The sequence below is a fragment of the Flavobacterium hydrocarbonoxydans genome (assembly GCF_009789235.1).
Classification (GTDB): Bacteria; Bacteroidota; Bacteroidia; order Flavobacteriales; family Flavobacteriaceae; genus Flavobacterium; species Flavobacterium hydrocarbonoxydans.
The window spans coordinates 57,672-288,357 of sequence record NZ_WSTB01000003.1 but is presented as its reverse complement, the minus strand read 5'-3'; the positions used below and the strand labels follow the sequence as shown (position 1 = coordinate 288,357).

Below are 230,686 nucleotides of genomic sequence, written 5' to 3'. Positions count from 1 at the left end.
GTAGATCACAGTCAGAGCGCCGATTCCCGCTGGTACACCGGATCAGGAATTTATCGTAATGTATGGTTGGTCTATTCGAACCCGGTTCATATTGCGCAATGGGGAGTTTATGCGTATCCGGAGGTAAATAAAAATAAAGGAATTCTAAATCTGGAAGTTACCGTTGAAAATGGCGCTGCCGCAAAAGCAAATCTTACGGTGCTAAATGAACTTATTACCAAAGACGGAAAAACAGTAGTCAAAAGTTCTAATAAAGTCGAAGTAGCTGCCAATCAAAATAGTACCATAGCGACAAAACTAAATGTCAGCAATCCTGCTTTATGGGATTTAGAACACCCTAATTTATACCAGCTTAAAACCACTGTTTTGAAAGACGGAAAAGTGATTGATCATTCTAGTATGCAAACTGGTTTTAGGAATTTTACTTTTGATGCTAATAATGGTTTTGCTTTAAATGGCAAATGGATGAAAATGAAAGGTGTTTGTTTGCATCATGACGCTGGTGTTTTGGGATCTGCAGTTCCTCGTGATGTTTGGAGAACACGTCTAAAAACACTGAAGGAAATTGGTGTAAATGCAATCCGTACCAGTCATAATCCGCAAGCTCCTGATTTTTATGAATTATGTGATGAATTAGGTTTGCTGGTATTAAACGAAGCGTATGACGAATGGGAATTCCCAAAACGCAAATGGCTGACAGGTTGGAATGTAGGTACTCCGGGATTTGAAGGTTCTTTTGATATTTTTGCTGATTGGGCTGAGCAAGACCTTTCGGATATTGTACGCCGTGATCGAAATCATCTTTCTGTTTTTGCATGGAGTATCGGGAATGAGGTAGATTATCCTAACGATCCTTACTCGCATCCTGTATTGGATAAAGGAAAAGAAGGTTTTGGACAGGCGGCTTACGGAGGTTATAAAAAAGAGGCACCGGATGCCATGCGTCTGGGAGCTATTGCGAAACGTTTGGTGGCTGCCGTAAAAAAATACGATAAATCACGCCCTACAACTGCTGGTTTAGCGGGTGTAGCAATGTCTAACGAAACAGAATATCCGGGATCTTTGGATATTGCAGGATATAATTATACGGAAAGTAAATACCAGTCAGATCATGAAAAATATCCTAATAGGGTAATTTACGGCAGCGAAAATGTTCATGATATGGAACCTTGGTTAGCTGTAAAAAATAACAAACATATTTTTGGACAATTTCTCTGGACAGGTATTGACTATCTTGGCGAATCAGGAAGCTGGCCTTCAAGAGGATTTTATTCCGGATTAGTTGATCTTGCGGGTATTATTAAACCGAGAGGTTATTTCCGTCAGTCACTATGGTCTGAGAAACCTATGATTTACGCAGGAACTTATCCGGCAAATGATAAAAAAGAATTGTCTAAAGACGCCTGGTCTATCTGGAATTACAATCCGGGACAAATGATTCGTGTGGTGGCTTATACCAATGCGGCTAAAGCTCGTTTAGAATTAGACGGAAAAGTAGTGGGTGAAGCCAAACCGTACGATGAAAAAACAGGTATTATCTATTGGGATATTCCTTTTGCATCCGGAAAATTAGAAGCAGTAGGTCTGAATAACGAGAATCAAATTGTGAGCAAATATGCCATCATTTCATCTCAACAGCCAAGTGCACTTGTTTCGAATGATACCAACATCACCATTGATAAAGAAAAAGGAGTTGCCAAAATTGTTGTTCAGGTAGTCGATGAAAAAGGGTTGCCAGTGATGCTTTCGGATAACGAAGTAGTTTGTACCGTAACCGGACCAGGAGTATTATTAGGTCTTGAAGCAGGTAACAACAGCGACATGACAGATTATACAGACAATGTGCAGCGCGTATTTCACGGCCATATTGTAGCGTATGTTCAGGCTACGGATGTGGCTCAGCCGATAACGGTAAAATTTACAAGCCAATGGCTAAAACCAGTTGAAGTAAAGGTTACTGTGAAATAATTTTTTTCACTTTAAATAAAAATAAGTTTTATATACTTTTAACCTGTCTGTCTTTAGTTTTACAGGCAGGTTAATTGTGTGTAAAAAAGTAAAATAATAGATTTTAATTTATGTTGTAATGAAAATAAAAAGCAAAATCATTCTGGCAATCAGTGCTGTAGTTCTTGTAAGCTGTTCGGCTTCCAAAACGAAAACATTCAAAGAAAACGAATTCAAAGAATGGGCAAAAACACCACCAATGGGCTGGAACTCCTGGGATTGTTATGGTCCAACTGTTGAAGAACATGAGGTAAAAGCCAATGCCGATTATATGGCTAAGGAACTAAAATCATTTGGCTGGGAATATGTAGTTGTAGATATCCGATGGTTTGTAGAAAATGATAAAGCCGGGGGATACAATCAGACAGATCCGCGTTATGTAATAGATCAGTACGGAAGATATCTTCCTGCTGTCAACCGCTTTCCATCAGCAAAAGAAGGTCAGGGTTTTAAGCCTTTAGCAGATTATATACACGATAAAGGATTAAAATTCGGGATTCACATTATGCGTGGAATTCCTAAAAAAGCGGTTGAAGATAAACTTCCCATAAAAGGGACTAACGGAATAACGGCCGATCAGATTTTTTCAACTCAATTACAGTGTGAATGGCTAAAGGATAATTATACGATTGTGGCAGATAAGCCCGGAGCACAGGAATATTACGATTCCTTATTTGAATTGTATGCACAATGGGGAGTCGATTTTATAAAAATTGATGACCTGTCAAGACCGTATCACGAAGGAGAAATTAATCTGATCCGAAAAGCAATAGACAAATGCGGGCGTAAAATTGTACTTAGTACTTCTCCTGGTGAAACACCTGTTGAAGCAGCTGCGCATGTAAGCAATCATGCTAATATGTGGCGTATGGTAGATGATGTTTGGGATACCTGGCCACATATTGCGCATTTGATGGAAGTGAGCCAAAAATGGTATCCGTATATTGCTCCGGGTACCTGGCCGGATTGCGATATGATTCCGTTGGGCCGTATTTCTGTCAGAGGAGAACGTGGCGAAGACCGAATGACACGTCTAACTAAAGACGAGCAATATACACTGATGACTTTCTTCAGCATTTTTAAATCGCCGTTGTTTTTCGGAGGCGATTTGCCTAGCAACGATGCCTTTACATTGTCGTTATTAACCAATAAAGAAGTATTGAAAATGCACAGTGAAAGTACTTCTGTTACCGAACTTTTTCATAAAGATGGAAATATTGCGGTTACTTCTAAAAATCCAAAAGACGGAAGTATCTATCTGGCTGTAATCAACAGTAGTGATGCTGTCTCTGAAAACATATCAGTATCATTGTCTGACCTTGGAATTACTAGCACTAAGTCTGTTTCTAATATGTGGACAAAGGAGAACGTAACTTTAACAGAAAACAAAATAAACATCTCGTTAAAACCGCACAGTTCCGTATTGTATCAATTAAAAGGGAATAAATAATGAAATCAAACTATTTTAGTATTGTATTTTTTCTGCTGTTCTTTTCCGGACTGCAAGCGCAGCAAAATGATACGAAAGGACCGCCGGTTTTGGCTCAAAAAGATTTAACGGCCTATTTATTTGTTTATTTCACAGGTAATTCAGTAGAGGAAGAAGCAGTACGATATGCCGTAAGTACAGATGGTTATCACTATTACAGCCTTAATCAGAATAAAGCTGTAATCGATAGCAAGAAAATCAGTAGTACCGGAGGAGTTCGCGATCCGCACATTTTGCGTGGCATTGATGGTAAAACATTTTACATGACACTTACCGATATGACTTCATCGAAAGGATGGGATAGTAACCGGGCAATGGTATTGCTTAAAAGTACCGATTTGGTTAACTGGGAGAGTAGTGTAGTTAATATTCAGAATACTTTTGCAGGACAGGAAAACCTTAAAAGAGTTTGGGCTCCACAAACTATTTACGACGCCAAAGCGGGTAAGTATATGATTTATTTTAGCTTACAGCATGGTAATGGTCCTGATAAAATTTATTATGCTTACGCCAATAAAGATTTCACGGCTTTAGAAAGTGAACCAAAATTACTCTTCGTACCTCAATCAGGAAAAGCCTGTATTGATGGCGATATTATTGAGAAGAACGGAATCTACCATCTTTTTTATAAAACAGAAACTGAAAAAGCAGGAATAAAAGTAGCGACTACAGCTGATTTAACTTCTGGGAAATGGACAGAAAACGATCATTATTTACAGCAGACTACTGATGGTGTGGAAGGTTCCAGTGTATTCAGACTGAATCAGTCGGATGCTTATATCCTGATGTATGATGTCTATACCAAAGGAAAATATCAGTTTACAAAAAGTGATGATTTGGAACATTTTACCGTAATTGACAATGAAATTTCAATGGATTTTAATCCGCGTCACGGAACTGTTTTACCCATTACACGTTCTGAACTCAAACGGCTTACGGCAAAATGGGGAACCCCTGAAAAATTGCCTAAATTAAATAATAACCCGGTTTTAGAAGGATATTATGCCGATCCGGAAATACTCTATTCAAACAAAACAGGTAAATATTATATCTATCCAACGAGTGATGGATTCGACGGTTGGTCAGGAAACTATTTCAAGACTTTCTCTTCGGATAATTTAACCGACTGGAAAGACGAAGGAATCATTCTGGATCTTAGAAAAGATGTCAGCTGGGCTAATAGAAATGCGTGGGCTCCCTGTATTGTGGAGAAAAAAATAAAAGGTAAATACCAGTATTTTTATTATTTTACTGCTGCCCAAAAAATAGGCGTAGCCACTGCTGATACTCCCGAAGGCCCTTTTACTGACAGCGGTAAAGCTTTGGTGAGCAGTAAACCTGAAGGTGTAAAAGACGGTCAGGAAATTGATCCGGATGTTTTTACAGATCCAAAATCAGGGAAAAGTTATTTGTATTGGGGAAATGGTTATCTGGCTGTTGCCGAATTGAATAAAGACATGATTTCAATTAAAGCTGGAAGTACTAAAGTCATTAAGGTAGATGCTACTTTTAGGGAGGGTACCTACCTGATTTACCGAAATGGGACTTACTATTTTTTATGGAGTGAAGACGATACCCGAAGTCCAAATTATAAAGTAAGGTATGCAATATCAAAATCACCTCTTGGCCCACTTGAAATACCCAAAAATAACATTGTAATCCAGGGAAATACTGAGGAAGGCATTTATGCAACCGGACACAATTCCGTAGTAAAAGTTCCTAATAAAGACGAGTGGTTTATTGTTTATCACAGATTCCCTTTTCCTGAAGGGATAAAAATGGGCGATTCTGCTGGTTTTCATCGCGAAGTTTGTATCGATAAATTAGAATTCAATGCAGACGGAACCATCAAACAAGTCGTTCCTACACACGAGGGAATACGTCTCGAAAAATAATCGGTGTAAAAAAGTTGCTTCTTTATGGAGCAACTTTTTTTTCTTTTAAAAAAAACTAGATAATGTTTTTTTAAACCTCAGTTAAATTATTGCGGGTTTGGTATATGGCTGTATTTCTTTGAAGAATTATTATGAAATCATCTTATCTGTTGTTTTTATTTAGTATTTGGAATAAAATAGGTGTCTTTTTTTGTGTATTTTAAGATATAATCAAGAGGTTTAATAACATATTTTTTTATTTTTGTATCACACACTTTTATTTCATTTTAAACAGAAATAGGAAGATGTTTTTATTAGCAAATACCACAAAAATTACATTATGATTAAAGCCCTGAAATTTTGTTCCTTTTTAGCAATTTATCTATTCGTTTTTACGTCGAATGCTGAAACCAAATTAAGTTATAAAGAAGTAAAAATGAATTATTCCGTATCCATTGTTGATCCTGAATCTCATTATCTCGAAGTAACTTTAAATCTGGAAGATCTCCATTCGAAAACAACAAAGTTATTGCTTCCGGTCTGGACACCAGGATATTATTTAATTTTAGACACTCCTCGTTATATTGTTGATTTTGAAGTTCTGGATCATAATGGAAAAAAAATAATATGGAAAAAGGAAACCAAAAATTGCTGGGTAATCGAAAACGGAGACAAAACTAAATTCACGGTAAAGTATCGTGTATTTGCCAATAAAAAATCTGTTGCAGAGTCTTATGTTGATGCTGAGAAAGCTTTTTTGATGCCGAATACTATTTTTATGCACCTTGAAAATGCAATTGCCAATCCTGTTACCTTAACGGTTAACAAATATGATAAATGGAGCAAAATTTCAACAGGTCTAAAAAGAGCTGGGGAAAAGGAGAATGTTTTTTTTGCCAATAATTTTGATGTTTTTTATGATAGTCCTATCTATATTGGAAACCAAAAAACAATTGATTTTACACATGAAGGAAAATCATATTCATTAGGTATTGCTACCCCAAAAGGACTAAATGAAGAAAGTTTTGTTGGAGATTTAAAAAAAATAATGAGTGCCACTACTGCCATCATGCAAAAAATCCCATACGATAATTACAGTTATATTATGATGGAAGCGGGTGGAGGCGGGCTAGAACATTGGAATTCGCAGGCTATTTTTACCAAAGGCTCTTTTGATTCCAGTTCTACTATTGACTATACAAATTTTTTGAATTTTGTTACGCATGAATATTTTCATCTTTATAATGTAAAAGCAATCCGCCCAATAGAATTAGGACCTTTTGATTATAATAAAGAAAATTACACGACAATGTTATGGGTTTCAGAAGGATTCACCGTTTATTATGAGTATATAATCATGATGAAAGCGGGTTTACTCACAGGTAAGGATGCCCTTAAATACCTCACAAATTCGATTAGGAGTTATGAAAATGCTGAAGGAAGCAAACACATGTCACTGGCTCAGTCAAGTTTTGATATATGGCTGAATTTCTTCAATCATGAAAGCAATGCAAAACAAACTATCATATCCTATTATGATAAAGGACCAACTATTGGCCTTTTATTAGATTTAGAGATTAGAAACAATACCAGCAATCAAAAATCATTAGACGATGTAATGCGTTTTTTATACAACGAATTTTATATGAAAAAACAGAGAGGATTTACTGAAGCTGAGTTTTGGTCAGTTTGTGAACAGTATTCAGGAAAGCCTTTAGATGAAATAAAAAAGTATGTAAATACAGTAGAGGAGATAGATTATCAAAAATATTTAAAATACGGAGGACTTCAGATTGATTTGAGCCCTGTAACTCCTGGTAATATTAAAAACAAGGTGATAGAAAAAGATTTTACTATAACAGCATTACCTGATGCAACAAAACTGCAATTAGAGATAAGGAAGTCAATCTTTGAGTTTTAGAAAATAGAAATAAAAAAAATGCCCATTAAATAATGGGCATTTTTAGTTTCAAACCTGAATTATTTTTTAGATTCTTCGATAGAAAGTTTTCTGAATTCTTTCAAAAGTTTCTCAATTTCCAATGTCGATTTACGAGCTCTTGGTCCAGCCGCTTTAACACCTTTCTCAATTAGTGATTCTGTTTCTGCTTTAAAAGTTTCGATTTCGGCGTTTATTTTTGCTACTAAATCTTTCATGATAAGTTTTATTTAAATTAGGCGACAAAAATAAAATTTTGCAACAATAAATGATTCAAATTTTACTTTTTTTTTATTTGTTTAACATAATAATAACCCGGTATAGCTGGATCAAGGGGTTAATTGTTAGCTTATTGTTTGATATGTAATAAGTTATGGTTTTGTAAGTGCAAAACGGATTTGGTCTCTTAGATAGTAATTAATAACTGTTTTTGTTTCTGAAATTCCAACATCCCACAAAGAGAAATAACAAGTTGAAAATCAATAACGGTAAAAAAGATTTTATCAAGTGTACCTCAGTGGTATCATTGAAAGTTTCGACTTTAAATTTCGACCAGTTTTCGTTACTTACAGCTTCATTGTCAAAGATTTTAGGATAAAAATACAAACGCATTTTTTCGTGAAACTTGTTGGTTTCATCCAGAAACAATAGCTGATTCCCTAAATCTGATTTGGCGATTTCGTTAAGCTGAATTTGAGCATGTAAGGTAGGTATGAATTGCGCAATCGCTTGGCTGGCGTTATTTCTTTGTTTCAGTTTTACTGCCAGTTCCTGCGATTCTTTAGCCGATTCATCATCACCCATTTGCTGCATCGCGTAATACCAAAGCCAGCTAAATTCTTTGTCAGGCAAAGGATATTTTTTGAATTGCGGATAATGATTATAAAATTTGTCCAAAGTGGTTTGTTTGTCCATATCCCATTTTTCATGATAAGCATTTCGCTGTTTCACAGTAAGTTCTAAAGCTTCTGGAACCGGGAATTTGTTTACGATATACGTATTAATGGTTGCTGGTAAAATGATAATAAGAAAAAGCCAAATCGTCAATAAAATAACGGCGTTGAAGTTCGAATTCTTTTGAAGTGAAACAATGAAAAAACAAACGGCAAACCAAAATAAGATGTACAAAATTCCGATGGAATAAAATGCCCAAAATGATTTGTCCAATGGAATTTCTAAAAATAAAACCGCTATAAAAAGTACGATTGTTAAAAGAGTAATCAAACTTAAGATTCGGATATAAAATAATTTCAGAATGTAAAAAAACGTATTAGAGCTTTGTGTGGCTACAATTTTCCAGGTGCCGCTTTCTTTTTCTTCCGAAACTAAATTGTATGAAAAAGCAATGATCAAAAGGGGGAAAAGATAAATCAGAACAAAACTAAAATCTATATTTCCTAATAATAAATTGTTCGGATTGTTAAGTTCTGAATCGTATTTCTGACCTTCTAATCCACGAATCGTAACGCTTTGTATTGACGGATTTACATCCCGCTGACCAATTGCCAGACTGTTTATCGGAAGCGTATTATTCACTAAAGAAAACTTGACATAATACAATAAAAGTCCAATTTCATCAGGATGAAATTTGACATTTTTAGCGATATGCTCTTTCTGATAAACGGCTGCTTCCTGAATATTTTGGGTTTGTTTTTCCTGAAATTGTTGTCCGGTTAAGAGGCTTATAAAACCGATAATCAAAAGGAAAAGCAAGCCGATTTTGGTTCCTTTCGAACGGATGAAATTTTTAAATAATAGTACTAACATATTAGATTGCTTTAAGGTTTTTGGCCGCTATTCTGATTAATAAAAAGAGTAGAAAAATCCAGAGAATAATCGAGAAAATCGAAACAATTTCGTTTTTTAAAACCTCTAAAATTCCTTTTGGCTGATAATGAAATTCGCCTACTTCTGCCCAATGATTTTTATTGATTATCAAAGGTTTGTCGGTGTCTTTTGGCTTTATGTTACTGATATACTTTATCTGCAAAGCATTCATTTTTTGCGCCATCTCATAACGGTATTTTTCCGCCTGATTTTGAAAATCGATGTACGAATCATAATCCGTATTCGATAAAGCCATCGATAGATTTTTCATTGCGATATAGGGATTGACAAATGATGTAGCTCTTGAAAAACTATTTTGCTTTGCATAAACCTGCAACAAAGTTTCGAGATGTTTGTTGTAGATTTTCGAACTGATTTTCTCGCCTTCGGTCATGATAAAACCTGAATAATTGAAAGGTAATTTTTGTACCGAATCGACTTTGTAAACCCTTAACAAAGAATCTTTTATTGCCTTGTAATACACGTCATTTGGATTGTGACTGTCGCCTTGTTTCAGAATATCTTTTTCGATATCGCTATTGAATTGTATTTTGGAAGGCGCTTCATAAATATACGCGCCCAATGCCTGTGTACCTCTTGGAAGAATAATGGTAAAAATCAACCAGATTCCAATTAAAGAAATTAATGCTTTTTTGGAAGTTTTGCTTGAAGCTGAAATCAAAACGGCTATAGTGCAAAAGAATAGTAAATAGATCAAATGAAAACCAATAAAAAGTATCATTTTGATGGTTTCGTCAAGCGAAATAGTGAAATTCTGAAGGAACAGCCATACCAAAATAAGCACGATTATAGTCGGAATATAAAGCAGCATCGTAACGCTCGCAATTCCGAAAAACTTTCCTAGCAAAAGTTCTTTCCAACTGATTCCCTGACTTAAAAGCAGTTTTAAAGTTCCGTTTTCTCTTTCGGCTGCGACCGCATTAAAGCCAAGAAAGAATATTAAAAGAGGTAATAATATTTGCAAAACCATCGCAATGCTAATTTCGCCAAAGCGCAGCATACTGTTCGAAAAACCAGCTTCGGAGAAATTGGCAGAATTTTGTTTGTGGGCTTCAAGAAATATGGCATTCCCGAAAAAAGGTTCCATTCCGAATTCAAAAACACTTAAAGAAGTACTTTTTCTGAAGGCAAAATTCCCGTAATGCGCCATTCGGTGAGGGTTTTTATCTGGATTATTCAGCCAGTCTTCACGTGATTCGTGCTGGTATTTTTCGCTAGTCTGATTTTGGTTGTTATAATTCTCCCAACCCGAAAATGTGGCGTACAATAGTAAAACACCAATAAAAAGGGTGATGATAAAGACAGCGCTATTCTTAAAAACGGAGTTTCTAAAATGTTTGGCTATTAAAATTTCGTTGTATAATGACATGGCTGCAGTTTAAAATTTATAAGTTACAGTTAAGGTTGCGTTTCTTGGTGCTCCGGGAAATAAACGCAGGTAGTTTTGAGCGCCTAACCAATAGGTTTTGTTCAGTAGATTTCCGGCGTTAAGAGCAATTTGCATATTGCTTTTGTTGGGTTTGTAAAACAAAGCCGCATCAAAAACAGTAAAATCCGGAACGGTAAAATCTCGGGTGAACCAGGGCACTTTGCTGCTTTGGTATTGCATCCCGAACCCAATTCCGAAATCGCCTAAAGCAGAAGCCGAATCAAAATTGTAGCGGGTCCATAAATTGGCGCTGTTTTTCGGTGTATTTTGTTTTCTGGTACCAATTAAAGAAACGTCCCGATCATTGGTAATTTCGGCATCAATATAACTGTATGAAGTATTAATTTGCCAGTTTGGTGTGATGTAACCCGCAATGTCAAATTCGAATCCACGACTGCGTTCAGCACCTCTAGTTACCAGTAAATCCGGATTGGCAGGGTCGTTGGCATTCATCAGAATATTACGCTGATTGATTTCGTAAACGGCTGCATTTATACTTATTTTATTGTTGAATAAAGTTGCTTTTGCGCCAAATTCTTTCAAATTACTTTCTAAAGGATCGAACAAACTTCCGCCGGGTAAAGTACCCGTTTGAGGCATCAAAGTAACGGTGTTTGATTGAGGCTGATACCCTTCTAAATAAGTCGTGTAAACATTAAGAGCGTCGTTGATCGCATAGGTAATCCCAATACGGGGAAGTAATGCTGATTTTTTTACTGTTAATTCATTATTCGTTTCATAGTTGGTAATGTCCTCAAACCATTCGTTTCTTAGTCCTAATAAAAAAGTGAATTTTGCCCACTGAATCTGATCCTGTATATAAATAGCGTTTGTCGTAGTAAGTGCCGATGGAAGTGCCGTTCTCACATTCAAAGTATAATCTTCGATGTTTCGAATGGTGTACGTTGGATTATTTAGATTAAAATAATTCACATTGGGTTTTGGTAAAACCACGCCTTCAACGGTAATCGTTTGATAATTGGCCGCATTTGCTGGAACAAAAGTGCTGGCAACCGTTCCGTCATTCAATAAAAAACCTCTTGCTGCATTTTGTCCGCCGCCTTTGGTCTTGTGCCAGCTGCTTAAATCGTAGCCGGTTAATAATTTATGCTGCAGTTTTCCGGTTTTGAAATCAAAATTAAAATAAGCACTCAGATTATCTACATTCCAATATTGCTCTCGCTGCACAAATTGCATCATCGCAAGACTCGCAACAGGCTGATTGTTCATGTCAACAGCAAAAGCATTAGTCGTGCGGTGTTCCTGAAGGTCTTCGGTCCAGGTTTGCTTCATATACGATGCATTGAAACCAATTTTTGAAGAGAATTTATGAGCCAAATTCGTCATCAGAATCATTTCTTTCGACTTAAAAAAATCATTTGGAGCTCCCAGATTTAGGCTTATCGGCGTTTTGTTTAAATTGTTAACTCCGGCAACAGCACCAAAAATAGGCTGACCACGGTCGAGAATTCCCGTCATATCGCTCAAAATCAATTCGGTATTGATAGCTGTTTTTTCATTCGGAATATAACTGAAAGAAGGTGAAATCAAATACGACTTGTTGCTCACCAAATCACGGAATGATTTTGCTTCCTGATAAGCTCCGTTTACTCGGTATAATAAGGTTTTAGATTCGTTTAAAGGCCCTGTAAAATCCAGAGTACCGCGAAAAGTACTAAAACTACCCACACTCAGACTGACTTCTTTTCGCTCAATTGCCAGAGGTTTTTTCGTCACCAGATTGATGCTTCCGCCGGGATCTACCGAAGAAAAAGTAGCACTCGAAGGCCCTTTGATGACTTCAACACGTTCTATATTATTAGTAAGAGGTTGCAAAAAATAATACTGACGCGTACGCATTCCGTTGATGATCTGACCTTCTTCATTTTGACTAATGCCCCGAATAGAATACTGGTTGTAATAACTGGAAGGAATTACGCCACTCGCCATTTTTACGGCATCGGCAAGATAAAAGGCGTTTTTATCGGCTATTAATTCTTTTGTAATAGTCGAAATTGATTGCGGAATATCTTTGTTGAGTGCCGCAATTTTTGTTGCCGAAAACGAATAATCGCTGTTGTACTTTTTAGAGGAACGTCCAATGATTTCAACCGTTTGCAATTCATTTCGATCAGAATTCATTTCGATATTCAGAAATTTTGAACCGGATTTTAGCTGAAATGTTTTGTAACCAATGGCCGTGATTTCTAATATTCCTTCGCCTTCAAGAGTAAAATTTCCTTCGGCAGAAGAAGTCGTTTCTTTGTCAGAATTGAGTATTTTGATGCTTGCACCTGCTATAGGTTCATTGGTGTCTGAATCGGATATTTTTCCTTTAATTTCCTGAGCTTTACCAACGTAAATTCCCAAAAAAAGGAATAAATAAATATATAAATGTTTCATTTTTTTAAGGTGTAATTTCCGTTTAGACAGTTTGTAAATACAAATTTTCAAGTTCGTTTGCCGATATTTTTTCTGCTTCGATGATAGTTACCAGATTTCCCTGTTTCATAATTCCGATATGTGTTGCCACTTCCCGCGCTCTGAAAATATCATGCGTTGCCATTAAAATTGCGGTTCCATCAGTCGAAAGTTCTTTCAGGATTTGCGAAAATTCATTTGATGCTTTTGGGTCTAAACCGCTCGTAGGTTCGTCTAATAATAATACTTTGGCTTGTTTGGCTACCGCAATGGCAATGCCTACTTTTTGTCGCATTCCTTTAGAATAGCCGCCCAGATTTTGATCGTGAGCTGCTACTTGCAAACCCGCTTTGTTTAAAAAATAAGTCAGTTCGCCTTTAGAATATTTAAAACCCGCTAGTGACGAGAAGAATTTTAAGTTTTCAATTCCCGTAAGATTCGGGTATAGCATTACTGTTTCCGGGATATAAGCGATGTGTTTTTTTGTTTCCTGTGGATTTTCTGTAACTGAAATATCATTTATTTTTAAGACTCCAGCTGTAGGTTGTATAAAACCTAAAAAGAGATTAATAGTAGTGGTTTTTCCTGCTCCATTCTGACCCAAAAGAGCAAATATTTCTCCTTTTTTAATCGTTAGATTTAGTGAATTAAGTGCAATTTGATCGCCGTATTTTTTTGTCAGGTTTTCAGCTGTAAGCATAGTTTTTATTATTTGGGATTAATTTTATAAATAGATTAATACTGAAATGCAATAGCTTTAGCTACTGAAAATCAGGTTTTAATGGTAATGATTTAAATAAAGGAATTGTTCGGCAAAGAGTAGATTGTACTCTTGCCAAATGAAGTATTTTCTAAAAATTAAATTGGATGAATGGAAAAACAATGCGAATAGCAATTACTTATGCTTCAAAACAAGGCATAAGTGTTCTTTCAAACATTCAAAAAAAATAAAATTTAGAATTAAACCAGAACAGGAGGTGCCCGAAGTGCAAAAAGGCTTCCTTTAAAAAAAGCTGTTTTTACTTTTGTAAAATAAAATACGCAAGGAGTTGCGTGGATAACTTTAGTAAAAGAATAGGAATAAAAATCGGTTGGGGTAAAAGGGCTAAATGCAAAATGACAAATAGCACAATTACTCTCTGCTGAATGACTGTGCGTAATTTGATTTTTGAGTTTACTATTGCTGTGATCGCAATGGTTCTCAGTAATTTGCTTGTAAATATGCTCGTAAGAATGGACCGTCTGAAACAGCATTGCGAACAATACCATTAGAGACACTGAAAAATTAAGGAAGATAATTTTCTTTTTCATTCTTAACTTAGAGGAATAGTCTTTTTTATAAAAAACTAATGCAACTTAATTGCAAATATAGAAATCTTAATTTAAGGCAGCACACAATGCTCTTATTTTTTTTTATCATTTAAAATTTGTTTAATTTTTTATGTTATTTTGCCACCAAAATTATTTTATAAAATTTTATGCTTCCTGAAATACAAAGCCTTCATGATGTATGGCAGTCTAATAGAACGATTAAAAACACGAATACAAATCAAATAGCATTTGATAATCTTACCAATTCGATAATAAGTACTGGTCCGTTTTATTTTTATATCATTGATTTTTTTGATTTGTCGCTCCATCACATTAGTAAATCCATCACAGATATTCATGGTTTTAATGTGGAGTCAGTTACTTTTAATGATATTCTGGGCGCTATTCATCCTGAAGATGTAGATTTTGTAACTAAAGCAGAAGCCTTTTCAACAGATTTCTTTTATAATAAAATAGGCTTTGAGAAACTATTAAACTATAAAATAAGTTATAGTTTTAGATTTCGAATAGAAAATGGTGATTACGTTTTATTTAATCATCAATCTTTAATGCTTTCGTTGGATGATAATGGAGGATTAGGCAAATCATTGAATATTCATACCCGATTAGATCATTTGAGTAACTCGAATACGTATAAAGTTTCCTTTATCGGACTCAACGGAGAGCCTTCTTTTATGAATTTAAATCTGGATGATCCCAATCTGTATTTAAAAGAATTTTCAAAAAGAGAAATAGACATCATTAAACTGATCGCTAATGGATTTAATAACAATCAAATTTCAGAAAAACTGTTTATTAGTCCCTTGACAGTAAAGAAACACCGAAAAAATATCCTGGCAAAATCCGAATCCAAAAACACCATACAGCTTATAAAAAACTGTATTCTTCAGGGAATTATTTAGGTTTAATTTTAACCAGTTGGGTATAATGAATAAAAATTCACTTAAACACATAGAAAACATAGATTTTTTATGATTTTGAAAAAAGGAAATAAAAAGAAACTCGTTTCTCACACATAGCTATGTGTTTTGATGCAAGTGAAACGCCTTTTTTGAGTTCAATATGCTATGTTTTCTATGTGTTAAAATAATTTTATTCTTTAAATAATATAATAGTGGCTTTATAACCCGTTCCCACATTCCATTGGCTGGACTCGATAACGGCTCCTTTATCATCGTAAACCTGAAATTCGGCAGTATTTGGCGAAGCAGAACCTTCGTTTAAAGCCTCAAAATCGATTTTGTTGATTCCTTTAACCAAATCAATTTTGAATCCCTGAAAACTTTCATTCATAATTACTTCAGGTTCAATAACTTTATCATTCAGATATACTCTAATTTTATCACCATCAACAAAAGCAGCATCACGGTAGCGAACGGTAGAAACAAATGAATTGGTTACAAAACCGCCTAAATACTGATTTCTTCTGTAAAAAATCCCTTCAACATTAGCCTCTGGTTTGTAAAAACTATTGTTTTTATATAATTCCTCAGGATTAATTTTTAAAACCGTTGGTTCTTTTACGGGTGGTGTATCAGCTGGCGGAGCAGTTTCGGTAGGAGGAAGTACTTCTTCTATAGTAGATTTTTTGGATGGAATAGGTTGGTATTTGCCCTGAGATTTATCCTGTGCAAATCCTTGCAAAGACATCCCGATCATGGCAATATTTAGAAACAATAATTTTTTCATACAATTTATAATAAATAAACACTTTTAGTTTAACTATTATAACATTCAATTATACTGTTTATTGCATAAATTGTCAAAAAAAGGCAATGCTGATTATGGGTTTTACAGTAAAAGTAAAATTATTTTTTTTGAAGATAATCAGTTATAAAATAAAATTCATATTTGATTATCTTTATAAAATAAAATTATAATCAAAATGACTATCCAGCAATTAAAATATATTATAGCTTTAGACGAAGAACGACACTTTGCAAGGGCTGCCGAAGTTTGTATGGTTACACAACCCGGACTTACGATTCAGTTGAAGAATCTGGAAGAAGAAATTGGAATCAAGATTTTTGACCGAAATAAAGTGCCGCTAACACCCACTTTGCTCGGAATGGAGATTATCAATAAAGCCAGGAAAATTTTGCGTGAAGCAGATGAAATTCGGGATTTTGTGGTAAACGAAAAAAACCTGCTCGAAGGCGAATTAAAACTCGGCATTATTTCAACCTTATCGCCATATTTGATTCCGCTTTTTATCAACGCAATGAAAGAAGCCACGCCTAAAGTACACTTTATCATCAGAGAAGCCAATACGGGACAATTGATGAAAGATCTGGAAACGGGTGCGCTGGATGTGGTGATTATGGCAACGCCTACGGGAAATCCAAATTTAATTGAACATCCTATTTTCAAAGAACCTTTTGTGGCGTATCTAAATCAGTCGCATCCTTTGGCAGAGGAAGAGTTTTATGAATTACAGCCTGGAGACAAAACCGAATTGTTGTTGCTGCATCATGAATTTTGCTACAATGCGCAGCTTCTGGACATTTGCGGACTAAAATCTTCGGATAAAATAAAAGAACAGTTTACGTATGATATCAGCTCGATCGAGACCTTAAAAAATCTGGTTCGGGCGCAGTTAGGATTTGCCATAATTCCGCAGCTTTCTATTTTGAATGACAGGGAATCTGGACTTTTTAAACCGTTTAAAGAACCCATTCCCGTAAGAGAAATAAGTCTGGTAGTTTCGGATTCTTTTTCGAAGAAATTATTACTCGAAAAAATGAATGAAGCCATCTGGAATTGCCTTCCTGAATCGCTCAAAAAAGATTTTGCTTATCGAAAAATCCGCTGGAACGATTCGCCTTATTTTGCAAAAGAAGTCAGTAAGTTTAAGTAAAATTTTAATAAAAAATTCCAATAAAAAAATTCCAAATTCCAATAATCTTCATGATTTGGAATTTGGAATTTTAAATATTTGGAATTTTGAATTTTACTTTTGCGAAGCAGCAATAATAACTTTAGAAACCGCCTCAGGCTGAGAAATAAAAACCACGTGACTACCTTTTATTTCGGTAATTTTTGTGTTCGAACGTTTGTACATAGCACGTTGGATATCAGGCGTGATGCTTTTGTCTTCGGTAGCTACAATACCGTAGGAAGGTTTGTCTCTCCAGGCTGCTTTTGTAATAGGCGTTAAAAAACCTTTTGCATGAAAAGCACCTTGCGAAGCATACATAAAATCAGCTTGTTCTTTACTCAAATCACCTGCAAAACCAGCGTGAAATTTCGCTTTATCATAATAGGCAATTCCTTTATCATCTGGAGGTAATACGCCATTTTCCGGAGCAGGATGGGCAGTGTGCAGCCATTGAATAGAAGTTTCGCCATTATCAGGCTGTAAGGCTGCTACATAAACCAGCGCTGCCACTTTTGGGTGATTTCCGGCTTCGGTAATTACGGTGCCACCCCAGGAATGTCCTACCAAAATGGTTGGACCATCTTGCTTGTCAAGTGCTAAGTTTGTTGCTGCAACATCATCTTCCAAAGAGCTCAACGGATTCTGAACAATCGTTACATTATATCCTTTTTTGGTCAAAATTTGATACAGCCCTTGCCATCCGGAACCATCTGCAAAAGCACCGTGTACCAAAACTACATTTTTTATTTGAGGCGCTGTAGCTTTTTGCGCATTGGCAGTTGTGGCCACTAAGAAACTAAAAATAAAAGCTGCGAACACGAAAATAGATTTCAATTGTTCTTTTATAGAGAATGTTTTCATATAGATTTTAAATTTTAAAATTGATATTGATTTTTGATATTGATTTTTGAAATTAATTCAGTGTAACAGCTAAAGTAATTTCAGTGTTTAATAATTTTGAAATCGGACAAATTTCTTTTGCTTTTTGAGCCGCTTGCTGAAAATCTTCTGCTGAGATTCCGGGTACTTTTCCGGTAAGTTCTAACTGAATTAAGGTAATCGTTCCGTCTTCAAAAGTAACTTTGGCTACAGTATCTAAATCTTCAGGAACAAATCCTGCTTCTGAAAGCAGAAAGCTCAGTTGCATGGTAAAACAGCCAGAATGTGCCGCCGCGATTAATTCTTCAGGATTGGTTCCTACACCCTGGTCAAAACGGGTTTTGAATGATAATTGCGCTTCGTTTAATGTTGTGCTTTGTGTACTGATGGTTCCTTTTCCTTCCATTCCTGTACCTTTCCAATTTGCGTTTGCTCTTCTTGTAAATTTCATGATTTCTATTTTTTAAGTTGTTTTAAGATTTCTCAAATCATTTATTTGATTTTGATGAGACAAATTTATGGCGGTAGTTGTTATTAATCAAATTAATAATTTTTTACAGTTATTAAAATAAATTATAATGATATATTTTAAAGGGGTAGGCGAGGGAAATTGATATGTATTTTTTTTGTCAAACAAGTAATTGTACCTGTTTTTAACTAAACGCTTCGGTAAACAACCTAAACGTTTCGTCTCAGGGCTTTAAAATAGGAGGTAACTACGGTATTACAATAAAAAGAAAAAGGCAAAACTGTGTAGTTTTGCCTTTAGTATTGTCGTTTTAATCATTCTGTTTAATTCTCGCAGAAAGATCCTATTTGCTGTAAATGTCTTTCGGTTTGGTATTTATTAAAGTTATCCCATTTTGGCGGAGTACTTGTTTTTTGACCATACATTGCGTCCAGACAAATATTATTGTCTTTGTATTTAGCATGTAAAACAGCCAGAATTTTAAAGAAAAATTCATCCAGCATTACAATAGCATCAAATTCAGATTTTAGTGTGCTGTAATTTTCATCAGAAGGATTTAATAGTTGTAATAAATCCAGAACTTCTTTCTTTTCTTCTTCATTAACTTCGGTTAAATAACCCATTTTTAGGGTTTTAAAAACCAAATTATTCCAGGCTTTACTATCATGTCCCCATTGTACATCAGGAAGATTTAGTGAATGCTCGCAAATTAGAATGATGCCAAAAAGAACATCATTTAAGTATTCTGCCGGAAACTCATCAAAACTTCTGAACTCAAAACCGCTTTGGTACATTTTTTCCTGATTAAAATCAAGACCAACTTCCGAAAGCATTTCATATTCCATATCAGCTTCAATCTGATCACGCCACCAAACGTTTTCTTCCTTTTCAAATTTTAGTAATTTTCTAAAATCATCTACTTTATACGTTAGGATTTTACCTTTTGGCATCGCTTTGTTATACGTTCCAACGCCAATGTAGCGGGACATGGCATTACGCATAGAACCCAAAGTAAACTTTTTGTCTAAACTATATTTGTTGCTTATAACACCCATAATATCAGGACTTCCTAGAGTCGCGATAAAAAAAGGCTCAAACCATTGCAGTAAATAAATCGCATTGGCATGTGTTTTTTCAAACTCATTATAATCTACAATTCGGCTGTCTTCGGTCAATGAAGGCAATGTGATGTGAAAATGATACGTTCCGTTATTAAACAAAACCAGATTTTCCTGGTTCGTCATAAACATATTTAGACCATTATTATAATCCGGAAAGTTTAATTTTTCCTTTAAAACAGAGGACTCATTTATTTTATCAAGGAATAATTTTTTGGTCGCTTTCAATTCTTTGCAGGAATCAGCGATGGTACGGTTTTCAAAATATTTGGTAACAAATTCGATAGAATCACCATCAAAATGTACAGAACCCATCGTTTTGTTTCTTTGGGTAATCATACTCTGAATGTTGTAGGGCTGATCTTCAAGAAAAAGTTCCATAATAGATTTTCCTAAATAATCTGGATTTTCGAGTGGCTGTGCGATCACTTCACCATTTTCGGTATCAATCAAAGGTTTTACCGGTGATAATGTTTTATGTTGATAGTTGATATCCAGTTTTTCCAGCGAATGACTGTTGATCATTCGGCTTACTTTGTAGTTTTCATTCACATTAAAAGCTTTACTCAAAATAGGAGCCAGGCTTTCAGGTTTATAGCATTTTCTATAATCAATACTATATTTTTCAAAACCAATCTTTTCTTGTATAAATTCACCAGAAACAATTAGGGATTCCTCAAATTGCATATAGGTTTCGTTTTCTAATCCTATTCCCCAATAATATTTTTTTGTCTGATTGTCTTTCATTTATACGGATTGTGTTTTAGTGGTATATTAAACTTTTAAAATCATTTTTTTATTCGAAAATACAAATCAAAACCTTTAAAATTAAAGACAGGAAACCTCGTAACGGATTGAGCATAATTGATTTGCACCCATTAAAAAAGTTAGGTTGTACTTTTAAAATTGTATGAATTTGTATTTTGTCTCAGAAAATGTGCACTTGTATCGACCGATAGATTGATAAAAAAGTAAAATTTTATAATGGGGTTACAAATTTACTCAGGCAATTAATTGCTTTTATATCAATAAATTAAGCAGATGAATAGCCTAGAAACGATTTTTGCTATTCCTGATTTTTCCGAGTTGCAAAAGTAGTGTATTATTATGTTATTTCCAAGTAGTTAATGTGTTGAAAATCAGTATTTTTTTTGGATATTTAAAGAAGAAGATAAATTGTTTCGTTATTCATGGTAAAAAAAGACGTAAGAAGAATATAATTCGTCTTTCCACCAGTCTTTTCTCACCTCCGAAAAGTAGTTGTAATTGTCTTTTCCTGCCTGTGATTGCAGCGGATACAGGACCTCGCCATTTTCGCGATAGGCTTTGTGCAGGTCGGTTTCAGGAACAACGGGCAAGATATGTCCGGAAAGTCCTTTTTCTCTTCTTTTGGCACAAATAATTCCGACTCCGCCTTCGTTATTTACCTTATTCTGAATTTCCTCTGGCGTAAACAATTGTTTCCATCCAAAATAACTTCCGTATTCAACAAACCAATCGGTTATGGCGCTGGAATAAATACGATCAACCGTATCTTCAAAAACGGCTTCAACTTTGTGACCTTCTGCTATTTTTTCGAGTGATTCTGGTGTCCACCAAACGGTTGGAAGATAAACTTTGGAGAAATAACAATAATCGTAAGCATATACATTACAGTAAGTATCCTCTATAGTTCGTTGGTATCTCAAGCTTTTTTCGACATCCAGTTTTGCAATGAGTTTGTGAAAACTTTCTTTTTTGGAGGCAACATTGGTTACATCTCTAAACGGAATGCTGGAATCTGAAATAGGATTCATCTTCATTTCCATAGAATCCAATTGCGATTCCGGATCGGGTGCTAAATCTGCTTTTATTATAGAATGAGTTGCTGCTGGCGTTTCATCCAGAGATAACGATGCTGTTGCTACGGTATATTTTTCCATCTTGACTGCTTAAAATAATTGGCTTACCGCTAAAGAAATTCATTTGTTCTTTACCGAAATTCGTTAGCCAAAAAAGTAAATATAATGATTTTAACCTTTTTAATGGCTTTTGGGAAAAATATCTCAGAGAAAATGATAGAATCTCTTAATTCAATTGTTTGATTCTATTAATTAGATGGATTGTCTTTTTAAGAAAACTGCTTTAGTTTTTCTTCAATATCTAAATAATGCATTTGTCTCCTGATAATTACTTCATCTAAAGATCGGTCTTCTTTATTTTTAGCGATCAGCCATTGCCTTTGCTGGTTTAGTAAATCGTGATAAATGAGTTTAAGGTCTTTATTGATTGTGGCGTCTTCAATGCCTTTGCAATGCAGTTCCCACTTTTGAATTAGCTGCTGTAGTGAAGCATTGGTTTCAAGCTGATCGCTGTAAGTGGTTTTTAAATAATTTAAAGTAAATACAGCCAGCTCTTTTCGTACGGAATTATGAACTTCTTCGTGAGGCAGCGGTTCATAGATGTCCGTAAGCTTAATTTTCCTGATAAAATAGGGTAATGTCAGTCCCTGAATAACTAAAGTGAGAAGGATAACAATAAAGGTAATAAACAAAATAAGGTTACGTTGCGGGAAACCATTACCATTATCCAGATAAACAGGTATTGACAGGGCAGCAGCCAAGGAAACCACACCTCTCATTCCGGTCCAGCCCAATATAAATGGGGTTTTGTATCCGGGATGTCTCGTATCAGCAACCGTAATAAAATTCCGGGCTATTAGTGTCACTACTACAGCACCATAAGAAGATAATATTCTGCTCACCATCAAAACGAGTGTAATAATGATACCGTAGCCAATGGCAGTACCAAGACTAACACCCGCTTCCAATTCGTTGGTAATTTGAGGTAAGTCTAACCCGATGAGCATAAAAACTAATCCATTCAATATAAAACAAAAACTTTCCCAAACATTAATTCCCTGTAATCTGGATTTACTGCTCAGAAAGTGATGTCTGTTATTTGATAAAAGTAAACCAGCGCTCACTACGGCCAATACACCGGAACTATGCACTTCCTCGGCTGCGAGATAGATAATATAAGGAGTAAGCAAAGACAATACAATGTCAACATTAGCATCGGTAGGTAAATATTTATGCGCTTTCATAAAAAGCCAGCCTATCAATAAACCAATAGCTACACCACCAACAATCATCCAACTGAAACTTACTGCCGCTTTGTAAAATATAAATTGCTCAGTGGCAACGGCAATCATGGCAAACCTGAAAATAATCAGGGAAGAAGCATCATTCAGTAAACTTTCGCCCTCTAATATAGATGAAATTGTTTTGGGTACTTTAACGAATTTCAAGATAGCACCCGCACTTACAGCATCCGGAGGCGATACGATTCCGCCTAATAAAAAACCTAATGCCAGTGAAAAACCCGGAATAATATAATTGGCCACAACTGCTACCGAAAGCGCCGATAGAAAAACGACTATAAAAGCAAAACTGGTAATAATACGTCGCCAACGCCACATTTCTTTCCAGGAAACGGTCCAAGCGGCTTCATACAATAGAGGTGGAAGAAAAATAAAAAATATAAGTTCCGGTTCGATGGTTATAGTGGGAACACCGGGAATAAAACTAATACCCAGTCCTGCCAGAACAAGTACTATAGGATAGGCTACTTTTATTTTATTGGCCAGCATAATCAGCAATAAAATAACGACTAATATACCGAGATAAAAAGGAAAATTTTGAAACATTCTTTTTGGTTGTAAGCGGGTTTAACGATGGTTTTGGTTTAAGCTTTTATAAGATAAAATCATTAATTTTAGCAGGTCGTTGTCTTCTAATAAAAAGAAGTGGAATTATTTACCTCTGATTTAATTTGATATAAAGATAGTATTCTTGAACGTCTTTTTTAAGAGTAAAAAGTCTAATGTTCCAGATTAAATTTAATTAAACCTGTTTCAAGCCAGATTATGACGTTAAAAAAGTTTGCATTTTCGGGTGAGATTTTTTTTTATTCCTTATTTTTTTGAAAAAATTACATCAAAATTTATTGTCAGGCAATAGCAGATACAGGAAAATTTAACCTTTAGGTTTAAAATGTATGTTCATTAATTTGTTGATAAATAATGGTTTATGTGCCAAATTTTTAACAGCTCAGCAAGTAATTAATATTTAAATTTGAGAATATATTTAAAGTTTGTTAATTTAAAATATTTACTATGGAAAAAGCTATACAACTAAAAATCCGAAAGGAGTTAAATGGTCAACAACAGCTGAATATTATTAAATTAAAAGGCTGTTTGATTTCTAAAGGTTATACTGAAATTATTCATATTCTTGATAAAGACGAAGAGTTTCATATCAATTCGTTTGCAACTCCTAAGGAAACAAAAAATGAGGTTCAGGAATTTATTACAACTTTCATCAATCAACAACACCTGGAAGATACCATAAGCCTTTACAGATAAATAATGGCTAATAATGGTTTTTAATTTTATTAAAAAAAAACAATACAGTAAACTTGGTTTTCTTAGTTAAGAAAGACGTTGTTTGCTGTATTTTTTTTTATTTTTATTGTGTTGTTTTACAGTTAGATAGCTTCAGGTTTTAAAGTCTTCTTAATCAGTATCATCAGGTTTGTAATAACGTTTTTTTGGCTTAGTGTTATTTTTAATTTTATACCATAAGTGTTTGTTTGTCTATTTTGCTTATAGCATTTTGCTTAGATACCTGAAATAAACGAATATTGATTATGACTCAAACTTTTGCTTTATTTAAAATAAAATTTCTGTTCTTTGTAATATGAATTTCTTAAAGAATGATTCAGTAAATATTAAGTGAAATTCTTTAGAAAACAATATTAGTCTGAACATTGAGTTAAGACTAGTTAGTATGTTTACGTTATGGACAACAAAAAGTTTATTTTAAGTTTAAAAAAAGGGAAAGAAGCTTCTTTCAGAGAGGCGTATCTCACTTACTACGATAAACTGATAAGCATTGCCAGACGATTCAATTTTACAGTTTTGACCCCACAGGACTTTGTTCAGGAAACTTTTTTAAGACTCTATAATAAAAGGGAATTACTTAATGAAGACGTTTTATTTGATAAACAATTGTTTACCATCTGCAAAAATATCATCATCAATCACCTTAACAGAGAAAATAAAATCATTCAGCTTGATCCTTTGCAGTTTGACGCTCAGGAAGAAGAAACGGATACCGGAATTTTTGAAGAAAGAAGAGAAATACTACATAACTTTATCGATCAGCTTCCGGAACAACAACAAAAAATATTTACTTTACACAAACTGGAAAACCTTAGCTATAAGGAGATTGCAGCAATTACAGATCTTTCTGAAAAGACAATTGCCAATCATATTTATCTCGCCAGTAAATTTATTCGAAAAAAAATCGAAGAGCATTAGGAACTTTTGTGTTCTCGTTTGTTATAGATATAAACGAAGACATAAAGATGAAGATCGAATCGTATAAAACAGATGTTACAACCCAGGAAGAGGCAAGTTTTATTGTAGTACTTCTGCAGTTTGTTATATCTGATTGTATCATGAATTTTGATCTGGAAGATTCGAACCATATTCTAAGAATAGAGACCAACAGAGAGATTAAAGAAATGGTGTATGGTGTTTTTAATAAGCAGGGATTTTATTGTCAGAAACTTTAACACTCCAAAATCATGGATGAAAAAAATATAGAAAAAGAATTAAAAAAAATATGGGAGGAAAAACCCATTTCGCATTCGGATGACGAGAAAGAAGCTTCGTGGGCAGCATTTCAGGCGAAAGCTTTTCCTCCACAAAAGAAATCTTTTAAAATCTGGCGTTATGCAGCTGCGGCATCTGTTTTGGTTTTTATGGGAATTGGCGCTCAGCTGTTTTTTAACAGAGGTCCATTAGAGGATACAATTTACCTTTCTTCAAATGTTATTGAAAATAGAACTATAAAAATAAAAACGGTTATCCTTCCGGATAGCTCAAAAGTAGATTTGAGTCCGAATTCTAAAATAAAGTATGCGAATAATTTCGAAAGCAACCGAAAAATTGAAGTAGAAGGTGAGGCGTATTTTAAAGTAAAAAAAGATAAAAAACATCCTTTTCAGGTTTTTTGTAATGAAACCACCACCACCGTATTAGGAACCTCTTTTACCGTAACCGGACAAGAAAAAAATGGTGTAATGGTGCAGCTTTACGAAGGAAGCGTTCAGATGAATGTGAAAAACCAGAAGCAAACCTGGATTTTGAAACCCGGTGATAAATTTATTTATGGAAATAAAACGGCTCTAGTTACAGAATTCAGCAGATTTGTAGATTTTGAAAATGAAAATTTAAGTGTCCTGAGTGCTTATATCGAGTCGAATTATGGTTATAAAGTTATTATTCCGCAAGAATATAGTAATCAGAGAATTACAGTTCGCATCAATAAAAAAGAAGAGTTAAAAACAATTATCCAATTAATAGCAGAAATGTATAACCTAAATGTCGAAATAAATGAAAAATTAAAACAGATAACTTTTCAATAAAAAAAAGAAAAGGATGTCCTAGCCGCGAAACTAAACATCCTTCCTATAGTAAGGGTAGTATAAAACTATCCATTTAATAATTATCAAAAATACAAAAATTCATGAAGCATATAATTTCAGCATGCTTTTTTTTACTCAGTTGGGGTGTGTTTTCACAAAACATCAACGTAACGGTAGATAAAACGGTAACATTAAAAGAATTCTTTAAGCAAATAGAAAGTCAGACTGATTTTAAATTTGCCTTTACAGATCAGGTTGATACAGGCCAAAAATATTTCACCCAAAAAAACACTTATAAAAATATCGAAATAAAGGCGCTTATCAGCGAACTTAATAAGAACAATTCGATTCAGTTTTCAATCGTAGGCAATAATATTTTTGTTAAGCAAAAAACGATTAAAACAACCAAAAAAAAAAATAAGGTAACCGGGCAGGTTCTGGATGATACCAATCAGATGGTTATTGGTGCCAATGTTTTTGTAAAAGAACTCGGAAAAGGAGCAACGACGGATAAAAACGGAATGTTTTCATTAGAATTGGACAAAGGAACCTATACCATCTTGATTAGTTATGTAGGTTATAAAAATACGGCAAAGCAAATTACAGTTTCTGATGATATCAGAATCGATTTTAACATGGAAGCAGATAGCCAGCAGCTGGAACAGGTAATTATAACCAACACCAAAGCTGTGGACGTAAGAAATACACAAATGAGTGTTAATAAGCTTACTATGGAAGATATCAAGAGAATTCCTGTTGCTATGGGAGAGCCAGATCCTCTAAAATCGTTATTAACATTGCCGGGAGTTACTAATGCTGGGGAACTTTCTTCGGGTTTTAATGTTCGTGGTGGTGCCGCTGATCAGAATTTGATACTTTTAGACGGTGCTCCTGTCTATGGTGATTCTCACATGTTTGGATTTTTCTCTGTTTTTAATGCCGATATGATTAGTGGGCTGGAATTATACAAAGGAGGTATTCCGTCTAAATTCGGAGGCCGTGTGTCCTCTGTTCTGGATGTAAGCCAGCAAACCGGAGACTTTGAAAATTATAAAGTAAATGGTGGTATTGGTTTGATTTCGAGCCGTTTGTTGGTACAAGGGCCTATCAAAAAAGAAAAAGGGTCTTTTATTATTGCGGGACGAACTTCGTATGCACATTTATTTTTAAAACTGGCAGACAACAAAAATTCGGCTATGTTTTATGATATTAATGCTAAACTAAATTATCGTCTGGGCGTGAATAATACGTTGTCTTTTTCCGGATATTTAGGAAATGATATTTTTAAGATTAATGATCGTTTTTCCAGTACCTACGGAAATACAATGGGAATCCTGAGCTGGAAGCATAAATTTTCGGATAATTTAAATACCAATTTAGCAGTTTTTTATAGCGATTATAATTTTAACCTCGGAATTCAGGCAGAAGATTTCGAATGGGATAATACTATTAAAACCTATGGTCTTAAGTACAGCTGGAATCATACGGTATCAGAAAAACTGAAACTCAACTACGGAGTTGACGGTCAATATTATGATTTTAATCCCGGAACTGTACAGCCTACGAGTTCAGATTCGCAGTTTAATTACAAACAACTGGATAAAAAATATGCTTTTGAGTCTTCGGTTTATCTGGATTTCGAGCATCAGCTTTCAGAAAAACTAAACCTTAGATACGGACTTCGTTATAGTATGTTTTATCGTTTAGGTGGCGAGAATATTAACACTTACGAAAACGGACAGGCAGTAGTATATAATCCGTTATATCATATTTATCAAGAAGGTACTCCAACAGGAAGTATATCGTATAAAAGCGGAGAAACCATCAGTAAATTTAATAATCTGGAACCGCGTGCCGCATTATCGTATGCTTTTAATGACAATACCTCTGTAAAAGCAAGTTACAACAGAATGGCGCAATATATTCATATTTTGTCGAACACTCAGTCTCCATTACCTATGAGTATCTGGACGCCAAGCGGACCTTTTACAAAACCACAAATGCTGGATCAATATGCGGCAGGATATTTTCAGAATTTTAAGGATGGTGATTATTCTTTTGAAGGAGAATTATTTTATAAAAAGATTCAGAATCGTATTGATTATATTGATGGAGCAGATATTTTGGCAAACAATAATATTGAACAGGTTATTTTAAATGGTAAAGCCAGATCGTACGGTATGGAATTATTATTTAGAAAAAACTCCGGAAATTTTACAGGATGGGTGGCTTATACTTTATCCAGAGCCGAACAAAAAACACCGGGCAGAACTCCCGAAGAACCAGGAATAGCAAATGGCGACTGGTATTTGTCAGGATACGATAAGTTGCATAATTTGAATATAGTAGGAAGTTATGAATACAATCCTAAATGGTCTTTTAATGCTAATTTTTCATTACAATCAGGTCAGCCGGTAACATACGCCAATCAATATTATGAATTTGGAAATATCAAAGTGCCTAATTTTTCTTTAAGAAATGAAAACAGGCTGCCTCTTTTTCATCACTTGGATCTGGCGGCAACTTATACGCCTAAACCAGATAAAAAGAAAGGCTGGCAAAGCTATTGGGTATTTAGTATTTATAATGTTTACAACAGAAAAAATGCTGCTTCTATGACATTTGCAACAAATGAAGACACAGGAGCAAATGAAACCAGAAGACTGTCTATTTTTGGGATAGTACCTGGTATTTCTTATAATTTTAAATTTTAATGAACATGCAAAGAATGGTAAACAAGAATATAAAAAACAAAGCACTGTTTGTATTTAGTATCCTTTTTGTACTGCTGTTTTCGTCTTGCGAAGATGTAGTGAATCTGGATTTGGAAACAGGAGAAACTAAACTAGTAATAGATGCTGAAATTATTTGGCTAAAAGGAACTTCAGGCAATGAGCAAGTTATTAAAATAAGTAAAACAGCTCCTTATTACGACAATGTTACACCCAAAGTATCTGGAGCACAGGTAAGAATTGAGAACAGTGATGGTGAGGTTTTTACTTTTAATGAAACCGAACCAGGCTCTTATGTATGCACGAATTTTGTTCCTGTAGTAAATACAGATTACACGCTGTATGTAGAGGCAGAGGGGCAAAGTTTTACAGCTTCTGAAAGACTGATATCTTCAACATCAATTGAAAGAGTCGAACAAAATATTGTTCCGGATTTTGGTGGAGAGGACCAAATTGAGCTTACCTTTTATTATAAAGATCCGGCAAATGAGGTCAATTATTATCTTACAGATTATCAAAGTGATTTTCTGCTTTTCCCTGAATATGAGCTTACAGATGATGAATTATTTAATGGGAATGAAATAAGTACGCGATTCTCAGATGATGACGATATGGAATCTGGAGATACGGTTGTGATTACACATCGTGGAATTTCTAAAAACTTTCATAATTATATGAATCTAATTTTAGAAGTGTACGGAGGAAGTCCTTTTTCTATTCCTCCAGGTAACATTAGAGGTAATATCGTAAACACCAGCGATTCCAATAATTATGCCTTCGGTTATTTCAGACTTTGTGAAGCAGATAAAGTTTCGTATTTGGTTAAATAAAAATTAGGTTTTTAGAATTGATTTGTTGGTACATCTGGCATTTAAATTATAAATGTCAGATGTATATTTTAAAAAAAAAATTATAAAATCGTTTTGAGATTCTGTATCAATTCCCCCATACTATTGGGTTTTGTTAGCAGAATTACTTTTCTTGTACTGATAACTAATTCATACAAAGACGCCTGAGAATAAGACGAATAAATAACTACAGTAATATTGGCCAGATTGTGCGTGTTAGCAATTTCATCCAGGAATTGATTCCCGTTCAAATGCGGCATCTGCATGTCTAGAAATATAAAGTCAGGCAATGTTGCGCTGCTTTTTAAATTATCTAATGCTGTTAAAGAATTATTGTAAATTTCAATTTCAATATCCTGATTCAATGATTTTATGGCTTCAGAAAAGATTTCTGCATCATCAGGGTCGTCGTCAATGAGTAAAATTGTCTGCTTTTTCATATTACAAAAATAGCACAGCCAACACGTTTCATTTTATTTAATTTACTTTATACATTATATAATTATCCTGTATTGGTAATAAATATTGGCTATAAATATGTCACTCCGCTGGAGTTTTAATTTAGAAATGCTAGTGTTATATTTATAGAAAAATCAAATGTACGTCCTGCAAAACTCCATCGGGCTGAAATGTAATAACCAAATCACGTTTTTGTTAATACATTAAAAATCTTTAATTTAGTTGTCTTTATTTTTTTTTTGAAAAAGTTAAGGTGTAAAAAAAACAATTATGAGTTGATTTTTATAGATTTGTAAAATCTTAATTATCTCAAAAAAATAGATTGAGAAACAATTATAAAACTAAAAACAATGAAATCTGTTACTTCAATACTTTTATTTTTAATGTTCGTCAGTTCCAACTCGTACTCGCAATTGAGTTCGGACAAAATTTTCGAAAGTTTCAAACAAGGAGAGCGTACAAATTGTTCTTCCATAGCATTTATTAAAGCTTCTTTAAATGTTTACGGATTAGATAATCTATTTGTTACAGAAATATTAAGCGATAGTTTATATAAAATAACTTTAAAAAATAATGCTTCATTTAATCTGAACAAAGAGGAGTTGGATAAAGCAAAATTTTCTGCTGATTTTGTTTTTATTAAAGACAATTGCGAAAGCGAGAGAATAACGGAATATGCAGTCCTGACCTATGCAGTGATGGCAAAATACAAGCAAATTATAGATAAGAAAGCCACTTTTGACAAAGCCTTAGAGGATTTAGAAGATGGCGAAGTATATACGCCAACTATTTATAAGTATTTAGGATTCAAAGAAGGTAAAGAAATACAAAAACTGAAACGTGAATCAGGAAGTGAATTTTGTGGCGTTGTAGCGTGGTCAACAGCACATGCCGTTTTTGTATGCGAAGATTTTATGGACTATTACGGAAATAAAAAAAGTATATGGATAAAATATCCGGGACGTTTTAGAATAATTAAGTCATAAGAAGAAGCTCAAAAGTATTCCTTAATTTTTAATACCTAAAAAAAGGAGTACAAGTAATAGTGCTTTTTAAATATTGATTGTGGTTTTTTGCTTACAATAACGATTCGGTATTATGTTATTGATAATTATATTTAAAAAAAGAAATCAATAAAGTTGCAATTTAAGTTAATTTATATATTTTTGCTTCACTAACAACCAATTACACTAAAAAAATGAAGAGCAACATTATTTTATTAAGTATCCTTTTCTTCTTGACAACTGGTGCTATTTCTGCACAGGCAAAAAATGCACCAAGAAGTATTATCAGCACAACAGCTCTAATTCGCAAATACCATGATCAAAAAGAATTGAGTGGTATGCAAAAAGGAGAACTTTTGGAATTATACATTGAGCGTATCAAAGTTTTAGTTAAGACTTTACCTTACATCGCTTTGGTTACTAAACCAGGTGTTACAATGGCAGATTTGGGTATTCCAGACGACAACGAACACAAAAAAGTATTAGATGCTCAGGCTATTGGAACTTCTACATTTTTAGATACAACAGTTGATTTTCAAAGAAAAATGATGCCTTACTCAGATAAAGGAAATCTGATTGCAGCGATTTTATTTTACGAAGGAACATTAAAATCATTACACGAATTCAATGACTTGAATGAAATGTAATTCGATTACAGAATATTTTAAAACCTCCAAAGTCTTTAGATTTTGGAGGTTTTTTTATGGGTGAAAATCGGTTTTAATAATTGATTAAGTTTTTAATTTAGCTTCCTTTCAGTAAATTAATACTTACCGTGGCGATATCAGCATCTGGAAATCGTTTAAAAAATGTTTTATCAGGAAATAATCCGGCCTGAGCAGCAACAGTATTAAATACATCAATCTCTACAATATACTGATCAGAAAAACCATGTGTGGCATCATAAGCTGTTGCGGGCGTTTTTCCTAAATTACCTGCAGCCAGTTTTGGATTGATAGTGTGTAATTCAATCAGAAGCAAACCGAATTTACGTACATAAGGCGACCATTTTTGTAAATGTTCCAGGAGATTATCTTCTACCAGATTATTACTAATTCTTTTTCCTCTGTAAGCAAATGCGCCGGTAGAATTACTAATTCTGTTTTTGTCGATGTGTTGCGGATCTTCCCAAATTCGGTTATGATCCAGAAAGGTTCTCACGTTAAGTAAATCTTTCAGGTCTATATTGTAATTTTCCTTTAAATCATTCGAAAGCAAATCGGGTCTTCCAATATCTCCCCAAATTACCTTTGCCCAAATATCAGCCTTTATAAGATTTGCTCTGGTTACTTTAAGTGCGGCTTGATTGTAATCGGCACCCACCAGAAATAACGGATATTCATCCAGCATTTTTCCTCTTAAAGTTTGTCTGTCAATGACTTCAAAAATGTGTTGGAGGAAAGCACCGTTACCACAACCCATATCCAGGATTCCTTTTGGCTGTTCTTCAATTGGCAGATTAAAGAGCTTAACGATAATTTCATCAATCACTTTAAAATAGGTATCGTGTGCACCGCCGCTTCCCCATACGTTCATTTCACGATCCACATGAATTTCGTTTTCGCCATCAGCTATCATTCTTAAAACTTCGGGATCACCAAAAATTAATTCTTCAATTCTGGCAAATGTTGGCAAATAAGAAACCGTAACGCCATAGGCACTGGCTCTCTTAGCAAAAAATAAACCTACTTCGGTAAATTGATAATTACCGCTTTTTTCGAGAAACCATTCAAGATGCACAAAAAAGTCTAATATTTTTTTAAAATTTTCCGGTGATTTATGAAACTCTTCAGGCCTGAAAGAAGTCTCCATAAAATATTTATGAAACATTCCGTTCATTGCAAGACGTACTATTGTGGGACCTATCAAATAACCCTCTATATGTTTTAAAATCTGCTCCTGAAGCGTATTTTTCAGTATATCTTCTGAGGGTTTGAGTCCGTATTTATTTTTATATTTTTCAAAAATAAGATTGAGTTTTTCAAAAGGAGCCTCTTCAAATTGTCGTGGATGGAATTGGATGGAAAATTGAAGCAATTCCACAACATCTTCGTAGAGATAGAACATAGAAAAGGCAATTTCAGTTTTTTCATTTACCGAAATTGTAATTTCCTGTGTCTGATTATCGACTTCATACTCCAGAAAACCCTGCGAAGCCAAAATCCTCAAGCCTACATTCAGATAGCCTTCATTTGTTTTAAAAACAGATACAAGTTCAGATAGCTGCAGTTTTTTTTTATTCAGAATAAAATCTAAAACGTCATATTTTTTCAGCGCTATTGCTACAGGAGCAACAGCTAATCCGTCCAGATGTCTGAAAATGGAACTTCGGAGTTGTGATTTATCGGCCATAGTAACAGAATGATTGTCTGTTAAAAATAGTGATTTTTTTAATGGTTAACGCATTCGTTTTGACGTATTTTTCCTAATTTCCATTATTAATAAACTCTGAAGGCGACATCGAAAAGCTTTTCTGAAAGTTTCGGCTGAAGCTGGATTGCGAATTATAACCCACTATTTCAGAAATTTCATAGACTTTGTATTTACCGGAAAGCAATAATTCGGCAGCTTTTTTCAAACGGGCATTGTTTATCAGTTCGTTTGGACTTAAATTAGAAATATCCTTTATTTTTCGGTATAAAGTAGAGCGGCTCATGTGCAGAATATCAGCTAACGATTCGACACTTAAATTGGTATCCGCCATATTCTGATCTATGATAGCCTCTAGTTTTTTTATGAACTCTTCATCTATTTTATTATGAGCAATCGATTTTAGGTGTGACAAAGGCGAATTGGCGTAATATTCCATCACGTGGCGTCTATTGGCTAATAAATTATCGATTTGAGCCAAAATAAAATCCATCGAAAATGGTTTGGAAATATACGCATCAGCACCCGATTCTAATCCCTGAATTCTGGATTGTATCGCACTCAGTGCTGTGAGTAAAATGACCGGAATATGACTCGTTTCAATATTCGATTTAATACGGTCGCACAATTCAATTCCATCCATAACAGGCATCGTAATATCGCTGATTACAATATGTATGGTTTCGTTATGAATTACTTTTAGGGCTTCTTCGCCGTTGGTGGCTTTAAAAATTCTATATTCTTTTCCGAGTTCTTTGCTCATAAAATTAAGCAGCTCCAGATTATCCTCGACAATCAGTATTTGTGTTTTGGTGTTTTTGGCAATGATTTCATTTTCGAATTCTTCATTGCTTTCTTTGACGGCTGTTTCGGAAATATCTTTATACAGATGAAATTCACTTTCCTGACGAAGCGGCAGCTGCAAAACAAACGTATTCATCGTATCGTCTAAAAACTGCAATTTCAAAGTCCCGTTGTGTAATTCCGTCAACGAATGGGCGAGTGACAAACCAATTCCGGTACCCGTTTGCGTTCCCGAACCCAAAATTCTGAAAAAAGGTTCGAAAATTTTACTTTTAAGACCTTTTGGAATTAAATTTCCATCATTCTTTACGATAAATTCCAGAGAAGTTTCATCTCTAAACATGGTAATAATTACTTCCTTTTCGGCGTATTTTATAGCATTACTGATTAGATTACTCAGAATTTTTCTAATGGCTTCTTCATCAACAAAAGCATAAATATTTTTTTCTCCTAATTCCAGTTTCAAATGAATGTTTTTTTCTTCAATCAAAGGAGTAAATTCAGATTGTAATTGTCTGACCAATACCGATATATTGGTTTCAACAAAAGTCAGTCCCAAACCTTCCATTTCTGTCTTTCTGAAATCCAGTAATTCGTTAACCAAATTCAGCAGGCGAGAGGTGTTTTTCTCCATTATTGTTAAATTCGGGATGATTTCCGGAGATTCGTAAGTCCTTTTCAGCAAACTTTCCAGCGGACTTTTGATTAAAGTTAAAGGCGTTCGGATTTCATGCGCGACATTGGTAAAAAACTCAATTTTGGCGTGATAGATTTCTTTTTCTTTCTCGTTATTAAGGTTTGCTATTTTTTGATTGTTTTCCTTAACATTCATGGCATGATACCTGCGTAGAAGCCAGTAAAGACAGCCTGCTATTAATAAAAAGTAAATAAAAAACGCATAATTACTTGCCCAGAACGGAGGCGAAATGGTAATTTTTATAGTCGCTTCTTTGCTCCATATTCCGTTGGCACTTAATGATTTTACTCTAAATTTATAGTCTCCCGATGGAAGTTCTGTAAAAAATACTTTATTGTTTTTATTCAGATAAACCCAGTCATCGCTTATACCGTCTAATTTGTACCAATATTGCGTAAGTTCAGGGGCAGTATAGCTTAACGAAGCAAAATCAATATTAAAATTAGACTGGTGATTTTTTAAAGTGATTTTTTTGATGTACGAAATAGATTCATCCAGCGGTGAATCTTCCTCATTTACAATGACATCCTGATTGTTTATTTGAAGCCCTGTGATAAAAATTGGAGCATTGTATTTATAGGTGCCAAAGTTTTTTGGATTAAAACTAATCATCCCGTTGAGATTTCCAAAATACATATCGCCATTAGAATCCTCAAAAGCCGAGCTGTAATTAAACTGATCACTCAGTAATCCGTTTGAAGTCGTAAAAATTTTAACGGACTTCGTTTTATAATTAAATTTAACCAATCCTTTTGAAGTTGTAATACATAAATTCTGTTTCGAATCCTGTAAAATACTATATATTACGTTGCTTGGAAAACCATCTTTAGTGGTAAATTTTCTGAATTCTTTTTTTCGGTAATCAAAAAGGTTTAAGCCGTTTTCGGTAGCGATCCACAAGTTGTTTTGCTCGTCCTGAAAAATAGAAGTTATAAAATCATTACTGATGCTTTTATCATTATTAAAATCATGTCTGTAAACTACTTTTTCCTTGGTTTTTGTATTGTAGAAAAACAATCCGTCACGATAGGAACCTGCCCATAAATTACCGTTTTTGTCTTTAAACATGCAGGTAAAATGAGTGCTTTCGGAAAAAAAATCGCAAATTTTAAAACTATCATTTATTTCATCATACAAATAGATTCCCACAGAGGTAACGACGTATAATTTCTTGTCGGGAGTTTCATAAAAAGTAACAATGAAATCACTTTTAAAATTACTCGATGTATGGTCATAATGTTTGATTACTTGACCGGAATTGGCATCCATTACATCCAGTCCGTGTTCAAAAGTTCCTATCCAGATTTTATCTTTTCTGGGTAAAACGCCGTGAATATTATAAAAAGAAAGTCCAGATTTTGTTCCGTTTGGCTGAAAATTTACAAATTTCTTCGTTTTTAGATTAAATTTATTTATTCCGGCATCTTCCGTACCAATCCAGAGATTTCCTTTATCATCTTTATGAATTTCACGAACGGCGCTTCCTACGATGGCATTTTCGCTTTTACGGGGAAAATATTTTTTAAACTGATCGTATTGTTTCTGATGGTAATTTACGCCACCAAAATAGGTTCCGATCCAGACCCCATTTTCTTTATCAATCGTAATACAATAAGCAGCATTATCTGAAATGGCGTAGGGATCACTGGCACTTTTGCGTAAATTTTTGGTCGTTTTGTTTTTTAAATCATAAATCGAAACACCGGATTCACTGGCAATCCATAATTCGTTTTCGTTCTTTTTTTTAAATTGTCTGACAAAAATAGGCCTATCAGTTCCGTTAATAAAAGGAGACGTTCTTCCGGTTGAAACATCATATTGGTAAACGCCATGATCTCTGGTGCCAATTAAAACGGAATGAGCATCTAACGAATAAATAACGGATATGGAGAAAGTACTGTTAGGCAACTGCACCTTGATTTTATCAAAACTTTGAGTTGCTTCAGAATAGCGGTACAAATCATCGTAAGAAGAAACCCAAATTACACCATTTTTATCACAAGTAATAGAAGTAGCATAAAAGGAATTTCTGCCATCGAACATCTTGGTTTCTTTGGTATCAACATTATATTTGATTAATGTTCCAATAGAAATGAACCATAAATTATTCTTCTGATCATTTTCAATATCATTGATACGATTATTAATGGCTTCGTTTATAAAAGTAAATTTCTCTAATTTTTTGTCATACGAATACAATCCTTTATCAGTTCCTACCCAAATATAATTTTTGAATTCATGAAGCGACTGGATATAATTTATTCCTAAGGATGTTTTTGGGTTTGCCCCGCTTCGGAATGTTTTGAAATGATAACCATCAAAACGATTCAAACCATCTTTGGTACCAAACCATAAAAATCCGTCTTTGTCCTGAATAGATGCCAAAACAGAATTGTTTGACATTCCGTTTTCTACTTTATAATGCTTAAAATAATATTCCTGACTAGAAAGGGTAGTTGACAAAAACAAGAGACAAAATAATGTCCCTATTTTAAAAAAACTTTGCATGTATATGTTTTGAATTAAATTTTTATAAAAATAACTTCTCCAATTGTGTCATAAGTACACATTTTGATTTGTATTGCCTAATTACACAGAATTTATAGAGGATTTGAACCATTTGAACATAATTGTGAAACAAAATGGGATTAAAATTTTGTCAGCATTACCCTAATTTGGCAAAAAATTAAAATGATATTTTTTTAGTATATAATTTAAAGTATTAATAAAATAATAACCAAAATACTTTAAAAGTCCTAAAAATATATGCCTTTAGTGCGATGCAATATTACTTATATTTTTAAGAATACAAAATGAAAATCTTAAAAGTTATCTTTTTTTAATTGTAAAGACTAATCGAAAAGCGATTTAAAAAACAACAAATAACAAAAATGAAAAAAAATAATTCCATGTTAAAAAAAACACTATTACTGCTTCTGTTTTGTATCGTAAGCAACACTGTATCCGCGCAGGAAACCTTTACCAACCCTCTTCTGGATTATGGAGCAGATCCTTACAGTACCTATCATAATGGTTATTATTACTATACCCATACCATGCAAAGTCATTTGGTTCTTTTGAAAACCAAAAATTTGGCAGATCTAAAAAATGCAGAAAAGAAAATCATTTGGACTGCACCAAAAAATACGGCCTATTCAGCTGAAGTCTGGGCACCTGAGTTTCATTTTATTGATGGAAAATGGTATGTATATTTTGCCGCAGACGATGGTTCTAACCAAACGCACCGAATGTATGTTTTAGAAAATGATGCTGAAAACCCAATGGAGGGCGAATGGGTTTTTAAAGGAAAAATTGCCGCACAAACCGATAAATGGGCTATTGATGGGAATGTTTTTACTTATAAAAAACAATTGTATATGATTTGGTCCGGATGGGAAGGCGATACCAACGGACAGCAAAATATTTATATTGCCAAAATGAAAAGCCCTACGCAGATTGAGGGTGACAGAGTTTTAATTTCAAGTCCAACAAATGCCTGGGAATTGCACGGTGCCCTTCACGATGATGTAAATCCGGCTCAGGTAAACGTAAATGAAGGGCCTCAGTTTCTGACCCATAAAAAGAAAGCATTTATTGTTTTTTCAGCGAGTGGCTGCTGGACAGATAATTACAGTTTAGGTTTACTCACTTTTACAGGAAAAGATAATTTGCTGGATCCTTTAGCATGGGTAAAATCAGACAAACCTATTTTGCAACAATCAGATAAAACGAAAGTTTATGCTCCGGGGCACAACTCCTTCTTTAAATCACCAAATGGCAAAGAAGACTGGATTTTATACCACGCAAATTCAAACCCTGGAGAAGGCTGTGGGGTACAAAGATCGCCGAGAATGCAAAAATTAACATGGGATACTAATGGAAATCCTATCATTGGAGAACCGGTGTCTGAAGGAATTCCGTTAGTTATTCCAGCTATGTAACAGATAGCTATAAGGTTTTTATCAAAAAACACACAAAAAAGTTACTTAATTTTAAAAATATACTAAATCGTTTTAGTAGATTTGTCAATATTGATTTGTAATCGTTTCATAACAGTAAAGTTTTTAACATGAATTTAAAAACCCTATCATTTTCAGTCCTTATTTTTTTACTAGGAATAGTTAAATCTACCGCTCAGGAAGTTCCATTGCATAAAAAAACAGCAGTAGGAGACCGAATAGTAGAATTTATTCCTAAAGGTTTTGATAAAAACAAAACACCGTCCCTGATTTTGGCGGCAGAAGTTTCTTCTAAAGGAAAAATTCCTGCTGACTGGTCCTTAATTCCTGAATTTACAGTAAAAAATAACAAAGCAAGCGCCGTTTTAAAACTTGAAGGTGATGTAAGTCTGTATGGTGGAGGAGAAGTTACCGGACCGCTGTTACGTAACGGACAGTCTATAAAATTATGGAATACCGATACCGGTGCCTACAGCGTAGAGGGCGGAAAAAGACTGTACCAGACGCATCCGTGGGTTATGGGCGTTCGCAAAGACGGTTCAGCTTTCGGGATTTTGTTTGATAGTACCTGGAAAGCGGAGTTGATAACCAATTCGGATCAGATTATGTATAATTCTGAAGGTGCTTTGTTCAGAGTATATATAATTGACCGAAAATCGCCTCAGGAAGTGCTAAAAGGACTTTCTGAATTAACAGGAACGATTAAATTGCCTGCCAGATGGACCTTAGGATATCACCAATGCAGATTTTCTTATGATAGTGAAAAACGTGTCATGGAAATAGCTGATACGTTCAGAGAGAAGAAAATCCCATGCGATGTGATCTGGATGGATATTGATTATATGCAAGGATACAGAGTGTTTACATTCGACAGTATTCGATTTGCAAATCCAAAAGTCTTAAATGATAATTTGCATAAAAAAGGTTTTAAGGCCGTTTATATGATAGACCCCGGAGTAAAAGTGGATAAGGATTACAGCGTTTATCAATCAGGAACCCAAAACGATGTTTGGGTAATGAAAAATGACGGAGAAGAATACCACGGTAAAGTATGGCCGGGTGATTGTGTATTTCCTGACTTTACTGATCCAAAATCAAGAAAATGGTGGTCAGGATTGTATAAAGATTATTTAAGTACCGGTATTGATGGTGTCTGGAATGACATGAATGAGCCTGCCGTAAATGATAATGAACTACCGGAAGATAAACGCTTGGGTACAATGCCTTACGATACACCACATAAGGGAGGCGGAAATTTACCTAAAGGTTCGCACTTGCTTTATCATAATGCCTACGGCCGATTGATGGTGGAGGCATCGTATGAGGGAATCTTAAAAGCGAATCCTACGAAGCGTCCTTTTCTTCTGACAAGATCAAATTTACTGGGTGGTCAGCGATTTGCCGCTACCTGGACAGGAGATAATTATGCTGGTATGGATCACTTAAAACTTTCGGTTCCGATGTCGATTACACTGGGATTGTCGGGGCAGCCTTTCAGTGGTCCGGATATTGGAGGTTTTCTTGGAGATACAAGTGGTGACTTATGGGCCAACTGGTTGGGGTTTGGAGCATTTATGCCTTTTTCGCGCGGTCATGCCTGTGCAGGAACCAATGATAAAGAACCATGGGCTTATGGCCCTGAAATTGAGAAAACGTCCCGTATTGCCTTAGAGCGCCGCTATCGTTTGCTTCCGTATTTATATACACTTTTTTATGAGTCGTCTAAAACCGGAATGCAGGTAATGGCACCTGTCTTTTTTGCAGATAGTAAAGACCTTCGTTTAAGAGCTGAAGAACAGGCTTTTTTATTAGGAGAAAACCTTTTGGTGGTTCCTGCTTTCGCAAAAGACCCAATACTCCCTTCAGGAATATGGGAAGAATTAAATCTGGTCGAAGGGGATAAACAAGATAAATATCAGGCAAAACTAAGTATTAAGGGCGGAAGTATTATTCCAGCCGGTAAAATAATACAAAATGCAGGAGAGAATTCTTTTGATCCTTTAAGTCTTTTTGTATGTCTTGATGCAAAAGGTACAGCCAAAGGAGAATTGTATATAGATGCCGGAGACGGATTTGGGTTTGAAAAAGGTGATTATGCGATGCTTACGTTTACTGCTGAGAAAAAAAATGATACGGTTTTAGTGACCGTTTCGGATATAGAAGGAAAAAGAAACATCAGTAATGAAGTGACTAAAATAAACGTTCATTTACTTTTAGATGGTAAAACGTATGAAGGTACCGGCACACTTAATGGAATTACGATTACTGTTAAATAGTTTATTAAAAAGTATTTTTTAAATAGTTTAGAATAACCAGCGTTTGTTTGCTTTCTGATAATGGCTTTGAGTCATTAATCCTGGAAAATGTTATCCATTCGATAATATCAGGTATTGGAAGAGCATACAGCCGCTGGTTTTTTTGTACATTTTTTTTGAATGATTTTCTATTTGATAGTTCTAAAACGATTCTACTCTTTTTTGAATAAAAATCAGTAAACCTATTAGTGTTTTAAACCAGTACACAACGGAATCATTCATTAGTTACTCTTACATTTTACCGAAGTTTTAAATTCTATTCTCCACTCAAAATGATGCAATAAAATAAAAGAAGAACCAATCTTTTGGATTTTAAGAACAACTGCATGTTATCTTTTTGTAAAAATTTGGTTTTCATTTAAGTTCTATTCAGCATTCATTTTGATTCATATTGCGCATTTACAACATTTTAGTAGGCTGTATGAATCATTTAAACACAATTATGAAACAAAATGAGACTAAAATTAGATACCCAATATCATAATTTGGTCAAATATTAAAATGATTTTTTAGGTTAATAAATTATGGTATTAATAAAAAAAGAGCTTAATAATTTAACAAGCTTTAAAAAATACCAGCTTTTAATAAATTCTTACAAGTTAAGAGAATGCTTGTAATTTTTGAATAATCCTTTGAAAATTATTTTAATTGAAGAACTAACTAATTATAAAACCAAAAAAACAAAACCCAAATGAAAATTAAAACGACTTGGAAAACGTCATCCATTCAACTTAGCTTATTTACCTTGAGTAAAAAGTTAAGTAAGGAGGGATTGATTTGCTTATTGTTTCTAATGCTCTGTGCAGGAAATAGTTTTGCGCAGAACAACAATTTACAGGATCCCGTAAAAATAACCGGAAAAGTAACAGATGCTAAAGGACTTTCATTACCGAGTGCAACAGTACTTGAAAAAGGCACTAAAAATGCCGTAACGACCGACTTTGATGGTAGTTTTACGATTACGGTATCTTCTGCAAAGGCGATACTGGTGTTCAATTACATCGGAATGAAACCAGTTGAGAGACCTTTAAATAATGATAAAAAAATTGCCATAACGATGTTAGAAGAAACCAATGATCTTCAGACTGTTGTCGTGGTTGGTTATGGTACTCAGAAAAAAGCATCGGTAGTAGGAGCAATTAGTACTATAAAACCTTCTCTATTACAGGTAGGAACTTCCCGTACTTTAGGGAACAACCTGGCGGGTCAGATTGCCGGGGTAATGGCTGTTCAACGTTCTGGAGAACCGGGTTATGATCAGTCGGATATCAAAATTCGTGGAATCTCTACATTTAAAGGAGGAACGAACCCATTGGTATTGGTTGATGGAATTGAACGAAACCTAAACGACCTTGATCCATCAGAAATAGAATCTTTTTCGGTATTAAAAGATGCAGCTGCAAGTGCGGTTTATGGTGTTAGAGGGGCAAATGGAGTTATTTTGATCAATACAAAAAGAGGTTTTGTAGGTACTCCAAAGATACAGGTAAGAACTGAATACTCTATTCAGGAACCTACTAAATTGCCTGAATTTATTGGTGCTGCTCCTTACATGAAGTTATTAAATGAATTAGCAGCAGAACAGGGTAGGCCACAGTTGTTTACAGATGACCGTATCTCAAAAACAGCGAGCGGATATGATCCTGATTTATATCCAGATGTAAATTGGATAGATGCCATAACGAAAGATTATGCCTTTACCTCAAGAACCAATTTGAATGTTGCCGGAGGATCTGAAATTTTGAGGTATGCTTTAACTGCTTCTTATTATAGCGAAAAAGGGATGCTTTCTGCAGATCCAAAACAGACTTATGACTCAGAAACAAAACTGAACAGAACTAACATCCGTACAAACGTAGATGTAAACGTATCCAAAACTACTTTGTTACGAATTAATATTGGAGGTTTTTTGCAAAATCTTAATAAAGGAAACAGCAGTACCGATGGATTATTTAATACTGCTTTCGAAACGACACCTTTTGTTCATCCGGCTATTTACTCAGATGGGACTATTCCTAGGGTTTTTGCTAGAGAAAATCCATGGGCAGTGAGTACACAGCAGGGGTATTACAGACAAGGAGGCAGTAAGATTGAAAGTTTGGTTTCATTGGAACAAGACCTTAGAGGCATTACTCCTGGACTAAAATCAAAATTTACCTACTCGTTTGATTCGTATTCAGAAAACAGAATAACACGTGGTAAATCACCGGACTATTATAATGTAGCTACGCAAAGAGATCTTGATGGAAGTTTAATACACGGCACCGTTCAGGCGTATGGTCAGGAATATCTGGGGTATGGTACAAGCGCTCAGTTTGGTAACCGACGCGTTTATCTGGAGGCCAATACAACCTATAACCGCACTTTTGGAAAACATGATCTAAGTGGTCTTTTGTTGTATAACCAGGATAGTTATAATGATGGAACTGCACCTCAGGCTTTTAAACATCAGGGATTGGCAGGAAGAACTTCTTATACATTTGATCGAAAATATATTGGAGAGTTTAACTTTGGATACAACGGTTCAGAAAATTTTGCAAAAGGAAACCGATTCGGGTTTTTCCCATCTGTAGCTTTGGGCTGGATTGTAACCGAAGAGAAATTTATGCAACCTCTTCAAAATGTTTTTAACAAAATTAAATTACGCGGTTCTTATGGATTAGTAGGAAATGATAACATTGGAGCCAATAGAAGATTTGCTTACCTGACAACCATTAGTGATAACAATAATTCAGATTACACTTTTGGAACAGGACAAGGGGTAAAATTTGAAGGAATTGAGGAAGGTCAGATTGGAGTAAACGATTTGACATGGGAAAAAGTTGCGAAAGCTGATATTGGTATTGAATTAGGAATACTGAATATGATCGATTTGACAGTAGATGTTTTTCAGGAAAAAAGAAAAGACATTTTTGTAGAAAGAAATACAGTTCCTACACAGGCCGGTTTTATTAATGCACCCTGGGCTAATTTTGGAAAAATGGAAAACAAAGGAATTGAGGTAGGTTTCAACTTAAACAAACAGGTAACTCCTGATTTCTTTATGAGCTGGCGTGCCAATTTCACTTTTGTTGAAAATAAAGTAACAGAAAGAGATGAGGCAGAAGCTGTAAAAGGTACGTACCGTTCCGGAACAGGCATCCAAAACAATACATTATATGGTTATACCGCCACCGGATTATATACCAGTGATGATTTTAGTGCTCCGGGTGTACTTGCACCGGGTTTACCAGTGCCAACATTTGGTACCGTATTACGTCCGGGAGATATTAAATATGAAGATAGAAATGGTGATGGAATTATAAGTGGTCTTGACGAAGGTTTTATCGGCGGAACAACGGATCCTCAGATTGTGTATGGTTTTGGAAATAATTTAAAATACAAGCAATTTGATTTAAGCTTTTTCTTTCAGGGAGTTGCCAAATCAGAACGAATGATAGGAGGAGCCAATTTTATACCAGGAAGCGGTACAGGTACTTTAGGAAACATTTATTCTAATTATGAAGACCGCTGGACCGAAGAAAATCCAAGACAGGATGTTTTTTGGCCACGATTGAGTTACGGACCTAATGCGAATAACGCTGTAGCCTCTACCTGGTGGAAAAAAGACATGAGTTTTGGCCGTTTAAAAACAATGGAAGTTGGATATACATTTGATAAAGGACTACTGGAGAAATTTTATTTACAAGGATTACGAATTTATATCAGTGGAAACAATTTATGGTATGCTTCCAATTTTAAACTTTGGGACCCAGAGTTGGATACAGGAAATGGGTTGAAATATCCATCAACAAGATCGGTTCTTTTTGGATTATCAATAGGACTATAAATTTAAAAATAAATCAAAATGAAAAATATATACTTTAAATTGATTTTCCTTTTTTTAGGATTATTATTATCGACATCGTGTTCTGATTATTTAGATAAAGAAAGCGATACCGAACTTACTTTAAACGGCGTTTTCGAGAGTAAAACAAAAACAGAGAATTGGCTGGCGGGATGTTATTCCAGAATTCCAGATCCTACCTGGGGATATACCCGCAGCTTGGGGTGGGAAATTTTAGGAGATGATATGACTCCCTCTGAAAGATGGCGCCAATACGACTGGCAGGTAATTCCATTTGTTTTGGGTGACTGGTCAGTAGGTTCACAATGGAGTCCGGGTTACTGGAATAATCTTCCGCAAAGGATTAGAGAATGCAATCTGCTTATAAAAAATATTAAACCCTTGCCGGAACAAAATTTAACAGAAGATGATGTTAGGTTAATGATTGCCGAGTGTCGTTTTTTAAAGGCATATTATTACACTTTATTAATAAATACCTATGGACCGGTTCCTTTTAGTCCAGACGAAATTACACCGGTAGATTATAATCTTTCCGACTTACAAGTTGGTCAGACTCCGTATGATGAAATTGTAAGCTGGATCAATAATGAATTAAAAGAAGTTGAAGAAATTTTACCTGCTTCGTATGCAGATGGTCGTAAATATGGTCGCGCAACATCGATTATGTGCAAAGCTGTCAGAGCCAGAATGTTGCTTTTTGCTGCGAGTCCGCTTGTAAATGGTAATCAGGATTATGCGGGTCATGTTTCGAAAGAAGGTACACCATTATTCAACGCTTCCTATGATGCTAATAAATGGAAAATTGCTGCAGATGCCAGTAAAGATTTGATTGTAAGTGCCGAAGCAGCCGGTCATAAATTGTATGTAGAACTGAATACAGATGGAGGAATTGATCCTTTTTTATCATGTCAGAATTTGCATCTTATAGAAGCCAGTAAAGGAAATAAAGAAGTATTGTTTGCCCGTCCTAGTGTTGAATCCGGAGAATATGACAGACATACCGCACCGGGTGGAGCCGGAGGAGCTGGAGGATATGGTGTAACACAATCTTTGGTAGATGCTTTTTTTACTGCAAATGGGCTGCCAATTACCGACTCACAATCAGGATATGTTGAAACTGGTTTTTCAGGCGAAGATGGCTACTGGACCAACGGAGCAACAAAATGGAATGAAGTAAAAAGTCCAGGTCTGGTAACGTTGTCTGGTACTTATAATATGTACTGCAATCGCGAACCAAGATTTTATCTGGCTGTAAATTTTGATGGTGCATGGTACACAGATGGTGACAACGCAGGTAAAGATAAAGGTAGAAAACTGGAGTTTTTTAATGGTCGAAAAGATAATAATAATACCCATGATGCTCCACAAAATGGGTATTTAGCGAGAAAAAGAACAGATCCTACGAGAAACCCTGTTTTAGGATACTTTGCACCGCGTCATGGAATTTTATATCGATTAGGAGAAGCTTATTTAAACTATGCTGAAGCTCTTAACGAATCTAATCCCGGTAATGCAGATATCTTGATTTATATTAATAAAATTAGAGAAAGAGCAGGTGTAAGAACTTATACAACAGGAGCTTCAGATGCTTTGCATATACATGTTGATAATGATCAGGAAAGCATCCGAAAGATTATCAGAATGGAACGCAGAGTGGAACTTTGTACAGAAGGAATTCGTTATGATGATTTAAGAAGATGGAAATTAGCCGAAACGGTCTTGAATGGTCCTTTTTACGGAATGAATTTTAACGGTAAGAATGCAGCTGAATTTTACAACAGAACTGCCTATCAGACGAGAGTTTATAAAAAGGAATTTTATTGGTTTCCAATATATCTGGCTGAAATCGAAAAGAATCCAAATTTAGTTCAGGCACCTTTCTGGGATAAATAACTAAAAATCAACATCAAAATGAAAAATATAAAAAAATGTATCTCATTTATAATAATGAGTTTAGTTCTTTTCTCTTGTGAAGATAAAGGACTTGAAAATCAGGATTGGCTTCAGGACCCCAATTTTGCGAATCCTATGACACTAAATCTTTCAAGTGAAGAACTTGTACTGACTAAAGATAATGAAGAGGAAAAAGCAATCACTTTTACCTGGACAGAAGGAAATAACAGAGGAGACGGAACAACTTTGACCTATTTTTTCCGTATGGATATCTTAGGTAATAATTTTGGTGAAGGTGTAGATCCAGAAGTCAGTACTACCATTACCGAAGAAATTCCCGCAGGTGTTTTTACTAAATCTTATACCGTAGGAGAGCTAAACTCATTACTGCTGAAAAATTTTAAACGCCCAGGAGATGTGGTTACGAATCTGGAGGTACAAATAATAGCGAGGGTAGATAATACGCCACAGTTTCAAAAACCAGAGGTTTCTACATCTAGTTTTGCTGTTACAAGTTATAGTCCAGGTCCTTTGCCGTTGTTTATGGTAGGAGATGGTATAAGCGGCAATTGGAATTATAGTACAGGTAAAAGTTTACCTGAAATTACCGAAAGAACCATCTATCAGTTTACAGGAGATTTTTCAGTGGGTTCATTCAAGGTTATCGAAAAACCGGGCAGTGAGTTACCTTCTTATGATCCGATAGCTGGAAATAAAATAGTGTATAACGAAACAGATCCTAGAACTGCCGATAATGTTTTTAAAGTAACCCAGGCTGGTCGTCATTCGTTCTATCTGGATATTGATCAGGGAATTTATGTTTTTGGATATGTGCCTTATGAAAATATTTATATGGTTGGAAATGCAATAACGGGCATAGGCTGGGATATTGGAAAAGCCAAACAAATGACATGGGATGTTAAGAATCCTGAGGTTTTTTCGTATAAAGGACAATTTGATGCAGGAGAATTTAAACTTTATACACAACAGGGCGACTGGGGTGGCAGAGCTTTAATGCCAGCGATAAATGGTACTGTACTTATAGTAGATGGCGAACCGATACCGATGTCGTTGATGCCTAATGCCAGTCCGGACAATAAATGGGTTATAGAAACAACTGGTAATTATGAACTTATCGTTAATCCGGCTAAAATGACTATTGCCTTAAAAAAGCTGTAGCATATTTTGCAGGGTCATTGAATTATCAATTAAAAGAAGAAAACAAAACTTTTCAATCTAGTTTGTATTGGAAAGTTTTGGATTCTTTCTAGTTTTTTAGTTACACTTTTTTTACTGATTATCAAATAACAATGGGCATTCAAAACAAAGCTATAAACTCTTTTTTTTTTAAGTTGAAAATAGAAATGTAGTTTTTAAAATGTTCTATAAAAAAAGAAATTATGATACAATTTAAAATAAAAAAGTATAATCTGGGTGGTAAATTAAGAGGACGTCTTGCTGTATTTTTAATGTTTATAGGTTTAGCTGCACAGGCACAGCTAACTGGTAATCCATTATTTACAGGAGCTGATCCGGAGATTCATTACTTCAATAATAAATATTATATCTACACTACAGCTATTTACGGCACGCAATTTCATGCCTATTCCTCAAATGATTTAACCAACTGGCAGGACGAAGGCCTTATTTTCGACCTTTTTCCGGATAGCCCATGGTCACAATATAACGGTTGGGCTCCGGCAGTAGTTTTTCGCAACAATAAATATTATTTCTATTACACTGCCGAAACCAAAATTGGCGTCGCTGTGGGTAATACACCTATTGGTCCTTTTACGGATATTGGTGCTCCGCTTATCGGAACAGATCCTTACACCGATGATATCATTGATGCTAATGTTTTTATTGATGATGACGGACAGGCCTATATCTATTATGGAGGATCTGGCAAAAGCAGGATGGTGGTACGCAAGTTAAACGCAGATATGGTTTCTCTGGCAACAGGTCCTACCGATATCACCCCTCAAAATTATACCGAAGCGCCTTATATGGTAAAGCGTAAAGGAATTTATTACATGACTTATTCTAATGGAGCCTGGTTTAATGATACTTATAATGTACAATATTCAACTTCAACCTCGCCTATGGGACCCTGGACGTATAGAGGCAAAATATTAAGTTCTAATATCGAAGACAAAGGTCCGGGACATCACGGCGTATTAAAAATGGGAAATTGTGATGAATATTACATGGTTTATCATAGATACGAAAATGGGACGTCAGGCGACAGAAAAATTGCGATTGACAGAATGTATTTTAATTCTGCCGATCAGATTGAGCCGGTTAATATGACCAATTATGGAGTTCCAGCACGCGTGCCAAATCAATCCTGTCCTACACAAAGTATTGTTTCGGGAGGTATTTATAAGTTAACACACAAAGGTACCAATCAATGTCTGGATGTTTATAATAACCTGAGCCAGTCGGGAACAAATGTTCAGCAAAGCACAGACAATGGCAACGATGCACAACGCTGGATTGTGACGCTTGAGGCAGATGGTTTTTATAAATTAACGCATAAAGGTACCACTCAGGTGCTGGATGTGGATAACAATAGCAGTCAGGCTGGAGCCAATGTGCAGCAGTGGACCGATCTGGGTACTGATGCACAACGCTGGAAAATCGAAATGATGTCTGATGGTTATTGCAAACTAACGCACAAAGGAACCACTCAGGTTTTGGATGTAGATAATAATAGCAGTCAGGCTGGAGCCAATGTACAGCAATGGGGAGATAATCCGAATACAAATAATGATGCCCAACGCTGGAGAATGGATCTGATTGAAGTTCCAATTGTTTCCGGAGGGGTGTATAGACTGACTCATAAAGGTACGAATCAAAGTCTGGATGTGAGCGGCGGCAGTACCCAGCAAGGCGCAAATGTACAGCAGCATAATCCTAATGAGACTAATGCTCAGCGTTGGGTAATTACCAAAGAAGCGGATGGTTTTTATAAATTAACACACAGAGGGACCAATCAGGTTCTGGATGTTGATAACAATAGCAGTCAGGCTGGAGCCAATGTGCAGCAATGGACAGATCTTGGTACCAATGCACAACGCTGGAAAATTGAACTGATGAGTGATGGTTATTTTAAACTTACTCACAAAGGAACCAATCAATGTCTGGATGTTGTCAATAATCTGGCGGAACCCGGAACCAATGTACATCAATATACAGACAATAATAACGATGCCCAACGCTGGAAACTGGATTTAATAAAACCCACAAATGCAGCCAAATCATCAAAATCTGCTTTAAAATCCGAAATTGATGATACCACAACGGCTATAAATGTATATCCGAATCCAGTTAAAAACACGCTTTTCTTTAGTACCGAAATGAAAGATATTCAGGTTCGTGTTTTTTCTTCAACAGGAAGCTTGGTTTTAGAACAAAAAGTAAAGGATAATGGTTTGGATGTTTCAGGTTTATCAGCCGGAATTTATTTTGCTGTTTTTGAGAAAGAAGGAACAAAAATTACAAAACGTTTCATTAAAAAATAAAAGAAAAAAACCTTGGATGAAATTATTTTTAACACATAGAAACATAGCTTATTGAACTCACAAAGGCGTTTCACTTGCATTAAAACATCCCGATAGTTATCGGGACTATGTGTTAAGAAACGAGTTTCTTTTTGATTTCCTTTTTTTCAAAATCATAAAATCTATGTTTTCTATGTGTTTAATTAAATTTTTATTGATTACATCCAACAACGGGTTAGCAAAAAGTGTTTTTAATTTTCTAAACTAAAATTATGATGCAAACTAAAAAAAGGATTTACAGGCTAATACAGCAATCGGGATTTCGTCTTGCGGTATTTTTACTGTTTTTAAGTTCAGTTACTTCTGTGCAGGCACAACTCAGTAGGAATCCTTTGTTTTCGGGCGCAGATCCTGAAATTCATTATTTCAATAACAAATATTACATCTATCCTACGGCATCGGCGGGTAAACAATTTCATGCGTATTCATCGAATGATTTAACGAACTGGAAAGACGAAGGTGTTATTTTTGATATCGGACCGCAATGCAGTTGGGCGGATAATAACGGTTGGGCTCCCGGGCTTGCCTACAAAAACAATAAGTACTATTTATATTATACTGCCGAAGTCAAAATAGGAGTGGCAGTGGGCGATTCACCAATTGGGCCTTTCACGGATTTGGGTACTCCGCTTATTGCAACAGATCCGTTTACTGATGACATTATTGATGCAATGGTTTTTACAGATGACGATGGTCAGACCTATATTTATTATGGAGGATCAGGCAAAAGTAAATTATCTGTACGTAAATTAAATCCCGATATGATTTCTCTGGCTACTGGTTCTACAGATATAACGCCCCCAAATTATACCGAAGGACCTTACTTGGTAAAGCGTAAAGGGATTTATTATATGATGTATTCTAATGGGTACTGGGGTAATGATTCCTATAATGTTCGATATGCAACATCCAATTCTCCTGTGGGACCGTGGACTTATCAAGGCGTTATTCTGAGTTCAAATAGCGAAGATAAAGGCCCCGGACATCATTCGGTTATAAAAATGGGTGATTGCGATGAGTATTATATCGTCTATCACCGGTATGAAAATGCGTCAAGCGGAGACAGAAAAATTGCCATTGATCACATGTATTTTAATGCAAATGATTTGATTGAACCTATTAACATGACCAATTATGGAGTAAAACCAAGAGTACCGGATAATTCATGCGCATCATTACCGATATCCCCAATTGTATCGGGCGGAATCTATAAATTGACCCACAAAGACACCAATCAATTTTTAGAAGTGGCAGAAAATAGTAGCCAGCCAGGTGCCAATGTGCATCAAAATACAGACAGCGGTAGCGATTCGCAACGTTGGGTTATCACGCTGGAATCTGATGGTTTTTATAAATTGACGCATAAAGGTACTACGCAGTGTTTAGAAGTTGAAAATGGCAGTACACAATCCGCAGCAAATGTACAGCAAGGTACGGATACCGGAAATGATGCACAGCGATGGAGTTTGGAAATCATGACAGACGGCTATTTTAAGCTAACTCACAAAGGAACCAACCAATGTTTGGCAACAGATCAAAACAGTACAGCTTCCCTTGCCAATGTAATACAATTTACTGATAATGGAGATGACGGACAGCGATGGAAACTGGAATTAGTAGAAGCACCCATTGTTTCCGGAGGCTTGTATCGCTTAACACATAAAGGAACGAATCAGGTGATTAGTGTTGACAAAGACAGCACTCAACCAGGTGCCAATGTGCATCAATGGACAGACAGTGGTAATGTCGATGCACAGCGTTGGTATATTACGCTTGAAAATGATGGATTCTATCAGTTGAAACACAAAGGAACCAACCAGGTTCTGGATGTTGATAATAATAGTAGTAACGATGGTGCCAATGTACACCAATGGGATGATACTGATAATGACGCACAACGCTGGAAACTGGATTTAATGCCTGACGGCTATTATAAATTAACGCATAAAAGCACTAATAAATGTCTGGATGTTAACAATAATCTTTCGGAACCCGGGACAAATATTCAGCAATGGACAGACAATAATAATGATGCCCAACGCTGGAAGCTTGATCTAATGCCGGATGTAAATCCAATGATGGGAACGGGAACAGGTATATCTGGCAACTATTTCAACGGAATGAATTTTGAAACATCGGTATTGAACAGGGTAGATGCTGCTATTAATTTTGATTGGGCCTTTACCTCCCCAGGCCCGGGTGTCAATCCGGATCAGTTCACCGTACGATGGAAAGGTGAAATACAACCAAAGTACAGTGGCGAATATACGTTTTATGTAACGAGTAACAACGGAAGAAGATTATGGGTCAACGACCAGCTCATTATTGATGGATGGCTGGATGACGTAGGAGAATACAGGGGGAAAATTGTTTTGGTAGCCGGTCAGAAATACAACATACAATTAGAATATTTCGAAAACAGCAGTGCAGCAACCTGCAAATTAGAATGGTCTAATTTCCTGCAAGGCAGAGAAGTGATTCCGAAAACGCAATTTTACGAAAAAACGTTAGGGATTCCTGAGGTAGAGTTAAGCTCTGATATCATACTGATAAATCCTGTAGGTCAGAATCTGCATATTGTATCAGCTATAGATTTAGCAGCAGCAGATATAAAAATATATGATATGCAAGGCCGACTTATTCATAATCCTAAAAAATACTACAACGATTTGTATGTAGGGAATTTAACGTCAGGGATGTATATCTTGCAGATTCAAGTTGATGGTGCAAAGTATATGAAGAAATTTATTAAAAAATAACCCCCAATAAAAGCATATACTTTAAATTAAGTCGTTCAGATTATAAGGCTGTTTTTGGATGATTTGATTTAAAGTATTTATTTAAGATTAATTTTAAAATAGAATATGAAAACAAAACAATTTTTAATTACCATTTTTTGTCTGGCTTCGGCAACTTTCTTTGCACAGGAAAACAAGCCTGAAGCAAACCCAAAAGCAGTCGTAGTATCAGGCAATGCCAGATTTACGGTACTTTCTCCTCGTGTCATACGTATGGAATGGAGTGCAGATGGCAAATTTACAGACAATGCTTCGTTAACCTTTGTGAATCGCAACCTTCCAGTTCCATCATTTACTAAAAAAGAGAGTAATGGTGTGCTGCAAATTGCTACCGATGTTGTAAAACTTAAATACAAAACGGGTTCAGGTAACTTTAACGACAAAAATTTAAGTGTAGATTTTATTGTAAATGGAAAACCCGTTTCATGGAAACCAGGTTTGGCTAATACCAAAAACTTATTGGGTACAACCCGTACTTTGGATGGAGTAGATGGTCCGGCCAAAGAATTGGAAAAAGGTATAATTTCACGTGATGGCTGGTACCTGATAGACGATAGCGAACGCCCACTTTTTGATAATTCAGAGTGGCCGTGGGTTATGGCGCGTCCGGGAGATAAACCTCAGGATTTATATCTTTTTGCCTATGATACCGATTATAAATTGGCTTTGAAAGATTTCACCGATATTGCTGGTAAAATAGCGATGCCGCCACGATTTGCGTTTGGTGCCTGGTGGTCACGATACAGAGAATACTCTGATACGGAATTCCGTGACCTTGTGAGCGAGTTCAAAATGCATGATGTGCCCCTTGATGTATTTGTAATCGATATGGACTGGCACGTTAAATCATTACCGGAATTTTTCAAAAACGGCCAAAGACAAAGAGATCAGGCCGGAGAAGATTCTGGATGGACAGGTTTTACCTGGAATAAAAATTTATTTCCGGATCCGGAAAAGTTCTTAAAATGGACCAATGAGCAGCATCTTAAAACCTGTCTGAACCTGCATCCGGCTTCGGGAATCCAGCCTTTTGAAGCGGTATATCCTGAAATGGCAAAAGCAATGGGAATTGATCCGGCAACAAAAAAATATGTGCCTTTTGATATTACCGATAAAAAATTTGCAACGAATTATATGAATTTGGTTTTGCATCCAATTGAAAAATCAGGGGTAGATTTTTGGTGGCTGGACTGGCAGCAATGGGGTAGTACCAATATCCCTGGAGTTAATCCGACTATTTATTTGAATTATGTGCATTATAGCGATATGGAGCGCCAAAATAAAGTGCGTCCGCTTATCTTTCACCGTTGGGGCGGATTAGGAAATCACAGATACCAAATTGGTTTTTCTGGTGATACGCATGTTTCCTGGGAATCATTAAATTACCAGCCTTATTTTACGGCCACTGCAGCCAATGTAGGATTTGGTTACTGGAGCCATGATATTGGCGGACATCAGGGAGATGCAGGTACTGCGGAGCTTTACACAAGATGGATTCAATGGGGCGTTTTTAGTCCAATATTCAGAACGCATGCTACGGCTGCTCCACAGCACGAAAGACGTATTTGGGCTTATCCGCTGGATAACTTCCTTATAATGAGAGATGCCTATCAAATGCGATATGCTTTGGTACCGTATTTATATAACGAAGCACGTAATACCTACGAAACAGGAGTTTCTACCGTTCATCCCATGTATTATGATTATCCAAAGGAAGAGAATGCGTATGCTGTACCGAACCAATATATGTTTGGCCGCGATATGATGGTACATCCGATAACAAAACCAATCGGGGAAAAAAATGTCTTTTTATCACACGAAACCTGGCTGCCTGAAGGAAAATGGTACGAATGCAGTACGGGAAGTATAATCAACGGCGGTAAAAAAATTACGATGCCTTTTACCATAGGTGATATTCCGGTTTTTGTAAAAGAAGGCGCTATTGTTCCGATGCAGTCAAAAGTAGAAAGAACCGATGAAAAACCACTAAACCCACTAATTCTAGCTTTTTATCCAGGTAAAAAAGGAGCTCTGAAATTGTATGAAGATGAAGGAAATAACAACAATTTTAAGAAAAATGCTTTTTCTTTTACGCCCATAACATCTGAACAGACAGGAAATAAAACCAGTATTGTGATAGCTCCGGTTGAAGGATCATTTCCTGGTATGCTGACTTCGAGAGGGTATGAACTTCGTTTTCCGTGTTCTTTTCCTCCAACAAAAGTAACTGTCAACGGACAAAACATTCCGTACAGTGAAGAAGCCAAAGCGGGCAGCTGGACCTACGCCGGTAACGATTTTGAAACACGTGTATATTTACCGGAATCTCCAACTAATACTAAAGTTTCAGTTGAGGTACAATTCCCAGAATATGATCAACAGCTTCTTTCAGGTAAAAAAGGACAAATTAAGTACATGAAAAATTTCGAAGCATTTCGTCTTTTGCATGATTGGAATGACGGCTTATACAGTCCTTTCGAAATAATGTCTCTTTCGCAATTTGGACAAAATATAGAATATAATATTGCTGATATTAAGAAAGAAATTGATGGGTTTCCTGTTCGTTGGAACAGTGCGCTCTTAACGATTCAATCCATCAGCGAAAACAATAAAGCGTATAAGCCTTATTACGAATTCCTTAAAATCTACGGAAAAATTGCTGAAAGACCTGAATTTACAAGCAACTCTGGAGAGCTGGAGTCGGATACAAAAGCAAAAGTAGCGTTTGTGCCCAAAGGAACCGATAAAATATATTACACCACAGATGGTTCTGTACCCACAACGGCTTCACAACTTTATACCAAAGCGTTTGAAGTTGCCGTTCCGGTCCGAGTGAATGCTATGGCGTGTCCAGCGGGTGATGGTTCTTGCAGTTCTGTTATTTCAAAAATATTGTATAATAAAAAAACAGGTTTAAACTATAGTTTATACAAAGGGAAATGGAGTAAAATGCCGGATTTTAATACACTTACCCCAATTGATAAAGGCTACGCTCCTGATTTTGATTTGAGTAAAATTAAACATGACGATAATAACTTCGGTTTGTTATATAACGGATTCGTTAACATTCCGGCAGATGCAAAATATACGTTTTATCTGGCTTCTGATGACGGAAGTAAACTTTATATAGACAACCAATTGGTTATTGATAATGATGGATTACATGGTTTTGATGAAAAAAAATCGGAAATACAATTAAAGAAAGGGCTTTTGCCAATTCGTGTAGAATATTTTCAGGAAAGTTACGGACAAGGGCTTTCGGTAGATTTTTCATCAGATAAAATAACCAGAACCAGTCTTTTTCCCTCTATTTAATGCTGTTATCGAAAGTTTCAAATTTTAGATCATAGTGATTCTAAGTTGATACAGGATTACTTCAGGTTCAAAAAAGCTCATTTCATTTGAAATGGGCTTTTTTGTTTTTCTAAGCAGGGATAATTTCTGTTTTTTCTCCAAAGAGTACTATTTCTGTTGATCACTGCAGTATGTATTTAAGTTGTGACAAAATTGTAATCAAATATTTTTGTCACCATTGTTGTGACAAAAAAATAATTTATAAAAAAAATCACAAGAGTTGTGACAAAATAAATTTTTTAAAAATTTGTCACAACTCTTGTGTCAATTTTAAAACAAGAATAAGATTTGCCACACTTTTTGTGGCAATAAGAAAATTATAAAAAAATTGCCACAGTTTTCGTGGTAAAACAAAAATTATAAAAAAAAATTGCCACAACACTAAACGTTAGTGACAAATAAGATGTGAAAGATAAAAACAGATTGGATAACAGAACCTGATGATTAAGATTTTCAATTCACAGCAAGATTTACTGTTTATTAGAAATGGTTGAAACCTCTACCCTGAATTCGCCCCAAAAAGGACTGTCAGCCATTTGCGAATGCCCAATCACTAAAATATAATTTCCTTTTTGCTTAACAGGAATTTTTAAGTCCATTCCAAATGGACCATCTGATGTATTATCTGGAAAAATAATTTGGTTAAAACGGATATTTCCTTTTCCGGTTGTTGGAATAATCTTAGCGTTCAGTTCGCCTAAATCTTCATTTTTAAATTTTACGTATGCCCTCGGATGAATCGAATCTAAAACACCTTCCGCTATAAAAACATCTTTTTCATTAATAGAATTCAGGAAAATGGTATCTCCAATTTGTTTGTTTTCTTCTTTGTTTTTTTCCACTACGATGGGTTGTGATGTTTCAGTAGAATCGGTTTTGTTTTCAACAGCATCCATCTTATTTTCTTTTTGCTGGCAAGAAATAAAGAAAATGGAAAGTAAAAACGGGATGAAATTTTTCATAATCTTATTTTTTAAAAGTAATAGAAATTAGTTCCTCCCAAATTTAATTAATTTAAGAAGTGAAGCTGTTACATAATAGCGTAACGATTTTGCAGAATCTGAACTATGCAGAAGGTTTTCAATGAATTTTGAATAAAAATTTATATCCATTAATAATTAATAAAAATGAAATAAAAAAGACAGTTTTAAGTTACATTTGAATAGATTTATAGTACACACCTTATAAACTTTTTCAGTATGCCAATAATTGAACAATCAGAATATAATTCTCCTTCTATAATGCATCGAAACAGGCACGTTTCGACTATTTATGCTGCGTTGTTCAAAAAGTTTGACGCTCCGGAATACACAAGAGAAAAAATCGAGTTAAACGACGGAGATTTTATCAATATCGATTTTATTTTAAAGGATTCTAAAAAAGCGGTTATCTTATGTCATGGATTAGAAGGAGATTCCCGCAGAACATACAACAATAGTTGCGCGGTTTATTTTGAACATAAAGATTTTTCGGTTTTCGCATGGAACAACCGTACCTGTGGAGGAGAAATGAACCGTCTGCCCAGACTTTATCATCACGGTGCAGTCGATGATCTGGATGAGGTTGTACAGTTTGTTTTTCAAAAAGGTTTCAAAGAAGTTTATCTGATTGGATATTCAATGGGAGGTGTGCAGCTGCTGAATTATTTTGGCTGGACAAAAATAGATGCGCGTATAAAGGGAGGAGTATGTGTTTCGGTTCCCACACATATTGCAACAAGTGCTGCTGTTCTCAAACAAGGTTTTAACAGAGTCTATTTGAAGAATTTTACAATTGATATTAAAAGAAAACTGAAACACAAAGCAGCGCAGTTTCCAGATTTTATAAATCGCGATCAAATTGACAGCATTACCACTTTTGATGAAGTCGATCATTATTTTACGGCTCCGCTGCATGGTTTTGCCAGCCGCGATGATTATTACCAACAAGTTTCTCCGGAATTTTCTCTTAAAGATATTACCACACCAGTCTTAATTATCAATTCTCTGGATGATCCTTTTTTGGGAGAAAGATGCTACCCCAGAGCCATAGCTCAGGACAGTACCTATGTTTATCTTGAAACACCAAAGTATGGAGGACACTGTGCATTTCCGCTCCGTAATTCTATGTATTCCTATGCAGAGAAAAGAGCGTATGAGTTTTTTAAATCCTGTAAATAATTTTAATTCTCTTAAAATAGAGATATTGAAATGATATTTTTATTTAAAACGGCATAGAAATATAAAAGTTGCTGTATTTAGACTTATGAATTAAATGTTTCGCTAACATTTTATCTTCCAATAAAATTAAAAACCTCTAAATCAGATGACTTTAGAGGTTTTATATATATAGTTATTAAAAGTTATTTGTATTTAATATTGATACTAATGATATCAGAGGTCATATTGGTTGTTCTGGTGTAATGACCATAGCGAATTTCCAAAGTATTCCAGTGTTTCAGCCCAAAAATCCCATTAAGAGGAGTAAATTTCATCCCCATCCCAAAGAAACTGCTGTCAAATTTAGACAAGTCATAGTTACTGGTGTAATATTCATCTGCTGCGGTATGTTCACCATAAGGCCTGAAATATTTTGTTCCTGTTTGGGTATAATACCTGTAAAATGGGCTTAATGAAAATGACTGTGTTAATTTTACGGGTATTTCAAGATCTGCGGTATGGGCTTTTAGATTCCAGTCATCTGTATAATACCTATAGTAGGCTCGAATGATTATATTATCTCCTAAAAAGTAGCTGGCCCTGATTCCGAGTGGAATTTTAAGTCTTGTATCTGGCATTTTTTCCTGATGTACTGATCCATCTGCAAAATAGACTCTATGAAAAGGAAGACTCAAGTAACCATTTTGGCTGATAACATCGCCCACAAGCATTACTTGCAGATTTTGGTTCACTACCTGAGAATAGCTTAAAGTTCCTGCAAAAGTATTTCGATTGGCACTTTCGTAACCTTCTCCGGCAGTACGAAGTTCAACTGGCTCTATTAACTTTAATTGATCTATAAAAGTTTGAAATTTGGCTGTAAATTCACCATTCTTATTTTTTGTTTTCTGTGAGAAGCTAATATTTCCTCCAAATGACTGATAATCAAATTCAGTAGATGATGAAACACCAATTCCCAGTGTTCTTCCTTTTTCCTCGTTTTCTCTAAGATAGGTCAGGGAAGGATAAAAGCGATTATCTGCAGATGATGCAGAAGAATTAGCACTCAAATCGATCATGTCTGAAGAAGCAGAGGTGTAATGATCAATACCCGCTTCGATATCAAACGTATGCTTGATTCCGGTTTCTCCGTATTTCACTAATTTTACATCTATAGTATTGGCAATATCAGTAAGATGTTCAGAACCAATTCCTCCAGTTACGGCAGAATTATTTCCATCCTGATTGTAGTAGCTGGATACTAAATTTACTTCCTCAAGTTTTAATTTTTTGCTTTTATAGCTGGTAGAATCAGTTGGGATATTTTGTGCTCTTAATTGAAAAAGTGCCAGTAAGGCAAATCCTGTTATGAATATTCTTTTCATTTTTTATAGTATGAAAATTAATTACAGCCGCAGCCACCGCCGCTTTTCCCTGCATTTGCTCCGGAAGCTCCTTCTCGGTAGGATTGAAAACTGAGTTCTGTCTTTTCGATTTTCCTGTTAGAAAGTACCATTTCAGAATCGTTGATTTTTCCTTTTTGGTATTCCTTAACCGAAGTGCAGGAAGTGAGTAGAATGCCTGTAAAAGCAATGCTACACAATATTACGAGCGCTTTTTGTTTTGGCTTTTTCATTTCAGGTTGATGTTTTTTGAAGTGTAAATTTTATTGTTGTCGTCGATGATAATACAATATAGATCTGGAATCTGGTCAATTAGAAACAGTCCAGCTTTAATTCCCATAACGGCTATTGGAGTTGCCATAGCGTCGGCAAATTCAGCATTTGAAGCGATGATAGTCACGCTTTTAATTCCAGTTATAGGAAGTCCTGTTTTAGGATCGATGGTATGCGAATATTTTTTTCCGTTAATGGTAACAAACTTTTCATAGTTGCCTGAGGTTGCGACTGCTTTATTAGAAATTTCCATATAAGAGAATGCAGCATTTGGTGAATCCGGATCTGCTACACCGATAGTCCATTTCTTTCCATTTGGCTGTAATCCCCATGCCGAAAGATCTCCGCTGGCATTGATAATACCACTTTGCACTTTGTTTTTCAATAGCAATTGTTTGGCCATTTCAGCCGCATATCCTTTTCCGATTCCGCCAAAACCAATACGCATTCCTTTTTCTTTTAGAAATACAGTGGTGTTTTCTTTATCCAGGATTATATTTTTGTAATCAATTAAATGCACCATTTTTAATGCGGTCTGAGCATCCGGAAGCTTGGTCATTGTCTTATCAAAATTCCATAAACTTTTGTCAATACTTCCGTAAGAAATATCAAATGCTCCTTGAGTTATTTTCGAAATACCCATACATCTTTCTATAAGGGAGAAAACTTCGGGATCTACATTTACAGGCTTAATTCCAGCATTTTCGTTAATCAAATTGGTTTGACTGTCTTCTTTATAAGTAGTAAGCAGTTTTTCGATTCGCCTGATTTCTTCGATAGCAAGATTAATACTCTTATTTCCTTCATTCTCATTCTCGGCAACCACCGTAATGGTAAAGTTGTTCCCCATGAGTTTTAAGGACTGTGAGTATTTGTGTTTTTTTGAGGTGTTATTTTCGGCTTTCACAGATTGCTTTTATTTCTGCAGTCCACTGCTCAGGTGATGTTTCTGGTTTTCCATGCCAGCTTTTTATTACTTTCCCATCAGCATCCAAAAGAAAGGTGAGCGGAAAACTTCCTTCTTTGTTATAAATTTCTGCTAAATCTTCGTTTCGTTTGATTTGTTCCGGAGACCCAATATTTTTCTTCTTTCTAGGAAAATCAGCATTTACCAAGACCAAATTTGCATTGGCCATATCAGTAAAAACTGGACTTTCCAGATAATCCCGGCGTAATACTATACATGGGCCGCACCAATCAGACCCTGAGAAGTTGAGAAGTATTAATTCATTTTTTTCTTTTGCTATTTTTTTAGCATTGTTAAAGTCGGGTTCCCAATTTATCGGTTGTACTGATAATAGGAGTAATAAAGCAATGAGTTTCATTTTACAGTGTTGTTATTAAGGTGTTTACGAAATAACGAATTATGGACTGTCTTATTTTTTTTATTTGCTTAAGATTTGCTTAATTTTCGATGTAAAGCAAAGGAAAGATCTAACGCAGAGTCAGATTGTTTTACCGGCCAGAGTTTCTAAAAATGTAAAAAAAAGAAACTCAAAGCCATGTTATGTAAAGGGGATTTTTTTTGAAAAAATAAGGTACTAAATGAGGCTAAAACATTAATGAAATAAGATTGCTAATCTTTAATCTACTGCCATTAAAATGTTTATTTTAGCTGATGTTTTTTTATAAATTTATATATTATAAAAAATTAAGAAAGATTAGAATCGAAAGTTTTAACGCCTCCAAAATTGGTTTTCAGGTATTCTCTAATCTGAAATTGTGTTTTATTTCGCGAAGCATCTTTCCACTGATTGAAATCGTAGATGTGGATTTGCTTTGCATTAGGATTGGTAAGAAAGGAAATTCTCGCAATAGAATATTTGTATTTTTTTATTTCATTCGAGGTATGTCTGTCTGGCACTACAACAAGGATTGTTTCCCAATTTAGATAATCTTTAGCAATATCGTCTCTTTTATGCAATCCTAAAGTTTCAAAAAAAGCAACTATTTTTTGATCATTGAGTCTGTCAATTTTTTTATCGATGTCTTTAAGAATATTTTCTAAAGTTTTTACATCTGTTATAGCATTCATGGGTAGGGTTCTAATTTCAAAATAAAATTACTTCAAAATAACATACATAATCGATTTGAAGCTATTAGAATGATTCTAAATTTTATTAGGCATTTTTTTGTTTAAACGATAATAAAAACGAAACACATTCATTGTTTTACTTTACATGATCGTTTTGAATCCTTAGACATTTGGTTTAAACGAAAAAAAGACAGAATTAAAAAAAAAAACAATTATAAGTGAGGAATTTGGCGGGGAGAGTTAGTTATTCTCCAACTTAACACAAAAAAATTACCTTTGTTAAATGGAAGAGCTACTGCCCGTTATAGATTATATCTCAAGATATGTTGATTTAACAGATGATGAAAAAAAGCATCTGGCTACTTTTTTGAAAATTACCAGGGTAAAAAAAAGGCAGTTTATTGTTCAGCCAGGTTTTGTCTGCAAACATAAAAGTTATGTTGTAAAAGGCGCTTTTAGAGGTTATCTGATAGACAAGCAAGGCAAAGAACATACGCTGTCATTTGCAATCGAAGACTGGTGGATTTCGGATTACAGCAGTCTGATTTATCAGGAACCTGCTACTTTATTTGTTGAAGCTCTTGAAGATTCTGTACTTATTCAGATTGAATATGAAAATATGCAGAGATTTCTGGAGGAAATTCCAAAACTGGAAAAATTCGAACGCATTATTACCCAGCGTGCCCTTGCTTTTCAGCAAAAAAGGCTTTTGGCAAATTTTACTTCAACAGCCGAAGAGCGATACGACGAATTTATGAGCAAATATACTGCTATTGCAAAACGTGTTCCCCAATACGCATTAGCTTCTTATCTGGGTTTTAGCAAAGAGTATTTGAGCAAAATACGCAATGGTAAAACGTCAAAAAGTTAAACTGGTTCAACCCTATTTCCTAAACTAGTTCATTTTTATTTTTATTGTTCTGTGCCAGATTTGCATTGTCAATAAGGACAAATAATTTTAATTAATAAAAATGAAAAATTCTATTTTAATTGCAGCCCTCTCCATTTTTTTTGTGGCCTGTGATAGCGAAAAAAAGCCAGCAACAGTTCCCGTTTCTTTAGCCAGTAAATACACTGTAACAGATACAGGTCTTTATCCTGAAGGAATTGATTATGATTCGAAAAATGAAAAATTCCTCTTTAGCTCCTTACATAAAGGAGCAATTTATACTATGAATAGTAAGGGCGAAAGTACTGTATTTGCAACCAGTCCTAAACTGGTACTGCCTACAGGAGTTTATACGGATGAAAGTAGAAACCGCTTAATTGTGGCTAACGCTGACTTGGGAATTTCGCAAAAAAGTACTGAGGGAAGCGCCGGAACTATTGCTACGGTAAGTATTTTCAATCTTACTTCCGGTGCATTGATTAAGGAAATTGATTTAAAAAATTTCACCCCAAATGCAGGATCCTGTCTTAATGATATTGCGGTAGATGCTAAGGGAAATATTTATATTACCGATTCCTTTTCTCCAAATATTTATAAAATTGACACCAGTTTTGAAGCTTCATTATTTGTAACCCATAAGCTATTTCAGCCTGCTTCAGGACAATTTGGTTTAAATGGAATTGTTTTTCATCCCGATGGATACTTACTGGCTGTAAAAACGGATGATGCCAGCTTGTTTAAAATTTCTATCTCTAATCCTTCAGCTATTACTAAGGTAACAGGAACCACATTCAGTGCTCCGGATGGTATAGAATTAGATAAAAACAATGATTTAGTTATTGTTGAAAACGGATTGGCTTCTGGCAGTACTTATACTTTTTCAAGTAGTAATAACTGGCAAAGTGCCTCAAAAGTAAATCAAACGATTATTGGGAAAGAAGAATTCCCTACCACTGCAGCACTTGCTTCAGATGGGAATGTATATGTAATTTGTTCTAAATTGGGTAGTTTATTGGCAGGAGATAAAACGCAGTCCTCTTATGATATAATCAGAATAAAGTAAATTTTGATTTATTTTAGATATTAAAAAAGCTCATTTCAGTACGAAATGGGCTTTTTAGTTTTATGACCGTTACAGGACAATTCACAAGCCATTTTAGGTAGGATTTGAAAAAATTAGTGTTTTTTTATGTAAAAGGTATTATTAACTCCAAAAGTTTATGGCGATAATAATGTAAAAATAGCTACTATAATATAATTTTGTGCAGCATGAAGTAACTAACTTTTACTATTATACGATGAACAATACATTTTCTGAAGGCAATCAAATAGGTATCGTATCTACATTCTCAGACCTTATGAATACCGATTTCAAAGGAGAAATGAATGCGTTATGCTGGTACAGAAATTTGGATGGCGATTTTAACGAAATTGTGTCTCAGTTAACTTTAAAAGAAAATATTACGGAAGTTTGCCCTGAAGATCTTATCGCGCTCCAACTATCCGAAAAGGGAAATATAGCAAGAGAAATAATCTTAAATGATTTACAACTTTTATCAGATTTTGGAGCTTCGCCATCTCTTAATTTGCTGAAGTGTTACGAACGCGATGATGAATTTGATTTTATATCCACTGATGTGTATTCGTTTCATGTTGATCGTTCGCCCATTGCAACAGATACTTTTTTATGTACTTATCACGGAACGGCAAGTGATATTATTTCTAATACGCAGGCAGAGCAGAAAATTCTAATTCCAGAAATCCGGGCAAAACTAAAAGAACTGCATGATGGTCCCTCGGAAGAATTCGAAAACTTTTTGAAGGAGAATTATTTTGATTTGCATTATCAGGTACATCCGGATGCAGAGCCTGTTAATTTAGGTTTAGGACATCTTTGGCGATTGGCTGTAGATCATCCAAAACAACAAGTACTGCCTTGTATTCATAGGGCTCCAATAGAAAAAGAAGGAGAATATCGGTTGTTGTTGATTTGTTGAAGGAAATTGTAGTAGAATAAGCCTATTGAAGTGTAATGATTTATCGTAATAAGCAGCTAGCTAATGATTTTTAAATTATAGAGAAAAGGTAAAAAAAAGCCCCATTCCACAATGAAATGCTATTTTTTGTGAGCTCGACTACATCAAAAGCTTTTACTATAGGCTTATAACCAACTCTAATTTTATACTTTATTCTAATAGGTGTTACAGCACCTCTTTGCATCACAATATCAATCCTAAAATGATTTCTGTACATTTTTGTACCCATTTCTGTACTTCCAAAATTTATTTTATTTATAAATTTATGAACTTATAAATAATCTCAAAAAAACTTTTAAAAAGTAAAAACTCAGGCGTCTAATAAAAACGTAATGATACCTTTATAGGTAATCATACGTAAAGAATTTAGACTAAAAGTATTAAACTTCTTTAAAAACTAAAACCACCAAATTTTGAAAAAAAAAATCTTACTGCTCACAATTTTTGCTAATTGTATAGCTCTTCACTCCCAAAATAGAATCATTACTGTTACCAATTCACTTCCTGTAAATCGTGAATTTGAAACTATTGAACTCACTAAAAAAAGCCTTCATCTAAATACTACGGCAAAATTAGAAGAAGTTGCAATCAAAGAAGTTGATACTGATGTATTGCTGCCAACACAGTGTATCGATTATGATAACGACGGAACGATGGATGTTTTATTATTTCAGCCAAAAATAAAGGCCTCATCTGCCCAGGATTTTGAAATCATCGCTTCATCAAATGCTTCTTTGCCTAAGAATATTAATTGTTATTCGAGATTTGTTCCGGAAAGAACAGACGATTACGCTTGGGAAAACGATAAAGTAGCCTTTAGAACGTATGGACCAACAGCTCAAAAAATGGTCGAAGAAAAGGTAGCCGGGGGAACTTTAACCAGTGGAATTGATGCCTGGCTAAAAAGAGTTGACTACCCGATCATCAATAAATGGTACGAAAAAACAACCTCAAAAACAGGGACTTATCATGAAGACACTGGTGAAGGTTTGGATAATTTTCATGTAGGAGATAGTCGTGGTGTAGGTGGAATTGCTGTTAAAAGCCATGATAATTATTGTTTTTCTAAAAATTTTATCAGTTGGAAAACCATTTCTACAGGACCAATAAGAACCAGTTTTGTGCTTACTTATGCGAATTGGGATGCAAACGGAAAAAAAATATCCGAATCTAAATTGATTAGTCTTGATTACGGAAGTTATCTTTCGCGCTTTGAAATAAATATTACAGGAACAAAATCAATTGCTGCGGGATTAACGCTTCATGATAAAAAAGGCAGTATCGGAACGAATGTGAAAGAAGGCTGGTTAAGTCATTGGGAAAACCTTGATGATTCTGAAATAGGTACAGGATTAGTTGTACCTGAAAATAATCTGAAGAGTTTTGACCATTTTATAACGGATAAGAAAGATTTGAGCAATTTATACGCTAATATCGCTGTAAAAAAGGAAAAAGCTATTTATTACGTGGGTTTTGGCTGGAAAAAAGGATCTCCATTCAAGACCCAACAAGAATGGGAAACTTACCTAAGTGCATTTGCTAATAAAGTAAATAATCCACTTGTTGTAAAGTTGAAAAAATAAAGAATGACTTCACAGATAAAAAAATATTTCCTCCCCCAAAATACCACCAACCATGAATCGCCAATCCCTTATTATTTTTTGCAGTATTTTTATAAATGGCATTGTGATGGGGCAAAAAATCCCAAAAATACTTACGGATTCGAAGACAGATTACCTTCCTGACTTTAGTTATGCGGGTTATCATTTTGGAGAAAAAACACTTCCTGAATTGGAAGGAAAAATTATCAGTGCAACAGATTTTGGCGTAAAAGCAAATGATGGTTTAGACGATTCAAAAGCATTGCTAAAAGCCATAGATGCAGCAAATTCTATTGATGGCAATGTGGTTTTGCAATTGCCTCCAGGCCGAATTATTCTGAGTGATATTCTATATATCGAAAGAAGTAATTTTGTGCTTCGCGGTGCAGGTTCTTCTGATGCGGGAACTGAAATTTATTGTCCCAGACCCCTCATGTATTGTAAAAATCCTGAATCTTTGTCTGAACTTCGGGAATATTTAACCACTTTTGACAAAAGACAGCGCGAACCGGAAAACAATGTAGATTTACCTTTTTCGCAATATGCCTGGTCGGGCGGTTTTATCTGGACGCAGATTCCTGGCGAAAGGGTAAAATCTTACCTTGATAAATACGAACCAACACCTAATATCCTGGCGAGAGTTAGCTCTGGAAACAGGGGCGGACACATCCTGAATGTTTCGGATATTAAAGGATTAAAAGTGGGCGATATCGTAGAACTTCAATTGTTTAATAAAGACGGAGAAAATGGCTCAATCCTAACCGATCTTTACAAAGGTGCCAATGTAAAACCTGGCTCACATCACTGGAAATTTCCCAAATTGCCTATTGTAAGACAGCAAGTCGAAATTATAAAGATTTCAAAATCAAAAATAACAATAAAAACACCTTTAACGATTAGCATCAAACCTGATTATCAGGCACAATTAGTTGAATGGAAACATTTAAACGAAGTTGGAATCGAACATATTCGTTTTACTTTTCCGGATATTCCAAGAGTAGCACATCACGTTGAGCCTGGAAATAATGCGCTGTTTTTAACACGTCTTTTTAATAGTTGGGTAAAAGATATTAGGATTACAAATTCGGACAGTGGTATTTTAGCCGAAGAAGTGGCGAATATCTCCATACAGGATATTGTTACGGAGGGAACACATCTGGCACATTATACTGTAACTTTGGGTGGTGTTCATAATGTTTTAGTCAAAAATCTTAAAATTTATAATGAGGCAGTTCATCCTTTAAGTTTCAACACCTTTGCTACCAAAAATGTATATCAGCATTGTGAAATTTTTGCAAATCCTTTGTTAGATCAGCATTCTGGAGCGAATCATCAGAATTTATTCGACGATATTAAAGTTCATATAAAGCCAGACGCAGACCATAGTTATGCCTTATTTGGTGGAGGAGGAGCCGAATACTGGAAACCTTCTCATGGACCCTTCAGTACTTTTTGGAATATAATTGTAGAAGTCGAAAACCCAAATGAAATAACCAAACCCGTTTTACTATACGGTATGAAGGATGGACCGTTTGCCAGAATTATTGGCGTTAGCGGAAACCAAAAATTCGAATTAAAATATGAACCCGATGCATATATTGAGTTTTTGAATTCACCGCTGGACGCAATTCCTTCTTTATATGATTATCAATTGCAAAAGCGATTAAAATAATATAATATCGCAAAGTAATTTGAACTTTATGAAATACAAGATACCTTTTTTAGTTTTACTCTTAATTTTTGGGAATGTTTTTTCTCAAACGAAATATCGGTTAAAGAGTTTATCTACTACTGACGGGCTTTCGCAAAGTTCAGTCATAGCCATGCACCAGGACAAATTTGGACAAATGTGGATTGGTACCCGTGATGGCCTTAACAAATATGACGGAAGTAAATTTACTATTTTCAGAAATGATGTTACCAATAAATACTCTATCAGCAATAATGATATTTTATCAATTGAAGAAGACAGGACTGGTAAAATATGGGTAGGGACTTACAATGGTCTAAACTGTTATAATCCGGTAACCAATACTTTCAAAAGATATCTTCATAACAAAACCAATCACACCATAAGCGGTAATGCTACCTGGTCTATCAAAGAAATTGGCAACGAAATGTGGTTTGGAACTTCAAAAGGGCTAACAATATATAATGAAAAAACAAATCGTTTTACGTCTATTTTTCATTCTGATACCGACCCTAAAACCTTGCCAAGCAACAATATACTCGCAATTCTAAAAACTAAAAAAGGAGAAATCTGGATTGGTACAACAAAAGGATTGTGTAAGCTTGTGAGCAGAAAAAATGATAAATTCGTATTTAAAAATTATCCCTTAAATTCGGCTGATTTGCTTACGATTCAGTCACTGGTAGAGGATTCTAAAGGTGATTTGTGGGTGGGGACAAAGAATAAAGGCCTTTTGAAAATTGACCATTCGACAAACCAATTTACAGCTTTCCTGCCCGAACAAAAGTACAAAGAAATCAATACCGATATTCGCTCTCTGGCCATTGACAATCAAGGTTCTTTATGGATTGGAGCGTATGACGGAATGTACATTTTTGGAAAAGATAAAAGCCTTCAAAAAATAAATAATAGTACTAACAGTAACGGAATTGATAAAGTAAAGTCGGTTTTTATTGATAAAAAAGGTTCTGTTTGGATTGGCTGTTATTATAAAGGCATCAATATTTGGGATGTTTCGAATGTTAATTTTTCAAATTACAATCAGAATTCAAAAAAGATTCCGATGAGTTTTGATGTGGTGAGTTCGATTATTAGCGATACCAATCAGAATATTTATTTTGGAACTGAAGGAGGTGGTGTTACTATTTTTAATAAAAAAACCGAAACAACAAGCTACATCAACAGCAAAACGGGGCAAAACAACAAAAATGATATCAAATCGATGTGTCTTTCTGAAGATCATATTTTGTGGATGGGTACTTTTTCTAAAGGATTGTCTGCCTATAATACGCTTTCGAAAAGAATGGAAGAGAGTAGAATTGCGCCTAATTTAAGTGCTTTATTGAAAGAAACGGGTGTTTATTCTATTAAAAATGAAGGCAATGGAATTTTATGGATTGGAACTTTTGGCAAAGGACTGATTCGGTACAATACTGTTACAAAAGACTTTTTGGTTATTAATAATGATAATAAAAGCCAAAATTTAATTACCAATAATATTATTCGTACTATTTTGGTTGATAAAAATAAATTTTTATGGATTGGAACTCAAAACGGATTAAATCGGATTTCGTTAAAAAAGTTTCAGCAAAATAAATATCAGATACAACATTTCTTTTTTGACGCTGCTGCTTTAGCAGGCGACGATATTCTGACGCTTTTTCAGGATAGCCAAAATAAAATTTGGGTTGGAACCAAAGCAAAAGGCCTTCATTATTTTGATGGAAAAAAATTCAATAAAATTAATTTAAAAGTTGGTAATACAGCTATCACGTCTATACATTCTATACTGGAAGATGATGATAAAAACTTTTGGATTAGTACCAATCAGGGCATTATAAAGTACAATACAAGAAGAAAAACGACTATTATTTACGATCAGAAAGATGGTTTAACGAGTAATGAATTTAATGATAATTCGGCTCTAAAACTTGATTCAGATGAGTTTTATTTCGGAAGCCCATCCGGAGTGACCTATTTTGACGCCAAAAAAATCTCGATCAATAAATATGCTCCTCAGGTATTAATAACAGATTTGAAAATTAATAATGAAAGTATTCATGCACACGATAAGAGTGAAATTTTAGACAAAAGCATCGGTTATACCAAAACCATTACATTAGACTACGACAAAGCCAATTTCTCGATAAATTTTGCAATACCCAATTACATTCGGTCAAAAAACAATCAATATTTATACCGTATGACTGGCTTAGAAAACAACTGGACCAAAACCAAAAACACCGAAGCCATTTTTGCGATTCAAAATCCTGGAAGCTACACCTTTGAAGTTAAAGGGGCTAATAATGACGGGGTCTGGAACAAAGTTCCTACCAGTTTAACCGTTATTGTAAAACCTGCACCGTGGAGAAGTATTTGGGCATTTTTATTGTATGGAATTATAATTGGTCTGGGATTATACGGATTAATCTGGATCATAAAATCCAAAGCAAGACTGAAACAGAAATTACAACTGGAATATTTGGAAACTGAGCGAATAGAAGAAAATAATCGCTTGAAATTAGATTTTTTCACCAATATATCGCATGAATTTAGAACGCCATTAACGCTGATATTAGGTCCGTTGCAGCAAATTCTGACCGATTATAATGGTACTCACGAAATGTATAAAAAACTATTGGTTATCGAAGGAAGTGCCAATCATCTTTTGAGTTTAATAAATCGTTTAATGGATTTTAGAAAACTTGAAAACCATCAGGTAATGCTCGAATCTGCTGAAGGAAATATTGTAAAATTTACCCGAGAAATCTTTTTATCTTTTATTGAATATGCCAAAGATGGCGGATATAGTTATACTTTCGAATCATCAGAAGAAGAGATTTTAGTGTATTTTGACCGCTATAAATTAGAGCGCGTTTTTTATAATCTAATTTCAAATGCTTTCAGATATACGCCAAAAGGAGGGTCGATTCATCTTAAAATAACACACGACACAGAGAATCTTTTTATTACGATAGAAGATTCGGGTGTGGGGATAGCTGAAGAACATATTGATAAAATTTTTGATTTATTTTTTGAGGTTCCAATGCACAATAACATTCAGAAAAACTATAATAAAGGAACCGGAATTGGACTTTCAATTGTAAAAAACATAGTAAAACTCCATAAAGGAAGTATTGAGGTATTCAATAAAAAAACAGAAGGAGTTGTATTTAAAGTAACTCTTCCTTTGGGCAGGAAACATCTTTTGGACACTGAAATTATAAGTGATTTTAAAATTAGTGATGATATTGATCAGTATAAAGCACAACTAGAAACCTCCGAAATAACAGATCATGAAGATGTGGATGATTTAGTGGTTAATACCGAAAGAAAAACAATACTTATTGTAGAAGACCACAAGGTTTTACGTTCTTTTATGAAAAATTTACTAAAGAAAGAATATAATATTATTGTGGCAGATAACGGAAAAGTAGCGTTAGAAAAAGCACTGCAATTTGTACCCAATTTAATAATAAGCGACGTTATTATGCCTGAAATGGTGGGCACCGAGCTTTGTTCTAAAATAAAAGAGAATATAAAAACAAGCCACATACCGGTAATTTTATTAACCTCCAGATCGTCATTAGTATATAAATTTGAAGGCTTAGAAAGTGGTGCCGATGATTACATCAGTAAACCTTTTAATTTAATTGAATTTAAACTTCGGGTTAAAAATCTATTGAATTCTGCTGAACGTTTAAAAAACAAATTTTCGAGCGAAGACCATTTTAACCCTTCTGAAATCACGGTTTCTTCTCTGGATGAAGAGCTATTAAAAAAAGCTTTTAAAATTGTAGAGGAAAACATCTCGAATGAACAATTTGATATTCCGTTTTTTTGTTCAGAGTTAGGGGTGAGCCGCACCATGTTATTCTTAAAAATTAAAGCCTGGACGAATTTTACTCCAAACGAATTTATTCATGAAATACGATTAAAACGTGCTGCTCAATTATTGGAACAAAACAAATTGAATATTGCAGAAGTGAGTTATAAAGTAGGTTTTAATAATCCAAAATACTTTAGCAAATGTTTCCAAAAACGATACGGAGAAACCCCGTCGCAATTTGCCGACAAATTTTCTAAATCGGCTTCAACAATCTAAAATCCTTAGTTTATAAGGCTTTAAAAAGGGTATCTGTATTTTTAGATACCCTTTTTTGTATTTCTATATTATTTGTGCCCTATACATTTGCGATATGAAAATCACCAAAACAAAATTCGTGTTGCTGCAAATTCTATTTGTCATGCTTATCATCGGAATGAGCTTGTTGTTTTTCTACTTTATCTAACATTAACCTTAAAACCAAAAAATGAATGTTTACAAACTTCAAAAACAAATCGCTTAAATGGTATTTTCTGGTACTCTTTGTACTGGTAAATATTGTTGTAAATGCACAGGACAAAAAAGTTACAGGAAGAATTACTTCCAGTGATGATTTACTCGGGCTTCCAGGTGCAAATGTTTATATCAAAGGATCTTCTGTAGGATCTTCTGCAGATATGGATGGAAATTATACCGTTATAGTTTCAGAAAAAAATGCTGTTTTAGTATTCAATTTTATTGGATATAAAACGGTCGAAATTCCGCTGGGAAATAAAACAGTAGTCAATGTCAGTTTAAAACCGGATACGAAAGCACTTGATGAAGTGATTGTTGTAGGTTACGGAACCCGCAAAAAGAGCGATATTACAGGATCTGTATCATCAGTAACGGCAAAGGAATTAACAGCTTATCCGTTATTAAGTGCAGAACAGGCACTGCAGGGCAGGGCAGCCGGAGTTTCGGTACAATCAAACAACGGAGGCGAACCAGGTTCTCCTGTAAAAATCAGGGTTCGTGGAGGAACCTCAATCAATGCGAGTGGAGATGCACTTATCGTGGTTGATGGTTTTGCGGGAGTTTCTATGCCACAGCCTCAGGATATTGCTTCAATTGAGATTCTAAAAGATGCTTCAGCAACGGCTATTTACGGATCAAGAGGTTCAAACGGGGTTATTATGGTCACCACTAAAAAAGGAAAACCCGGAAAACCAGTTATCGAGTTTAGTAATTCGACTTCGATACAGTCGGTAAACAATAAACTGGATTTATTAGATGCAGATCAGTTTGTAGCGTATAGAAAAAGTTTTACCACACATACTTCTGCCGGGGCTAACACAGATTGGCAGGACGTAATTTACCGTGAGGGAATGCTTTCGAATACTTCCTTATCATTTTCTGGTGGTTCTGAAGCCATAAAATATTATGTATCGGGAAATTATTTTAATCAAAATGGTGTTGTGATTAATTCTGGAATAGAAAAATACACGATCGTTAGCAATTTAGAAGCCGATTTAACCGATAAACTGAAAGTAGGTTTAAATCTTTTTCAAAGTAAACAAAATAAAGACGGAATTGTTAGTCAGACTGGTGCCGGAGGTACAGGAGCTGCCGGTGTAATTGCTTCGGCCTACAGATTTATGCCAGACAAAGGAATCTACAACGAAGATGGTACTTATACCACTACTGCCCCAATAGGAGATAATATTGATAATCCTTATGCAACGGCTATGGAAAACATTCTGGAAACGGTATCATTTGTCAACAGATCAAATTTCTTTGCTCAATACAAAATCACAAACGATCTTGATTTTAAAACTACTTTAGGATTATCAGACTCTAATTCTGAAACAGGAAGATACATTCCTTCAACGCTGATTGCCGGAAAAAATATTAAAGGAGAGGCTTCTGTCAATAATAGCCGAAATTCATCTTTCCTGACTGAAAATTATTTGACTTATAAAAAAGAAATTATAGAAAAAGGAGTTTTAACCGTACTTGGAGGTTATTCCTATCAAAAAAATAAAAACCAAAGTTCGTATGCTGCTGCGAGAGGATTTTTGACGGATACTAATTCCTATCATAATTTGGGTGCAGGAACTGTATTTATGAAACCAAATTCGTCTTTATCTGAAACCGAATTGATTTCGGCTTTCGGAAGATTAAATTTTGATTATGACGACAGATATTTAGTTACGTTTACGGCACGTCGTGATGGTTCTTCAAGCTTTAGTAAAAATTATAAATACGGAACTTTTCCTTCTGGAGCAATTGGCTGGAATGTAAGCAAAGAAGGTTTTTTAATAGATAATAAAACCATTTCAAACCTTAAATTAAGAGCGAGTTATGGTGCAACCGGAAACCCATCAATTGGTGCGTACTCAACTTTATCAAGATTTTCAGAAATTTATGATGTGAGCGGTGATGTTATTGTAAATGCGGTTCAGTTAACCTCTCTGGATAATCCGAATTTGAAATGGGAAACTTCCTATCAGCAGGATTACGGAATTGATTTAGGTTTATTCGAAAACAGAATCAGTCTGACTGCAGATTATTACATAACCAATACCAAAGATTTATTGTTCAACAGACCTTTGCCAGGTGTTTCAGGAATTGGTTCTCAGCTTCAAAATGTGGGCGAACTAGAAAACAAAGGATGGGAATTAGGAATTAATTCTAAAAACTTTACTGGTGCAGATTTTACGTGGTCAACAAACTTTAATATTTCATCCAATAAAAACAAAGTACTCAAACTGGCAGACAACAAAGATCTTTTGATCAACTCAACTCCAGGGCATTTTCTGGCTACAGATTCTCAAATTTTGCGAGTGGGCGAACCAGTTGGTTCTTTCTTCGGATTTGTTTATGATGGTGTAATTCAGCAAGGCGAAACAGTTCTTCCGGGAAATTTTGAAACGATTGCCGGTGGAGAAAAATTTAAAGATGTTAACGGAGACGGAAAACTGGATTCTCAGGATAAAACGATTATCGGCAATCCAAATCCTGATTTTATCTTTGGTTTAAATAATGATTTTACCTATAAAAATATCGATTTGAATATCTTTTTTCAGGGTTCACAAGGAAACCAAATCTTAAATTATACTTTGATGGAACTGGCTTCCGGGAATAATAATGCGACAACCGAAGTTTTAGACGCCTGGACTCCAACCAATACAGATACCAATGTGCCTGTTAATGCGGCCAGAACAAAAAGAGTTACTTCGAGATTTGTTTATGACGGAAGTTATATTCGTTTAAAAAACATTTCTTTAGGATATAGTTTAGACGAAAATATAGTTTCGAAAATCGGGTTGAGCAAAGTTCGTTTTTACATCAGTGCGCAAAATCTTTGGACAATAACAGATTATCCGGGTTCTGATCCGGAAGGAAATTATCTGAATGATACCAATGCGAGAAGTAACACCAACCTGGGATTAGAATATGGAGGTTACCCAAATGTGAGAACTTTTACTTTCGGTTTTAATTTAAAATTTTAGTCTAAAAAATAATATTATGAAAAAATATATAACTTTCCTTTTATTGGGAGTATTCGCTTTTAGCTGTTCTGACCTCGAAGAAAAACCGGTAGGAATTATTGGTCCCGGCAACTTTTTTAACAATACAAATGACTTACAGGCAGCTGTAAATGGAGCTTTTGCCAATATTGCCCACAATAATTATTGGGGACGCGAATTTACGATTGCCCTTATGCTTCGCGATGATATGGCCGATATTGGTGACAGAACCACACAGGCAGCCCGTATCGATGTTAATGATATGACGATGAATGATACGAATGCTCTTGTTGCCAACTTTTGGCCACAATCCTATATCATTATTACTGCTGCTAATCAGGCCATTGAAGGAGCTAAGAAAACGCCTGGAGATCCTGAAAAAGTAAACGCAATTGTCGCTCAGGCTTATTTCGCAAGAGCGTTTACGTATTATCATTTGGTTCGGATTTTTGGAGATATTCCGTACGTTGATTTTGTTGTTAGCGATGTTTCTCAGGTAAATTCTTTAGGCAAAACTAAAGAAGCAGATGTTTATCTAAAAATTATTGCCGATTTAGAATTTGCAAAACAATGGCTGGAAGACAAACCAAAAGCAAAAGCAGTTCCGGGAAAAGGTACTGCAGCAGGATATTTGGCCTCAGTTTACCTTACTTTAGGAAATTATCAAAAAGCGTACGACGAAGCTAAATACGTAATTACAAACGAAACCAAATTTGGTTTGGGTTTAGATGCTGATTTTCAGGATTTATTCAATGCTACAAAAGCGGCTTCTTTAAAGGAACCTATGTTTACCATCGACTTTAATAACTTAAATTCAGGAAATTACGGTCAGGACTATACAGCCTTTTTTACAGGTTCATTAAAAGATGACAGCTACAATTACGGACAAGGATTTTCGGTTGCAGTTCCTTCGCTAAAAGTATTTAATACTTGGGATCAGAGAGATTACAGAAGAGCGGTTAGTTTTGATACTATTATTAGAAAGAAAACAGGACCAGGAGGATCTTTGCAGGTTTATCCATCAAGTGATAACGAAAAAGCACCCCGACCACATATTGCGAAATATTATCGTTTTCCAGGAAAAGCGGGTGCTAACGGAAGAACTTCTGAACACAATTACATTACGATGCGTTACGCAGAAGTATTGCTGACTGCTGCTGAAGCTTTGAACGAAATTAATCCCGGAACCACTGAAGCAGATGGATATGTAAACAGAGTTCGCGCAAGAGCAAGAAATAAAGCAGGAAAAATGGTTTCGTTTCCGGCGAATGTAGCCCCAGGATTATCCAAAAATGATTTTAAGAAAATGGTTATTGATGAAAGAAGATTAGAATTTGCTTTTGAATACATCAGATGGTATGATATCAAAAGGTTAAAAAATGGTCCTGAAGTATTTGGTCCTGATGGCCTGGAACCACACGCAAATTTCAATCCAGCCAAAGATTACCTATTTCCATTACCAGGGACAGAATTGGCAATCAATCCTAATTTACAACCTAACAATCCTGGTTACTAAACATTAGATTAATGCGTATGAATAAAGTTAGTTATACTTTAATTCTTGGGTTTGCATCGCTGGCAACAGCATGCAAATCCGGAATTATTCCTCAGACCAAAAATGCCTCTCCAGCCACAGCTAATCTTTTGGAAACAAGATATAAAATGTTACTGGATTATCCTGTTGATTCGATGTCAATGCCAAGAAGCATAACCCTTAAAACCAATCTGATTAAAAAAGTTCCGTCAAGAGACTGGACCAGTGGTTTTTTTGCCGGGAATTTATGGCAATTGTACCGCCTTACAGGAAATGAAGCCTATAAAAAACAGGCCGAAAAATGGACTCCTTTCAGTAAAAAGGAAAGTGTTAATGATCATTCGCACGACGTTGGTTTCAAAGTGTTTTGCAGTTTTGGAGAAGCGCTAAAAGTGGAAAACAAGCAAGAATATAAAGACGTTATTATAAAAGGTGCGGAAACGTTATGCACTCGTTTTAACGATAAAGTGGGCTCTATAAGATCTTGGGATTTTAACAACGACATTTGGGAATATCCTGTTATTATTGACAATATGATGAATTTAGAATTGCTTTTTGAAGCTTCAAAATTATCAGGCAATAATAAATATCAGGAACTTGCTGTTAAGCATGCCAATACAACGCTGAAAAATCAATTTAGAGAAGACAACAGCTGTTATCATGTGCTGGACTATGATCCGGTTTCTAGAGCAGTAAGAAAAAAAACAACGCTTCAGGGGTACAATGATGATTCTGTTTGGGCACGCGGACAAGCTTGGGCAGTGTACGGATTTACGATGTCGTACCGCTATACAAAAGATGTAGCTTACTTGCAACAAGCCGAAGCAACAGCTCAGTTTTTTATGAACCATAAAAATTTACCTGAAGATGGAATTCCTTATTGGGATTTTAAAGATCCTGGTATTCCAAATGCAGCCCGGGATGCTTCAGCCGCAGCGGTTATGGCTTCAGCTTTATATGAACTTTATGGTTACACAAAAAACAAAAGTTATTTGGCTTTCGCCGATAAAACAATCCAATCGTTAAGTTCCGCTGCTTACGTTTTGAATGCCACGGTAAAAGCACCATTTATACTCGATCACAGCACAGGAAACTGGCCCAAAAATGATGAAATAGACGAACCCATAATCTATGCCGATTATTATTTTCTGGAGGCATTATTAAGAAAAAAAACTTTGTAATTTATGAAAGGATTCCAGTATTTTAAGCCATCTTATACGATAGTTTTTATTTTTGTTTTGCAATTTTATGCCAATATGGGTTTTGCTCAGACCAAAATAAATATCAATGAAAATTGGCTGTATTTAGAAAATAATACCCAAAATATTGATCAGGCAAAAAAGACAACAGCCTGGACAAAACTAAATTTACCACACACTTGGAACAGCGAAGATGCAACCGACTTAAATCCGGGCTACAGAAGAGATGCAAGCTGGTATCAAAAGGACTTAATTATTCCCAGGATTGATAAAAACCGTAATTATTCTTTATATTTTGAAGGTTCAAATGTTACTACAAAAATCTATGTAAACGGTAAAGAAGCCGGAGGACATGTTGGCGGTTATATTGGATTTACAATTGATATTACTAATTTTATTAAAGAAGGAAGTAATGAAATTTTTGCCCGCGTAGATAACAGTTATGATATTGAGATTATTCCGTCTCAAAAAAGCGATTTTTTTATTTATGGAGGAATCACAAGAGATGTGTGGCTAGTATCCCAATACAAAAATCATATCGATAATGTAAAGATTACAACACCGGTAGTTTCGGCAAAGAAAGCCTCGTTGCAAATTATATCTTCAATAAAAAATCCCGATAACAGCAAAGATTTAGCGTTGACGGTTATTCTTAAAAACCCAAAAGGGAAGAAGGTCGATAGTAAAACAATTCCAGTTTCTGATAAAACAGCAAACATAACTTTCGAAAACATCAAAAATCCAGAACTTTGGGATACGGAAACCCCTAATTTATATTCGGTTACGGCAATTTTATCAGATAAAAATAAAATTACCGATACTATTACAGAAAAAGTAGGTTTCAGATGGTTTGAATTTAAGGATCATGGTCCTTTTTATCTCAACGGAAAACGCCTGTTAATTCGTGGTACACACCGTCATGAAGAGCAGGCTGGTGTAGGTGCGGCGATGACAAACGAACAACATCGCGCTGATATGGAATCGATAAAAAAAATGGGGGCTAATTTTGTTCGTTTAGCGCATTATCCCCAAGATCCTGAAATTTACAAAGCGTGCGATGAACTGGGTTTATTGGTTTGGGATGAACTGCCCTGGTGTCGTGGCGGTATCGGGAATGAGGTCTGGCAAACGAATACAAAAAATATGCTGACCGAAATAATCCATCAGAACTATAATCATCCGAGCATTATTATTTGGTCTTTAGGAAATGAAATGAACTGGCTTCCTGATTTTCCAGATGGCGACAATGCGCAAAAAACTAATGCTTTTTTAACTGAATTGAATGACATTGCGCATCAATTAGATCCAACACGTAAAACGGCTATTAGAAAATATTACGAAGGCTCACAAATTGTCGATGTTTTCTCGCCTTCTATCTGGTCTGGCTGGTATTCCGGAAGTTATAAAAGTTATCAAAAAGCCATTGATGTTTACAAAAAAGAATACAAACACTTTATCCATGCCGAATATGGTGGTGACAGTCACGTGGGCCGTCATAGCGAAAACCCCGTTACTGGCGAAAACATCATAAAAGCAGAAGGCTGGGAAGAAGCAATTGTACAAACAAAAGTGGCCAATATTGCTCAAATTGGAGACTGGAGCGAAAACTACATCGTTGATTTATTTGATTGGCATCTTTATATTTCCGAAAATGACCCAACTTTTGTAGGCAATGTACAATGGGCTTTTAAAGATTTTGCAACACCATTGCGCCCTGAAGATGATATACCTTATATGAATCAAAAAGGACTGGTGGATCGAAGTGGAAATCCAAAAGATGCTTATTATGTTTTTAAAAGTTATTGGAGCAAGGAACCTTTTGCATACATCGAATCTCATACCTGGACAGAACGTCAGGGGCCTGAAAATACTCCGAGAACACTTAGCGTTTTTAGTAATTGCGAAAAAGTTACTTTATTTCATAATGGAAAGTCATTAGGTGAAAAAGAAAGAAATATTGCTGTTTTTCCCGCAAGTGGTTTAACCTGGGAGGTAAATTTTACCAAAGGTAAAAATACTCTAATCGCTGCAGGACAAACGAAAGATGGAAAAAAAGTTTCGGATACTTTAATGGTAAACTATCGTTTTAATAAAAATGATACCGCAACTTCTTTGCAATTATCCTCAGAAAAATTAAAAAACGGTAATTATCTGGTTACTGCAATTGCAATCGATCATAATAATTTACGTTGTCTTGATTATGAAGACAGTGTTTATTTTCAATGTTTGAAAGGTGGTAAAACAATGAGAAATCAAGGAACACCTACCGGAAGCGAATCGATAAAAATGGCCAATGGAAAGGCTTCAATCGAAGTTGTTCCCGATGGCTCGAATATTCCTATTGAGATGACGGTATTAAACCAGAATTTCAAAGGCGAATATTTGAAAATAGCGATTGATTAATGGATTAGCAAACAACTTGTCAAAACGTTGAAATTTGCTTGAAACAAAAGAAATAAAAATGAAAAAAATCCTAATACTAGTATTCTTAGCGACCTTTGCTATTACAGAGGCACAAGGTTTAATTACGAATGTTTCAAACCGAAACACAACCTCTTTAAACGGGGTTTGGAATTATATAGTCGATCCTTATGAAACGGGGTATTACAGTTTTCATCACGATGAATATGATAAACAGAAAAAGCCTTCAAATGCAGCGTTTTTTAATAATTATCATGCCGTAAACAAACAAGAATTGGTAGAATATGATTTTGATAAATCTCCCCAAATAAATATTCCCGGCGATTGGAATTCGCAGGTTCCGGAACTTAAATTTTATGAAGGGAATGTTTGGTTCAGGAAATCTTTTGATTATGATTTAAAAGCCAGCAAACGTCTTTTTATTTATTTAGGAGCAATCAACTATAAAGCTGATGTTTATCTGAATGGAAAGAAATTAGGAACTCATGAGGGAGGATTTACTCCTTTTAATTATGAAATTACAGCGATAGTAAAACCAAAAGACAATTATCTGGTTATTAAAGCTGATAATACCCGTCATAAAGAAGATGTCCCTACAATAAATACCGATTGGTGGAATTATGGCGGAATTACGCGTGACATTCTCTTAATAGAAGAAAATGAATCGTTTGTTGAAGATTACAACATTCAGCTTAAAAAAGGCAATCAAAATCTTATTTCGGGCTTTATTAAAATCAATAATTTCAATTCGTCCCAAGATCAGGCAATAATTTCAATACCTGAATTAAAGATAAATTACAAGTTAAAAATAGGTACAGACGGAATTGGAAACTTTGAAATCCCCGTTAAAAAAATCTCGTATTGGTCACCAGAAAATCCAAAATTATATGAGGTAACAATCGATTTTAAGGAACAAAAACTCAGGGATGCTATAGGTTTTAGAACTATCGAAACTCAGGAAGATAAAATTCTATTAAACGGAAAACCAATATTTTTGCGCGGAATTTCTATTCATGAAGAAAATGCAAAAGGAGGCCGTGCTCATACTGCTGAAGATGCCCTGCGATTGTTAAACTGGGCAAAAGAATTAGGCTGTAATTATGTTCGGCTGGCGCATTATCCTCACAATGAAAATATTATCAGGCTGGCAGATCAATTAGGATTAATGGTTTGGGAAGAAATTCCGGTGTACTGGACAGTTGAATTTGAAAACAACAAGACGTACCAAAATGCAGAAAATCAACTTACTGCCGCTATTACGAGAGATAAAAACAGAGCCAGCATCATCATTTGGTCGATGGCCAACGAAACGCCAGTATCTGACGCCAGAAATACTTTTATAAAAAATTTAGTTGCTCATACAAAATCAATCGATAATTCCCGATTGGTAAGCGCTGCTTTATTAACCCGACACGTTAATGGAGTTGGAATGATTGATGACGAAATCGGAAAATCGCTGGATATAATTGCTTTTAATCAATATTTAGGCTGGTATGGCGGAAATCTGGAAAATGCCGAAAAAGCTTTTTGGGAAACACCGTATAATAAACCCGTAATAGTTTCTGAATTTGGCGGAGGTGCCAAACAAGGATTACACGGAGAAAAAAACGAACGTTGGACAGAAGAATATCAGGAATATCTCTATATTCAGAATCTGAAGATGATAGAAAAAATTCCGCATCTTAGTGGTTTAAGTCCATGGATTTTGGTCGATTTTAGATCACCAAAACGACTTTTGCCAGGAATTCAGGACGGATACAACCGTAAAGGCCTGATCTCGAATGAAGGCTTTAAAAAGAAAGCTTTTTTTGTAATGAAAGAGTGGTACGAAAAAAAAGGAAAAGAATAAAGGATTAAAAAAACGTTTAAATAAAAAAATAAAGGATGAGTACAAATGCTCATCCTTTATTTTTTTATACCAAATCGAAGCTTAAAAATCTGTTTTATTTGGCTTTAAGTTCTTGATTTATAATATTTTATTTTCCTTTAGAAAGAAGTTGTATAAAACATTACAAATCCGTTATTTCAGCATATTTAGGAACCAGTGTTTTCATAACAGCCCAAGCCACTAAATACGCCAAAGCACAAAGCACAAACATGATCGTATAACCTGTCTGAACATGCCCTAATCCTTCGTAATAATCAAACAGCGCACCACCTAATTTGGAGACTACAACACCACCAATTCCTCCGGCCATTCCGCCAATTCCAATAATAGAACCGACTGCTTTTTTCGGAAACATATCGGATACGGTTGTAAAAATATTAGCCGACCACGCCTGATGCGCCGATGCGCCAACACCAATTAATACCACCGGAATCCAGTAGCTGATATAGCCTAAGGGTTGAGCCAATAAAACTACTAAAGGAAACAAAGCAATAATTAACATGGCCTTCATTCTTCCTTCATAAGGATTGTACCCTTTGTTGATAAAATACATCGGAAAATAACCGCCATAAATACTACCCACCATAGTCATAGTATAAAGCACGGAAAGCGGGAAAGCAATATCTGTTTTTACAAGACCAAACTGAACTTCCAGATATTTAGGAAGCCAGAATAAAAAGAACCACCAGATTCCATCAGTCAAAAATTTGCCTAATGCAAAAGCCCAGGTTTGTTTGTATTTTAAAAGTTTAATCCATGAAATTTTTTCTTTCGGAAGAGCCGTTTCAGGTTCTTTTTCCGCAATTTCTCCATCAAGAATATAATGTAATTCAGCAGCTGAAAGTCTTTTTTGTTTTTCTGGTTTTTCATATAAAATGTACCAAAAAAAGATCCATACAAAACCAATGGCACCAATAATAATAAAGGCAGATTCCCAACCCCAATTAACAGCAATCCACGGAACAGTTATGGGGGCTAAGATGGCACCAACATTAGAACCCGAATTAAATATTCCGGTGGCAAAGGAGCGTTCTTTTTTGGGGAAATATTCGGCGACGGCTTTAATCGCAGCGGGAAAATTTCCGGATTCCCCAAAAGCCAGGAAGGATCTGGATATCATAAAACCTAAAATAGAAACCGGAACAGCGGCAATACCTGCCCAGGCTAAAACACTATTCACTGAAGTTCCAATCGGGATGGCGTAAGCGTGCATAATAGCCCCAATGGACCATATTACAATGGCTAATATATAGCCCACTTTGGTGCCAATCTTATCAATAAGTCTTCCTGCAAAAAGCATTGAAATAGCATAAGTAAATTGAAATACAGCCGTAATATTGGCATAGTCGGTATTACTCCAATTGAATTCTTTTGACAGACTTGGTGCCAGTAAACTCAGTACTTGTCTGTCCAGATAGTTTACTGTGGTGGCAAAGAAAAGCAAACCGCAGATGGTCCAGCGGTATTTTCCTATAACTTCGTTTTGATGTTGCATAGTGGTTTTGTAGTTAGTATAGTTTACCTGTTGGATGTAATTAATAAAAATTTAATTAAACACATAGAAAACATAGATTTTAGGATTTTTGAAAAAAAGGAAATTAAAAAGAAACTCGTTTCTTCACACATAGTCCCGATAACTATCGGGATGTTTTAATGTAAGTGAAACGCCTTTTTTGAGTTCAATAAGCTATGTTTCTATGTGTTAAAAATAATTTCATCCAACGGGTTAGTTTAATAATTATTTGAAATTTTATTTTTGATGAAATCCAAAATACTCCACAGCATTCTCACTGCAAATTTTACGGACTAAATTGCCAATTAAATGAAGGTCATCAGGCAATTCAGCCTTTTCCATTTCTTCTCCTAAAACATTACAGAGAATACGGCGAAAATATTCGTGACGCGGAAACGACAGAAAACTTCTGGAATCGGTAAGCATTCCCACAAAACGGCTTAGCAATCCAAAATTAGACAGCACATCGAGCTGTTTTTGCATGCCGTCTTTTTGATCCAGAAACCACCAGGCAGCTCCGTATTGCATTTTTCCGGGAACTGACCCGTCGTTAAAATTGGCTGCCATAGAAGCCATCATCTCATTGTCTCTCGGATTCAGATTATAAACAATGGTTTTAGCCAAAGTGTCATTAGAATTTAATTTATCGAAAAAGCCACTCATATTCTGCGCCATAGTTAGATCGCCAATCGAATCGAATCCCTGATCAGGACAAATCAGCTTCATCATTTTAGTGTTGTTATTTCGAATCGCACCTACGTGAAATTGCTGTACCCATGATTTTTGATGATTCATTACGGCAATTTCATACAACAAAGCCGATTTGTATTTTTCAATTTCCAAAGGAGTCAAAGCTTCAGACTGCATGCCTTTTTCGAAAATCAAGTTGATTTCCAAATCGGTGAAAGCAGCGTTATAAAAAGAAGCATGACCGTGATCTGAAATTCTGCATCCGCTATCATGAAAAAAGTCATGACGGTTTTGTAATGCTTTTACAAGGTCATTAAAATTTTGAATTTGAAACGATACGACACTTTCCAGTTTTTTGATCCAAAGAACAAAAGCGTCTCCTTTTTCAATTTCGGTTGCTTTGTCAGGACGAAAGGAGGGAAGTACAGCAATTTCAAAACCTTGTTCCTGAAGCTGTTTATGAAAGTGCAAATCATCAGTAGGATCATCCGTAGTTCCTACCATTTTCACATTCATTTTATGTAATAAATTCCGAACACTGAATTCCGGTTTTTTTAGTAATTCATTGCAGGTTTCATATATTCGCTGCGCTGAATCGGCATTTAATAATTCCTGTATTCCAAAGTAACGCTGCAACTCCAAATGTGTCCAGTGATACAAAGGATTTCTAAGTGTGTTGGGAAGCGTTTCGGCATATTTTTGAAACTTTTCAAAATCAGAAGCATTGCCGGTTATGTATTTTTCATCTATTCCATTGGCGCGCATGGCCCTCCATTTGTAGTGATCGCCTTCTATCCAAAGTTGGGTTATGGTTTCGAATTGGCGGTCTTCGGCAATATCTTTTGGAGAAAGGTGCGAATGATAATCATAGATAGGCTGGGCTTTTGCAAAGTCATGATAGAGTTTTTTCGCAAAATCATTATGGAGTAAAAAGTCGTCTGTTATAAAGCTTTTTTGCATCATATAATTTTAAAGATTTCTTTTGATTCCCAATTCCAGTCCGCGTAATTCGGCTAAACCTCGCAAACGGCCAATTCCGGAATAGCCAGGATTTGTTTTTTTCTTCAAATCATCCAGCATTTGATGTCCGTGATCCGGGCGCATCGGAATAACTCTATTGGTTTTTCTTTCCATCTTTACAATAGATTTTACCACTTCGTACATATCTACATTTCCTTCTAAATGATTGGCTTCGTAGAAATTACCTTCCTCATCACGCTGCGTACTTCTTAAATGGATAAAATTCATTTTCTCACCATTACGATCAATCATTCCAGACAAATCATTTTCGGCAATCACGCCGTAAGAACCCGTACACATGCAAAATCCATTAGACGGAGAATCGATAGCGTTTAGCAATTGCACCAGATCGGCTTCGGTACTCACGACTCTTGGTAATCCTAAAATAGGGTAAGGAGGATCGTCAGGGTGAATCGCCATTTTTACGCCAACACTCTCTGCTACCGGAACAATTTCGCGTAAGAAATAATATAAATTTTCTTTGAGTTTGTTGGCGTCAATTCCGTCATATCCTTGTAATACTTTCAGGAAATCTTCAACAGAATAAGATTCTTCGGCACCTGGCAAACCTGCAATTATGTTTTGTTGTAATTTTAATTTATCGGCATCAGTCAGTTTTTCAAAAGTCGTTTTTGCTTTTGCTTTTTGTGCTTCTGTATAAGTATTTTCAGCTCCTGGGCGTTTTAGAATAAATAATTCGAAAGCAGCAAATTCATTAACATCAAAACGCAAAGCCTTAGAACCATCTGGCATTTCATACGATAAATCGGTTCTGGACCAGTCTAAAACAGGCATGAAATTGTAACAAACAATATAAACGCCACAGGCCGCTAAGTTTTTGATACTTTGTTTGTAATTTTCGATATATTTTAAATAATCACCCGATTGTTTTTTGATGTCTTCATGTACCGGAATACTTTCGACAACAGAAAAAGTTAATCCTGCAGCTTCTACTTCGGTTTTACGTTTTGTGATTTCATCGACTTCCCACACCTCTCCATTTTTTATATGATGTAAAGCAGTCACGATTCCGGTTGCTCCGGCTTGTCTGGCATCGGCTAATTGAACAGGATCATTAGGCCCGTACCATCTCCATGTTTGTTCCATAATTTTATACTTTTTTTATTTTTAAATTTTAACCCGTTGGGTGTAATTAATAAAAATTTAATTAAACACATTGAACATAGATTTTATGATTTTGAAAAAAAAGGAAATCAAAAAGAAACTCGTTTCTTCACACATACTATGTGTTTTAATGCAAGTGAAACGCCTTTTTTGAGTTCAATAAGCTATATTTCTATGTTTTAAAAATAATTTCACCAAACGGATATTTTAATTAAATGCTTGAAGCTGCAAAACCACCATCAACTTTGATAATTGTTCCCGTAACAAATTTGGACATATCACTGCATAAAAAAAGCAATACGCCATCTAAATCTTCCGGAACACCAAAACGTCCCATTGGAGTATGCTCAATAATTTTGATGCCTCTCGGAGTTAGTTCGCCTTCCGGAGTCAGCAATAAAGCTCTGTTTTGTTCTCCAATAAAAAACCCGGGAGCAATAGCATTGACACGAATTCCTTCTCCATATTTTGAAGCCAATTCAACCGACATCCATTTTGTAAAGTTGTCTATGGCTGCTTTTGAGGCCGAATACCCCACAACTCTTGTCAAAGGACGCTCTGCAGATGCAGAAGAAATATTAATAATTACGCCGTTTTTTTGTTTTGCAAAAAGCTCAGAGAAAACCTGAGTGGGCAAAATAGTTCCAATGATATTTAAGTCTAATACTTTTTGTAAATCATCTTTTTTTAAATCATAAATTGCCTGGTCAGGTCCGATAGTGGCACCCGGCATATTGCCGCCGGCAGCATTTATAAGAATATCCAAACGACCATATTTTTCAACAATGCTATCACGAATGGCCTCCATTTCTTCCTGATTCAGAACATTCCCTTTTACAGCAAAAGCTTTTCCTCCATTGCGCTCAATTCGTTCCACAACTGCTTGTGCTTTTTCAAGTGTATGTCCCATAATTCCTGTGGTAACGCCTTGTTTTGCTAAAACTTCTGCCATATTACTGCCTAAAACACCTCCACCACCAGTTATTAAAGCTATTTTACCTTCTAAATTAAATATTGAATTCATTGATTTTTTATTTATTGATAGTTTTTATGATGTTCAGAACCATTTTGGTTTGGGTTTCTATAGTCCCGTAATCTTTTGCATCCATTAGTGTTTTGCTAATTAATTTGCTTCCCATTCCAACAGCTGAAACTCCTGCATCAAACCAGGCCTGAATGTTTTCTCTGGTGGTATCGACTCCGCCTGTAGGCATAAAAATTAAATCGGGAAAAATATCTTTAATACTCGAAAGAAAATCAGGTTCTATTTTGTTGCCCGGAAATAATTTTATGAATAGAATTCCTCTATTTTCAGCAGTAATTATTTCAGTGGGAGTCATACAACCCGGTATGTACAAAATTTCTTTGCTTATTAACAAATCCGCTACTTCGGGAACAAATCCTGGGCTAATAAAAAAATCAGCGCCCAGTTTGAGATATATTTTGGCTTGTGCCGCATTTTTGATAGTACCAATTCCGATAAGCAAATCCTGCATTTCAGCATCGCGAACAGCAATCATTTTTTTGAAATTTTCTGTCGCTTCGGCTCCACGGTGCGTATATTCGATTGCTTTTATGCCGGCTCTGTAGAGTGCCCGCAGTATTTCGATACTTACTGTTTCATCTTTATTAAAGTATAAAGGCAGTGTACCTTGTTTTGTTATGGTCTTGATAATGTGTTTTATTGTATTCACTTTTCTCCGTTTTTTAAATTATCGAATAACTCTTCCACCCGTTGAACCATTCATTAAAGCGGTAATATCTTCGGCGGAAGCCAAATTAATATCACCTGCAATTGAATGTTTTAGGCAAGAAGCTGCCAGAGCATATTCTACTGTTTTTTGAGGTTCTTCCGGCAATTTTATAAGCCCGTAAATTAGGCCTGCCATAAACGCATCACCAGCTCCAATGCGATCTATGATGTGTGATATTTTATATTCTTTTGCCCGATACAATTTCGAATTATTCCATAAAACGGCACCAATTGTATTCGAAGAGGCGTTGGCATCGTACCGCAATGTAGAAACAATTGTTTTTAGTTTTGGATGCTTGTCCTGCCAATTTTTATAAACAGTTTCAAAAGAATCTTCTTCATTTGTCTGTATTGCCAAACAATTCTCAGAATCATCAATTCCGCCTAAAAGCACATCGCAATACTGAATAAGGTTTGGCATTATTTCATTGGCTTTTTTGCCATAATTCCATAAAGTAGGTCTGTAATTTAAATCGGCAGAAATGGTGAGTCCCATTTCAGAAGCTATTATTAAAGCCTCTTCGCAAACATCTGCTAAATCCTGAGAAAGGGCAGGAGTGATGCCCGACCAATGAAACCATTTTGCCTCTTTGAAAATGCTTTTCCAGTCGATCATTCCTTTTTTTAATAAAGAAAAAGAAGAATTATTACGGTCATAGATTACTCTTCCGGGTCTTTCGGAAGCACCTTGTTCGAAATAATAAATTCCGATTCGTTCTCCTTGTCTGATGATATTGGTTTTCATATTGTACGAAAGCATTTCGCTTTCAGCAGAGGCTCCAAGTTCATTTTGCGGAAGCGCTGTAACGACATTTACATCGCAGCCCATTAAAGCTAAAGACGCGCCGACATTTGCTTCTGCACCGCCATAATGTGCCTCAAATGTTTTTGATTTAAAAACTTTTAGATGATTTGGAGGAGAAAGGCGAAGCAGTATTTCTCCGAATACTATTATTTTTTGCGACATAGCTTATATGTTTTCGTGTGCGCACACGTTTTTGTTTAAATAAAATTTCTTAAAAAGAGAATATCTTATTTATGCTAATCTCGTGTACGCACACGTGTATTGCAAATATATATAAAAACTTAAATAAAAAAAGCGACTATTGGAATAAAAAAATTAATTTTACCACTTTATTTAAAGTATTTAACTTAAATCTCAGGAATATCATAACAATAAAAAAAATAGCAGAATTAGCTAATGTTTCTCCAGGAACTGTAGATCGAATTATTCATAAAAGAGGACAGGTTTCGCAGGAGAATATTGATAAGGTTAATGCCATAATTGAAAAATATGGTTTTAAACGGAATATTTTTGCTAGTAATCTTGCTTCAAATAAAAAATGTAAAATAGCTGTTTTTCTGCCAAAATCTGAAAAACTGGAATACTGGGAAAGTCAGCTGAATGGGATTGAAAAAGCAGCTGAGGATTTTGGCAAATTTGGTGTAGAACTACATTATTTTTTATATGATTTCAATACTGTATCTTTTCAGAAAATGTGTACCAAAGTTCTTGATTTTGAATGTGAGGGACTATTGTTTTCACCTATTTTTCATGAAGAGTCCCTGCTATTTCTGGATGAGTATAAAAAGAAAGACATACCGGTAGTCATGATTGATTCGGATATAAAAGATAAAATTCCTCATTATTATATTGGTCAGGATGCTTTTCAGAGTGGTTATCTGGCAGGGAGATTAATTAGTTTTGCCGTAAAAAATGACCGTAATGTGCTGATTGTGAAAGTGGCTAAAGAAATAGAGAGTACATCTGTTTATTTGCAGCGTATTAAAGGGTTTTATGCTTTTTTTGAAGAACATCCGGAGCTTACTAATTTTACTTTTTCTGAAATTACCATTAAAGATCCTGATGTTAATCAGCTTACTTTAGAAATGTTCCAAGATATCAGCAGTATATTTGTTCCTAATTCAAGAGCTTATATTGTGGCTCAGTTTTTAGAACAGCATCATATAAAAGGCATACGAATAATTGGGTATGATCTTTTAAAAGAAAATATCACTTATCTAAATTCGGGAATAATAGATTTTTTAATAAATCAAAAACCGGAAGAACAAGGATATATGGGAGTAAATTATCTTTATAAGAAGATTATTTTGCATGAAAATTTAGAAGAAACTCATTTTATGCAACTGGATATAATTGTAAAAGAAAATTATACGTTGGCTCTCAAAAAATAAACACAACCTGACAATGAAGCCAAGTTGTGTTATCAATCAAACTCAAAATAAAAACTATTAAAGAATATATTACCATTTAATTAACCAATAGTTTTTGTTTGAATTTTGCAGTCTGATTTTAATGAAACGATATATCTTCCCTTTTTTAGAACCGAAATAAAGCCAATTTGCAAGAATTTTTTGGTATTAACTCGTTAAAATAAGGATATAAGTTTCATTTTAATACTCTTCATAGATAGTAAACAACATCGAAATTGTGATTTTTATCTGTTGCATAAATTGTCTTCAAGAGTTGAGAGATATTACTGAGCATCCCAAGCTGCACTGGCGTAATAAATAGAACTTGTTACCGGTGCTTTCCAGTACTCTTGGCTACCGCCGCGGAAGGTGTGGAGACTTACTGCATTGATATTTCGTTTAGAATTGTTTGTTACCCAACGAATTGACTGATTCAATAACTCTGTACCATTTACATAATATTTGACGTACCCGTTCGTATTTGAACCAGTATTGAGCTTGACAGATATCTGACAGTTATAAGTAACTCCAGCTTGTATGTAGTATTTTTTTCCAAAATCATTACCAAATTGTCCAGGCTGATCTTTATAATAAACATAAGGTTGGAGGTAAGCTCCGCTTCCACTGGCAGCGTTTGATCCGTTCGGACAATACCACATAAATCGTGCACTACCGCCATTGCCATCCCATCCAGGGTCGCCACCGGTGTTTTGATCACCAATTAATATACCATAGCCGCATTTACCACCTCGGCTCCAAAAAAATCCGGAATTAAATCTCATCTGGAACCAAACAGTGTAAATGCCCTCAGACCAGACACCATACGATGTACACAAACCACCAGGACACGATAGCGTATTTGGTTGCAATGTGATTGTTCTTGCTCCGGCACCACCACCTAAAGCAGCAATAGCAGCAGCAACGTCTTTGGTAGCACTTTGTTCCATGTCTTTTCCTGCATTTTGTTGCGCTTCTTTGTTAGCGTCTTCCGGTACATTTACATTTGAATCCTTTTCACAGGAAATAAATACGAATGCTGTAATAAAAAGCAAACTTGTTAATTTTAAGGTTTTTTTCATTTTTTAAAAAATTAGAGGTTAGTAAAAAAATAGATTTTATTTATAGATAGTAATTGTTTTACTAATTGCTAATCAGGTATTTGATGCAATTAATAATTGATTACTGTAAAGTTGATTAATAAAAATTTGTAAGAGGAGTAGTAGAGTACGTTTTTAGGTACAAAAAAATACGGCACCTATTGTGTGTCTAAAACGTGTGCCATTTTTTTTAGTGTCTGGCTATACATGTTGTAAATGTTTTGTCAGGCTGGCTTAGGACAAGTTTAGTAAAACCTGATTTTACTTAAACAATGAAAGAATATTGTCTGTCTGTCCCAATATCATAAAAAAAACAATGAGTATGGACAGGTGTAAGCTTATTTCAGCTTTTAAGATGATTTTTTGCTATATTTGACATAAATATTGGTTTGTTTTTTTTGATGAAAAATGTTGAAATTCAGCATCTTTACCAAAGTATGATCAATTTATTTTACTGCAAATAATTACACCCAACAGATTTACTTTATTTCTTTTAAGGCATTAATCTCAGCAGCAGAAACCTTAATTACGGTTCCGTGTCGGGTTCCTTTTGGAAAACTAACTCGTTCTGAAATATCTTCCCAGCCACTGGATGTTTCTCTTACTGCACCATATTTCTTTTGAGTGTATTTATCAAAATAGACAATCCATTTGTTCTCTATTTTGATTGCTGTTGGACCTTCTGCCCAATAATCTCCTGTAATTGGCTCGCTTGCTTTTGTGTATGGGCCTTCGAGTTTTTTGCTGGTCGCTATTTTTAAATTTTTTTGAACTGGTACTTTTGTTTCGTCTTTCAGGTACATTGTAAATCCATTGTCTGTTTTTACAATTGAAGCATCTATAACATTAAATCCGGGATCATAAAGCAATTTAGTTTTCGAGAATTTTTTAAAATCTTTTGTGGTAGTGTAATAAATCCTGTGATTATACCCTTTTTCTTCATCAGATTTTGTTTCCGTAAATTTATCGTCAATTGTTGATGCCCAATAAATCATGTAAGTTTTTGATTTTTCGTCATACGTGATTTCTGGAGCCCAAGTATTGCGTGCTTTGCTATCTGCCATAACAGGAATAAATTCCTGCTTTGACCAGTGAATTAAGTCTTTTGATGAGGCATAACCAATTCCTTTATCTGTCCAGCTCACCGTCCAAACCATGTGATATAAGCCGTCACCGCCTTTGATTACAGAAGGATCACGCATCAATTTATCTTTTCCTACTTCAGGTTTCAAAAAAGAAGTATCGTTTTTTAATGTATTCCATTTAAAGCCATCTTCGCTGTAGGCTAAATGTAATCCATCTTCGCCATTACCTTTAAAATAGGTAAACACATAACCATCAGGTTTTTGAATATAATCGTTTTCAATCAGCCATTTTTCGCAAGTCTGTGGCCAATATTTATTAGTTCCTTTTGTTCCTAATCCAAAACCATGACCGCCATTTTCATAAATATGAATTTCTGCTGAGATTTTTTCCTTTTTTAAACCGAGATAATAGTTAATACTATTTTCAACCGGGACAGCTTTGTCATCTGTCGCATGAATTAAAAATGCTTTTGGAGTATCGGGAGTGATTTGTTTTTCATTCGAGAATTTATCAATTTCTTCCTGAGAAGGCGTTTTTCCAAGTAAATTAATTCTTGAACCTTCATGCGTAATTCCGTTTTCCATTGAAATTACAGGATAAATTAAAATAGAAAAATCAGGTCTGGCGCTTATTTTATCTTTTGAATCATACACTTTATCATTATAATGTGTTGACAAAGTTGAGGCTAAATGACCTCCAGCCGAGAATCCTATAATACCAATTTTGGTTGGATTTATTTTCCATTTCTCAGCGTTACGTCTTACCATTCGAACAGCTTGCTGAGCATCTTGCAAAGGACCAATTGCTTTGTTTTTCATAATCAAATCACTCGGTAATCTGTATTTTAAAACAAAAGCATTTATTCCTAAACTATTCAGCCATTCAGCAACTTTATGACCTTCTTTATAATTAGATAAATAACTATATCCTCCGCCAGCGCAAATGATAACGGCAGTTCCATTTGACTTTTCAGGAACTGCCAGACAAGGCGTTAGCGTGGGTTGTGTTACTTCTTTTACTCTTTTTATATTTCCATTATCTTCATAATCGATTTTCTCTGAATAGTCTTTTGACAGAATTTCATCAGGTACGTTATCCCACAAAGGAATTTCCTTTTTTTGTGCAAAAGATGGAATAATTACCGAAAGCATTAGAATTAATAATGCTGCTATTGGTTTGTTTTTATTTGATTTTTTCATAAAATTCTATTTCAACAATACGTAATTGACCTGTTGCATCTACCGATGTTTTGTCTTTATATAAATCTAATTCTTTGGTTGGATCGACTTCAACAATTTTAGAGAAACCATCTTTTTCAGTATTTACGCCAATTAGTTCAATTGCGATTTTTTCTGAAAGTACAGGCTCCAAAGGAATTTTAATATAACCTAAACTCTGAGGAGTATTTCCATTATAAACTTCTTTTCCATCTGCTAAAATACGAATAGGATAACTTTTAGATCTCCATCCTGTTAGTTTAATAACACATTCGTTAACCATTGAAGGTTTTGAAAGCGTATAGGTTATTGCAGCAGTTTTGATGCTTCCGTCATTTCTCCATTCTGTTAATTCATTGTCGTCATAACTTTTGTAAGTCTCCGTGTTATTTGATAGTGATGTAGCGTTTAAAATATTTACCGGATTTCTTTTTATCGTATAAGAAGGAGTTTTTGGAGTTGGTCCTCTTTGTAAATTAGAAGGTAAATCAATTCCAGGGACTACTTTCGAAAGTCCATTTTCAGTGGTTATAGATTGGCTTTCAAAAGATAATTGGGCAGATTTTAAACCTTTGGCTTTCGCCGAAATAGTAATTTCTCCGTTTTTTATTAAAGATTGAATCATTACACGATTAACTCCATTTTCAACAGGAATATCTTTTGATAAAATGTAATTTTTTGGCCCTTGAGCAATTCCGCCTAACCATGTCGCTGGTCCTTCAATTGAAAATGAAATCAAATCATTGCTTATTGGACAACGTTTTCCATCTTTATCGACAACTTCAACTTCAATTAAGGCAACATCGGCTCCATCAGCTAAAAGTCCTTTCGGAGCTGTAGTTAATTTCAGTTTGATTTCAGCTGGATCACCAACAGTTGTTTTTACATCTTCACTTAAAACAGTTCCTTTTTCATCATAACCAACTGCTTTAATGGTTCCTGATTTCCAAGTTATAGTATCAAAAGTAAATAAGAATTCATTACTTCTTTTTCCGAAACCTTGTGAAATTCCATTAATAAAAAGTTTTACTTTAGAAGCAGTAGAAACCACATAAATGTTTTTGACCACTTTATCAGCATAGTTCCAATGTCCCATTATGTGCGTGCGGTGTTTTTCGATATCAACCCAGCCGTCCCACATAACCTGATGTGACCAAAATCCATCTTTAGGAATACGCATGGCATCTACTTCGCCACTGGTTCTGTAGTTCGATTCGCCTCTGTGATGGGTATTCGAATCCGAAAAAATAATATTGACACCTCCGGAATTTACTCTTTTACCGGTTCCGGGTCTTTCTCTGTAATAATCATTCCAGCGAATACTATTTTCAATAGCATGGCGATCCTGATTGTGATTGTAATCGTCGGCAGGTTTATCTCGATATAAAGGTCCAAAGCCTTCTTTATGAAAAGGAGGAGAGAATTCGTCCCAATATTTGCGTAAGCCTTCGTCTCTGGAATATTCGGTAGCCCAAAGTGGTTTTTTTGCACTTTTGTTGATATAAAGCATTTCTCCACCGTATTCAGCTTCCTTACTGTCGAGCATTTCACGAGAACCAATAGCACGCCCGCCATTTGGATCAAAAAGATTTCGAATGGCTTTCATTTCTTTCATGTGTTCTTCGCTGATCGACTCATTACCGCTTTCATAGAAAATAATACTCGGATTATTTCGGTTGTAAATGATAGCATCACGCATTAAGTTGACACGCTGAATCCATTGTTCGCCCTTAGCATCTTTTTCGGCATCACCGGCCGGCATTGCCTGAAGCAATCCAACTCTGTCGCAGGATTCTACATCTTGTTTCCAGGGCGTAACGTGCATCCAGCGCACCAGATTTCCGTTTCCTTCCACAATTAGTTTATTACTGAAATCACTCAGCCAGGGCGGAACAGACATTCCGATAGCAGGCCATTCATTGCTGGTTCTTTGTGCGTAGCCTTTTACCTGAATAACCCTGTCATTTAGCCAGATTTCACCATTTTTAAATTCGGTTTTTCGAAAGCCTGTTTTGGTCGCAACTTCATCAATGACTTTTCCATCGACTTTTAAAATGGTTTTTACGGTGTACAAATAACCATAACCCCAACTCCAAAAATGTAAATTATTAACCAGTTTACTGGCTTTTATAATTTTAGTTTCATTGGGTAAAAGGATTATTTTTTCTCCTGAAAAAGAAGTTACTTTCTTTCCATTGATATCTTCAATAACAACATTATATTCTACTTTTTTTGCTGTTTCAAATTCATTGCGAACCTCAGTTTCAGCATGAATAATTGCGCTTTGTTCCTGAATATTAATATCGGTAGGATAAATATAAACTCCAGTAGTTTTTAAATTAGAATAAAGTGGAAGTGTCTGGTATAATTTGTTCGTAATATGAAGGAAAACGTTTTTTGGAATTCCACCATAATTAGCATTGAAATTAGTGTTATTCCACTGATAGGTAGAATTTGTTGCAATTTCTTTGTATTTCCAGTCATTGTCGATTCTTAAAGCAATTGTATTTACTTCAGGAAAAGGTTTTAAAATTGTAGAAATATCAAAACCAAAACCCATTACGCCATTTTCATGAAGCCCTACTTTTTGTCCGTTGACATAAATAACACCGCCCTGACGAATACCTTCAAATTCAATAAAAACCTTTTTGTCTTTAATTCCTTTAGGAAGTTTGAATTTCTTTCGATACCAGACAATTCCTGTGGTATGATGTTCTATATCTTTTTCAAAAGCTTCTTCCTGATTATAGGCATGAGGAAGGGTAACTTTTCTCCATGCAGTATCATCAAAAACAGGAGATTCCGCATTTTGAGAATCTCCTGTTTTTAATTTCCAATCAGAATTGAAATTGTATTTTTCTCTCTTAAATTCCTGAGAAAATAAAGTGGAGCTACCTATTATTAAAACAAAATAAAAGAGCCATTTTTTCATCAATTACTTCATTTTATAAATTTCTGATCCTGCCAATAAAAAACACCCTAATCCATAATCTTCAAAATCAGGAATTTTATCGTAAGATAATGGCTGTCCGTCTTTAGGTTCTTTTCCTGTAGATTGTAAGTAGCCTAAAAATCCTGTATCATGCAAAGCATCTTTGGTCATGGCGTTCCATGCTTTTTCTACTACAGGCAAATAGGTTTCTTTTTTCAAAATCCCGCTGTTGATTCCGTAAGCCATTCCGTAAACGAACAAAGCCGTTCCTGAAGTTTCTTTTTCACCAAAATTCGTAGGATCATGTAAACTAACATTCCAGAATCCATCTGCTCTTTGAATTGGAACTAAAGCAGCAGCCATGGCTTTTAGATCTTTTACATATTGATCTCTGTGAGGTGCATTTTTAGGAATTATGGTCAATACTTTTGCCAAAGCACCCATTACCCAGCCATTTCCGCGACTCCAGTAGCAATCTTCGCCATTTGGTTCTTTGTATGGAGGGTCGAAATCGGCATCACGCCACCACAGACCATCTTTTGGATTAAAAAGACCGTTGTCACCATGTTTGTCTCTGGAATACATATACATTTCGTACATCTTTTCATAATAGCGATTATCATTTTCAAGCACACCTAATTTAGCAAACACAGGCATTCCCATTTGTATAGCATCAATCCACGACCAGTCGTCAAGTTGCGGTGTATTGAGCAACATGTTTATATTGGCTTTTGTATTTTTCAGTTTTTTAGCATCCGGCTCTAAATTATATAAATCAATATAAGTTTGAGCTGCACAATAATTGTCGGCATTACGGGTAACGTTTCCGCCGTTAAATCCCCATTTGTGAAATTCAGACCAGTCATAAGCATATTTGTAATAGGCTTCTTTTGGAAAAATTTCGTGCAAAGCCATTAATCCTTCATAATAAACCCCACGTGTCCAGATATTACTTGGGCGCTCTTTATTGGTTATGATTGTTTTGCCTGTTTCCGGCCATTTTTGCATAAAATAATCATTGGCTAAAATCATTTGTTTCAGCACTAATTTTTTATCAAATGAATTTTGTGCGTTTGTAATGTTCGTATAGGAACATATTACAAACAATAAAAGTAATTTTCTCATTTTTATATCTTTTATTATGTAATTAGTTTTGTTGTTTTAAAGGTGTAATCGTAACAGGTCCTAATAATCCGGATGGCATCGGACTCCATTTTGCTGCATCGAATTTTTTATAATCTTTGTCAACCATATTGATTTCGTAGAAAATCTTCCATTCTTCACCTTTTAATTCTTTATCACGAATTCGGTTGGCTGAAAGGTTGGTTACCTGAATTTTTAAAGTGTTTTTTCCGGGTTTTAATTTTCCGATGTTTAATTTATACGGAACAGACCATGCAGTACCAATAAGTTCATCGTTTAACCAAATTTTTGCGCTTTCCCGAACATCTCCCAAATTTAAACTCCACGATTCTGATTTAGAATTAGGGTTTTCAAATTCTAAAGTGTAGGTTGCAGATCCTGAAAAAGCTTCGGCTTCGGGGCTTAATTTTGTCCAGGATTCTAAATTAGAAACAGTAGCTGTTGGTGGTAATTTCGGACCACCTTTATCAAAGTTTATTTTCCAGTTTCCTTTTAAAGTAATGGCATCAGCGGTTGGTTCATAATAAATCCATTTTTTTTGAGAAGCGGTATTTTCTGTTTTTAAGAAAAATGATTGTCCCGGCTCAATTTTTATTTTTACCAAAGTGTTTTTAGCTGTTTTTTGAACAATTGCATTACCGTAATTTCTGTTTAACGGATCAAAAATCACGACTTCCTTGTTACCAATTTCTAACGGAATAAATCCATCAATTGTTTTGGGAGTATGATTTACCAAATAATATATTTTTTCTCCGTCAACATTTCTTCTAATGAATTTTAAACCTGTATTTACAAGTGTTTCAGGATATATCTGAGCGTTCTCTAAAGTTTCAAAAATATTCAAAACAGGTTTTACAGTTTCTTTATTTTCAGCTAAAACAGATCGAAGTTTTGCTTCTTGATTTTTATAATCATTAAAACCAGGCACGGATTCCGGCAATGCCTGAAAAATAATTTTAGCACCGGCTTTTTGTAATTCAATTAGTTTTTGCAAGGTTGCAAGAGGCATTTTTTTGCATGACGGAATAATTAATGATTTGAAAGTACCGCCCGGAAGACTAATTTTTCCGTCTATTACTTTGGCTTCTGAAATAAAATTATCAGAGATAAAATCAACTCCATAGCCTTTTTTCATCAGCTCTTTTGTTGTGTCATAAAATGAAGTTTCGTACAGCCATTCAGATAAAGAATGTATTTTGTATTCGACAAACAAACTTCCTTTTTTGTATTTATCCCAGTTGTCAAAAATTGGCCAGTAAAGCAATATTTCATTATCAGCTTTTCCTTGCTGCAGCATAGACTGACAGTTTGCGATATAAGAAAACAGAGCAGGAGCATCTTCCCAAATACTATTATTGGCATTAAAATTTACAGAAGCATAAAATTTCCATCCCGGCCAGACAGCCCTTTCCGGTGAGTAAGTAGAACCATGAAGAAAAATATGATTGATTCCGTTTAACATTAAGTCTTCTGCTTCCGGTTTGCATTGTGATAAAGCGGTTTTAAAATGTTCTCTCAGCCAGGTAAAAGTTTCTGATGAAACCAGGTTTTTTCCTGAAATATGTGCTGCAGACGATGAAAATTTTAGCATTACCGGATCGGCATCACCTTCTCTGATATCTTCTTTTTCACGTCTAAAACCCGGAATATCAAATGGCATAGAGCCAAAAGTTTCGCATTCAGGAATATCGGCAGAAGCATAAAGATCGATTAGATTTCCCGGAGAACCATGTGCCTGGAGTTTGGTTTTGAAGTTTTTAGAATGTGCCCATGTTGTCCAAGGCTTATCAAATTTATTTAATAATAAATCCGAAATAGTTTCGCGATAATCACTTCTTACGCGATTTCCATCTTCGTTATCAGTTTCATTCAATAGTAAAGAAAGTTCTTTTTTCAAATCATAACCTCGTCTGGCTTTGAATTCTTCAAAAAAGTTAGAAGTAAAATCCGTTCCATAAACTTCGTAACTATCATTAAAAATGGCTCTGATTTTTCCTTCCCTTCCTTTAAATGCTTTATCAAAAGGAACAACATATTCGTTAAAAGCTTCTTGAGAATAATGGTCTAAAGTGTAACCGCTTCCGCCAGGAGCAGCTCTTTTTACCTGTTGACTTGTTTTGCCAATAAAAACGGCATAAATAGTATAATCTGTTTTTTTAGCTTTCCATTTTAATTTGTTGGTTTCTAATTTGTTTGGCAATTCTTGTGTTGATCCGTCTATTGCTTTATTTTTTGATTTTGTGTTTTTACCATTTATTTGGTTGGTTAAATCAATAGTTGTTCCATCGGCCCCATGTGCAATTACGTATAAAAGTTGTGGAGTTGCTTTTTCTTTAGGATTATCTACAGCGATATTTTTATCGATTGTTTCATTCTTTTTTACTTGATATTTTTCTACAATCAATTTTGTAGCCGCATGAGGTATCGTAACATGAGAACCACCGTAAGGCCAACCAGTTCCCAATACCATATCGACTTGCATATTTAAGCTATCGGCCACATGAATAGTATAATCGAGCATTTCCATCCATTTTGGAGATAAATAATCAATAAAATTATTTTCTTCACCTTTTACACCATATATAGGAGTGATTTCTACACCGCCAATTCCGGCTTTATGAAAATCTACAAGACTTTTCTTTAAATTGGGTTTATCTACAGCACTTCCCATCCACCACCAGCGAGCCCATGGCTGATTTATAGTACTGGATTTTGGCCAGGGTGATGTATCCTGTGAATAAGTATTAACACCTGAGAATAGTATAAAAAGTAAAAAAAACAGTGTTTTAGTAAGTTTCATTATGATGATTATATTCAATGGTTGATAGTAAATTTATTTGAAGTTGGTTTCAAAATCAAATAAAATCATAAAAAAGTAAATGTAAATGTGATTTGCGAATTTGCTATCCTGTTCCGTCCTGCTGTTTGTTATTGTTAATAATTTAGGGAATAAATAACAAAGTATATTTTTTTTGATTTACTGTCTTTTTGTGAAAAAATTTATGAATATATGAAAAATAATTTAGTTAAATTTTGAATATCGTACTGCTGAAAACAGCTTGTGTTTTGTGTTGTTAATCAGTATGTTGTCGTTTTTTTGTTAAATAAAAATTAAACAAAAACCATAATATACTGAAAACTAACAGGATACTACAGGATGCAGTCGGAAGTACTTCTGAATAAATTTGATAAAACTAATTTAAATTAACCAAAAACAATTTTTATGAAAAACAAATTTAGTCTTTTGCTGCTTTTGGCCATGTTTGCATTATTGCTTACATCTGGTTATGCGCAAAACAAAGTGGTTAAAGGAACAATCACTGATGCGTCAGGATTGCCAATACCTGGTGCGAATGTAATCATTAAAGGTACTAAGACAGGTACGAGTACTGATTTTGATGGTAAATACGCTATAAACGCTGCACCGGGACAAGTATTGGTTTTTTCTTCTACTGGTTCAAAAGCAGTAGAGATGACGGTGGGTCAGAATTCAGAACTTAATGTAAAACTTGTTGATGAAATATCCCAACTTAATGAAATTGTGGTTGTTGGTTATGGAACACAAAAGAAATCTGATTTAACAGGAGCAATTAGTAGCGTAAATGCTGAGGAGTTAATGAATCGACCTGTGCCTAATGCTCTTGAAGCGTTGCAGGGAAAGGTTGCAGGGGTTGATATCACGACGACCGAACGTCCAGGAACTGTTGGAGCGATTCGTATTCGTGGTCAGCGATCGCTAAGTGCCAGTAGTGAAGTATTATATGTTGTAGATGGCGTACCTTTGTTGTCTGCATCCGGTATTGAAACACTAAATCCAAGAGATATTGAAACCATGGATATTCTTAAAGACGCTTCTGCAGCGGCTATTTATGGTTCCCGTGGAGCTAACGGAGTTGTTATCATCACAACCAAACAAGGAAAAGCAGGCAGGTTTACTTTGAATTATTCTGGTACAGTAACCACTCAGGATATAGTGGACCGAGCGCCATCAATGAGTGCTTCAGATTTTATAACTTTCAGACGTTGGGCAGCATATAACCTTGATCCAACAAAGTATGCACATCCTGATTCTCCTACTTTTGCAAATGATAATGATATTTTTGATAGTGCATTGGATGGTCAGACCTCAAGGGATAATGTGTTGAAAGGTTGGGTAAACGGAACATGGGATGCTTCTAAAGTAACCAATACAGACTGGACCGATGTAGTTACTCAAACAGGAATTACAACAGAACATGTTTTAAGTGCAAGCGGAGGCTCTGAAAAAGTAAACACCTATGGCTCTATTGGATATCTGGACAATACAGGTACTCAGAAAGGACAATGGTACAAACGTTATACAGCAAAACTTACTTCGAATATCACACCTGTTTCGTGGTTTAAAATGACTGCATCTTTAAATGCTTCATGGAGTGAACAGGATTATGGTATGTCAACTTTAAGTGCAAGAAGCGGTACAGCACCAAATGCAATTTATGGTGCAGCCAAACAAATTTATAATATTGCGGTTCCTTATGATGCTGATGGTAATATTATCATTAATCCGGGAGGAGAGTCTGGTGTTTATACGATAATGGATGAATGGAACAGAAGTACACAGGAATCACAAACATTACGCCTTTTAGGTAATTTTTCTGCGAATTTAGATTTTGGTAAAATATGGAAACCTATTGAAGGTCTTACTTATAAGATAAATTTTGGACCAGATTTTCGTCATTGGAGAGAAGGGGTTTATATTGATGGAAGTTCTGCACTAAAAGTGAACTCAAATGGAGCTTCGGGCGTAAATTTTGCCCGTCTGCAAAATCGTCGTGATTTATCATGGACATTAGATAATATTATTTCTTATGATCGCACTTTCGCGAACAGACATAAAGTGGGAGTAACCTTGCTTCAAACGGCGTCAGCATGGGATATTGAGAATTCTGCAATGAGTGCAAATAATATTCCGAAACCATCTTTTTTATGGGATGCAATGGGATCGGTTGACCCATTAGTTGCCTCAAATAATGCCCGTATGAGCTCTGATATCGAAAAGCGTCAGTTGACATCGTATATGGCTCGTTTTAATTATGGTTACGACAATCGTTATTTACTGACTCTTTCAGGACGTTGGGATGGCGCTTCAATGCTGGCAGAAGGAAACCATTGGGAATTTTTTCCTTCAGCTGCTTTAGCTTGGCGTTTGAATAATGAGAGTTTCTTAAAAGATGTTAGCTGGATTGAAAATCTGAAACTTCGTGTAGGTTTTGGTTCTATAGGAAATTCATCAGTAGGACCTTATAGTACGTTAGGACCTATTAGTCAGGTGTTTCTTCCGTTCAATGGTATGAGTAATCAAATCGCTTTTACGCCAAATGAGCCTTATTATACCAATACTCAATCCGGAATGCCAAATCCAAATTTATCATGGGAAAGAACAAAACAGTATAATTTAGGTATTGATTTTAGTTTCTTAAATAACAGAATCAGTGGTTCTATCGAAACATATCAGTCTTATACTGATAAGCTACTTTTAAATGTTAAAATCCTTCCTATAACGGGGTATCCTTTTATAACATCAAATATCGGTAAAACAGAAAACCAAGGTGTCGAACTTACGCTTAATGTTATTCCGATTCAAACTGCTGGTGGCTTTACATGGGAGTCAAATCTGAATGGGGCCTGGCAGAAAGATGAAATTGCAGAGTTAGCAAATGGTAAACAGGACATGGTATCTAATTCCTGGTTTATAGGAGAATCTATTGCTGTTCGATATGGATATGATAATTTAGGTTTATGGCAGGACACTCCGGAAGATTTAGCTGAAATGGCTATATGGAATGCTAACGGAGAGAAATTTTCACCGGGAAAAGTACGTCCTAAAGATCAAAATGGAGATTACAAAATGACTCCTGATGACCGTGTAGTTTTAGGTAACAGTAATCCTAACTGGACAATGGGTTGGAATAACAATTTTACTTATAAAGGTTTTGAATTAGGAGTAAATATTTACGGTCGTATGGGATATACAGCTTCTTTAGGAGGTGAAGCTTTAACTGCACATGCCAATCAGCGTGAAACGGATTACTGGAGACCTGATAATACAGATGCTGAATTTCAAAAACCAATTTTAGGTCAGGCAACTTCAGGTTCACAAGATGCTTATTCTGGACTTCTTGGATTCACAAAAGCCTCTTTTGTAAAAATTCGTAATATTTCTTTGGGATATAATCTACCTAAAGATTTTACAGGAAAAATTGGATTGGCAAATATGAAAATTTATGCACAGGCAGTAAATCCGGGCAGTATTTATCAGTCATTGGATTGGTATGATTTTGATACGAATGCAACATATTTTAACCGCAGTTTTGTAATGGGAATTGATGTTGGATTCTAATAATAATTTAAGTCTTGATAAGTGATGTATAACACTAAAAATAAAAAAATGAATAATATTAAAAATATAGGGGTTGCTCTTTTAGTAATGGCGGGTCTGACTTTTACCTCGTGTTCAGAAGATTTTCTGGATGAAGAACTGACAAATCAGTATTCTACAGAGTATTTTGATACTCCGGAAGGGCTTCAGGCTCTAACTGTGTCACTTTATGGTAATATTCGCTGGCATTTTGGTTTTGAATGGTCATATGGCCAAACACTTTATGGTACAGATGAGTTTACCAATGCAAATGACCTGACTAATGAAATGTGGAATACGTATGATAATCGTTTTGGACCGGCTGGAGCTACAACAGGTACAGGAGCAGCTAATGGTAATGCTACCAATCCAGCAGCACTTTGGGATGAGATGTACTATGGTATTGCATCTGCAAACACCATAATTGCTAAAGCGGAAACCGTAATACAAGATTTAAAAATCAGAAATCGTTGTTTGGCACATGCTTATTTTTTAAGAGGTTATAATTATTACAGACTTACCGCGCAATATGGTGGTGTAGCACTTCAAACGACTCCTATTGTAGGTGTTAAACGTAATTTTTCACGATCTACAGATGAGGAATGTTGGGAACAGGTAATTTCTGATTTCCGTAAGGCCTATAATCTTTTTGAAGGTGAAGTTTTTACTTATGGTAAAGGAGTAACCTGGACAAAAGCGACTGCGGCTCACTTTTTGGCTAAAGCTTTGTTGTTTCGTGTTTCCGAGCGTAATAATGAGTGGAACGGTTCATATAAAGATGCAGATCTTAAAGAGGCAATAGATGCTTGTACTTACGCCATTAGTGTGCGTGGAGCATTAACGCCTAATTATAGCGATTTGTATGCTAACTGGACAGGAATAGACTGCGCTAATGAGCAGTTGGATGAAATATTAATGGCAGCAGGTCATAATGGTGACGCAACAACAGTGGGACGTTTTGGTAACAGAACATACAATTATTTTACTCCTCAGTTTTCAAGTTTTGCAGGAGGATGGGTTAGAAGAGGAGTTTGGATTGGAGCGATGGATTTTCAGCGCTGTCGCCCTACAGAATATAGTTATGCAGTTTATAATCACGTAAATGATGCCCGTATGTGGAAGACTTTCAAAACGGTTTACGGAGTTAATACAGTAGTAAATGCTGATGCGGGAGTTAAATTAGGAGATCCGGGTATTGTAATGATTTTAAATACGAAGAATGATAATACTTATGATGGATATAAATTTGGAGCGACTATACAGAATCCAGACTGGAAAGATGATGCAGGACGTTTACCAGAATGGAGTGTAGGAAGCAGGCAAACACCAACTTCAGGTGCGTTGACAAGCAAAACAGGACAATTTGTTCCTAACTCATTAGTCTTGTATCAAAACGGAACTTATGTGGCACCAACATTTAAAAATCAGCCAGTTTGTAACTTCTTTGCTGGAATCAATAAAACAGATTGCGGTTCGCGTACGGCTGAAAGAGGAGATTCACACCGTGATGTAATCATGGCACGTCTTGGTGAAACATATTTAACACGTGCAGAATGTTATGCTCGTCAGGGTAATTATGGAAATGCAATGAAAGATATAAACACAGTAAGGGAAAGAGCACAATGGAAAAGCGGTGAGAACAGATCTTTTTATAGTGATGGATCTTTAGCTTTTAAAGTAAATCCTTTAAATACAGGTGCAAGTGCAACAAATTATGTGAATTCAAATTTAGATATGAATACGTATTATTTGTCTAATCCGGGTGTTGCCGTTACAACTGCTGCTTCAAATTTGAGATTAACATCATTCCCGGCTAATCTGCCAGCGGAAGATGAAGAAATTTTGTCTAAAGTAGGTGCTGGAAGTGAATATGAAAGAGCACTGCATTTTATTCTTAATGAACGTACCCGTGAATTATTAGGTGAGTTCCAACGTTGGGAAACACTTTCCAGAACAGGAACATTGATTAAAAGAGCGAAAGCTTTCAATCCGGAAGCGGCTGTTAACATTACTGCAAACAAACATGAATTGCGTCCAATTCCTCAGGACTTTATTGATGGATTGTTAAATGAAGATGGATCAAATTTATCTGCTAGTCAAAAAGCTGCATGGCAGAACCCAGGTTATTAATTAATTATGGTAATTTTTTGAATATTGTTTTTTGAACGAAACCGCCTCTTTATGAGGCGGTTTTTTTTTGATAAAAAGTAGTTTTTGTAATGATCAGGGGTAATAATATTTGCTTTAAATATTTCGGATACAGTTTTCTGTAAGTTGTATTTTACAAAAATTGAATAGGTAGTAATTTTTAATTTTTTATTTAGTTTTAATAATTTTTTTATAAAAAAATAAGATTATTAAAAAAAAAATGCAGTTTTATTTCTGGTATTGTTATTTGTTATTTTTAATTTTTTTGCCTTGTAAATCAAGTAGTTGAAGTATTTTTATTGTTAATAAAATCATAAAATTTTTATAAAATACTGAAAACTAGAAGTGTAGTAGCAGGATACTACAGGATGCTACGAAATCTACTTCTAAATAAATTTGAGTAACTAATTAATTAACCAAAATTTAACTTTTTATGAAAAATAAGTTTAGTCTTCTGCTGGTTATAGCAATGATAGCATTACTCAGTGCATCGGCTTATGCGCAGAACAAAGTGATTAAAGGTACCATAAAAGATGCTGCTGGAATACTAATACCAGGTGTCAATGTACTTATAAAAGGAAGTCAGACAGGAGTTAGTACTGATATGGATGGTAGTTATTCCATAAATGCTTCTTCAGGATCTACGCTAGTGTATAGTTTTATTGGTTTCAAAACGATAGAAGTTGTCGTTAGCGATTCGAGTAGCTATAATGTTACATTAAAAGAAGATGATAATTCTCTTGAGGAGGTGGTTGTTGTAGGTTACGGTGTAAAAAAGAAAAAAGACCTTACCGGATCAATTGTAAGTGTGGGTGCTGAAGAAATTGCCTCACGTCCTGTACAAAATGCAGTGCAAGCAATGCAAGGAAAAGCTGCTGGAGTAGATATTTCATCCAACGAGCGTCCAGGAACTGTGGGTAAAATAAATATTCGTGGTGTTCGTTCTATTTCGGCTTCAAATTCTCCGTTGTATGTAGTAGATGGTATTCCTTTAAATTCAAAAAGTCTTACTGACTCTAATTCTGGTGGTATCGATTTCTTGAATCCCAGCGATATTGAATCAATAGATGTATTAAAAGATGCCTCTGCAACGGCTATTTATGGTTCTCGTGGAGCTAATGGAGTTGTGATAGTAACTACTAAAAAAGGTAAAACAGGTAAGTTTACAATAAACTTCAATACAGCACTTACTACCGAAAAAATAAACGAAAATGCTAGAATGATGAATTCTGCAGAGTATATAGAGTTTCGCCGCTGGGGAAGATATTATTCTAACCCAAGTGCTTTTCCAAAAGGGGATGCTCCAACAATAGAAAATGATAAATTAATTTTCTTGCAATCAGCCGATCCCTCTGCTTGGGCCAATATCGAAAAAGGTTGGGCAACCGGAACCTGGGATGGTTCTAAAGTAGCAACAACAGATTGGACTGATTTTGTAACGCGTACAGGAGTTACGCAACAGCATACTTTAAGTGTAAGTGGAGGTACTGAAAAGATGAAGGCTTATGGATCTTTTGGATACATTGATAATCAGGGAACTCTAAAGGGACAAAGCTTCAAACGTTATTCAGGAATTGCAAATGTAGATATAACTCCAACAAAATGGTTTTCTATGGGAGCCAATCTTAATACAAGTTATGGTATTAATGAATACGGACAGTCAAACGTAGGTAGAACTGCAGTTTCTACTTCAGGCGGAATTTATCAAACGGCGCGTGGCAATCTTCCGTATGCTGTTCCCTATGATAGTAACGGAGTTCGTATTGATAATCCAGGAGGAGATTCTACTATTAGAACTGTTATTGATGAAGATAAATTATCTCAGGATCAGCGTCTTACATTGCGTGCTTTTGGTAGTTTTTATGCACAATTAGATTTTGGAGGAATTTCATCCAAACTTGATGGTTTAAAATATCGAATCAATTTTGGTCCAGATATTACTTCTTATAGAAATGGTGTATTTTTAGATGGAAAATCTTCTATACGTTCAGGTACAAGTTTTGCATCATTAACAAAAAGTCAAACTATTTCATATACTTTAGACAATTTGCTTTTTTATAATAAAACAATCGGAAATCATAATTTTGGTTTAACATTTTTGCAAAGTCAAACGGAATATACGTATGAAGATAGTATGATGTCTGCAAACGATATTAAAAATCCAAAAAATAAATGGAATGCTTTGACTCCTGCAAACGTAACACTTAACAATTATTCTTCTAATATTATAGAAAGTGGTTTGTTATCTTACATGGGAAGGGTAAATTATGGTTATGCCGATAAATATTTAATAACAGCATCAGGTCGTTATGATGCGGCATCTCAATTAGCACCTGGAAACAAATGGGCATTTTTTCCAAGTACTGCTTTGGCTTGGAGTATAAACAAGGAAGATTTCATGAAAGATGTTTCTTGGCTTGACCAACTAAAACTTAGAGTAGGTTTCGGTATTACAGGTAATGCTGCAGTCGATCCTTATGCAACACAACCACCTTTAGCTGGTGTTGTTTACCCAAATGGCTCAGGTGTTATAAACAATGCGACCTTAGGTAATACTGCTTTATCGTGGGAGAAAACGGCTCAGTTTAATTATGGTATTGATTTTTCGATGTTTAATAGTAGAATATCTGGTGCTTTAGAATACTATACTAGTAAAACAACTGACTTATTATTAAAAAGAAGTATACCAACAACTACTGGTTTTAAAGATACTTTTGAAAATGTTGGAGCCACTGAAGGTGAAGGGGTTGAGCTTACTTTGAATACGGTGAATGTCAAAACACAAAATTTTGAGTGGAGTTCAAGTTTAAGCGCTTCGTATCAGCAAAGTAGAATTACTGAATTGCAAAATGGTAAGTTTGACGATATTAATAACAACTTATTTATTGGCGAATCACAAAATGTAATTTACGGTTTTGAATCTAACGGAATTTGGAAACCAGAAGATGCAGAGGAAATGGCAAAATTTAATGCTTTTTCAACAACTCCTGTATTTTCATTTGGTAATGCCAGACCAGTTGATCAAAACGGGGATTATAAAATAGATGCAAACAATGATAGAGTTATTATCGGTAGTGCAGATCCTAAATATATAGTAGGTTTAACAAATACTTTTAGCTATAAAAATTTAGAATTATCCTTCTTCGTTTATGGTAGAATGGGATACACTTATAACACTTTAGGCGAAAATGAGGGAGCCAAAGGTAGTCAAAGAGCAATTAATTATTATACAGATAATAATATAAATGCCGAATATCAGAAGCCAATTTATTCTGCAGGTACTGGAGATGCTTATTTTCCGATTTTGGGTTATAGAGATGGTTCTTTCTTAAAAATACGTAACATCTCGTTAGGATATAATTTTACCCCAGAATTAGCACAACAGGTAGGTGTTTCAAAATTGAGATTATATCTTCAAGCTGCTAATCCGGGGATGATTTTCTCGAAAGTAAAATGGACAGATTTGGACACCCAAACTACGGCTTCAAACAGAGGATTTACAGTAGGACTAAATGTTGAATTCTAAGTTTAAAATTTAATAAAAAAGAATCATGAAAAATTATAAAAAACTATATATCAATTTGATGCTAGTTGCTACACTAGGAATAAGCAGCTCTTGTAACAAAGATTTTCTAGACGAAGAATTGACAACAGCTTACAGCAACGACTACTATAAAACCGAAGCAGGAATTCAAGCTTTGGCAGTAGGAACTTATTATCAGGTATTTGCTTTAGAGTTTGGAGGAGAAGTTCCTCTTACAGCATCAGAATCAGGAACAGATGAATTTCATGCAGGAGGAGATCCTTCAAATCATATTTGGAACTCTTATGCAGCAGGTTTAAACTCATTTGTAACAGTCTCTAACGCTAACACAATTGCGGCCAATACTAATTGGGATAATTTATATGTAGGAATTGGTAATGCTAATCAATTAATAGAATCAGCAACAGCGATCATTTCATCTAATGATGCCATAAAAAAAACGGCTCTGGGAGAAGGTTATTTTTTAAGAGCTTTCAATTACTTAAAATTAGTAAGGCAATATGGCGGCGTGCCTTTAAAATTAAATGTAAGTAATACAGTCGAACTAGAGTTTTCGAGAGCTACTGCTGCCGAAGTTTTAGAACAAGTTATTGCTGATTTTACTCAAGCCTACAATTTATTAGATAATATTGGCGCACCAGCAAAAATTTCTAAAGATGCAGCGGCTCATTATTTAGCAAAAGCGTATTTAACTCGTGCTAGCGAAATAAATGATAGTTGGAATTCGGCAACAAAATCTGCAGATTTGCAAAAAGTAGTTTCTTTATCTGATGAAGTTATTGGCCGTCATCCACTAGCAGGAAATTTTGTTGATTTATGGAATTATACTGTTGCAGATGGCGCTAACGAAAAGTTGCCAGAATTGATTTTATCAGCTCAGTTTAATTCAAGTCAATTAACCACAGGAGGTAATAATCAACATTTGTATTTTCTTTCTACCTATGATCAGTTGCCTCAAATGAAACGTAATTTAGCCGGAGGCAGACCATTTAGCCGTTTAGCACCTACTTATTTTGCTTACGATGTTTTTGATAAGGTTAATGATTCACGCTTTTGGAAAAGTTTTCAAACCAAAAGTATTATTAATAATAAATCTGGATCGTACTATGATAATGGAGATTTGGGTATCATGTATATAATGAACAGCCCATCTGACACCCGTTTTGAAAAAACAAAAAATACCGATTTTATTATCGATTCTAAAACAGGAAAAACAATTCCAAGTGTTTACGTAGCTTATGCAGCAGATAATTTTGGTTTAGAAAAAGATGTAAGATTTCCTTCTTTAAGCAAATATTTAGATGGTGCAAGAATAGATTTGACTAATACAAAAGGTACTCGTGATGTAATATTAGCCCGTTCGGCAGATACGTATTTAATGGCTGCCGAAGCCAAAGTAAGATTGGCCAAAGTAGGAGGAGCTTCTTTTGCAGATGCTTTGCCATACATCAATCAGGTTCGTACGCGCGCGGGTTATAAATCTGGCGAAGATCGTTCTGCATACACCGATGGTTCTGCAGCCTGGACAGCAACAGGTCAGGCAGGGATTCCTATTTCTTTTATAAAAGAGAATTCGTATTACGAATCTAATAATATTCCAACATCAACAGCTCCAACAGATTTGACAATCTCTAGTATCAGCACTTTGCCAGCAGAAGATCAGGCTGTAATATCTAAATTAGGTTACACAAACGATTATGATAGAATGTTATGTTTGATATTAAACGAACGTACTAGAGAGTTATGTGGCGAATTTCATCGTTGGGAAGATTTAAGTAGAACCAAAACATTGGTTGCTAGAGCAAAAGCTTATAATATTGAAGCAGCGCCAAATATTCAGGATTTTCACACTTTACGACCTATACCACAAACTTTCTTAGATGCGGTTTATGCTAGTGGAAGACCTTTAAGTGCTGAAGAAAAAGATCAAATGCAAAATCCAGGTTATTAATTTTAGTTTTATGTTTATTAATGTGCTACAGTTGAAAAACTGTAGCACTTTTTTTATAGCCAATCGTATATCTTTTATTGATTTTTAAAAAATACAAAAGTATAAATCTATAATATTTAGGTGTAAAACAGGTTAGCACAGGATGCCTATACTGTTTTAGTCTTTTATCTTTAAAGTCTTAGTCTAAAAATAAAATTACGATGAATACTATAAGAAGAATGTTACTGTTTTTTGTTTTTTTTATTGTAAGTCAATCTGCTTTAGCACAAGTTAAGTTGCCCGCATTGGTTGGTGACAATATGGTGTTACAGCAAAAGACAAAAGTTAATCTTTGGGGTTGGTCTGCACCTAATGAGAAAATTAAAATTCAAATAGGTTGGCAAAATACAGCAATAGAAATTTTTTCTGATAAAAAGGGCAACTGGAAAACAGCCGTAGATACACCACAAGGAAGTGATAAAAGTTATAGTATTACTATTGAAGCTTCGAATAAAATAATTCTAAAAAATGTTCTTATCGGCGAGGTCTGGATTTGTTCGGGCCAATCTAATATGTATTTTCCTGTGGGAAAAGAAGAAGGAACATGGAAAACGGGTGTTTTGAATTATCAGGAAGAAGTTCAGAAGGCAAATTTTCCAAACATCAGATTGTTTACAGTTTTAACAAAAGCTTCTCAAAAACCGCTAGACGATGTAACGGGTTCCTGGCAAGAATGTTCTCCAAATACTATCCAGTCATTCTCGGCGGTGGCTTACTTTTTTGGTAGAGATTTATTTAATAATCTAAAAATACCAATAGGCTTAATTTCGACTTCTTGGGGAGGAACAAAAGCTGAAGCATGGACCTCTCAAACTGTGTTAGAAGAAAATGCGGATTTTTTACCAATTTTAGAACAAGATGCTAAAAATGAAAAGTTGTATCAGGAAAAACTCGAAAATTATTATTCGAATTTAAAAAATGAAAAACGTGCCAATAGCATAAAAACGGAATTAAAAAAACCTAAAAAAGAAGATAATAAAACGTCTTATGTTCTTTATAATGCGATGTTGCATCCACTGATAAATTATACAATCAAGGGAGCCATTTGGTATCAGGGAGAAAGTAATGCCGAAAAAGCGTTTTTATACCGTAGTTTATTTCCAGCAATGGTAAAAAACTGGAGAAACGATTGGAATCAAGGCGATTTTCCGTTTTATTATGTTCAGATTGCACCACATAAAGGGCAAAATCCTGAAATTAGAGAGGCACAATTACTGTCTTTAAAAACGATTCCAAATTCTGGAATGGCTGTGACTACAGATGTAGGAAACGAAACCAATATTCATCCAGAAGATAAACAAACAGTAGGACATCGACTGGGTTTAATAGCTCGTGCTAAAACATATAACGAAGATAAACTGGAATATTCTGGACCACTTTATAGCAGTATGAAAATCAAAAATCAAAATATCCAATTGTTCTTTGATCATGTAGATACTGGTTTCAGAAAGACTAAAGAAGATTTAAAAGAATTTGAAATTGCTGGTGAAGATCAAATTTTTTATCCTGCAAAAGCTAAGATCAATGGTAAAACGGTTATCGTTTCATCATCAAATGTAAAAAATCCTGTTGCTGTTCGTTTTGCATGGAAAAATGTTCCTGCACCAAATTTATTTAATAGTTATAATTTACCAGCATCACCTTTTAGAACAGATGATTGGTCGGGTCAAACGGAGAAAAAATAATTACTATTTATGTTTAAAATTTTTCAAAAACTGCTGCTCTTTGCTATCGCTGTATTAGTTTATTTGCCGCTTTTGGCACAAAATAATTCGAAAAAAGACGATAATTTTGCAAGTAAACCTTTGTATCGCGATCCTATTTTTGATGGTGCAGCTGATCCAACTATCATTTGGAATAAAAAAGCACAAAAATGGTTTATGTTTTACACTAATCGTCGTGCAAATGATAACAATGCAAAAGGCACAACTTGGGTACACGGAACGCGTATTGGTATTGCAGAATCTTCAGATGGATCAAATTGGACCTATAAGGATACGTGTAATATCAACTATAATATAAAAAATGTGACACATTGGGCACCTGATGTCATTGAATACAAAAACAAGTATCACATGTATTTGACCATTGTTCCAGGGATATTTGAAGACTGGTATCATCCGCGTTCTATCATTCATCTGACAAGTAAAAATTTGATAGATTGGAAGTTCGAATCCGAATTAAAACTGGCTTCTGAACGTTGTATTGATGCTTCTGTTTTTCAATTGCCTAATGGAACATGGAGGATGTATTATAACAATGAAAATGACGGAAAATCTATTTATTATGCGGATAGTAAAGATTTATATCATTGGATAGATAGAGGAAATAAAATCATAAAAGACCGTGGTGAAGGCCCAAAAGTATTTTCTTGGAAAGGTAAAAATTGGCTTATTTCGGATTCCTGGCTAGGTTTGAATGTCTATTCTTCTGATGATTTTATAAATTGGAATCGTCAGGAAAAAAAGATTCTTCAAATTCCTGGTTTAGGCGAAGACGATCAGGTAATTGGGGGACATCCGGATATAGTTGTAAATAATGATAGGGCTTATATTTTTTATTTTACACATCCGGGAAGAACACCAGAAAATAGAGGATTAGATACTTACGATACCAGAAGAAGTTCAATTCAAGTTGCTGAATTAGAATATATCAATGGAGAAATTGTGTGCAATCGGGATAAACCTGTTCAGATTAATCTTAAACATTAAAAAATTTATGGAAAATAATTTTGTTAGAAATGCTTTTAAAATGAAGCTAAAAGAAGGTTTTGAAGTAGAGTATAAAAAACGTCATGATGAGATTTGGCCTGAATTAGCAAGTTTACTTTCAGAAACAGGGATACAGGATTACAGTATTTTTTTGGATGAAGAAACATTAATACTTTTTGCAGTTCAAAAAATAAGCCCAGATTTTGACTTTGATTTACTACCAAATCATCCCGTTGTAAAAAAATGGTGGGCCTATATGGGCGACATTATGGATACGAATCCTGATAATTCGCCTGTAACGGTAGGGTTGAAGGAAGTTTTCCACTTAGATTAAATATGGTTTAGTTTGCCATTCGCTTCAAGAGTAATTTCAAGAGGTATTTGCGAAATTCTGTATCAAAAGTTGCTTACAGATTTTCGCCGTTTTTTTATAAATGATTCTTTCTGTAAACCCTATACTACAGGACAGTATATCTGTTTTTATTAAATATATTTGAATTTGCCCTGGTGAGAATAATTTTACAAGAGAGTCGGCCAAACCAGCAAAATATAAAGTGATTGATAGTATAAATTATAACAGAACAATGTTTTTCAAATCTAAAGGATTATTAGATGAAGCCAAATAAAATAACATTCCTGACTTTGATTTTAATGGTGTTTTTCGGAATACAAACTTGGTCGCAGGATACCAGAACTTTTAAAGTTTTTCAATTTCCGGCAAACAAGATTCCAACAATAGATGGAAATGCTGAAGATTGGAAAATGGTTCCAGAAAGTTATACTGTTGGTATGGATCAGTTGTGGGAAGACAGCGGAAAACATGCCAAAGCAGATTCCAAAAACTTAGACGTAAGTGTAAAAGTTGCATGGGTAAAAGGTTTAAATCGTTTGTATTTTTTATATGAAGCGTATGATAATTACTGGGATTTTTCGCTTCCGGGTTTACACAATGACACTTTTGAAGTTATCGTAGATGCAGATCAATCTGGCGGGCCATTTATAGATCGATTTCATCCCAATGCAGCGTTAACAAATACAATGGATGCCTATTTTTCTTATCATGGAGTTCATGCGCAAAACTATCACATTTTTACTCCAGCCGAAGGAAAAGACTGGACATTGGTTTGGGGAAGCCAACCCTGGATAAAAGAATTGCCTTATGCAAATACGGCAACCAATTATAATTTTAAACCGGGTGAATCTGGAAAAATGACTTTAGAATTCTGGATTACGCCTTTTGATTATGCAGGAAATGATCCAAGTCGTGCGGTTCAGTCAATTTTGGAAGAAAATAAAAACATTGGGCTTTGCTGGGCGATTATCGATTATGATGATGTCAATAATGAAAAAAATAATGGTTTTTGGAATTTGTCAAAAGAGCATACCATGTACGGAAATGCTTCTTATAGTCTTCCTTTTAAGTTAATGCCTTTAGAAGAAAAATTCAAAAAGTCAATTGACGCAAAATGGACTTTTGATGTCGTAGATATGAAACGAAAAATGGTCGCTTTTATCGATCATTCTGAAGGTGAAATTAATTCATGGAAATGGGATTTTGGTGATGGAACTTCTTCATCAGAACAAAATCCGATACATGAATATAAAGAAGCTGGAAAATATATTGTTGTCCTTATTATCGAAGGACCAAAAGGAAAATCCAGAATGTCAAAAATCTGGGACGTAGCAGTAAAATAAATAAATACACAAGAATAATGAACACTAAACTATATCTGTCGGTCGCTTTATCGTCAATACTTTTAACAAGTTGTAAAGTGGGACAAAAAGCAACAGAAAATACGATTGTCTTAAAAAACAAATCCAATTTAGAAGTGCCTCAGAAAGCAATTGCTATAAAAAGAAGCCAACTTTCGTTGAAAGATGTAGCGAATGATTTCCCGATTCTAATTTTCAATAACGATACAATTCCAGCTCAGGTAAACGATTTGGATGGTGATGGAAAATGGGATGAGTTGTTTTTAGTTACTGATTTTTCTCCAAATGAAAGCAAATTAGTAACATTGAAATGGTCTAAAGCAAATCCAAAATTCCCAATCAAAACAAGTGTAAGATTCGGAAAAAGAGAAGCGAAAAATTTGCCCGTGCAGCCTGCAACAGAAGAAGTTTTGATGGCCAGTCAAGTTTATAAAAAACTAGGTTTTCAGAAATACCAAACAGATGGCCCAACCTGGGAAAATGATAAGGTAGGTTTCAGGCATTATTTAGATGGAAGAAATTCGAAAGATGTTTTTGGAAAAAAAATCCCTGCAATTACACCTGAAAACGTTGGTGTAAACAACAAAAGCGAAGTAGAAGACAATTACCACCAGATGTACGATTGGGGAAGAGATATTTTTCCTGTTGGAAATTCTGTGGGGTTAGGAGGTTACGCTTTAATGATTGACAATAAAATTGACAGATTAGGAATTCTAACAAATGATACTTTGAATAATGTTGAAAAAACAACTTTCAAAATTGTTAGCGAAGGTCCTGTAAATTCGGTTTTAGGCTATCAATACCAGAATTGGGAAGCTTCTGGAAATAAATACCAGGTACAGGAAACTACTTCAATCTGGCCGGGAATGTATGGCTATAAAAACACGGTGAACATTGATGGAATTTCAGGAAAAGAAACTTTTTTGATAGCACTTTCGAATATCAATAATCAAAAAGGAGTAAAAGAAATAGAAGCTGGAGATTGGGTTTGTCTTATTCAGCATGATAATCTTGGTTATAACCGCGAATGGATTATGGGAACAGCGATTATTGTTCCTAAAAAAGATTATTTAGGTTATATCGAAGCACCAAAAGCCGGACAATTGACAGATTCTTATTTGGCAAAATTCAAAATAAGGAATAATACCCCAATCAGTTATTATGCAATTGCGACCTGGGAATTAAGTGCGGATAAGAATTTTAGAGATCCGGCTTATTTTACAAATTATGTGACCACTTTGGCCAAACAATTATCTGCTGAAATAGAGGTAAAAATCAATAAATAAGCTATCAATACTAACTATTAAACCAAAATATATAACCATGAAATCTTGTAAAACCAAAATTATTACGCTATTTGCTTTTGGGGTAATGGCTTCGGCGAATGCCCAAAAAACAGATGCTACAGCACCTTTGCACTTGATGCAGCCCGATTATCCAACACCTTATGTGATTCCGCAACAGCAAGATATAAAAATGGTTTTGGATAGAGTTTATAATTTTTTGGATAAAAATACAGCTTCAAAAATTATCAATGCAACTACAAAAGCGGATATAAAAGATTTTAAAAAAAACACTGAAGATATTGTTTTTGAGCCGGGAGCTTTCCGCTTGACGAGTTACGAATGGGGCGTTACGTATGCCGGAATGCTTTTAGCATCTAAGGCTACTGGAGAAAAATATTTTGCAGATTATTCTAATAAAAGAATTCAGTTAATCGCTGATGTGGCAGAAAATATCAAAGAAAAAAACATCAAAGACAAAGACATGCTAAAATCGCTTCACCCAGAAGCATTAGATTTTGCAGGAGCTTTGTGTGCGGCTTTTATCAAAGCTAAAAAAGAGGGCTTAAAGGCAAATATTGATCCTTTAGTTAATAATTATATCAATTTTATCAGCAACGAACAGTTTCGATTAAAAGACGGAACATTAGCGAGAAACAGACCTCAGGACAACACACTTTGGTTAGACGATATGTTTATGAGCGTTCCTGCACTTGCACAAATGGGCGCTTATTCTGGAGAAACAAAATATTTTGATGATGCTGTAAAACAGGTACTTCAGTTTTCTGAAAGAATGTTTAATAAAGAAAGAGGAATTTACATGCACGGTTGGGTAGAATCTATGCAAGTTCATCCACAGTTTCATTGGGCCAGAGCCAATGGTTGGGCGGTAATGACAATGGTAGAATTATTAGAAGTTTTACCTAAAAATCATCCAGGTTATCCTAAAGTTTTGTCACAATTGCAAAAACATATCGCAGGTTTGGTACAATATCAGGACGGAACCGGTTTTTGGCATCAATTACTCGATAGGAACGATTCGTATCTGGAAACTTCGGCAACGGCGATTTATACCTATTCGATTGCAAGAGCTATTAATCGCGGTTACGTAGATAAAATGACCTATGGTCCGGCTGTTTTATTGGGTTGGAATGCTGTTGCGACAAAAGTAAATGACAAAGGTCAGGTAGAAGGAACTTGTGTAGGAACCGGAATGGGTTTTGATCCTGCATTTTACTATTATCGCCCGATAAATGTTTTTGCAGCTCACGGTTATGGACCAGTATTATTGGCTGGAGCCGAAGTGATTCTATTGCTGAAAGATACTCAGTTCCAAATAAATGATAGCGCAATTCAATTAAAAATAGAAGGAAAAAACAATCTGCAAAAATGATAGTAAGAAATATTGTAAGTGTATTCATTTTATGCTTTACTGCAAGTGCTTTTTGTCAGATAGGAACAAGATTTCCATCTGAAAAAAAAACTATAAAAGATCCTGTAACAGGGGTTGATTTAATTTTTTTAACGACCAGATCAGCAGGTGATTCTAAAACCTATCCAACACATCCGCAATGGACATCAGATGGAGAATGGCTGATTTTCAGAACCAAAAGAGCCAATGGCGAAGCAGTAGCGGTTAATGAAAAATCAGGCATAATGGTTCAGGTTACCGAAGGCGGTTATACCGGAACGTTGTGTATGGCTCAAAAATCTATGAAACTGTATTTTATGCGTAAAGCTGATGGCGATAAGATGCAGATCATGGAAGTAAATCTGGAAGCTGTTTTTAAAGACAGCCAGGCCAAAAAAATGAAACCGGTTTCGGCTTACGAAAGAATATGCGGTGTAACAACTCCTGTAATGGGTGCTTCCGGCGATATGGCTTTGGATGCTGATGAAGAAAAGGTTTATTTTAGAATTGGAAAAGAAGAAGCAGCAAGACATTTAGATCCGAATGTTAAAATCGAAAAAAGTTTTGGTGCTCGAAATATGGGAGCAGGACCAGGCGGTATTTCGAGTATGAATGTAAAAACTGGTGAAATAAAGCATGTGGTTTCGGTGCCTTTTCAGGTTGGTCATATCCAGTCGAATATCTGGAATCCGGGTGAGATTGTTTTTTGTTGGGAAACCGGAGGAAAATCTCCTCAGCGTACGTGGACAGTTATGGCTGATGGAAGCGGTCTTAGACCTTTGTATCCCGAATCGGATTTTGAATGGGTAACGCATGAAGCTGTAATTTCTAAAGACGAAGTTGCCATAGCGATTATGGGACATCGAAAAATTGATTTTGATAAAGAAAAGTCAGTTGCTGATAACAAAGAAGTTTCAGATACTAAAAATCCTGGTCAAGAAACCAATTGGGGAAATTCTGGAACGCGCGAGAAACCAACAGGTTTAGCAATTGTAAATCTTAGAACACGCGAAATGATTATTGCCGGACAAACCAAAAGCGGCAGCGGATTATGGCATGTTCATGGTTCTGCTGATGGAAGATGGGCAGTTGGAGATGATTTTTCGAGAAGTTTGTATTTAATTGACAGAAATACTAACGAAATGATGCTGCTGACCACAGGACATAAACAATCTGCAGCAGATCATATTCATCCAACTTTCAACAGAGAAGGAACCAAAATTCAAATTCAGTCAGCTATGCTTTCTGCCGATAATCGTACGATGAATATTTGTATTGTCAATGTGCCGAAAGAATGGCTGAAACGTAAATAAATGGATTTAGAAGAATAGCAGTATAGAGCAGGATAGATTAGGCAAAAGGAAAAATTATATTTGATTTTAATCTTAAGTTTAAATGATAAAAATGTTTTATTTTGATTTTTATCAGATAGGATTTTGTTTAACTTGAGAAAATGGTGTCAATTATTCAGGACATTGTTAAAAAAAATAAAACCGCATAAAATTTAAAAACCAAAAAAGATACAATGAAAAGATTATTGATATTTGCAATCTGCATTTTGGGAATTTCCCAGTCTGCATTTTCTCAAAATTATACAAACGATACATTTCCCGACGGAAGTACCATTACTCCTTGGTTTAAAGATTATACTAAACTTCAACTGAAAGATTTAGGGAAACAATATACTATTACCGATTTTGGAGTGGGAAAAGACAGTACCAAAATTCAGACCGTTGCCATTCAGAAAGTAATTGATAAAGCGGCTGCAAATGGTGGAGGCGTGATTGTTATTCCGAAAGGAGTTTACTTGAGTGGCGCTTTGTTTTTTAAACCCAAAACAAGTTTATACGTTGCTGAAGGAGGAACTTTAAAAGGCTCTGATGATATCGCCAATTATCCAATTATGCCTTCTAGAATGGAAGGTCAGAATCTGGATTATTTTCCAGCTTTGGTAAACGCTTATGGTGTTGATAATTTTTCTATTTCTGGAAAAGGCACCATAAACGGAAATGGTTATAAGTATTATGAAGCATTCTGGGCAAGACGTAAAATAAATCCGAAATGTACTAATCTAGAAGTTTCAAGACCTAGATTGGTTTTTGTTTGGAATTCGAATAACGTACAATTTCAGGATGTAAAATTGATTAATTCCGGGTTTTGGACGAATCATTTTTATAAATGTAATAATGTGAAACTATTGGATTTATACATTTTCTCTCCACATTTAGAAATAAAAGCACCAAGTACAGATGCTATCGATCTTGATATTTGTTCAAATGTTTTGGTTAAGGGCTGTTTTATGTCGGTAAATGATGATGCAATTGCGCTTAAAGGCGGGAAAGGACCATTTGCCGATACCGATAAAAACAACGGACCAAACTCTAATATCATCATCGAAGACTGCCGATTCGGATTCTGTCATTCAGCATTAACCAACGGAAGTGAAGCTATTCATAACCGAAATGTAATCATGCGTAATTGTCAAATCGATGGTGCAACAAGAATGCTTTGGTTAAAAATGCGCCCAGATACGCCACAAAATTATGAGTATATCCGGGTAGAAGATATAAAAGGGCAGGCAAAAAACTGTTTGGTTGTGTTGGCTTGGAAACAGTTTTTTGACTTAAAAGGCCGTCCTGATGTTCCGTTGTCTTATGGGAATCATGTGACTTTAAAAAATATCGAAATGAAATCGGATACGTTTTTTAATGTAGAAAAAGATCCCAATGTACGTTTGTCAAACTTTACTTTTGAAAACCTTAATATCCAGGCTACAAAAGCAGCTGTTGACAAAAGTATTGTAGATGGAATTACTTTTAAAAATGTTTATTTGAATAAAGTTCTTGTTGAGTAAAGGTTTGAAGTTTAAAGGTTCAGAGTTTTTTTGGTCAAGTTATAATCAATTAAGAATCTTAAAATTTTGAATATTAGAAATTTAATACCTTAGAATATCATTAAAAATGAATAAAATAGTACTGTTAATCTTCGCCATTACATCTATAAATTCTTATTCTCAGGATAAAAATCCAGTTGATTTTTCGATTGCCAATTCCAATCAACTGACTTCTTTTTATATTGCTGAAAATACAGACCCCTTAATTTTTTGGGCTGTAAATGAATTGGCTGATGATGTAAAAGGGTTGACAGGAAAACGACCTGAAATTATAAAAACGAATACATTTTCTAAAAAAGGAATTTATATTGGAGAAGTTTCAAATCCTTTATTTCAGTCTAAAAAGATAGAAAAAGGATTAGCCAATCAGTGGGAAAAATTTCAAATTAAAAAAGAAAAAGACAATCTTTTGGTTGTAGGAAGTGATGTTCGCGGAACAGTTTACGCCATTTTTGAAATAGCTGATCGTTTGGGTATTTCTCCCTGGAAATGGTGGGCAGACGTTCATCCGATACAAAGAGAAAATACAACAATTCATTTACCTGAAAACGGAATAATTTCATCGCCATCAGTGGCTTATCGCGGAATTTTTCTAAACGATGAAGATTGGGGATTGCAACCTTGGGCAGCCAAAACTTTTGAAAAAGAAACAGGCGATATTGGTCCAAAGACTTACGAAAAAATATTTCAGTTATTGTTACGATTAAAAGCCAATACGATTTGGCCAGCAATGCATCCTTCGACAAAAGGTTTTTTTACCATTTCTGGAAATAAAGAAATGGCGCAAAAATACCATATCGTTATCGGATCTTCACATGCAGAACCAATGCTTCGTAACAATGTCGATGAATGGAAACCAAAAATTCATGGCGAATACAATTATTTTACCAACAAAACCCAAGTCGATAAATACTGGCAAGATCGTTTGGATGAAGTAAATGCTTTTCAAAATGAAACCATTATGATACTTGGAATGCGAGGCGTTCACGACAGTAAAATGGAAGGTGCAAAAGATTTGAAAGAATCCATTGAAATGGTCGAAAACATCATTGACGTTCAACGAAATATGTTATCCAAAACGTTTCAGAAACCATTGAATGAGATTCCACAAGCCTTTGTTCCGTATAAAGAAGTTTTGGAAATGTACGATAATGACTTAAAAGTTCCAGAAGATGTAACGCTTGTCTGGCCGGATGATAATTATGGCTATATTCGACGTTTGAGTAATGAAGAAGAGCAAAAAAGGGCAGGAGGAAGCGGCGTTTATTACCATATCAGTTATTGGGGAAGACCTCATGATTATCTTTGGCTGAACACTACACAGCCAGGCTTAATTTGGTACGAAATGACAAAAGCCTACGAAAATGGTGCGAAAAAAATGTGGATTGTAAATGTGGGCGATATCAAACCCGCGGAATATGATATCGAATTATTTTTGGATATGGCTTGGGATATCAATAGTGTAAAATCGGATGGGCTTCATCAATATTTACAAAATTGGGCATCAAGAGAGTTTTCTTCAAAAGTAGCTTCTGAGGTTTCGACTGTTTTTGAAGAATATTATCGATTGGCATTTATAAGAAAACCCGAATATATGGGTTGGAGTCAAACCGAACCTACAACGCCAGTAAAACTTTCTGATTTTACCGATGAAGAGGCTTTAGAGCGTATAAAACGATATGATAATCTGATTCAGAAAATAGATCAATTAACTGCTGCTGTTCCTGAAGAAAGAAAAAATGCTTGGTTTCAGTTAGTGGTTTATCCAGTAAAAGGTGCAGCTTATATGAATCATAAATTTTTATATTGGAATTTAGCCGCCAAAACTTCAGATGTTAAACTTAAAGAAAAATATCAAAAGTTATCTTCAGAAGGTTTTGAGAAAATTAAAGAATTAACGGCTTTTTATAATGAAGAAATGAGCAATGGCAAATGGAATCACATGATGTCAATGCATCCGAGAAACTTGCCTGTTTTTGATTCGATAAAAGAAAATCCGATTGTCAAAGAAGAGGATTTAAAATCAACTTCGAAACCTGTTATTGCCATTCAGGGAAAAGATTTTATTGCAAAAAAAGAAAACAAAAACTATAAGTGGAAAAGCATTAACGGTTTGGGTTTCAGTAACAATGCAATTACGTTATTTCCGTTTGAACATAGTTATTTTAAAGCTGAAAAACCAAGTATTTCTTACGAATTTGAAATAAATAAAGCTGGAGATTATAGTATCGAAATTCACTTTCTTCCAACACATTCTAATAATTTTGATAATGAAATTGGAGTTGAAATCGATGGAAAGAAAACACAATCATTTTCTATAAATACCAAAGACAGAGACAAAAACTGGAAAGAAAATGTATTGCGTAATAGCGCCATTGTAAAATTACCAGTAAGCATAAAAGAAGGAAAACATAGTATTAAAATGGAGGTCAATCAAACCGGAATTGTTTTGGATTATCTAACGATAAAATAATTTTTCAGGTGAATACTATTTTAAAAATTAAGGTACAATTTACCATCATTTCTTACTATTAGTACCTATAGTCAAAAAAATATGAAGTAAAGCAACAGAAAACCTAATAGGATATTGATTATTATTGATGCCGCCGTATGGAATGATGTTGTTTATAATGGTTTAGAAAAAACCTCGTTTAGATTTTAAACGAGGTTTTTTAGATTTAGATAAATATAGGTCAAAAATAAGTTAGCAACTCACATCTCACAACTCACAACTCACAACTCAAAACTCAAAACTTTATTTAGGAATTTCAATATAGTCTTTAAGTTTGCAATCTTTGAGTTTTTTAATACTTTCTGCTACAGTGAACGCATTAAGAGTTGCGCCTTCTAAGCCTGTGTGCGTATGATCTTTTGGAAAAAAAGGTTTCACTTTTTCTTTGCCTAATGCTTCATATTTTAAGGCCACAATTTCATTTAAATCAATATAAAAAGCACCTTGATTTTCCGCAGCTGTTTTAGACCATTTTCCGTAGGAATCGCTTCTGCGTTCTACTTTATCATTTGGCCATTCGTTTCTTGGCGTTTGGCTTAAAACAATCGGAACAGCGCCTTTTTCTTTGGTTTCTTTGATGAATTTTTCCATATACCACCCAAAAGTATGAACGGTTTCGGTTAAACTATCACGAACGACCTGCTGTGTTTCATCACCATTTCCTTTTAAGGATCCTCTAAATTTTTCCTTATCAACTGCTCCGGCATCGTTATGACCAAACTGAATGATTACAAAATCGCCTGGTTTCAATTGATTTTTAACTTCATCCCACAAACCTTCTTTGGTATAAGTGCGGGTACTTCTTCCTCCTCTGGCTTTATTAATAATATTTACTCTTGTAGTGTCGCAATATTCTGGAAAAGGAACTCCCCAACCTACAGCCATATCATTTTTGTTGTCTGCCATAGTAGAATCACCAATCAAAAAAACATTTTTCTTGGCAGGAAGAACAATTTTTGGATTTTCTAAAATGTATTTTTTTAAAGAATTGTCACTATTTTTTAATTGATTGATAATCACAGAAGCGGATAAAACGGCTCCTTTTGCTGAAGTGTGAGTGTGATCGCGTTTGTAAAAATAGGTTCCGGTTACTTTTGCTTCACCCAATTTCTCCATTTCAATCGCCATTTTATCATTCAAATTGATGAAAGTTACTTTTTCTTTTTCAGCAATTTGCCTGGCCCATAATCCATAAGAAGTATCATTACGTGGTACTTTTCCATCTTTCCAGTCATTTCTCGGAATCGGTGAGCAAATTATCGGAATGGCTCCTTTTGATTTTGCTTCGCGAACTACTTTCTGAATGTACCAACCGTAAGTATGAACCGTTTCATGTTTTTTGGTAATTAGATTATCAATTTCCTGCGATTCTTTGCCAATTCCTTTAATAGTTCCTCTTGCTCTCAAAGTATCATTTAAAGGACCATTATCGTTATGGCCAAATTGAATCAAAACATAATCTCCTTTTTTAAGTTTATTCAAAACAGCAATCCATAAACCTTTGTCCTGAAAAGTTCTACTGCTCGTTCCGCCCAAAGCATGGTTTTCGATATTCACTTTTGTAGTATCCAAAAACTGTCCAATATAATCTCCCCAGCCCCAAAGTCCACCAGATCCGTCGCCTCTGCCATTTTTCACGGTTGAATCTCCCACGGTGTAAATAGTTGGTTTGGTTTGCGCTTTGGCAGAGAAATTGAAAAGTAATATTGCTAAAAATAATAAAGGAAGTGCTTTAATAGATTTCATATTTTGTATTGTGAAATGTGAAAAGTGAAATGTGAAATGTGAAACTGCTCAATCTTGTCATTTCTGACAAACTGTATGTTATAGACAAAGAACAAACCTGAAACCTGAAACAAAAACCTAGTTTCTAAAATCAAACCAAAGATTCATAGAAATCCCTTCATCACCACTTTTTATTCTAATGTTGGTTGGCTGACTTTCTGGACCTTGATGTTCCAATGGTTTAAAATCTCTCATTGCTGGAATTTCATACATAAACGAAATATCTCCTTCCGGAAAAGCGGGCTGAGGATTACTTCCTGGGAAACCATTTTTAGGCAAATCTGGCGTGAATAATCTCAAAAATAAATTATCATTTTCACTAAAAACTTTAAATGATGATGCGCCTGCTTTTAAGTTTGCTCCCAACAAGTTAGCATGATACCCTTTAAACTCAGGATACACCAGATTTTCAAAACTTTCGCCTGTTATTGTGGTGTTGTATTCTTTTTCCCAAATACCGTATGTCGTTCCTTTTAATCTGTTTTTCCAAACATGGTAAGGACCTTTTCCAAGCCATTTCATTCCGGTAACTCCTTTTTCGGGAAAACTAAACGTAATTCCCCACGAATTTATTTTATCTTCAAAAGCAGCACCATCAAAACCACCATTGTTTTGTGAATTTTTCAGCGCAATCAATTCCATTTTAAATCTTCCATCCGGTTCCATAATCCATTTGATAGAAGATAAACCGCCTGCATACAATACTTTGCAGATGGCTTTATCACCTTCTTGCGAAACCTGAACTTCTTTTAGTTTGGCTTTCATTCCAATCGGTCGGGGACCATTTGTTAACGGAATTGTGGATGTACTATTTTTAACAGAAGAAATTTCTCCTGTCAAAGCATCAAGAGTTACTGTTATATCGCTTCCTTTTAAAGTGATTTCATTACCATTTTTTGTTGCTGAAGCTTTTGTTTTTGTATTTTGAATAGCTAAGAATTTTTCAGCATAATATTTTGCTTTGTGAATTGGCCATGTCCAGGTATAAATTTCTTTATTGAACTGATCATAAGCTGAAATTGATAAAATATCACCTTCTGCAAAATTAGTAGGAACAGCAAATTGAATTTTTCTTGTTTCTCCCGGATCAATACTCGGAATCTCAATTTTTCCTGCACTTATTTCTTTTGAAGTTCCGTTAGAATAAAGTACATTTTTATCAGATTGCAATACTTTAAATTCCATTTTGCAGGAATTCAAATTACTGAACAAATAATCATTAGTTATTAAAAACGACCCGTCAAAAGTTGGATTAACTTGTTTTGGTAAAAACTGAATAGGTGCCCAGACTTCTTTTACGGTATAATAACTTCCTTCTTTTTCACGGTGTGGCCCTAAAATTCCATCGGCTGCCAATGAACCTTTTGAGTCAAATTTAGTATCTCCCGTCCAATCAGAACGGAATACGGCTTCGTCCAGCATCGCCCACATAAATCCTCCTGCAAAAAGCGGACTTTGTTTGTAACGTGTCCAGAAATCTTCCAGAGCGGCTCCGTGTCCGTTATCGTAAGTTCCGTGCATAAATTCGGTTGGAAAAAATACATTTTCACCATTGTTAAAACGATGCATTCCGGTTAAATAAGTCGGGTAATGATGCGTATCCCAGCCATTAAAATCGGACCAGGGATGAATGACAATTCTTTTTTGTGGGTCATTATCTTCAAAAACTTTGTCAACATTATAGTTCCAGCCCCCTTCGTTACCATTATCCCATATAATTACTGAGGGATGATTGACGTCACGAACAACCATTTCGGTTACTAATTTGTTTCCGGTTTCGGTATCATAAGAGTTTTGCCAGCCTGCTAATTCGTTCAGAACAAAAAGCCCTAATGAATCACAAACATCAAGAAAGTGCTCGTCAGGAGGATAATGTCCACGAACGGCATTCATGTTCATGTCTTTCAATAATTTCACATCCAAATCACTAATTCTCTTGCTGGTGCTTCGTCCGCCTTCCGGCCAGAAGGAGTGACGGTTGATTCCTTTCATGATAATTTTAGTACCATTTACATAAATTCCGTCTTGTTTTTTGAATTCTAAAGTTCTGAAACCAATTCGTTTGTCGTATTTATGAATGATGTTTCCGTTTTGCTTTAAAACAAGCTCCAGATCATATAGATTTGGACTTTCCGGATTCCATGGTTTGATGTTTTTCCACTGAGCTGCAATCGATTCTTTTGTGCTTTTTGCTTTAATAGGGAAAGTAAACGTTTGAAGATTTTCGCCGTTTAAAGTTTTAAGCGTAGCTTCTAAAGTGGTGTTTTTAGCAATATTTTTAAGATTCAGATCAACAGTAATCGAACCGTCCATTTTTGGATTTACGGCAATATGCTGGATATTGGTTTTTGGAGAAACTTCCAGCCAAACCGGGCGATAAATGCCGCCAAATAACCACCAGTCGGCTTTTCTTTCGGCTGCATTTACTGATTTATTAGCAGAATGTTTCCAGACATGAACTTCTAAAATATTTTTTGATCCAAATTTTAATAGCGAAGAAATATCGTATTTGAATTCATAAAAACCTCCCTGATGAATCGCTCCGGCCAGTTTTCCGTTGATTTTTACTTCGGTATCGGTCATAGCTCCTCCAAACGCAATCAGAATTTCTTTGTCTTTATAATCAGCAGGAACTTCAAATTCGTATTTGTATAAACCTTCTTCTTTGCTAGGTTCTTTTTGGTTTAATTCTTTATACCATCTTCCATAGGTATATTCTCCAAAACCTTCTAATTCCCATTGGGACGGAACGTTTATTTTAGACCATTTTTGACTGTTATTGCCTCCTGTACAATAAAAATCCCATTGTACAGGATGTTCAAAATCTTTTCCGGAAAGGTAAACTTTATCCGTTTGCTGTGCTTGACTATTTTGAAAGGAGAATAAGGCAATGGCAGCAATAGCTAAGTTTTGGAGGGTGTTTTTTAGTAACATAAAAGCTTGTTTCTATAATGGCTAGTTGCCATCTGGTTTAGTAATTTCAAAACGATCACTCATAGGAAGTGTCCAGCTCGAAAAGTAATTAGGTTTCTTTGGATTATAATTTGGAACTTCTTTTTGAATTTGTTTTTTTAAAGGAATATCCAATTCACGAATTCCCTTAACAACACAAAGCGCAATTTCGTTGGCCCCAAAACTATTAAAATGAGTATTATCTTCCAAAGCTTTTACTTGTCCTGGAAAAGTATTCGCAGGATATTGCACAAAAGCTTTTCTGGAAGGTTCATCGCCCCAGGCTTCATATAATTCGGTTGTCATTTTGGTAACATCAATCAGTGCTACAGCATTTTTTTGTGCCACAGCACGCATTGCAGCCGGAAAATCACCGTGCGTTTCCTTCAAAGTTCCATTTTCATTAAAAAAGCGACGTTGTGTAGGCGTCACCAAAACCGGAATTGCTCCTTTGTCTTTGGCAGCTTGTACAAATTCAGCCAATAAAGTAGAGTAGGAACCCCATGCTCCGTTTCCTTCGCCTTTTATTTTTTCGTCATTGTGTGCAAATTCCACAAACAGGTAATCTCCTTTTTTAATAAGTGAAAGTATCTTTTTTAAACGATTTCCACCTCTAAAAGAACTCAGTGCTGAACCGGAAACCGCATAATTGGCTACAACCACGCTATCATCCAAATAGTTTGTGATAAATTGTCCCCAAGAAGCCCAGGGCTCTACATCCTGATCGGTAACAGTTGAATCTCCCGCTAAATAAACGACTGTCAAATTATCTTTTGGAGTAATTTTTATACTTTGAATATGAACATCGCCTAAAAATTCTAATGTGAGTTTGTCATCCCAGTTAAAAATATCTTTTTCACGGTCTTTAAGTGAAACATTTTGGTTGTCATCAATTTTTGGAGTTCTCACATTGACATTGAAAACTTTCGTAACAGTTTTTCCTTTATGAATGACAAGCTGATCCAGCATTAACCTTCTTGATTCTGCTTTTATAGTAACATTTGATTTTTTTTCAGAATTTCCCATAACAACTTCAATTTGATAATTTCCTTCGGGAAGTTTTACTGAAAAATAGGCGGGTTTTAATGACGAAAAAGTGTTTGAATTAATTTTTACATTGGAAGCCGAATTAATATCAAACCCGTATCCAGTAGCCTCATTGTAAATTAAAGCAGTATTGATAAGAATTCCTTTTTTGTTTTTTGATTGAGTTCCAAAATTAAACAGCTGACTTTTAGTATTCTCAGAAGGAGTTGGCTTGGTTGAAGTATTAGTATTTAGAGCAAATAAATTAATTTGCGTAGTAAAACAAAAAATAATCAATAAGGAAGTTTTAATTTTTATCAAGGTTTTTCTATTTTAATTATTATAAATTCAAAATTAACGGTTACTCTTTTATATAGTATCCTGTACTATGATGTTAAAAAATTAAAAGAATATAAATTATGATATTGTAAAAATCAGGTAGGTGCAGGATGCTATAATGTAAAAAAACAAAGAAATTGCGTTTAAATTATCAACGTAAATAAGTATTGATTCATTATACTTACTTTTTGATTACCTAAATTTATGAAAACCAAAAGCAATTTCTTTCAAACTCTCATCGGCTTATTATTTTTATTTCCTGTACTAATCATGGCACAGGAAAAGCAAACGATACGTAAAATACATTATGCTCCTGAGGGTAATAGTTTTGTTTTAAAAAACGGCACCCGAAAATTCAATAGGGCACTTTACGGCTCTAATACAGGTTTTAGGGTTGAAACGGGGGATTTACCTGAGTTTGCGATGTATATGCCTGGAATGGGCGGGAACTTTAAGTTAGGTTTGTCAAATGGTAAAGACAGCAAATGGATAACCGAGGCTTCAAAAATTGACACAAAATATGTATTGGGAACCATGTATTATGAAATCGAAGATGCTATTTTAGGAAGCGGAAAATTGATTATTGAAGTTGTCGCCCTCAAAGAAAAAGAAGGTTTTATTCTAAAAGTTTCAGGAGATAAAATTCCTAAAAATAGTAATGTTATCTGGGCTTTTGGTGGTGCAACAGGAAAAAAGTTTAGTCGGGACGGAGATATTGGCGCAGACCCGGAATCGGTGTTTTATTTGCAGCCGGAGTATTGTTTAAACAACAAATACACTTTTAAAAAGCAATCTTTTTTATTGGAATATGGCTCAGAAAGCAATAAGCAGAAAACCGGTAATAATAAAAGCCTTGTGGGGTATTTTCCCGCTTCGGATGCAAAATTAGCCGATCCGACGCAGCAAAAAACACCATTAGAATTGTACAGTTCTAATCCGGAAAATTTGACACTCATTACAGGAAAAAATACCGTTTCAAAAAATGAATTGTATTGGCTGTTCGCAACTGAAAATTTAAAAGAAGCTGTTTCGCAAAAAGGAATAGCACAATTATATGATAAATCAGTTCAGGAAACGCATGTTTTAGCCAACAGAGTTAAGGTAACAACTCCTGATCCTTATATTAATACTTTGGGTTCAGCACTTTCCATCGCTGCTGACGGAATTTGGGAAAGTCCAGCTTATCTTCATGGAGCAATCGCCTGGAGAATGCATCTGAATGCTTGGCGCGGCGCATATACAGCAGATCCTTTGGGATGGCATGATCGTGCGAAAACGCATTTTACCAGTTATAGCAATTCGCAGGTTACCACTCCTGAGAACGGTCCTGTTGTTTTGGATACCATTCGAAATTTCGCCCGTCAGAAGGAAGTTTTAGGAACCTCCATGTTTAGCAGTGGTTACATAAGCCGTAAACCAGACAATAATACAATTGCCCATCATTATGATATGAATCTGGTTTTTTTCGATCAGATGTTGCGCCATTTTAAATGGACGGGAGATACTTCGTTTATGAACGAAATGTGGCCGACAATTCAAAGACATTTAGATTGGGAAAAAAGAAATTTCGATCCAGATAACGACGGACTTTATGATGCTTATGCCTCAATCTGGGCGAGTGATGCGTTGCAATACAGTGGAGGCGGCGTGATTCATTCCTCAGCATATAATTATTATGCCAATAAAATAATGGCAGAAACCGCTAAAAAAATCAATAAAGACGAACTTCCTTTTGCTAAAGAAGCAGATAAAATACTAAAGGCTTCAAAAAATCAGCTTTGGATACCGAATAAAGGGATTTTTGCCGAATATAAAGATGCCCTTGGAAACAGATTATTACACGATGTTCCGGGAATCTGGAGTATTTATCACACCATCGATTCTGAATTGTCGAATCCTTTTGAAAGTTATCAGATGCTTTCTTACGTTAACAATCAGATTCCGCATATCCCAATTTCGGCTGAAGGATTAGATAAAAAAGATTTGTACATGATCAGTACGACCAATTGGCAGCCATATACCTGGTCGATTAATAATGTGGCATTGGCAGAACAACTTCATACATCATTGGCTTTCTGGCAAGGCGGACAAACTGAAAAAGCCTACACCATGTGGGAAAGTGCTTTGATAGAAAGTATGTATTTAGGAGCCTCTCCAGGCGGTTTTGAACAGCTAATGTATCAGGATGCTATTCGCGGAGAGTTATATCGTGACTTTGCAGACCCAATCGGAATGGCTTCAAGAACATTGGTAGAAGGCCTTTTTGGAATTAAGCCTGATGCTTTGGCGGGAGTGCTAACGATTCAGCCGGGTTTTCCATCAAAATGGAATAGTGCTTCGTTAGATATTCCGGATGTAGTATTTGATTTTAGAAGAAAAAATAAAACCGATTCTTATCATATTGAAAATCGTTTTGCACCAAAATTTAACCTGAGATTGATTGTAAATGTACCTTTTGAAAGCGTTGAAAGTATCACAGTTAACGGAAAATCTGTTGTATGGAAAAATATTCCGGAAAGTATCGGAACTCCAAATATTGCAATTGAAGTACCTTATGCTGCTGTTTTTGATGTAAAAATTAACTGGCAGGGAGACGTTTTAGAAGAAGTACAGTCAAGTTTGCCTTCCACAGCCGGAGAATCCCTTGCCATCACAACATCGAAGGCAGAAATAGTTTCGATTTATGATCCGCAAGCTATTCTGAGTGAAATTTTAAAAACAAATAAATTATATCAGGCAATTGTTTACGGCAATAATTTCAAAACCTTTTTTGTTCAGTTGAAACAAGGTGATTTATTGTGGTGGAAACCTATCGAATTGGATTTAAAACCTAAAATAGAATCCCAAATTCTGGAGTCAAAAAATAATACTGTAGAAATTTCCCTAAAGAATAATTCGGAAAACAAAATTGAAGGAAATGTAGTTTTTGATGCTTCCGCAAAAGAGGATCAGAAAATTGTTTTAGATGCCAATCAAAAAGAAACTGTTAGCATTCCGTTTCATAAATTAGTTCCGGGAACCAATACTTTTTCTATTCATACAAATTCAAATTCCATAAAAGAAATCAATTTTACGAACTGGGACATTCCGTTTAATAGTTCAACAAAAACAGAAACCGTTTCGCTTTCTTCTTTTTTTAATTCTAAAGTGACTGATGTTTTCAATCAAAAATACTTATCTCCAAGACCCAAAACGGTGACTTTACAGCTTCCGACAAACGGAATAGGAAATTGGTGTTACCCGAATGTATCGGTAAATATTAACGATTCAGGATTACGAGAAAAGGTTAAATCAACCGGAGAGATTATGACTCCGTATGGTTTTTCGTTTAAAACACCTTCTGATGAAAATCAGAAAAACATCATTTTTACATCGCAGTGGGATAATTTTCCAAAAAGCGTTAGTATTCCTTTAAACGGAAAAGCTTCACACATTTATTTTATGGTAGCCGGAACTACAAATCCAATGCAAAGCCGTATCGTAAATGGTGAAATCGAGGTAAATTATACAGACGGAACATCGGAAATTTTACAATTGAAAAACCCTGAAAACTGGTGGCCAATCGAGCAGGATTATTTTGTAGATGGATTGGCTTTCACCACAGATGCACCAAAACCACCAAGAGTATATTTAAAATCGGGAGAAATTTCGAGAGATTTTAAGGATTTTAAAAGTATAAAAGGTTTCTCAAATTTTGGTATTGATGGAGGAGCAGGAACAATCTTGGATCTGCCTTTGGATAAAAATAAAATATTAAAAAGTATGACGCTAAAAACAATTGCCAATGATGTGGTGATTGGTTTGATGAGTGTGACTTTGATACGATAAAAAACAATATCAATTACAATATCAATTACAATTTCAAAAAATAAAAAATATCAATAATTTACAATATGAAAAAAATACTCTCTGTGTCCTTTTTTATGTTATCGCTTTCTCTTTTTTCACAACAAAAAATAGACAGAAAAGCATTGGTTTCAAGACATAATGTTCAAATTACCGCCATAGATACTTTAGCTTCCTTAACAGTCGGAAATGGTGCTTTTGCCTATACAGTTGATGTAACAGGACTGCAGACTTTTCCCGAAGAATATCAAAGAGGAATTCCATTAGGAACTCAGGCAGAATGGGGTTGGGACAGTTATAAAAATACCGAAAAGTATAAGTTTTCTGAGACTTTAAAAGAGGTAGATCAGTATGGTCGTAAGATTTCGTATTCAACCCAAATTAAAGAACCTGCAAGAAAAAAAGAAGCAGTCGAATGGTTTCGTCAGAACCCGCATTTATTGCAGTTGGGAAATATAGGTTTTGAAATCACCAAAAAAGATGGCAGTCTGGTAAAGCCTGAAGATATTAAAGCGATTAATCAAAAGCTGAATTTATGGACAGGAAAAATTGAGAGCTATTTTGAGGTCGAAGGCACTCCTGTGAAAGTGATAACGGCTTGCGATCAGACAAAAGATGTTTTAGGCTTTAAAGTAGAATCGGATTTAATTCAACAAGGACGTTTGAAAATTCGTGTCCGAATCCCTTTTCCAACCGGATTATGGGGTGATATGGGAACAAAATGGGAAGAAAAACAGGATGTAACTATTTCAGAGGTTGCTATTGCAGGGACTGATATGGGGAAAAAATGGGGAGGAAAACAAGATTATAAAAGCAATCTGAAAATCAAAAATAAATCAGAAGCCACCATTACACACATAATGGACAGTATTTCGTATGATATTAATTTGAAATGGAAAGGAACTGCATCGATTATAGAAAAAGCAAAACATTATTTTGTTGTAGAACCTTCAAAAAGCAATACAATCGAATTGAGTTGTGCATTCGTTCAAACAGATAAAAACAAAGCTGTAATTCCTTCTTTTGAAGCGATTGAAAAAAGCAGTATAGCGGGTTGGGAATCGTTTTGGAAAAGCGGCGCAGCAGTTGATTTTTCAGGAAGTACAGACAAACGTGCAAATGAATTGGAACGTCGTGTGATTCTTTCGCAATATTTAACGAAAGTACAATGTACCGGAAAAGTTCCGCCACAGGAAACAGGTTTGACATACAACAGCTGGTTCGGGAAACCGCACTTAGAAATGCATTGGTGGCATGGAGTTCATTTTGCACTTTGGGACAGACCAGAATTACTGGAAAATAGTCTTCCTTGGTATCAGAAAGTTTTTGAAAAAGCAAAAAATATAGCCAAAAGACAAGGTTTTGAAGGTGCAAGATGGCAAAAAATGACAGATCCAGATGGTAACGAAAGTCCGTCATCTGTGGGAGCATTCCTGATTTGGCAACAACCGCATTTTATTACTTACGCCGATTTGATTTATCAGGCCAAACCAACAACAGCTACTTTAAATTTATATAGCGAACGCGTTTTTGAAACGGCTAATTTTATGGCTTCGTTTGCTAATTATGACACCAAAACTGATCGTTATGTTTTAGGTCCGTGGGTAATTCCGGCACAAGAACGATTCAAAGCAATAGAAACTTTTAATCCAACTTATGAATTGGCGTATTGGAATTGGGCTTTGAAGACAGCAATCAGCTGGAAGAAAAAATTAAACCAGGAAGTACCAAAAAAATGGGAAGAGGTATTGGCTAAATTATCGCCGTTGCCAATTGCAAATGGTGTTTACTTGGCAACAGAAAGTGCAACGGATTCGTACACCAATCCAGAATTTAAGACAGATCATCCATCGGTTTTAGGAACTTTCGGAATGCTTCCTGAAACATCACTTTTGGATAAAAAAATCATGAAAAACACTTTTAATCTGGTTTGGGATACCTGGTCATGGGATAAAACATGGGGTTGGGATTTTCCGATGACAGCGATGTCGGCAGCTCGTTTGCAAATGCCAGAAAAAGCCATTGATGCTTTGTTTATGAATGTGACAACCAATACGTACCTAAAAAACGGCCACAATTATCAATCAGGAAGGCTCACGTTGTATCTTCCTGGAAACGGAGGACTGTTAACGGCTGTAGCCATGATGTGTGCTGGTTGGGAAGGTAATACGATTGAAAATCCCGGTTTCCCTAAAGATGGTACCTGGAAGGTGAGAAGCGAAGGTTTTAAAAAGATGTTTTAGTTAAAAGTTGCTAAGGTTCTGAGACTCTAAGATGCTAAGTTTTAGTTTTAGACCCAGTTTGTCATTTCGATTTCTATGACAAAACAAAATCTTTTTTAGGAGCTAATCCCGCTATCCGTTGCAATCTTTTGTTTTTTAAAGAAAAAAACAAAAGGATTTCCACTTCTATCGGGGCTAGGGCATCCGTTTTCAAAAAGGATATTTTCGTTTTTTTTTGTCATTTCGAACGAGAAATCTCCGCAAGTAACTCTACAAAGATTTTCACCAATAAGTACGTAGCTAATTACGGAGATTTCTTCTCGTCGGAATTGAACAAGACTGTGTTAAAAATAAAAATCTACGTTAATCTTTTTTAAATCTGCGTGAAACTTTTAATCCACATAAAAAATCAATTATGAAAAATAGAATTCTATTTCTGCTGTTTTTTTTCTCCTGTTCCATTTTTGCGCAACGACAAATGGAAAATTTAGATCGTGGTGTTGTGGCGATTAAAAATAAGGATCAATTTTTTATCAGTTGGCGTGTTTTAGGCACTGATGCTGATGATATTGCTTTTAATTTATATCGAAAAAGTGGTTCGCAAAAAGCAGTTAAAATCAATGATAAACCAATTACAGGCGCAACTAATTTTTTGGATACAAAAGCAAGTTCAAAACTTGATAACACTTGGTTTGTCAAGACAATTTTAAAAGGAAATGAATCTGAAGCCAAAGGAAGTTTTACTATTCCAGCGGGAAGTTCTGATAAAGATTATTTATCAATTGCGATAAAACCGGTTGAAGGCTATATTCCGAATGATTTATCAACGGGAGATTTAGATGGAGACGGAAGGTATGATTTGATTGTGCACATGACCGGAAAAGCACACGATAATTCGCATACAGGCATTACAGATCCGCCTATATTTCAGGCTTATACTTTAGACGGAAAATTTTTATGGCAGATTAATTTAGGAAAAAATATTCGTGAAGGAGCTCATTACACACAATTTATGGTGTATGATCTGGATGGTGATGGTATTTCTGAATTAGTCTGTAAAACTGCTGATGGTACTACTGACAGTCAGGGGAATGTAGTGGGTGACGCTACAAAAGACTGGGTTGAAAGAGATCCTAAATCAGCTATTTATGGTAAAATTTTAAAAGGCCCGGAGTATCTTTCTGTTTTTAATGGAAAAACCGGAAAGCTGATTACAACAGTAGATTATATAGCAGAAAGAGGTGATCTTGCCGGATGGGGCGGACATGGAGGCAGTGGCGGAAATGATACGAAAGGAAACAGGGTAGATCGATTTACCGCCTGTGTTGCGTATTTAGACGGTATTCATCCAAGTGTGGTGATGTGCCGTGGTTATTACGGAAGAACTGTTTTAGCCGCCTGGGATTTTAAAAATAACAAACTGACTTCGAGATGGGTTTTTGATAGTAAAGATGCAGAAAATCCTTATTCCGGAATGGGAAATCACGGGCTATCTGTAGCTGACGTTGACAATGACGGAAAAGACGAAATTGTTTATGGATCAATGTGCGTTGATGATAACGGAAAAGGCTTATATACCACAGGTTTCAGGCACGGAGATGCGTTGCATGTTACAGATTTAGATCCTGAAATTCCGGGTCTGGAAGCTTTTGGAATCCATGAAATTGAAAATGAAACAACAGGACCTGGAGTAACTTTGTTTTCTGCCTCAGACGGAAAAGTTTTATTTACCGATTCGCCTAATGAAGATGTTGGACGGGGAGTAGCTGATAATATTGATCCAGCCAGAAAAGGGGCACAATGCTGGTGGTCCGGTTCGTCGTTTTTGTATGATATCAAAGGAAATAAAATTGGAGAGGCCCCTAAATCAATTAACTTTTTGATTTATTGGGATGGCGATACTTCAAGAGAACTCCTGAATTCGAATTATATTGACAAATATGGTAAGGGAAGATTGTTTACAGCAACAGGAGCGGTTTCAAACAACGGAACAAAATCAACTCCGGCACTTTCTGCAGATATTTTGGGAGACTGGAGAGAAGAGTTGATTCTAAGAAGTGAAGACAACAAAGAGTTAAGAATTTATTCGACCGCAATTCCAACTGAAATTAAACAATATACTTTGATGCATGACTCACAATATCGCCTGAGTATTGCCTGGCAAAATGTAGGTTATAATCAACCACCACATACTAGTTTTTATATGGGAGCAGGAATGAAACCAGCGCCAAAACCGAATATTGTTTTGGTTCCTGCGAAGAAATAGTTTTTTTGAAGGTTCAAAGGTCCAAAGGTTCAAAGTTGCAAAGGTTCTTAGATAAAAAAAGCTCAAAAAAACCTTTGTTCCTTTGAGCCTCTGCAACTTTGTACCTTAATTTAAATTGAATTTCTATCAATAAAATTAAACGGAACTTTTACTTTACCTTTTTCTTTATTCAAAATCATTCTGGCTGCGGTTTCTCCCATCACGTTAAAATCAGTTGACATAACCGTAATTCCTAATAATTCTTTAAGAGGAGTGTCATTATATGAAATTACGCCAATATCCTTGCCTAGAACATACTCATCGTCTCTAATTTGTTTCATCAAATTAACCAAATCCGATTCTTCAATAGTAATAAATAAATCACCTTTTTTGAGAATCATATCATCATAAACTTCGCTTAAAATCTCAAAATTTATTTCGTGTTCAACACAAAATTTTCTAAAACCGTGCAAAATTCTCCTTGGATAAGGATAGACAGCTTTATCCGGATAAACTAGAATCAGTTTTTTGTATTTAGCTATTTTTGTCAGGCCTTCTTTTAAAGCATCGTATATATCATTTTCAAAATCTTGATATATTTTAATCACTTCGTCACCCATTCCAAGTTTTATATTATCCATAATTACCAACTTTTCGTGAGGTATTTTTTGGATTGCTTTTAGAACGTCATCTGTAAAACTTAAATGTTTTAATTCATCGGTTTTAAAGTGTGTCGTAATAACATAATAATCATATGCTCCTTCAAATTTATCCAACAAATTTAAAAAAAGAGTTTCATCGCAGTGATAAATATGCAAATCGGTGTGTGCATTTGCACCTACAGTATCAATAAAAGAGTTATATGTTTTCATTTTATAAGCACTTAGTTTATTAAATAAAAACAAAATATTGACTTTAGATTCTAGTTTTGTTCGCGTGATATAATATCCTTTTCCTCTTATGGAAGAGATTATTTTTCGCTCTTTTAAGATATTATATGCCTTTTCTACAGTATCGCGAGACATATAAAACTCTTCACTAAAACTATTTATCGAAGGAATTTTTTGGTTGATTTTTAGATTGCCAACAGTAATATTATGCAAAATAGAATCTACAATCTGTTTGTATTTGGGTACTCTGGAATCTTCATCTATTTTAATAAGTTTAATCATGCTCATATCTTATAAATTATGCCCATCATAAACGGGACGTAATTTCCAAATTAGTTGTGTTTTCTGTTTGATGTAATCTTCTTGTTAATATAAAACAGCACTATTTGCATCACGAAAACGATTGCTAAAATAGAGATTTTAATTTTATTTTTTGCTTATAATTCGGTACATCTTTTAATATTTTTTCTTTTTTTTTCCTAAAAAAACCTTACAAGGATAGTACAGGATAGTTTTCTTTGATACATTCATTTATTTTACAAAACAGATTAACTATTGAACCAACCTCAAAAAAACAAATCATTAATGGAATCATTACTCGGAATTATTTTTCACTCTATCGGAGGATTTTCTTCAGGGAGTTTTTATATGCCTTTCAAAAAAGTTAAAGATTGGGCCTGGGAAAGTTATTGGCTGGTAGGGGGATTTTTCTCTTGGCTGATTGTTCCGCCACTCGCAGCTTATTTAACAATTCCAAATTTTACTGAAATAATTGCTAACGCTGCTCCATCAGTAAAAGCATTAGCATACGGAATGGGATTGGTTTGGGGAATTGGAGGATTGACTTATGGATTAGGGGTTCGCTATTTAGGAATGTCATTAGGGAACTCAATTACTCTAGGATTTTGTTCTGCTTTTGGAGCTTTAATTCCGCCAATCTATTACAATTTTAACGCGACAGCAGGTAAAGAATCTATTAGTGATATGTTTGCGAACTCAGGAGGTCAAATGGTTTTGTTTGGTGTTCTTGTTTGTGTCATCGGAATAGCCATTTTAGGAAAAGCAGGAATATTAAAAGAGAAAGATTTTGAAAAAGGGCATGAAGATAAAGACAAAGATTTCAGTTTAGTAAAAGGTTTAATTATTGCGATCATTTCAGGTATTTTAAGCTCTTTTTTCAATTTCGGAATTGAAGCTGCAAAGCCGATGGCTGATGTTGCTAATGAGTCTTGGAAAGCATTGCATCCAAATCAGGGAGAATTTTTGTTTCAGAATAATGTAAGTTACATTATTATACTTTGGGGTGGCTTGACAACCAACTTTATATGGTGTATCTATCTTAATTTCAAAAATAAAACATTTGGTAATTATACAGATAAAACGACACCCATTTCAAAAAACGTGCTTTTTTCTGCTATTGCAGGGACCATGTGGTTTCTTCAGTTTTTCTTCTACGGAATGGGGGAAAGCAAATTAGGAAACGGAGCCAGTTCATGGATTTTGCACATGTCAACGATCATTCTTACCGCTAATTTTTGGGGTTTTTACCTAAAAGAATGGAAAGGAGTTACTAAAAAGACCTTTAATACTTTCCTTTTCGGAATTGCATTGATGTTCTTATCTATTGTTTTGGTAGGAATTGGAAACTCTTTATAAATCAAATAGTAATTACTAAATAAATATTATAACCAAATGTCAAATATAAATATAAAAAATATGAATTTTAAGCATGTGAGCTATCTTTGGGATGATGCAAAAGCTGCAGCATTAGCTGGAGATGAAGTAGCGCTTTTTATTTACCGTTCTAATTTGTTAGGAGCAGATTTAAGACTTACTAACTATGGAGGAGGAAATACTTCTGTAAAAATTACTGACAAAGACCCTTTAACAGGTGATGTCACTGATGTAATGTGGATTAAAGGTTCTGGTGGAGATATCGGAACACTAACAAAATCTGGATGTGCAGCGCTTTATTTGGATAGACTTCACAATCTTGAAAAAGTATATAAAGGTATTGAATTTGAAGACGAAATGGTAGAATTATTCAACCACTGTATTTTCGATTTGGCTTCGAAAGCACCTTCAATCGATACTCCTTTACACGGTTTTTTACCATTTAAACATATTGATCACTTGCATCCAGATGCGGCTATTGCTATCGCTGCAGCAAAAGATGGAGCAAAAATAACAGAAGAATTATTCGACGGAGAAATTGGTTGGGTGGGATGGCAACGTCCTGGTTTTGACTTAGGGCTTCAATTAAGAAGCTGTTTGGAAGAAGCGGCTAAAAAAGGTAAAAAATTACGCGGAATCATGTTAGGTTCTCACGGTTTGTTTACCTGGGGAGATACTGCTTACGAAAGCTATATCAACACATTGGAAGTAATAGAGAAATGTGCTGAATATTTAGAGAATAATTATGGTAAAAAACGTCCTGTTTTTGGAGGTCAAAAACTAGAAAGTTTACCAGAAGCAGATCGTAAATTAAAAGCAGCAAAAGTGGCTCCAATCTTAAGAGGTTTCTGTTCGTCAGAGCGTCAAATGATTGGTCATTATACGGATGATGCAAGGGTTTTAGAATTCATCAATTCTAATGATTTAGAAAAGCTGGCTCCACTAGGAACTTCTTGTCCAGATCACTTTTTAAGAACAAAAATCAGTCCTTTGGTTTTAGAATTATCACCAAACGAAGATTTATCAGATGTTGAGGCTATCAAAGCAAAGTTAACGCCTGCTTTTGAGGCTTACAGAGCGATGTACAAAGACTATTACAATGCTTGTAAAAAGTCGAATTCGCCAGCAATGCGTGATCCAAATCCTGTGGTTATTTTATATCCTGGAGTGGGTATGTTTACGTTTGCTAAAGATAAAACAATGGCGCGTTTGGCATCAGAATATTATGTGAATGCGGTAAACGTGATGAAAGGTGCAGAAGCAGTTTCAGAATATACTTCGTTGCCTCACCAGGAAGCTTTTGATATAGAATATTGGTTGCTGGAAGAAGCAAAATTACAGCGTATGCCAAAACCAAAAGCACTTTCTGGTAGAGTTGCTTTAATTACGGGTTCTGCTGGTGGAATTGGAAAAGCTATTGCGAAGAAATTTGCTCAGGAAGGTGCTTGTGTAATCATCAATGATATTAATGAGGAACGTTTAACAGGTGCTACAGAAGAATTTACTAAAGCTTTTGGTAAAGATGCAGTTTCTAGCACATTATTGAATGTTACGGATGAAAACAGTACTGAAAAAGCTTTAGACGCAGCGTGTCTTGCTTTTGGTGGAGTTGATATTGTAGTAAATAATGCTGGTATCAGTATTTCAAAATCTATTGCAGAACATACTTTAGAAGATTGGGATAGATTGTATGATATTTTGGTTAAAGGACAATTTATTGTTTCAAAAGCTGGAACCGCAATAATGCGCAAACAAGGTTTTGGTGGTGATATCGTAAATATCGTTTCTAAAAATGCAGTTGTTGCGGGTCCAAATAATCCTGGTTACGGTTCTGCAAAAGCAGCTCAGGCGCATTTAACACGTTTGATGGCAGCCGAATTGGGAGCAGATAAAATTCGCGTAAACACAGTAAACCCAGATGCAGTAATCTCAGACTCCAATATTTGGTCTGGTGGTTGGGCAGAAGGCCGTGCAAAAGCATACGGAATTACCGTTGCAGAATTGCCTGCTTACTATGCAAAACGTACTTTACTAAACGAAATCATTTTACCTGATGATATTGCAAACGCTTGTTTTGCTTTTGTTGGTGGTTTACTTGGTAAGTCAACAGGAAATGCCTTAAACGTTGATGGTGGCGTTGCAATGGGCTTTTATAGATAATATAGTTAGTTTTTTTTATAAGTTTGTTTAAGACAAAAGTGGTTTTTTGTGATCTAACGTTTGAAAACATTCGAGCGTTAGATTTTTTTAAATAGAAAGAATATTTTTTAATGTAATTAATTTATATTCAGTTGTTTTTAGCTTTTTATTTAAACAAATAGAATAATATTTAAAATATAATAAAACAAGGGTTCAATTTTTATTTTAAAAGATTTTGAACTCTATTTAAAAAAGGAAAAATATGTTAATTCAATCAAACAATATAGCATCTCACAATGATGGTTTACTAAAAAAACATCAGAATAAATTAATCTTTACTGCTTCAGAAATTGGAGAAACAGAGGCAATTATTCAAAAATTAATTGACTTTCAAATCGCAATTCCATCTTGGGCTTTAGGAACAGGAGGAACTAGATTCGGACGTTTTCCAGGTGGTGGAGAGCCTCGTTCATTAGAAGAAAAAATCGAAGATGTAGGTTTACTTCATGCTTTAAACAATGCTTCTGGAGCAATTTCATTGCACATTCCGTGGGATATTCCAACAGATTATAACGCTATCAAAACGTTGGCAGCGCAACATAATCTTAAGTTTGATGCAGTAAATTCAAATACATTTCAAGATCAAAATAGTCAGGAACATACCTACAAATTTGGTTCGTTGCAAAACGTAAACAAAGCGGTTCGTAAACAAGCTATTAATCACAATATTGAAGTAATCAAACAAGGAATAGCTTTAGGTTCAGAGTCTTTAACAGTTTGGTTAGCTGATGGTTCTTCTTTTCCAGGACAATTAAATTTTAGAAAAGCATATCAAAATACATTAGAAAGTTTAGAGGAAATCTATGAGGCATTACCTTCAAACTGGAAATTATTTTTAGAATACAAATGTGCAGAACCCAATTTTTATTCAACAACAGTGGCAGATTGGGGACAATCCTATTCTTACGTGAAAAAATTAGGAGATAAAGCGCAGACTTTGGTAGATTTAGGACACCATTTGCCAAATGCTAATATCGAGCAAATTGTTTCTTTATTATTAATGGAAAACAAATTAGGTGGTTTCCACTTTAATGATTCAAAATACGGTGATGATGATTTAACGGCTGGAGCTTTAAAACCATACCAATTATTCTTAATTTTTAATGAATTGGTTGAAGGAATGGACGCTCGCGGAATGAATCACGCCAAAGATTTAGGATGGATGATTGATGCTTCTCATAATATCAAAGATCCGTTAGAAGATTTATTGCAATCTGTTGAGGCTATTATGATTGCTTATGCGCAAGCACTTTTGGTTGACAGAAAAGCATTAGAAATTGCACAAGAAGAAAATGACGTTGTAAAAGCGCAGGAAATTCTTCAGAATGCTTTCCGCACAGATGTTCGTGCTTTGGTTGCTGAAGCTCGTTTGCGTTCTGGAGCGGCTTTAAATCCAGTTGAATTGTATCGTTCGCTTGCGGTTAGAAATAATCTAATTTCAGAAAGAGGTTCAAAAACGGTGGCTACAGGCTTGTAAATTATGACTAGAGTAAACGCTGTATTTGATATTGGTAAAACCAACAAAAAGTTTTTTCTTTTTGATGACGAGTATAACGAAGTATATCGTGACTATGTCAATTTGCCTTTAACTGTAGATGAAGATGGGTTTGAAACCGAAAATCTGGAAACATTACGTACCTGGATCAAAGAAACTTTTGACGCCATTTTAGAAGATGAACGTTTTGACATTAAAACATTAAATTTTTCATCGTACGGAGCAAGTTTGGTGCATCTGGATTACAAAGGAAAACCTTTGACACCATTGTACAATTATACCAAAGATCTTCCTCAGGAAATTATTGAGGATTTTTATAAAGAACACGGTGATGCATTGACTATTGGTGCAGAAACAGCTTCTCCGCCATCTGGAATGTTAAACTCCGGAATGCAGTTGTATTGGCTTAAAAAGACCAAGCCAGGTTTGTTTTCGCAGATAAAATACAGCTTGCATTTGCCACAATATCTGTCGTATTTATTTACGGGAATTCCGGTAAGTGAGTACACAAGTATTGGCTGTCACACTAATTTGTGGAACTACGACGAAGAGGATTATCATAAATGGGTTCACGACGAAAATATCGATAAAATATTGCCTCCAATTGTACCCACTTCTGCAAGTATCAATACGACGTACAAAGATAAAAAAATCAAGATTGGAGTAGGAATTCACGATAGTTCATCGGCATTATTGCCTTATATTTTAAGCAAAAAGAAACCTTTTCTTTTACTTTCTACAGGAACTTGGAGCATTGCTTTAAATCCTTTTAATTCAGAAAGTTTGAGCAAAGAAGATATTGCTGAGAATTGTTTGAATTATCTTCGAATTGATGGAAAACGTGTAAAAGCTTCCCGTTTTTTTATGGGAAATGAGTACCGTTTACAAGTCGAAAAACTATGTGAATATTACAAAAAAGAATATGGTTACCACCGAGAAGTAAAATTCGATCAGGATATTTATTTAGGTTTGATTGAAAAGCCAGCGGTATATTTCAAATTTGAAGGGATTTCGTTGCAACGATTGCCTCAAAAAACAGAATTACAGCAATTTGATACTTTCGAAGAAGCCTACCATCAATTGATGATTGAGTTAATGGAATTACAGATTGATACCATCAACAAAGCCATCGGAAACAGTAAAATCAAAAAGATATTTATTGATGGCGGATTCACTGATAATGATGTGTTTATGAAATTAATGTCGCATCATTTTAGTAATTTTAAAGTCTTATCGACGCATTCTCCGTTAGGTTCAGCCTTAGGAGCGGCTATGGTTATTTCAGATAAACAAATTACTTCTCAATTCCTGAAAGAGAATTACAGAATGAAAAAATTAGTTCCGCTATTATTCAATTAATTAGGAGTAATTGTTCTTTATTAAAAACACAAAGTAACCCTCAATCTTGTCATCCGAAAGAATCTCAGAAAAGATGAAGCAAAGTTTAGAGATTCCTATGGAATGACAAACTTTGTGATGAGATATAAATGCGTTTAAAAAGCGCAAAACACAATGATAATCAATGTTAATTCTAGCAAACGTATTATCATTTAAATACGATTTTATATGAAAGTTGGACTTTTTATACCTTGTTATGTTGACCAATTTTACCCAAAAGTAGGAATCGCAACTTATGAATTATTGCAGAAATTAGGTTGCGATGTACACTTTCCGATGGGGCAAACTTGTTGCGGACAGCCTATGGCCAATAGTGGTTATGAGCATTTAACCACAGGTTGTAACACCAATTTTATTGCCAATTTTTCTGAATTTGATTATGTAGTTTGCCCTTCTGGGAGTTGTACTTTGCATGTAAAAGAACATTTGCATGACGAAAAACAAGAAGCTGCTGCAACCGAAATCAGAAAAAAAGTATTCGAATTGACAGAGTTTATTACCGATATTTTGAAAGTAGAAAGTATAGAAGGAAATTTTCCTTTTAAAGTAGGAATGCATCAAAGTTGTCACGGACAGCGTGGTTTAAAGCTTTCGCAAATGACCGAATTGAATGCACCTCATTTTTCGAAACCAGAACAATTATTGCGTAACATAAAAGGAATCGATTTGGTTTCTTTAAGCAGAAAAGATGAATGTTGTGGTTTTGGAGGTACTTTTTGTGTTACCGAAGAAGCCGTTTCTGTAAAAATGGGACAAGACCGTATTAAAGACCACGCAAAACACGAGGTTGAATACATAACTGGAGGAGATATGTCGTGCCTGATGCATTTAGAAGGAATTCTGAAAAGACAAAAAAGCGACATCAAAACCATTCATATTGCCGAAATATTAAATACGTTAGTATAAAAAATTGCCCGTGAATTAAACGGATTTAAACTGGTTGACACAGGTTTTAAACCATATTGTCAATATTAAAAATAATCCATGTCAACCCGTTTAAACCTGTAAAACCAGTGGCCCATTTAAAAATTAATCATGAAAAAAATAACGCTTTGTTTCGCAGTATTGCTTTCGCTTCTTTTTTTATCTTTTAAAAAAGACAAATCTGGCGTGACTTTACAGGAAGTTATTGTAAAAACTCCTTTTGAAATGCCTTCTATAAAAATTCCTGATTTTAGTAATTGTAAAGAATTTTCAATTCTTGATTTTGGTGCTGTAAAAGGAGATAAAGAGAAAACATCAAAAGCGATTGAAAAAGCGATTGCTAAAGCAAATAAAGCTGGTGGAGGGATTGTAGTGATCCCTGAAGGAGAGTGGCTGACTAAGAAAATCCATTTTAAAAGCAATGTAAATTTGCATTTGAAAAAAGGAGCAATTCTTCTGTTTTCAGAAAACCCAAAAGATTATTTACCAGCTGTAAATTCTACATGGGAAGGGTATGAATGTTTGAATTATTCGCCTCTTATTTACGCTTATCAATGTAAAAATATTGCCATAACAGGCGAAGGAGAATTGAAAGCAAAAATGGATGTTTGGAAAGTATGGTTTAAGCGTCCAAAGGCACACATGGAAAGTTTGAAAAGATTGTACTATCTGGCTTCTTACAACAAACCCATGAAAGAGCGTCAGATGGTAAATGATACGGCAAATTTTCGCCCACAATTTATTCAGTTTAATCGTTGCAGTAATATTTTGATGGATGGTTTAACGATCACCAATAGCCCTTTTTGGACGATTCATCCGTTTTTATCCAAAGATGTAGTACTTAGAAATCTTAAAGTTTACGCTCACGGTCATAATAATGATGGCTTTGATCCTGAAATGAGTCAGAATGTATTGATCGAAAACTGTGTTTTTGATCAGGGAGATGATGCAATTGCTATCAAGTCAGGAAGTAATCAAGATGCCTGGAGACTGAATACTCCTTCAAAAAACATCATCATGCGCAATTGTACCGTCAAGAATGGGCATCAATTGGTAGCAATTGGCAGTGAACTTTCGGGCGGAATAGAAAATGTGTTTGTTGATAATTGCACTGTCGTGGAAGGTGCTAAACTAAATCATCTTCTTTTTATAAAAACCAATGAACGCAGAGGTGGATATGTCAAAAATATCTACATGCAAAATATTGTTTCAGGAAAAATTGATCAGGGAGTTTTAGGAATCGAAACCGATGTTTTGTACCAATGGCGTGATTTAGTGCCCACAATTGAGCGAAAACTTACACCAATAAGCAATGTTTATTTAGAGAATATAAGAGCGGGAGATGTACAATTTATTTCGAGAATTTTAGGTCAAAAAGAACTTCCTGTAGAAAATATTTTCCTAAAAAATGTTAAGGCTCAAAAAGTGCAAGGAGAAAATTATATTCATCAAAATGTATTGAATTTTGTGGATAAAAATTGATTAAAAGCGATGTTGAATAGCTTTATTTTAAATTATCAAAGATGTCATCAAAAAAAGTAATAGAACATAGCCAGGCTGCCACCAATTTTAATAAAGATGTAGAGCGTGTCAATTGGCACGATGAAACATTATGGTTTGTTCGTGAGAAAAGAGATAAATCGGCACATCAAATTAAAGATTGGGAATTACTTCGAGAGACGGCTTCTCAAATCAAAAATAATGTACTATCCAATATTCATGATTATTTAGTTGAATTTGAGGAGAATGCACAAAAAAACGGAATCATTGTACATTGGGCTGCTGATGCCAAAGAACATAACGAAATCGTGCATTCGATTATGGCAAAGCATGAAGTTAAGCAAATGGTGAAATCCAAATCAATGCTTACCGAAGAATGTCATTTGAATGATTATTTGGCCGAAAAAGGCATCGAAGTTATCGATTCTGATTTGGGAGAATATATTGTACAGCTCCGTAAAGAACCGCCAAGTCACATCGTTTTGCCTGCCATTCACTTAAAAAAAGAAGATGTCAGCGAAACTTTTCACGAACATTTAGGTACTGAAAAAGGAAATATTGATCCTCAATACCTAACCGAATCGGCTCGTTTGAGTTTAAGAAATACTTTTTTAACTAGAAAAGTTGCCTTAACGGGAGTCAATTTCGCTATAGCGGAAACAGGCGAATTTGTGGTTTGTACCAACGAAGGAAATGCTGATATGGGAGCGCACTTAGCTGATGTTCATATTGCATGTATGGGATTCGAAAAACTGATTCCGCAGCGCAAACATTTGGGTGTTTTTCTTAGATTATTGGCAAGAAGTGCTACTGGACAACCGATTACAACTTTTTCAAGTCATTTCAAAAAACCTCGCGAAGGGCAAGAAATGCACATCGTAATTGTGGATAATGGCAGAAGTACACAATTGGGACGCGAAGATTTTAGAAATTCTCTAAAATGTATTCGTTGTGGTGCTTGTATGAATACGTGTCCAGTTTACAGAAGAAGTGGCGGACATAGTTATCACAATGCTGTTGCAGGACCAATTGGGTCTATTTTGGCCCCAAATCTGGATATGCGCAAAAATGCAGATTTACCTTTTGCGAGTACCCTTTGTGGCTCTTGCACGAATGTTTGTCCTGTAAAAATTGATATTCACGACCAATTATACAAATGGCGTCAGGTTTTGGTAAAAGAAGGTCATACGCCAACTTCTAAAACAATTGCCATGACAACGATGTCAAAGATTTTGGCTAATCCTACGATTTTTAATATTGTAGGTAAATCGGGTAGGTTTGTAATGAAAAACATTCCTGCTATGGTGAACAACAAAATGAATAAATGGTATGATCAAAGAGAAATGCCAGAAGTTCCCGAAGAGTCATTTAGAGAATGGTACAAGAAAAATTCAAGAGAATCTATAGCTAAGAACAATGAGTAGTAAATCTGAAATTTTACAAAAAATAAAACAAAATCAGCCGGAAATCACTGCCGATTTGCCTGATTTGGATCTTTTAAGCTCTGATAATCCTAATGTTTTGGAAACGTATAAAACCGTTTTAAAAAACATTGGAGGAGAACCTGTTGAAGTTGCCGGTTTTCACGAAATTCTGGATTTTATCAGAAATAATTATGCGCTTGACAGAAGAATTATTACGACTATTCCGGAACTTTCTGAAGTTGCATCCCTGGATTGGAAAAATGATGATCCACACACGCTTCAAAATGTTGAATTAGCTATTATAAGGTCACATTTTGGTGTTGCCGAAAATAGCGCACTTTGGGTTACAGATGCTATTTTAGGTCAGCGTGTTGCTCCTTTTATCGCACAATATTTAGCTATTTTTGTAAATAAAAAAGATATACTGGCAACAATGCAGCAGGCTTATAAAAGAATTGGGAATCAGGAATACGGTTTTGGAACTTTTATTGCAGGCCCTTCAAAAACCGCTGATATTGAGCAATCTTTAGTGTTGGGAGCACACGGAGCAAGAGGTTTAATTGTGTTTTTACTGGAATAATTTAATTATAAAATATAAAAAATTGGAAACTGATTTTGCATTAAGGAAAAGTAATGTATAATTAATAGAATTTATGAATATTAAAATGTAAGGTAACAGTTTAGTTCGGAAAAGATTGATTGCAATAACATGAATTTCAAATAAAACATAAGTATAAAACATAAGTCAAATGAGTGTATTTAAAGAGTATGAAAATCTCTCGTTTTAGATAAACTTATTTGACTTTTTGTATTTAATACATTAAAAAACAGGAACATGGAAATTAAAAAATCACATACTGCTATAACATCTTTTCTGATGTTGGCTTTTATTTTTATCACAAGTAGTATCAGTAAAATGAATGCACAGAGTGGTAATATCAAAAATGATATTTTCTGGAATACAAAAGACGGGCAGCCATTAAACAGTCAGGGTGGTGGTATTTTTAAGTTTGCAGATTCTAAGACAGGTGTTCAAAAATATTATTGGTACGGTGTTCAGTATGAAGAAGCTGATATGTATCGAAATGCTCCACATATTACTTTACCTAATGCTACTTTTAAATCGGTTACCTGTTATAGTTCGGTTGATTTAGTAAATTGGACTTTTGAAGGAGATGTAGTTACCAAAGAGGAAGTAAATAAATCAGGTAAAACCTGGGTTGGCCGTTTGGGGGTTGCTTATATGAAAGAGCTGAAAAAATACGCAATGTTTGTTCAGCACGGAAGTGAGGTGTTGATTACGCTTTCTGATTCTCCAACAGGACAATTTACATGGCATCAAAAAATAAATATGGAGAAAATGATCGGAACCAGCAATACTGGCGATCAAACGGTATTTACCGATGAAGATACCGGAAAATCCTATTTAGTTTATTCTTACGGAAAAGGTAGAAATAAAATATATGTTTCTGAAATTGGAATTAAAGATGGAAAAGTAAATCTTCTGGACTGTACGCAGATTTTTAAGGGAGAAAGCCGGGAAGGAAATTGTATGTTCAAGTACCAAAACAAATACTATATGTTTGCATCAAATATATATGGCTGGGATGCGTCGTTTGCCTATTATTTAGTTGCCGATGATATCAGAGGGCCTTATCTTCCTACTAATGAAATGCTGGTTATAAACGGAGCTTCTGAGGATTTTGCACACGTATCGCAGACTGGTTTTTTCTTTTCTGTAAAAGGAAGCAAGCAGGAAACAATTGTATATTGTGGAGACCGATGGGCAGATTTTGCGGGCAACGGCCTGGGATATAACCAATGGTGCCCGATTTCATTTGATGGAAAAACGCCTTATTTCAATTCACTTAACTCCTGGGATATAAATGCCAAAACAGGCGAATGGAAAGTAGCTAAAGACAATGATTATGTTAAAAATGGTAGTTTCGAAGCCGATCGCAGGCATATTCCAAGTCCTGTAAAACCTGTACAAATAGAATTAACGGGATGGACAAATGATGTTATTGAAGGAAACAAAATTAGCCTGGATACCATAACTTCTCCAGTAATAAATTATTTTAATACTGAAAATGACAGAAAGATTGTAGTAGGCGAAAAAAGCTTAAATATTAGTGATAAGGTTAGTTTTAAAAGAAAAACGTTTCAAACTATTACTTCTTCACCTTATGTTAAACTAGAAGATGGATCGTATATCCTTACCGCCAAAATAAAGAATACAAAAGGTTTTACAAACTTAGAAATGTATGCTTTAAGTAATCGCAAAAGACTAACTTACAATATAAAAGATGAAAACACCTCATGGAAAACGATTACTATAAAAAACATACCTGTCAAGGCTGGGAAAGTAGAGATTGGTTTTCTTGCTGATGGTACCGCAAATGTTTCCTGTCAGATTGATGATGTTTCATTGGTTAAGAAATAATATTTATGCTTAATTTTTGCTGCTCCACAGGTTTTCGTGTTGATCCGTTTTCGTGTTGATCCTCCGTTTTCGTGTTGATCCATCCTTTATAGTTTATTTTTTTTTGCAGATTTAAAAAGACATAAAAAAATCCCATTTCGTTAGAAATGGGATTCTTTTGTGACCTCGACGGGACAAATTACAACATCATTTTTAGATGATTTGAAGAAATTGGCTTTCTATATGTAGTGTCTGTCTTCCATTGGCTATGTAAATTTGGTTTAGATGTCCTGTTGGGGATTGATGCTAAAATTATGCAAACTCAATTGATTCATGGCATTAAACTAATATATAAATTTACAAATTTTATGAAGGATTTTAGAAGAATGTTTTAAGTTAAGGGAATATTGTCTTTCTATGGCTCTGTGAATTACTTTATGCGATTTAGGTTTTGTGGCACAAAAGTAATCCCTTTCATTTATGATTGCTTCCTTAGTAGCAGAAAACAGGGATACGTCCCTACTTGATTCCTATACAGTATTGGAACATATTGATAAGGATGCGACGGACAGTATTATTTCAAAACCTGTTTCAGGGCTGATCCAAACCATTTCTAAGGCAGCAGAGGATAAAAATACTAAAGAAATGAATTCAGAATTGGTGGAAAAACTGAAAGAATATGAAGAAAATTAAAATCTTAAAATTACTTGACGCCTGAAGGCTTAGGACTAATCGATATCTGCTTGTAATAGAAAAGAAGACTATAAAGTTCTTCTTTTCTATTTTTAAAATGGTATTTCCCAGTTTTTGACAGCTATTACTTGTCTTAGCTTTTGAATCGGCTAAGTAAAGTTTCGAACTTGGAATTTAGAAATACGGGACGGTGTTGGTTGCCATTGTTTGAAAACTGACGTCTGTAATAATTTATATAGTTTTCAGTCCTTACAGAGCTTTGCAGACACTCCGTTTTGATGCATTCCAGCAGGAATTGCTGCACCTCTTGAATTTTGGGCCTCTGCTCTGGATCAATAGACAACATCTGTTTGACGAAGGCTAGAATTTCGGGTTCAATAGGGTTGTCGACAGGCGTTATTGCACATCCGCCGCTTATCCATCTCTGCCAAGAATCAGACCGTGTCCATTTTCTGGAGTTTCCATTCTGTGGTTCTGGCCAGAACTGGTCCAGCTTTATCCCGACTGGATGCAGTCCGCCGGTCATCATTTCATAAAAAATAACCCCAAGGGCAAATACGTCCGTTGCACTTGAAAGTACTTCCCGTTTCCACTGTTCGGGTGCCATGTAAGGCCTTGTTCCATCAAAAACACCGTAATCCTTTGAAGCATTGGCCAGCCCGAAATCAGCAATAAGGGCAAATTGGTAGATGTCAAAATCACCCAGTCCGGCATACTGCCTGTTTAAGTCTTTTACCAAAATATTAGCCGGTTTTAAGTCCTGGTGAGCAATGAGGCCTTTGCTGTAACAGTGCATCAGACCTTCGCAGGCATAAGCAAGTAGTGAGAGTCTGCTCATGCGGCTGGGCTGTTTTTCTTTTAAAAAGTAAGCTAGATCACCGTCATGGTAGCGATAAGAAGCACTGGGAGTGTTTTCAATGGCATTATAATCAAAAGCGCGGCAGACAAAAACACTCCCGTAAAAAGAGTTCTGGAGCTCCAGTTCACGAATGAAACGGATGATGGCCTTTTTGTAGCCGGGATCATCGTTTAGTGGCTTGGGAACCTTTACACACTGGAATCGCGGCCAAGTTTCTTCCCCTTGGTCATAGACATAAATTTCACCGCACATCCCGCCCAGCAATTGATGGAATTCACCTCTAATTTTGGCCCTGCTTTCGACCAGCATTTTTTTATACTCTAAGGGCTCGATGTAAAAATCAATTTCAGACATATCAGATTCTGTTTTTTTATTATAAGTCATTTCAAAATTGGATGGTAAATATAAGAATAATCCTTTTAAAAAAAAATACAAAACCAGCGCCTTTTTGGGTTTTATAAGCAAGAATATTAAAACGGCGTGTAAAAGGAAATTTTTCAGTACATTTTTTAACATTGCGGGAGGCAGAGGGAAATGCAATAATCTCTATTACTATTATCACTGTGAAAATAGCTGTAAACATAGAACCAACTCAGAAACCGCAAATTCTATTTTTATATATAGCCTGAAAGATTTTATGTTGCTAGAACCTGTAGTTAAATTGTATTCAAAAGTGATACTAGAAATTTATAACGGGCATAAATCTGCAGCTGGATTAGAAAAAACTCAAATTGTAGGGCAGATTTCCAGTTATGAAAAAAGCTTGTCAAAAGCAAGAGAACTTTTGGCAACTAGGCAAATTGATGCTGATGATTATCAAAAAATGAAAAATTTGTGTAAAGTTAAATAGATAGTCTTAAGATTTTTTGGTAAAATAGTTATCCAATCCACTGTGCAAATGCGCTGAAACCTTCTAAAAATACGCTGTTACAGGCTTTTTTTGTTTTTCATGATAATTCATCATAAAATGTTGCTTATTTCACACTGAATGAGGGCCTTATTTGCAAAGGTGTTTTTGGAAATTAAAGTGCTGTTCTGTCTTAACAGGAAATGTTTTATATTAGTAACCTTAAAAAAAACTGCTTTGTATTTTCTACTTAGCATAGTAGTGGCAATAAGTAAGAAAAGGTCGAAAAAAAAATCAATCAAATACAATTTTAAAAGAATGCAAATACATTATATCTGGATAAAGGAATTCAATGCAATTAAAGAAGCAGGGGTGAATTTATCTTCGAAATTCCTTATCCATATGGATGAGAGCTTTTCATTAATTATCAGGGACAATCCCGATTACATTGATCATTTTTTCAAGGAGAAAAACGTAACTGATGTAAGTGCAATCATTGGAAAAAACGGAACAGGGAAATCCAGTGTGCTTAAATATATTAAGGATAATTTTCCTGATGGATTAAACAGTAGGATACAGCATGATATAATTGTCTATTCATCTGATGAAAAATATTTTGTGTCCTGTCCCGAGTCAATGACAATAGAGTTAAAAAATAGTACGGACTGTGATTTTAAAATGAAGAAATATAAAAAAGTACGCTCTTCAGATGGATTGGTTAATGCCGAATATATTTATTACAATTATCTTTTAGATTATAATGAAGACTCTACTAATTGGCACGGACTAAAAAATATTTCCACAACAGCAATGCTTCTCAAAGAGCGAACAAGGATATTGGGTGAAATCAATCAGCCTTTGGAATTCACAAGAAAACAGCTTGCTGAAACAAGTGAACTACAGCGATTACATATGATTGAAGTTTATCAGGCAGTAGTTTTTATTACCAGAACAGAACAGGAACTGCCATTCGAAAAACCTAAGTCTCTGCATATCATGCTTGATGTTAGTGAGCAGGACTATTTTCTCGAAGAGGGAGGGAAAAATCAAAATGTTCCAAGTATGCTCAAAAAACTTAATGGTATAATTCCGAAATATAAAAGTACAAGTGAAGCCTTTATAGGAAACTTATGGTACTCGGTATTTATTAACTATCTGATAGCAGAAAGAAAATATACAGCTAACAATCCATATTTCCACGGAATAGATTTTGAAAAAAGCGACAGTCGTGACAGTTATATAACACGTTTTTTCGGCAGTATGTTGGGAGTAACATTTCCCTATGAAAGTGATGGTAAGATACATCATGTACGTATAGAAAAGTTAGATAATCTTTCCGTACATGTACCTTTGTTCATCACATTGATAACTGAATTAATCGAAGGAAACATTATAACAGTTAAAAATGAAAGAGAGGCCTATTTTAACTTGAATAAAGGAGCTGATGCAGACTTTAAAGAGTTTCAGAACTTATATACTGCCATCAAAGGTATTACCTCATTTATACAATTCAGATGGCACTCGCTGAGCTCGGGAGAACAGTCCTATTTATCTTTAATGTCCCGGTTTTATTCACTAGTACATGAGCAGACAGACCGTATGAGAAATGGTATTGTTATTTTAATTGATGAAGGAGATACAGGCTATCATCCTGAATGGCAGAGAAAGTTTTTTAAAAATACTATAAGGTTTTTAAGTTCTTTGTTTCACGGCCATAAAATCCAGCTTATTTTCACATCTAATGCTCCTTTTTTAACCTCGGACCTTCCTAAGTCAAATATTCTCTTTGTAGAGAAGTCAGCAGATGGAAAACCGTTTTTTCTTGAAAAAGACAATCATAACGCAAACACTTTCGCGGCCAATATTCACACACTTTTTTCAGATTCTTTTTATATGGACGGGATGTTGATTGGAGAATATGCGAAAGATAAAATAAATGAAGTCATAAAATACCTTAATGATGAAACAGTTGTGCAGAGCAATGATAATTATAAGAAAATAATCGACAGTATTGGAGAGCCTGTTCTGCGCAAAAAACTTCAGGATATGTGGTTTGAGAAATTTGGGCTCCAGGAAAAATTGGAAGTATTAAAAAGGCAGGTTGCAGAAGTAGAACAGATAATTAAAGAAAATAATGGTAAAAGTTCCCTATAGTCTATCGGAATTAGATCAGATGGCAATTGCTTTTTATAAAGATATAGTCAAGGAATTTGACATTCTCAAACAGCTTACAAACTGGAAGAAGGATGAGATGAAACCTGTGATGGATCATCTCGCGTCGCGCCTTGGGACAATAATATGCGGGAGGCCTGATCAGTTAGAGGCGGAAATACAGCTTATTCAAAGTATTGCCTATACCGCAAAACAGAATTATAAAATTAAGAATCCGCTCAATTCAAAAGGCAGACCTATTACAGATGCACAGTTAAATGCATGGTTTAAAGGTGAAATATTTAAGGTTTTCGACTATGACTTAACGGTAGATTCTTTTACCAAAAAAGATTCAGGAAGACTGGCTTACAAACTTGCCCGGAAGCTCAATATGAACACCTGTCCGTATTGCAATGCGAATTATACTTTCACGATAAGGAAAAAGAAACTCAAGGCACGTCCACAGTTCGATCATTTTTATAATAAGGGGAGATATCCTTATCTATCGCTGTCCTTTTATAATTTAATCCCAAGCTGTGCCCTTTGCAACTCAGGGGCCCTAAAAGGGCAGAAAGTATTTTCGCTGGCAAAAAACATTCACCCATATTTAGAGTCCATAGAAAATATATACCAGTTCAGGACAAAAATCGATGCTGTAGATTTTCTTGTGTCTTCAAACAGCTTTGAGCTAAAAATGGTCTTATGTGCAAAAATGAAAAAAAGCGATCCGTTATCTATTAAAGCTAAAGGAAACATTGAGGTCTTTGCTTTAGATGACCGCTATAAATATCATAAAGATATAGCAGAAAGTGTTATTAAAAATTCTTATATCTACAGTAATACGGCTGTCGAAGACTTATACAAAACATTTGAGATAAATGGAAAAAGAATTTTTAATTCTGAACTCGAGGTGAAGGAACTTATAGTCGGTAACTACTTGAGCTCGGCAGATTCACACAGACGTATACATACCAAACTGGTAAAGGATATAGCGGAAGAGTTCGGGCTTGTAATTTAGGTCAGTAATTGATGTTTTTGTAGCAAGAGAGTATAAGCTTCATAGCTTAAAAACAGTATAAATACCTGTTAAAGTTTTATTTGTTTATCATATATTACAGGCAAATTTAGATAAAGTAATTTAAAGTTATTTGTAGATAATTTCTCTAAAAGTTATTTAATTATGGACAACGAAAATATTCTTAAGATAATTGAAAGCAGCCATTTCAATTTTTTAATTGGCTCGGGTGCCTCAAGAAATTATTTAGAAACACTTTCAAATATAGAAACTCTATTAACAGAATTAGATAAGGAATCACATGAAGATAAATTAGAGAAGTGGTACAAAGTGTTAAATGTGTCCATTAAGTATTGGTACTACGAAAAATGTATTAGAGGAAATATTAAACTGATTCAAGAAGATTTTGCTCTTTCTCCTGAAAAAGAAATTGAATTTAATGATACCAACAAAAACTATATTGATTTTTTGCAGGCTTTAAATGTGTTGGTATTAAAACGACGAAATAAACTTCTTCCGAAGGAAGTAAATATTTTTACTACCAATATGGATTTATTTTTGGATGTAAATCTAGACAAATTGGGACTGGAGTTTAATGATGGATTCAGTGGTAAATTTAATCAGACATTTGATACTTCTAATTATCAGAAATCTTTTTTCAAAAATAGCTCTCAGTATAGTATTAGTTCTGAACTACCTCTTTTTAATCTATTTAAGCTTCATGGGTCTATAACTTGGGACAAAAGCAGTGAGGACGTAATTCGTTATAATGAGAATGCTGAAGTTTTAATAAATTTAAATAAAATAACATTTTCGGACGATGAATTGATAACCTTAGTTAAGGATGATGGTGGAGGAATTATTCCCAGAGATTATTTTGAGTTAAAAAATGAACTTATTAAAAGAGATTTCACGGATCTCGACATTGCCTCATATGAAAAGTTTATTGAAGAGTATGATAAGTTGGTTATGATAAACCCGACAAAAGAAAAGTTTGAAAATACCACACTAAGATTAGAATATTATGAACAGATGAGGATGTATTCAAATATTTTGGAGAGAGAAAATTCTGTAATGTTTGTAAGTGGGTTTTCTTTTGCAGATGAACATATAAAAGAAATAACCAGAAGAGCCTTAAATTCTAATCCAACCTTGTTAATAATTGTTTTTAATTTTAGTGATTCAGGAAAAACGTATATAGAAACGCTGTTTCCTAAACTGAAGTATAAAAATTTATATACAGATCTTATAGGATATGATTTTAAGAAAGTAGTTTCATCAGTTTTCTTAAAACTAGCTTCTCGATTTGACTTATCAATTAATTCAGAAGATTCTGATGAAGATAAAAGCAAGATTGATACGGGAAAGGATAAAAAGTAGCGGTAATGATAAACGAAGTAACAAATAACAATCTAGTAGCAGAATCAGTTCTAAAAATAGGAGCTGTAAGCGAAGTAAAAGGAAAGAATATCTTAGTAAAAGTTGATAAAAATAAAAATGCGCCACATCTCCTTTATGATGGACGTATTATCAAAAATGTTTCTGTTGGTTCGTACGTCAAAATCGGAAAAGGCTTTAACGAAGTTATTGGAAAAATAGAAGGGGAGTTTATATCTGAAGATATAAATCTCGAAGCTAATAATTATAGTGCCCATAGAAATAAGATTAAAAGATTTCTAAATGTTACCCTTGTAGGATATATTGAAAATAATATATTTCGTCAAGGACTGAAAGAACTTCCGCTAATAGATAATGACTGCTTTCTATTGAATGATTTAGAATTTAATTGCATTCATAGCTTTGCCAGAATTGATGAGGATAAAATCAAAATAGGAACTTTACTTAATGAAACAAACACAAGAATTGAACTTGGAGTTGATAAACTTTTTGCCAGCCATATAGGAATTTTTGGAAATACAGGAAGTGGTAAGTCATATACTTTGTCTAAAATTTATTATGAACTTCTTAATAAATATAAGGATAATCAAGAATTTAGAAATAATGCAAAATTCATACTTATAGATTTTAACGGTGAATATGCTATTGAGAACGAAAATGATAATATAATTATTGATAAGGAATTTAAAAACCGTTTTTTCCTCTCCACATCCAAGTTTGATAAAGATAGATTTCCTATTCCGGAATCTGTAATTAATGATTTAACATTCTGGTCAATACTATTAAAAGCAACAGATCAGACCCAGAAACCTTTTCTTAATAGTTGTCTGGTTAAAAAATATTTAGTAGATAATACAAAAACAGAAGCAGGTATTAAAGGCCTTATTTATAATACTGTTGCTGCTATTTTGACGCAAGGAGGTAAAAATTTGGACAAAGATTTTCATATCTTTTTTCTTGACGAAATTCTGAGACTAAATAACATAACGGGGATGTTTCCAAATATAAAGGAGGTTAAAAACAAATTAAAAAGTGGGCTTCGTATTGAATTTGGTCAATATACTTTATACAATATTAAAAGCAGTGATAATTCACTTGCTTTTTTGCAAAGATTGAATGAAATAATTTACTCCCTTACAATTGACTTATCAAAAAATAATGCTTTTGTTAAAATCAGAATTCAAATAATAATAAATTATTTCGACGTAATAACTAAAGGGTATTATTCAAAAGAGCATATTGGACCTTTATATAATAGATTGGAAAGTAAGTTTTCTGAAATTACAAAAGTATTTGCTGTTATAAATGAAGACAAGATCATAACAAATAAAAAACCGTTAGTAGTTATAAATCTGAATGATGTAAATGTTGAGATGAAAAAAATAATTCCATTAGTTATCTGCAAATATTATTATGAGTTCTTTAAAACAAGCAATCTTGATAGACAAAAATATTTAAATATTATTGTGGACGAGGCGCATAATATTTTGTCGCGTAACTCAATTAGAGAAAGCGAAACATGGAAAGATTACCGATTAGAAACTTTTGAAGAAATAATTAAAGAGGGTAGAAAATTCGGAGTCTTTTTAACTATATCTAGCCAGAGGCCTTATGATATATCCGATACAATAATATCCCAGCTACATAACTATTTTCTGCATAGATTGATCAATAATAAAGATATTGAAGCGATAGGCAGAACAGTTTCTTATTTAGATAAAATATCATTTGACAGCCTATCAATATTACCTCAAGGAGGATGTATTCTTGCAGGACTGTCAGCTGATCTTCCTGTTGTAATGAAGATAGATAAACTGTTAGATCAGTATAAACCTCATAACGAAACTATCGTGTTAACATCAAAATGGAAATAATATATTTTTACTTTAATATATTATGACATATGTAATTGAACAGGCAAGCAACTATTTTAAAATTATTTTAGTTTTGGCCCTATTTTTCTCACCTTTTGGAAAAAAGAACACAAAACTATTATACGTATTATTAAAGAAATGATAGCTTGCTTTTAGGTCTTCTCCTTCTTTTGTGTTTAAAGAAATTACGCCATTTTCATGAAATTTCTTTTTAAACTTAAAGTCTTGAACAAAAGACCATTTAAATCCAAATTCATCTGGAAGTTGTAGTTCACCAAACTCCTCTAGGAATTTTTTTGAGTAAAATAAGTCTCTTGTAGTCAATGTGTTTACAAAACCATTTTTATTTACTGGATGGTTTAAAACAAGTAAAGCACATTTGTTTTTTGATTGTAAGACATAATTTCTAAAAGAGGAATGTACCGATGCGCCAAATTTTTTACTTATTTCCATAACCGCTCCCAGTCCTAAACTTAACTTTTCACACTCTTCTAGAAATCGATCATGTTGAAATAGTGTTAATGATGCGAAATAGTTAGCTTCTGCTTCAAATTGTTCATCATACTCTTCACTTAAAGTTTCATCGTTATCTAAAGCTAAGATGACTTCATTTTGCCATGACAAAACACCATGACCAATTTCATGTAATTTTACAAAATTCTTTTTGCCAAGATTTTTATCAAGCTCTGCATCAATGTATATAGTTTTCTCTTCTCGATAGAAAAAACCTTTTATTTTCGAAAGAGCATGCATTAGGGCTTTTTTGGAAGGATCAACTAGTTTTTCTTTGAATGAGTCAAAAAAAGAATCGTCAATATTCTGTAAGTCTATTTTGTTATCAAGCGCAAAATCGGAATATGATAAAATTTTGTCTACTGGTGTAGGGAAAATATCGAAAGATTTGCTTTCTTTTAAAATATTATGTGATATTTTTTCAATTTCTTTACGAGTAAAATCATCTATCATATATTACTTTTACGTGATTTAATAAATTCTAAATATTTTAAAACATCATTTCTTTCTTCTTCCGTTAGGTCTTCTGCTCGAAAAGCTATTTTTTGAGCAAAGCTTAAATTAATTTCTTCCTGGCGGGCTTCTTTTTTATCTATCATTTTTGCATTTGAAAGAAGTGTTTTTAGGGACACTTTATATAAAGATGATAGTTTTGATAAGATATTAACTGATGGGTTTTTAATCTTATCATTTTCTAGCTGGCTAAGATAAGCATTAGAAATATCTGTCATTTCTTCTACTTGTCTCAATGTAAGCCCTACATTTTTTCTTGCATCTTTTAAAGATGCTCCGAGTGAACTCATCATTGTTTTTTCTGCAAATATACATTATTTGCTTAATATATCAAGCAAGATTCTAAATTAAATCTAAATTTATAAAAAATAATTGCTTGATATATTTAGATTTTTATATATTTGCAGAGTAAACTTTTAAAATCATTACTTAATAATTTTAGCTTTATGCATGGTAATGTGAAAATAAGACAGGAAGTAGAAATGCGAATAAATAATGACAACAATTAAAATAAAAAGAGCTGATAAAAGAAAAAACCCAGAACCGTTTGCACCGGCGCTGGGCTACATTACGAGGAAATAAAGTTTTGACGGACTTCTCATTGACAGGCTTATCACCTAAGTCAACCTCTTATCTCGTGGTTACAAAGTTAAACGTTTATTTAAACTCTACAAGTAATCCCGAAGATTTTGCACTGTAGTAAAATAAAACATACTCCTTTACTACAGAATCTATGGAGATTATTTTTTGTATTTTTTATTAATGTCGAAAGACTAAAACGTAAACACTATGTCACAAGAATATAGATTAAACGATAAAAAGTTTGAATCTCAAGATTCAAAAATCACTGGAATGGAAATCCTTCAAAGAGCCGGATTGGTTCCAGTGGAAGAGTATGAATTACTAATAAAGGTGAATGAAAATGGTTTTGAACCAATTCAGCTTTCAGAAATCATTGATTTAAGAGCGCCTGGTTTGGAAGGCTTTTACTCCAGACCCTATGACAAACTGATCATCCATGTTGATGATGCCGCAGTGCAGGTTTCAGAATCATTTATGACACCGAACAAAATCCTTGCAGCTGCGGGAAAAGTGGTAAAAGACTTTTATCTAGTACAGCGTGAGGGTGAAATTGAAATTGGGTATAAAAATGATCGTGAGCATAAGATAGCGATAAAAAACGGTGCAAGATTTTTATCTTACGAAGTTGAAATCATCGATGTTCACGAGCATTGCCAGAATGGGCAACCTGTTCCTCCAGACTGCAAGTACAGAATAAGCATCGATCGTGAGCCATATGTGGTTGACGATGCTTGTTTAACTGGTAGAGAGATACTGCTACTGACCAATAAAACTCCTCCTGACAGATTTCAGCTGCGCCAGAAATTTAGAGACGGGCGTGTTGTGACCATAGCAAACGACCAGAAGGTTTGTTTTACAGATCCTGGAATTGAAAAGTTTAAAACTATTCCACTGGATCAAACCGAAGGTGAGCCAAGAAAGTTGCGTTTTGAATTTGATCTGCTTGACGAAGATCAGGCATTTCTTTCTGGACTGAAATTACCTTTTGAAACGGCTAAATTAGGACAGGAAAACTGGGTGTTAATCCACAATTATCCAATTCCGGAGGGTTATAATGTCGCAACTGTATCCATGGGAATCAGGATGGTCAGCGGATATCCAACGGCGGGTCTTGATATGGTTTATTTTTTTCCTGCTTTAAGCAGGGTTGATGGCAAGCCAATTGGCGCGCTGACACCGCATGCATTGGACGGAAAGTCTTATCAGCAGTGGTCAAGACATCGTACCCCTGCAAATCCATGGAGACCGCAAGTTGATAATTTGAGCACCCATGTGCCTCTGGCGGATTTTTGGCTGGAAAATGAATTCATAAAAAGACCTGGTCATGCTATATCAGCTTAGAATTGCTGGTGAGCATTATAAAAGCCTACAGCAACATCTTTTTCCCGGAGACGGGAAAGAGGCTGTTGCGGTAGCTTTATGTGGAAGGTATGAAAGAGATGGTGTATCCATTCTGCTCACCCATCAGATAGAACTCATACCTTATGATGAATGTGAACGTGACCCTGAATTTGTGCATTGGAAAACCCAAAGGATTATTCCCTTTTTAGAACGTGCGGAAAAAGAGAATCTGGCTATTTTGAAGATTCACAGCCATCCTGGCGGTTATATGCAGTTTTCTGATACCGATGATCAGTCCGATGGTGAGTTGTTTCAATCCGTTTTTGGCTGGTGCGATCATGATGGTGTGCATGGATCAGCGGTTATGGTGCCTGATGGTCAGGTTTTTGGCAGGGTTTTTACTCCAGCGATGGCAACTTTCGCATTTGATAAGATTTCCGTTGCTGGAGATTCGATCCGCATTTTTGACAATAGTACAGTAGAACAGGATGATTTTTCGATCCGCACAAGACAGGCATTTGGTGAGGCTACTTACAATCAACTGAAAAAAATGAAAGTTGGTATTGTTGGATGTTCTGGAACTGGGAGTCCTACAATTGAACAGTTGGTTCGCTTAGGAGTGGGGACTATTGTTATTGTTGATCCTGATACAGTTGAAAGGAAGAATCTTAACAGGATTTTAAATACCACCAAGCAGGATGCAGACGCTTCTAGGTTTAAAACAGAAGTGCTAGCTGAGACTATTCACAGAATGGATTTGGGTACTAAAGTTGTTACCTATAGTGTTAATCTCTATGAGAGCCGCGAAGCAATGGAAGAGCTCATTACGTGTGATGTTATTTATGGATGTGTAGACAGTGTAGATGGCAGACATTTAATAGCGCAGCTGACCAATTTTTATTTGATACCTTTCTTTGATCTGGGAGTACGTCTTGACGCTGACGGAAAAGGAGGTATAAAAGGAATAACAGCAAGTGTTCATTATATTAAACCTGGATGTTCGACATTATTTAGCCGTAGATTGTATACACAGGAGAGGCTGTATAGCGAAAATTTAAAGCGCCAGAATCCGGCGGATTTTGAAGATCAACTAAAGCAAGGTTATGTCCATAATGCAAATGTTGACCGTCCTGCAGTAATTAGTATCAACATGCAAATAAGTGCCATGGCTGTGAATGAATTACTGAATCGCCTGCATTTATTTAAGGATGATGATCCGGAAAATTATGCTAAAATAACGATGGATTATACTGGTGGTTGTATTATTAATGAAGCTGAAAGTAATTTTGAACAAGATGTTGCTGCTCAAAAGTGGGTCGGTAGAGGAGATTACAAGCCTTTTTTAAGATTAACCGGATTGTGATGAAAAAAATCATAAGGTTTTGGAGATGCATCTTTGCAACATTTAGTTCCTATTGGGTGCATATATGCAATATTACAAATTCTGTAGATGCTGCAAAATTTAAAATCCAATTTGCTGATGATACTCCAGATGAAATTGTAGAAGGTATTATTTTTATAGTTCAAGATGGTAATTTGCCTGAGTCTTTAGCTTTTCAGTGTCCCTGTGGATGTAAAGCTAAAATAATTTTGAATTTGTTGCCAGATGCAAGCCCTAAATGGAGTTATATTATTGATAAAAAAGGTTTAATTGATATTTATCCATCAATTTGGAGAAAAATTGGATGTAAAAGTCATTTTTTTGTCCGGAAAAGTGATGTCAATTGGATATGATTTAAAAAGTCGCTGTTTTATAACAGTGGCTTTTTCTTTTAATTTATTATGAGCAGGTATTGTTTTGTGGAGATTTAATTTTAATCATTTGTCTTTTTCTTATTCGTATTTTTCTCTAAATAATGTTGCATATGCATATTAGCCAGCTTCCTAAGAAAATATAATATTTCTTCTGCGCGCTCAACTGTTACATTCATTCCTTCCTTTTTAAGCATTTTTTGTGCCTTTTTTGGAGAAATTTTTCCTTTGTATTGCTCATCTCTATAATTCATAATTTAGTTTTTTAGTGTTAAATTATTCTTAATGTAAAGATAAATTAAAATTTTTATATCTGTAAATCAGCATGTTAAGTTTGGTTTAAATTCTGAGTAATCACCTCAACAGGATGTCTAAACCGTGCATTTAAGTAGGATAAAGAATATAAAAACTACATAAAAAGCATAAAAAAAAACGTTAAAACTTAAGTTTTAACGTTTTTTTAGTAGTGACCTCGACTGAACTACAATAGTTGCAAAATTACAAAATCAATTATACTAGCATTTTGTACAAAAGTACTGTAAAATATCAATAAAATCAATACTTTACAGAAATGTTTATTTTGATTTACTTTGCAGTAGTTTGATGTAATTTTCATTTTACCGTACAAATACCGTACAAATAAATTATATTTGTATTATTCAAATACTTTATAATATGGCTACGGTTAACTTTTTGTATCGCTCAACTAAAGACAAAGCAAATTTGCATTTACGTTTATTGTATCGTTTCAATGATACTGATTTTGTTATTGGAGCAAATACAAAGTTTGAAATTGGTTACTTCAATTGGTTTGGACATCATGCTGAAATTAAAGCGAACAAAGAAAAGGGTATTAAAGAAATCAAAATCAAAGGCTCAAAAGACCCTGACATTTTAAATAGACGTTTAGAAGTAAATACTGAACTTAACAAGATTGAAAACTACATTTTAAAAATTTTCAATTCTGTTAATCGTGATGAGGTAAATAAAGAATGGTTGCAAACTCAAATTGATTTTTATTACAATCCACCAAAGGAAGCAGAAGAACTACCAACGGAACTTTTAAAGTACTTTGATTATTTTATGGAAGTCAAAAAAAATGAAATAACAATTGGTACTCAAAAAAAATACAATGTTTCAAAACACTTATTAGAGCGTTATCAAAAAACATTAAATCACAAAATTAAAATTTCTGATATAAACGATAAATTCAAAATGGATTTTGAAAATTATTGTTTAAAAAACAATTATGCTTTAAATACTATTTCAAAGGATTTAAGAACTATTAAAACAGTTTGTAATCACGCAAAGCATAACGGTATTACTACTAGCCACCAATTAGATAAAATTAAAACACCTCAGCATAAGACTGAAAAGATTTATTTAACCTTTGAGGAACTTACAAAGATTGAAAACATTGACAAAAGACGTTTAAATGATAATTATGACAATGCTAAAGACTGGTTAATTATTAGTTGCTATACAGGACAAAGAATATCAGATTTTATGCGATTTGATAAATCAATAATTAGATACGAAAAAAACAAACAAGGCGATTTGAAGCCATTTATTGAGTTTACACAAGTCAAAACCAATAAAGTTATGACAGTTGCATTACACCCTAAAGTAATTGAAATTTTAGAAAAAAGAAATAATGATTTTCCTAAACCTATTTCAGACCCAAAGTATAATTTATTTATAAAACAAGTTTGCCGTATTGCTGGATTAACTGATGAAATAAAAGGCAGTAAATTAACAGATTTGAACCAAGAAGATAAAGCCGAAAAGAAAACCAAAAATAAAGATGAGGTTAAGCAGTATCGCAAAGAAATTGGAATGTTTAAAAAATGGGAATTGATAACTTCGCATATTGGCAGACGTTCATTTGCAACAAATTTTTACGGAACTATTCCCACTACTTATTTAATCAATGTTACTGGGCATAGTACCGAAGCGATGTTTTTAAATTACTTAGGAAAAAGCAACAAGGATTTAGCAATGGAAATAACAAATTACTTTTAAAAATAAAATTTATTATAGATCACATCTTTTACATTAATACAGGCAAAATGACAATAAACGAATTTATCGGAAAATATAAAAGTGATAACTTTAGTAGTTACATCAAAGAAAATGCGACAATTGATTATTGGAATGACTTGATAAAGACTTACAAACTCGAAAAATTAAATTTTACATCAATTGAATTACTTGCGTTATCACTTAATTCGGAACTTTTAGAAAATGGTAATCTTTTAGGAGTTAGGTTTGACGGTTTTTGCGAAAGACAGATTAAAAAAATTGAAATTGAAAATCAATATCAACCAAAACAAAATGAAAAAAAAGTAAAATCGTTAGGTATGATTGAAAAACTTCACATTGGTTTTAAAGACATTCATAATGAAAAAATTTACAAACTTGACTTATCAGAGGAGCAGAAAAAGGCATTGGGACTTAATAACAATAAAAGTGATAAGTCTATTTGGGATTATTTTGATGCATATTTGAGTGATAAAAAGTTAAAAGAGCATCTAATTACTGAATTTCAGAAATCTATCGACAAAACTTTGCCAAAGGCAGTAAAAGAAAGTTGTTTGTATTGCACTGGAAATGACAAGACTATTAAACAAGAAGATAAAAAGTGCTACAATTACCTTGTAGAAGGGCAAATGAATGAGTTTTTTGCTGTGTGGTGGTTTGTTAATATCGTGGAAAACAATAAGCAATTACTGTTTGAAAAAGAAGCATTAAAAAAGTTATCAGTTAAACTTTATGAATGTTTTTTATTTAAAGATGGTCGAGTATTTTTTGATTTAAAAAAGTTGACAATGTATTGTTTAGAACAAGGTTTTTTAACATTGAGTAATATTTTTGCAAAAAACGATAAAATTCATAGCTTAGAAATTATTAACAGAGCTATTGATGATTTAGATAGTGAATATTTAAGTATCACAATGTTTGATAAAGGCAAGCCTTATCACATAGAGCCTCAAAAAATGTTTTTAAAGAGTAAAAGGAAATCTATTAAGGAACAACTTAAAATTGATAGATTAAAGAACAAACAAACCCCACCTCAACAAACTGAACCTTTGTTTAATAATGAGGCTAAAAAAGAATTACACAATCATATATTTAAAGATAATGCCTTTGTTGTTTGGGAACGTCTTTTCGAAAACTTTAATATCAATGAAACCAAAAGAACAGATTTAAGATTTATGTATGAAATTATGAAATATAAAGAACAAATACATAAAACAGTTACCGTCAAAAATATTACAGATTGGATAAATGATACTTATCAATTTTCAATAGAAAAATTACAATACACAAATATTAAAAACAAGTCAAACGAAAGCAGAATGAGCATATACAATCTAATTAAATAAAGGGTACAAACCGTACCCAAAAAGGTACAAAACATAGTCTTTAAGGGTACAAACACAGTCAAATATTTGCAATGTTATTAATTTAAACATTGTAAAAATGCAAAATTCAATCTTACTTCAAAATTTAAGTCCTGAAGCATTAACAGAGTTAATCAAAGCGGGTGTAAAAAGTCAATTAGAGGACTTTAAAAACAGTTTCAATACTCACAATCCTGATGAGTTATTAACCAGAGAACAGACGTGCGATTATTTACAAATAGACAGCTCTACTTTGTGGCATTGGACAAATAAAGGCAAAGTTGTTGCTTATGGAATTGGAAACCGCAGATACTACAAAAAAGCGGAATTATTGGAATGTTTAATTCCTTTAAAAAAATAGGACTATGCAAAGTAGATATTTACAAAGTCCTTATTTTGAGGTATTAAAGCAAAGCAAATTTAGTGTTTTTAGTGCTTTTAAGCAAATCATTTACAGTATTGTTTCAAGTGTATTTATTAAAATATAAGCTATGGAAACGGCAACAAAAAAAGCCGTACCCAAAACTTATATTCCTGAATGGATTAAGTTAGATTTTTATAATAATTCTAATTTAAAAACCGATATTCAAAACCGTATTTCAAAGAATATCGAAACTGATTTTTTGGACGCTTTAAACAATATGAAAGGCGACAATAAAAGCGGTTTTGGTGTATCGTTTTCAGAAATTACACTTTTGGCTATGGCTTATTTTTATAGTGAAATTTTCACGTATAAAATAAAAGACAAGTACTATACAATTGAAATGGTTAAAGGGTTTATTGATGCTAATAATTTAACAACCTATACGGCAATTTATGAATTAGATGAAAAGTTCTATTCATTAGTTGATGCGCCATTATTCAAACATTGCTGGCTAATAATACAAAGTGCTTGGTTTTTTAATTCTCAATATTTTGGACATCACCAGCATATAGATTATGTTAATCACTACATAAATACTGGAGAAAAGCTACCTATTGATAAGTATAATTTTGATCGAAATTATTTAGACAAAAAGTATAGTGATGTTGATAATAGAAAGTCAAAATCAATGCCGATTAATGGGTTTACATTGGTTAGTCAATGGTATTACGGTATTTTGTTTTTAATATGCAAAGAATTGAAATTATCAACTTCTCATTTTAATATTTCAGTTAAAGACCATAGAGAATATAATCCATTGCCTAAAACGTCAAGGCAATTAAGACCATTAGCGCCGTTTAAGTTAATCGAATGTGACATAAAAAGTGCGTTCCCTACATTTTTAGACGTTGAAACAGGAGCGAATTTAAAAGATGACATTTATAATAATTTGATGCTTACAAAAGGCATAACAAGGAGTGAAGCAAAGATTTTGTTTAATACTATTTGCAATAGTGGTAAATATAAAAGTAAAGAGTTTACAAAGGCTTTTTTCTTAAATTGTGGTTATACAGATGAACAAAGTACAGGTTTGTTATACTATACGCATAACGAAAAATATAAATTTATTTCGTTTATGACTGACCAAGAAGAAACCGCAATAAATAATGTTGTAAACATTAATAATTTACAGCGTGGCGCACGGCTTCACGATGCACTACTTTTTATAGATGATAAAACAAAACCGCAAATTTTAAGAGTAGACCCAAATTGTGATTTTGGTTTGAAAGAACTTAACAGACCAGTAATAAGAGAAAACTTCTATTTATCAGACAAGCGATTGCCGTATGCTTACATTAATAGTTTGCCAAATGGTTTAAATATGGTAACTAAACACGATTTCAAAAAACCTCAAATCAAAGGCAAAACGGATACTTTTATAATATACATAGATAATTTTGAGTACATAAGTGCTGGCTTTAATCTAAATAACTACAATGATTTTGTTGAAGAAATAAAAGAAGAAGTAATCAATTTAAGCGAAACATTAATCTATTCACGTAAACAATTTGTTGAAAATCCAAATCAAATTTTTATTTCACTTTGTGAAAATATGTTAGATGTTTTGTTTCATTTGAATAAACGTAAAATAAAGCCTTTAGAACTTGAATTAATATTGAAGCACATAAGAAGACAAAGTAATTATGTTTTTAATGTTAGAGCGACTTATTTACGACTGATTAAATACAATAGCAATGGTTTTGATTTAAAGAACTTTAGAAAACGTGATTTTGATATTGTTGGAAAACCTCAATTCAAAAAAAATATTGATTTTTTAAACGAAAAAAATAAAGCAATAAAAGAGATTAATATTTTATTGAATTATAAAAATTTGATTGATTTAATGCGTGAACGAATTCAAAATAATGATTACGGTTTTTTGAGTGAGAATACTATTATAGGGCATAAACGAAATAATTTATTGACGTATGCTATTGTTAAGAAATTTAATTTGTTATGTACTGGAAGTTTTTATAAACCAAGAAAAACAAAAGTTTGTAACGTCTTTATTAATGATACTATAAAGAGCTTACAAACATTTGGAATAAGCCAAGACAATAAACAATCTGTATATCAATTATTTTTGATTTTAAGCAAGATTGCTGGAGCAATTACAGAATTGGAAATTCAAACTGATACAGAAATTCAAAACCAGTTAAAACTTGAATTGATTGAAGAAGTTTTGAAAATTACAATAAACAATATTGATGCTGGAGTAAATTGTTTTGAGTATTTATATCAAGCAATGCCAACAAAAGAAGTTAAGTTTAATACAGATATAGAAAACAGTTTTGATACGGATTTAAGTAAAAGTATTTTTAATTGTATTTCTACTGAAGAAGCATTTTATAAAGGCGAACCGTTTTTTACAGAATATTTAAAGTATCATAAAATTGAGGAAAGTAAACAAGCTATAAAGCCAATAAATAAACCAAATCAAAATTTAATATTACCCGAGTTTGATTTTGATAATTTATAAAGAAAAATATATATATTTGGAAGTAAATAATGTTTAAAAAATCCTATCACACATTTCTACCCAATTTGAACGGCTTTGTGTCACACGTATAAAGTTAACAGCGATACTCAAACCAAAAATATCAAGACATGAAAGTTACTGAAGAAAAAATTATGAAAATCGGCGGTTTCGTCGCTTTAGGAATAATTCTAAGCTTAATATTAACCTACTGGCTCATGAGTGGAAAATCTAAAGAAGAATTAGAAGCTTTTAGCAATATGTTTGGAGGTTTGAATACCTTATTTTCTGGTTTAGCTTTAGCGGGAATAATTCTAACAATACTTTTACAGAAAAATGAGTTAACACTTCAGCGACAAGAGCTAGTTGAAACAAGAGAAGAACTTAGACGAACAGCAGAAGCTCAAGAAAGAGCAGAAAGGGCGCTAAATAGACAAGCAGAAAATTTGAAAATTTCAGCTAAGCTTTCAGCAATGAGTACACTTGTAAATTACTACGGCGAAGAAGTATCGAGCAACAAAGGTGTTTTTGGTCTACAAAACGAGTATTCAGACCCACAAAAAAAAAGAATGGAATATATTCTAAAAATTGAAGAAATTCTCAGGAGAAAAGAACTTAATTAGATATAATGTAAAATCTACTACAATGTATTGGGATGATTTGTCAAATCCGAAAGTAGGAATTGATTTATTGCTAAACCGCTTGTATCTCGGGAACGTTGGCGGTAATTGGAAAATAGACCGATTAAACAAAATAAACATTAATGAAAAAATTCTTAGATAAAATTAAAGATTGTGCAGATTTCAATTACAGTATTGAAAAATGCGAAAAACAGATTACCCCAATTTTGCAAGGATTCATAACGAACTTTCCTGATTATACCGACCATTCTATAAATCATTCAAAGTCTGTTATTGTTTATGCTGAATTAGTAATGGGTGAAGAACTTAACAAGCTTAATCAAGACGAGATATATATATTTATAATGGCTGGTTTTCTGCATGATATTGGAATGTGTCCAACGCCAAAAATGAAAAGCAGAATATTAGAAAGTCATAAATTTATTGAAAGCAATAAATCATTTGAAAATTACTTAAGAGAAATTCATCATGAACTTTCATTTGAATACATCACAACTCATTGGGAGAAATTAGGAATTATAAATGAAACCTATGCGCATGCTATTGGAATGGTTGGCATGGGACATAGAGTTGTAAATCTCCTGAATTTTGAAGAATATAAACCTGAATTTATAGTGAAAAGCGGAACTGATTACGTCTGCCTTCCGTATTTAGCTACAATCATAAGAATTGCAGATGAACTTGATATTACAAATGATAGAACACCTGACTTATTATATAGTGAGTATCTTCCTGAAAATATAATAAGTAAGAAAGAGTGGGATAAACACAAAGCTAACTATTTTGTCAATTTCCGGCACCAAACAATAAAAATTACTGCCAAATGTTCTGATAAAGACATATATTATGCTCTTCTTAAACATTACAAGAAAATAGAAGATGTCATTAAATACGTTCAAAAAGTTATAACAATGTTACCTTCGAATGAAAGGAATTTAAAAATTGATTTTGTAAAACTTGAAAAAGACATTCAAACAATTGGGTTCATTCCAAAAAATATAGGTTTTTCTTTTGATTTACAAAACACTATCAATACATTCATTGGTGCCAATATTTATGACAACAAATTTGTAGCAATCAGAGAGTGTTTGCAAAATTCCATTGATAGTTGTAGATTCAAATTACATCTCAATAAATCTGACTACATACCCGAATTGTGTGTAAAGTTAAAAGATAATATGCTAATAATATCTGACAATGGAATTGGAATGGATGACTTCATTGTAGAAAATTACTTCGCGAAACTTTCAAAAAGTTATTATGCAGAAAGTAAAATTTCAGATGAATTTGAGGCTATAAGCCAATTTGGGGTTGGAGTGTTTTCATACTTTTTACTTTGTGATTATTTTGATGTTGAAACAACACAAGACTCAAAAGAGACATTAAAATTTCGAGTTACAAAGAATGCTGAAAATTACTTTTACTTTTTTGATTCTACAAATAAGTCAAATGTAGGCACAACAATAACAATTCACCTATCCGAAGAATTAGAAATTGATGAATTAGTTAAACAAATAAGACATTATATCAGGTTTTTAGATTTTCCTATTAAAGTTGTTTTTAATGAAAATGAAGAAATAGTTAATTCACAAATATTTGAAGTTGATAAAGTTATTTTACTTGAAAAAAATATTGAACGAGAATACAAAAAAGTTTTAAAAGATTTAATAACAGTTGATGCAGAGTTTTCGGATGAATATTGTGAAGGAGCGCTAGGTTTATTAATGAGCAAAGAGGACAATACATTCATTCCAATTAAAGGATATGATGCTTTAGGGACATATAGAACTTCTGTAATTGAAGTATCTCAAAAAGGAATTTATGTAGGTAGTTTTCAGAGTTTACAAATTAAAAGTATATTAGGTAAAATAAATCTAAAACATAAAAATGAAATAGATTTAGGAAGGTATAAAATTAAAAACGGAAACGTACTTGATGAAATATACATGAACTTCTACAAGATAATTTTAAAGAAAGTGTTCGATAATTGGAAAAACAAAGAAGCTGAAACAAGATATAAATTATGTCGAGATTTTATTGGTTATTACTTTGAATCTTATTTGATTTATGATGAAGAAATCTTGAGTTTAATGCACAGTAATCTATTCGTTAAAGTTTATGATGGTAAGGTAATTAACCATATACCTATAGAAGAAACCTTCAAATTTGAAAATATAGTTGTTTTAAGAAAGGAGAGTCCATTCGATCCTATCGCAACCTATAATGACATTGATTATTCTACAGTCTATAAACAAGTTAATTGTCCGATAATTATTGAAAATTGGTCGCCAACAGCTTCATTTATTCTAAATATTTTTAAAGCTAGAAAAAATTTAATTCGCATATCTTGCACTGAAAAACATTGGTTTTTTAAAATTTCACTACAGAAAGTTGCTACCTCAAATGATTTTGATGAAATATCATCGAATAGTTATAGAGCTTCAGAAACTTATTTATTTGACAATGCACAACACATTTGTGCATCAACAAACATATCTACTGAGACTCCTTTAAATTTAAATAATAATATTGTTAATTTCTATCTTAGAAATAGAAGTAAAAATAAGAATAACAAAGAGCTTTTATTAGTTTACAGAGATTTCTTTTATGAATTAGGCTCTTTCTTTTTTAATTTTCATAATTATTATAATAAAACACAACCAAAAGCTGTCGATGAAATAAATTACTTTAATAGTTTATTAAATAAGATAAATAAATATGAAGGCACAAGTTTTAAATTATCTCAACAAGATTTCCCAAATTGGATGAACGAAAAAATAAAATGGGAAGAAATAGAATAAAACTACAGCCAATAGCTACAACAGATTTAGGATTTGGGTTAATAGAAAAATGGTTTTGCATTTTGGATGATTTAGCAAATACTAGGTTAATATTACTTGTATTTAGGTCATTAGTTTGATTTTTTGTATTTTGCCTATGAAAAAATTAATTATTATTCCTTAATATTTTAGGTTATTCTCTATGGGACGTTACGCAAATTATCCATCAACGATTGAAGACTGTTTGTGTTTATCAATCAAGAAACTAAAAGAATGGGATTACTTAACTTATAATGGTACTAAATCGGGTACAGTAAGCTGGAGCAGAAACGGAGTGCCATATTCTAATATAGGCATTTCCGTAACCAAGAATGATTTTGAAATTTATATAATTTTAGATTATAAAACAGATGGAGAACCGAGAAATTATAAAGTTAAAATTATTAGTACACCATCGAATTTAGGCAAAGGAGAAATTTTATATTTTGTTTGTCCAAACACAAAAAAGCAATGCAGAAAATTATATTTGCATAGTGGCTATTTTTTACATCGAGAAGCGTTTAACGGATTAATGTATTCAAAACAAATAGAAAGTAAAAAGAATAGGGATTTAAGTAAAATATTTGATGCGTGTTACCTTTCAGATGACGTATATGAAGAACGTTTTAAAAAGTATTTTAAAACGCATTACAACGGCAAAGAAACGAAACGTTTCAAAAGGCTAAATAATAAAATACTTAAAGCTGATAGTTTTCCAGTAGGAACAATTGAAAAATTATTTATGATGTAAAAGCATATCCGTTCAGAGATGAGCGGTTTTTTTTATGGTTTAATGCTAACCGTAATCTTACCGTTGTGAATAATCATTAATGGTTTTTTAATGATTTGTTTTGCACTATCTGTTACGCGTAATGAGATAGGGAAATACAATATGCAACTATCTGTTACGCGCGTATAGGTCAAATTAATATCAAAAGTAAAACGATACGCGCGCGCGTAATGGTTCGGAAATAAAGAGTTCATTCCTATCTATTCGCGTGCGTAACGATTTGATTAATCAACTTTTTTCAAATTTAATCCATTAGCGTAATATTAGGGTCAATCCTCATCGTAACTTCACCGTTAAAAATATCATTAATGATTTTAAATGAATATATCCCTATCTCATCACGTGTACAGAGTGCGCAACTAATAATTAAGTTGTAATATCAAACACAATGCAATTAAATCTGTATTGGTATTTTGATTTGGTGCAAAAAGTGTAAAATTGAAGTTAAAAACGACAGATTTATTTTGCCGTGAATCGTACTTTTTATGGGAACTTTAAAACTATAATACAAAAATCGTACAAATATAGAAATAAAAAATCCCTAAACTACCGATAATCAGTATGTTTAAGGATTTTATTTGTGACCTCGACTGGATTCAAACCAGTAACCTTCTGAGCCGTAATCAGATGCGCTATTCAGTTGCGCCACGAGGCCTATTTTTTTACTAAACTATTTTTTGTAGTTTTGGTAAACGCTGTTTGCGGGTGCAAATATAGAGATAAATGTGAGATAAACAAGCAAAAAATTACAGAAAAATTAAAAAAAATGAAGATAGAAAATTATATACGTGATATTCAGGACTTTCCTAAAGAAGGAATTTTGTTCAAAGATATAACTCCACTGCTAAATGACCCAATTGCGAGGACAGCATGCCTGAAAATTTTAGTGAATTCTCTAAAAAATCAAAAAATAGATAAGGTAGTAGGAGCAGAGAGCCGGGGTTTTTTCTTTGGTATGCTTTTAGCGCAAGAACTCAATGCAGGATTTATTCCGGTTCGAAAGCCTAATAAATTGCCTTACGAAACCATTTCGGCTTCGTATGAGTTAGAATATGGTTCTGACAGCCTGGAGATACATACAGACGCAATACAGAAAGGAGATAAGGTTTTGGTTCACGATGATGTTTTGGCCACTGGAGGCACAGCAAAAGCAGTTTGTGAGCTGGTTGAGAAATTGGGAGGCGAAATCGTGCAATGCAATTTCCTGATGGAGCTGACTTTTTTGAATGGTAGAGATAAAATTATGAAGCACCCTATTTTTTCAGTACTCAGTTATTGATTAAACAAGTACAATTTTATGCTTTATGGCGTATAAGACCAATCCAATTCGGGTTTTGATTTCGAGTTTATCAAATAAACTTTCTCTGTATCCATCAATTGTTTTCGGACTCAGACACATTTCAGATGCGATTTCTTTATAGGTTTTTTCGGTACAGGCATATTGTATAAAAAGGATTTCTTTTTCCTTTAGATTGATTTTTTTAGAGTCATTATTGGCTTTTTTTACCAGAATTCCAGATACAGATTCTGTAAAATAAAAGCCTTTATCGATAACTGAGATCATTGCTTCTTTAAAAATTTCAGGAGAAGTATCTTTTAATAAATAGCCTTTAGCGCCATTTGTAATCATTTTGATAATAATTTCTTCATCATCATTTACTGAAAGCGCTATGACTTTAAGATTTGGGTTATTTTCCTTAACCCATTTCATAGTACTTATGCCGTCTAAAACAGGCATATTTACATCTAATAAAATTAAATCAACTTCAAGATCAGGGTTGTCTTGTAAGTGCGATATAAAAACTTTGCCATTTTCAAAGCGATTAATGACTTCAAAATCTTTAAAACTATTGATTAAAAGTTGTAATGATTGCGAAAAAAGCTGATGATCATCAACAATAATAATTTTATGTTTGGTTATAGTTCTCATCATTTGCTAATAAAGGATATTCTAGTGTTACGGTTGTTCCTGATGTATTTGTTTCTATAATTAGTGTGGCACCAATTAGTTTGGCTCTCAATTTCATGTTGTTTAATCCTGATCCAAAACTCACCAGCTGTGCATCATAACCAATTCCGAAATCTTTCATTATTAATTTAAAAAAAGATTCAGAGGTTACAATACTGACTTCGTATTTTTCGCTGTGTGAATGTCTTAGGCTGTTGTGCAAAGTTTCCTGGAAAATTCGATAGATAAACAACTCATGTTCTACGTTTATTTCCGGAATTTCTCCTATGAATTCATAGTGATACTGAATATTTTTTAATTTTTTTATTCGTTCTAAATCCTGTCGGATAGTTTGGATGAAGTTGGTTTGTAATAAATTGTCTTTATTTATAATACGTGATAAAACTCTGATTTCATCTAATGATTTAGCTAAAACTTCTTTCAAATCATTCAGTTCGTTAGGCTGAATTGCTTTTTCGTCCTGGGTGTACATATTGAGCTGCATTATACCTACTGATATGATTTGACCAATGTTATCATGCAATTCTTTACTAATTTCGCTTAGTGTCTGATCTTTAATTTCAATGCGTGTTTTAATGAGTTCTGATTGAAAATAAAGTTCTGATTCCATTTTTTCAACCAGATAATTGTTTTTTTTCTTCAGAAAATAAAAAAATATTACAAGAAGAATTATCAGTAAAGTTAAGAAAACAATACCTAACGATATAACTAATAATTGTATCTCTTTTCGCTCCATATAAATCCTATTATAAAGCAACTATGTGCTAAGAAATTAAGAATAAATAAAACCAGGCTAAATATAGAATCGTCTTGTTTTATTAAAAACCAGTTTATGGCAAGCATAAAAGGTAAAAATGGTACGTGAAATAACAGTATGCCAAGAAGATACCAAAAAAAAACTGATTTTTTAAAATTTAGTATTTTTTTCGAATTGAAAATTTCTACCAAATATAAGCAAGATAAAATCATAAAAAGCAATACACCCGCAGAAAAACTATAGGTAAAGGCTTGATTTACGTCGTCTTTAAAGTATAGGAAATTTAAAAAACACGAAGCTATAAAAAGGATTAAAAATAATATGGCAGTATTTCTATTTTGGATTTTAGTGAGATAGCTTCGAATGAGTAAAATATAGGCTGAAAAGGAGATAAACATATAACAGTTATACACATAATAATTTAAGTAGCCTGTCCATTCGGTAAAATAATATCCTACCACTTCTGTAAGTACAGAAAACCAAATTAAAGCTACTAAAAATTTAGCCTTATTATTAGGAAGTTTAGGCAGGTTAAACAAGCCAATAATTCCTGATAATAAAGCTAAATAAACAATATAAGATCTTAAAAATTCAAACATAATTAAAGTTTAGTAAAACAAACTTGGCGGTCTTCCGATGTTGCCATAGTTCATAGGGTCGAGGCTTTGAATATCTGCAGATGGCGCAGCTGCAGCTACTTTTGCGAATGTGTTAATTTGATTAGTTTCAGTTTCAGTTTCTGCTTCTTTTTCTTTTGCTACTTTTTTCCCTGTCGGAGCTAAGAAAAGAGTCGTTAGACCTGCTTTTTCGCCATGTTCTTTAGTGTCGGGATAAACGCCAAAATAAAATCGGATTCCATCAACTTCGTAGCCATCTTCAGCTCCTTGTGTTTTGATGTAGTGAATATAATTTTCTAAAGCTTCCAAAGAATACCAAATGGCATTTGCATCTTCTTTTTTAGCCGATTTAGCCGTTAGTTTATCTCTTTTTTTGGTGTAATTCAAATTCAATTCTTTAGCGAATTCTTTTGTAATTAGCTGGGTTGGTTTTGCTGGAGGGTTTTTCATGATTTTTTAATTTTAAAATAATTAATTAGTTAAAAATAGTGGTTAGCTACATTTTTAGAATAAAATCTTTCGACAAAAATATTTTAATCCACTTATAAGAACAAGGGGGAAAACACCCTTTTTTGTACAGGTAAAAATACTTAACAAAAAGGGTTAAGTGGCTGTTTTGTAATTGTTTATAAAAAATCAATTTTACACCATCATTTTTTATCAATCAAACGAACCGTCAAATAAATTTTCTAAACTAATTAAAAACTAAATTTTTTGAATCATGTCACACCCAAACCCTTTCGGATATTTCATTTATTGTTTAGCAATCAAAGTATTGGTTATTTCTCTAGTTCTTTTTTTTATAAATATGATCCATTAAACGGTTATTCTGATGCAAAAGATAAGTAAATATATTTCATAAATGAGGTTGGTTTTTCATCTTCTTCAAAAATAATTTTAATTTAAAATTTATGAGCTATGAGAACTATAAAATTCGGAGTAAAATCCAGCGAGGTTTATTATTTGAATGAACTTTTAGCAAAACTCAATTACAATGTTGTTGTTTCGAACCATTTTGGCACAGCAACAGATAAAGCCGTAAAAGATTTTCAATTGAAAAACAAGTTGGTTGTTGATGGAATAGTGGGGCTAAAAACCTGGTCTATACTTTTTGAAAAAACAAATAATGGATTGCTGGCTAATGAAAAACTGCTTTCTGAGCAAAATTTGATTGACTTTTCGAATGCTTACAATCTAGAATTGGCTGTTGTAAAAGCAGTTAATGAAGTAGAAAGCGGCGGAAAAGGTTTTTTAGTTGATGGACGTCCTAAAATTTTATTTGAAGGACATATTTTTTGGAAAGAACTCACAAAGAGAAATGTTAATTGCAGTGCTTATGTCAATGCTAATACTAAAAATATTCTGTTCCCGAATTACACCCGAAGCCATTATGTAGGAGGACAGGCTGAGTATTCAAGATTACAGAAGGCAATAGGGCTAAATACAGATAAAAAATTCAGTGATGCGGCACATTGCTCTGCTTCTTGGGGATTGTTTCAAATTATGGGGTTTAATGCTGTTGCCATAGGGTATCCCAATATTGATGATTTTGTTCAGAAAATGTATTTAAACGAAGGCGAACATCTTAAGGCTTTTGGTTTATTTCTTGAAAAAAATAACTTGATTACATTGTTAAGAAACAAAAAATGGGCAGAATTTGCATTGCGATACAATGGCCCTGCTTATAAAACCAATAAATATGACGAAAAACTTCAGAAGTCATATTTGAAATTTGCCTCGTAAAAAAAATAATTAATCTGTTTAAATTATAAAGTCATGAGTTATCTAGTTAGCCAAATGGTCAATACATTGGCAAATAAAGTTTTACGATTAGAAAAAGCAAATAGCGACAGGGATTATTCTGGCGGAGGCTGGTATGAGGAAATAAAACATGCTATTTTTCTGTATTCTGATTTTAGTGCTGTTTATAAATATGATTCTTTCAGAAGCGTTTCCGGTGGAGGACTTTCCCTTCCTAGTGAAAGCTCTTCAAGGAATTTAGGCAGATGGAATGTTTCTGAAGAATTTGGAAGATTATATTTGGAAATAATTTTTGATGATAATTCCCAACAAAAGCTGGAAACGAAAGATTTAGGTCCTGGTCTTCAAAAATTAGGAGATCAGGTTTGGAACCGATATCTTATAGGTTAAATATAGGAACAAAAAAAACCGACAATTTTTGCGAATTGTCGGTTTTTGTTTTGCTAAAAAAGCAATTTTATCTTAAAGTTGCACCCAACTCTGTTTCGAAAGTTTGTTGCAGTTTTTGCATGATTTTATCAATCTGAACATCCGTTAATGTTTTTGTATTATCCTGAATCGTAAAACTAAGTGCATACGATTTTTTGCCTTCTGGCAAGTTTTTACCTTCGTAAACATCAAAAAGATTTACTTCTTTCAAAAGTCCTTTTTCAGTTTGTTTGGCCAAATTATAAATACTTTCGTAAGTAGTTTTTTGATCAATCAGCAAAGCTAAATCTCTACGAACTTCCGGATATTTAGGAATCTCTGTGTATTTGATTTTTCCGGTAATTATTTTCAGAACCAAATCCCAGTTGAAATCAGCATAATAAACATCCTGCTTGATTCCGAAATGCTTTAGAATTGATTTTTTAACAACACCCATTTCTACCAGAGTATCATTATTATAAATGATGTTTATTCCTTCTGAAAAAATATCAGATTGTGTAGGTGTATTGGCTATTTTAGTAATTCCTAATCGTGCTAAAATTCCATCAACATATCCTTTTAATAAAAAGAAATCAGTCGGTTTTTGAACAGCTGTCCAGCTTTCTTTATTTTTATTTCCTGAAATCGATAAACTAAGATGTTTGTGCTCTTCGTATCCGTTTAGGTATTTATGGTAAGTTTTCCCAAATTCGAATAATTTTAGATCCGAATTTCTACGGTTGATATTATACGAAACGGCTTCAAGAGCTGAGAATAATAAAGACTGACGCATTGTTGCTAAATCATTGCTCAACGGATTCAGCATCGTAACATTGTGTTCCTCTTTTAAAACAGCAGATAATTTCGCGTAAGCAGAAGTAGTCAAAGAGTTGGCCATCATTTCATGAAACCCTTGTGAGTTCAATTGTGAGGCGATACTGTTTTGAACTTTGTAATCTTCCGTTCTTGGTGAATTTGAAACCGTTGCATTGAATTTTTTCGAAAATTCGATATTGTTATAACCGTAAACTCTCAGAATTTCTTCGATAACATCTATTTCACGCTGTACATCAACACGATAAGCCGGAATGGTTAATCCTAAACCGGAATCGGATACACTGTTTACTTTTATATCCAAAGAAACCAATATTTTTTTGATGGTATCTTTTGGAATTTCCTGTCCAATGATTTTAGAAACATGACTAAAGTTTAATAAAACAGAGAAATCTTCTATTTTTTTAGGATATATCTCTACAACATCAGACGTGATGGTTCCGCCAGCTACTTCCTGAATCAAAAGTGCAGCACGTTTTAGAGCATACTCCGTGATGGTAGGATCAATTCCTCTTTCAAATCTAAAAGAAGCATCCGTGTTTAGTTGATGCCTTTTGGCAGTTTTACGAACACTTACCGGATCGAAGTAAGCACTTTCTAAGAAAATAGTAGTTGTTCCTTCAGAAACTCCTGATTTTTTTCCACCAAAAACACCTGCGATACAAAGCGGTCCTTTTTCGTCGCAAATCATTAAATCTTCTTTGTGTAATGTTCTTTCGACATCATCCAGAGTCACAAATTTAGTCCCTTCCGGAAGTGTTTTTACAATCACTTTTCCGTTGATTTTTGCAGCATCAAAGGCGTGCAAAGGTTGTCCTAATTCGTGTAAAACATAATTAGTAACGTCAACAATATTATTTTTTGGAGTTAATCCAATTGCTTTTAAGCGGTCTTGTAACCAGGCTGGCGAATCTCCAACAGAAATCCCCGAAATAGTAACACCACAATATCTTGGTGCTAAAATGGGCTCTTCTACAACAACATCAATTTTTAGCGTACGCATATCCACTCTAAAGTTGCTCACAGATGGTGTGATCAATTCGACGTTTACGCCGCGTTGCAACATTCCTGCTCTTAAATCGCGTGCGGTACCATAATGACTCATAGCATCGGCACGGTTAGGTGTCAAACCAATTTCGAAAACTTCGTCATTTGCAATTTTAAAAACAGTAGCAGCCGGAGTTCCAGGTTCTAAATTTTCATCTAAAACCATGATACCGTCATGACTTGTTCCAAGACCTAGTTCGTCTTCGGCACAAATCATTCCGTGGCTTTCCTGCCCGCGAATTTTTCCTTTTTTTATAGTAAAAGGTTCTCCGTCTTTATCATATAAAATGGTTCCAATGGTTGCAACAGGAACTTTTTGTCCAGCAGCTACATTGGCAGCACCACAAACCACCTGAATTGGTTCTTCTAAACCAATATTTACTGTGGTAATGTTTAGCCTGTCCGCATCCGGGTGTTTTTCACAAGTCAATACATGTCCTACAACTACACCTTCTAAACCTCCTTTTATAGATTCGTATTTTTCAACAACTTCAACTTCCAGGCCTAAATCGGTAAGTAGCTCAGAGGTTTGCTCAGATGTCCAGTCGGTTTTTATGAATTGTTTTAACCAGTTGTAAGATATTTTCATGATAATTTTATTATTCTTGAATAAGGGTGCAAATATAAGGATTGATTGTGTGAGTAAGAAACAATTTTTTGTTTTTTACGTCATAAAAATAAAGGTTTTTTTGATAAAATAAAAGTAAGAAACGAATGTAAAAACAGCTTTTTTAGTACAAAAAAACAGTGTGAATTATAGATTCAATTTTTAAATTAGTTCTTCAACATGTTTTTTGATATTTTCGGCTATTTTTTGTGTGGGCAAATCGTTCGCATCCGTCCCGAAAGGATCTTCAATTTCTTCCGCAATAAGTTCTAAACTTGCCAAAACATAAAAGATAAAAACCACCACAGGAATTACATAATAGCCTAATGAAAAAACATATCCAAAAGGCAAAGTAAGTACATAAATAAAAATGAACTTCTTGATAAAAGCGCTGTAAGAATAGGGGATAGGCGTGTTTTTAATACGTTCGCAGGCTCCACAGATATCGGTAAAAGAAGAAACTTCTCCATTAAGTGTTATCAATTGATCACCGGTAATCTTATTGCTTTTATATAAATCATTAATTTTTGAAACCATGATTTTAGCAATCTGATTGGGCCTGTGTTTGTGATGATCAATAACTAAATCGACATCATCAAAAAGCTGTTTTCCTGTCTCTTCGTCTTTTAAATGTTTGTTTAAAATAGAAGCATAGGCAGGAATTATTTTCCTAAAAAAAGTTCTGTCTTTTTCATCCGCTAAAATAACCGAAAGTTTTATAGCGAAATTACGACTGTTATTAACCAGACTTCCCCACATTCTGCGCCCTTCCCACCAGCGATCATAAGCGGTATTGGTTCTGTAGGCCAAAAGTAACGAAATTACAAATCCCAGCATGCTGTGCATGAGCGAGATGTTTTTTACGTGACTGTCTTCGGGTAAATCCCAATATTCGATTTCGAGATAAGCAATAGCTCCGGAATAAAGACCTATAAAAAACATTACAGGAATCAGCTTTCGAAAAGTATCAGCTTTGCTAAAATGGAAAATAAAACTAAACCAGTCTTTTGGGTTATACGAAGTCATTTAAGTATTTTTTGAAACAAAAATAATTTAAAAATTGATATTTCCAGCTAATTCTTTCAAAGCAATTTCAGATAATTTTGCCTGATATTGTGCATTGCTGTAACGTACTTTTGCATTGACATAATTAAGCTGTGCCGTTCTGAATTCTAAAGTGGTTATGGTTCCAATTCTAAATTTATCCAAAGTAATCGATAAATTTTGTTTTGCAATTTCTTCGTTATCTTCTTCTAAACCAATTAATTCTAAGTTGGTTAAGTAGGTTTGAAAAGCAGTACTCAATTGTGTGTTCAGTATCATGTTTTGCTGTTCAATGGCAATTTGAGTATTCTCGATATCCAGTTTGGCAATTTTTTCATTACGATGCTGATTGAATCCGTCAAAAATATTCAGCGTAGCATTAAAGCCATAATTCAGACCTCTGGATGAAGCTTCGCTGGTAAAACCTAAACTGGATTGACTTTCATTAAAATTGTATCCTGAAGTCAATTGTACAGTTGGGTAGCGGTCCGCTTTTACTTGTTTCAATTGTAATTCGGCAATTCGTTTATTAATAATTTGTGCTTCTAACGCCGGATTTTGTTTTTGTGCCAAATCTAATAAATCGGCAAAAACCAATTTTTCATCAACAGTAACCAAATCAGTGACTGTAAATTGCACTTTTGGATCACGTGCCAAATACTGATTTAGTAAAATCTTCGCATTGGCATAGGATTCTTTTTGTCTTAGCAATGCCACCTGATCGGAATTTAAATCGACCTGAGCATTCAAAACTTCTAATTTTGAAGCTTTTCCAATACTGAAACGGTTTTTAGCCAAATCTAATCTTTGAGTCGAAATAACAATTGTGGTATCCAAAGCAGCCAATTGCTGTTGCTGCTGAACCAAATCATAATAAGCCGAATTTACCTGACCGATTTTGACTAAAATTGTTCGTTTAAGTTCAGCATCACCTAACTTTTGAAGTTCTTTTAGCTGATCTAATCTGGCAAACATTTTCATTCCGTCAAAAATGGTCCAGCCTAAACTTACACCATAAGACAAACTGTTATTTTTGGCATTATCTAAGGATGTCGAAGTACCATCCTGACGTGTTTGAGATGAATTTTGAATACTATTATTATCCACTACCGAAGCAGTAGCCGTAGGCAGCATACCAGCGTTTCCAATGGTTACATTGGTTTCGCTAATTTTGGATGTGTTTTTGGCAATCTTAATTTCGAAATTATTTTCTAAAGCAATTTTGATAGCGTCTTCGATAGTCAGGACTTCCTGCGCGCTACTTTTTGCCATACAAAACAAAAATAAAATCAGGGTTTTTACTATATTTTTAGTTTTCATAAAATGAATTATTGTAAACGAATTATTTTAAAATCTGCCAGGATTTGCACCAATTTCGACTAATTTTTGATGTTGAATTTGTGACAATTGGTGCATTTCGTGGTGATTATATTTATTTAACGGCTTTTTCGTATTCTTCGATATGATCAAATTCCGGATAATGTTTTCTGGCTTTCGACCACATCAAATAAATAGCAGGAATTACGAATAGGGTTAATGCTAAAGAGAAAATAGTTCCTCCCACAATTACAACTCCCATCCCAATTCTACTCGTAGAAGCTGCTCCTAATGACATTGCAATTGGTAAGGCTCCTAGAGCAATCGCCAGACTCGTCATCAAAATAGGGCGTAAACGTGCTTCTGAAGCTTCTAAAATGGCTTCTAATTTTGGTTTTCCCTGTTCGCGTAATTGGTTGGCAAATTCTACAATCAGGATACCATTTTTGGTTACCAGACCAATCAGCATTACGGTTCCAATCTGGCTAAAGATATTCCAGGTCTGATTGAATAACCAAAGTGAAAATAAGGCTCCCGCTACCGCCATTGGTACTGTTAAGATGATAATCAATGGATCTATAAAACTTTCAAATTGTGCAGCTAATATTAAAAATATCAATAAAAGCGCCAATCCAAAAGCGAAAGAAGTATTCGAACTGCTTTCGACGAAATCACGGGATTCTCCACTTAAATCGGTCGTAAAACTTTCGTCTAAAACCTTGGCTTTAATCTGATTCATAGCATCAATTCCGTCACTAATACTTTTTCCGGGTGCCAGACCTGCCGAAACCGTGGCCGACATATACCTGTTATTATGGTACAATTGCGGCGGATTACTTTGTTCTTCAACCGTAACAACATTATCCATCTGAATCAATTGGCCTTTATTATTCTTAACAAACATTGACGTTAAATCAAGTGGTTTCGAACGGTCTTTTTGATCAAATTGCCCAATTACCTGATATTGTTTTCCGTTTTTAATGAAATAACCAAAACGTTGTCCGCTCAACGAAAGTTGTAATGTTTGCGCCACATCAATAATCGAAATACCTAAACTTTCGGCTTTTTCACGGTCGATACTCACATTTATTTCGGGTTTGTTGAATTTTAAATTTACATCAGAAATGGAGAAAACATCACTTTTGCCCACTTCTTCCATAAACAAAGGAATTTTTTCTCTTAGTTTTTCAAAATTCTGCGCCTGAATAATATATTGAATTGGCAAACCTCCACGTCTGTTTACTGCAATTGTGGGCTGCTGAATTACAGATGTTTTGGCATCCGGATATTTCTTAGTCCATTTAGTCAATTGATCGGCGATATCTTTTTGAGATTTTTCTCTTTGGTCTGGTTCTTTTAATGAAAGCCTGACAAAACCAGTATTAGTAGCCGAAGCTCCAAAACCAGGTGCTGTAATGACCAAACTTACTTTTTTCTCCGGAATAGAATCGTCAACCAATCTCGAAATTTCCTGCATAAATCGATCGGTGTATTCATACGAAGATCCTTCAGGTGTAGTCATACGCATTGTTACCGAACTACGGTCATCGTACGGAGCGGTTTCCTTGGGAAGAATCGTAAAAAACAAATAAATTAATCCAAAACAAGCAATTAGAATTGGAAAACTAATCCATTTTTTGTTCATGAATTTTTGCAAAGATTCCGCATAACCGCTATTCAGTTTTTCGAAAAAAGGTTCAGTGAGAACATAAAATTTAGATTTTTTCTGTTCGCCCCCTTTCATTAAATAAGCATTCAACATGGGCGTTAAAGTCAGGGATACAAAGGCCGAAATTAATACGGCAGCTCCAATCACGACCCCAAATTCCCGAAAGAGTCGGCCTACGAAACCTTCTAAGAAAATTACCGGTAAAAATACCGCAGCCAAGGTTACCGAAATCGAAATTACGGCATAGAATATTTCGTTCGAGCCTTTTATCGCAGCTTCAATCGGCGACATTCCTTCTTCTACTTTTTTGAAGATATTTTCGGTAACTACAATTCCATCATCTACCACCAAACCTGTAGCGAGAACAATAGCTAAAAGAGTTAATACATTGATCGAAAACCCGAAAAGCCACATAATAAAGAAGGTAGCAATCAACGAAACCGGAATATCAATCAAAGGTCTGAACGCAATGGCCCAATCTCTAAAGAATAGGTAAATAATGATGATTACAAGTAAAATTGAAATACCTAAAGTTTCTGCCACTTCTAATACTGATTTCTTTACGAAAATGGTATTATCAAGCGCAATATTCAGTTTGATATCTTTTGGTAAATCTTTTTTTAATGCTTCAAATTTTTTATAAAATTCAGCTGAAATGTCCAGATAATTAGCTCCGGGCATCGGAACAATTGCGAGACCAATCATCGGAAGACCCGATTGACTCAGTTTGGTTTCTATATTTTCAGGCCCTAGTTCGGCTCCGCCAACATCGCTAAAACGAACAATTTTATCCCCTTCCGTACGGATAATAATATTGTTGAATTCTTCGGGTTTAGATAGATTTCCGATGGTTTTTACCGTCAGTTCGGTATTGTTTCCAGTTAGCTTTCCGGATGGTAACTCTACGTTTTGGGCGTTCAGGGCATCACGAACTTCGGCAACGGTACAGCCATAAGCAGCCAGTTTTACAGGATCAATCCATAAACGCATGGCATAACGCTTTTGTCCCCAGATTTGCACACCACTTACCCCTGGAATGGTTTCCAGTCGTTGCGAAATAACATTTTCGGCATAATCACTTAATTCTAATGAACTTCTGGAATCACTCTGAACAGTCATCGAAATAATGGCATCACTATCGGCATCAGCCTTAGAAACTACTGGTGGTGCATCGATATCCTGTGGTAAACTTCTGATGGCTTGCGAAACTTTGTCACGAACATCATTTGCCGCTTCTTCTAAGTCTTTGTCAAGATTAAATTCTATGGTAATATTACTGCTTCCCTGATTGCTCGAAGAAGTTATATTTCGGATTCCGTCAATGGCATTTACAGCTTTTTCTAAGGGTTCCGTAATTTGAGATTCTATAATATCCGAATTGGCTCCGGTATAATTGGTTCTGATGGAAACCTGCGCAGGGTCAATCGAGGGGAATTCCCGAACACCCAAAAAAGTATAACCAATAAAACCGAACAGAATAATCAGAAGATTCAGTACGATGGTTAAAACAGGTCTTTTTATACTTGTAGTTGATAAACTCATGAGAGATTTTAGATTTTAGATTGGAGACTTTTGATTGCAGATTTTGAAAACTTATAACCTACAACTCATAACTCACTACTTTACATTAACTTTTATCGGAGCTTCGTTTTTCAAAGACATCACACCACTTGTAACCAAAGTGTCACCCGCTTTCAATCCAGAAAGAATCAGGATCGAAGCATCTGTTCGGGTAGTGGCTTCAACCATCACTTCTTTGGCTTTGCCCATATCCGAAATAAATACTTTTTTTCCGTTTTGTACAGGCACTATTGCTTCAGATGGAATGACAATAGCATCTTTTATAATATCCAATGGTAATTTTACATCAGCAAAAGTCCCTGGAAATAATTTCCCGTCAAGGTTATCAGCAATGGCGCGAACCTGCAAGGTACGTGTCGCTACTTCGACCTCTGGTTCGATGGCATAAATTTTTGCCGAATATACTTTTGTTGAACCCGAAACGGTAAAATCTATTGTAGAACCTGATTTTACCTGAGTGGCATATTTTTCAGGAATAGAAAATGTAATTTTTAATTTTCCGGTGTTGACTAATTTTGCAACCAAAATTGTTGGTGTAATATAAGTTCCCGGCGAAATAGAGCGTAAACCAATTTTTCCTGAAAAAGGTGCTTTTACAGAAGTTTTAGCAATTTGGGCTCTTATTAATTGTGTTTGGGCTTGCGCCGAAGCGTGATCGGCTCTGGCAACATCAAATTCTTCCTGACTGATGGCTTCTTTTTGAAGTAAAAGTTTAGCACGTCTTTCGTTTTCAGCAGTTAAACCTTCTCTGGTTGAAGCTTGTCTTAGTTGTGCTTTCAATTCAAGATCATTTACCTTAAAAAGTACCTGACCTTTATTTACATGACTGCCTTCGGTAAAATAAATTCCTTCGACAATACCAGAAACTTCACTTCTAATTTCGATTTGTTCATTGGCTTCAATAGAACCCGAAAGTGATAAATTATTATCAAAAGTGGCAGTTTTGACTACAATTCCTGTTACAGTTGTTGTAGCGTTTTTGTCTCCAGATTTTTTTTGGTCGTCATTTTTACTTTTATTCGATACAATTCTGTAGGCAATAAATCCTCCAAGACCGATGATAAGTAAGGCATAAACTAGGTGTTTTACTTTCATAAAATTAGGTAAATGTTGTTTTTGGGATGCGTTTTTAGTAAGATTACAAATTTAGTTTTTTGAAACGAATACACTAGATGTTAGCTTTTATTTAACATTTGTATGTACAAATAATAACATTATAAATCTGGCTGTTATATAGGTTTCAGACAAAACTATTCTAGTTTAGATATCTTTTTTGATGAAAGGTTTAATTGGAAAGTGATTTTTTTTGAAGCTACTAAGTTTTTGAGGTTCTAAGTTGCTAAGAATCATTTTTTTTAGGTTTTAAAAAAAACTTAGAACCTTAGAGGCTTTGCGACTCAGAATGTTTACGAAATATAATTCCAAATATTTTTTTTCTTCGTCAATTCAATAAAAACAGCTTTTAATACAGCGTGTTCCGGTTTTTGAAGAGGAGCGTCTTCTTTCAGGATTTTCATGGCATAGTTTCTGGCTAAAGCCAAAATATCACGGTCACGAACAATATCTGCAATTTGAAGGTTTAAAACACCGCTTTGCTGAGTTCCCATCAAATCGCCGGGACCACGAAGTTTCAGGTCAACTTCGGCAATTTCGAAACCATCATTGGTTTGTACCATCGTTTCCATCCGTGTTTTACTGTCGCTTGATAATTTGTGGCTCGTCATCAAAATACAATAACTTTGCTCGGCACCACGACCCACACGACCACGTAACTGATGCAATTGAGATAATCCAAAACGTTCCGCACTTTCGATAATCATAACACTCGCATTCGGAACATTTACACCAACTTCGATTACCGTTGTAGCCACCATAATATTGGTTTTTCCTTCTGAAAAGCGTTTCATTTCAGCATCTTTATCGGCGGGTTTCATTTTTCCGTGCAAAATCGAAATCGAATATTGAGGCAGTGGGAAATCTCTGGAAATACTTTCGTAACCATCCATCAAATCCTTGAAATCCATCTTTTCAGATTCCTGAATCAGCGGATATACAATATAAATTTGTCTTCCTTTGGCAATTTCATCACGCAGGAATTTCCAGACTTTCAAACGATTACTATCAAATCTATGCACGGTTTGAATAGGTTTTCTTCCAGGCGGCAATTCATCAATCACAGAAATATCCAAATCGCCGTATAAACTCATTGCCAGCGTTCTCGGAATAGGAGTGGCGGTCATCACCAAAACGTGTGGCGGAATCTCGTTTTTCTTCCACAATTTAGAACGCTGCTCCACACCAAAACGATGCTGCTCATCAATTACGGCCAAACCTAAATTCTGGAATTTTACTTTGTCTTCTAAGAGAGCGTGTGTACCAATTAAGATTTGCAAAGAACCATTTTCGAGTTCTTCGTGAAGTATTTTTCTGGCTGCAGTTTTGGTTGAGCCAGTCAATATTTTGATGTTGATATTTAGTGTTTTTGCTAATTCTGATAAACCAATAAAATGCTGATTGGCTAAGATTTCAGTAGGTGCCATCAAACACGCCTGAAAGCCATTATCAATTGCCAGAAGCATACTCAAAAAAGCCACAATGGTTTTTCCGGACCCCACATCTCCCTGTAACAGTCGGTTCATTTGGGCATTGCTCCCCATGTCTGAACGAATTTCTTTTACAACACGTTTTTGTGCATTGGTCAAATCAAAAGGAAGATGATTTTGATAAAATTCATTAAAAAATTCCCCCACTTTGGTAAACGGATGGCCTTTTATTTTATGTTTTCGAATTAAGTTTTTTGTGATTAATTGCAGTTGAATAAAGAACAATTCTTCAAATTTTAATAGGAATTGCGCTTTCGCCAAAGCCTCGGTACTTTTTGGAAAATGAATGTTGAATAAAGCTGCTTTTTTCGAAATCAACTTTAATTCCTCAATCAAATAAGGCGGAAAAGTTTCGGTAAACAAAGCTTGTGTTTCGATAAACAATTGTTCCATCAGCTTGTTAATCGTCCGGTTCGAAATGCCTCGATTTGCCAAAGTTTCTGTTGATGGGTAAACAGGCTGCATGGCCGAACGAAGGCTTTTTTCGTGTTCTGATAAAAGTTCAATTTCAGGGTGCGCCATACTAAACTGGCTTCCGTATAAGGAACATTTTCCAAAAATCACACAAACTTCATTCAGTTTCAAACTCTCCCGAATCCATTTATGTCCCTGAAACCAGTTCAGGTCTATTTGCCCTGTATCATCCACGAAAGTGGCGACCAAACGCTTTTTGTTTTTAGCAAATTCAACTGTTTTTATATTGATGATTTTGCCAATAATCTGCACTTCTGCACCTGTATTCTGAAGTTCGTTTATTTTATAATAACGTGTTCTGTCAATATATCTATTCGGAAAAAAATTAACCAAATCGCCGTATTTATGAATTCCCAATTCCTTACGAAGCAGCTGACCACGACTGGGACCAACGCCTTTTAAGTATTCAATGGGAGTTTCAAGGAGATTCATTTAGGTAATTTTAGATTTTAGAGTTTAGATTTTAGAGTTTAGATTTTTTTGATTGACTTTTGTAATTGATATTGCAATTGATTTTTGTAATTGATATTGATATTGCAATTGATTTTTGATATTGCCATTGATATGAAAGGCGAAGATAGATTTTAATTAGGAAATTTGAAAATCAGACGATTTGAAGTTTATAAAATAATATCTTTGGAGAATTAAATTTTTTATAGCAATGACAACTCACTTAGCACTTTTACGCGGCATAAACGTTTCAGGCCACAACATGATAAAAATGGATGCTCTGAAAAACATGTTGGAAAATATTGGTTTTCAAAATGTAAGAACCTATATTCAATCCGGAAATGTGTTTGTGGATACTGAGGAAGAAAGCGCTTCGAAAGTGGGTTTTATGATCAAACAGGAAATTTTTAAAGTCTTTGGTCATGATGTTCCTGCGGTGGTAATTTCGAAAGAAGATTTAGAATTGTGTTTTAAAAACAGTCCTTTTTTGAAAGAAAAAGATGTTGATGCGAAGAGATTATACGTGGCTTTTGTTTCAATTTCATTAAAAAAAGAAAATATAAATGATTTGAAAGTAAGTCAGTTTAAGCCGGATGAAGCGAGTATTGACGGTAACAGAATTTTTATAAAATACGCTGTTGGCGCAGGAAAAACCAGATTCGACCAAAAATATATCGAGAAAAAACTTAATGTTACCGCGACCATCAGAAACTGGAATACGGTTACCAATCTCTTAAATATGTATGCTGAATAATGAAGAAATTTTTATTAATTTTTGTAATGGTTTTTGCCCATTGCATTGTAGCTCAAAACAAATCGGCGGGTTCGGAAGAATTTAACTCCTTTTTTAAAAAATTTAATGCAGATAAGAGTTTTCAGATGAGCAGAATAAAGTTTCCGCTCACCGTAAAATTAAATAATGATGATTATGAACTAGTAGATTATAGTATTGCAAAGAGCGATTATATAATCCTTAACCTTAATAAAAGTAAAGAAGAGCGGGATTATACTCAAAAAACAATTTTAAAAAGCAATTCGGTTATTATTGAACAACGCGGAATAAATAATGGGATTTATGTCGATTATATTTTTGAAAAAAGAAAGGGTTTATGGTTCTTAAAAACCTGGATAGATTCATCTACGTAATCTCTTTTTTTATTAAATCAAATCACAATACCAAAATCCAAAATCAAAAGCATCTGATGCACTCGTATCGCAAGCTGTATCTGATGAATCTTCTTTTTCAGGTTTTTCGTATTTGCGATACACGATTTCACCGATTTCAAAATTTATCGGCTTTGAGAAAATGGGTCCATCATAACAAAATGTATGAAACTCACCATTTTCGCCACAGACATCTACATTTTCTGGTAAATCATTTATAAAATCCTGATCGATAATTCGGCCTACAAAACTTTTGTCCAAATAACGTTCGTTTACACAAACTACAACGGTTTTAAAACCTAAACGGATAAATTCCTGAATCAAATCTTTGGTCGGAATTTTCCAAATCGGAAAAACACCTTCAAAACCCATTTCTGCCAATTTATCTTCACGGTATTTTCGTAAATCTTCCAGGAAAATATCTCCAAAAACGGAATGTGTAATGCCTTCATTTTTCAGTTCGGTCAAAGTTTTGGTCATTACCTCTTCGTAAACTTCCATGGTTGGCATTTCGGGAATTTGCATAATTTTGAGTGGTAAACCAATACTTTTTGCTTGTGCTTCAAGCAATTCAACACGAACACCGTGCATCGAAATACGCTGGTATTTCTCGTTGACACTTGTTAGTAAATATTCGATTTTAAAATCAGGATTTTGTAGAATTTTATACAAAGCAAGAGCAGAATCTTTTCCGCTGCTCCAGTTAAATAAGGCTTTTTTGGGTGCTGACACGATGTTGTAATTTTGTGATGTAAACATACAAATTTCATACGAATTGTTGGGGAAAGGTTTGTAACTTTGGAAAATTGGCACTAATTTTTTTTCCATGAAATACATCTTTCTCTTTTTTACCAGCTTCGTTTTTGCACAACAAACCCAATTTGTCGATTTTAAATCGGTTTCGGGGCAATTGAAAATTAATGCCAAAGAAAAATCAGTTTCAGGAATTTTAGATTATGATTTTGAGGTTCTTAAACCGATTGACACCATCAAAATAGATGCTAAAAACATGGAATTTACCAATGTAAAAATCGATGCTGAAACCGTAAATTTTGTTAATACTGGAAAACAACTACAAATCATTTCTTCTTTCGAAAAGGGGAAAAAAAAATTGACTTTTGAATATTCGGTAAAACCAAAACAAGCTTTGTATTTTGTGGCAATAGAAAATGATGATGTGCAAATCTGGACGCAGGGGCAGGGCAGATACACCAGCAATTGGTTCCCCAGTTTTGATGATGTCAATGAAAAATTGGTTTTTAATCTAGGAATCTCTTTCGATAAAAATTATCAGGTTGTTTCGAACGGAATTTTAAAAGCAAAAACTAAAACTGACAATCAGATTCACTGGCAATACAAGATGGAAAAGCCCATGAGCTCTTATTTACTGATGCTTGCCGTTGGGAAATATGATAAAAAAGAATTCAGATCCAAATCTAAAATTCCTTTAGAATATTATATCGAAAACAAAGATTTAAGTCGTTTTGAACCCACATATCGTTATTCGAAACGCATTTTTGATTTCCTCGAAAAAGAAATTGGTATAAAATATCCTTGGAAAATCAACAGACAAATTCCGGTTCGTGACTTTTTGTACGCTGGAATGGAAAACACAACTTCGACGCTTTTTGCGACACGATATGTGATAGATTCTACTGGTTTTGTCGATCGAAATTACACCAATGTCGATGCTCACGAATTGGCACATCACTGGTTTGGCGATTTGATAACCGCCGAAAGCAGTACGCATCATTGGCTTCAGGAAGGTTTTGCAACGTATTATGCAGCCTTGGCCGAAAGAGAAATTTACGGTGAGGATTATTTTTATTCCAAATTATACGAAACAGCGCAACAGATAAAATTTGCTTCCAGAACCGATACAATTCCCGTATTGAATGCTAAGGCAAGTTCGCTTACTTTTTATGAAAAAGGTGCCTGGGCATTGTTCGTTTTACACGAATCTATTGGCGATAAAGCTTTCAAAAAAGGCATTAAAAATTATCTGAAAAAATATGCTTATCAAAACGTCAATACACCAAATTTCTTTGCTGAAATAAAAAAAGTGTCCGATTTTGATTTGGTTCAATTTCAGCAAACCTGGTTAGAATCTACCGTTTTTGATACGCCAACTGCGAATACTTTATTAAGTAAAAATAAGGCAATTCAGATTCGTCTGGAAGTTGACAAACTGAAAAAAACACCTTTATCCGAAAAAGAAGCGTTTTTAATGAAAACACTAAAATCGGATATTTATCATACAGTTAAAGTTGCTATCGTTGATCAGTTAGAAAACGAAAAATACGAAGCTAAAAAGCAACTTTTATTAGCTGCTTTACAAACGAATAATGTAGAGGTCCGTCAGGCAGTAGCGATTACAATGTCTAAAATTCCTGAGGATTTTAGATTGGATTATGAAACGTTATTAAACGATAAATCATACCAAACGCAAGAAATAGCATTGTTTTTCTTGTGGAAAAATTTCCCCGATCATCAGTTTGAATATTTGGATAAATCTAAAAACTGGATTGGTTTCAACGATTATAATTTAAGGACTTTATGGTTGTCTCTGGCCTTATCAACTCCAAATTATACGAGTAATTCAGAACCTTTGGTTAACGAATTAATTGCTTTTTCTTCTACAAAATTCGAAGCAACAACCCGACAAAATGCTTTGGAAAAACTGATTGGTTTTAAAATTATCAACGATCAGGTTTTGAGCAATTTAGTTAATGCGACAACGCATCATATGTGGCAATTTTCTAAATTCGGAAGAGATACAATCAGAATTTTGTTAAAAAATAATGAAATGCGTGCTTCATTTGAAAGAATTTTGACTAATTTGAACCCCGATGAACAATTTCAGTTGAATCGTTTATTAGCAGAGAAAATTTAGATGTTTTGTCGTCAGTTATGTGTTTTGAGTAATGAGTTGTGGATCTGAAATTAGGTTTTTATAAAAACCGAAAGCATTTAATTTAAGAAAAGTATAATTTTATAGGATGAGTTGAAAACGGAAAACTCATAACTCAAAACGCATAACAAAAAAATATGAGGGCATTGGTTATTTCTGGCGGTGGTAGTAAAGGTGCGTTCGCAGGAGGCGTAGCGCAATATCTTATCGAAGAAAAAAAACACGAATACGACTTATTTATAGGAACTTCGACTGGTAGTTTGCTGATTCCGCATTTGGCATTGGGGCACATCCGAAAAATTCATTCGGTGTACACTAATGTTACTATGGCTAGTATTTTTAATATTTGTCCTTTTGTTGTAAAAAATAAAGATGGAGTTGATATTGTGACTATCAATCACTTTAATGTTTTACGTCAGTTTTTTAAAGGAAAAAGAACTTTTGGCGAAAGCAAAGGTTTGCAGAAATACATCAAAAATAATTTTAGTTTATCGGATTTTAATAAACTAAAAAAACTCAATAATGATGTTGTAATTACCGTTACCAATTTTACCAAAAATGAGTCAGAATACAAATCAGTAAAAGATTGTACTTATGAAGAATTTTGTGATTGGTCCTGGATTTCCAGTAATTATGTTCCGTTTATGAGTTTGGTAACCAAGAATAATTACGAATACGGCGACGGAGGATTCTCAAGTTTAGTTCCCATTCGTGAAGCGATAAACCGTGGTGCCACAGAAATCGACGTTATTATTCTGGAAACTGAGGTGAATATGAATAAAACGGTGATTGGCAAAAACCCTTTTTCGCTGATGATTGATTTGTTTCGAATAGCACTCGATCAGGTTGAGAAACACGATATTGCTATAGGAAAACTGATGGCAAACAATAAGAATGTGAAACTTAACTTATACTACACACCAACTAAACTTACAGATAATGCACTTATTTTTAATAAAGAAGTAATGAAAGAATGGTGGGAACAAGGCTATGAATATGCTCAGAATAAGTCTGAAGTGATGAGTGATAATAGGTGATTTTAGATTTTAGATTGTATATTTTAGATTGTTGTAGTGGAATTTAAAAATTATAGCTTTTCGACAAAGTTTGTCATTCCGTTAGGAATCTCACAATGCTATGAATCTTTGAGTTTAGAGATTCCTTACGGAATGACAAACTTTGAGTACATTATAAATTTGTGTAACAAATTTATAATACTAGAAAATCTAAAATCTAAAATTACATTTCTACCACAATTCCGCAACTTCATTCTTAATATATCCCAAAGCTGCATTGCTAGGCGATTGTTTCTCTAATAAATCATTCAAGATTACTTCACGTAATTTATCACCGCTGTCAACACGATCGCTCATGGCTGCTTTACGAATGATTTGGATCGTCGAGTTTTTAGCCGTTGTTATGATGGTCCAACATTCATCAGACATATAAATTTGCTGTGTTAAGTTGTGCTCAAATTCCTGTTCGATTTGGTCAATTACAAAGTTGGCATAATCATTTTTTTCGTTTGAGATTGGCGCAATGCGAATCAATAATTTGGTCAAGTTAATGCGCTCTAAATATAACGTCATGCGTTCGTAAGCTTGCAAACGTATCGGTAAAGATTGTTTCTGATAGTCTCTATTTAATAAAAAAGCACGTTTTTTATCGTTGTTTTTGATGTGTAATTCAAAGAAGCTATAAGCTACAAATCCCGTAACAATGGCTGGTAACGTATAACTGGCTAATTCTATAATTCTTGTAAAATCCATTTGAGTAATTTTTAGACAAAAATATACTTTTTGATGAGAAAACAATCTTAAATTTTAGACAGAAGTCAAAATGGAATTCTATTTTTGTGACCAAATAACAAAACCTACTGATACCCAATAAAAATGGAAACCTACATTATAATTTTACTTTGTTTGGCTGCTTTTGCTGCAGGATTTATAGATGCGATTGTGGGTGGAGGCGGATTGATTCAGACACCGATGGGATTGATTTTGTTGCCAAATCTTCCTGTTTCTACCGTAATCGGTACTTTGAAAATTCCGGCCTTTACAGGAACTGCTTTTGCGGCTTTTCAGTACCTTAAGAATATAGTTATTCAATGGAAATTGTTGTTGATCATGATGTGCTTGGCCGTTCCTTCGGCATTTTTGGGTTCTACTTTATTGACAATAGTGAGTAATGATTTTATGAAACCGCTTTTGCTTGTGGTTTTGTCGTTGCTTTTTATTTATACCTATGCAAAGAAAAATTTTGGTCAACAGGTAGCCAAAGAGCATTCGGCCGCGACCCAAATAATGTATGCCGTTGTGATTAGTATCATTATTGGTTTTTATGATGGATTTATTGGTCCGGGAACTGGGAGTTTTTTTGTTGTCGCTTTTATTGCATTATTAGGGTTTGATTTTTTGCACGCTTCTGCGAATGCCAAAATGGTCAATCTGGCGACAAATTTTGGTTCGATTTGTTTGTTTGTGATAAAAGGGAAAATCATCTGGACAATTGCAATTCCGATGGCTGTCAGTAATGGACTTGGCGGCTGGCTTGGGGCGAAATTAGCAATCAATAAAGGAAATGGTTTTATTAGAATCTTCTTTTTGGTTGTGGTAATTGGTACTTTGATTCGGTTTGCTTATGATGTATTTTATAAGTAAAGTTGCTAAGTTACTAAGGTACTGAGATTCTAAGTTTTTTTGGATTGTGTTGAATTTGACGCGGATAAAACGGATTTTTCTTGGCTCTGAGTTCGTGTATTTCGATCTTCTAATTTTTGTTTGTTTAGAAAATAAATAAAAAGCATATTTTTTTAATACTTTTAATATCAAAATATTAGATTATATTTGTGTAATTATTGCAATAAAAAGTATCATATTATGATAGAAACAGTTGAGAATTACGAAAATTACGTTAATAGTTTGCCCGAATTGATAAGCAAGTCTTATTATAAAGCCGAGTTTTTTATGCAAAAATTAGGGTTGAAACATGCGACCTATTATAGGAAATTAAGACTAAAAAGCTTCACGACACAAGAAGTAAAGCAAATTACCGTTTTATTATATCCTGAGGAAATATTACTGCAGGAGTTTCAGAAAAGTGAAGAGGATATAAAAGCCGGAAGAACTATTGATTATTCTGATTTTAAAGAAAAACTAAGAACTAAGTATACTATCTAAACTTAACGGATTTTTTTTGTTGTCCCAAAACAAAATGACGTAAATAATTTGAGTTTCAATTTTATAAAATAAATATACTTCCTCTGTTATTAAAAACTTTCTGTAGTTAGTTTGCTTGTATCTGGATCCGATATGATTATTTACTTTAATGATATCAAGAATTGAAATAGTTTTTTTTGAAAACAAAACAGCTTTATTTTCTGAATATTTATTTATGATTTCGAAATATGATTTTTCTGCATTTGCTGTAACAACTATTCTCATTATTAATTTTTCAAAATGCAAATATAGAAATATTTTAAAATTAAAGATTTTTCTTTCAGTTTTTTCAAAAGAAGCCTTTTGTTTGTTTTCTAGCCCCGATTGAGGCGGTATCCTCGAAGTGAAACGGAGAGATAAAGCCGAAAGCGGGAACTTTGCCTGAAAAAATGCCTTTTGTTTGGCTTCAGAAAGATAAAAAACTTAGTCCCTTAGAACCTCAGAAACTTAGTAGCTTTTTAAATGTATAATTCATATTTTTGCATAAAAGGAGAACAATTTCATGCAGAAATATATAGACCAGCTCAACGAAGCGCAACGCGAACCCGTTTTACAAAAAGATGGGCCAATGATTATTATTGCGGGTGCAGGTTCGGGAAAAACACGTGTTTTAACGATTCGAATTGCTTATTTGATGGCGCAAGGCATCGACGCATTCAGTATTTTGTCGCTTACGTTTACCAATAAAGCGGCGCGAGAGATGAAACACCGAATTTCGGATATTGTGGGAGCGACGGAGGCGAAAAACCTTTGGATGGGAACTTTTCACTCGATTTTTGCCCGTATTTTGCGTTCAGAATCGGAATATTTGGGTTATCCATCCAACTTTACTATTTACGATTCGCAAGATTCACAACGACTAATCTCTTCGATTATTAAGGAGATGCAGCTGGATCGTGATATTTACAAACCAAAACAGATTTTAGGACGAATTTCGAGTTATAAAAACAGTCTGATTACCGTAAAAGCTTATTTTAATAATCCCGAATTGGTTGAAGCCGATGCAATGGCAAAAAAGCCTCGTTTGGGCGAAATTTATCAGCAATATGTAGAGCGCTGTTTTAAGGCAGGTGCAATGGATTTTGATGATTTATTATTGAAAACCAACGAATTGCTAACCCGTTTCCCGGAAGTTTTAGCCAAATATCAAAACCGTTTTAGGTATATTCTGGTGGATGAGTACCAGGATACCAATCACTCTCAGTATTTGATTGTAAGGGCTTTGTCTGATAAATTTCAGAATATTTGTGTGGTGGGTGATGATGCGCAGAGTATTTATGCTTTCCGAGGAGCCAATATTAATAATATCCTGAATTTTCAGAAAGATTACGAAGGGGTAAAGATGTTTCGTCTGGAACAAAATTATCGTTCAACACGAAATATTGTAGAAGCTGCCAATACGATCATTGATCATAATAAAACGAAATTAGACAAAATTGTCTGGACAGCAAACGATTTTGGACCAAAGATAAAAGTACACCGCAGTTTAACGGACGCCGAAGAAGGACGTTTTGTAGCGAGTACTATTTTTGAACAAAAAATGCAAAATCAGCTGCATAATGGTTCTTTTGCTATTTTATATCGTACCAACGCACAATCACGTGCCATGGAGGATGCTTTGAGAAAACGTGATATTCCGTATCGAATTTATGGTGGCTTATCTTTTTACCAACGTAAGGAAATCAAAGATGTTTTGTGTTATTTGCGTTTGGTCATTAATCCAAAAGATGAAGAAGCTTTGGTTCGTGTGATCAATTATCCGGCTCGTGGAATTGGTGATACAACGGTTGAGAAATTGACAATTGCTGCCAATCATTACAAGCGTTCGATTTGGGAAGTAATGGTGAACATTGATAAAATCGATTTGAAACTTAACTCGGGAACAAAGAACAAAATAAATGATTTTGTAACGATGATTCAAAGTTTTCAGGTTATCGACCAAAACCAGGATGCTTTTTATATCACGGATTATGTTGCCAAAAAAACCGGTTTGGTTCAGGAATTAAAGAAAGATGCTACTCCGGAAGGAATGGCGAAGATTCAGAATATTGAAGAACTTTTAAACGGTTTAAAAGATTTTACCGAAGGGCAAAAAGAAATTGATGGAGCAAGAGGAGCTTTGTCTGAATTTATGGAAGATGTGGCTTTGGCTACAGATTTGGATAAAGATACAAGTGATGAAGACAGAGTGGCTTTGATGACGATTCATTTAGCCAAAGGATTGGAATTTCCTCATGTTTTTGTTGTCGGAATGGAGGAAGATTTGTTTCCGAGTGCCATGAGTATGAGTACCAGAAGTGAATTGGAAGAAGAACGTCGTTTATTTTACGTAGCTTTAACACGTGCTGAACACCAGGCTTATCTGACGTATGCACAATCGCGTTACCGTTGGGGAAAACTGACAGACAGTGAACCTTCTCGTTTTATTGAAGAAATTGATGGGCAATATCTTGAATATTTAACACCATCTGAAAGTAACTATCGTTATAAATCGCCTATTGATGGGGATATTTTTGGTGATGTTGATAAGTCAAAATTAAGATTAGCAAAACCAGTAGGAGGAACGCCTCCAAAGCATATTACTGACAATGAACCAAAGCCAGATCTGAATATCAGAAAATTAAAGCCTGTAGCTGGTACAAATCCTAATGCAGCAGCTCCTAATTTATTTGATAGTAAACTAACGGCTGGAAATATTGTGATGCATGAACGTTTTGGAAAAGGTGAAGTTGTCAACCTCGAAGGTGTGGGAGCCGATAAAAAAGCAGAAATAAAATTTGAAGTGGGCGGAATTAAAAAGCTTTTGCTAAGATTTGCGAAACTGGATGTAATAGGTTAAAAAAAAGTTTCAGGTTTCAAGTTTAAAATTGCTGAATGGCAGAACTTGAAACCTGAAACAAAATAAACTTTAAACAAAAAATATAAATGGCAGAATTTATTAAAATATATCCTGATAAGCCTAGTGAAGCAGCAATTGCGAAAGTGGTTAAAGTGCTTCAAAATGGAGGTTTGGTAATTTATCCTACCGATACTGTTTATGGTTTAGGCTGTGATATTACCAATTCGCGTGCTTTAGAAAAGATTGCGAAAATAAAAGGTGTGAAACTTGAAAAAGCTAACTTTTCGTTTATCTGTCACGATTTAAGTAATTTATCAGATTATGTCCGTCAGATTGATACAGCAACTTTTAAAATTTTGAAACGAGCTTTGCCAGGACCTTACACTTTTATTTTACCTGGGAATAATAATTTGCCTAAAGAGTTCAAAAAGAAAACTACTGTAGGGATTCGTGTTCCGGATAATGCTATTGTTTTAGAAATTGTTCGTCAGTTAGGAAATCCTATTGTTTCTACCTCAATTCGGGATGAAGATGATGTAATCGAATATACTACAGATCCGGAATTGATTTTTGAGAAATGGCAAAACCTTGTTGATCTGGTTATTGATGGAGGTTATGGAGATAATGTGGGTTCAACAATTATAGATTTATCTGAGCATGAACCAGTGATAGTCAGAGAAGGAAAAGGCGATATTGATATTTTGTAAAAAAATACTGAAATTGTGTAATTATTAAAAATAAATGATTAACTTTAATATCAGTTAAAATTTAGTTAGTTAATTAAAAATAATGCTATTCTTGATTTTTTTAATTAGTTATTTAAAAATTAAGAATGCAAAAAAGCAGGTCATATTGACCTGCTTTTTTTGTATTAGAAATAATTAATGAAAAATTATTTTTGTTGTTTTTTCATTTCTTTTTCAATCATATCATAGAACTGATCGATTTTTGGCATAACAACGATACGGGTTCTTCTGTTACGTGCTTTGTTATCTGGGGTGTCATTCTCTACCAATGGAACATAAGAACTTCTACCAGCTGCAATTAATTTAGCAGGATTAACTCCTAAATCATTTGTAAGTACACGAACGATAGATGTAGAACGTTTTACAGATAAATCCCAGTTGTCAAGTAAAACACCGTTGCTTCTGTAAGGTACGTTATCAGTATGACCTTCAACCATACATTCAAAATCAGGTTTGTCGTTTACTACTTTAGCAACTTTAGCTAAAACACCTTTTGCTTTATCAGTTACGTCATAGCTTCCGCTTTTGAATAATAATTTATCTGCAATAGAGATAAATACAACTCCTTTTTCAACATTGATTTCGATATCTGGATCAGAGATTCCAACTGAACTTTTTAAACTAGTTACCAAAGCCAATGTAACACTGTCTTTTTTAGTTAATGCATCCTGAAGTCTAGATATTTTTAAGTCTTTTTCTTTTAAGCTTTCTAATGATTTTTCAAGATTTGCAGCTCCTTTTGAAGTAAGCATAGTTAAATCTTTTGAACTATTTAAAAGATCCTGATTATGTTGTTTTAAGCCATCAACTGTTGCAGTCAAGCCAGCTTTTTCTTCCAGACAAGAATTTAGTTTTACAGTACAAGAATTTAGTAAATCTTGAGTTTCTTTGTTTTTAGCTTCTAAATCGGCATATTTCTTTTTCGAAACACACGATGTTAAGGCCATTAATACGGATAGAGCAATTACTACTTTTCTCATAGATAAAAAATTTAATTTAACGTTGATTACAAATTTAGTTTTTAATATTTTGATTACTGTTAAAGATTTCTTTAAAAACAGTCAATTTTTTAATATAATACAGGAAAACGATACTTTTTACACTATAGTATTGTCGCATTTGAAAATCTTTTCTCTTTTTCAGGTAAACCAATGATACACAGTAAAATGAAAAATGTGCGTGTAAAATAGCGATAGTATGTTTGAATTTTCCTTGTGTTAAAAATCTGACCCCGGCAATTCCATCCAAAATCATGCGGAAGAAAATTACAAAAAATAATCCTTTTTTAGGAAGATTTTTAACAAGCATTAATAATGAATTTCTAAAATTTAAATACGTTTTTTTAGGGTTTCCTTGTTGTAATGTAGCACCACCAACATGATAAACTACCGATTTTGAATTGTATTTAATAACCTGACCGTCATTTATCGCACGCCAGCATAAATCAATTTCTTCCTGATGTGCAAAAAACGATTCATCAAAACCACCTAATTCATGATAAATTTCACTTCTGATAAAAAAACAAGCTCCTGATGCCCAAAATATTTCACAATTATCATCATATTGACCATTATCTTTTTCTAAGGTATCAAAAATACGTCCACGACAGTAAGGATAGCCAAATTTATCAATAAAACCACCAGCTGCACCAGCGTATTCAAAGTATTCTTTATTTTTGAAATCTAAGATTTTGGGTTGGATTATGGCAGTGTGCTTTTCATTCTCAAAAGTTTCAATAATAGGCTGTAACCAGTTTTCAGTAACTTCAATATCCGAATTAACCAAAGCATAGATTTCAGCATCTACTTCTTTTAAAGCATCATTATATCCTTTTGCAAAGCCATGATTTCCTGAGTTTTGAATGATTTTTATACTTGGGAAATACTCTTTTATAAAGGCTGTCGAGTTGTCTGTTGAAGCATTATCTGCAACATATATAGTGGCTTCTGCCGAATATTGAATAACTGAAGGTAAAAATTGTTCTAACAATTTTACTCCATTCCAGTTTAAAATTACAACTGCTATTTTATCCAAAAGTATTTTTTTAAGGTTATTTTAAATTTTGATAATCGGGCAAGTCTCTTAAAAAATTATATTTTTCATTTTCAAAATCCATCTGACAGAAAAAATGCTGGAGACCGTTTGTGACATTCAAAAACCGTGCCTGCATTGTCATGTTGTAGCGGGCAATCTGATCAAAAGTAGCCTGCGAAATTTTAACTTCCGGTGCTTTACATTCTACCAATATATGTATAGAACCATCAGAATTGAAAACCACAACATCATATCTTTTTCTTAATCCGTTGACTTTTAGAACTTTTTCTACGTTGATAAGCGACTTAGGGTATTTTTTTTCATGGATTAAAAAATGAACCACATGCTGACGAACCCATTCTTCAGGTGTAAGAATGATAAATTTTTTCCTTATTTCATCAAAAATAGACACTTTATTTTCGCTATTTTTGAATCGAAAAGTATAAGAAGGAAAATTGAGTTGCTGCATTAGGCAAAAATATAAAATTAGTTTTAAGATTGTAGTTTTCAAATCTGAAATCTAAAATCTAAAATCTGCATTCAAAAGAAATGGACGAAGTTGTAAAAATTGTTAATGATATAAAAGGAGGAAACATCAAACCTATTTATTTTTTGATGGGAGAAGAACCTTATTATATTGACAAATTATCGGAATATATTGAGCAAAATATTCTTTCGGAGGAAGAAAAAGGATTTAACCAAACGGTTTTGTATGGTAGAGATGTTTCTGTAGAAGATATTGTATCAACGGCTAAGCGCTATCCGATGATGGCTGATCGTCAGGTGGTTATCGTAAAGGAAGCGCAGGATTTAGCGCGGACAATTGATAAAATAGAGTCGTACGTAAATAATCCGATGGAAACTACGGTTTTGGTTTTTTGTTACAAATATAAAACGCTTGATAAACGTAAAAAAGTAACCAAATTATTAGCACAGAACGGAGTGGTTTACGAAAGTAAAAAACTTTATGAAAACCAGGTTGGCGACTGGATTAAGCGTGTTTTGGCTGGAAAAAAATATACAATTGATCCTAAAGCAAATGCCATGTTGGTGGAGTTTTTGGGTACAGATTTAAGTAAAATTAATAATGAACTCGAAAAATTGCAGATTATCCTGCCGCAAGGAACGGTAATTACACCACAACATATCGAGGAAAATATTGGTTTTAGTAAAGATTATAATGTCTTTGAACTTCGAAAAGCAATTGGTGAACGCAATCAATTAAGAGCTTATAAAATAGCCGAAAATTTTGCTCATAATCCTAAAGAATATCCATTAGTAATGACAACTGGATTGGTTTTTGGTTTTTTTGTTCAAATATTAAAGTATCACGGACTTAAAGATAAAAATCCAAAAACAGCTGCTCCAATATTAGGAGTTAACCCCTTTTTTATGAAGGATTACGATGTGGCGCTAAAAAACTTTCCGATGAAAAAGGTCAGTCAAATTGTAGCAACTTTACGTGATATTGATGTAAAAAGTAAAGGAGTTGGCGCAAATGCTTTACCTCAATCAGATTTGTTAAAAGAAATGCTGTATAAAATTTTTAATTAAACCGTGAAAATTCACGATATTTGCACCTCAAATTAAATACCACATTAAATTAGAATTTTACAATTATGGGAATGAATAAAAATACCGTTTTAGGATGGGCAACTTTTATAATGATACTTATGGGATTGTTACTGATAGGTCTGGGAGTCTTTAGATATAGAGAAGTATCAGCCTGGGGATTTGCAGCTACAGGTGTTGGATTTCTTGCTAATGCCTGGGTTTTTAATGCTTTGAAAGGAAGAGTTTAACAAAATTCAATTGCAATATTTGATTCATAAATAAATAATAAAAATTAAAAGAATATATATATGTCAGACGATAAGAAAGTAATTTTCTCAATGCAGAAACTGAGCAAAACCTATCAGGGAGCAGATAAGCCAGTACTTAAAAATATTTATTTGAGTTTCTTTTACGGAGCTAAAATTGGTATTTTAGGTTTGAATGGTTCAGGAAAATCTTCTCTTTTAAAAATTATTGCAGGAGTTGATAAAAACTATCAGGGTGATGTAGTTTTTCAGCCAGGTTATACAGTGGGATATTTAGAACAAGAACCAATTTTGGATGATTCTAAAACAGTTATCGAAATTGTTCGTGAAGGTGCTGCTGAAACAATGGCAGTTTTAGAAGAATACAATCAAATCAATGATTTGTTTGGTCTTGAAGAAAACTATTCTGATCCTGACAAAATGGACAAGTTGATGGATCGCCAGGCGGCTTTGCAGGATAAAATCGATGCATTAGGAGCTTGGGAAATTGATACGAAACTAGAAATAGCAATGGATGCGTTACGTACGCCAGATGGTGATACGCCTATCAAAAACCTTTCTGGAGGTGAGCGTCGTCGTGTTGCATTATGTCGTTTGTTGTTGCAACAACCAGATGTTTTGCTTTTGGATGAGCCTACCAACCACTTAGATGCTGAGTCAGTACTTTGGTTAGAGCAACATTTAGCGCAATATGCAGGAACTGTAATCGCGGTAACGCACGATAGATATTTCCTGGATAATGTTGCGGGTTGGATTCTGGAGTTGGATAGAGGAGAGGGTATTCCTTGGAAAGGAAATTATTCTTCCTGGTTAGACCAAAAATCAAGCAGAATGGCTCTTGAAGAAAAAGTAGCTTCTAAACGTCGTAAAAACTTAGAGCGTGAGCTTGACTGGGTTCGTCAGGGAGCCAAAGGTCGTCAGACTAAACAAAAAGCACGTTTACAGAACTACGATAAATTATTAAACGAAGATCAAAAACAACTGGATGAAAATCTGGAAATCTATATCCCGAACGGTCCACGTTTAGGAACCAATGTTATCGAAGCCAAAAATGTAGCCAAAGCTTTTGGAGACAAATTGTTATATGATAATTTGAATTTTACTTTACCACAAGCCGGAATTGTTGGAATCATTGGGCCAAACGGTGCTGGTAAATCGACTATTTTCAAAATGATTATGGGCGAGCAGGCTACTGATAGTGGAGAATTTTCTGTTGGTGAAACCGTAAAAATCGCTTACGTAGATCAGTCACACTCTAATATTGACCCTAATAAATCTATTTGGGAAAATTTTGCCGATGGTCAGGAATTGATTATGATGGGCGGAAAACAAGTAAACTCAAGAGCTTATTTATCGCGTTTCAATTTTGGTGGAGGCGAGCAAAACAAAAAAGTATCTATGCTTTCTGGTGGTGAGCGTAACCGTTTGCACCTGGCAATGACTTTGAAAGAAGAAGGAAACGTACTTTTATTAGATGAGCCAACGAACGATTTGGATGTAAATACACTTCGTGCACTAGAAGAAGGTTTGGAAAATTTTGCTGGTTGTGCCGTAGTAATTTCGCATGACAGATGGTTCTTAGATAGAATTTGTACGCACATTCTAGCTTTCGAAGGAGATTCTGAAGTATATTATTTTGAAGGTGGTTTCTCTGATTACGAAGAAAACAAAAAGAAACGTTTAGGTGGAGATTTAACTCCAAAACGTCTGAAATACAAAAAGTTAATTAGATAATATCTTAATAAACTTCAATTTTTAAAAATCCCAAATTCCAAATTGTAATAGATTTGAAATTTGGGATTTTTTTGTTTTTGGTCATTTCTGTAAAGGTTACTTATTTCGGTAACAAAATTTACCTTTAATAAATTTTGTTGTGATGAGAAATAATAGTCAAGATTCAACTTTAGAAAGAAATTATTTAGAGAAATATCGTTTTCTAATAAAAGAATATGAACTGGTTAAAAATAAAACACATCCTTTGTACAAGAGAGCGATGGATTTTTACACAGCAAATGATACTTGTAGAAAGAGTTTTTTAAAGTACTATAATCGTTATAAACAAACTGGGAAATCAGTTGATTTACTTCCTCAAAAACGAGGTCCAAAATATAAAACCAGAAGGCCATTGCCTTTTATTGAACAAAAAGTAATTGATTTACGTGAAAAAGGAAATAATAAATATGAAATTGTTAGTATCTTAAAGCCCAAATTAGGAAGACACACGCCTTCATATTCAGGAGTTTATAATATTCTTAAACGTAATAAAATAAATAGGTTAACTCCGAAGATAAAAAAGAACCATCAAAAAATAATCAAAGAAAGAATGGGACAACTGGGTCATATCGATTGCCATCATTTAAGTAAAAGTATTATTCGAGGAGAAAGTAAAAAGCGTTATTTAGTTTGTGTAATTGATGATTATAGTAGAATAGCTTGGGCAGAACTCATATCAGATATTACCAGTTTAACAGTTATGTTTGCGACATTAAAATGCTTAAACATCTTAAGTGATCATTATCAAATAAAGTTTGAAGAAATATTATCTGACAATGGACCTGAATTTGGAATCAAAACTAGTAAAGTAAAAAGTCAGCATCCTTTTGAGAGAATGTTAATCGAACTAGGAATTGTTCATAGATATACTAGAGCTTATAGACCGCAAACAAATGGAAAAGTAGAACGTTTTTGGAGAACTTTGGAAGATGATTTACTCAGAGATACAGATTTTGATTCTCAAGAGGAATTAAAAGAGGAATTATTACAATATTTATATTATTATAATCATGAAAGACCACATCAAGGTATTGATGGAAAAAAACCAATCGAAATGATAAATCCGTTACCGAAATAAGTAACCTTTACAATTTCGAGGGAAAAGAAACCTGAATTTTTAGGAGCTAATCCCGCTATCCGTTTCAATCTTTTGTGGCGAACCCCGCCACAAAAGGATTTCCACTTCTATCGGGGCTAGGGCAATCGTTTTGAAAAGAGTGTTCTCGTTCGAAATCGAAATGACAAAAAGTGATGATAATTGGAATTTAAAGAAATTTAGCCTTTAATTCCGGAGTCGGAATCATACAGCTTTCTTTTTTGCCGTACCATTTATAGCGGTTTTTAGCAATATAATCGTAAATATAATTCCTGAATTTTTCAGGAAGGATTTTTAAAATAGAAATCAAATTAAAAAATCCTCCTAGCTCGTTGCTAATTTCAATCGCTGCTGAAGATTTATAAAAATAGGCAACACCTGGTTGATACAAAATGATGCTATCAATTTTGCTGCTGTCCACGTTAATGTAATCGCAAATTTCTTTTCCCAATTCTGATTGAAAAGCTACAAACCTAAAAACATCTTTTTTATCGTGTTGAATAATAAACTGAACTGAGCTATTACATAAATTGCAAACACCATCAAAAAGAATTATTTTTTTATTTTCGGCTGTCTTTGCGAGGAACGAAGCAATCTCACTATGTATTTCCATTTTCATTATAATTATTGAGTCATTATATTTTCAATTTCATCAAATAAATCTTTCCAAGTGGGATTTAATGATTTAATCAAATTATTTTTTGCTTCTCTCGAACCAGCTTTTATTTGCTTTTCTCTAGTTATTGCATCTTCAATCCATTGAAATTGTTCGTAGTAAACTAAAATATTTACATTATACCTGGCTGAAAATGATTTAGGATATTTTTTATTTTTATGTTGTAATATTCTTTGAGGGAGATTTGAAGTTACACCAGTGTATACAACTGTCTGGTATTTATTGGTAATGATGTAAACAAATCCTGGTTTCATTTTTATTTTTTTTTTTGATTTTTTTTGCCCTTGCGAAAAACGAAGCAATATCGTTTATATTTGACATACTTCATTAACTCGTGCTAGTGAGATTGCTTCGTTCCTCGCAAAGACTTACTATGGCTAAAAAAAAAATTGACAATTTTAGATAATTTATTTTGTCTATTAAAAATTACAATTCAATAAATTTTACAAATCAAAAACAGCTTTCATAAATTGCTTATAACGCAATTTTAAAAAGATTAAATCTTCCAAATTGGTTAGTATGAAATTCTTCGTTTAAATCGCTTTATTTGAAATTTTGATGTTTTTTAAGTTCCGAATAAAGAAAAATCTGGATTGAAAACTGAAATTTATTTTTTGCCAGCCTCTACAAACTCCAATTCATCCAAACTAACTTTCGAAGTAAAAATTCCGTAGTTTACAGTTGCTTTGTTTTTCTCAATAGCATCGATACTTCCAACCGATCTTCCGTCAAGCATTCTTACTCTGTCACCAACTTTCAAAATTGGTTTTGGTTTTTCGATAACTGGTTTTAGTTTTTTCTCTTTTTTCTCTTTTCGAATTTCTTCTACCTGAACTGTTACTTCAGCGATAATTTCTTTTTTCTTTTCGATTATGGCTTTGGCTTCTTTTGGAGTGGCTTTTTTGCGTTTCGAATTTTCAATTTCAATGATTTTCAAAAATTCGCCGATCAGCTCTTTTTTATTTTTGTTATTGAAATATTTCTCGGAGATATCTTCAATCTTCTGGCCAATGTAAATCGTCTTTTGATTACTATCATACAATTCCTGATAGCTTTCCAGTTTCTGTTTAATTTTCACATTGATGTTTTCCATCTTTTTACTTTCCTCACGAGCGCGGGTTTCTTCTTCTTTTAAATTGATAGAAGTTTTCTCTAATTTTGAACGCTCTTTTTGAAGTGTTGCAATGGTTTTGTCAAAACGAACTTTACCCACTTCAATTTTCTTTTTAGCACGATTAATCAATCCAAAAGGGATTCCGTTTTTCAGTGCCACTTCAAAAGTAAACGAACTTCCTGCCTGACCCAAAGCCAGTTTATACATCGGCTCCAGCGATTTTTCATCAAACATCATATTCGCATTGGTTGCAAAAGGCAATTCATTTGCCAAAATCTTCAGGTTAGAATAATGCGTCGTAATAATTCCGAAAGCCTCTCGATGATAAAATTCTTCGAGGAAAATTTCAGCCAAAGCACCACCTAATTCCGGGTCAGAACCTGTACCAAATTCATCAATTAAAAACATAGTTTTCTTGTTGCATTTTTTCAGGAAATAATTCATGTTTTTTAATCGGTAGCTATAAGTACTTAGATGATTTTCAATAGATTGATTATCCCCAATATCCGTTAAGATTCGATCAAATAAAAATGTTTCACTGCGTTCATGAACCGGAATCAACATTCCGGATTGCAGCATCAATTGCAATAAACCAACAGTTTTTAGAGAAATAGTTTTTCCTCCGGCATTAGGTCCGGAAATCACAATAATTCGGTTATCTTGTTTTAGTTCAATAGTTTGTGGATGTGTGATTTCCTGCTTTTGCTTGTTATTCAGATACAAAATCGGGTGATACGCTTCTCTGAAAAACAATCGTCTTTCCTCAGTAATTGTAGGCAGAATTCCGTTGATTCTATTGGCATATTTTGCTTTCCCGGCTACAACATCAATATCACTTAAAAATTCCTGATACTCAATTAGTAAAGGCAAAAACGGGCGAATTGCATTCGATAACTGCTTTAAAATTCTAGTGATTTCTTCCTTTTCTTCGTATTCAAGATTGGCTAATTCCCGAGAATATTTTAGTGTAGTTTCTGGTTCGATATAAGCAATACTTCCAGTTTTAGAACTTCCTAAAATAGAACCTTTTACTTTGCGTCGGTACATGGCCAATACGGCTAAAACACGACGGTTTTGTACAAAACTTTCTTTGATGTCATCCAAATATCCAAGTCCGTTATATTGTGTCAGCGCTACGCCAAAACTCTGATTTACTTTACCTCGAACCACGTTCATATTACGACGGATATCCAGTAAAACTGGCGATGCATTGTCTTTTATTTCGCCATATTTATCTACGATAGCGTCAATCAAAGTCACAATATCTTTGGTGTATTCAACCCGTGAAGCCCTCGCATTCAGATTCGGATAATAGTCATCAAATTTTTTAAGGAAATTCAATAAAAAATTTGAAGTAGAGGAAAGTGTTGCAATTTTTCTAAAGCTTCCCACTTCCAGAAAACTATCTTCGATAGCCAGAAATTTGATTTCGTGTGTGATGGCGTCAAATCCGTGATTCGGAATGGCGTTATTATTTTGAAAAGAGGAAACATACTCTGATGTCTGCATTAAAGCCTGCATCAAAGTTTCTTTGTCTCTAAAAGGGGTTATTTGTAAAGCTTTTTCTTTTCCAATGTCAGTATTACAGCCATCTGAAACGGTTTGAAGCACTGTTGGAAATTGTAAATCCTGTAATGTTTTTTCGGTAATGGATATCATTATATATCGTAAGTTGTAAAGTTTCAAAGTTACAAAGTTTTAAAACTAAAAAGCACTATTTATTGGTACTTTGGAAAAAACTTTGCGTAATTTGTAATAAAAAAATTTTAAAATGAAAATCAATCTTTCTCCTGAGTGGCAAGCAGTTCTGTCTGATGAAATTCAAAAACCTTATTTTAAGGATTTGATGGAAGCATTAGACGAAGAATATAAAACACAAACTTGTTATCCTCCTGCAGAATTGATTTTTTCAGCGTTTAATAATTGCTCTTTTCAGGATTTGAAAGTTGTAATCATTGGTCAGGATCCTTATCATGGAGAAGGAGAAGCGAATGGTTTGAGTTTTTCTGTAAATGATTCCGTTAAAATACCACCTTCGTTGCGTAATATTTTCAGAGAATTAAACGATGATTTCGATTCGATTTTTATGCCAACTTCTGGTAATTTAGAAAAATGGGCCAGGCAGGGAGTCTTACTTTTAAATGCAGCTTTAACCGTTAGAAAAGACAGTCCGAATAGTCATAAACACTTAAAATGGAATCTTTTTACCGATGCTGTAATTCAGGCTATTTCCGATCAGAAAGAAAATATTGTTTTTTTGCTGTGGGGAAGCTTTGCACAAAAAAAAGGACTCAAAATTGATCGTTCAAAACACCATGTTTTAGAATCAGGACATCCATCGCCAATGAGCGCCAATCAAGGAAAGTGGTTCGGAAATAAACATTTCAGTCAGACCAATTCGTTCTTAAAATCGAAAGGAATTCCAGAAATCGAATGGTTGTAATTAGGGTCAATTTCACGTAAGTGATATAAATAATCTTATGACAAACTATGAAAAAGTATCAATTTTAGACTTATTTATCTAAAGGTTTTTTAGTAATTTCCTCTAGAACAGCTTTGTTTTCGTAGTTGATTACTTTTAGAATAATCTCTTGATTTTTTACCGTTTTTCCTTCAATAACATATAATTTTCCATTTTTCATCGGAACATTACTTTGATCAAAATCAACATCACCAAACTGTAGTGTATTTTTAACATCGGCAGTATCAACCCATTTTTCGTTTAAAGTTTGAATAGCCTTATCAGAATATTGAAATGGTTTTGTTCGGAGTGTATTTAGCACTCTGGCATTCGGAAAGTAGTTGCAACGCGTGTCTTTACCACTAAAAACAAGGGCTACAAAAAAGCATCCCATAATCAAACCAATAAGATAATAAGCAAAACGATGTACGAACTTCATGAATTATTTTTTTTGCAAAGGTAAGTTAAAGTTCGATTAAAAAACAAGTAAATTAATATCGTTATCCGGTAAATCAAACCATTCGCCAATAGCTTTGTTGGTCAGAATTCCGTGGTACAAATAAATTCCGTTTTTTAGTCCTTTATTACATCTGATAGCGCTTTCAAGACCACCATCTTCAGCAATTTGCAATAGATAAGGCGTTAGAATATTACTTATAGAAAGTGAAGCTGTTTTTGAATATCGTGACGGAATATTTGGTACGCAATAATGCAAAACATTGCTTTTTATGAAAGTCGGTTTCTCATGAGTCGTAACTTCGGATGTTTCGAAACAACCTCCGGTATCAATACTTACATCTACAATTACGGCGCCTTTTTTCATGTGTTCGACCATAGTTTCGGTAACAATAATCGGGCAGCGTTCTTTACCGCGCATCGCACCAATAGCGACATCACAACGTCTTAAAGCTTTTAAAAGAGCTTTTTGCTGAACGGTAGAAGTAAAGATTCTTTGGTTTAAATTGTTTTGCAGACGACGTAATTTAGTAATCGAATTATCAAAAACTTTTACATTTGCTCCTAAACCAATAGCTGTTTTTGCAGCAAATTCACCCACAGTTCCAGCTCCTAAAATTACCACTTCGGTAGGAGGTACACCGGTAATATTTCCGAACAAAAGACCTTTTCCAAATTCGTCAGTAATCATTAACTCAGCTGCAATAAGGATTGAAGCTGTACCGGCAATTTCGCTTAATGATTTTACTGCAGGATACGAACCGTCTTCGTCTTTTATATATTCAAAGGCAAGTGCGGTAATTTTCTTTTTAGACAAAGCCTCAAAGTAAGCCTTCTTTTTTGTTTTTAACTGAATAGCAGAAATAATAATCGTTTCCGGGTTTATCATCTCAATTTCTGCCAATGTCGGAGGTTCAACCTTTAATAACATTGGACAACCAAAAACCTTTTTAGTGTCTTTGGTCACTTCCGCACCTGCATCTGCATATTCTTTGTCAGAGTAACTCGAACTTTCTCCCGCACCAGATTCAATCATAACGCGATGACCTTCGTAAGTCAAAGAGTTTACAGCGTCTGGAGTTAGGCAAATACGACGTTCCTGATAACTTGTTTCTTTAGGGATTCCTATGAAAAGTTCTCTTTTAAATCGGCCCACTTCAAGTTTTTCTTCTTGTGGCAACAATTGTTGTTTCGTAAATGGCGTTAAGGTTATTGACATGAGTTGTGCGAAAAATTAAGAGTACAAATTACGTAAAAAGTTTTAAAATTAGTGTAAATATTCGGTTAATAGTATTCTAAAGATCAAAGGATTATTTTTTCCATTTTAATGTCGGCTCGGTCGTAAACTCCGTCTTCTAGTGGAATCTCGTAAAAACCAAATTTTTTATACAAATGAATGGCAGGAAGTAATCTTCTGTTCGAATATAAAAGTAGTTTTTTAACCTTACTTTCTTTGGCTACAGCAATGCAATGTACTAATAATTTATTCCCAATACCAAGACCTTGTGCTTTATCTGAAACCGCCATTTTACTCAATTCAAAAGTAGTGTCATCAACTTTCATCAAAGATGCGGTTCCTATAATTTCGTTGTTGTATTTAGCATAAAAAATCATTCCGCCCTTATCAATAATTTCTTGTTGCGGATTCGAAAGTACCAATTCGTCTTTGTCTTCTACTCTAAAATATTTAGTAAGCCATTCTATGTTTAAAGTTTTGATGTGGTCTTTTAAATCTGGTGAAAAGGGGATGATTTCTACAGTGTTTTGGGTATTCATTATATACTTATGTTGTTTCACAGAGATTCACGAAGATTTCGCAGAGTCACACAAAGAATTATTATAAAGCTTTGCGAACCTTTGTGTAAGTTTAGTGATTCTCTGTGGAATATTTATTCTAATTTCAAATTTCTTTTTCCATCTGCCATCAATTCAATAGTAACCACAGAATGTTCCTCAGGAATCAGGCTTGCAATTTTCTCAGGCCATTCGATAAAACACCAATTTCCAGAATACAAATAATCATCAACACCCATGTCCAAAGCTTCGTTTTCGCGATTCAATCGGTAAAAATCAAAGTGATAAACGATTTGGTTATTGGCTGCAAAATATTCGTTTACCAAAGAAAAAGTAGGGCTGCTCGTAGCATCCTGAACACCTAAACTTTTGCACAATTGTTTGATAAGAGTAGTTTTTCCAGCACCCATTTCACCATTAAAAAGAATGATTTTTTTTGGGTTTTGAGCTAAAATTTGCGCTGCTACTTCCTGAATTTGATCTAATGAAAAAACGATGTTCATTTTAATTTTTTTAACCGCAAATTTCGTAAATTTTCACAAATTATTATTTAATGAAACAAAATGAATTTGCGAAAATTTGCGAAATTTGTGGTGATTTCTATAAAACTTTAAACTTATTTCGGATTAAAAACCAAAAAGGGAATAATCATTTCTTCTAATGAAATTCCTCCGTGTTGGTAAGTGTTTTTGTAATAACTCACATAATGATTGTAGTTGTTTACATAGGCCAGAAACAAATCATTTTTGGCAAAAATAAACGAACTACTCATGTTGATGGCAGGCAAACCAATCGTTTTAGGCTCTTTTACCATATACACATCTTTTTGCTCGTAAGTCAAACTACGACCCGTTTTATAGCGTAAATTTAAACTTGTATTTTTATCTCCAACTACTTTAGAAGGGTTTTTTACATTTATAGTTCCGTGGTCTGTAGTCAGAATCAATTTGAAACCTAAAAGTTGTGCCTGCTGAATAATTTCTAGCAACGGAGAATTTTTAAACCAGCTCAAAGTCAGTGAGCGATAGGCTTTATCGTCTGATGCCAGTTCTTTAACTACATCCATTTCGGTTTTGGCGTGCGACAACATATCAACAAAATTATAAACCACCGTAACCAAATCATTGCCTTTTAAAGCTTTAAAGTTTTCGGCTAATTTTTTACCGCCAGCATAATTGGTGATTTTAAAATAATCTTCCTTAATGTCTAATCCTAAACGTTTTATTTGTGCCGAAAGAAATTCGGCTTCATAAAGGTTTTTTCCGCCTTCTTCCGGATCATTTTTCCAATATTGCGGAAATTGCTTTTCCATGTCAGAAGGTAATAATCCTGAGAAGATGGCATTTCTTGCATATTGAGTTGCTGTTGGAAGGATAGAGAAATAGGGAACTTCTTTCTCTAGTTTGTAATAGTTTCCTACCACAGTTTCAAAAGATTTCCATTGGTCATAACGCAGATTATCAATTACCACAAACAAAATAGGTTTGTCTTTTTTCTTGATTTCGGGTAAGACTAATTCTTTGAATAAATTATGGGACTGAATAGGTTTATCTGCCTTAGGCGCGAACCAATCTTCGTAATTTCGTTCGATATATTTTCCAAATTGAGAATTGGCTTCCACTTTTTGAGATTCAAGGATTTCAATCATACCCTGATCGTTAATGTTTTCGAGCTCTAATTCCCAAAAAATCAACTTTTTATATAGTTCAACCCAGTCTTCATAAGAATTGACCATCGCTAATTCCATCGAAATTTTTCGAAACTCTTTTTGGTAATCCAAAGTGGTTTTTTCTGAAATTAATCGGGAATGATCCAGATTTTTCTTCAAACTCAATAAAATCTGATTCGGATTTACCGGTTTTATCAAATAATCAGCAATTTTTGAACCTATTGCTTCTTCCATGATGTATTCTTCCTCACTTTTGGTGATCATAATCATTGGTGTGGCCGATTTTTTCTCTTTCATTTCAGAAAGTGTTTCCAATCCGCTCATTCCAGGCATATTTTCATCCAAAAAAACAATATCAAAATTGTCTTCCTCAAACAAAGTGATTGCATCTAAACCATTGTTACAAGTGGTTACAGCATAGTTTTTTTTCTCCAGAAATAATATATGTGGTTTCAAAAGGTCGATTTCGTCATCAACCCAAAGTATTTTTATTTTATCCATAAACAATTCTAATTTTAATGCAATTTAGCGGTATAGAACTAAAAAAGTATTAAAAATAGTATAAATTTCAGAATTATAAATTGCATTTTATTGAGTTTTCGAATCTAAATAGATTGTTAGTGATATAATGAATTGATTTTAAGCGTTATTTTTTAAGTAAAAAACCCCAAACAGTTTATAGTTATTTACTTATATTTGTTGACCTAAAAAATAACCAAATAGTGACTCAAATAAATAAGTTAAAAATATTCAATGACCCCATTTATGGTTTTATTTCGATTCCTAATGAACTTATCTACGACTTAATTCAGCATCCTTACTTTCAGAGATTGCGCCGTATTTCGCAAATGGGATTGTCTTATTTAGTATATCCTGGAGCCAATCATACCCGTTTTCATCATGCTTTAGGCTGTATGCATCTCATGCAAAAAGCCGTTGAAACACTTCGTTTTAAAGGAGTTGCCATTTCTGAAGAGGAAGAAAACGCTTTATTAATTGCTATTTTATTGCACGATATAGGTCACGGGCCTTTTTCGCATGCAATGGAAAAAAGCATTGTAGAAGATGTAAATCATGAAGCTATTTCGTTATTATTTATGAATCAGCTGAATGATGAATTTGACGGAAGATTGAGTCTGGCTATTCAGGTTTTTAAAGGAGATTATCACAGGAAATTCATGTTGCAATTGATTTCAAGTCAATTAGATATGGATCGAATGGATTATTTAAAACGAGACAGTTTTTATACCGGTGTTGCGGAAGGAAATGTCAACTCAGAACGATTAATTCAGATGATGAATGTGGTTGATGGCGTTTTGGTTATTGAAGAAAAAGGAATTTATTCAGTCGAAAAATTCTTGCTTTCAAGAAGATTGATGTACTGGCAGGCTTATTTGCACAAAACCAGTTTAGTAGCCGAATTGATTTTGATGAAAGTATTAAAAAGAGCCAAGGAATTAACCTTAAAAGGAATGGTTTTGCCTTGTAGCGAACCCCTTTTGTATTTTATGCAAAATAAGGTTTCTTTGGAAGGTTTTGATTCAGAAAAATTAGATTTATTTTCGCAATTAGATGATTTTGATATAATTAGCGCGCTAAAAGCTTGGCAAAAACAAGATGATTTTATACTTTCGACTTTAAGTAAAATGATTATTAACCGAGATTTGCTAAAAATAAAATTAAGTGCCGAAAAAATTCCAATTGAAGAATCACAAGCTTTGAAGGAAGAATTTGCTGAAGAGCATAAAATTTCAGCTTTAGATGCAGGTTATTTTATTTTTAGAGGTAAAATAAAAAATCAGGCGTACAGTAAAGAAGCGGAACCCATACGAATTTTGAAAAAAGACAAAACTATTGAAGATGTTGTAGAAGCTTCTGACCAGCTGAATTTGAAATCGTTATCTAAATTGGTGACAAAATATTACATCTGTTATCCAAAACAACTTATTTAAAATTAACATTTAAAATCTATTTTTTATATTTTTGTCGCAATGAAACGAACTAGTACATTTTTTTCTAACATAAGTAGAACGTTATATAGAGAGTTCCATCTTATTCCTACTAAGAAAATATAATCAGATAAGATGAAATTTACAGCAGAACAAATAGCAGGAATTTTAGAAGGTGAGGTTGTTGGGAATCCCAATGCAGAAGTAACCCGGCTATCTAAAATCGAAGAAGGAGAGGAAGGATCTCTGACTTTCTTGGCAAATCCAAAATATATCAATCATATTTATACTACGAAAGCTTCAGTAACTATTGTTAATGATTCTTTTGTGCCTGAATCTGAAATTACAACTACTTTGATAAAAGTTGAAGATGCTTATGCGTCTTTTTCTAAGCTTTTAGAGTTTTATAATCAGGTAAAATTGAATAAAAACGGGATAGAACCACAAACTTTTATGACGGAAGGAACTAAATATGGTGAAAATTTATATTTGGGAAGCTTTAGTTATATAGGGCAAAACGTGGTTTTAGGAGATAATGTAAAAATTTACCCTAACAGTTTTATTGGCGATAATGTTGTTATTGGCGATAATGTATATATTTTTGCAGGCGCTAAAATTTATTCAGAAACTATAATTGGTAACAATTGTACGATTCATTCAGGAACAATTATAGGAGCAGATGGTTTTGGTTTTGCGCCAAGCGAGGAAGGTAGTTACAGTAAGGTTCCGCAAATAGGGAATGTTATTATAGAGGATAATGTAGATATTGGTGCCAATACTACAATAGACAGAGCAACTCTGGGTTCGACAATTATACGAAAAGGAGTTAAATTAGACAATCAGATTCAGATTGCCCATAATGTAGAAATAGGCGAAAATACCGTTATTGCTGCACAAACAGGAGTTGCAGGTTCTACAAAAATAGGCAAGAATTGTATGATTGGAGGACAAGTTGGTATTGCAGGCCACTTAACTATAGGTAATAATGTGAGGCTTCAGGCTCAGTCTGGAGTAGCAAGAAATATCAAAGATGATGAGATTTTGCAAGGTACACCCTCTATTGGTTATACTGATTTCAATAAATCTTATGTTCATTTTAAGAATTTCCCTAAGATTATTGCCGAAATTGAAGAATTAAAAAAACAAATAATAAACCCAAAAAATGGAAATAATGGTTAAACAGAAGACCATCAAGAATGAAATTTCACTAACAGGAGTTGGATTACATACTGGAAAAGAAGTTACAATGACTTTTAAACCTGCTCCCATAAATAATGGTTTCACTTTTGTTCGAGTTGATTTGCAAGGTCAGCCAGTCATTGAGGCTGATGCTAATTATGTTGTTAATACGCAAAGAGGTACCAATTTAGAAAAATTAGGTGTTAAAATTCAAACTCCTGAACACGTTTTGGCTGCATTAGTGGGCTGTGATCTGGATAATATTATTATAGAATTGAATGCTTCAGAACTTCCTATTATGGATGGTTCTTCAAAATATTTTGTAGAGGCAATCGAAAAAGCCGGAATCGAAGAACAAGATGCTAAACGTAATGTTTATGTGGTAAAAGAAGTAATTTCGTTTACTGATGAAACTACCGGAAGTGAGATTTTGGTAATGCCAAGCGATGATTATCAGGTAACTGCAATGGTTGATTTTGGTACTAAAGTTTTAGGTACACAAAATGCAACCATGAAAAGTATAGCCGACTTTAAAGAAGAAATTTCAAATTCAAGAACTTTTAGTTTTCTACATGAATTAGAATCTTTATTAGAGCACGGACTAATAAAAGGGGGCGACTTAAACAATGCAATTGTATATGTGGACAAAGAAATCTCTGACTCTACAATGGAAAACCTGAAAAAAGCTTTTGGAAAAGAGAAAATTTCGGTAAAACCAAATGGAGTTCTGGACAACCTTACTTTGCATTATCCTAATGAAGCTGCACGCCATAAATTATTGGATGTTGTGGGAGATTTAGCTTTGATTGGTGTTAGAATTCAAGGAAAAATTATTGCCAACAAACCGGGACATTTTGTAAATACTCAGTTTGCTAAAAAAATGGCAAAAATTATCAAAATAGAGCAAAGAAACTATGTTCCGGTTTATGATTTAAATCAGGAGCCTTTGATGGATATTCATAAAATCATGGCCGTTTTACCTCACAGACCTCCATTTTTGTTGATTGACAGAATTATTGAGATGTCTGAAAGTCATGTGGTTGGAATGAAAAATGTTACGATGAACGAAAATTTCTTCGTAGGTCATTTTCCTGATGCTCCGGTGATGCCAGGAGTTCTAATTGTAGAAGCTATGGCACAAACAGGAGGGATTTTGGTTTTAAGTACCGTTCCGGATCCAGAAAACTATTTGACATATTTCATGAAAATTGATAATGTTAAATTCAAACATAAAGTATTGCCAGGTGATACCTTAATTTTCAAGTGTGACTTGATTTCTCCTATCAGAAGAGGAATTTGTCACATGCAGGCAAATGCTTACGCAAACGGAAAATTAGTTGCCGAAGCAGAATTAATGGCTCAAATTGCGAAAAAACAATAATAATTAATCAATTTTATTGTTTACGTTTGTTGCCCAAATTAGATTATTTTAATTTAAAATATAAAATATACAGATGAATCAACCATTAGCATATGTTCATCCTGGCGCTAAAATCGCCAAAAACGTTGTAATAGAACCTTTTACAACAATTCACAATAATGTTGTTATTGGTGATGGTACCTGGATTGGTTCAAATGTGACTATTATGGAAGGGGCTCGTATTGGAAAAAATTGTAATATTTTTCCAGGAGCAGTAATTTCAGCAGTACCACAGGATTTAAAATTTGGAGGAGAAGATTCTCTTGCTATTATTGGAGACAATTGTACAATCAGAGAATGCGTAACTATCAATAGAGGTACAGTTGCATCTGGGCAAACAATTTTGGGTAACAACTGTCTGATTATGGCTTATGCACATATTGCGCATGATTGCGAAATAGGTAATAACGCCATTATCGTAAACGGAGTTGCACTTGCTGGTCACGTTGTAGTGGGTAATCATGCTGTAATTGGTGGTTTGGCTGCTATTCATCAGTTTATTCATATTGGTGACCACGCAATGATTTCGGGAGGATCTTTAGTTCGTAAAGATGTTCCACCATTTACAAAAGCCGCAAAAGAGCCTTTGTCTTATGTAGGAATTAATTCTGTTGGTCTAAGAAGAAGAGGGTTTACTACAGAGAAAATCAGAGAGATTCAGGAAATTTATAGAATTTTGTACCAAAAAAATTATAATACCACACAAGCTTTAAGTATTATTGAAGCAGAAATGGAAGCGACTCCTGAAAGAGATGAAATTTTAGATTTTATCAGAAATTCATCGAGAGGGATCATGAAGGGTTATTCAGGAAACTATTAATTTTAGAGTTTAGATTTCTGATTTTAGATTTCTAAACTGTAGATTAAAATTGAAAATAAAATTATTAAAAATAAAAAGAATGCAGGATTTATTCTGTTTAGAATCTAAAATCTATATTCTTAAATCTAAAATAAAAAAAAATGTAGATTATTACTTCTTAAGAAATCTAAAATCTACATTCTAAAATCTAAAATTAAATAAAATGGCATCTACATCAGATATTAGAAACGGATTGTGTATTAAATTCAATCACGATATTTATAAAATTATTGAATTTCTTCACGTAAAACCAGGAAAAGGACCAGCTTTCGTGAGAACAAAACTGAAAAGTTTAACAACTGGAAAAGTATTAGATAATACATTTTCTGCAGGTCATAAAATCGAGGATGTACGTGTAGAAACACATACTTACCAATTTTTGTATGCTGAAGGAGATGAGTTTCACTTTATGAATGCAGAAACATTTGAACAAATTTCTTTGAATAAAAATATTCTGGATGCTCCGGGATTATTAAAAGAAGGAACAAATGTAATGGTTCAGGTGAATACCGAAACTGATTTGCCTTTATCAGTAGATATGCCAGCTTCTATCATTCTTGAAGTTACTTATGCTGAGCCAGGAGTAAAAGGAAATACGGCTACAAATGCTACAAAATCTGCTACAGTAGAAACAGGTGCAACAGTAAACGTTCCTTTGTTTATCAATGAAGGTGATAAAATTAAAGTGGATACCGCTTCAGGTTCTTATATGGAGCGTGTAAAAGAGTAATTGGCTTAATAAGATAATTTGTCAATGAGTCAATTAGAGAATTAATATGCAATTTAATTTTTGATTATTTATTTTCTAATTGACACATTTTAAATAATTGGCACATTTTCTAATTGACAAATTTTCTAATTATAAAATATGAAATTTCCAAAAGTTCACTCTTTAGAAGAAATTGCAAATTTGCTTAACTGCAAATTTATTGGTAACAAAAACTTTGAGGTTTTAGGTATGAATGAGATTCATGTTGTAGAACCAGGAGATATTGTTTTTGTTGACCATCCAAAATATTATGACAAAGCCTTACAATCGGCTGCTACTATTGTTTTGATTAACAAAGAAGTAGATTGTCCTGAAGGTAAAGCGCTTTTAATTTCTGATGACCCTTTTAGAGATTTTAATACTTTAACCAAACATTTTAAACCCTTTCAGGCTACAAACGTTTCGATATCGATTTCGGCAACAATTGGAGAAGGAACGGTTATTCAGCCAAACTGTTTTATTGGTAATTATGTTACGATAGGAAAAAATTGTATCATTCATCCTAATGTTACGATTTACGATCATACTGTAATTGGTGACAATGTGATTATTCACGCAGGAACTATCTTGGGAGCAGATGCTTTTTATTACAAAAAACGACCAGATGGTTTTGACCAATTAATTTCCGGTGGAAGAGTTGTAATAGAAGACCATGTAGGTATAGGAGCCCTTTGTACGATAGACAAAGGAGTTACAGGTGATACGACTATTGGAGCAGGAACAAAACTGGATAATCAGGTACATGTAGGTCACGATACAGTTATTGGTAAAAAATGTTTAATAGCTTCACAAACGGGTATCGCGGGTTGTGTAATTATTGAAGATGAAGTTACTATTTGGGGACAGGTTGGTACAACCAGTGGCATCACAATAGGAGCAAAGGCTGTTATTATGGGGCAAACAGGCGTTACCAAATCAGTTGAAGGTGGAAAGTCCTATTTTGGAACTCCAATCGAAGAATCAAGAGAGAAGTTGAAACAATTGGCCAATATCAAAAAGATTCCTGAAATTTTAAATAAATTGAAATAATATGTCTATTAAAGAATTTGTTCAAAAGTTTTATAAGTCGGATGCCTTAATTGATAGCGAGATTCTGAAGACTTATCTGCATCCTGATGTATCATTAGAATGGAATAGCAGCAAAGGTTTAATTCAGATGGATTATGATTCGATGTTAGAAATGGCAAACGAACTGAGCCGTGCTTATGTGCGTTCAAAAGTTAGAATTAGCCATATTATTGCTGAAGATGATTTGGTTTCGATACGTTATTCGCATTATGTAAAAACAATCGAAAATCCGAGAGAGGAAATGTTGTTGGCTCATTTTGCTACAATTTGGCAAATAAAAGATGATAAATTGTATAGAGGTTATCAAATGAGTCAATTTTCTTAATATTTTTTGTTGCGAAAAAGGTTAAAAATCGTTACAAAACCTTACTTTTGCATCACAATTTTAAAAACTACATAAAATATATATCATGAGTGTTTTAGTTAATAAAGATTCCAAAATAATTGTTCAAGGATTTACAGGAAGTGAAGGAACTTTCCATGCTTCTCAAATGATTGAGTACGGTACTAATGTTGTTGGTGGTGTTACTCCAGGAAAAGGAGGAACCAGCCATTTAGACCGTCCGGTTTTTAACACAGTAAAAGATGCTGTTAACCAGGCAGGAGCTGATACCTCTATCATTTTTGTTCCACCAGCTTTTGCTGCAGATGCAATTATGGAAGCTGCTGACGCCGGAATTAAAGTAATTATTGCTATTACAGAAGGAATTCCTGTAGCAGATATGATTAAAGCAAATAATTATGTTAAAGAAAGAAATTCTAGATTAATCGGGCCAAACTGTCCAGGTGTTATCACTCCAGGTGAAGCTAAAGTTGGTATCATGCCAGGTTTCGTTTTCAAAAAAGGTACAGTTGGTATCGTTTCTAAGTCTGGAACTTTAACTTACGAAGCTGCAGACCAGGTTGTAAAACAAGGTTTAGGAATCACTACAGCTATTGGTATTGGTGGAGATCCAATTATTGGAACTACAACTAAAGAAGCTGTTGAATTATTAATGAATGACCCTGAAACTGAACTTATCATTATGATTGGTGAAATTGGAGGTCAATTAGAAGCTGATGCTGCTAAATGGGTAAAAGCTGATGGTAACCGTAAGCCAGTTGTTGGTTTTATCGCTGGAGAAACTGCTCCTGCAGGTAGAACAATGGGGCACGCTGGTGCTATTGTTGGTGGTTCTGATGATACTGCTGCTGCTAAAAAACAAATTATGAGAGACAACGGAATTCACGTTGTTGATTCACCAGCAGAAATTGGTAAAAAAGTGAAAGAAATATTGGGATAATCTCCAATTTTAAAAATAAAAATTCCAAAAAAAAGTCTCAATATTGTGTTGAGACTTTTTTACATTTTTAAAATGTTGGAAATATAATTAGAATCTTAGCAACTCAGAACCTTAGTTTCTTAGAAGCTTCAAAACAAAAAATATGTATAAAGAATTAGAAAAGTTTACAGTAAAAGGAAATTTTACGTTTACACAAAATGATAGTTTAGAAGAAGTTTGCAATGCTCCGGAAACCGGAAGCGGTGTGTTTGTGGTTTATGCTATTGAAGGTGATGCAAAAGAATTAGTAATGGTAGCATCAACAGGAACTGTTCAAAACGACGGGACTTTAAAAATCAAAAATGGCGGTTTATATGATAAAATCGTAAACGGTCACCAATTTGCTAAAACGGGAAGAAAATACTCGTGGCCAGCACAAATGAAATTAGAAAACATCGACAGATTAGAAGTTTCATGGTACGAAACATTCAACAATGATGTAAAATTAATTCCTACTGCTATTGAAGGTAAAATTTTGCAGTACTTTTTGGATGAAAATAGTACTTTACCAAGATGGAATGTAGCTTTCTAGGAAAGTTATTTTTAAAATATAAATTGCTCAAAAGCCTTGCTATAGTTTAGTAAGGCTTTTTTTTATAAATGGAAAATTAGTCTTTAGATTTTCAAATTCCGATTTTTTTTTAAGTTTAAACTTATATTAATAATTTTAGCTGGCAATAAAAATAAATCCAAAAAACGACCGTAAAACCTTAGTAGATATAATAAAAAGGACAGTTTTCTATATTAGGAAATCGTCCTTTTTTTGTAAATAAATTGTTTTTAAAGTTTAGCTTTTATATATTTATCGAACAAAAGTAAATGATAATGTTAAAAAATCGTTTTATTTTTGATTTCCAAAAGCAACATTTTAATTCCAGATCAGGAGTGAACAATAGCCTATTTAGTTATGCTGTTGTTTGATTTGAGTTGCTATTATAAGCCTTTTTTTTTAAATCGCACTGACTAATTAAATTATGAAAAGCCAAATTTTACCTCCGTTTACCTTAGAAGATAATACGCTTTGGAAAAATCTTAAAAGTGGTGACGAAAAATCTTTTTCATTACTTTTCGAAAGATATTATACAGACTTAATTAGCTATGGTAATTCCCTTTCACCATTTTCAGAAAAAGTGCAGGATTG

166 protein-coding genes and 1 tRNA gene (2 of these 167 only partly in view) are annotated in these 230,686 nt (G+C 34.3%); 103 read left to right on the top strand and 64 right to left on the bottom strand.

All coding sequences use genetic code 11. The features are described 5' to 3' along the window. The 4 genes from GON26_RS07095 to GON26_RS07080 all read left to right on the top strand — a co-directional run. Positions 1-1,968, top strand: partial view of a sugar-binding domain-containing protein gene (locus GON26_RS07095; protein ID WP_160374045.1) — the 3' portion only. The gene continues 453 nt to the left of window position 1, outside the view; 1,968 of the gene's 2,421 nt are visible here — the last part of the coding sequence; its start codon lies beyond the left edge, outside the window; its stop codon occupies positions 1,966-1,968. Between the two features lie 118 nt (positions 1,969-2,086). Beyond that, positions 2,087-3,457, top strand: coding sequence for a glycoside hydrolase family 27 protein (locus GON26_RS07090; RefSeq protein WP_160374044.1), 1,371 nt, complete (start codon positions 2,087-2,089; stop codon positions 3,455-3,457). Next, entirely contained in the window at positions 3,457-5,391 is a 1,935-nt protein-coding gene (locus GON26_RS07085) for a family 43 glycosylhydrolase (RefSeq protein WP_160374043.1), read from the top strand. Before GON26_RS07090 ends, GON26_RS07085 begins: the two co-directional genes overlap by 1 nt. 319 nt (positions 5,392-5,710) lie before the next feature. Continuing rightward, the gene (locus GON26_RS07080) at positions 5,711-7,291 is read left to right on the top strand and encodes a M61 family metallopeptidase (RefSeq protein WP_160374042.1); all 1,581 of its coding nucleotides are present in this window, start codon (positions 5,711-5,713) and stop codon (positions 7,289-7,291) included. A gap of 59 nt (positions 7,292-7,350) precedes the next feature. Here the strand turns inward: GON26_RS07080 and GON26_RS07075 are convergent, their stop codons facing one another. From GON26_RS07075 to GON26_RS07050, 6 genes are all read right to left on the bottom strand, one after another. Continuing rightward, positions 7,351-7,527 carry a histone H1 gene (locus tag GON26_RS07075; RefSeq protein WP_160374041.1) on the bottom strand — a complete coding sequence of 59 codons (177 nt, stop codon included), beginning with the start codon at positions 7,525-7,527 and terminating at the stop codon, positions 7,351-7,353. A gap of 199 nt (positions 7,528-7,726) precedes the next feature. After that, positions 7,727-9,076, bottom strand: a complete 1,350-nt coding sequence (locus GON26_RS07070) for a DUF3526 domain-containing protein (protein ID WP_160374040.1) — start codon at positions 9,074-9,076, stop codon at positions 7,727-7,729. A gap of 1 nt (position 9,077) precedes the next feature. Next, entirely contained in the window at positions 9,078-10,526 is a 1,449-nt protein-coding gene (locus GON26_RS07065; RefSeq protein WP_160374039.1) for an ABC transporter permease, read from the bottom strand. Between the two features lie 9 nt (positions 10,527-10,535). After that, positions 10,536-12,989 (bottom strand): TonB-dependent siderophore receptor, encoded by a 2,454-nt coding sequence (locus tag GON26_RS07060; protein ID WP_160374038.1) that lies wholly within the window; start codon positions 12,987-12,989, stop codon positions 10,536-10,538. 22 nt (positions 12,990-13,011) lie between these two features. Then, positions 13,012-13,707, bottom strand: a complete 696-nt coding sequence (locus GON26_RS07055; RefSeq protein ID WP_160374037.1) for an ABC transporter ATP-binding protein — start codon at positions 13,705-13,707, stop codon at positions 13,012-13,014. A gap of 260 nt (positions 13,708-13,967) precedes the next feature. After that, positions 13,968-14,318, bottom strand: a complete 351-nt coding sequence (locus GON26_RS07050; protein ID WP_202110846.1) for a hypothetical protein — start codon at positions 14,316-14,318, stop codon at positions 13,968-13,970. A 167-nt stretch (positions 14,319-14,485) separates the two neighbouring features. Between GON26_RS07050 and GON26_RS07045 the strand changes: the two genes are divergently transcribed. Then, the gene (locus tag GON26_RS07045; RefSeq protein WP_160374036.1) at positions 14,486-15,241 is read left to right on the top strand and encodes a LuxR C-terminal-related transcriptional regulator; all 756 of its coding nucleotides are present in this window, start codon (positions 14,486-14,488) and stop codon (positions 15,239-15,241) included. 190 nt (positions 15,242-15,431) lie between these two features. On the opposite strand, the gene GON26_RS07040 is transcribed toward GON26_RS07045, so the two are convergent. Beyond that, a complete protein-coding gene (locus tag GON26_RS07040; protein ID WP_160374035.1) occupies positions 15,432-16,028 on the bottom strand; it encodes a hypothetical protein in 597 nt (198 codons plus the stop codon). A gap of 196 nt (positions 16,029-16,224) precedes the next feature. On the opposite strand from GON26_RS07040, the gene GON26_RS07035 reads away from it, so the two are divergent. Then, the gene (locus tag GON26_RS07035; protein ID WP_160374034.1) at positions 16,225-17,196 is read left to right on the top strand and encodes a hydrogen peroxide-inducible genes activator; all 972 of its coding nucleotides are present in this window, start codon (positions 16,225-16,227) and stop codon (positions 17,194-17,196) included. A 93-nt stretch (positions 17,197-17,289) separates the two neighbouring features. Here the strand turns inward: GON26_RS07035 and GON26_RS07030 are convergent, their stop codons facing one another. From GON26_RS07030 to GON26_RS07010, 5 genes are all read right to left on the bottom strand, one after another. After that, on the bottom strand, positions 17,290-18,078 hold the full coding sequence (locus GON26_RS07030) for an alpha/beta hydrolase (protein WP_160374033.1): 789 nt from the start codon (positions 18,076-18,078) through the stop codon (positions 17,290-17,292). Between the two features lie 52 nt (positions 18,079-18,130). Then, positions 18,131-18,547: an OsmC family protein gene (locus tag GON26_RS07025; RefSeq protein WP_160374032.1), complete on the bottom strand. Its 417-nt coding sequence runs from the start codon at positions 18,545-18,547 to the stop codon at positions 18,131-18,133. 341 nt (positions 18,548-18,888) lie between these two features. After that, the gene (locus tag GON26_RS07020; RefSeq protein WP_160374031.1) at positions 18,889-20,430 is read right to left on the bottom strand and encodes a hypothetical protein; all 1,542 of its coding nucleotides are present in this window, start codon (positions 20,428-20,430) and stop codon (positions 18,889-18,891) included. Between the two features lie 437 nt (positions 20,431-20,867). Then, positions 20,868-21,605: a hypothetical protein gene (locus tag GON26_RS07015; RefSeq protein ID WP_160374030.1), complete on the bottom strand. Its 738-nt coding sequence runs from the start codon at positions 21,603-21,605 to the stop codon at positions 20,868-20,870. 188 nt (positions 21,606-21,793) lie between these two features. Further along, positions 21,794-23,371 (bottom strand): Na+/H+ antiporter, encoded by a 1,578-nt coding sequence (locus GON26_RS07010; RefSeq protein ID WP_160374029.1) that lies wholly within the window; start codon positions 23,369-23,371, stop codon positions 21,794-21,796. Positions 23,372-23,839: 468 nt separating this feature from the next. Between GON26_RS07010 and GON26_RS07005 the strand changes: the two genes are divergently transcribed. The 6 genes from GON26_RS07005 (at position 23,840) to GON26_RS06980 (ending at position 29,719) form a co-directional block, all read left to right on the top strand. After that, positions 23,840-24,088, top strand: a complete 249-nt coding sequence (locus GON26_RS07005) for a hypothetical protein (protein ID WP_160374028.1) — start codon at positions 23,840-23,842, stop codon at positions 24,086-24,088. A 435-nt stretch (positions 24,089-24,523) separates the two neighbouring features. Continuing rightward, positions 24,524-25,045, top strand: coding sequence for an RNA polymerase sigma factor (locus GON26_RS07000; RefSeq protein ID WP_160374027.1), 522 nt, complete (start codon positions 24,524-24,526; stop codon positions 25,043-25,045). Between the two features lie 47 nt (positions 25,046-25,092). Next, entirely contained in the window at positions 25,093-25,302 is a 210-nt protein-coding gene (locus GON26_RS06995; protein WP_160374026.1) for a hypothetical protein, read from the top strand. 12 nt (positions 25,303-25,314) lie between these two features. Then, complete coding sequence (locus tag GON26_RS06990; RefSeq protein WP_160374025.1) at positions 25,315-26,157, top strand: FecR family protein; 843 nt, start codon at positions 25,315-25,317, stop codon at positions 26,155-26,157. A gap of 101 nt (positions 26,158-26,258) precedes the next feature. Then, entirely contained in the window at positions 26,259-28,871 is a 2,613-nt protein-coding gene (locus tag GON26_RS06985; RefSeq protein WP_160374024.1) for a TonB-dependent receptor, read from the top strand. A 5-nt stretch (positions 28,872-28,876) separates the two neighbouring features. Beyond that, positions 28,877-29,719: a DUF4249 domain-containing protein gene (locus GON26_RS06980; RefSeq protein WP_230407904.1), complete on the top strand. Its 843-nt coding sequence runs from the start codon at positions 28,877-28,879 to the stop codon at positions 29,717-29,719. An 80-nt stretch (positions 29,720-29,799) separates the two neighbouring features. On the opposite strand, the gene GON26_RS06975 is transcribed toward GON26_RS06980, so the two are convergent. Further along, entirely contained in the window at positions 29,800-30,177 is a 378-nt protein-coding gene (locus tag GON26_RS06975; RefSeq protein WP_160374022.1) for a response regulator, read from the bottom strand. A gap of 369 nt (positions 30,178-30,546) precedes the next feature. On the opposite strand from GON26_RS06975, the gene GON26_RS06970 reads away from it, so the two are divergent. Both GON26_RS06970 and GON26_RS06965 read left to right on the top strand, forming a co-directional pair. Next, entirely contained in the window at positions 30,547-31,182 is a 636-nt protein-coding gene (locus tag GON26_RS06970; RefSeq protein ID WP_160374021.1) for a hypothetical protein, read from the top strand. 212 nt (positions 31,183-31,394) lie between these two features. After that, a complete protein-coding gene (locus GON26_RS06965; protein ID WP_160374020.1) occupies positions 31,395-31,847 on the top strand; it encodes a hypothetical protein in 453 nt (150 codons plus the stop codon). Positions 31,848-31,944: 97 nt separating this feature from the next. On the opposite strand, the gene GON26_RS06960 is transcribed toward GON26_RS06965, so the two are convergent. Continuing rightward, a complete protein-coding gene (locus tag GON26_RS06960) occupies positions 31,945-33,552 on the bottom strand; it encodes a class I SAM-dependent methyltransferase (protein ID WP_160374019.1) in 1,608 nt (535 codons plus the stop codon). A gap of 73 nt (positions 33,553-33,625) precedes the next feature. Next, entirely contained in the window at positions 33,626-37,579 is a 3,954-nt protein-coding gene (locus GON26_RS06955; protein WP_160374018.1) for a hybrid sensor histidine kinase/response regulator transcription factor, read from the bottom strand. Positions 37,580-37,980: 401 nt separating this feature from the next. Between GON26_RS06955 and GON26_RS06950 the strand changes: the two genes are divergently transcribed. The 8 genes from GON26_RS06950 (at position 37,981) to GON26_RS06915 (ending at position 56,761) form a co-directional block, all read left to right on the top strand. Continuing rightward, positions 37,981-39,012 carry a glycoside hydrolase family 43 protein gene (locus tag GON26_RS06950; RefSeq protein ID WP_202110845.1) on the top strand — a complete coding sequence of 344 codons (1,032 nt, stop codon included), beginning with the start codon at positions 37,981-37,983 and terminating at the stop codon, positions 39,010-39,012. A 128-nt stretch (positions 39,013-39,140) separates the two neighbouring features. Then, positions 39,141-41,306, top strand: coding sequence for a TIM-barrel domain-containing protein (locus GON26_RS06945; protein ID WP_160374016.1), 2,166 nt, complete (start codon positions 39,141-39,143; stop codon positions 41,304-41,306). 730 nt (positions 41,307-42,036) lie between these two features. Continuing rightward, positions 42,037-45,174 carry a SusC/RagA family TonB-linked outer membrane protein gene (locus GON26_RS06940; protein ID WP_160374015.1) on the top strand — a complete coding sequence of 1,046 codons (3,138 nt, stop codon included), beginning with the start codon at positions 42,037-42,039 and terminating at the stop codon, positions 45,172-45,174. An 18-nt stretch (positions 45,175-45,192) separates the two neighbouring features. After that, positions 45,193-47,085, top strand: coding sequence for a RagB/SusD family nutrient uptake outer membrane protein (locus GON26_RS06935; protein WP_160374014.1), 1,893 nt, complete (start codon positions 45,193-45,195; stop codon positions 47,083-47,085). An 18-nt stretch (positions 47,086-47,103) separates the two neighbouring features. Continuing rightward, positions 47,104-48,264, top strand: a complete 1,161-nt coding sequence (locus tag GON26_RS06930; RefSeq protein ID WP_160374013.1) for a SusF/SusE family outer membrane protein — start codon at positions 47,104-47,106, stop codon at positions 48,262-48,264. 221 nt (positions 48,265-48,485) lie between these two features. Then, on the top strand, positions 48,486-50,609 hold the full coding sequence (locus GON26_RS06925) for an RICIN domain-containing protein (protein ID WP_160374012.1): 2,124 nt from the start codon (positions 48,486-48,488) through the stop codon (positions 50,607-50,609). Between the two features lie 251 nt (positions 50,610-50,860). Further along, positions 50,861-53,407, top strand: coding sequence for an RICIN domain-containing protein (locus GON26_RS06920; protein ID WP_160374011.1), 2,547 nt, complete (start codon positions 50,861-50,863; stop codon positions 53,405-53,407). A gap of 105 nt (positions 53,408-53,512) precedes the next feature. Then, entirely contained in the window at positions 53,513-56,761 is a 3,249-nt protein-coding gene (locus tag GON26_RS06915) for a TIM-barrel domain-containing protein (RefSeq protein ID WP_160374010.1), read from the top strand. Between the two features lie 509 nt (positions 56,762-57,270). On the opposite strand, the gene GON26_RS06910 is transcribed toward GON26_RS06915, so the two are convergent. Beyond that, on the bottom strand, positions 57,271-57,762 hold the full coding sequence (locus GON26_RS06910; protein ID WP_160374009.1) for a hypothetical protein: 492 nt from the start codon (positions 57,760-57,762) through the stop codon (positions 57,271-57,273). A 237-nt stretch (positions 57,763-57,999) separates the two neighbouring features. Here GON26_RS06910 and GON26_RS06905 point away from each other — a divergent pair, with 237 nt between their 5' ends. Next, the gene (locus GON26_RS06905) at positions 58,000-58,959 is read left to right on the top strand and encodes a YheT family hydrolase (protein WP_160374008.1); all 960 of its coding nucleotides are present in this window, start codon (positions 58,000-58,002) and stop codon (positions 58,957-58,959) included. 182 nt (positions 58,960-59,141) lie between these two features. On the opposite strand, the gene GON26_RS06900 is transcribed toward GON26_RS06905, so the two are convergent. The 5 genes from GON26_RS06900 to GON26_RS06880 form a co-directional block, all read right to left on the bottom strand. After that, on the bottom strand, positions 59,142-60,323 hold the full coding sequence (locus GON26_RS06900) for a DUF3570 domain-containing protein (RefSeq protein WP_160374007.1): 1,182 nt from the start codon (positions 60,321-60,323) through the stop codon (positions 59,142-59,144). A 17-nt stretch (positions 60,324-60,340) separates the two neighbouring features. Further along, positions 60,341-60,574, bottom strand: coding sequence for a DUF4266 domain-containing protein (locus GON26_RS06895; RefSeq protein WP_202110844.1), 234 nt, complete (start codon positions 60,572-60,574; stop codon positions 60,341-60,343). Beyond that, positions 60,571-61,464: an FAD:protein FMN transferase gene (locus GON26_RS06890; protein WP_160374006.1), complete on the bottom strand. Its 894-nt coding sequence runs from the start codon at positions 61,462-61,464 to the stop codon at positions 60,571-60,573. Before GON26_RS06890 ends, GON26_RS06895 begins: the two co-directional genes overlap by 4 nt. A gap of 40 nt (positions 61,465-61,504) precedes the next feature. After that, entirely contained in the window at positions 61,505-61,939 is a 435-nt protein-coding gene (locus GON26_RS06885) for a thioredoxin family protein (protein ID WP_160374005.1), read from the bottom strand. Between the two features lie 326 nt (positions 61,940-62,265). Next, a complete protein-coding gene (locus tag GON26_RS06880) occupies positions 62,266-62,649 on the bottom strand; it encodes a hypothetical protein (RefSeq protein ID WP_160374004.1) in 384 nt (127 codons plus the stop codon). Positions 62,650-62,932: 283 nt separating this feature from the next. On the opposite strand from GON26_RS06880, the gene GON26_RS06875 reads away from it, so the two are divergent. The 11 genes from GON26_RS06875 (at position 62,933) to GON26_RS06825 (ending at position 83,206) form a co-directional block, all read left to right on the top strand. Next, positions 62,933-63,520 carry a Crp/Fnr family transcriptional regulator gene (locus GON26_RS06875; protein ID WP_160374003.1) on the top strand — a complete coding sequence of 196 codons (588 nt, stop codon included), beginning with the start codon at positions 62,933-62,935 and terminating at the stop codon, positions 63,518-63,520. Between the two features lie 100 nt (positions 63,521-63,620). Further along, complete coding sequence (locus GON26_RS06870; protein WP_160374002.1) at positions 63,621-64,601, top strand: L-dopachrome tautomerase-related protein; 981 nt, start codon at positions 63,621-63,623, stop codon at positions 64,599-64,601. Positions 64,602-64,836: 235 nt separating this feature from the next. Further along, positions 64,837-65,535, top strand: a complete 699-nt coding sequence (locus GON26_RS06865) for a DUF1826 domain-containing protein (protein ID WP_160374001.1) — start codon at positions 64,837-64,839, stop codon at positions 65,533-65,535. 452 nt (positions 65,536-65,987) lie between these two features. Then, the gene (locus tag GON26_RS06860; RefSeq protein WP_160374000.1) at positions 65,988-67,157 is read left to right on the top strand and encodes a DUF4861 family protein; all 1,170 of its coding nucleotides are present in this window, start codon (positions 65,988-65,990) and stop codon (positions 67,155-67,157) included. Between the two features lie 106 nt (positions 67,158-67,263). Further along, complete coding sequence (locus GON26_RS06855) at positions 67,264-68,847, top strand: glycoside hydrolase family 55 protein (RefSeq protein ID WP_230407903.1); 1,584 nt, start codon at positions 67,264-67,266, stop codon at positions 68,845-68,847. A 28-nt stretch (positions 68,848-68,875) separates the two neighbouring features. Beyond that, positions 68,876-72,970, top strand: coding sequence for a two-component regulator propeller domain-containing protein (locus GON26_RS06850; RefSeq protein WP_160373998.1), 4,095 nt, complete (start codon positions 68,876-68,878; stop codon positions 72,968-72,970). A 212-nt stretch (positions 72,971-73,182) separates the two neighbouring features. Next, positions 73,183-76,185, top strand: a complete 3,003-nt coding sequence (locus GON26_RS06845) for a SusC/RagA family TonB-linked outer membrane protein (protein ID WP_160373997.1) — start codon at positions 73,183-73,185, stop codon at positions 76,183-76,185. Positions 76,186-76,201: 16 nt separating this feature from the next. Beyond that, positions 76,202-77,719 (top strand): RagB/SusD family nutrient uptake outer membrane protein, encoded by a 1,518-nt coding sequence (locus GON26_RS06840; protein ID WP_160373996.1) that lies wholly within the window; start codon positions 76,202-76,204, stop codon positions 77,717-77,719. A 17-nt stretch (positions 77,720-77,736) separates the two neighbouring features. After that, complete coding sequence (locus tag GON26_RS06835) at positions 77,737-78,918, top strand: glycoside hydrolase family 88 protein (RefSeq protein ID WP_160373995.1); 1,182 nt, start codon at positions 77,737-77,739, stop codon at positions 78,916-78,918. Between the two features lie 3 nt (positions 78,919-78,921). Then, entirely contained in the window at positions 78,922-81,339 is a 2,418-nt protein-coding gene (locus GON26_RS06830) for a glycoside hydrolase family 2 protein (protein ID WP_160373994.1), read from the top strand. Positions 81,340-81,397: 58 nt separating this feature from the next. Next, the gene (locus GON26_RS06825) at positions 81,398-83,206 is read left to right on the top strand and encodes a glycoside hydrolase family 2 protein (RefSeq protein ID WP_160373993.1); all 1,809 of its coding nucleotides are present in this window, start codon (positions 81,398-81,400) and stop codon (positions 83,204-83,206) included. Positions 83,207-83,366: 160 nt separating this feature from the next. Here GON26_RS06825 and GON26_RS06820 read toward each other — a convergent pair whose 3' ends face one another. The 6 genes from GON26_RS06820 to GON26_RS06795 form a co-directional block, all read right to left on the bottom strand. Beyond that, entirely contained in the window at positions 83,367-84,776 is a 1,410-nt protein-coding gene (locus tag GON26_RS06820) for an MFS transporter (RefSeq protein WP_394350395.1), read from the bottom strand. Positions 84,777-84,995: 219 nt separating this feature from the next. Next, positions 84,996-86,411: a glucuronate isomerase gene (gene uxaC / locus GON26_RS06815; protein WP_202110843.1), complete on the bottom strand. Its 1,416-nt coding sequence runs from the start codon at positions 86,409-86,411 to the stop codon at positions 84,996-84,998. Between the two features lie 6 nt (positions 86,412-86,417). After that, complete coding sequence (uxuA, locus tag GON26_RS06810) at positions 86,418-87,575, bottom strand: mannonate dehydratase (protein WP_160373991.1); 1,158 nt, start codon at positions 87,573-87,575, stop codon at positions 86,418-86,420. Positions 87,576-87,804: 229 nt separating this feature from the next. Continuing rightward, positions 87,805-88,617: an SDR family oxidoreductase gene (locus GON26_RS06805; RefSeq protein WP_160373990.1), complete on the bottom strand. Its 813-nt coding sequence runs from the start codon at positions 88,615-88,617 to the stop codon at positions 87,805-87,807. Between the two features lie 7 nt (positions 88,618-88,624). Next, positions 88,625-89,287, bottom strand: a complete 663-nt coding sequence (locus GON26_RS06800; RefSeq protein ID WP_160373989.1) for a bifunctional 4-hydroxy-2-oxoglutarate aldolase/2-dehydro-3-deoxy-phosphogluconate aldolase — start codon at positions 89,285-89,287, stop codon at positions 88,625-88,627. An 18-nt stretch (positions 89,288-89,305) separates the two neighbouring features. Beyond that, the gene (locus GON26_RS06795) at positions 89,306-90,313 is read right to left on the bottom strand and encodes a sugar kinase (RefSeq protein ID WP_160373988.1); all 1,008 of its coding nucleotides are present in this window, start codon (positions 90,311-90,313) and stop codon (positions 89,306-89,308) included. Positions 90,314-90,384: 71 nt separating this feature from the next. Here GON26_RS06795 and GON26_RS06790 point away from each other — a divergent pair, with 71 nt between their 5' ends. Continuing rightward, entirely contained in the window at positions 90,385-91,542 is a 1,158-nt protein-coding gene (locus tag GON26_RS06790; RefSeq protein ID WP_160373987.1) for a substrate-binding domain-containing protein, read from the top strand. Positions 91,543-91,844: 302 nt separating this feature from the next. On the opposite strand, the gene GON26_RS06785 is transcribed toward GON26_RS06790, so the two are convergent. From GON26_RS06785 to GON26_RS06765, 5 genes are all read right to left on the bottom strand, one after another. Then, entirely contained in the window at positions 91,845-92,639 is a 795-nt protein-coding gene (locus tag GON26_RS06785; protein WP_160373986.1) for a polysaccharide lyase, read from the bottom strand. Positions 92,640-93,136: 497 nt separating this feature from the next. Beyond that, a complete protein-coding gene (locus GON26_RS06780) occupies positions 93,137-94,942 on the bottom strand; it encodes a prolyl oligopeptidase family serine peptidase (RefSeq protein ID WP_160373985.1) in 1,806 nt (601 codons plus the stop codon). After that, on the bottom strand, positions 94,926-97,892 hold the full coding sequence (locus GON26_RS06775; protein ID WP_160373984.1) for a glycoside hydrolase family 2 protein: 2,967 nt from the start codon (positions 97,890-97,892) through the stop codon (positions 94,926-94,928). The genes GON26_RS06780 and GON26_RS06775 overlap by 17 nt, the downstream gene beginning before the upstream one ends. A gap of 3 nt (positions 97,893-97,895) precedes the next feature. Further along, positions 97,896-99,017, bottom strand: coding sequence for a glycoside hydrolase family 88/105 protein (locus GON26_RS06770; RefSeq protein ID WP_160373983.1), 1,122 nt, complete (start codon positions 99,015-99,017; stop codon positions 97,896-97,898). 22 nt (positions 99,018-99,039) lie between these two features. After that, positions 99,040-101,835, bottom strand: a complete 2,796-nt coding sequence (locus GON26_RS06765) for a glycosyl hydrolase (protein ID WP_160373982.1) — start codon at positions 101,833-101,835, stop codon at positions 99,040-99,042. A 423-nt stretch (positions 101,836-102,258) separates the two neighbouring features. Between GON26_RS06765 and GON26_RS06760 the strand changes: the two genes are divergently transcribed. The 13 genes from GON26_RS06760 (at position 102,259) to GON26_RS06700 (ending at position 125,598) form a co-directional block, all read left to right on the top strand. After that, positions 102,259-105,414, top strand: coding sequence for a SusC/RagA family TonB-linked outer membrane protein (locus GON26_RS06760; RefSeq protein ID WP_160373981.1), 3,156 nt, complete (start codon positions 102,259-102,261; stop codon positions 105,412-105,414). Positions 105,415-105,462: 48 nt separating this feature from the next. Then, positions 105,463-107,562 (top strand): RagB/SusD family nutrient uptake outer membrane protein, encoded by a 2,100-nt coding sequence (locus tag GON26_RS06755; protein WP_160373980.1) that lies wholly within the window; start codon positions 105,463-105,465, stop codon positions 107,560-107,562. A 451-nt stretch (positions 107,563-108,013) separates the two neighbouring features. Continuing rightward, the gene (locus GON26_RS06750) at positions 108,014-111,106 is read left to right on the top strand and encodes a SusC/RagA family TonB-linked outer membrane protein (RefSeq protein WP_160373979.1); all 3,093 of its coding nucleotides are present in this window, start codon (positions 108,014-108,016) and stop codon (positions 111,104-111,106) included. 25 nt (positions 111,107-111,131) lie between these two features. Then, positions 111,132-113,075, top strand: coding sequence for a RagB/SusD family nutrient uptake outer membrane protein (locus GON26_RS06745; protein ID WP_160373978.1), 1,944 nt, complete (start codon positions 111,132-111,134; stop codon positions 113,073-113,075). 200 nt (positions 113,076-113,275) lie between these two features. Beyond that, complete coding sequence (locus GON26_RS06740; RefSeq protein WP_160373977.1) at positions 113,276-114,799, top strand: sialate O-acetylesterase; 1,524 nt, start codon at positions 113,276-113,278, stop codon at positions 114,797-114,799. Positions 114,800-114,808: 9 nt separating this feature from the next. Continuing rightward, the gene (locus tag GON26_RS06735; protein ID WP_160373976.1) at positions 114,809-115,825 is read left to right on the top strand and encodes a family 43 glycosylhydrolase; all 1,017 of its coding nucleotides are present in this window, start codon (positions 114,809-114,811) and stop codon (positions 115,823-115,825) included. 7 nt (positions 115,826-115,832) lie between these two features. Beyond that, the gene (gene rhaM / locus GON26_RS06730; protein ID WP_160373975.1) at positions 115,833-116,159 is read left to right on the top strand and encodes an L-rhamnose mutarotase; all 327 of its coding nucleotides are present in this window, start codon (positions 115,833-115,835) and stop codon (positions 116,157-116,159) included. Between the two features lie 278 nt (positions 116,160-116,437). After that, positions 116,438-117,520 (top strand): PKD domain-containing protein, encoded by a 1,083-nt coding sequence (locus GON26_RS06725; protein ID WP_160373974.1) that lies wholly within the window; start codon positions 116,438-116,440, stop codon positions 117,518-117,520. A gap of 17 nt (positions 117,521-117,537) precedes the next feature. Further along, positions 117,538-118,824, top strand: coding sequence for a DUF4861 domain-containing protein (locus GON26_RS06720; protein ID WP_160373973.1), 1,287 nt, complete (start codon positions 117,538-117,540; stop codon positions 118,822-118,824). A 37-nt stretch (positions 118,825-118,861) separates the two neighbouring features. Beyond that, positions 118,862-120,214, top strand: a complete 1,353-nt coding sequence (locus GON26_RS06715) for a glycoside hydrolase family 88/105 protein (RefSeq protein ID WP_202110842.1) — start codon at positions 118,862-118,864, stop codon at positions 120,212-120,214. Next, entirely contained in the window at positions 120,211-121,545 is a 1,335-nt protein-coding gene (locus tag GON26_RS06710) for a hypothetical protein (protein ID WP_160373972.1), read from the top strand. Before GON26_RS06715 ends, GON26_RS06710 begins: the two co-directional genes overlap by 4 nt. 212 nt (positions 121,546-121,757) lie before the next feature. Next, on the top strand, positions 121,758-123,086 hold the full coding sequence (locus tag GON26_RS06705) for a rhamnogalacturonidase (RefSeq protein WP_160373971.1): 1,329 nt from the start codon (positions 121,758-121,760) through the stop codon (positions 123,084-123,086). A 106-nt stretch (positions 123,087-123,192) separates the two neighbouring features. Further along, a complete protein-coding gene (locus tag GON26_RS06700; protein WP_160373970.1) occupies positions 123,193-125,598 on the top strand; it encodes a glycosyl hydrolase 115 family protein in 2,406 nt (801 codons plus the stop codon). A 282-nt stretch (positions 125,599-125,880) separates the two neighbouring features. On the opposite strand, the gene GON26_RS06695 is transcribed toward GON26_RS06700, so the two are convergent. The 3 genes from GON26_RS06695 to GON26_RS06685 all read right to left on the bottom strand — a co-directional run bounded on the left by GON26_RS06695 (position 125,881) and on the right by GON26_RS06685 (position 131,721). Beyond that, positions 125,881-127,383 carry a rhamnogalacturonan acetylesterase gene (locus tag GON26_RS06695; RefSeq protein WP_160373969.1) on the bottom strand — a complete coding sequence of 501 codons (1,503 nt, stop codon included), beginning with the start codon at positions 127,381-127,383 and terminating at the stop codon, positions 125,881-125,883. 117 nt (positions 127,384-127,500) lie between these two features. Beyond that, on the bottom strand, positions 127,501-130,356 hold the full coding sequence (locus tag GON26_RS06690) for a glycoside hydrolase family 2 protein (RefSeq protein WP_160373968.1): 2,856 nt from the start codon (positions 130,354-130,356) through the stop codon (positions 127,501-127,503). Positions 130,357-130,377: 21 nt separating this feature from the next. Next, the gene (locus GON26_RS06685) at positions 130,378-131,721 is read right to left on the bottom strand and encodes a rhamnogalacturonan acetylesterase (RefSeq protein ID WP_160373967.1); all 1,344 of its coding nucleotides are present in this window, start codon (positions 131,719-131,721) and stop codon (positions 130,378-130,380) included. A 222-nt stretch (positions 131,722-131,943) separates the two neighbouring features. Between GON26_RS06685 and GON26_RS06680 the strand changes: the two genes are divergently transcribed. From GON26_RS06680 to GON26_RS06670, 3 genes are all read left to right on the top strand, one after another. After that, entirely contained in the window at positions 131,944-135,567 is a 3,624-nt protein-coding gene (locus GON26_RS06680; RefSeq protein ID WP_160373966.1) for a DUF4450 domain-containing protein, read from the top strand. A 65-nt stretch (positions 135,568-135,632) separates the two neighbouring features. Beyond that, positions 135,633-137,828 carry a hypothetical protein gene (locus GON26_RS06675; RefSeq protein WP_160373965.1) on the top strand — a complete coding sequence of 732 codons (2,196 nt, stop codon included), beginning with the start codon at positions 135,633-135,635 and terminating at the stop codon, positions 137,826-137,828. Positions 137,829-138,285: 457 nt separating this feature from the next. Next, a complete protein-coding gene (locus tag GON26_RS06670; protein WP_449404277.1) occupies positions 138,286-140,073 on the top strand; it encodes a rhamnogalacturonan lyase in 1,788 nt (595 codons plus the stop codon). A gap of 110 nt (positions 140,074-140,183) precedes the next feature. Here GON26_RS06670 and GON26_RS06665 read toward each other — a convergent pair whose 3' ends face one another. After that, on the bottom strand, positions 140,184-141,224 hold the full coding sequence (locus tag GON26_RS06665; RefSeq protein ID WP_160374275.1) for a GntR family transcriptional regulator: 1,041 nt from the start codon (positions 141,222-141,224) through the stop codon (positions 140,184-140,186). Positions 141,225-141,527: 303 nt separating this feature from the next. On the opposite strand from GON26_RS06665, the gene rhaT reads away from it, so the two are divergent. The 10 genes from rhaT (at position 141,528) to GON26_RS06615 (ending at position 154,671) form a co-directional block, all read left to right on the top strand. Then, positions 141,528-142,598: an L-rhamnose/proton symporter RhaT gene (rhaT, locus tag GON26_RS06660; RefSeq protein WP_160373963.1), complete on the top strand. Its 1,071-nt coding sequence runs from the start codon at positions 141,528-141,530 to the stop codon at positions 142,596-142,598. Between the two features lie 36 nt (positions 142,599-142,634). Then, positions 142,635-144,776, top strand: coding sequence for a bifunctional aldolase/short-chain dehydrogenase (locus GON26_RS06655; protein WP_160373962.1), 2,142 nt, complete (start codon positions 142,635-142,637; stop codon positions 144,774-144,776). 241 nt (positions 144,777-145,017) lie between these two features. Beyond that, positions 145,018-146,292, top strand: a complete 1,275-nt coding sequence (locus tag GON26_RS06650; RefSeq protein WP_160373961.1) for a TIM barrel protein — start codon at positions 145,018-145,020, stop codon at positions 146,290-146,292. 3 nt (positions 146,293-146,295) lie between these two features. After that, positions 146,296-147,669: an FGGY-family carbohydrate kinase gene (locus GON26_RS06645; RefSeq protein WP_160373960.1), complete on the top strand. Its 1,374-nt coding sequence runs from the start codon at positions 146,296-146,298 to the stop codon at positions 147,667-147,669. A 207-nt stretch (positions 147,670-147,876) separates the two neighbouring features. After that, positions 147,877-148,614 carry a (Fe-S)-binding protein gene (locus GON26_RS06640; RefSeq protein ID WP_160373959.1) on the top strand — a complete coding sequence of 246 codons (738 nt, stop codon included), beginning with the start codon at positions 147,877-147,879 and terminating at the stop codon, positions 148,612-148,614. A 129-nt stretch (positions 148,615-148,743) separates the two neighbouring features. After that, positions 148,744-150,114 (top strand): glycoside hydrolase family 28 protein, encoded by a 1,371-nt coding sequence (locus tag GON26_RS06635; protein WP_160373958.1) that lies wholly within the window; start codon positions 148,744-148,746, stop codon positions 150,112-150,114. Between the two features lie 41 nt (positions 150,115-150,155). Then, positions 150,156-151,556 carry a lactate utilization protein B gene (locus GON26_RS06630; RefSeq protein WP_160373957.1) on the top strand — a complete coding sequence of 467 codons (1,401 nt, stop codon included), beginning with the start codon at positions 150,156-150,158 and terminating at the stop codon, positions 151,554-151,556. Further along, complete coding sequence (locus GON26_RS06625; protein ID WP_160373956.1) at positions 151,549-152,136, top strand: LutC/YkgG family protein; 588 nt, start codon at positions 151,549-151,551, stop codon at positions 152,134-152,136. The genes GON26_RS06630 and GON26_RS06625 overlap by 8 nt, the downstream gene beginning before the upstream one ends. A 255-nt stretch (positions 152,137-152,391) precedes the next feature. Further along, positions 152,392-153,999, top strand: a complete 1,608-nt coding sequence (locus tag GON26_RS06620; RefSeq protein ID WP_160373955.1) for a family 43 glycosylhydrolase — start codon at positions 152,392-152,394, stop codon at positions 153,997-153,999. A gap of 459 nt (positions 154,000-154,458) precedes the next feature. Next, a complete protein-coding gene (locus GON26_RS06615) occupies positions 154,459-154,671 on the top strand; it encodes a hypothetical protein (protein ID WP_160373954.1) in 213 nt (70 codons plus the stop codon). A 133-nt stretch (positions 154,672-154,804) separates the two neighbouring features. Here GON26_RS06615 and GON26_RS06610 read toward each other — a convergent pair whose 3' ends face one another. After that, complete coding sequence (locus GON26_RS06610) at positions 154,805-155,884, bottom strand: protein kinase domain-containing protein (protein ID WP_160373953.1); 1,080 nt, start codon at positions 155,882-155,884, stop codon at positions 154,805-154,807. A gap of 37 nt (positions 155,885-155,921) precedes the next feature. Here GON26_RS06610 and GON26_RS06605 point away from each other — a divergent pair, with 37 nt between their 5' ends. The 5 genes from GON26_RS06605 (at position 155,922) to GON26_RS06585 (ending at position 162,815) form a co-directional block, all read left to right on the top strand. Continuing rightward, positions 155,922-156,380, top strand: a complete 459-nt coding sequence (locus GON26_RS06605; protein ID WP_160373952.1) for a hypothetical protein — start codon at positions 155,922-155,924, stop codon at positions 156,378-156,380. Positions 156,381-156,695: 315 nt separating this feature from the next. Beyond that, positions 156,696-158,531 (top strand): AAA family ATPase, encoded by a 1,836-nt coding sequence (locus tag GON26_RS06600; protein WP_160373951.1) that lies wholly within the window; start codon positions 156,696-156,698, stop codon positions 158,529-158,531. After that, on the top strand, positions 158,512-159,546 hold the full coding sequence (locus tag GON26_RS06595) for a hypothetical protein (protein WP_160373950.1): 1,035 nt from the start codon (positions 158,512-158,514) through the stop codon (positions 159,544-159,546). The genes GON26_RS06600 and GON26_RS06595 overlap by 20 nt, the downstream gene beginning before the upstream one ends. Positions 159,547-159,708: 162 nt before the next feature. Then, a complete protein-coding gene (locus GON26_RS06590) occupies positions 159,709-160,923 on the top strand; it encodes an SIR2 family protein (protein WP_160373949.1) in 1,215 nt (404 codons plus the stop codon). Positions 160,924-160,928: 5 nt separating this feature from the next. Further along, entirely contained in the window at positions 160,929-162,815 is a 1,887-nt protein-coding gene (locus tag GON26_RS06585) for an ATP-binding protein (RefSeq protein WP_160373948.1), read from the top strand. A 51-nt stretch (positions 162,816-162,866) separates the two neighbouring features. Here GON26_RS06585 and GON26_RS06580 read toward each other — a convergent pair whose 3' ends face one another. After that, positions 162,867-163,781: an ImmA/IrrE family metallo-endopeptidase gene (locus GON26_RS06580; RefSeq protein WP_160373947.1), complete on the bottom strand. Its 915-nt coding sequence runs from the start codon at positions 163,779-163,781 to the stop codon at positions 162,867-162,869. After that, on the bottom strand, positions 163,778-164,134 hold the full coding sequence (locus tag GON26_RS06575) for a helix-turn-helix domain-containing protein (RefSeq protein WP_160373946.1): 357 nt from the start codon (positions 164,132-164,134) through the stop codon (positions 163,778-163,780). Before GON26_RS06575 ends, GON26_RS06580 begins: the two co-directional genes overlap by 4 nt. A gap of 496 nt (positions 164,135-164,630) precedes the next feature. Between GON26_RS06575 and GON26_RS06570 the strand changes: the two genes are divergently transcribed. The 3 genes from GON26_RS06570 to GON26_RS06560 are packed head-to-tail and all read left to right on the top strand — an operon-like array spanning position 164,631 to position 167,498. Continuing rightward, positions 164,631-165,764, top strand: a complete 1,134-nt coding sequence (locus GON26_RS06570) for a multiubiquitin domain-containing protein (RefSeq protein ID WP_160373945.1) — start codon at positions 164,631-164,633, stop codon at positions 165,762-165,764. Beyond that, positions 165,748-167,127 (top strand): ThiF family adenylyltransferase, encoded by a 1,380-nt coding sequence (locus GON26_RS06565; protein WP_160373944.1) that lies wholly within the window; start codon positions 165,748-165,750, stop codon positions 167,125-167,127. Before GON26_RS06570 ends, GON26_RS06565 begins: the two co-directional genes overlap by 17 nt. Further along, entirely contained in the window at positions 167,127-167,498 is a 372-nt protein-coding gene (locus GON26_RS06560) for a DUF6527 family protein (protein WP_160373943.1), read from the top strand. The genes GON26_RS06565 and GON26_RS06560 overlap by 1 nt, the downstream gene beginning before the upstream one ends. An 80-nt stretch (positions 167,499-167,578) precedes the next feature. Here the strand turns inward: GON26_RS06560 and GON26_RS06555 are convergent, their stop codons facing one another. Beyond that, positions 167,579-167,770, bottom strand: coding sequence for a hypothetical protein (locus GON26_RS06555; RefSeq protein ID WP_160373942.1), 192 nt, complete (start codon positions 167,768-167,770; stop codon positions 167,579-167,581). 421 nt (positions 167,771-168,191) lie between these two features. On the opposite strand from GON26_RS06555, the gene GON26_RS06550 reads away from it, so the two are divergent. From GON26_RS06550 to GON26_RS06515, 8 genes are all read left to right on the top strand, one after another. Continuing rightward, positions 168,192-169,538 carry a tyrosine-type recombinase/integrase gene (locus GON26_RS06550; RefSeq protein WP_160373941.1) on the top strand — a complete coding sequence of 449 codons (1,347 nt, stop codon included), beginning with the start codon at positions 168,192-168,194 and terminating at the stop codon, positions 169,536-169,538. 47 nt (positions 169,539-169,585) lie between these two features. Then, positions 169,586-170,902, top strand: a complete 1,317-nt coding sequence (locus GON26_RS06545; RefSeq protein ID WP_160373940.1) for a hypothetical protein — start codon at positions 169,586-169,588, stop codon at positions 170,900-170,902. Positions 170,903-170,999: 97 nt separating this feature from the next. Next, the gene (locus GON26_RS06540) at positions 171,000-171,281 is read left to right on the top strand and encodes a helix-turn-helix domain-containing protein (protein WP_160373939.1); all 282 of its coding nucleotides are present in this window, start codon (positions 171,000-171,002) and stop codon (positions 171,279-171,281) included. A gap of 130 nt (positions 171,282-171,411) precedes the next feature. Then, entirely contained in the window at positions 171,412-173,823 is a 2,412-nt protein-coding gene (locus GON26_RS06535; RefSeq protein WP_160373938.1) for a hypothetical protein, read from the top strand. A gap of 128 nt (positions 173,824-173,951) precedes the next feature. Next, positions 173,952-174,443, top strand: a complete 492-nt coding sequence (locus GON26_RS06530; protein WP_160373937.1) for a hypothetical protein — start codon at positions 173,952-173,954, stop codon at positions 174,441-174,443. Then, positions 174,409-174,603: a hypothetical protein gene (locus GON26_RS06525; RefSeq protein WP_160373936.1), complete on the top strand. Its 195-nt coding sequence runs from the start codon at positions 174,409-174,411 to the stop codon at positions 174,601-174,603. Before GON26_RS06530 ends, GON26_RS06525 begins: the two co-directional genes overlap by 35 nt. Then, on the top strand, positions 174,584-177,262 hold the full coding sequence (locus GON26_RS06520) for an HD domain-containing protein (RefSeq protein WP_160373935.1): 2,679 nt from the start codon (positions 174,584-174,586) through the stop codon (positions 177,260-177,262). The genes GON26_RS06525 and GON26_RS06520 overlap by 20 nt, the downstream gene beginning before the upstream one ends. A 181-nt stretch (positions 177,263-177,443) precedes the next feature. After that, positions 177,444-178,031, top strand: coding sequence for a hypothetical protein (locus GON26_RS06515; protein WP_160373934.1), 588 nt, complete (start codon positions 177,444-177,446; stop codon positions 178,029-178,031). 620 nt (positions 178,032-178,651) lie between these two features. Here the strand turns inward: GON26_RS06515 and GON26_RS06510 are convergent. Then, positions 178,652-178,725: transfer RNA gene (locus GON26_RS06510), tRNA-Arg, on the bottom strand. Positions 178,726-178,836: 111 nt separating this feature from the next. Here GON26_RS06510 and GON26_RS06505 point away from each other — a divergent pair. After that, positions 178,837-179,349: an adenine phosphoribosyltransferase gene (locus GON26_RS06505; protein ID WP_160373933.1), complete on the top strand. Its 513-nt coding sequence runs from the start codon at positions 178,837-178,839 to the stop codon at positions 179,347-179,349. On the opposite strand, the gene GON26_RS06500 is transcribed toward GON26_RS06505, so the two are convergent. The 4 genes from GON26_RS06500 to GON26_RS06485 all read right to left on the bottom strand — a co-directional run bounded on the left by GON26_RS06500 (position 179,350) and on the right by GON26_RS06485 (position 181,863). Further along, a complete protein-coding gene (locus GON26_RS06500) occupies positions 179,350-180,000 on the bottom strand; it encodes a response regulator transcription factor (RefSeq protein WP_160374274.1) in 651 nt (216 codons plus the stop codon). Continuing rightward, positions 179,978-180,649, bottom strand: a complete 672-nt coding sequence (locus tag GON26_RS06495) for a sensor histidine kinase (protein WP_230407902.1) — start codon at positions 180,647-180,649, stop codon at positions 179,978-179,980. The genes GON26_RS06500 and GON26_RS06495 overlap by 23 nt, the downstream gene beginning before the upstream one ends. 98 nt (positions 180,650-180,747) lie before the next feature. Further along, positions 180,748-181,395, bottom strand: coding sequence for a hypothetical protein (locus tag GON26_RS06490; RefSeq protein WP_160373931.1), 648 nt, complete (start codon positions 181,393-181,395; stop codon positions 180,748-180,750). 9 nt (positions 181,396-181,404) lie between these two features. Further along, positions 181,405-181,863, bottom strand: a complete 459-nt coding sequence (locus tag GON26_RS06485; RefSeq protein ID WP_160373930.1) for a hypothetical protein — start codon at positions 181,861-181,863, stop codon at positions 181,405-181,407. 468 nt (positions 181,864-182,331) lie between these two features. Here GON26_RS06485 and GON26_RS06480 point away from each other — a divergent pair, with 468 nt between their 5' ends. Both GON26_RS06480 and GON26_RS06475 read left to right on the top strand, forming a co-directional pair. Continuing rightward, positions 182,332-183,156 carry an N-acetylmuramidase domain-containing protein gene (locus GON26_RS06480; RefSeq protein WP_160373929.1) on the top strand — a complete coding sequence of 275 codons (825 nt, stop codon included), beginning with the start codon at positions 182,332-182,334 and terminating at the stop codon, positions 183,154-183,156. 33 nt (positions 183,157-183,189) lie between these two features. Beyond that, positions 183,190-183,564: a hypothetical protein gene (locus GON26_RS06475; protein ID WP_160373928.1), complete on the top strand. Its 375-nt coding sequence runs from the start codon at positions 183,190-183,192 to the stop codon at positions 183,562-183,564. Between the two features lie 67 nt (positions 183,565-183,631). Here the strand turns inward: GON26_RS06475 and pheT are convergent, their stop codons facing one another. The 6 genes from pheT to recG form a co-directional block, all read right to left on the bottom strand. Then, complete coding sequence (pheT, locus tag GON26_RS06470) at positions 183,632-186,052, bottom strand: phenylalanine--tRNA ligase subunit beta (protein WP_160373927.1); 2,421 nt, start codon at positions 186,050-186,052, stop codon at positions 183,632-183,634. Positions 186,053-186,232: 180 nt separating this feature from the next. Continuing rightward, the gene (locus GON26_RS06465) at positions 186,233-187,096 is read right to left on the bottom strand and encodes a bestrophin family protein (RefSeq protein WP_160373926.1); all 864 of its coding nucleotides are present in this window, start codon (positions 187,094-187,096) and stop codon (positions 186,233-186,235) included. Between the two features lie 27 nt (positions 187,097-187,123). Then, on the bottom strand, positions 187,124-188,434 hold the full coding sequence (locus tag GON26_RS06460) for a TolC family protein (protein ID WP_160373925.1): 1,311 nt from the start codon (positions 188,432-188,434) through the stop codon (positions 187,124-187,126). A 112-nt stretch (positions 188,435-188,546) separates the two neighbouring features. After that, the gene (locus tag GON26_RS06455; protein ID WP_160373924.1) at positions 188,547-191,642 is read right to left on the bottom strand and encodes an efflux RND transporter permease subunit; all 3,096 of its coding nucleotides are present in this window, start codon (positions 191,640-191,642) and stop codon (positions 188,547-188,549) included. Positions 191,643-191,717: 75 nt separating this feature from the next. Next, positions 191,718-192,776 carry an efflux RND transporter periplasmic adaptor subunit gene (locus tag GON26_RS06450; protein ID WP_160373923.1) on the bottom strand — a complete coding sequence of 353 codons (1,059 nt, stop codon included), beginning with the start codon at positions 192,774-192,776 and terminating at the stop codon, positions 191,718-191,720. A 311-nt stretch (positions 192,777-193,087) separates the two neighbouring features. Further along, complete coding sequence (gene recG / locus GON26_RS06445; RefSeq protein ID WP_160373922.1) at positions 193,088-195,190, bottom strand: ATP-dependent DNA helicase RecG; 2,103 nt, start codon at positions 195,188-195,190, stop codon at positions 193,088-193,090. 229 nt (positions 195,191-195,419) lie between these two features. Between recG and GON26_RS06440 the strand changes: the two genes are divergently transcribed. Next, positions 195,420-195,962 carry a DUF1697 domain-containing protein gene (locus GON26_RS06440; RefSeq protein ID WP_160373921.1) on the top strand — a complete coding sequence of 181 codons (543 nt, stop codon included), beginning with the start codon at positions 195,420-195,422 and terminating at the stop codon, positions 195,960-195,962. Continuing rightward, positions 195,962-196,354 (top strand): DUF4348 domain-containing protein, encoded by a 393-nt coding sequence (locus GON26_RS06435; RefSeq protein WP_160373920.1) that lies wholly within the window; start codon positions 195,962-195,964, stop codon positions 196,352-196,354. Before GON26_RS06440 ends, GON26_RS06435 begins: the two co-directional genes overlap by 1 nt. A 12-nt stretch (positions 196,355-196,366) precedes the next feature. Here GON26_RS06435 and GON26_RS06430 read toward each other — a convergent pair whose 3' ends face one another. Beyond that, positions 196,367-197,131 carry a Dph6-related ATP pyrophosphatase gene (locus GON26_RS06430; protein WP_160374273.1) on the bottom strand — a complete coding sequence of 255 codons (765 nt, stop codon included), beginning with the start codon at positions 197,129-197,131 and terminating at the stop codon, positions 196,367-196,369. 67 nt (positions 197,132-197,198) lie between these two features. Between GON26_RS06430 and GON26_RS06425 the strand changes: the two genes are divergently transcribed. Both GON26_RS06425 and GON26_RS06420 read left to right on the top strand, forming a co-directional pair. Then, positions 197,199-199,265, top strand: coding sequence for a M1 family metallopeptidase (locus GON26_RS06425; RefSeq protein ID WP_160373919.1), 2,067 nt, complete (start codon positions 197,199-197,201; stop codon positions 199,263-199,265). Positions 199,266-199,420: 155 nt separating this feature from the next. Next, entirely contained in the window at positions 199,421-200,320 is a 900-nt protein-coding gene (locus tag GON26_RS06420) for a patatin-like phospholipase family protein (RefSeq protein WP_160373918.1), read from the top strand. 210 nt (positions 200,321-200,530) lie between these two features. On the opposite strand, the gene GON26_RS06415 is transcribed toward GON26_RS06420, so the two are convergent. After that, positions 200,531-201,052: a DUF7935 family protein gene (locus GON26_RS06415; RefSeq protein WP_160373917.1), complete on the bottom strand. Its 522-nt coding sequence runs from the start codon at positions 201,050-201,052 to the stop codon at positions 200,531-200,533. A gap of 123 nt (positions 201,053-201,175) precedes the next feature. Between GON26_RS06415 and GON26_RS06410 the strand changes: the two genes are divergently transcribed. The 4 genes from GON26_RS06410 to GON26_RS06395 all read left to right on the top strand — a co-directional run bounded on the left by GON26_RS06410 (position 201,176) and on the right by GON26_RS06395 (position 206,047). Next, the gene (locus GON26_RS06410) at positions 201,176-201,943 is read left to right on the top strand and encodes a sulfite exporter TauE/SafE family protein (RefSeq protein ID WP_160373916.1); all 768 of its coding nucleotides are present in this window, start codon (positions 201,176-201,178) and stop codon (positions 201,941-201,943) included. 219 nt (positions 201,944-202,162) lie between these two features. Next, positions 202,163-202,462: a hypothetical protein gene (locus GON26_RS06405; RefSeq protein ID WP_160373915.1), complete on the top strand. Its 300-nt coding sequence runs from the start codon at positions 202,163-202,165 to the stop codon at positions 202,460-202,462. Positions 202,463-203,003: 541 nt separating this feature from the next. After that, entirely contained in the window at positions 203,004-205,340 is a 2,337-nt protein-coding gene (locus tag GON26_RS06400; RefSeq protein ID WP_160373914.1) for an ATP-dependent helicase, read from the top strand. A gap of 86 nt (positions 205,341-205,426) precedes the next feature. Beyond that, positions 205,427-206,047 (top strand): L-threonylcarbamoyladenylate synthase, encoded by a 621-nt coding sequence (locus GON26_RS06395; RefSeq protein ID WP_160373913.1) that lies wholly within the window; start codon positions 205,427-205,429, stop codon positions 206,045-206,047. A gap of 185 nt (positions 206,048-206,232) precedes the next feature. On the opposite strand, the gene GON26_RS06390 is transcribed toward GON26_RS06395, so the two are convergent. From GON26_RS06390 to GON26_RS06380, 3 genes are read right to left on the bottom strand one after another with little or no spacing between them, the layout of a single operon-like run. Then, positions 206,233-207,066 carry an OmpA/MotB family protein gene (locus GON26_RS06390; RefSeq protein ID WP_160373912.1) on the bottom strand — a complete coding sequence of 278 codons (834 nt, stop codon included), beginning with the start codon at positions 207,064-207,066 and terminating at the stop codon, positions 206,233-206,235. Between the two features lie 34 nt (positions 207,067-207,100). Continuing rightward, the gene (locus tag GON26_RS06385; RefSeq protein WP_160373911.1) at positions 207,101-208,120 is read right to left on the bottom strand and encodes a glycosyltransferase family 2 protein; all 1,020 of its coding nucleotides are present in this window, start codon (positions 208,118-208,120) and stop codon (positions 207,101-207,103) included. Positions 208,121-208,136: 16 nt separating this feature from the next. Continuing rightward, positions 208,137-208,589: a type I restriction enzyme HsdR N-terminal domain-containing protein gene (locus GON26_RS06380; RefSeq protein WP_160373910.1), complete on the bottom strand. Its 453-nt coding sequence runs from the start codon at positions 208,587-208,589 to the stop codon at positions 208,137-208,139. An 80-nt stretch (positions 208,590-208,669) separates the two neighbouring features. On the opposite strand from GON26_RS06380, the gene holA reads away from it, so the two are divergent. From holA to GON26_RS06360, 4 genes are all read left to right on the top strand, one after another. After that, complete coding sequence (holA, locus tag GON26_RS06375) at positions 208,670-209,674, top strand: DNA polymerase III subunit delta (RefSeq protein ID WP_160373909.1); 1,005 nt, start codon at positions 208,670-208,672, stop codon at positions 209,672-209,674. A 71-nt stretch (positions 209,675-209,745) separates the two neighbouring features. Then, positions 209,746-209,922, top strand: coding sequence for a CAL67264 family membrane protein (locus GON26_RS06370; RefSeq protein ID WP_202110841.1), 177 nt, complete (start codon positions 209,746-209,748; stop codon positions 209,920-209,922). A 60-nt stretch (positions 209,923-209,982) separates the two neighbouring features. Next, positions 209,983-211,674 carry an energy-dependent translational throttle protein EttA gene (gene ettA, locus GON26_RS06365; RefSeq protein ID WP_160373907.1) on the top strand — a complete coding sequence of 564 codons (1,692 nt, stop codon included), beginning with the start codon at positions 209,983-209,985 and terminating at the stop codon, positions 211,672-211,674. Between the two features lie 142 nt (positions 211,675-211,816). Continuing rightward, a complete protein-coding gene (locus GON26_RS06360; protein ID WP_160373906.1) occupies positions 211,817-212,791 on the top strand; it encodes an integrase core domain-containing protein in 975 nt (324 codons plus the stop codon). 187 nt (positions 212,792-212,978) lie between these two features. Here GON26_RS06360 and GON26_RS06355 read toward each other — a convergent pair whose 3' ends face one another. The 3 genes from GON26_RS06355 to GON26_RS06345 all read right to left on the bottom strand — a co-directional run bounded on the left by GON26_RS06355 (position 212,979) and on the right by GON26_RS06345 (position 216,258). Next, positions 212,979-213,422 carry a thiol-disulfide oxidoreductase DCC family protein gene (locus GON26_RS06355; protein ID WP_160373905.1) on the bottom strand — a complete coding sequence of 148 codons (444 nt, stop codon included), beginning with the start codon at positions 213,420-213,422 and terminating at the stop codon, positions 212,979-212,981. Between the two features lie 11 nt (positions 213,423-213,433). Then, the gene (locus GON26_RS06350; protein WP_160373904.1) at positions 213,434-213,739 is read right to left on the bottom strand and encodes a GIY-YIG nuclease family protein; all 306 of its coding nucleotides are present in this window, start codon (positions 213,737-213,739) and stop codon (positions 213,434-213,436) included. A gap of 353 nt (positions 213,740-214,092) precedes the next feature. Continuing rightward, the gene (locus GON26_RS06345) at positions 214,093-216,258 is read right to left on the bottom strand and encodes an endonuclease MutS2 (RefSeq protein WP_160373903.1); all 2,166 of its coding nucleotides are present in this window, start codon (positions 216,256-216,258) and stop codon (positions 214,093-214,095) included. Positions 216,259-216,370: 112 nt separating this feature from the next. Between GON26_RS06345 and GON26_RS06340 the strand changes: the two genes are divergently transcribed. After that, positions 216,371-217,042: a uracil-DNA glycosylase gene (locus tag GON26_RS06340; RefSeq protein ID WP_160373902.1), complete on the top strand. Its 672-nt coding sequence runs from the start codon at positions 216,371-216,373 to the stop codon at positions 217,040-217,042. Positions 217,043-217,112: 70 nt separating this feature from the next. Here GON26_RS06340 and GON26_RS06335 read toward each other — a convergent pair whose 3' ends face one another. The 5 genes from GON26_RS06335 to porX all read right to left on the bottom strand — a co-directional run bounded on the left by GON26_RS06335 (position 217,113) and on the right by porX (position 221,480). Further along, entirely contained in the window at positions 217,113-217,499 is a 387-nt protein-coding gene (locus GON26_RS06335; protein ID WP_160373901.1) for a DUF4258 domain-containing protein, read from the bottom strand. 36 nt (positions 217,500-217,535) lie between these two features. Beyond that, on the bottom strand, positions 217,536-218,735 hold the full coding sequence (locus tag GON26_RS06330) for an alanine dehydrogenase (RefSeq protein ID WP_160373900.1): 1,200 nt from the start codon (positions 218,733-218,735) through the stop codon (positions 217,536-217,538). 83 nt (positions 218,736-218,818) lie between these two features. Next, positions 218,819-219,292: a GNAT family N-acetyltransferase gene (locus tag GON26_RS06325; protein ID WP_160373899.1), complete on the bottom strand. Its 474-nt coding sequence runs from the start codon at positions 219,290-219,292 to the stop codon at positions 218,819-218,821. A gap of 113 nt (positions 219,293-219,405) precedes the next feature. Beyond that, complete coding sequence (tsaE, locus tag GON26_RS06320; RefSeq protein ID WP_317164689.1) at positions 219,406-219,819, bottom strand: tRNA (adenosine(37)-N6)-threonylcarbamoyltransferase complex ATPase subunit type 1 TsaE; 414 nt, start codon at positions 219,817-219,819, stop codon at positions 219,406-219,408. Positions 219,820-219,926: 107 nt separating this feature from the next. Next, complete coding sequence (porX, locus tag GON26_RS06315; RefSeq protein ID WP_160373897.1) at positions 219,927-221,480, bottom strand: T9SS response regulator signal transducer PorX; 1,554 nt, start codon at positions 221,478-221,480, stop codon at positions 219,927-219,929. A gap of 221 nt (positions 221,481-221,701) precedes the next feature. On the opposite strand from porX, the gene GON26_RS06310 reads away from it, so the two are divergent. From GON26_RS06310 to GON26_RS06265, 10 genes are all read left to right on the top strand, one after another. Then, a complete protein-coding gene (locus GON26_RS06310; protein ID WP_160373896.1) occupies positions 221,702-222,931 on the top strand; it encodes an HD domain-containing protein in 1,230 nt (409 codons plus the stop codon). Between the two features lie 132 nt (positions 222,932-223,063). After that, the gene (gene lpxD, locus GON26_RS06305) at positions 223,064-224,107 is read left to right on the top strand and encodes a UDP-3-O-(3-hydroxymyristoyl)glucosamine N-acyltransferase (protein ID WP_160373895.1); all 1,044 of its coding nucleotides are present in this window, start codon (positions 223,064-223,066) and stop codon (positions 224,105-224,107) included. Next, on the top strand, positions 224,100-225,488 hold the full coding sequence (locus GON26_RS06300; protein WP_160373894.1) for a bifunctional UDP-3-O-[3-hydroxymyristoyl] N-acetylglucosamine deacetylase/3-hydroxyacyl-ACP dehydratase: 1,389 nt from the start codon (positions 224,100-224,102) through the stop codon (positions 225,486-225,488). Before lpxD ends, GON26_RS06300 begins: the two co-directional genes overlap by 8 nt. A gap of 73 nt (positions 225,489-225,561) precedes the next feature. After that, the gene (gene lpxA / locus GON26_RS06295; RefSeq protein ID WP_160373893.1) at positions 225,562-226,347 is read left to right on the top strand and encodes an acyl-ACP--UDP-N-acetylglucosamine O-acyltransferase; all 786 of its coding nucleotides are present in this window, start codon (positions 225,562-225,564) and stop codon (positions 226,345-226,347) included. A 202-nt stretch (positions 226,348-226,549) separates the two neighbouring features. Then, a complete protein-coding gene (efp, locus tag GON26_RS06290; protein WP_160373892.1) occupies positions 226,550-227,116 on the top strand; it encodes an elongation factor P in 567 nt (188 codons plus the stop codon). A gap of 138 nt (positions 227,117-227,254) precedes the next feature. Next, a complete protein-coding gene (locus tag GON26_RS06285; RefSeq protein WP_160373891.1) occupies positions 227,255-228,184 on the top strand; it encodes a UDP-3-O-(3-hydroxymyristoyl)glucosamine N-acyltransferase in 930 nt (309 codons plus the stop codon). 1 nt (position 228,185) lies between these two features. Next, on the top strand, positions 228,186-228,548 hold the full coding sequence (locus tag GON26_RS06280) for a nuclear transport factor 2 family protein (protein WP_160373890.1): 363 nt from the start codon (positions 228,186-228,188) through the stop codon (positions 228,546-228,548). An 85-nt stretch (positions 228,549-228,633) separates the two neighbouring features. Then, positions 228,634-229,506: a succinate--CoA ligase subunit alpha gene (gene sucD / locus GON26_RS06275; RefSeq protein WP_160373889.1), complete on the top strand. Its 873-nt coding sequence runs from the start codon at positions 228,634-228,636 to the stop codon at positions 229,504-229,506. 142 nt (positions 229,507-229,648) lie between these two features. Next, positions 229,649-230,077 (top strand): hypothetical protein, encoded by a 429-nt coding sequence (locus GON26_RS06270; RefSeq protein WP_160373888.1) that lies wholly within the window; start codon positions 229,649-229,651, stop codon positions 230,075-230,077. Positions 230,078-230,519: 442 nt separating this feature from the next. After that, a protein-coding gene (locus tag GON26_RS06265; protein WP_160373887.1) for an RNA polymerase sigma factor crosses the window boundary here: on the top strand, positions 230,520-230,686 show its 5' portion. It continues 451 nt past the right edge of the window; 167 of the gene's 618 nt are visible here — the first part of the coding sequence; its start codon is at positions 230,520-230,522; its stop codon lies beyond the right edge, outside the window.

Bases quoted from the DNA above. Each gene is read 5' to 3' on its own strand.
- GON26_RS06615 (WP_160373954.1), top strand. From the start codon at position 154,459: ATGATTGCTTCCTTAGTAGCAGAAAACAGGGATACGTCCCTACTTGAT.
- GON26_RS06735 (WP_160373976.1), top strand. From the start codon at position 114,809: ATGTTTAAAATTTTTCAAAAACTGCTGCTCTTTGCTATCGCTGTATTA.
- lpxA (WP_160373893.1), top strand. From the start codon at position 225,562: ATGAATCAACCATTAGCATATGTTCATCCTGGCGCTAAAATCGCCAAA.
- GON26_RS06690 (WP_160373968.1), bottom strand. From the start codon at position 130,356: ATGTTACTAAAAAACACCCTCCAAAACTTAGCTATTGCTGCCATTGCC.
- GON26_RS06705 (WP_160373971.1), top strand. From the start codon at position 121,758: ATGAAAAGATTATTGATATTTGCAATCTGCATTTTGGGAATTTCCCAG.
- GON26_RS07085 (WP_160374043.1), top strand. From the start codon at position 3,457: ATGAAATCAAACTATTTTAGTATTGTATTTTTTCTGCTGTTCTTTTCC.
- GON26_RS06430 (WP_160374273.1), bottom strand. From the start codon at position 197,131: ATGTTTACATCACAAAATTACAACATCGTGTCAGCACCCAAAAAAGCC.
- GON26_RS06970 (WP_160374021.1), top strand. From the start codon at position 30,547: ATGAAATCTGTTACTTCAATACTTTTATTTTTAATGTTCGTCAGTTCC.
- GON26_RS06555 (WP_160373942.1), bottom strand. From the start codon at position 167,770: ATGAATTATAGAGATGAGCAATACAAAGGAAAAATTTCTCCAAAAAAG.
- pheT (WP_160373927.1), bottom strand. From the start codon at position 186,052: ATGAAAATATCTTACAACTGGTTAAAACAATTCATAAAAACCGACTGG.
- porX (WP_160373897.1), bottom strand. From the start codon at position 221,480: ATGGATAAAATAAAAATACTTTGGGTTGATGACGAAATCGACCTTTTG.
- GON26_RS06595 (WP_160373950.1), top strand. From the start codon at position 158,512: ATGGTAAAAGTTCCCTATAGTCTATCGGAATTAGATCAGATGGCAATT.
- GON26_RS06420 (WP_160373918.1), top strand. From the start codon at position 199,421: ATGAGGGCATTGGTTATTTCTGGCGGTGGTAGTAAAGGTGCGTTCGCA.
- GON26_RS06540 (WP_160373939.1), top strand. From the start codon at position 171,000: ATGCAAAATTCAATCTTACTTCAAAATTTAAGTCCTGAAGCATTAACA.
- GON26_RS06640 (WP_160373959.1), top strand. From the start codon at position 147,877: ATGAAAGTTGGACTTTTTATACCTTGTTATGTTGACCAATTTTACCCA.
- GON26_RS06325 (WP_160373899.1), bottom strand. From the start codon at position 219,292: ATGAATACCCAAAACACTGTAGAAATCATCCCCTTTTCACCAGATTTA.
- lpxD (WP_160373895.1), top strand. From the start codon at position 223,064: ATGAAATTTACAGCAGAACAAATAGCAGGAATTTTAGAAGGTGAGGTT.
- GON26_RS06745 (WP_160373978.1), top strand. From the start codon at position 111,132: ATGAAAAATTATAAAAAACTATATATCAATTTGATGCTAGTTGCTACA.
- GON26_RS06930 (WP_160374013.1), top strand. From the start codon at position 47,104: ATGAAAAATATAAAAAAATGTATCTCATTTATAATAATGAGTTTAGTT.
- GON26_RS06700 (WP_160373970.1), top strand. From the start codon at position 123,193: ATGAATAAAATAGTACTGTTAATCTTCGCCATTACATCTATAAATTCT.
- sucD (WP_160373889.1), top strand. From the start codon at position 228,634: ATGAGTGTTTTAGTTAATAAAGATTCCAAAATAATTGTTCAAGGATTT.
- GON26_RS06360 (WP_160373906.1), top strand. From the start codon at position 211,817: ATGAGAAATAATAGTCAAGATTCAACTTTAGAAAGAAATTATTTAGAG.
- GON26_RS06335 (WP_160373901.1), bottom strand. From the start codon at position 217,499: ATGAAGTTCGTACATCGTTTTGCTTATTATCTTATTGGTTTGATTATG.
- GON26_RS06415 (WP_160373917.1), bottom strand. From the start codon at position 201,052: ATGGATTTTACAAGAATTATAGAATTAGCCAGTTATACGTTACCAGCC.
- GON26_RS06995 (WP_160374026.1), top strand. From the start codon at position 25,093: ATGAAGATCGAATCGTATAAAACAGATGTTACAACCCAGGAAGAGGCA.
- GON26_RS06400 (WP_160373914.1), top strand. From the start codon at position 203,004: ATGCAGAAATATATAGACCAGCTCAACGAAGCGCAACGCGAACCCGTT.
- GON26_RS06545 (WP_160373940.1), top strand. From the start codon at position 169,586: ATGACAATAAACGAATTTATCGGAAAATATAAAAGTGATAACTTTAGT.
- uxaC (WP_202110843.1), bottom strand. From the start codon at position 86,411: ATGATGCAAAAAAGCTTTATAACAGACGACTTTTTACTCCATAATGAT.
- GON26_RS06990 (WP_160374025.1), top strand. From the start codon at position 25,315: ATGGATGAAAAAAATATAGAAAAAGAATTAAAAAAAATATGGGAGGAA.
- GON26_RS07005 (WP_160374028.1), top strand. From the start codon at position 23,840: ATGGAAAAAGCTATACAACTAAAAATCCGAAAGGAGTTAAATGGTCAA.
- recG (WP_160373922.1), bottom strand. From the start codon at position 195,190: ATGAATCTCCTTGAAACTCCCATTGAATACTTAAAAGGCGTTGGTCCC.
- GON26_RS07045 (WP_160374036.1), top strand. From the start codon at position 14,486: ATGCTTCCTGAAATACAAAGCCTTCATGATGTATGGCAGTCTAATAGA.
- holA (WP_160373909.1), top strand. From the start codon at position 208,670: ATGGACGAAGTTGTAAAAATTGTTAATGATATAAAAGGAGGAAACATC.
- GON26_RS06855 (WP_230407903.1), top strand. From the start codon at position 67,264: ATGGGGCAAAAAATCCCAAAAATACTTACGGATTCGAAGACAGATTAC.
- GON26_RS06670 (WP_449404277.1), top strand. From the start codon at position 138,286: ATGGAAAATTTAGATCGTGGTGTTGTGGCGATTAAAAATAAGGATCAA.
- GON26_RS06530 (WP_160373937.1), top strand. From the start codon at position 173,952: ATGAAAGTTACTGAAGAAAAAATTATGAAAATCGGCGGTTTCGTCGCT.
- GON26_RS06565 (WP_160373944.1), top strand. From the start codon at position 165,748: ATGCTATATCAGCTTAGAATTGCTGGTGAGCATTATAAAAGCCTACAG.
- GON26_RS06825 (WP_160373993.1), top strand. From the start codon at position 81,398: ATGAAAAAAATCCTAATACTAGTATTCTTAGCGACCTTTGCTATTACA.
- GON26_RS06535 (WP_160373938.1), top strand. From the start codon at position 171,412: ATGGAAACGGCAACAAAAAAAGCCGTACCCAAAACTTATATTCCTGAA.
- GON26_RS06750 (WP_160373979.1), top strand. From the start codon at position 108,014: ATGAAAAATAAGTTTAGTCTTCTGCTGGTTATAGCAATGATAGCATTA.
- GON26_RS06755 (WP_160373980.1), top strand. From the start codon at position 105,463: ATGAATAATATTAAAAATATAGGGGTTGCTCTTTTAGTAATGGCGGGT.
- GON26_RS06840 (WP_160373996.1), top strand. From the start codon at position 76,202: ATGAAAAAATATATAACTTTCCTTTTATTGGGAGTATTCGCTTTTAGC.
- GON26_RS06740 (WP_160373977.1), top strand. From the start codon at position 113,276: ATGAATACTATAAGAAGAATGTTACTGTTTTTTGTTTTTTTTATTGTA.
- GON26_RS06880 (WP_160374004.1), bottom strand. From the start codon at position 62,649: ATGAATGCTATAACAGATGTAAAAACTTTAGAAAATATTCTTAAAGAC.
- GON26_RS06675 (WP_160373965.1), top strand. From the start codon at position 135,633: ATGAAAAAAATACTCTCTGTGTCCTTTTTTATGTTATCGCTTTCTCTT.
- GON26_RS07020 (WP_160374031.1), bottom strand. From the start codon at position 20,430: ATGAAAGACAATCAGACAAAAAAATATTATTGGGGAATAGGATTAGAA.
- GON26_RS06490 (WP_160373931.1), bottom strand. From the start codon at position 181,395: ATGTTTGAATTTTTAAGATCTTATATTGTTTATTTAGCTTTATTATCA.
- GON26_RS06870 (WP_160374002.1), top strand. From the start codon at position 63,621: ATGAAAAATTCTATTTTAATTGCAGCCCTCTCCATTTTTTTTGTGGCC.
- GON26_RS06370 (WP_202110841.1), top strand. From the start codon at position 209,746: ATGAATAAAAATACCGTTTTAGGATGGGCAACTTTTATAATGATACTT.
- GON26_RS07070 (WP_160374040.1), bottom strand. From the start codon at position 9,076: ATGTTAGTACTATTATTTAAAAATTTCATCCGTTCGAAAGGAACCAAA.
- GON26_RS06270 (WP_160373888.1), top strand. From the start codon at position 229,649: ATGTATAAAGAATTAGAAAAGTTTACAGTAAAAGGAAATTTTACGTTT.
- GON26_RS06955 (WP_160374018.1), bottom strand. From the start codon at position 37,579: ATGCAAAGTTTTTTTAAAATAGGGACATTATTTTGTCTCTTGTTTTTG.
- GON26_RS06980 (WP_230407904.1), top strand. From the start codon at position 28,877: ATGCAAAGAATGGTAAACAAGAATATAAAAAACAAAGCACTGTTTGTA.
- GON26_RS06965 (WP_160374020.1), top strand. From the start codon at position 31,395: ATGAAGAGCAACATTATTTTATTAAGTATCCTTTTCTTCTTGACAACT.
- GON26_RS06885 (WP_160374005.1), bottom strand. From the start codon at position 61,939: ATGAAACTCATTGCTTTATTACTCCTATTATCAGTACAACCGATAAAT.
- GON26_RS06330 (WP_160373900.1), bottom strand. From the start codon at position 218,735: ATGTCAATAACCTTAACGCCATTTACGAAACAACAATTGTTGCCACAA.
- GON26_RS06775 (WP_160373984.1), bottom strand. From the start codon at position 97,892: ATGAAAAAATGGCTCTTTTATTTTGTTTTAATAATAGGTAGCTCCACT.
- GON26_RS06405 (WP_160373915.1), top strand. From the start codon at position 202,163: ATGATAGAAACAGTTGAGAATTACGAAAATTACGTTAATAGTTTGCCC.
- GON26_RS07080 (WP_160374042.1), top strand. From the start codon at position 5,711: ATGATTAAAGCCCTGAAATTTTGTTCCTTTTTAGCAATTTATCTATTC.
- GON26_RS06580 (WP_160373947.1), bottom strand. From the start codon at position 163,781: ATGATAGATGATTTTACTCGTAAAGAAATTGAAAAAATATCACATAAT.
- GON26_RS06455 (WP_160373924.1), bottom strand. From the start codon at position 191,642: ATGAGTTTATCAACTACAAGTATAAAAAGACCTGTTTTAACCATCGTA.
- GON26_RS06780 (WP_160373985.1), bottom strand. From the start codon at position 94,942: ATGAAAAAATCAAATAAAAACAAACCAATAGCAGCATTATTAATTCTA.
- GON26_RS06340 (WP_160373902.1), top strand. From the start codon at position 216,371: ATGAAAATCAATCTTTCTCCTGAGTGGCAAGCAGTTCTGTCTGATGAA.
- GON26_RS06450 (WP_160373923.1), bottom strand. From the start codon at position 192,776: ATGAAAGTAAAACACCTAGTTTATGCCTTACTTATCATCGGTCTTGGA.
- GON26_RS06620 (WP_160373955.1), top strand. From the start codon at position 152,392: ATGGAAATTAAAAAATCACATACTGCTATAACATCTTTTCTGATGTTG.
- GON26_RS07075 (WP_160374041.1), bottom strand. From the start codon at position 7,527: ATGAAAGATTTAGTAGCAAAAATAAACGCCGAAATCGAAACTTTTAAA.
- GON26_RS06350 (WP_160373904.1), bottom strand. From the start codon at position 213,739: ATGAAACCAGGATTTGTTTACATCATTACCAATAAATACCAGACAGTT.
- GON26_RS06915 (WP_160374010.1), top strand. From the start codon at position 53,513: ATGAAAACAAAACAATTTTTAATTACCATTTTTTGTCTGGCTTCGGCA.
- GON26_RS06345 (WP_160373903.1), bottom strand. From the start codon at position 216,258: ATGATATCCATTACCGAAAAAACATTACAGGATTTACAATTTCCAACA.
- GON26_RS06850 (WP_160373998.1), top strand. From the start codon at position 68,876: ATGAAATACAAGATACCTTTTTTAGTTTTACTCTTAATTTTTGGGAAT.
- GON26_RS06770 (WP_160373983.1), bottom strand. From the start codon at position 99,017: ATGAGAAAATTACTTTTATTGTTTGTAATATGTTCCTATACGAACATT.
- GON26_RS06710 (WP_160373972.1), top strand. From the start codon at position 120,211: ATGATAGTAAGAAATATTGTAAGTGTATTCATTTTATGCTTTACTGCA.
- GON26_RS06425 (WP_160373919.1), top strand. From the start codon at position 197,199: ATGAAATACATCTTTCTCTTTTTTACCAGCTTCGTTTTTGCACAACAA.
- GON26_RS06845 (WP_160373997.1), top strand. From the start codon at position 73,183: ATGTTTACAAACTTCAAAAACAAATCGCTTAAATGGTATTTTCTGGTA.
- GON26_RS06720 (WP_160373973.1), top strand. From the start codon at position 117,538: ATGAACACTAAACTATATCTGTCGGTCGCTTTATCGTCAATACTTTTA.
- GON26_RS07040 (WP_160374035.1), bottom strand. From the start codon at position 16,028: ATGAAAAAATTATTGTTTCTAAATATTGCCATGATCGGGATGTCTTTG.
- GON26_RS07060 (WP_160374038.1), bottom strand. From the start codon at position 12,989: ATGAAACATTTATATATTTATTTATTCCTTTTTTTGGGAATTTACGTT.
- GON26_RS06805 (WP_160373990.1), bottom strand. From the start codon at position 88,617: ATGAATTCAATATTTAATTTAGAAGGTAAAATAGCTTTAATAACTGGT.
- GON26_RS06355 (WP_160373905.1), bottom strand. From the start codon at position 213,422: ATGGAAATACATAGTGAGATTGCTTCGTTCCTCGCAAAGACAGCCGAA.
- GON26_RS06910 (WP_160374009.1), bottom strand. From the start codon at position 57,762: ATGAAAAATTTCATCCCGTTTTTACTTTCCATTTTCTTTATTTCTTGC.
- GON26_RS06635 (WP_160373958.1), top strand. From the start codon at position 148,744: ATGAAAAAAATAACGCTTTGTTTCGCAGTATTGCTTTCGCTTCTTTTT.
- GON26_RS07065 (WP_160374039.1), bottom strand. From the start codon at position 10,526: ATGTCATTATACAACGAAATTTTAATAGCCAAACATTTTAGAAACTCC.
- GON26_RS07010 (WP_160374029.1), bottom strand. From the start codon at position 23,371: ATGTTTCAAAATTTTCCTTTTTATCTCGGTATATTAGTCGTTATTTTA.
- GON26_RS06610 (WP_160373953.1), bottom strand. From the start codon at position 155,884: ATGTCTGAAATTGATTTTTACATCGAGCCCTTAGAGTATAAAAAAATG.
- GON26_RS06515 (WP_160373934.1), top strand. From the start codon at position 177,444: ATGGGACGTTACGCAAATTATCCATCAACGATTGAAGACTGTTTGTGT.
- GON26_RS06285 (WP_160373891.1), top strand. From the start codon at position 227,255: ATGAAATTTCCAAAAGTTCACTCTTTAGAAGAAATTGCAAATTTGCTT.
- GON26_RS06905 (WP_160374008.1), top strand. From the start codon at position 58,000: ATGCCAATAATTGAACAATCAGAATATAATTCTCCTTCTATAATGCAT.
- GON26_RS06570 (WP_160373945.1), top strand. From the start codon at position 164,631: ATGTCACAAGAATATAGATTAAACGATAAAAAGTTTGAATCTCAAGAT.
- GON26_RS06380 (WP_160373910.1), bottom strand. From the start codon at position 208,589: ATGCAGCAACTCAATTTTCCTTCTTATACTTTTCGATTCAAAAATAGC.
- GON26_RS06785 (WP_160373986.1), bottom strand. From the start codon at position 92,639: ATGAAAAAAACCTTAAAATTAACAAGTTTGCTTTTTATTACAGCATTC.
- ettA (WP_160373907.1), top strand. From the start codon at position 209,983: ATGTCAGACGATAAGAAAGTAATTTTCTCAATGCAGAAACTGAGCAAA.
- GON26_RS06630 (WP_160373957.1), top strand. From the start codon at position 150,156: ATGTCATCAAAAAAAGTAATAGAACATAGCCAGGCTGCCACCAATTTT.
- GON26_RS06925 (WP_160374012.1), top strand. From the start codon at position 48,486: ATGATACAATTTAAAATAAAAAAGTATAATCTGGGTGGTAAATTAAGA.
- GON26_RS06900 (WP_160374007.1), bottom strand. From the start codon at position 60,323: ATGAAAAGAATATTCATAACAGGATTTGCCTTACTGGCACTTTTTCAA.
- GON26_RS07015 (WP_160374030.1), bottom strand. From the start codon at position 21,605: ATGGAAAAATATACCGTAGCAACAGCATCGTTATCTCTGGATGAAACG.
- GON26_RS06390 (WP_160373912.1), bottom strand. From the start codon at position 207,066: ATGAGAAAAGTAGTAATTGCTCTATCCGTATTAATGGCCTTAACATCG.
- GON26_RS06835 (WP_160373995.1), top strand. From the start codon at position 77,737: ATGAATAAAGTTAGTTATACTTTAATTCTTGGGTTTGCATCGCTGGCA.
- GON26_RS06655 (WP_160373962.1), top strand. From the start codon at position 142,635: ATGTCAAATATAAATATAAAAAATATGAATTTTAAGCATGTGAGCTAT.
- GON26_RS06600 (WP_160373951.1), top strand. From the start codon at position 156,696: ATGCAAATACATTATATCTGGATAAAGGAATTCAATGCAATTAAAGAA.
- GON26_RS06830 (WP_160373994.1), top strand. From the start codon at position 78,922: ATGAAAGGATTCCAGTATTTTAAGCCATCTTATACGATAGTTTTTATT.
- GON26_RS06945 (WP_160374016.1), top strand. From the start codon at position 39,141: ATGAATTTAAAAACCCTATCATTTTCAGTCCTTATTTTTTTACTAGGA.
- GON26_RS06440 (WP_160373921.1), top strand. From the start codon at position 195,420: ATGACAACTCACTTAGCACTTTTACGCGGCATAAACGTTTCAGGCCAC.
- GON26_RS06550 (WP_160373941.1), top strand. From the start codon at position 168,192: ATGGCTACGGTTAACTTTTTGTATCGCTCAACTAAAGACAAAGCAAAT.
- GON26_RS06645 (WP_160373960.1), top strand. From the start codon at position 146,296: ATGACTAGAGTAAACGCTGTATTTGATATTGGTAAAACCAACAAAAAG.
- GON26_RS06480 (WP_160373929.1), top strand. From the start codon at position 182,332: ATGAGAACTATAAAATTCGGAGTAAAATCCAGCGAGGTTTATTATTTG.
- GON26_RS06765 (WP_160373982.1), bottom strand. From the start codon at position 101,835: ATGAAACTTACTAAAACACTGTTTTTTTTACTTTTTATACTATTCTCA.
- GON26_RS06920 (WP_160374011.1), top strand. From the start codon at position 50,861: ATGATGCAAACTAAAAAAAGGATTTACAGGCTAATACAGCAATCGGGA.
- GON26_RS06410 (WP_160373916.1), top strand. From the start codon at position 201,176: ATGGAAACCTACATTATAATTTTACTTTGTTTGGCTGCTTTTGCTGCA.
- GON26_RS06985 (WP_160374024.1), top strand. From the start codon at position 26,259: ATGAAGCATATAATTTCAGCATGCTTTTTTTTACTCAGTTGGGGTGTG.
- GON26_RS06935 (WP_160374014.1), top strand. From the start codon at position 45,193: ATGAAAAATATATACTTTAAATTGATTTTCCTTTTTTTAGGATTATTA.
- GON26_RS06460 (WP_160373925.1), bottom strand. From the start codon at position 188,434: ATGAAAACTAAAAATATAGTAAAAACCCTGATTTTATTTTTGTTTTGT.
- GON26_RS07000 (WP_160374027.1), top strand. From the start codon at position 24,524: ATGGACAACAAAAAGTTTATTTTAAGTTTAAAAAAAGGGAAAGAAGCT.
- rhaT (WP_160373963.1), top strand. From the start codon at position 141,528: ATGGAATCATTACTCGGAATTATTTTTCACTCTATCGGAGGATTTTCT.
- GON26_RS06560 (WP_160373943.1), top strand. From the start codon at position 167,127: ATGAAAAAAATCATAAGGTTTTGGAGATGCATCTTTGCAACATTTAGT.
- GON26_RS06485 (WP_160373930.1), bottom strand. From the start codon at position 181,863: ATGAAAAACCCTCCAGCAAAACCAACCCAGCTAATTACAAAAGAATTC.
- GON26_RS06875 (WP_160374003.1), top strand. From the start codon at position 62,933: ATGGAAGAGCTACTGCCCGTTATAGATTATATCTCAAGATATGTTGAT.
- GON26_RS06950 (WP_202110845.1), top strand. From the start codon at position 37,981: ATGTTAAAAAAAACACTATTACTGCTTCTGTTTTGTATCGTAAGCAAC.
- GON26_RS06585 (WP_160373948.1), top strand. From the start codon at position 160,929: ATGATAAACGAAGTAACAAATAACAATCTAGTAGCAGAATCAGTTCTA.
- GON26_RS07025 (WP_160374032.1), bottom strand. From the start codon at position 18,547: ATGAAATTTACAAGAAGAGCAAACGCAAATTGGAAAGGTACAGGAATG.
- GON26_RS06435 (WP_160373920.1), top strand. From the start codon at position 195,962: ATGAAGAAATTTTTATTAATTTTTGTAATGGTTTTTGCCCATTGCATT.
- GON26_RS07090 (WP_160374044.1), top strand. From the start codon at position 2,087: ATGAAAATAAAAAGCAAAATCATTCTGGCAATCAGTGCTGTAGTTCTT.
- GON26_RS06650 (WP_160373961.1), top strand. From the start codon at position 145,018: ATGTTAATTCAATCAAACAATATAGCATCTCACAATGATGGTTTACTA.
- GON26_RS06500 (WP_160374274.1), bottom strand. From the start codon at position 180,000: ATGAGAACTATAACCAAACATAAAATTATTATTGTTGATGATCATCAG.
- GON26_RS06590 (WP_160373949.1), top strand. From the start codon at position 159,709: ATGGACAACGAAAATATTCTTAAGATAATTGAAAGCAGCCATTTCAAT.
- GON26_RS07035 (WP_160374034.1), top strand. From the start codon at position 16,225: ATGACTATCCAGCAATTAAAATATATTATAGCTTTAGACGAAGAACGA.
- GON26_RS06940 (WP_160374015.1), top strand. From the start codon at position 42,037: ATGAAAATTAAAACGACTTGGAAAACGTCATCCATTCAACTTAGCTTA.
- GON26_RS06890 (WP_160374006.1), bottom strand. From the start codon at position 61,464: ATGGGGAACAACTTTACCATTACGGTGGTTGCCGAGAATGAGAATGAA.
- GON26_RS06665 (WP_160374275.1), bottom strand. From the start codon at position 141,224: ATGATTAAACTTATTAAAATAGATGAAGATTCCAGAGTACCCAAATAC.
- GON26_RS07030 (WP_160374033.1), bottom strand. From the start codon at position 18,078: ATGAAAACATTCTCTATAAAAGAACAATTGAAATCTATTTTCGTGTTC.
- GON26_RS07050 (WP_202110846.1), bottom strand. From the start codon at position 14,318: ATGAAAAAGAAAATTATCTTCCTTAATTTTTCAGTGTCTCTAATGGTA.
- GON26_RS06575 (WP_160373946.1), bottom strand. From the start codon at position 164,134: ATGATGAGTTCACTCGGAGCATCTTTAAAAGATGCAAGAAAAAATGTA.
- GON26_RS06475 (WP_160373928.1), top strand. From the start codon at position 183,190: ATGAGTTATCTAGTTAGCCAAATGGTCAATACATTGGCAAATAAAGTT.
- GON26_RS06865 (WP_160374001.1), top strand. From the start codon at position 64,837: ATGAACAATACATTTTCTGAAGGCAATCAAATAGGTATCGTATCTACA.
- GON26_RS06505 (WP_160373933.1), top strand. From the start codon at position 178,837: ATGAAGATAGAAAATTATATACGTGATATTCAGGACTTTCCTAAAGAA.
- GON26_RS06975 (WP_160374022.1), bottom strand. From the start codon at position 30,177: ATGAAAAAGCAGACAATTTTACTCATTGACGACGACCCTGATGATGCA.
- GON26_RS06395 (WP_160373913.1), top strand. From the start codon at position 205,427: ATGGCAGAATTTATTAAAATATATCCTGATAAGCCTAGTGAAGCAGCA.
- GON26_RS06715 (WP_202110842.1), top strand. From the start codon at position 118,862: ATGAAATCTTGTAAAACCAAAATTATTACGCTATTTGCTTTTGGGGTA.
- rhaM (WP_160373975.1), top strand. From the start codon at position 115,833: ATGGAAAATAATTTTGTTAGAAATGCTTTTAAAATGAAGCTAAAAGAA.
- GON26_RS06300 (WP_160373894.1), top strand. From the start codon at position 224,100: ATGGTTAAACAGAAGACCATCAAGAATGAAATTTCACTAACAGGAGTT.
- GON26_RS06520 (WP_160373935.1), top strand. From the start codon at position 174,584: ATGAAAAAATTCTTAGATAAAATTAAAGATTGTGCAGATTTCAATTAC.
- uxuA (WP_160373991.1), bottom strand. From the start codon at position 87,575: ATGGAACAAACATGGAGATGGTACGGGCCTAATGATCCTGTTCAATTA.
- GON26_RS06760 (WP_160373981.1), top strand. From the start codon at position 102,259: ATGAAAAACAAATTTAGTCTTTTGCTGCTTTTGGCCATGTTTGCATTA.
- GON26_RS06465 (WP_160373926.1), bottom strand. From the start codon at position 187,096: ATGACTTCGTATAACCCAAAAGACTGGTTTAGTTTTATTTTCCATTTT.
- efp (WP_160373892.1), top strand. From the start codon at position 226,550: ATGGCATCTACATCAGATATTAGAAACGGATTGTGTATTAAATTCAAT.
- GON26_RS06680 (WP_160373966.1), top strand. From the start codon at position 131,944: ATGAAAACCAAAAGCAATTTCTTTCAAACTCTCATCGGCTTATTATTT.
- GON26_RS06725 (WP_160373974.1), top strand. From the start codon at position 116,438: ATGAAGCCAAATAAAATAACATTCCTGACTTTGATTTTAATGGTGTTT.
- GON26_RS06625 (WP_160373956.1), top strand. From the start codon at position 151,549: ATGAGTAGTAAATCTGAAATTTTACAAAAAATAAAACAAAATCAGCCG.
- GON26_RS06695 (WP_160373969.1), bottom strand. From the start codon at position 127,383: ATGAAATCTATTAAAGCACTTCCTTTATTATTTTTAGCAATATTACTT.
- GON26_RS06280 (WP_160373890.1), top strand. From the start codon at position 228,186: ATGTCTATTAAAGAATTTGTTCAAAAGTTTTATAAGTCGGATGCCTTA.
- GON26_RS06895 (WP_202110844.1), bottom strand. From the start codon at position 60,574: ATGAAAAAGCCAAAACAAAAAGCGCTCGTAATATTGTGTAGCATTGCT.
- GON26_RS06790 (WP_160373987.1), top strand. From the start codon at position 90,385: ATGCTAATCTCGTGTACGCACACGTGTATTGCAAATATATATAAAAAC.
- GON26_RS06960 (WP_160374019.1), bottom strand. From the start codon at position 33,552: ATGGCCGATAAATCACAACTCCGAAGTTCCATTTTCAGACATCTGGAC.
- GON26_RS06795 (WP_160373988.1), bottom strand. From the start codon at position 90,313: ATGTCGCAAAAAATAATAGTATTCGGAGAAATACTGCTTCGCCTTTCT.
- GON26_RS06495 (WP_230407902.1), bottom strand. From the start codon at position 180,649: ATGGAATCAGAACTTTATTTTCAATCAGAACTCATTAAAACACGCATT.
- GON26_RS07055 (WP_160374037.1), bottom strand. From the start codon at position 13,707: ATGCTTACAGCTGAAAACCTGACAAAAAAATACGGCGATCAAATTGCA.